Genomic DNA, 228721 nt, shown 5'->3' on the forward strand with positions numbered 1-228721 from the left:
TTTCTTCTGTTCTTGCGTTTCCGACTCTATCAGACTCTTTCGTGTCCGATTTCCTCGGTGCCTTTCCGGTTCCCGGTCCGGCCTTTCGGCCTTCCCGTTTCCCTTTCCGGCGGTTCCGACTCTATCAGATCCTTTCGGGCCTGATTCCCAGTCAGCGGGAGTTGCCTTCGCGGCTGTTGGGCCGTTCCGACGAGTGAGACTTTAGCGGAATCCTGGCTCCCGACCTAATCGGGGGCGTCCTTTCGAACGCCGATTCCTCATTTCGCAAATACGCATGAAAACGGAACGAAGGCGGGCCCCACGAGGGAACACGACGTCGATCGTTTGAATGGTTGTTGCGGAATGGCTGTCCGGGGACCGACCGGGTGGTGCTTGGTCGACGCTCACGTCGGACAACTCGGAGAACACTACGTTCCGCCTCGGGGAGTGTCAACTCCCACCCACGAGGGCCTCGACAGGGCTACCCTGGGAGACGTGACTACACGTGCGTACGCCCAGCTGTGGTGGGCCGCCTGACGGCGGCCGTACTTACGCATGTACCCAACGGCCGCCGCCTCGGCGGCCGTTCTTGTTTCTCCCCCTGGAGGACCTGGAGCCCGGCCGCCGGGACGGCGGTCCTGACCAGGAGGCGGAGAGATGACGAGGATCTTCAGCGGGATCAAGCCGACGGGGCACCTGACCCTGGGGAACTACCTGGGAGCCGTCCGGCGGTGGGCCGAGGTCGACCAGCACCGGGCCGACTCGCTCTTCAGCATCGTCGACCTGCATGCCCTCACCGTGGACCACGATCCCGGGCGGGTGCGTCGGCTCAGTAGGCAGGCGGCGACGCTGCTGCTCGCCTCGGGGATCGATCCCGAGCAGGCCACCGTCTTCGTCCAGAGTCATGTGGACGAGCACGCCAGGCTCTCGTATCTGCTGGAGTGCGTCGCGACCGACGGCGAGATGCGGCGGATGATCCAGTACAAGGAGAAGTCCGTGCTGGAGCGGTCGCGGGGCGGGAGCGTGCGGCTGTCGTTGCTCACCTATCCCGTGCTGATGGCGGCGGACATCCTGGCGTACGGGGCCGACGAGGTGCCGGTCGGGGAGGACCAGACCCAGCACGTCGAGCTGACGCGGGATCTGGCCGAGCGGTTCAACCAGCGGTACGGACAGACGTTCGTGGTGCCGCGGGCCACGCCGCCGAAGGTGGCCGCGCGGGTCATGGATCTGCAGGACCCGACGTCGAAGATGGGCAAGTCCCACGATTCCGGGGCCGGGATCGTCTATCTGCTGGACGAGCCGGACGTGGTGCGCAAGAAGATCCTGCGGGCCGTCACGGACAGCGGCAGCGAGGTCGCGTACGACCGGGAGGCGCAACCCGGGGTCTCGAATCTGCTGGAGATCCTTGCGGCTTGCCAAGGTGGGAACCCCGAGGCGCTGAGCGGTGTATATGAGTCGTACGGCGCACTGAAGAAGGACACCGCCGAGGCCGTGGTGGAGCTCCTCAGGCCCGTGCAGGAGCGGCACAAGGAGCTGGTGGCTGATCCCTCTTATGTGGAGGAGGTGTTGCGGCGGGGAGCCGAGCGGGCCAGAGGGATGGCGAAGCCGACGGTGGACGGCGCCTATCGGGCGATCGGGCTGCTGCCGCCGGTGAGCGAGGCCCCGTAGGTAGACAGGTAGGTAGGTAGTCAGGGGGTGGGGGCGTGAGCTGGTGGTGAGGGCGGGGCCTTCGGTGGGCCCCGCCTGTGCCGGGGGCTTCGGTGGGCGTCAGCTGTTGTTGCCGGAGGCCAGTTCGCGGCTGCGGTCGCGGGCTGCTTCCAGGGCGGCGATGAGGGCCGCGCGCACGCCGTGGTTCTCCAGCTCACGGATCGCGTTGATCGTCGTGCCCGCGGGGGACGTGACGTTCTCGCGGAGCTTCACCGGGTGCTCGCCGCTGTCGCGGAGCATGACGGAGGCGCCGATCGCCGCCTGGACGATCAGGTCGTGGGCCTTGTCGCGGGGCAGGCCGAGCAGGATGCCCGCGTCGGTCATGGCCTCGACCAGGAAGTAGAAGTACGCGGGGCCCGAGCCGGACAGGGCCGTGCAGGCGTCCTGCTGTGTCTCGGGGACGCGGAGGGTCTTGCCGACAGCGCCGAAGATGTCCTCCGCGTGGGACAGCGCGGCGGCGGAGGCATGGCTGCCGGCCGAGATGACGGACATGCCCTCGTCCACGAGGACGGGTGTGTTCGGCATGACGCGGACAACCGGGGTGTTCTCGGCCAGGCGCTCTTCGATGAAGGAGGTGGTGATGCCCGCGGCGGCGCTGATGACCAGGCGGTCGGGGGTGACGTGCGGGGCGAGTTCGTCGAGCAGCTTGGTCATGTCCTGCGGCTTGCAGGCGAGGATCAGGGTGTCGGCCTGCTTGGCGGCGTCGGCGTTGCTGACGGGGGTGACGCCGTAGCGGGTGCGGAGTTCGTCGGCGCGTTCCTGGCGGCGGGTGGTGACCAGGAGGTCGGCGGGTGCCCAGCCGCCGCGGATCATGCCGCTGAGCAGGGCTTCACCGATCTTTCCGGTGCCGAGGACTGCGACTTTCTGGCTCGTCTTGCTGCTCATGCGCGGGGCCTCCGGGGTTGCGTCGTTCGGGGGCCATCCTCGCACTGGGGGATCGGGGGCAGCGGGGCTGTCCGGTGGGCGGACCTCCGCTCACGGGGTGGGGCGGGCGCTCATGCGGTGCGGCGTCGCAGGGTGGCCGCGCCCAGGCAGAGGACCAGCAGGGCACAGGCCGCGACGATGACGGCGTCGCGTACGAAGTCGCCGGTGACGTCGGGGTGGTGGAGGACTTCGTTCATGCCGTCGACGGCGTACGACATGGGGAGGGCGTTGGAGATCCATTCCAGGACGGGCTGCATGGCGGCCCGCGGTGCGAACAGGCCGCAGAGCAGGAGCTGGGGGAAGATCACCGCCGGCATGAACTGGACGGCCTGGAACTCGGAGGCGGCGAAGGCCGAGACGAAGAGGCCGAGTGCGGTGCCGAGCAGGGCGTCGAGCAGGGCGACCAGGAGGAGCAGCCAGGCGGATCCCGTGACGTCCAGGCCGAGGGCCCACAGGGCGAGGCCGGTGGCGAGGGCGGACTGGACGACGGCGAGGGTGCCGAAGGCGAGGGCGTAGCCGGCGATGAGGTCGCCCTTGGCGAGGGGCATGGCGAGGAGGCGTTCGAGGGTGCCGGAGGTGCGTTCGCGGAGGGTGGCGATCGAGGTCACCAGGAACATCGTGATGAGGGGGAAGATCCCGAGGAGGGAGGCGCCGATGGAGTCGAAGGTCTGCGGGCTGCCGTCGAACACGTAGCGCAGGAGGAGCAGCATCACGCAGGGCACGAAGACCATCAGCGCGATGGACCGCGGGTCGTGCCGGAGCTGCCGCAGCACTCGGGCGGCGGTGGCAAAGGTGCGGTAGGCGTTCATCGGGGGCTCCGGTTCAGCTTGGGCTCGTTGTCGTGGAGGGCCTGTTTGTCGGGGGCTCTTGGTCGGTGGGAGGTGGCCCGGCATCGAGGGGGGCGTCTTCACCGGGAGCTCCGGCTCGGTGGGGCCGAGGCGCCCGGCCGGACCCCCGCTGTCGCGAGCTCCCTCTCTGTCGGCGGCTCGTCTTGTCAGGGGCTCGTCGTCATCGGGGGCTCGTCGTCACCGGGGGCCCCTGGTCCGTGGTGCCCGGTGGCTGTGCTGCCGGGGTCGCCGCGTCCACCAGGTGCAGGAACGCCTCCTCGACCGTCGGTGTGTGCGTGCGGGTGCGGAGGGATTCCGGGGTGTCGTCCGCCAGGAGTTCGCCCTCTCGCATCAGGAGGAGGCGGTGGCAGCGTTCCGCTTCGTCCATGACGTGGGAGGAGACGAGGATCGTGGCGCCGCGGTCCGTGGCGATGGTGTGGAAGAGGTTCCACAGGTCGCGGCGGAGTACGGGGTCGAGGCCGACCGTCGGCTCGTCGAGGACGAGGAGTTCGGGGGTGCCCAGGAGTGCGACCCCGAGGGAGACGCGGCTGCGCTGGCCGCCGGAGAGGTTGCCCGCCAGGGCGTCGGCGTGCGAGGTGAGGGCGACGTCGTCGAGGACGCGGGTGACGTCGGCGCGGCGGCGTTCGGCGGCGGGGCCGCGGCCCGGGTCGAGGACGGCCGCGAAGTAGTCGAGGTTCTGGCGGACCGTCAGGTCGTCGTAGACGGACGGGTCCTGGGTGACGTATCCGATGCGGGAGCGCAGGGCGGGGGCACCCGCGGGGTGGTCGAGGACCCGCAGGGTTCCCGTGACCTTGGCCTGGGTGCCGACGATCGAGCGCATGAGCGTGGACTTGCCGCAGCCGGAGGGGCCGAGGAGGCCGGTGATCTGCCCGCGGGGGACGGTGAAGTCGAGGCCTCGCAGGACGGTGCGGGGGCCTCGGACGACGGTCAGGCGCTCGGCCAGGACGGCCGGGCTTCGAGCCGGGTTCCCGGTCGGGCTTTGAACCGGGTTTCCAGCCGGGCTTCGATTATTCATCATGTGATGAATAATCCTCCTGGGGGCAGGACCCGTCAAGGCACCGCGCGCCCACCGAGCGGGCACCGAGCGGGCACCGCGCGTTCAGGGGGCGCGGGAGTGGAGCGGGCCGCGGGGCGCGACCCCGCGCTTCCGGTGCGGGAGTGACGGGGCTCTCGGCCCGCTGTGCGATCAACTCCCTTACGCGACAATGGGTTTCAGTGCCGGGCCCTCCCCCGCCCCGACACTCTTCGACACTCCTCCCCCACGCATCTCCCGATCGCCCGTGCTCACGTACGCGTTCACCACTGGAGGTGCCCCTTGCCGATCCGCCCTGTCCGCACCGCACGCGCCCGCACCGCTCGCGCCGATCTCGTCGCCTCTCTCGTCGTCTTCCTCGTCGCCCTCCCCCTCTGCCTCGGCGTCGCCGTGGCGTCCGGCGTGCCCGCCGAGCTCGGGCTCGTGACCGGCATCGTCGGCGGGCTCGTCGTCGGGCTGCTGCCCGGCAGCAGCCTGCAGGTCAGCGGGCCCGCCGCCGGTCTGACGGTCCTCGTGTACGAGGCGGTGCGGGCGTACGGGCTCGCCGCGCTCGGCGTCCTCGTGCTCGCCGCCGGGCTGCTGCAGATCGGGATGGGGGTGCTGCGGCTCGGGCGCTGGTTCCGCGCCGTCTCCGTCGCCGTGGTGCAGGGCATGCTCGCCGGCATCGGGCTCGTGCTGATCGCCGGGCAGCTGTACGCGATGGGTGATGTCGCCGCTCCGGCCGGCGCGGGCGGGAAGATCGCCGGATTCCCGGGTCTCGCCGGAGCCGCCGAGCCCGCCGCGTTCGCCGTCGGTGCAGGAACGATCCTGGTGCTCGTCCTGTGGCCGCGCTGGCGGGCGGCCGCGCGGATCCTGCCCGCGCCCCTGGTCGCGGTCGCGCTGGCCGCGGCGGTCACGGCGCTGCTGCGCCTGCCCGTGCGCAGGATCGAGGTGCACGGGCTGCTGGACGCCGTGCGGCCGCCGGGCGCGGGCGGGTTCGGGCGCCTCACGGAAGTGGCCGTGCTCGGGACCGTGCTCGCGTTCGCCCTGATCGCGTCCGCCGAGTCGCTGTTCAGTGCCGCGGCGGTGGACCGGCTGCACCAGGGGCCGCGTACGGACTACGACAAGGAGCTGATCGCGCAGGGCGCGGGGAACGTCGTCTGCGGAGCCCTCGGCGCGCTGCCGATGACCGCCGTGATCGTGCGCAGCGCGGCGAACGTACGGGCCGGGGCGCGGACCAAGGCCTCGCGGGTCCTGCACGGCGTGTGGCTGCTGCTGTTCGCGGCCGCGCTGCCCGCCGCGCTCGCGCTGATCCCGGTGGCGGCGCTGGCCGGGCTGCTCGTGCACGCGGGGTGCAAGCTCATTCCCGTACGCGAGATGGTGCCGTTGTGGCGTGAGCATCGCGGGGAGGCCGTGGTGCTCGGGGTGACCGCCGTGGCGATCGTGGTGACCAACCTCTTCGAGGGGGTCCTGATCGGCCTCGCGCTCGCCGTCGGCAAGACCGCGTGGGACATCAGCCACGTCCACGTGGAGACCGAGGACCGGGGCGCGGCGGGCCTGGTCGTCCGCGTGGTCGGCAACGCCACGTTCCTGCGCCTTCCCAAGCTGCTCGACGCCCTGGAGGCGCTGCCGGCCGACCGGCAGGCGCGACTCGACCTCGCGGGGCTGCGGCACGTCGACCACGCGTGCGCGGCGGCGCTCGAGGGGTGGGCGCAGCGGCGGGGGCCGCGGCCTGCGGACGGGGTTCAGGCGGGGCGGGTCGCGACCAGCAGGTCCACGACGTAGCTCTCCTCGACCACCGCGTCCGGGAAGACCTTGAGCAGCTCCGCGCGCTCCTCGGCGAGGAAGACCGCCGTGCGCTCCTCGCCGAGGACGAGGAACGCCGAGTGCGTGCCGAGGTTGGCGAGGTGGGTGTCCAGCGGGACGCTGCGGCTCCAGCGGAGGCGGTCGCGGCGGAAGTCGAGGGCGGTCGTCACCTTGCCGGCGCGGTCGGCGGTGTGGCGGGCGTCGTCGTCCATGCCGAGGAAGCGGGCGACGCGCTCGGTCTGGGCGTCGAACCACGGCGTCTCGTTGTCCGGGATGTTCCACCACACGGCGAGGGCGCCGCCGGGGCGCAGCACGCGCAGGACTTCGGGCGCCGCGCGCTCCTGGTCGGTCCAGTGCCAGGCCTGTGCGTACGTGATGAAGTCGGCCGACGCGTCGGCGAGCGGCAGCGCGTTGCCGTCGCCGCGTACGACGGGGATGTGCGGCAGCGTGCGGCGGAACTGTTCCGCCATGCCGTCGCCCGGCTCGACGGCGAGGACGTCCGCGCCCCGGTCGGACAGCAGGGCGGTGGCGATGCCGGTGCCCGCGCCCACGTCCACCACGCGCGCGCCGGCGAGGGGGTGGCCCGCGAGGCGCTCGACGGCGTCGAAGAGGGCGGGCGGGTAGGAGGGGCGGTACGCCGCGTACTTGGCGGCGGCGGAGTTGAAGGAGTGGGCGCGGGACGGGGCATGCGTCATGGGGTCATCGTGGCCCCGGGGCGCCGGTCCGGGAAAGCCCGTGTCAGCGCTTGCGCTTCTTCCTGGACGGGTTGCCCGTGCGGCGTGCCGTGCGCTTCGCGTACTGCTCGCGCGCCGTCTCGTACTCCTTGCGGTGCAGTGCCTCGCCCGGGGCCTCCGTCAGGGAGCGGAAGAAGTAGGCGAGGAGGCTGCCGATGAAGCCGATCGTCATCAGGCCGCGCATCGAGGCCTGCGACGCCGGGTCGTGGCGGCGGGTGAACCCCTCCCAGGTGCGGCGGAAGGCGAGGGCGCTGCAGATCGCGAACATCACGACGACCAGGAGGTTCACGAACGTGCCGACGTCCGCGATGGTCAGGCCCTCGTAGGCGAAGCGGAGCACGAAGCAGCCCGCGGCCGCCGCGAGCAGCGAGCCCGCGGCGACTCCGGCGCGGCGCGCGCCGTACCCGCCGTCGTGGGCGACCCAGGTCGTCCCGAAGAAGCGGATGGGCTCGGGCTGCGGGCCGGGGGCGGTGCCGGTGGGGCCGGTGGGGCCGGTGGGGCCGGTGGGGCCGGTGGGGCCGGTGGTGGCTTCGGTTTCTGCGGTGCCTTCGGTGCCCGTGGGGCCTGGGGTGCCGGATTCTTCGCTCACCGTTTGATTATCGCCTGCCGGGGCGGACGGACCGCCGTCCCCGGGGGCCGGGGCACGCCCTATTCGTCCCCCGCCTTGCCAGGCCGCACCGCCCGGCCGCTAGTTTGGCCGTGTAAGGCGTCGCCGGGAACTGATGCGCAACCGGAGAACACGGGGGAGGTTGGTGCGGGTGTCGCTCCGCGGAGGAGACCCGGAGGAGATCGGCGGCTATCCGCTGGAGGCACGCCTCGGTTCGGGCGGCATGGGCACGGTCTTCCTCGCGCGGACGGCGTCGGGGCGCCCCGTCGCGATCAAGCTGATCCACCAGCAGTTCGCGGACGACGAGGAGTTCCGGATCCGCTTCCGGCAGGAGGTGGCCGCGGCCCGGCGGGTCAGCGGTGCCTTCACCGCGGCCGTGATCGACGCCGACCCGGAGGCCGAGCACCCCTGGATGGCCACGGCGTTCATCGAGGGCCACACGCTGGCGCAGCGCATCGCCAAGCAGGGACCGATCGGCGGCGCGGAGCTGCGCACGCTGGCCATCGGGCTGACCGAGGCGCTGCGGGACATCCACCGCGCGGGCGTCGTACACCGGGACCTCAAGCCGTCGAACGTGGTCCTCTCCCCCGAGGGCCCGCGGGTCATCGACTTCGGCATCTCGCGCGCCGCCGACCAGCAGACGCTGACGATGACGGGGCGGGTGATCGGCACGCCGCCGTTCATGTCGCCGGAGCAGCTGCAGACGCCGCGCGGGGTCGGGCCGCGCTCCGACGTCTTCTCGCTGGCCACCCTGCTCGTGTACGCGGCGACGGGGCAGGGCCCCTTCGACGCGGACAGCCCGTACATGACGGCGTATCAAGTGGTGCACGAGGCACCGTCGTTGGGCGCGGTTCCGGACGCCCTGCGCCGGGTGGTCGAGCCGTGCCTCTCGAAGGACCCCGAGGACAGGCCCACGGCGGACGAGCTCCTCGTACGGCTGCGGGACCTGCCGTCCGACCTGGGCGGCGCGAGCCCGGCCGCGCCGGCGCGCAGCACGCGCGAGACGGACACGCAGCACCATCTGTCGACGGACGACACCCCGGCACCGAATTCACCGGACGCACCACACACACCGAACGCGTCACACGCACCGAACACATCACACGCACCGAACGCCACCCCCGCACCGGCGCCCTCGCTCGCCAAGAGCGACGACACCGGCACCTTCATGAGCCGTCATCTGCGCCGCCGTCGGCGTCCGGTGCTCGCGGCCGTGGCCGCCGTGGTCGCCATCGCGGGCGGAGTCGCGCTGATGAACTCCGGCTCGTCCGGCGGTTCGGGCGGCACGGACGACAACGGCGGCAACGTCGCGGCGACCGGCGCACCACTGCCCCACGGATTCGAGCCGTGGAAGAAGTCGGTGCTCGGCGGCCGCGAGGACATCCCGGACGAACTGCGCTGTCTGTCCCGCGGCGACGCGCTCTACTGCGGGGGCGGCGGGGTCGTCGCGGCCAGGCTGCGCGCTGTCGACGGCTCCCGCGTCTGGACCGAGAAGAGCCCCGGCGTCCCGGTCCAGGGCATGCACCTGGTGGGCGCGACCGACGACACGGTGCTCGGCTACCGCTTCGCGGCCGAGGACGCGCCGGGCGACCCGGCCACCGAGGTGGTCGCGATCGACGCGGACAAGGGCAGGGAGCTGTGGGCGGTGCCGTCCGGCGCCCAGTCGACGGCCGTCACCGGGCAGACGCAGGACGCCGTCGTCGTCGACTCCACCGTCGTGACGGTCGACGCGTCGACCACCCGCTTCGAGGGACGCCGGGCGCACAGCGGCAAGGTGCTCTGGCGACAGCCGTTCCCCGCGGGCACGCAGTGCTCCCCGGTCCCCTCGGGCACCCTGCTGTACGCGATGTGCGCGCCGAACGCCGAGGTGTCGGCGAGCGCGGTGCGCCACCCCACCCTGCACGTCGTCGACCTCGCCTCCGGGACGCTCGGCAAGGCCATCGCCCTCAAGGGCCCCGCCCAGCCGGTCGGCGCCGCCGACGGCAGCCTCGTACTCCTGCACCGGAACGAGCAGAGCCTCGCGACCGTCGGCTACGACGGCGTGATGCGGGTGGACCGTGACACGCACGAGGTCACGTACTCCCGGCTGCCGAAGACGTACGCGGGGACGCCGGGGATGGCGGACGGAACCGTCTTCGTGAGCGGGCAGACCGGGCTCGTCACGGCCCTCGACCCGGCGACGGGGCGGAAGAAGTGGTCCCGGCAGACGGGCGTGGAGGGCGCCTCCGGGCCGGTGGCCGGGGACGGCGACGGCGACAGCGACGGCGCCCTGTACTTCAGCTCGGCCAGCGGACGCGTCGTCGCGCTCTCCTCGCGCGGGGGCAAACCGCTGTGGACGACGAACCCGCGGGCCGACGGCCTCGCGGGCGAGGTGAACGCCAGCGCCCGGGTGACCGTCATGGGGCGCATGGTGGTCGTGACGGCCGCGGAGAACACCGTGTTCGCCTTCGACTCGACGAAGCCGCCGAAGTCCGGCTGACGGAGTCGAGCCGGGCCTCGGCGGCCCGAGGTGCCGTCAGCAGCGCGGCGCCACGTACCCGTCGCTGCCCGTGCGGACGTACGTGTCCGAGACGTACCGGCCGCTGCCGATGCGGTCCCACAGCTTCGACGTGCCCGTCGGGCCCGTGACCGTCTCGCCCGGCTTCTGGCAGGCGATGGTGACGCGGGCGCCCGCACGCAGGCGGCCGACCTTGGCGTACGAGGTGCCGGGGCCGGAGCGGACGTTGACGTCCGCGACGATCGCGTACGTCCTTGCGGCCATGGCCTCGACGGCCTCAGGCGCCCCTGCCGTGTCCTCGGGAACTATGACGTTCTCGCTCACCGTGCTCTCCCCCCGTAACGGGCGACGCGGGCCGCCCTCGGCATGTTCCTCACACCAAGGACGCACCCGCGCCGCACAAAGGTTCCCGTGAACCTTCCGGGGTCAGCCCGGCTTCGACGTTCAGCCCAGCTTCGACACGTCCCGGACCGCGCCCTTGTCGGCGCTCGTCGCCATCGCGGCGTACGCGCGCAGGGCGGCGGAGACCTTCCGCTCGCGCGCCTTGGGGGCGTACACACCACCGAGGGCCTCGCGGCGGGCGGTCAGCTCCTCGTCGGACACGAGGAGTTCGATGGAGCGGTTCGGGATGTCGATGCGGATCCGGTCGCCGTCCTCGACCAGCGCGATCGTGCCGCCGGAAGCCGCCTCGGGCGAGGCGTGGCCGATCGACAGACCCGACGTACCGCCGGAGAAGCGGCCGTCGGTGACCAGGGCGCAGACCTTGCCGAGGCCGCGGCCCTTGAGGAAGGAGGTCGGGTAGAGCATCTCCTGCATGCCCGGGCCGCCCTTGGGGCCTTCGTAGCGGATGACGACCACGTCGCCTTCCTTCACGACCTTGTTGAGGATCTTCTCGACGGCCTCTTCCTGCGAGTCGCAGACGACCGCGGGACCCTCGAAGGTCCAGATCGACTCGTCGACGCCCGCGGTCTTCACGACGCAGCCGTCCACCGCGATGTTGCCCTTGAGGACGCCGAGGCCGCCGTCCTTGGAGTAGGCGTGGGCGACGTCGCGGATGCAGCCGTTCGCGGCGTCCGTGTCCAGGGTGTCCCAGCGCTCGGACTGCGAGAAGGCCTCGGCGGAGCGCTTGCAGCCGGGCGCCGCGTGCCACAGCTCCAGGGCCTCGGCGGACGCGGAGCCGGAGCGGATGTCCCAGGTGTCCAGCCACTCCTTGATGGAGGGCGAGTGGACGGTGTGCACGTCCTCGTTGAGCAGACCGCCGCGGTACAGCTCGCCGAGGAGCGCGGGGATGCCGCCCGCGCGGTGCACGTCCTCCATGTAGTACGTCGTGGTGGGCGCGGCGTTCGGGGCGACCTTGGCCAGGCACGGGACGCGGCGCGAGACGGCGTCGATGTCGGTCAGGTCGTACCCGACCTCGGCCTCGCGGGCCGCGGCGAGCAGGTGCAGGATCGTGTTCGTCGAGCCGCCCATGGCGATGTCGAGCGCCATCGCGTTCTCGAACGCGGCGTGCGTGGCGATGCTGCGCGGCAGGACCGAGGCGTCGTCGCCGTCGTAGTACCGCCTGGTGATGTCGACGACCGTCTGCCCCGCCCGCTCGTACAGCTCCTTGCGGGCGGTGTGCGTGGCGAGCACCGAGCCGTTGCCCGGCAGGGAGAGGCCGATGGCCTCGGTCAGGCAGTTCATCGAGTTGGCGGTGAACATGCCGGAACAGGAGCCGCAGGTCGGGCAGGCGTTCTCCTCGATGCGGAGGATGTCCTCGTCCGAGATGTTCTCGTTCACGGCGTCGCTGATCGCGTTGACCAGGTCGAGCTTGCGGACCGTGCCGTCGACGAGCGTGGCCTTGCCGGCCTCCATCGGGCCGCCGGAGACGAAGACCGTGGGGATGTTGAGGCGCAGGGCCGCCATCAGCATGCCGGGGGTGATCTTGTCGCAGTTGGAGATGCAGATCAGGGCGTCGGCGCAGTGGGCCTCGACCATGTACTCGACCGAGTCGGCGATGAGGTCGCGCGAGGGCAGGGAGTACAGCATGCCGCCGTGGCCCATCGCGATGCCGTCGTCCACGGCGATCGTGTTGAACTCGCGCGGGATGCCGCCGGCCTCGCTGATCGCCTCGGAGACGATGCGGCCGACGGGGGCGAGGTGGGTGTGGCCCGGCACGAACTCCGTGAAGGAGTTGGCCACCGCGATGATCGGCTTCCGCCCGATGTCGGCCCCGGGTACACCGGAGGCGCGCATAAGGGCGCGGGCGCCCGCCATGTTGCGGCCGTGGGTGACTGTGCGGGACCTGAGCTCGGGCATCGTCGCTCGCTCCTTCAGAGAGTTGAGACTGCTGCCTGGCTGGACTGAGGGACCGCTCGATGAAGCCCAGGGCATGAAGGCGGTCACACATACGACTCACCGAAGACGGCGCCGAGCCCAAGTACTCGCCGAGCGTGCGGAGGTTGATCCCCTCGGCTCCGTCCAGGGCGAACAGCACACGCAGCTGTGACGACGACACGGGTGCCGTCGGCGCGATGTCCCTGCCCCTCCCCCAGAGCACTTCGAGCAGTTCGATGACTTCCCGGGCAGCATGCGCGGCCGCATCCTGGTCGCCCCCGCCGGAAGTTTCGGAATCCATGCCCTCAACTGTGACACTTCGCAATGGCCCTGTCAGTCGCTGAGGCATGGCAGGCCGACGACTCCTTCTCGCACTCTCATCCCGATCAGAACCCACACGCTCATCCGAACCCACACGCTCATCCCGATCCGAACAGGAACAGGTGGTACCGGACAGTTGGACAGATTCACGGCTGTGGAGCGCGCCGTTCGCCACGCCGCGCCGCACGCTCTCCTCGAAGCGGTTCAGGACGCACTCGCCGTCCACTACACGGCCCGCTCCGTCGACCTGCTCATGGCCGACTACGCGACGACCATACTCCAACCGGTCGACGCGCTTCCGCACACCGCGCACCCCGTGCCGGTCCACACCAGCGCTCCGGGACGCGCCTTCGCGCGCCAGGAACCGCACGTCGAGACCGACGGCCACGAGGGGGTCAGCACCGTCCATCTCCCGGTCAGCGTGCGCGGCGACCGCATCGGCATCCTGACCGTGCGCCTCCCCTCCCCCGCCTGCGACGCCGCCACCGTGCGCGAACTGACCGACGTGGCGGAGGTGCTCGGCCGCGAGATCGTCGTGGCCGAGCGCGACACCGACCTCTACCTCCAGGCCCGGCGGGCCGACCGGCTCACCCTCGCCGCCGAGATGCAGTGGCAGCTGTTGCCCGGACGCTCCTGCTCCCGCCCGGAGTACGACATCGGGGCGCAGCTGGAGCCCGCCTACGCCATCTACGGCGACAACTTCGACTGGTCGGCCTCCGCCGACCATCTGACCCTCACCGTCACCAACGGCATGGGAGAGGGCATCGAGGCCGCCCTGCTCACCAATCTCGCCGTCAACGCCCTGCGCAACGCGCGCCGCGCCGGACTGTCGCTCGTCGATCAGGCGTGCCTCGCCGACCAGGCCGTCTACGGCCACCACCAGGGCGAGGTCCATCTCTCCACGCTGCTCCTGCGCTTCGAACTCGCCACGGGGGACGCGGAGGTCATCGACGCGGGCTCACCGAAGATGTGGCGCCTTCGCGACGGCAGGGCCGAGCCCGTCGAGCTGGACGCGCAGCTTCCGCTCGGCATGTCGGAGGACACGCCCTACACCGCGGAGCACTTCCACGTCCGGCCCGGGGACCGGCTCCTGTTCGTCAGCGACGGCGTCTACGACGTGGCGTCCCCCACGGGCGAGCGCTACAGCGAGCGCGCGCTCACGCGGGCGATGGCCGGCACCCGGCTGCTGCCGCCCTCGCAGGTGCCGCGCGCGGTGCTGCAGGAACTGTCCGGGTACCGCGGCCCGATCGACGCGGACGACGACGCCATGATCGTGTGTCTCGACTGGCGGGGGCGCCCCTGAGGGCTGCCATGCCCGCGGGTCAGCCCGCGGGGGTGAGCATGCCCGCGCGCAGACGCTTGAGCGTGCGGGCCAGCAGCCGCGAGACGTGCATCTGCGAGACGCCCAGGCGCTCGCCGATCTGCGCCTGCGTCAGCTCGTCGACGAAACGGAGGTGGAGTATCTGCCGGTCGCGCTCGCCGAGTTCGGCGAGCAGCGGCGCCAGGGCGTGGAAGTCCTCCACGAGTTCCAGGGCGGGGTCCTCCTCGCCGATGAACTCCGCGAGGGCCGCCTCCCCCTCCTCGGGGTCGCCGTGGACGGGGGCGTCCAGGGAGGTGGAGCTGTAGCCGTTGGCGGCGACCTGGGCCTCGACGACCTCTTCCTCGGTCAGGTTCATCAGGGCGGCCAGCTCCGCGACCCGCGGGGCACGGCCGAGCCTGGTGGCGAGCTCCTCCTTGGCCTTGGCCAGCTCCACCCTGGCCTCCTGGAGGCGCCGCGGCACGTGGACGGCCCAGGAGGTGTCGCGGAAGAAGCGCTTGATCTCCCCGACGATGTAGGGCACCGCGAACGTGGCGAACTGGGTGTCCCTGGACAGTTCGAAACGGTCGATGGCCTTGATCAGACCGATCATGCCGACCTGGACGATGTCCTCCATCTCGTCGGCGCGGTGCCGGAAGCGCCCGGCCGCGTAGCGGACCAGGGACATGTTCATCTCGATCAGGGTGTTGCGCGCGAGCTGGTGCTCGGCCGTGCCTTCTTCCAGGGCGGCGAGCCGACTGAAGAACAGCTTCGACATGTCCCTCGCGTCCTGCGGTGCCATGGCCTGTGGGGCGGTGATCTCCGGAAGCTGCTCGGTCCCGGTCCTGACCTGTGTTCCCGTCGCCATCGTCACGTCGCCCTCCATCGTCGGCCGGCTCTGCATGTCCTCTTGTCCTCGTAACGCCGGTGAACCACGCGTACCCCGTGGTGATCACTTCATGTCGCCCGATCCCAGGGGGCATTGAACCCGCCAATTCGGGGCAAGAGATCCACTCGTACGGCCAACACCTGATAAGGCCACCGCGATGAAGGAGGAGGCTGATGCGGACGCAGCACATACCGCTGGAGACCTCACCGCTGGAGACGGCCACCTTCGCCAAGAGGCCCGAATCCGTCACCGACGCACGGGATCTCACCCGTGAATTCGTCGCCGGACTCACCCCGGCCGTCGGCGCCCAGGCCGCCGCGACCATCGAACTCGTCGTCTCCGAGCTCATCACCAACGTCGTGCGGCACGCGCGCGGAGCCCTGTGCTCCCTGCACCTGCAGGCGCAGCACGACGCCATCACGATCTCCGTCTCGGACGCGGATCCACGACCACCGCGGGAGCGCGCTCCCGACCTGGAGGGCGGCACGGGCGGGTTCGGCTGGCCCATGGTCCAGCAGCTGGCCAGGGCCGTGAGCGTCACGCGGTACGCGACCAGCAAGACCATCCGGGCCGAGCTGGCGAGGTAGCCCCGCCGCCGGGCCGCACCGGCCCGGCGCCTGTACGGACGCCACGGGTTCACGGTGGGGTCCGAGACCGGGTGGGGTCCGAGACCGGTGGAGCCCGAGACCGGTGGAGCCCGAGAACCGGTCACCGTCTTCATGGTGCGGGCGCCGGTACCCGCCTGACCTGCGGCCGTTTCCGGCCGCCGGGTAGCCTCCCGATCATGTTCATTCTCGAATTGACCTACACCGCGCCGGTCTCCGCCGTCGACGAGCACCTCGAAGCCCATGTCGCCTGGCTCGACGAGCAGTACGGGGCCGGGGTCTTCATCGCGTCCGGACGCAAGAACCCGCGCGACGGCGGCGTGATCATCGCCGTCGCGGACGACCGCGCCCGGATCGAGGAGATCACCGCGGCGGACCCGTTCACGATCGCCGGGGTGTGCGCGTACCGCATCACCGAGTTCTACGCGACGAAGACGGCCCCGGAGCTCGCCCCGTACCGCGAGCAGCTGCCCGCCTGAGGACAGCCGCTCCGCCGCCCGCGGACGCTATCCGCGCTCCAGGCGGGCGATCCGCCCCTTCTCCCCGGAGGCCCAGCAGCTCCGGTCGGCGGCGCAGTCCACGGTGTCGTACGAGCCCGTGTCGACCGTGCGCCAGGTCCGCCCGCCGTCCCGCGTGAGGTCCGTGCCCGTCGGGCCGACCGCGAGCGCCGTGGTGCGGCTGTACGGGAACCAGGCCACGCCCGACCGGTAGGCGGGCGGCGGCCGGCCCGCCGGGTCCCAGGTGCGGCCGCCGTCACGGGTGACCGCCCCGGCCTTCGGCGACGCCTGGCCCGCGCGGTAGTCGCCGCCGACCGCGATGCCGTGCGTACGGTCGCGGAAGGCGAGCCCGAAGACGCCGCGGGCAGGGTCGCCCGCGGGGATCGGCGCGTCGGTGGCCGTCCAGGTCAGGCCCCGGTCCGCGGAGTGCAGGACACGCGCGCGTGCCGCCCCGCCGGTGGCCAGCCACACGTCGCGCGGCCCCGAGCTCACCAGGCACTGGCCGCTCGCCGCGAAGGCGGACTCGCCCTCCTGCGCGGCGGGCATGCCGGCGTTCGGCAGGACCTTCCAGGAGCGGCCGCCGTCGGCGGTGGACAGGATGCGGTACCTGCCGTCGACCGGGTCGCTCATCGCCAGGCCGTGGCGCCGGTCGAAGAAGGTCATGCAGTCGTAGAACGCCTTGGCGTCGGTGTTGCGGAAGGACTCCGTCCAGGTGGCGCCGCCGTCCTCGGTGCGCAGCACCCGCGAGGCCTCGCCGTCGCCGATGGCGAGCACCACCGCGCGGCGGCCGTCGAAGGCCTCCACGTCCCGGAGTTCGAGATCGGACGCGCCCGGCGGGGAGACATCGCGCCAGGTCTTGCCGCCGTCGGAGGTACGCAGCACGGTTCCGCCGGAACCGGCCGCCCAGGCCGTGCGGTGGCTCACCGCGGCGAGTCCCCGGAAGCGGGCCTCCGTGCCCGTGTCCTTGAGCTGCCAGCGCGGACCCCCGTCCGGGGTGCCTCCCGACCCGTCCGCCAGAGCGGTTCCCTGCGCCGCGAGAACGGTCCCGGCGAGCGCCGCCCCGCACAGTCCGGCCAGTACCGTGCGCCTCATCGACTTCGACTTCCCCATGCCCCTCATGGCGGGCGAAGCTAGCCGACCCGCCGGGCCTCGTCCAGATGGCCAGAAGGCGTCCCCCCTGAGGCAGGCCCCGGGAACCGCGGGGGCCTCCACGGTGTCGCGGTGACAGAGGTCACTCGGTCTCACCCGCTCTCCGTGTGCACGGATCTCGTCATTCCGTCGTCTAGTCAGGTGCCGACCCCAGTCGTCCAGCAGTCAGTGAGGGAGCAGGCGTTGTCCACCGTCATCGAGCAAGCCGTAGAGGCCCGCCTCGTCGCCGCCGCGCCGCGGATGCCGACCATTCCCGCGACGCTCCACTACGACCGGCGGGATCCCTTCGCCGTCCGCATGAGCTTCCCCGCGCCCGCGACCCTGGAGGGCATCGAGGTGTACTGGACCTTCGCCCGCGAGCTGCTCACGCACGGCGTCGAGCGCGCGGTGGGCGACGGCGACGTACGCGTGCGGCCGTACGGTTTCGACCGCACCGTCCTGGAGTTCCACGCGCCCGAGGGGACCGCGATCGTCCACATCCGGACCGGGGACCTGCGCCGCTTCCTGCACCGCACGACGACGCTGGTGCCGGTCGGCCAGGAGTACCGCCACGTCGACCTGGACGAGGACCTGGCCGAGCTGATGCGGGACGCGTGCTGAGACTCCGGGACTCCTGCTGAGACGGCGGGACACCAGACGGCTGGACACTGCTGAGACAGGGCTCCTCCCTCGCCCTGCCGCGCGCCTGTCCCCCGCTGCCCCGCCCTGCCCCGCCTTCGCCCCGCCCCCTTGCCTCCTCGCCCCGCCCGCCCTGTCAGCCCCCTCCGCTGCCGGACCGCGCCATCTCCGCCGACGCGACCGCCGAGGCCAGTGCCTTGCGGAGGTTGCGCATCAGCGCCCGCAGCTCCGGCGAGGCACCCGCGCCGCGGTCGGTCAGCTCGGCGAGCCGGTCCTTGTACTGCCTGCGGTCCTTGCCGGTGACGACGGGGCTCAGCTTGCCGGTGGCCGCACACACGACGAGCGCCGCGTCACGCTCGTCGACCTCCTCGACCGGCTGCGGGCCGCGCAGCACGGCGAGCGCCTCCGCGTGCAGCGCCTCGGCGTACCCCGTGCGCTCCAGTTCCCAGCTGCGGTGGGGAAAGAGCCCCAGGACCCGCCTGCGCTCCTCCCGGAGATAGCCGTGGGCGGCCAGCTGGTCCCGCACCGCTTTCAGGGTGGAGCCCGAGCGGTGGGTCATCCAGCCGTACCACTTGCGCGGCCGTGACTGCTCGATGAGTTCGACGAGGGCGTCGAGCGCCGTGTCCCCGGTGCGCGCGCCGACGACCGGGGTGACGATCCCGTCCGACTCGACGAGCAGACCGCGCTGGGCGAGTTCGGCGAGGGCACCGGCCCGGACCGCGAGATGCAGGTCGGGACCGCCGGTGAACCTGCCCTTGTCCGGGTGCCATGCCAGGAGAAAGAGCTTCGCGGGCAGGGACAGTGTTCCGAAGTGCACGGCGCCTCCTCTTCCGGGCCTGTGCTGCCGGGGTCGTTCGATAAAACGTTGACACACGCCGGGGACCTTCCTACGGTGTACAACGGTTCTGTTGCCGTCGATAGGAGAAGGACGTTGCTCGTCTGAGGTCATGAGACACCGCGTCACGCAGCCTTCGCTGCCGTGTACGTCGCGTGTGACCTCGGCACATGAGCCGTCCCGTCCCCCGGCACAGGCCTTTTCCCTTTTCTGGGCCTCACCCCCGCCGCGGTGTCTCGAACGCGTTGCCCCCGACCACGCTTCACACCACGCAACCGCGAGGCCTGTATGTCTACTTTCCCCACCTCCATCACCTGTACGTCGCTCTCCTTCGCCTGGGCCGACGGCACCGACGTCCTCGACGGTCTGCAGATGGCCTTCGGACCCGGCAAGACCGGGCTCATCGGCGTCAACGGCTCGGGGAAGTCAACCCTGTTGAAGCTGATCGCCGGTGAACTCACGCCGGCCGAAGGCACCGTCAAGGTCACCGGCGAGGTCGGCTACCTGCCGCAGAACGTCACCCTCGACACCGGTCTGCGCGTCGACGACGTCCTCGGGATCGCCGCCACGCGCGCCGCCCTGCACGCCATCGAGGCGGGCGACGCGCGCGAGGAGCACTTCACCGCGGTCGGCGACGACTGGGACGTCGAGGAGCGGGCGCGCGCCACCCTCGACCAGCTCGGGCTCGGCCACATCGGCCTCGACCGCACCACGGGCGAGGTGTCGGGCGGCGAGTCGGTGCTGCTGCGCCTGGCCGCGCTGCTCCTTCGCCGTCCCGACGTCCTGCTGCTCGACGAGCCGACCAACAACCTCGACCTGTACGCCCGCCGGCGCCTGTACGAGGCCGTCGAGGCGTGGTCCGGGGTCCTGGTCGTGGTCAGCCACGACCGTGAACTCCTGGACCTGGTCGACCAGATCGCCGAGCTGCGCGAGGGTGAGGTCCGCTGGTACGGCGGCAACTTCAGCGCGTACGAGGAGATCCTCGCCACCGAGCAGGAGGCGGCGGAGCGCATGGTGCGCGTCGCCGAGTCCGACCTGCGCAAGCAGAAGCGCGACCTGGCCGACGCCCAGGTCAAGTTGGCCCGTCGCAAGCGCTACGGCCAGAAGATCCAGGACAGCGGAAGTCTGCCGAAGATCCTCGCGGGCGCGCGCAAGCGGGCCGCGCAGGAGTCGGCGGGCAAGCACCGCATCATGCACCAGGAGAAGCTGGCCGAGGCCAAGGAGCGCCTGGACGACGCCGTGGAGGCGGTCAGGGACGACGACGAGATCCGCGTCGACCTGCCGCACACCCTGGTGCACCCCGGGCGCACGGTGCTCACCCTCAGCGGCCTCGAACTGTGCTACGGGGCCCGGGTGAAGGGCGAGTTCGAGTTGCGCGGCCCCGAGCGGATCGCGCTGATCGGGCGCAACGGCGCGGGCAAGACCACGCTCTTGCGCACCGTCGCCGGCGAGCTGGAACCGGTCGCGGGCGAGGCACGGACGCACGTCCCGACGCGCTTCCTGCCGCAGCGGCTCGACGTGCTCGACGACGAGCTGACCGTCGCCGAGAACGTGGCGGCCTACGCTCCCGAGGCCACCAGGAACCGGATCAGGGCACGCCTGGCCCGCTTCCTGTTCAAGGGGGCCAGGGCCGACCAGAAGGCCGGGACCCTGTCGGGCGGCGAGCGGTTCCGCGCGGCGCTCGCGGCGCTGCTCCTCGCGGAGCCGGCGCCGCAGCTGCTCATGCTGGACGAGCCGACCAACAACCTCGACATGGCGAGCGTGAAGCAGCTCTCGACGGCCCTGGAGTCGTACGAGGGGGCGCTGATCGTGGCCAGTCACGACCTGCCGTTCCTGGAGTCCATCGGCATCACGCGATGGCTGCTCCTGGACGGGGAGATGCAGGAGATCACCCAGGAAAAGAAGACAGAGGCTGTCGGGTATTCCCACTAGCTTCGCGTGTATGCACCACGACACGCACGCCTTCATCACCATCGCCGGAGCCCGCGAGAACAACCTCAAGGAAGTGGACCTGCGCATCCCGAAGGGCCGTCTCACGGTCTTCACCGGGGTGTCCGGGTCCGGCAAGTCGTCGGTCGTCTTCGACACGATCGCGGTCGAGTCGCAGCGCCAGCTGAACGAGACGTTCACGTGGTTCGTCCGCAACCGGCTGCCGAAGTACGAGCGGCCGCACGCGGACGCCATCGAGGACCTCGCCCCCGCGATCGTCGTCGACCAGAAGCCGATCGGCGGCCACTCCCGCTCCACCGTGGGCACGATGACGGACATCTACTCCGTGATCAGGGTGCTGTTCTCGCGGCACGGGACGCCGAGCGCGGGCCCGGCGACGGCGTACTCGTTCAACGACCCGTCGGGCATGTGCCCCGAGTGCGACGGCCTCGGGCGCACCGTGCGGCCCGACTACGACCGCATCATCGACCCCGCCAAGTCCCTGGCGGACGGCGCGATCCTCTTTCCGCCGTTCGCCGTGGGGACCTGGCAGGGCCAGACGTACACCAACACCACCGACCTGGACACGCACAAGCCGGTGGGTGAATTCACGGCCGCCGAGCGGGAGTTCCTGCTGCGCGGCGGCCGTGACAGCAAGAAGGTCAACGTCGACAACACCGGCGGCGTCCGGGACATCGACTACGAAGGCCTCGCCGACCGCTTCGAGCGGCTCTACCTCAACCGCGACCTGTCGGCGCTCTCCCAGAAGACCCGCGACCTGGTGCAGGGCTTCCTGGACGAGGGCTCCTGCCCGTCCTGTCACGGGGCCCGACTCAACCCGGCGGCGCTCGCCACCCGCATCAACGGCCTGGGCATCGCCGACTGCACCCGGATGGAAGTCACCGACCTCATCAGGGAGTTGGAACGCGTCGACGGCGCGGTGGCGGGTCCCATCGCGCGCGCCGCCGTGACGGCCCTGGAGCGGATCGAGGCGATCGGCCTCGGCTATCTGAGCCTGGACCGCGAGACGTCCACGCTCTCCGGCGGCGAGGGGCAGCGCCTGAAGATGGTGCGCCACCTCGGCTCCAGCCTCACCGGCATGACGTACATCTTCGACGAGCCGAGCGTCGGACTGCACCCGCGCGACGTGGGCCGCCTGAACGATCTCCTCCTGCGGCTGCGCGACAAGGGCAACACCGTTCTGGTCGTCGAGCACGACCCGGACGTGATCGCGGTCGCCGACCACGTCGTCGACATGGGCCCCGCGGCCGGCACGGACGGCGGCCTGGTCGTCTTCGAGGGCACGCCGCAGGAGCTGCGGCGTGCGGACACCCTCACCGGCCGCCATCTGCGCCGCGCCACGGGCATCAAGGAGCACCCGCGCGAGCCGGTCGGCGGGCGCTGGGTCAAGGGCGCCGATCTGCACAACCTCAAGAACGTGAGCGTACGGGTGCCGACCGGGGTGCTCACCGCGGTCACGGGTGTCGCGGGCTCCGGCAAGAGCACGCTGGTGTCGAAGGCGTTCACCGAGGCGCACCCGGACGCCGTGGTCGTCGACCAGTCGTCCATCGGCATCTCGGGCCGCTCCACCCCGGCGACGTACCTCGGGATCATGGACACGGTGCGCAAGCTGTTCGCGCGGGAGACGGGCGCGAAGGCAAGTCTGTTCAGCTTCAACTCGCACGGCGCGTGCGAGAGTTGCCAGGGCCGTGGGATCATCTACAGCGACCTCGCGTTCATGGACCCGGTGACCACGACGTGCGAGGCGTGCGAGGGGCGCCGCTTCAAGGAGGAGGTGCTGCGGCTCACGGTCGACGGCAACTCCGTGGTGGACGTACTGGAGATGACGGCCGATCAGGCCCTGGAGTTCTTCGGGCGATTCGACGACACCTCCATCCGGCGCCGGCTGCAGGCGCTGCGGGACGTGGGGCTGACCTACCTCACGCTCGGGCAGCCGCTCAGCACCCTCTCCGGAGGCGAGCGCCAACGCATCAAACTGGCCACGCAGTTGCACCGCACCGGCACGACGTACGTCCTGGACGAGCCGACCACCGGACTGCACATGGCGGACGTCGACGGGCTGCTCGCGATGCTCGACCGGCTCGTCGACGCGGGGAACACGGTGCTCGTCGTCGAGCACAACCTCGACGTCGTCAAGCACGCGGACTGGGTGATCGACCTCGGCCCCGACGGCGGCAAGCACGGCGGGCGGATCGTGTTCGAGGGGACGCCCGCGCAACTCGTCGAGGCGCAGGGGTCGTTCACGGCGGAGCATCTGCGAGGCGCTCTGGGCGGGGAGCGGTCGCGGGCCGCATGATGTGCGGCACGCCCCGCCCGGCTCGGGCGGCGGCGCCCCGCCCGCGTGAGGAGAGCCGACCGTGCCCAGCAAGAAGGCCCTGATCCGCCGCCCGAGCCCGCGTGTCGCCGAGGGCCTGGTCACCCACCTGGAACGCACACCGGTCGACGTGGGACTGGCGGTGCGGCAGTGGGAGACGTACGTCGGGGTGCTCGGCGCGCACGGCTGGGAGACCTTCGAGGTGGCGCCCGCGGACGACTGCCCGGACTCGGTGTTCGTGGAGGACGCGGTGGTCGTCTTCCGCAACGTCGCGCTGATCGCCCGGCCGGGCGCGGCGTCCCGGCGGGGCGAGACGCCCGGCGTCGAGGAGGCCGTCGTCCACCTCGGCTGCTCGGTCAACCGGGTGCGCGAACCCGGCACGCTCGACGGGGGCGACGTGCTCAAGGTCGGCGACACGATCTACGTGGGACGCGGCGGCAGGACCAACGCCGAGGGAGTGCGGCAGCTGCGGGCCGCCTTCGAGCCCCTGGGGGCGCGGGTCGTCACCGTACCCATGGCCAAGGTCCTGCATCTGAAGTCCGCGGTGACGGCGCTGCCCGACGGCACGGTCATCGGGTACGAGCCGCTGGTCGACAGCCCTTCGCTCTTCCCCCGCTTCCTCCCCGTACCCGAGGAGGCCGGTGCGCACGTGGTGCTGCTCGGCGGCGCGAAGCTGCTGATCGCCGCGAGCGCGCCGAAGAGCGCGGAGCTCTTCGGCGATCTCGGATTCGAACCGGTTCCGGTGGACATCGGCGAGTTCGAGAAGCTCGAAGGGTGTGTGACGTGCCTCTCAGTCCGACTCCGGGGACTGTACGCCTGACCAGCGACGAGGCCTTGGCCGCCCGGGAAAGGGGTACCCCCCGGATTTCCGGCCTCTTTACGGAGGGCTTAACCTACGGCAACGTAACCTACGACACCGTAGGTAGGTGGTGCACCGCTCGCACCGCCGGTACGCACCTCTGTTGCCCTCTGCCCCGTCCCCCTCTGGAGCCCTCGTGACGATCACCTCTCCCCACCTCGGCAGCACGGACAGCTGGACCGACGCCCGGCTGCTCTACGCGCTGGAGGAAGTGGTCGAGCGTGAGCTGAACCGCCACCTCAAGGTCGCCAAGGACTGGATGCCGCACGAGTACGTGCCGTTCTCCGACGCCCGCAACTTCCCCGGCCAGTTCGAGGACGGCGAGGCCTGGGAGAAGGGCCAGTCGCCGGTCACCGACATCGGGCGCATCGCCCTGGTCGTCAACCTCCTGACCGAGGACAACCTCCCGAGCTACCACCACGAGATCGCCAGCCTCTTCGGCCGCGACGGCGCCTGGGGCACCTGGGTGCACCGCTGGACGGCGGAGGAGGGGCGGCACGGCATCGTGATGCGCGACTACCTCCTCGCCTCGCGGGCCGTCGACCCGGACGAGCTGGAGCGGTTCCGGATGGCGCACATGAGCGAGGGCTTCGAGTCGGACAACCGCCACTCGATGCTGCACTCGGTCGCGTACGTCGCCTTCCAGGAGCTCGCGACCCGCATCTCGCACCGCAACACCGGCCATCAGTCGGGCGACCCGGTCTGCGACCGCATGCTGGCGCGCATCGCGACCGACGAGAACCTCCACATGGTCTTCTACCGCAACCTCCTCAAGGCCGCCTTCGAGCTCGCCCCCGACCTGACGATGCAGTCCGTGCGGGACGTGGTCGTCAACTTCCGCATGCCGGGGCACGGCATGCCGGGCTTCGAGCGGGCCGCCGCGCAGATGGCCATCGGCGAGGTCTACAACCTGCGGATCCACCACGACGACGTGCTGCAGCCCGTGCTGCGCTTCCTGAAGGTCATGGAGATCGACGGGCTCGGCCCCGAGGGTCAGAAGGCCCAGGAGGAGCTCGGCTTCTTCATGGGCGGGCTCGACTCGGAGGCGTCGAAGTTCGACGAGAGGCTGGCGGCGCGCAAGGCCCGGATGGCGGCGCGGCGCGGCTGATCCGCGCCGCTCCCGACGGAGCCGTTTGCCCAAGGGTGCGGCGGGCGCCGCCCGCGATGTGGCCCCTGGATCGTGGCCAGGGTCGCATGCCTGTGTCGCATCGGTTTTCCCGGGCGGCACCCCCCGCCTCAGTGGCCTCAGTGGCCTCAGTGAGTGAAGACGGTGCTGGCCAGGGCCACGTGGACGGCGGTGCCGCCGAGGATGCTCAACAGCGCGTTGCGGCGCCAGAGATGGAGGCCGACGGTGACGGCGAGGGCCGTCACCGGGGCCAGGGCGGACGCCCCCGCGAAGGGGAGGTCGCGCAGGCAGTAGATGACGAGGATCACCATGACCCCGGCGGGCATGCGGGCGGCGAGGTACTGGACGGTGCCGCTCTCGCGCAGCGGGGCGAGGGCGGCGAAGGGCAGGGCGCGCAGGGCCCAGGTGACGGCGGCGGTGACGAGGACCGCGGCTATGGCGTATCCCGCGTCATGCATGGCTCGGCGTCCTCCGGGTGGCCAGGTGGCGGGCCAGGAGCCCGAGGGTGAACAGGGCGAAGGCGGCCAGGAGCAGCTCGCCGGGAAAGACCAGCCGGGCGAACAGGGCGCTGAGCAGGGCGAGTACGGGTGTGGGCAGATCACCGCGCAGGTCCCGCACGGCGTCGACGGCGAGCACCGTGAACAGGGCGGTCAGCGCGAAGTCCAGGCCCGTGACGCTCTCCGGGATGAGCGAGCCGAGCAGCGCACCCGCGATCGAGCCGACCACCCAGTAGAGATGCAGGAGGAGCTGCAGTCCGAGGATGCGCCGCCCCGGCCAGGAGCGGGCCTGCTCCCCCGAGGTCAGGGCGAACGCCTCGTCGCTGAGCGCGAAGGTGCCGTACGCCTTGCCGACCCGCCCTTCGACGCGGTGCAGCGGATAGGACAGCGCGTAGAACACATGCCGGACGTTCACCATGAAGGCGGTCGCGGCGATCGAGGCCAGCGGGGCGACTGCGGCGACCATGCCGATCAGCAGGAATTCGAACGAGCCCGCATAGACGAGCGCGGCGGACAAACCGGCCCACCACCAGTCGAGCCCGGACTGGGTGACCAGGGCCCCGAAGGCGAGACCGAGCGGCAGGAACGCGAGCCCCACGGAGGCGGTGTCGCCGAGCGCGGTCCGCACTCCTGACAGGGAACGTGCAGGTGGGACGGGGGTGGACACAGGGGGATCGCCGACAACGGGTGGTGCTGTACGCATGCCGACATTTTATGAAGATCCACGCCTAATTTGATTGCCGATAGTGGCTCTATGATGACCCGGTGAGCAATGAAATCCGCCTTGATGCCCTGGACCACGAAATTTTGTTTCACCTGCGCCAGGACGGCCGTCTCACCAACGTCGAGCTGGCCAAACGCGTCGGCCTGACCGCGCCTCCCTGCCTGCGCCGGGTCAAACGCCTGGAAGAGGCGGGCGTCATCGCCGGCTACCACGCCGTCATCGACACCGCCGCGCTCGGGCGCGGTCTCGAAGTCCTCATCGACGTCGAGGTCAGCGCCAACGACCGCGACACGTACCTCGAGTTCGAGGAGGTCGTGGCCTCCTACGAGGAAGTCATAGAGGTACGGCGCATGTTCGGCCGCCCCGACTACTTCATCCGCGTCGCGGTCGCCGACCACGCCGCCTACGAGGCCTTTCTCACCGGCAAGCTCACCGGCCTCCCCTGTGTCCTGCGCGTCGACTCGCACCTGACGATGAAGACGGTCAAGCCGGGACCCTGACCGAGACACCCGATTTACGAACGCCTCGCGCGGTGCAACGGTGGGCAGCGGGGGTGGAACCCATGGTGCAGACCCATGAGTGGATGTTCTACGAGGTCATGTGGCGCGGCTGGGCCGGGCGGGCACAGGTGCCCTATCCCGTGCCCTGGTGGGCGCAGCAGGCCTTCCGGCGCTGGAGCGACGACTTCGACTCCGGGACGTACGAATCGAAGGAGGCCGCCCTGGCCTCCAACGCCCTGTACCGCTACTGGCACATGGTGGGCGTGAAGGACCACCGCCAGGAGTCCCTGATCGGCCAGGCCGGCGAGATCGAGCCGGTCTACGACAAGTACTGCCTGTCGTTCTTCCTCTACGACCCGGCGACGGGCGCGCTCCACCTGCCGCAGCTCACCGACGGCGGCGCGGTCGGACAGCGCATGGAGGCCCCGCACCTGCCGGTGGTCCTCACCGACTTCCGCGCGCCGGACGGCGTCGAGTTCGTGCAGCGCACCTTCGCCACGGCGATCGGCGCGCGGCAGCGGGACCTGGTGGTGACCCGGGTGACGGTGGGCACCACGACCGGGCGGCCGCGCGAGGGCTGGCTGTGCGCGGCGGTGATGCCGGCGGGGCCGAGCGGCTTCCAGCGGCACGACCGCAACGGCCGGCAGATCACCGACCGGAGGCTGACGTTCCTGCGGCATCTGCCGGAGGAGAACCGGGTGGAGACGAACAGCGGCTGGGGCCCGGTGTTCGACGCCGAGACCCCGCCCGAGCACTACGGCGTGTACGGCAACCCCGACTTCAGCCACGACCCGAACACCTACCTGACGCACAGCCCGTTCCACGACCTGGCCGTGGGCGGCAAGCTGAACGGCGCGCGCCAGGCGCAGGACCAGGTGGCGGGGTTGTGCAGCGCGGTGTTCGCATGGCCCTTCACGGTCGTCGACGACGACGTGTTCGAGGTGGACGTGCGGCTGCCCGTCGATCTGTACAGCGGGGCCGCCGACCTGACCGAGATCAGGGCGACCCCGGTGGGCGAACTGGAGGACGCCAACCGGCGGTTCTGGACGGCCAAGCTGGTCGACCAGGGCCTGCAGCCGGAACTTCCGCGTCCCGTCGCGCACTTGACGGACCTGTTCCGCGAGTCCCGCTCGCAGCTGCTCATCCTCTCCGACCACGGCGAGATCCATCCGGGCCCGACGGTGTACGACTCGTTCTGGATCCGCGACTCCTCGGTGGAGGCCACGGCCTGCTCGCTGGTGGGCGACCAGGCGCTCGCCGAGCACCAGTTGGGCACGCACTACCCGCTGAAGTTCAACCGCGGCACCGGCCGGATCGGGCCGTGCGCCGAGTACGGCTTCTACGGCGGCCCGCACGAGCGGGACGACCGGGAGTGGGACAGCAACGGCCAGGCGCTGTGGGCGATCGGCCGCTTCGACCGCACGAAGGGGCGCTCCGCCGCGTTCGGCGCGAAGCTCTACACCCCGTACGTGATCGACGGCGCCCGGTGGCTGCGCGACAACCGCGACCAGTACGGCCTGCTGCACAGCGGCTGGAGCGCCGAGCACCTGGGCGAGCGCGACAAGCCGCACTACTGGGACGACCTGTGGGCGCTCGCCGGTCTGTACGAGGCGGCGCGGCTCGCGGAGCGCATCGGCTCGCCGGACGTGCCCGAACTGTGGGCCGCCTTCGACGACGTGAAGCGCGCCACTGGGGCCTCGATCCGCTGGGTCCTGGAGGAGCAGCGCGGGCGCGGCGCCTGGGAGACGTACATCCCGACCGGGCCCGCCGACGTCGGGCGGCTCGACTCGACGATGATCGGCGCGGCGGCGTTCTTCCATCCGCTGCGGCTGCACATGGGCAGCAAACTGGGCACGGACATCGACCGGGCGGCGCGCTTCACGCTGGACACCATGTACGCCCACTTCGTGTCCGGCGGCTACCGGCACAAGGCCGCCTGGAACGCCTACGGCCCTTATCTGACCACGCAGTTGGCGCACGCGTATCTGCTCGCGGGCGATCCGGTGCGGATGGACGCGCTCCTCGGCTGGATCGTCGGGGCGTCCTTCCCGCGGACGCAGGAGCGGGCGGTGGCGCTCGGCGCGTGGAACGAGCAGCACGCCTTCAGCATCGCGTCGGACTTCCGCGAAGTGCCGTCCCGCCACTGGTACATGGGCGACATCCCGCACGGCTGGGCGGCCGCCGAGTATCTGCTCCTGCTCCGCGACATCCTGCTCTTCGAGGCGGACGAGGACCGTGACCCGCATGTCTACATCGCGCCGGGCGTGCGTCCGCACTGGGTGCCGGACGGGGACACGGTGGCCGTGGAGTCCGCGCCGACGCTGTTCGGTGCCCCCTTCGGCTACCGGCTCACCCATGACGCGGGCGACCGGACCGTGACGGTGGAGGTCACCGAGGCCCCGGAGCGGGTGCGGTACGTCTACCCCTGCCGGTTCGGGCAGGTGCGGTCCGTGTCGGCGGACGGGCGCGAGCTGCCGGTCTCCGGCGACGACGTCCATGTCCCCGCGGGGACGCGGCAGTTCACGGTGACGTACGCCTGAGGGGGTCGAGCGGGCCTGAGGAAGTCCGCCGCGGTTCCCCGCGCCCCTCTTCGGGGCGCGGGGAACCGCGCGCTCAGGCGCGCGGTTCGCGTCTGAGGGCGTACCGCTCCTTCTCGGAGAGGCCGCCCCAGACGCCGAACCGCTCGTCGTTGGCGAGTGCGTACTCCAGGCAGGCCGGGCGCATCTCACACATCTGACAGATGCTCTTCGCCTCGCGCACCGAACTCCCCGGCTCGGGGAAGAAGAAATCAGCTCCGGTCTGGGCGCACAGGGCCTGCTCCTGCCAGGCGAGTTCGGGCTCGGCTGTCATCTCGATCTGCATGCCGCCGATGCTGCACCACCGCGCGAAACAAGCGATCAACGAACGATCAACAACCGCCCGGCCGGTGTTTCGCGACCGGTCCGCCCGCGGCGAGGCCCCGCTGAGACTGCCCCTCGGGCAACACGCCCAAACACCGGCCTGGCACAAACCGTCCGGCCCCCTACGCCAGACCGGGCAACCAACCGTCCGACCACCAGCCACCGTCCGTCGTCCGACCACCGGCTGTCCGGCTTCCGGCTGGCCCGGCGTCCGACTGGCCCGGCGATCTGGCATCCGGCTGGTCCGGCCGTCCGGCTGGTCCGGCGGTCCGGCATCCGGCTGATCCGGCTGGCCCGGCCGTCCGGCATCCAGCTGGTCCGGCCGTCCGGCTGGCCCGGCGGTCCGGCATCCAGCTGGTCCGGCATCCGGCGGTCCGGCTGGCCCGGCCGTCCGGCTGGCCCGGCCGTCCGGCTGGCCCAGCCGTCCGGCATCCAGCTGGACCGGCATCCGGCGGTCCGGTCCATCGGCGGTCCGACATCCGGCTGGTCCGGGCGTTCCGGCACCCGGCACGCAGCCTACGCCTCCATCGGCTCGCCGGGAGGCGACGGCTGGAGTACCGCGAAGCGCGCGCCCGACGGGTCCGCGAGCTTGGCGAAGCGGCCCACGCCCGCCATCGAGATGGGCTCCATCCGCACCGTGCCTCCGCCGCGGCGCGCCTTGGCCACCGCCTCGTCGCAGTCCTCTACCTGGAAGTACGGGAGCCAGTACGCCCCCGCGCCCGCCTCCGAGGGGTCGCCGGCCAGCGGCACGACGCCGCCGAACATGTCGTCCTCGGTGCCGTCCGCCGGATGCACCATGGTGTAGCTGCCGCCGGGGAAGGCGGTCTCCGAGGTGCCCCAGCCGAACACGGAGCCGTAGAACGCGAGGGCCTGCTGGACGTCCGGGGTGTAGAGCTCGGTCCAGACCAGCGAGCCCGGTTCGTTCACCACATCAAGGCCCTTGAGCCGGCCCTGCTGCCAGACGGAGAACGGGATCCCGGCGGAGTCGGTGAGGCCCGCCATGCGGCCGAGGTCCTGGATGTCCACCGCCTCGAACAGGGTGCCGCCGCCGGCCTGCTCGGCCGCCTTCACCGTGGCGTCGACGTCCGGGGTGCGGAAGTAGACCGTCCAGCTCGGCGGGGCGTCCTCCGCGGGGACGGCCATCGCGCCCGCCGTGGTCCTGCCGCCGAGCTGATACTGGCTGTAGCCGCCGAACTCCTCGCCACCCTGCTGGAGCTCCCAGCCGAACAGCTCTTGGTAGAAGCCGCGGACGTCTCCGAGGTCGGGGGCGCACATGTCCACCCAGACCGGAGCGCCCGTGGCAAAACGGGTATTGAGCATGATCGACTCCTTTGTCGCATCTCTCTTCCGTCCTCACGAGTCTGGCACCCGCCACTGACAATCCGCCCGCCGCGGCGGGAAACCCTCCTCCCACGCCGCCATTTCATGAACGGACAACATTTCTGAGAGCGCTCTCAGCCATAAGTCTTGACGCCACATTCGCCCGCCGCGACAGTGGTGCACCACCCCCCACCTCCCCCCACACCCCACCGTGCAGGAGACCTTCCGTGATATCGCGACGAACGTTCCTGACCACCGCGGCCGGCGCCGCGGGCGCCCTCACCCATCCCGTCTGGGGGAGCGCTCTCAGCCCCCGTGCCCGGGCGGGCGGCAGGGCCGCGCCCGCCACCTGCGAGCTGGCCCTCGCGAACAAGTCGCTCCCCGGCCAGGTGCGCGCCTACGTCACCGGGCACGAGCAGGGCACCGACCGCTGGGTGCTGCTCAAGCCCGACGGCGGCGTCTACCGACCCGAGTCGCCCTCGGCGCCGCAGACCCCGCTGCCCGTCGACTGCGCCATCCCGCTCGGCGCGGCGGGATCCGCCCCCAAGGTGCTGACCCTGCCCCAGATGTACGGCGCCCGCGTCTACTTCGTGCGCGACGACAAACTCGACTTCTTCCTCAACCCCGGCCCTTCCCTGGTCGAGCCCGCCTTCGCGACCCGCGAGGACCCCAACTACGGCCGCACCTGGTCGTTCTGCGAGTTCACCTTCAACCCGCAGCAGCTCTACGCCAACATCAGCTACGTCGACCTCGTCACCGCCCTGCCCATCGGCCTGACCCTGGAGGGCGACGCCACGCACACCGTCGCCCCGCTGCCCGAGGGCGCCGTCGACAAGATCGCCTCGGACCTCGCCGCGCAGGCGGCCGAGGACGGGCAGCCGTGGGACGACCTGGTCATCCGGGGCGACGGCGGCGTCCTGCGGGTCATCTCGCCGCAGAACCTCATGGCGCCGTACTTCGACAGGCCCGACCAGATGCCGTTCCGCGACGTGTGGAACGGCTACATCGACCAGGTGTGGGACAAGTACCGCTCGACGGACCTCAGGATCGATCTCCAGGGCGGCCGCGGCGTGTTCACCGGGCGTGTGAGCGGCGACGTCCTCACGTTCAACGGCGGCCACTCCTTCGCCAAGCCCACCTCGAAGGACATCTTCACCTGCAACCACGGGCCCTTCGCCAACAACCCGAACGACCCGGACGACAAGAAGGGCCTCCTCGCCAGGCTCGCCGCCGGCTTCAACCGCAGCATCATGCTCACCCACCCCGAGCAGCCGAACGGCGCGACCTCGGCCGACTACTACCGGGACGCGGTGACCAACCACTGGTCACGCGTGGTGCACGCCAACTCCCCGATCGGGTACGCGTTTCCGTACGACGACGTGCGCCCCGACGGACAGCCGGACGTGTCGGGAGCCGCGCACGACGGGAATCCGCGGCGGTTCACGGTGAGCGTGGGTTCCTGACCGCCTCACCGCCTGACCGCCTCACCGCCTCCGCGGCCGAAGCCGTGCCCCGGCCGCGGAGGCGTGCCCCGGCCACGAAGCCGGGGCACGGCCGGACCAGACCCGTTATGCCGACGCCCTGCGCACCAGGGCCGTCGGCAGGACCACCTGCGCGGGACCGGCCCCGGCGCCCTCCTCGCCTCTGCCGCGCAGGATCATGTGGGCCATCAACCGGCCCATCTCCTCGATGTCCTGACGGACCGTCGTCAACGGCGGCTCGGTCCCCTCCGCCACCGGCAGCATGTCGTCGAAGCCGACCACCGCCACGTCGTCCGGCACCCTCCTGCCCCGCTCGCGCAGCACGCGGAGCGCACCGGACGCGGACAGGTCGTTGGCGGCGAAGACGGCGTCCAACTCCGGTACGCGGTCCAGGAGTTCCCGCATCGCACGCTCGCCGCCCGCCGGGGTGAAGTCGCCCTCGGCGACCAGCCGCGGATCCACGTCGCCCAGCACGTCACGGAAGCCGTCGAGCCGGTCCACCGCGGACGTCTGGTCGAGGGGGCCCGTGATGTGCGCGACGCGCTCGCGGCCGAGGCCGACCAGATGGCGTACCGCCTCGCGGGCCCCGCCGCGGTTGTCGCAGTCGACGTACGGCGCGCCCGGGCCGGACTCCTCCTCCGGCCAGCCCGGGCGCCCGCCGAACACGGTGGGCACCCCGGCGCGCCGGATGATGCCGGGCAGCGGGTCGTCGAGGTGCAGCGAGAAGACGAGCGCGCCGTCGACGTGACCGCCCGCGAGATAGCGGCCGACCCGCTCGTGGTCGTCCCGCCCCTCGGTGAGCAGCAGTACGAGCTGCACGTCCTGCGCGGTCAACTCCTTGCTGATGCCCCGCAGTTGCAGCGCGAAGAACGGGTCGGCGAAGACCCTCGTCTCCGGTTCCGCGATCACCACGGCGACCGCGTCGTGGCGCCGGGTCACCAGGCTGCGCGCGGCGCGGTTGGGGACGTAGCCGAGTTCGTCGACCGCGTGTCTCACCTTCTCCGCGAGCGCCTCCCGCACGCCGGGGTCGCCGTTGACGACGCGGGAGACGGTGGCCCTGGAGACCCCGGCACGTGCGGCCACGGCCTCCAGGGTGGGACGCGGTTCCTCGGTCACCTTCGCTCACTCCTCCCTGACGGTGTCTGGAGGCATCCTTCCGTACCGGCCGCGCCGGGGGTCCGGCGAGGGCGTTTCCGCCCTGCGCATACGCTGCCCGTCATGTTCAGGAGGCGCAGAGAGCGCAAGCGGGCCGAACTGCACGAGCGGCTGGCCGCGGCGCTGCGGGACCCGGACGTGGCGGTCCGCGCCGAGACGGCGACCACGGCCGCGGAGTCGGCCCGGTTGGAGTGGGCGCTGCGCGAGCTGGCGCGGGCCGTGGCGCGCGAGCCCTGGACGGACGCCTTCGACGAGACCGTGGTGGACGGGTTCGCGGTGGCCCTGCGCCGCGAACCGGGGATCCGCTCGCGCGCCGAAGGGCTCGTCGCCGGGCACCTCGGCGACCCCGAAGGCTTCCTGCGGGCCTGGACCGCCTTCGTGGCGGAGCTCGGCGGGCCCCCGGCCCTCGAGGACATCGGCGAGGACCTCCGCGACGACATGCGGGAGCGCCTGACGTATCTGCGCGACAAGGGCTGGACCGCCGAGGGCATCGCCGGACTCGGGCGGCCGGGCGACTTCGCGCGCGACCTGGCGTTCGACCTCGCGGTGATGCTGGCGTCACTCGTCGTGCGCCGGAACGAACCGCTGCCCGCGGACGAGGCCGAGCGGGTGCGCTCCGGGATGCGCACCGCCCTCACCGAGGTGCTGCCCCTGCCTCCGCGGGGCAGGGAGCGCACCGACGCCCTGGCCGACCTCACCGAGGCGCCCGAGGAGGAGTCCTGGACGGAGCGCGCCCGCGTCGGCGTGATGGTCGACGAGGCGCTGGCGCTGTGCGCCGACGAGGACCCCGGCCGGGTCGTGCTGGGCGCCCAGACGCTCTCCCACCTGCTGCTGTTCAACGGCGTGTTCAGGTACGGCCGCGTCCGGGAGACCTTGGACCGCCTGGTCGCGGACGGCCCGGACGCGCTCGTCCTGAGCGAGGTGATCCGCTGCCACGACTGGCTCCACCTCCAGCACCCTCTGGACGAACCGCCGTACCAGCTCCTCCTCGACGGACTGCGCCACCCGGACGCCCTGGTGCGCAAGGCCGCCGCCGAGGCCCTCTATCCGATGGCCGAGGGGTCCCCGGCGGAGCGAGCGGCCGTGGACGGTCTCGTCGAGCTGCTGGAGCACGATGCCGACCGCCTGGTCCGCGTGAGCGCCGCCGGGTCGCTGGCCGAACTCGACTGCGGCGACGCGCGCAACGCCCGCGCCGCCGCCGACGCCCTGAAGCGCGGCGCCGACTCACCGGTCCCCGAAGTGCGCGCGTTCGTCTTCAGCGACGCGCTCGGGCGCGGCGAGGCCGTCCCGTACGACCGGCTCCTCCAGGAGTTCCGATCCCCGGACGTGCACTGGGACTTCGTGTCGGGTCTCGTCGAGACGGCGGCGGACCTGGACTCCCGGATCCCCGACGACGTGCGCGCGAGCCTCGTCCGAGACCTGGAGCAGCTGGAGGCGTCCGACTGGGTCGACCGCTGTGAGGTCTCGGAGGACGACGGCCTCGGCCCGGAGGGTCGCGCCAGGGCCCTCGCCGCACTCCTGGAGAGGCTGCGCGCCGGAGGCTAGTGGTGGTCGTGCCCGGACGTCTGCGACTTCTCCCCCGACTTCCGCGCGCCCTTCGCGGCCCCCGCGTGGTGCGGCTCGTAGTCCGGGATCGTCCCGTCCGGCTTCCTGACCAGGAAGAGTCCCGCCATTCCCATGTCCGAGTGGCTCTGGACATGGCAGTGGTACATCCAGGCGCCCGCGCCCACGCCCTCGCCCGCGACGACCTGGAAGCCGAAGGAGTCTCCCGGGCCCGTGATCTTGTCGTCGAGGATCTGGCTCGGGTCGTCGGGGCCCGTCAGCATGCCCGTGCGGTTGTCCGCCCAGCGGTGACCGTGCACATGGAACGTGTGGTAATACTCGCCGTGCGTGATCGACACGAACTCGACCCGATCGCCCACAGTGGCCTCGAAGGTGGGGCTGTCGTGACCCGCCTTGTTGTTGATCGTCATGTCGTTGAAGACGACGGTGAAGGTCTTGTCCGGCAGCAGGTCGCCCTTGCGCCGCACGATCAGCGCGCCGTAGAGGCCCTTGCGTACGCCGCCGGTGCCGTGGTCCGTGCCGACCACGTGGTCGTGGTAGTGCCAGTAGCCCGCGGTGCCGGGCCGCCACGTGCCGTCCTTGCGGCGCCCCGGGGCGTGCGTACGCCAGGTGTAGGTGCGCTTGCCGCCCGGCTCGACGTGGCTCCTCGTGTGCCGGGTGCCGTCGCTGGAGATCTCGTAGTCCATGCCGTGGACGTGCAGGCTGGCGTCCACGTCCATCGTGTTCTCGAACTCGATGTGCAGGGTGTCGCCCTCGTTCAACTCGATGAGCGGGCCCGGTATGGAGGCCTTGCCCTTCTCCAGGCCGTAGCCCATCTGCCCGTCCGGGAGCTTCTCCGCGTACATCTTGATGCGCTTGACCTCGCCGCCCGCGGGGGCCGTCTTCGGCGGCGCCTCGGCCGTGCGCGCGTCGGGCGCGTTCGCGAGCGACAACGATGTCACCCCGGCTGCCGCCGCCGCGCCGCCCGCGAGCATCCTCCGGTTGAAGCTCCGCCTGTCCATGCCGGAACCGTCCGGGCCGGAACCGTCCGGGCTGAAACCGTCCAGGCCGGAACCGTCCGTACCGGCCCTGTCCATGCCGCGTCCAACCATGCCGAACTCCCCACTGCGGTACGGAGACTGACGGGGCGCGAGAGGCCCCGGGGACGGCCACACGGTATCGACGGGATCTTCGTTTATCCACACGCAGGACAAAGTTCGCGCTATCGCGGTGATACCTATTGGCGAGTTGCGGAAAGAGGTCTAGCTTCGTCGGCGCTGTTGCTGTGACCGACGAGGGGTGGGTGTACTCATGCGGCTCACACCGCATCAAGAACCCTTGGGCGTACGAGGGTTGAGCAGAGCACGACGCAGACCGGACCGCTCGCGCAGGGCCTGGGCGGCCGCCCTGCTGTCCGGCGCCCTGGTCACCGGCGCACTGTCGGCCCAGGCCGCCTCGGCGCGGCCCTACCCGGAACCGCCGTTGACAACGATGTCCCTGCCGTCGCCACCCGGCGGCGCGAACGTGAAGGTGCTCGTCTTCCACGGCTCGGCGGCGGACGGCGACGAGTCCCCCGTCGTCAACGCGGCCATCGAGGCGATCGAGAAGATCGGCCGGTCGGGCCCGGCCGCCCAGCGGTTCAGGATCGAGGCGACCGACGACCCGGCCGTCTTCACGGACGAGGCCGAGCTCGGCACGTTCAATGCCGTGACCTTCGTGACCGGCGGCGGCGACGTCCTCGACGCCGAGCAGGAGGCGGGCCTGGAGGCCTACATGGAGGCCGGCGGCGGCTTCCTCGGCATCCACGACGCGGCCCGCGCGGAACCGTACTCGAACTGGTTCACCGGGCTGATCGGCGCCCGGCCCGCGGATTCCGGCCCGGCGAACGTCCAGCGGGCCACCGTGGAGGTCGGCGACCGCGAGAACCCGGCGACCAAGGACCTGCCCCTCCAGTGGAAGCGCCCCGACCGGTGGCTGAACTGGACGAAGAACCCCTCCGGTGAAGTGCATACGGTCGCCCGTGTACGGGAGACGACATACCAGCCGGGCGACAGCAAGAACGGCTGGGACCACCCGGTTTCGTGGTGCCGCGACTACGACGGCGGACGCTCCTTCTACACCGGCATGGGCGGCACGGCGGCGTCGTACGACGAAGCGGACTTCCGCGCCCATCTGCGCGGCGCCCTGCTGTGGACCAGCCGCATCGCGCGCGCCGACTGCAAGGCGACGATCGACGCCAACTACAAGGCGGAGCGCCTCACCCAGCCCAACAAGCCGGGCCAGAACGACCAGATCGGCGAGCCGCACGGCCTGGTCACCGCGCCCGACGGGCGGGTCCTCTACATCGGCCGCGGCGGCGCCGACTCCTCCCAGCCGGTGGTCACCGACTGGAACAACCCGGACATCGGCAAGGGCAGGGGCGAGATCCACGTCTACGACCCCAGGACCAAGAAGGTGACGCTCGCGGGCACCCTGTCGGTCTTCGGCAACAAGGGCGGCGGCGATGAACTGATCAAGGTGGAGGAGGGCCTGCTCGGCATCGAGCTCGACCCGGAGTTCACGCGGAACGGCTGGGTGTACCTGCACTACACGCCGCACGCGAAGATCAACCGCGAGACGCACATGGCCGAGCGGTACGTCTCCCGCTTCACCCTCGACCAGGCCACCGGCAAGCTGGACATGGCCAGCGAGAAGGTGCTGCTCAAGTGGCCGGTGCAGATCCACAGTTGCTGCCACGCGGGCGGCGGGATGGCCTGGGACTCCAAGGACAACCTCTACATAGCGACCGGCGACAACAACTCCTCGGGCTTCACGGACGGTTACTCCGGCAACAACCCGCAGCCCGACTTCAAGGGCGTCTCCTTCGCGGATGCCCGCCGCACCGCGGGCAACACCAACAACCTCAACGGCAAGATCCTGCGCATCCACCCGGAGCCGGACGGGACGTACACGCTCCCCGAAGGAAACCTCTTCACCGGCAAGGAGCAGGACGAGGGCGGCGGCAAGACGCGCGGCGAGATCTATGTGATGGGCGTCAGGAACCCCGCCCGCATCTCCGTCGACAAGAAGACCGACACGCTGTACGCCGGGTGGGTCGGCCCCGACGCACCCGCGCCGTCGACGACGTGGGGCCCCGCGAAGTACGACACGTTCGCCGCGATCACCCACGCCTCCAACCGCGGCTGGCCGTACTGCATGGGCAACAACCAGCCCTACCGCGACCGCAATCTGCCGGATCCGACGAAGCCGCTGGGCTGGTACGACTGCAAGAACCTCAAGAACGAGTCGCCCAACAACGACGGCCTGGTGAACATCCCGCCGGCCGAACCGAACACCATCTGGTACTCGCCGCAGGGCGGCGGCGTCGACTACCCCAGGGACGCGAACGGCGTGCCGAGCTACAGGACGGAGGAGCAGAAGCTACTCCTGCCGTGGCTCAAGGGCGGCGGCCAGGCCACGATGAACGGCCCCGTCTACCGCTACGACGCGGCGAACGCGAGCGCCGACAAGTGGCCCTCCTACTGGGACGGCAAGTGGTTCGTCGGCGACTTCTACGACGGCGACCAGCCGCGGCACGCGGTGCTCACCGACCCGAAGACGGTGGGCAGCGGCGGGCTCCCGGTGCACGCCGAATCCCTGAAGAAGATCATTCCGATCGGCAACGACGGCATCAAGAACCTCATGGACTGGAAGTTCGCGCCGGACGGCTCGCTCTACGTCCTCGACTACGGCAGGGGCTTCTTCACCTCGGACGCCAAGTCGGCGCTGTGGCGCGTGACGTACAAGGGCGGCGCGCCGACCCCGGCTGCCGACGACCTGGCGAGGAAGGCGGGATGATGCGGGCGTCCTGGAATGCGATCGGCGGTACATCGCGTACGACGTACCGAACATCGCGTACTGCATCCGGAAGACGAAGACTGTATACAGCGCTGCTCGCCGCGCTCCTGATGGTGCTCGGCCTGACCTCCACCACCGCGACCGCGCGCCCCGACAACACCGGGCTCGCCGCGGCGCAGACACTGACCTGGACCGCCGACAACGACATCACCAAGTACAAGTCGGCGCCCACCACGGCAGTGGCGGGACAGACGACGATCGTCTTCGAGAACAGCGAGGCGACCGGCAACACGACCGGCATGCCGCACACGCTGACGTTCGACGTCTCCGACCCGGAGTACAACAACGACGTGCCGCTGAACATCCTGGCCAACCCCAACGACGAGCAGGGCGGCAAGCACACCGCCGAGGTCACGCTCACCCCGGGCCGCTACCGCTACCACTGCACCATCCCGGGCCACGGGGCGATGCAGGGCATCCTCGTCGTCACCGAGGGCGGCGGCGAGGACACCACGCCTCCGGAGGCCTCGGCCAAGGTCGAGGGGGCGACCAACGCCGACGGCGCTTACGTCGGTTCGGCCTCCGTGGCGGTGACCGCGACGGACGAGGGTTCGGGCGTCGACAAGGTCGAGTACGCGGTCGGGGCGGACGGCGCGTGGCAGCCGTACACCGCGCCCGTGGTCGTCGACCAGGTCGGCACGCACAAGATCCGCTACCGGGCCACCGACAAGGCGGGCAACGTCTCGGCGGAGAAGGCCGTCGACTTCACGGTCGTCGCGCCGCCGACGGACGACAGGACGCCTCCGGAGACGTCGGCCACGGTGACCGGCGAGAAGAACGACCAGGGGCAGTACGTCGCGATGGCCACGGTCACCGTCACCGCGTCCGACACCGGCTCCGGTGTCAACAAGATCGAGTACGCGATCGGGGACGGCGCCTGGACCACGTACTCCGCGCCCGTGATGGTCCACGAGGCGGGCACCCACAAGGTCCGCTACCGCGCCACCGACAAGGCGGGCAACCAAGCCGCGGAGAAGGCCGAGGAGTTCACGGTCGTCGCGCCGCCGGTCGAGGACAGGACGCCTCCGGAGACGTCGGCGAAGGTGACGGGCGACAAGGACTCGGACGGCGCCTACCTCGGCAGGGCGAAGGTGACGGTCACCGCGACCGACGCCGGCTCGGGCGTCGCCGAGGTCGAGTACTCCCTGGACGGCGGCCCCTACCTCGCCTACGAGGCACCGGTCGTCGTGGACCGCGCGGGACGCCACTCCGTGGCCTACCGGGCGAGCGACAAGGCGGGCAACACGGCGGAGGCGAAGAGCGTGTCGTTCACCGTCTCCGAGGGCGGCGGGGTGCCCGCCCCCCACTGCCCCGAGTTCGACGAGCGGTCGACGGTGATCGTGGGCACGGTCGACACGGGCATCCCGAACCGCGTCACGAACAACCGCTGCCGCATCAACGAACTGATCGAGGACGAGAAGGAGTGGACCTCGCACGCGCTCTTCCTGAAGCACGTCAAGGGCGTGACGGACAAGCTCCTGAGGGCGGGTGAGGTCGACCGGCGCGAGTACGACAAGATCAACCGCGCGGCCGGGCAGTCCGGCATCGGCAAGCCCGGCCAGACCGAGGGCTACCGCAAGCTCTTCGACGGCACCAAGGAGAGCTTCGAGAGGTGGGAGCAGGTGGGCGGCGGCGAGTTCGGTCTCAACACCGACGGCACCCTCACCAGTTCCACCACGGTCCAGGGCATGGGGATGCTGTGGTTCCCGCAGCGCAAGTACGGCGACTTCTCGCTGAAGCTCCAGTGGCGGGACGACGCACCGGGCAACGGCAACGCCAACTCCGGTGTCTTCGTGCGCTTCCCGCAGGTCCACGACCACCCGGAGGAGCCGCGCCCGGAGTGGGTCGCCATCAAGTACGGGCACGAGGTGCAGGTGCTCGACCGTCCCGACGGCGACATGTACAAGACGGGGTCGGTCTACGGCTTCGACCGGGTGGGCCTCGCGGGCGCCGGCGTCACCCCGAAGGGCACCTGGAACGACTACGAGATCCGCGTGGTCGACCAGCACTACTCGGTCTACCGCAACGGCGTCCTGATCAACGAGTTCGACAACGTCGGCGGCCAGGAGTTCGTGCCGCCGCGCGGCGACGACCCGGGCACGGACGGGCGCCGGTACGCGTCCGGCTACCTCGGGCTCCAGGTCCACGGCGTGACGGACGTGGTGTCCTACCGGGACATCAGGATCAAGGAGTTGTAACACCAGGCGCGGCGCCACCGCGCTCGGTGCCCTCGCCCCCTCGGGGCGGGGGCACCGTTCTACTCCTCGTGTTTCGCCCGGCTCGGCTGCACCCGCTTGGGCTCTCCCGGCATCTTCGGGTACTCCGGCGGGTAGGGCAGGTCGCCGAGTCCGCGGTCCCGCTCGTCGCGGTCGGCCAGTTCGAGGAGGGCGTCGAGCGTATGGGCCCGGTCGTCCATGCCCGCGTGGACGTCACCGAGGCGCGCGAAGCGGTCCGGCATCGTGGCGATGTCGAAGTCCTCGGGCACGGCGTCGTCGACCTCGTCCCAGCGCAGCGGCGCCGAGACCGGTGCGTGGGGGCGGGCCCGTACCGAGTAGGCGGAGGCGATCGTGCGGTCGCGGGCCGTCTGGTTGTAGTCCACGAAGATCCGTGACCCGCGCTCCTCCTTCCACCAGGCCGTCGTCACGGCGTCCGGCATCCGCTGCTCCAGCTCGCGCCCGCAGGCGATGGCGGCCCTGCGGACCTCGGTGAAGGTCCAGCGCGGCGCGATCGGCACGAAGACGTGCAGGCCACGGCCCCCGGAGGTCTTGGGCCAGCCCTCCAGGCCGCCGAACTCCGCGAGGACCGCGCGCAGTTCGTGGGCTGCGCGCACCGCGTCGGCGTAGTCCGTGCCGGGCTGCGGGTCGAGGTCGACGCGGAGTTCGTCGGGGTGGTCGGTGTCGTCGCGGCGCACGGGCCAGGGGTGGAAGGTGAGGGTGCCGTACTGGGCGGCCCAGATGACGGCGGCCACCTCGGTGGGGCAGATCTCGTCGGCGGTGCGGCCGCTGGGGAAGGCGATGGTGCCCGTGGGGATCCAGTCGGGCAGGTTCTTCGGGGCGCGCTTCTGGTAGAAGGACTCGCCGCTCACACCCTCCGGGTAGCGCTCCAGGGTGGTGGGACGGTTCCTGAGCGCGCGCAGGATGCCGGGGCCGACGGCGACGAAGTACTGGGCGAGGTCCAGCTTGGTGAACCCCCGCTCGGGGAAGACCACCCGGTCGGGGCTGGACAGGCGCACCGTCCGCTCCCCCGTGTCGATCTCCACGGCCGTGCTTCTGCCCTTCGCTGCACCCATGCGAGCCACGCTAAACGCGCCGGACATACACCGCACACCGGGCGGTACATCGCAAAGCACCGCAGAATCGAGGCATGGATCTGCCGGTGATGCCTCCCGTGAAGCCCATGCTCGCCAAGCCCGTGGCGAAGATCCCGCCGGGCATGCAGTACGAGGCCAAGTGGGACGGCTTCCGCGCGATCGTCTTCCGCGACGGGGACGAGACCGAGATCGGCAGCCGCACCGGAAAGCCGCTGACCCGCTACTTCCCCGAGCTGGTGACGGCCCTGCGCGAGCGCCTGCCGGCACGCTGCGTGATGGACGGCGAGATCGTCATCGCCGGGGACGGGCGCCTCGACTTCGACGCGCTCACGGAACGTATCCATCCGGCGGCCTCGCGCGTCGCGCTGCTCGCCGAGCGCACCCCTGCCTCGTTCGTGGCGTTCGACCTCCTCGCCCTCGGCGACGAGGCGCTGCTCGACGTGCGGATGGCCGACCGGCGCGCCCTCCTGGTGAAGGCCCTGTCCGGCGTCACGGCCCCCGTCCACGTGGCCCCCGCGACCACGGACCCCGACGTGGCGCGGGAGTGGTTCGAGCAGTTCGAGGGCGCGGGTCTGGACGGCGTCATCGCCAAGCCTCTGGACCTGCGCTACCGCCAGAACGAACGCCTCATGTTCAAGATCAAGCACGAGCGCACGGCGGACTGCGTGGTCGCGGGCTACCGCTTCCACAAGAGCGGGCCCGTCGTGGGCTCGCTCCTTCTCGGCCTCTACGACGACGAGGGCGCCCTGCAGCACGTGGGGGTCGCCGCGGCCTTCCCCATGAAGCGCCGCGCCGAGCTCGTCGACGAGCTGGAGCCGCTGCGGATGGAGTCCGCCGACGGGCACCCGTGGGCGGCCTGGACGGACGAGGCCGCGCACGACAGCGCCCGCATGCCCGGCGCCCCGAGCCGCTGGTCGGGCAAGAAGGACCTCTCCTGGGTGCCGCTGCGCCCGGAGCGGGTCTGCGAGGTGGCGTACGACCACATGGAGGGCGGACGCCGCTTCCGCCACACGACTCGCTTTCGCACCTGGCGCCCCGACCGCACCCCGGAGAGCTGCACCTACGCCCAGCTGGAAGAGCCGGTGAGCTACTCCCTGGCGGACGTCCTGGGCCCGCCCGCCTGACCGTCGCCCCCCCCCACCGGCCAGGGCAGTCGCACACGCGACAACAGCCACCCCCGGGCGCTGCAATCACGCCAATGTTCGACTCGGCTCCCGGGCACCTTCCGCCCCAGTGATCGCGACCGTATGCTCCTGCGCCTGACACGTCAGTTACCGACGGTAAGGGGGACGGGGCATGGGGCACAGTCGTGCCGAGGGAAGCACGCGGCGGGGGTTCGTCGCGGGGGCCGCGGCGATCGGCGGTACGGCCGCGCTCGGCGTGGGCGCGGGGGCGCTGCCCGCGGCGGCGGCAACGCCGGACGCGCCACGGGCGAAGCAGACCGTGGCCGTGCTCGGCGGCGGCGTCGCAGGACTCACGGCCGCCCACGAGCTGGCCGAGCGCGGCTTCGCCGTCACGGTCTACGAACGCAGGGAGCTCGGCGGCAAGGCCCGCAGCATGGACGTGCCGAACAGCGCGAAGGGCAACCGCAAGCCGCTGCCCGGCGAGCACGGCTTCCGCTTCATCCCGGGGATCTACCACAACCTCCCGGACACGATGCGCCGCATCCCCTTCGCCGGAAACGCGAACGGCGTGTGGGACAACCTCGTCGCGCCCCACGAGATGTCGTTCGCGCGCACCGGCCGCGAGGACATCCGCATGCCGATCCCCTGGCCGGGCAGCGAGCCGGAGAAGCTCACCCTCGACGACGTCCGGCGGGCCCTGACCGCGCTGCTCGACACCGCGTTCAACCTGCCCGCCCACGAGGTCGCGTACTTCGTGAACCGCGCCCTGGTCTTCCTGACCAGCTGCGACGAACGCCGTGACGACGACTGGGAGTCGACGCCCTGGTGGGAGTTCGTGCGTGCCGAGCAGATGTCCAAGGACTACCAGCGCATCCTCGCGATCGGCGTCACCCGCAACATCGTGGCGACGAAGGCCGAGGAGGCGAGCACCCGCACCGTCGGCACGCTCGGCGAGGCCTTCGTCTTCAACGCGCTCGGCCAGGGCGCCGACGGCCCGCCGGACCGGATCCTGAACGCGCCGACGAACGAGGCGTGGATCGACCCGTGGGTGACCCATCTGAAGTCGCTCGGCGTGGAGTTCAAGGTCGGCTGGACCGTGCGCGAGCTGGCGTTCGGCGGCGGCCGCATCACCAAGACCGTGGTCGAGGAACCGAACGGCGCGCGGCGCGACATCACCGCCGACCACTACGTCCAGGCAATGCCGGTGGAACACGCGCGCCGGACGTGGAGCGCCGAACTCAAGGCGGCTGACCCGCAGTTGGCGCGCTGCGACAAGCTGGAGACGGACTGGATGACAGGCATCCAGTTCTATCTGACCGAGCGCCCCGCCACCGTGAAGGGGCACTTCAACCTCATCGACTCGCCCTGGTCGCTGACCGGCATCGCCCAGGCGGCCCACTGGCCCGAGCGGAACTTCCCCGCCGACTACGGCGACGGCGTGGCCGTCGACTGCCTGTCCGTGGACATCTCCGAATGGGACAAGCCGGGGATCCTGTACGGCAAGACGGCCAAGCAGTGCACCCGCGACGAGGTCGCCAAGGAGGTATGGGCGCAGCTCAAGGCCGCGCTGAACGACACCGGCAAGACGGTCCTCAGCGACAGCAAGCTGCACTCGTGGTTCCTCGACCCGGGCGTCGACGGCCTCGGCACGCCGAACCCCACCAACCAGGACGAGCTCCTCATCCACCCCGTGGGCACCCTGCACAACCGCCCGTCGGCCGCCACGAAGATCCCGAACCTGTTCTTGTCGGGTGACTATGTCGCCGTGGACATCGACCTGGCGACGATGGAGGGCGCCAACGCCTCGGCGCGCCAGGCGGTCAACGCCCTGCTCGAACGGGTGGGTTCGGACCAGAAGCCGTGCACGGTGACCCCGCTGCACCGGGTCCCCGCGATCGAGCTCCTCAAGCGGCACGACCGCACCCGCTACCGGCTCGGCCTGCCCAACGCCCTCGATCTGGGCTGAGGGTCGGGGCCTGAGGGCTGGGAGAGGGTGCGTGCGGGGTAGGACTTCCCCATGAGACGGCTTTCCGCGGGACGGCGGACACGCGCGCGCGTACGGACCGGGGCGGCGGTGGCGATCGCTCTCGCCGCCCTGGCGTCCGGCTGCACGATCGACCCCGACGGGACGGACGGCAAGCATCCGCCGGGGTCGGGCGGCGGCACCGTCCTCGCCGTGAAGATCGACAACGTACGCCCGGCGCGTCCGCACACCGGCCTGGACGCCGCGGACCTCGTGTACGTCGAGCAGGTGGAGACGGGGCTGAGCCGGCTGATGGCGGTGTACGCGTCCCGCCTGCCGGCCGCCGTCGGCCCCGTACGCAGCGCGCGGGAGACGGATCTCGAACTGCTGCGGCAGTTCGACCGGCCCGTACTCGCCTTCTCCGGAGCGCAGTCCAAGCTGCTTCCGCTGATCGACGACGCTCCCGTGCGGGCCGTGCCGCCGGGCAGGGCGCCCGGCACGGCGTACTACCGGGGCGGCGGAAAGGCCGCGCCGCACAACCTCTTCCTGCGCCCGGACGCCTTGAAGGTCTCCCCGCGCGCGGGTGGCCTCGAAAGGGCGGGGATCCGGTTCGGGCCGAAGCCCGCGGGCGGTACGCCCGAGACCCGGCGGACCGTGCGCTTCCCCGCGGCCCGTTTCACCTTCGACTGGGTGGAGTACGAGGGCCGTTGGCGCATCGCCATGGACGGCGAGCGGGCACGCACGTCGGGCGGCAAGGAGCTGAGCGCGTCCACCGTCGTCGTGCAGTACGTGAAGGTGCGGCCCTCCCGCTTCCACGACCGCTCGGGCAACGTGTCGCCGTTCACCGAGACGGTGGGCGAGGGCAGGGCGCGCGTCCTGCGCGAGGGGCGGGCCTACGACGCGCGCTGGAAGCGTCCCACGGCCGAGGACGGCACGGAGTTCACGACCGCCGACGGCAAGCCCCTGCCGTTCGCGAAGGGGCAGGTGTGGGTGGTGTACGCGAAGGCGTGAGCGCGATCGGGCCCGGTGCCGTCAGGCCCTGGGTGCCGCGAGCGGCTCCTCGGGGTTGCGCAGCCCCTCGGCGGCGTCCGCCACGCGCTGGAGCAGATCGAAGAAGACGGCCTGCTCGTCACCGGAGAGCGGGGCGAGGAAGACCTGGTTCATCCGGGCCGTCCGCACCGTCAGCTTGCGGTGGGTGCGCCTGCCCTCGTGGGTGAGGCGCAGCTGATACCGGCGCCCGTCCTGCGGGTCGCGCACCTTGTCGAGCAGTTCGCGGCGGAGCAGCCGGCTGATGACCTCGGCGATGGTGGACCGGTCGAGCCCCACCCGCTCGCCCACCGTGCGCTGGTCGAGGCCGGGCTCGGCGACGAGGGCGTTGAGGACCGCGAACTGCGGCGAGGTGATCTCCTCGGACACCATCGTGTTCCACAGGAGGTAGTGCGCCTGCTGGAGTCGCCGGGCCAGGTGCCCGGGGTGGGTGGCAAGGTCCACCGCGGCCATGGGGTCCTCCGCTTCGTCGCCATCTTTCGTCGGTGCACTGAACAATACCTGGCGGCGTCGCCCCATACTTCCCGCTCTTGTCACGCGGTTCGGCTGCTCCTATCCTCGCCGAAATAGTCAGTGCCCTGAGCAATTGGGCAGAAGGAGAGACGAGGGAGAGGGGACCGCGCGCATGGACAAGGTGGTGGCCACGGCCGCCGACGCGGTGGCCGACGTCCGGGACGGGGCGTCGCTCGCCGTCGGCGGCTTCGGCCTGAGCGGCGTGCCGAACGAGCTGATACGGGCGCTGTACGAGTCCGGGGTCTCGGGCCTGCGGGTGGTGTCCAACAACTGCGGGGCGCTGGACTCGGGCCTCGCGGTGCTCCTCGCGGCGGGCCGCATCACCCGCGTGACCGGCTCCTACATCGGCGCCAACAAGGAGTTCGCGCGGCAGTACCTGGGCGGCGAGCTGGAGGTCGAGATGATCCCGCAGGGCACGCTCGCCGAGCGGCTGCGCGCGGGCGGCGCGGGCATCCCCGCGTTCTACACCCCGGCCGGCGTGGGCACCCAGGTCGCCGACGGCGGGCTGCCGTGGCGGTACGACGGACAGGGCGGGGTCGCGCTCGCCTCGCCGCCCAAGGAGGTGCGGGAGTTCGACGGCACGGCCTACGTCCTGGAGCGCGGGATCCGCACGGATGTCGCGCTGGTGCGGGCGGCCAAGGGCGACCGGCACGGGAACCTCGTGTTCAGCAGGTCGTCGCGGAACTTCAACCCCCTTGCCGCGATGGCCGGTCGCGTCACCGTCGCCGAGGTGGAGGAGCTGGTGGAGCCGGGCGCCATCGACCCCGACGAGGTGCATCTGCCGGGGATCTTCGTCCAGCGCGTACTCGCCCTCACGCCGGAGCAGGCGGCGGACAAGCGGATCGAACGGCGCACGCTTTCCGATTCCCCCGCACGGCCGTCCGGCCCTGCGGCACGACCGTCCGGCCCTTCGGCACGAGGGGCGGTGAACGGCTGATGGCCTGGTCCCGCGAGGAGATGGCCGCCCGCGCCGCACGCGAGCTTCAGGACGGCCAGTACGTGAATCTGGGCATCGGACTGCCCACGCTGATCCCCAACCACCTTCCGCCGGACGTCGAGGTGGTCCTGGAGTCCGAGAACGGCGTCCTCGGAGTGGGCCCCTACCCCACCGAGGCCGAGGTCGACCCGGATCTGATCAACGCGGGCAAGGAGACCGTGACCGTCCTGCCCGGCGCCTCCTTCTTCGACTCGGCGCTCTCCTTCGGGATGATCCGCGGCGGCCACATCGACGTCGCCGTACTGGGTGCCATGCAGGTCTCCGCGCGCGGGGACCTCGCCAACTGGGCGGTCCCCGGCAAGATGATCACCGGGATCGGCGGGGCGATGGACCTCGTGCACGGCGCCCGCACCGTCATCGCCGTCATGACCCACACCGCCAAGGACGGCTCGCCGAAGATCCTTCAGGAGTGCGCGCTGCCGCTGACGGGACGGGCCTGCGTCAACCGGATCATCACCGACCTCGGCGTCCTCGACGTGACCGGACAGGGACTGGAGCTGGCCGAGCTCGCGCCCTCCGTGACGGTCGAGGAGATCGCCTCGAAGACCGCCGCCGAGATCCACGTCCTCCGCTGACCCGCCCCGTCACGCCCCCGCTTGCCCCGCCCCCTGCCACGAACGCCGTCACACCACCACGGAGACGCACCGGATGACCACCACCGCACCTCTGCCCGACGGGCTGAGCCAGGACGCGATCGACGCCGAGGTCGCCGCCGCGCAGGCCGCGTCGACCGCCGAGCACCACCCGCCGCGCGACTACCCGCCCTACCGCAGCAGCCACTTCCGCCACCCCGAGCAGCCGCTGATCCCGCTGCGCGACCCCGAGGCGGTGGAGCTGAGCGGCCCCGCGTTCGGCGTCACCGACGTCACCGCCCTCGACCGCGACCTGACGCGGCAGCACGCGGGCGAGCCGCTCGGCGAGCGGATCACCGTCAGCGGGCGGGTCCTGGACCGTCAGGGGCGGCCCGTGCGCGGCCAGTTGGTGGAGCTGTGGCAGGCCAACGCCTCCGGCAGGTACGCACACCAGCTGGACCGGCACCCCGCGCCCCTGGACCCCAACTTCACCGGGTTCGGCCGCTGTCTGACCGACGACGACGGCACGTACTCCTTCACGACGATCAAGCCCGGCGCCTATCCGTGGCGCAACCACGTCAACGCCTGGCGCCCGGCACACCTCCACTTCTCCCTCTTCGGCACGGCGTTCGCCCAGCGCCTGGTCACGCAGATGTACTTCCCCGGGGACCCGCTCTTCCCGTACGACCCGGTGCTGCGCTCGGTGACCGACGAGGCCGCGCGCCAACGCCTCGTGTGCGCCTACGACCACTCCCTGTCCGTGCCCGAGTGGTCGCTCGGCCACCGCTGGGACATCGTCCTCGACGGCCCGTCCGCGACCCTCTTCGAGGAAGGCGAGCACCACTGATGGCCACGTACCCGCCCACGCCCTCCCAGACCGTCGGGCCCTTCTACGGCTACGCGCTGCCCTTCCCGCGCGGCGGCGACGTGGCGCCCTGCGGGCACCCGGACACGATCACGCTGCACGGGTACGTGTACGACGGTGCGGGCCGGCCCGCCCCCGACGCCCTGATAGAGACCTGGCAGCCCGCCCCCGACGGCTCGCGCGCGGGCGCGCCCGGGTCGCTGCGGCGCGACCCCGTCACGGGACAGGTGGTGGGACGCGACGGCGTCGCGTTCACCGGGTTCGGCCGGGTGCCGACCGACGCGGACGGCCACTGGGCGGTGCGGACGCTGCCGCCCGGCGGTGTCTCGTACATCTCGCTCGCCGTCTTCGCGCGCGGGCTGCTGCACCACCTGTACACGCGCGCGTACCTGGTGGACGAACCCGGCGACACGCTGCTCGCCGCCCTGGACCCGGAGCGGCGCGGCACGCTCATCGCGCGGGGCGAGTCACCTCGTACGTACCGCTTCGACATCCGTCTCCAGGGGGCGGGCGAGACCGTGTTCCTGGACTTCGCCCGCTGCGCGGACTCCGCGCCGGAGCCCTCGTGAGCGGCCTGTTCTCGCCCGGCTCGGCCGGCTCCCCCGCCGAGGAGGCGACCGGTGACCGCGCCTTCCTCCAGGCCCTGTTGGACGCGGAGGCAGCGCTGTGCCGTGCGCAGGCGGGGGTGGGCATGGTCCCGCGGGAGGCGGCCGCGGTGATCGCCGAGGCGGCCGCCGACGCGAGCCGCTTCGACGTGCGCGACCTCGCGCTCCGCGCGCGGGAGGGCGGAAACCCGGTGATCCCGCTGGTGGCGGAATTGACGGCGGCGGTGCCCGCCGACGCCGCGCCGTACGTCCACCGGGGCGCGACGAGCCAGGACGTCCTGGACACGGCCCTGATGCTGCTCGCCGCGCGCACGCTGGACCTGGTCCTCGCCGATCTGGCGCGCACGGAGCGGGCGTTGGCGCGGCTCGCCCGCGCGCACCGGGACACGGTGATGCCGGGCCGTACGCTCACCCAGCACGCGGTGCCGACGACGTTCGGCCTGAAGGCGGCGGGCTGGCGGTCGCTGGTCCTCGACGCTCGGGACCGGGTCACGGCGGTACAGGAGAGCCTGCCGGTGCAACTGGGCGGCGCCGCGGGCACCTTGGCGGCCTTCCACGCGTACGGGGGCGCGCGCGGCGCCGTGGAGGAGGTCCGGTCCGCCTTCGCCCGTGAACTCTCGCTGGGCGTGCCGGTGCTGCCCTGGCACACGCTGCGCACGCCGATGGCCGATCTCGCCGCCGCGCTCGCCTTCACCGCGGGCGCCCTCGGCAAGGCCGCGGCCGACGTGCTCACGCTCTCGCGCACCGAGATCGCCGAGCTCTCCGAAGGCACGGGTGGCGGCTCGTCCGCGATGCCGCACAAGGCGAACCCCGTCCACGCCACGCTCGTCGCCGCCGCCGCGCGCCGGGCGCCCGCCCTCGCCGCCGTCCTGTACGGCTCGCTGGCCGCCGAGGACGAGCGGCCCGCGGGCGCCTGGCACGCCGAGTGGGAGCCGCTGCGCGACCTGCTGCGGCTGGCCGGCGGCGCGGCCCGTGACGCGGCGGAGCTCGCCGAGGGACTGCGCGTCCACCCCGGGGCGATGCGTGAACACCTGTACCTCACCGGCGGGTTGATCGTCTCGGAGCGCCTCGCCGCCGAGCTCGCGCCGCTCGTCGGGCGGGCCCGCGCCAAGGAACTCGTGACCGACGCGGCACGGCGCGCCCGCGCCGAAGGGCACTCGCTCGCGGACGTCCTCGCGGGCGAACCCGCCCTGAAGGGCGTCGACCTGGCCGAGCTCACCGACCCCACCCGCTACACCGGCTCCGCCGGTACCCTCACCGACCGCGCCCTGGAGCGACGTTGACCATCGAACCGAGCGGCGGACTGCCGCACCACACCGTCGAGGGGGCACCCAGCGCTCCCCCGCTCCTCCTCGGCCCCTCCCTGGGCACCTCCACGGCCCTGTGGGACGCCGTCGCGCCCGAACTCTCCACCACCCACCGGACCGTGCGCTGGGACCTGCCGGGACACGGCGGCTCCCCCACCGGGCTCATCGGGCCCGGCGCGACGGTCGCCGACCTCGCCGCTCTCGTCCTCGCGCTCGCCGACACCCTGGACATCGACCGCTTCGCGTACGCGGGGGTCTCGATCGGCGGCGCCGTCGGACTGCATCTCGCGGCCCACCACCCCGCGCGCGTGAGGAGCCTGGCTGTGATCTGTTCCTCGGCGCACTTCGGCGGCGTGGAACCGTGGCGGGAACGGGCCGCGCTGGTGCGCCGCGAAGGCCTGGCCGGGCTCGCGGAATCGGCGCCGCGGCGCTGGTTCACGCCCGGGTTCACGGTGCCGACCCTGGTCGCGGACCACCGGGCCGCCGATCCTGACGCGTACGCCGCGTGCTGCGACGCGCTGGCTTCGTACGACATGCGGGAGGCCCTGTCGGCCATCTCCGCGCCCACGCTGGTCGTCGCGGGGCGTGAGGACCCGGCGACACCGCCCGCCCACGCCCGGGAGATCGCCGACGCGGTGCCGGGCGCCGCTCTCGTGGAGCTCGCGGGTGCCTCGCACCTGGCGCCCGCGGAGCGCCCCGACGCCGTGACGGCCGCGCTGCGCGCCCACTTCACCGCGGTGCCGGGCGGCGGCGTCGCCGAGCGGCGCGCGGTGCTCGGCGACGCGCACGTGGACCGGGCACAGGCGGACACCACGGCCCTCACGGCGCGCTTCCAGGACTTCATCTCCCGCTACGCCTGGGGCGAGATCTGGACCGACCCCACGCTGGCGCGCCGCGAGCGCAGCATGATCACCCTGACCGCGCTGGTCGCCCACGGCCATCTCGACGAACTGGCCCTGCACGTCCGCGCGGCGCGCGGGAACGGCCTCACCCCCGAGGAGATCGGCGCGGTCCTTCTGCAGACGGCGGTCTACTGCGGGGTGCCCGCGGCCAACGCGGCGTTCGGGGTGGCGCGGCGGGTGCTGGCGGAGGAGGGGGCGGGGAACGCCTGAGCGCTCCGCTCGAAGCGCTGGGTCTGCCGTCGGTGGCCTGCCGCACCGTCGTGGCCGGTCGCGCACTTCCCCGCAACCCCTCAGGGCGCTGCCGAACCGCAGCGGTCCTCGCCCGCCCGGCTCAGAGCCCGGCGCGCCACGAAGAGGGAGCGCAGGTGGGCCAGGCCGCGCTCGGCCAGGGGCCGCAGGGCCGGGGCGGCGCCGCGGGCGTCGGCGCGCAGCTTGTCCGTGGCGTCGGGGCCGAGCGCCTCGGTGGCCTCGGTGACGAAGGACGGCTCGGCGAGCCAGGCGTCCAGGAGACCGGGCGTGACCTCCAGGTGGAACTGGAGCCCCCAGGCCACGGGTCCCGCCCGGAAGGCCTGGCACTCGGTGGTGCCGGTGCGGGCCAGGACGCGGGTGCCGGAGTCGGGCACGATGCGGTCGCCGTGCCAGTGGAGCACGGCGGGGGCGTCGGCCAGCGGGCCCACGACCGGGTCGGCACGGTCCACGTCGCTCAGCGGGGCCCAGCCGATCTCGCCGTCGCGGCCGAGCTCGGCGCCCGTGCGGACGGCCAGGCCCTGGGCGCGGGCGAGCAGTTGGGCTCCCAGGCACACGCCCAGCGTCGGGACCTCGGCCCGCAGCGCGTCAGCCAGGAGGTCCCGCTCCAGCTTCAGCGCGGGGTGCCCCGCCAGGTCGTCGGCGTTCATGGGACCGCCCATCACGACGAGCCCCGCGAGCTCGGACACCGGCGGCAGATCGTCGGCCGAGGCGTCGGAGGAGCCCGGGGCGCCGAGCAGGTTCCGGACGTCGACGTCGAGGCCGCTGCCGTCCAACGCGTCCAGGATGAGGCCGGGCTTCTCGACCTCGACGTGCTGGAGGATCAGGACGGTGCGCGGGGGCATGGGATGGGCTCCTAGGGGGTGCCGGGCAGGGGGAATCAGCCTAACGCGGCAGGTCAGGGCGGGGAGCCGGAGCATCGGAGCCTCCGTCGGCGAGGCCGGCGCGCGTGCGGAGGCAGTCGGTGCGGCGGGGTGCGCCGAATCGGCCGGTCTGCCGGGAGAGGTGTTCGGCACGGGCCCGCGCCGCGACCCGAGCCCGCGACGGGCCGGCCACGCGCGCGTGAGCGGCCCCGGCGCGGGGCCCCTGCGAAGGCCGCCACGCGCACGCGTGCGTCATGCGTGGGTACGGGCCCGGGTGCGGGACGCACTCGCCGGTGCCGAGGCGGCCACGCGCACGCGTGCCTACGCGGCTCAGCGCGCCCCGTACACCGGCTGCGGCACCTCCGCGGCGGCCAGCAGTTTCAGTGCCGTCTCGCCCGCTTCCGCCGGGGCCCGGCGCGCGCCCTTGTCCTCGGTCGGGCCCGGGCGCCAGCCCTCCATGACGGTGATGCGGCCCCCCTCGGCCTCGAAGACGCGGCCGGTGACGCCGGCGGAGGCCGTGGAACCGAGCCAGACGACGAGCGGTGACACGTTCTCCGGGGCCATCGCGTCGAAGCCGCCGTCCTCGGGGGCGGCCATGGTCTCGGCGAAGGTCCGCTCGGTCATGCGGGTGCGGGCGGCGGGTGCGATGGCGTTCACCCGGACTCCGTAGGAGGCCAGTTCGGCGGAGGCGACCATGGTGAGGCCCAGGATCCCGGCCTTGGCCGCGCTGTAGTTGCCCTGCCCGACGCTGCCCGACAGCCCCGCGCCCGAGCTGGTGTTGACCACGCACGCCTGTGGCGCGCGGCCGGCCTTCGCCTCGGCCCGCCAGTACGCGCCCGCGTGCTTCAGCGGGAGGAAGTGCCCCTTGAGGTGGACCCGCATCACGGCGTCCCAGTCGTCCTCGTCGAGGTTGACCAGCATCCGGTCGCGCAGGAACCCCGCGTTGTTGACGAGGGTGTCGAGGCGGCCGTACGTGTCGAGGGCGGCGGCCACCAGAGAGGCCGCGCCCTCGGACGTCGCGATGTCACCGCCGTGCGCCACGGCGTCGCCGCCCGCCGCGCGGATCTCCGCCACGACGTCGTGCGCGGGCCCGCCGGACTCCCCCGACCCGTCGGGGCCGACACCGAGGTCGTTGACGACGACCTTGGCGCCTTCGGCGGCGTACGCGCGCGCGTGCGCACGGCCGAGGCCACGGCCCGCGCCCGTGACGATCACGACACGGCCCGCGCAGATTCCGGACGTGGCGGCTGACGTGGCGGCTGAAGTCATGCGGCAACTCCCTTGGCGAGGTTCAGTGGTTGACGGACGCGGCATCCAGGAACGCGGGGCGCTCGCCGCCGCCGTGCAGCTGGAGAGCGGCCCCGCTGATGTACCGGGCGCGGTCGGACGCGAGGAAGACGCAGGCGTCACCGACGTCGGACGGGTCGGCGAGGCGGCCGAGCGGGACGGTGCGGGCGACCTGTGCGACGCCCTCCTCGTCGCCGTAGTGGAGGTGGGCGCTCTCGGTGCGGGCGAGGCCGAGGACGACCGTGTTGACGCGCACGGCGGGAGCCCATTCGACGGCCATGGTGCGGGCGAGGTTCTCCAGGCCGGCCTTCGCGGCGCCGTAGGCCCCGCTGCCCGGCGAGGGCCTGGTGCCGCTGACACTGCCGATCATCGTGATGCTGCCGCCCGCCTCCTGACGGCGCATCACCTCGTACGCGCCGAGCGAGGCGTACAGCGGGGCGAGCAGGTTCAGTTCGACGATCTTCGCCTGGCGGGCCGGGGCGGAGTCCGCGAGCAGGCCGAACGGCGTGCCGCCCGCGTTGTTCACGAGGGCGTCCACCGTGCCGTGGTCCGCGGCCACGTGGCGGAAGAACTCCTGGGCCGCCTCCGCGTCGCGCAGGTCGAGCGGGCGGAACTCGGCGGTGGCGCCCGCCGCTTCGACCGGTTTCCCGGGCGGCCTGCGGGCGCAGACCACGACGGACGCCCCGGCGGCGAGGAAGCTGCGGGCGATTCCGGCGCCGACGCCGCGGGTGCCGCCGGTGACGACGACCACCTGTCGCGTGTCAGTCATCGCTGCTACCTTTCCAACTAACAAATGTTTGGTTGAACGTGTGATTGAAAGGTAGCGGATCCTCTGATGCCTGTCTCCACCTCCGTCCCGGACAAGGGCGTGGCCGTCGTCACCGTCGACCACCCACCTGTCAACGCCCTTCCCGTACAGGGGTGGTACGACCTGGCGGACGCCGTGCGCACCGCCGGGCGCGACCCCGAGACGCGCTGCGTCGTCCTGGCCGCCGAGGGGCGGGGGTTCAACGCGGGCGTGGACATCAAGGAGATGCAGCGCGACAGCGGGCACACCGCCCTGATCGGCGCCAACCACGGCTGCGCCGCCGCGTTCTCCGCGGTGTACGAGTGCGAGGTCCCGGTCGTCGCCGCCGTGCACGGCTTCTGCCTGGGCGGCGGGATAGGCCTCGCGGGGAACGCGGACGCGATCGTGGCGAGCGAGGACGCCACGTTCGGCCTGCCCGAGCTGGACCGGGGCGCGCTCGGCGCCGCCACACATCTGGCCCGCCTCGTCCCCCAGCACCTGATGCGCACCCTGTACTACACCTCGCGGACGGCGACGGCCGCCGAGCTGCATGCGCACGGCTCCGTGTGGCGGGTCGTCCCGCGCGCGGAACTGCGCGATGCGGCCCTGGAGTTGGCGCGCGAGATCGCCCGCAAGGACGGCACGCTGCTGCGCCTCGCGAAGTCCGCGATCAACGGCATCGACCCGGTCGACGTGCGCCGCAGCTACCGCTTCGAGCAGGGCTTCACCTTCGAGGCGAACCTCAGCGGCCTGGCCGACCGCATCCGCGGGGACTTCGGAACGCAAGGGGAGGGCAGGTCATGACCGGCACACCTGAGGATCCGACCGACAGGAGCGGAACAGTAGGCGGGAGCGGGACAGTCGGCAGGACCGGCAAGAGGATGACGCCCGACGAGATCGTGGGACGCCTGGAGAGCGGGATGACGCTCGGCATCGGCGGCTGGGGCTCGCGCCGCAAGCCGATGGCCCTGGTGCGCGCCCTGCTGCGATCCGACGTCACGGACCTGACCGTCGTCTCGTACGGCGGCCCGGACATCGGCCTGCTCGCCGCCGCGGGCCGGATCCGCAAGCTCATCACGGCCTTCACGACCCTCGACTCGATCCCCCTGGAGCCGAACTTCCGGGCGGCACGCGAGCGTGGCGCCCTCGAACTCGTCGAGCTGGACGAGGCGATGTTCATGCAGGGCCTCACCGCGGGCGCCCAGCGGCTGCCGTTCCTGCCGATCCGCGCGGGGCTCGGCTCCGACGTCCTGCGGGTCAACCCCCGGCTGCGAACGGTCACTTCGCCGTACGAGGACGGGGAGGAGCTCGTGGCCGTGCCCGCCCTGCGGATGGACGCCGCCCTGGTCCACATGAACCGCGCCGACCGCTTCGGCAACGGCCAGTACCTGGGCCCCGACCCCTACTTCGACGACCTGTTCTGCGAGGCCGCCGACACCGCGTACGTCTCCTGCGAGCGCGTCGTGGAGCCCGCCGAGCTCACCGAGCACGCGGCGCCGCAGACCATGCTGATCTCCCGGCACTCCGTGACGGGCGTGGCCGAGACGCCCAAGGGCGCGCACTTCACGTCCTGCGCGCCCGACTACGGCCGCGACGAGCCCTTCCAGAAGGCCTACGTCACCGCGGCGGCGGACCCGGATGCCTGGGAGGCCTTCCGCGCACGCTTCCTCGCCGGCACGGAGCGGGACTATCAACTGGCCGTCCAGACCTGGCACAAGGAGCAGCGATGACGCCGACCACCGAGCGGACCGTCACCCGCGCCGAGTACTGCGTCATCGCCTGCGCCGAGGCCTGGCGGGACAACGGCGAGATACTGGCCTCCCCCATGGGGACCGTTCCGTCGATCGCGGCGCGGCTCGCGAAACTGACCTTCTCCCCCGACCTGTTGCTCACCGACGGCGAGGCCCTGCTCATCGGCGACGTCCCGGCCGTCGGGTCCGCGTCCGCGGTGACGGAGGGCTGGCTGCCGTACCGCAGGCATCTGACGATGGTGATGGGCGGCAGGCGGCACGTGATGATGGGCGCCAGCCAGATCGACCGGTTCGGCAACCAGAACATCTCGTGCATCGGCGACTGGGCCCGCCCCAAGAGGCAGCTCCTCGGAGTGCGCGGCGCCCCGGTCAACACGCTCAACAACCCCGTGAGTTACTGGATCCCCCGGCATTCGACGCGGGTCTTCGTGGAGAAGGTCGACATGATCAGCGGCGTCGGGTACGACAGCGCGGCCGCCGCGGGGCCCTCGGCGACCCGCTTCCACGACCTGCGCCGTGTCGTCTCCGACCTCGCCGTCCTCGACTTCGCGACGCCCGACCACGCGATGCGCCTGGTCTCCCTGCACCCCGGCGTCACGCTCGACCAGGTGCGCGAAGCCACCGGGTTCGCGCTGTCCGTGCCGGACGACGTCCCGTACACCCGCGAGCCGACCGACGAGGAACTGCGGCTGATACGGGACGTGGTGGACCCCCGGGGGCTGCGGGAGCGCGAGGTCCGCTCATGACGCGGGAGCCACCGGAGGCGATGGTCCCGCGGTCCGGGGTGCCCGCCATGGCGACTGCGCTGACCGAGCTGGTCGGCGTCCGGCACCCGATCGTGCAGACCGGCATGGGCTGGGTGGCGGGGCCGCGCCTCGTCTCCGCGACCGCCGAGGCCGGGGCGCTCGGCATTCTGGCCTCCGCGACCATGACGGTCGAGCAGCTGCGCTCGGCCGTGCGCGAGGTCAAGTCCCGTACGGACGCGCCCTTCGGGGTCAATCTGCGGGCCGACGCCACCGACGCGCGCGACCGCGTCCGGATCATCGTCGACGAGGGGGTGCGGGTCGCGTCCTTCGCGCTCGCGCCGTCCAAGGAGCTGATCGCCGAGCTCAAGGACGCGGGCGTGGTGGTCATCCCGTCGATCGGCGCGCGCCGGCACGCCGAGAAGGTCGCCGCGTGGGGGGCGGACGCGGTGGTCGTGCAGGGCGGCGAGGGCGGCGGCCACACCGGCGAGGTCGCCACGACCGTCCTGCTCCCCCAGGTCGTCGACGCCGTGGACATCCCGGTGATCGCCGCCGGCGGTTTCCACGACGGCCGCGGCCTGGTCGCCGCGCTCGCCTTCGGCGCCGCGGGCGTGGCCATGGGCACCCGTTTCCTGCTCACCTCGGACTCGACGGTGCCGGACGCGGTCAAGGCCCGCTATCTGGCCGCCACCGTCAAGGACGTCACGGTCACCACACGCGTGGACGGGCTGCCCCACCGGATGCTGCGCACGGACCTGGTGGCGTCCCTGGAGACGTCGGGCCGCATCGCCTCCCTGGCGCGGGCGGTGCGGCACGCGGCGGCGTTCCGGAGGATGTCCGGCATGGGCTGGGGCCAGATGGCACGCGACGGACTCGCGATGAAGCACGGCAAGGACCTCACCTGGAGCCAGGTCCTGCTCGCCGCGAACACGCCGATGATGCTCAAGTCGGCGATGGTGGACGGGCGTCCGGACGTGGGGGTGATGGCATCGGGACAGGTCGCGGGTCTGATCGAGGACCTGCCGTCGTGCGCGGAGCTGGTGGAACGGATCATGGTGGAGGCGGCCGAGATCACGGGACGGCTGGGGGCGGCCGTGCCCGCCGGGCAGGGCTGACCACGGCTGCCGAGCGCCGAGGCCACCGGGCGCTCGGCGCTTGAGAGTGTCCGGTCCCGATATCCGGCGTACGGGGCCGGAGTTCGGGGCGGAGCTCTGTGCCGTACGGCACCGGACTCCGGCGGCCGGGCCGCGCCAGGCGGTGGCCGTCGGGCGTGACTGACGAACGCCGGGCTCGCCGGAGGCCACGGGGGCTGAGCTCCGAACCCCGGAGCTCAGCGCTGCGGACCAGGCACAAGCGCCACACCCCGCCCCAACTCGCAAGGTCCACAACCAAGGCCGGGGCCCGCTCAGCGCCTGACCAGGGCCAAGTGGTCCAGGGCCTGGTCGACCAAGCCGTCCGCGCCGCAGGCTCGTGCCAGGGCCAGGCCCCGCTCCAGTTCGGGTACGGAGTCCGCCGCGATGCCGTACTCGACGCGGGCGACGGCGTGTTCGTACGCGCAGGGCGAGGCCTCCAGGTACGTGGCGGCGCGGCGGTACAGCTCGACCGAGCGCTGCCCGGTCTCCAGGGCCGCCGCGCACCGCAGGGCCTCGCCGATCGCTGTGTCCGTGCCGAACCGCTCGGCCTGCATCCGGGCGTCCGAGACGAGGTGCGCCGCCCGCTTGGGGTCCTCGTGGACCAGGGCACGGGCGAGGTCGTACGCCCACGGCGCGAGGACGGTGTTGTACTGGCCGCGCGCGGTCAACGCCTTTGCGGTGGCCTCCAGTTCGTTGAGTCCCTCCTCCGTGCGTCCGAGGGCGAGCAGGAGTCGGCCGCGGACGGACGGCGCGTCGGGCACGTAGATCGTGGAGGTGGAGGGCGGCGCGAAGCCGTACTGGTCGGCGACGGCGCCCGCCTCGTCGACGTGGCCGCGCGCCAGGAGCGTGTCGATGAGCATGCTGGCCGCCTCCCAGTGCATGGGCAGGCCCTGGCCGACGCGGTCGGCCAGGCGCAGGCTCTCGCGCAGGGATCGCTCGGCGTCGATGAGGCGTCCACGCCTGCGGTACACATAGCCGAGGAAGGCGTGCGAGAGCGAGAGGTGCCCGCCGCTCCACCCCGCGGTCTCGTAGGCACGGACGGCCTCGGTGAACAGGCTCTCCGCGCGGTCGAGCCGGTCCGAGAAGGCGTACGACCCGCCGAGCATCAGGCGGAGTCGAAGCTCCACTCCGTGTCGGTCCAGCCGAGCCCGGGCGCGAGGCGGCCGTTGACGAGCGCGCGGTCGCAGAGCTCGACGACCAGTTCCGCGCTCTCGCCGCGGGTCATGGCGTCGAAGGCGCGCAGGATCAGCAGGGCCCGCTCGGAGTTGTTCCGGCCGGAGAGCGGTCCCGCGAGCGTGGCGAGCCGCCGCGACCTTCCCGGCGAGTCCTCCTCGCCCGCGTGGATGCCCTCCCACATGAAGTGCACGGCCTGCAGACGCAACCGCGCGGGACCTTCTTCGAGCCGACCGGCCTCCTCCGCGATGGCCCGCAGGCCTTCCTCCAGCTGGTCGTTGTGGACGAGGGCCTGCGAGAGGCGGCAGACGGCGTCGACGCGCAGTTCCTTGTCGAGGCCGCGCATGGAGAGTGCGTCGCGCAGGTGCCCGATGGTGGTGACGGGTGAGGTGAGCAGGGTGGCGCAGCCCAGTTCGTAGAGCACGCGCGCGTGGATGTCGGGCAGGGGCGGCTCGCGCAGGGCCCGTTCCAGACAGCGGCGGGAGGCGTCGGGCGCCCCGACCGCGAGATGTTCGGCGGCGGCCTGGCGCAGCTGCTCGACGAGCTCGGGGTCGTCGTCCGGGTGGACTTCCAGGAGGTGCCGGGAGGCGGCCGCGGCGCCGCGCCCGGATTCGGTGACGACGGAGGCGGCCTGGCCGTGCATCGCGGTGCGGGTGGCGGCGGGGATGGAGTGGTAGACCGTGGTGGCGATCAGGGGGTGGACGAACTCCAGGCCCTCGTCGCCGTCGGCCAGGATGCGCGCGGCGCAGAGCCGCTCCGCGCACCGCTCGGCGTTGTCGTGGGACATGCCGGCGAGCTTGGCGGCCAGGTCGAGGTCGATGGCGCTGCCGAGGATGGCGGCGGCCCAGGCGAAGCGGGTGGCGTCGGTGCCGAGCCCTTCGAGGCGGGCGACCAGACCGCGGCCGCGTGCCGTGCGGTTGAGGGCGCGCAGCTCGTCGGCGGAGCTCTCCACCGGTTCGAGCTCGCTGTCCTGCACCTTGGCGAGGAGTTCGACGGACTCGTACGGATTGCCGCCGGTGACCGCCCACACCTCGCGGCAGAACGGGGCGTCGGCGTGCTCCCCGAGCGTGGCCCGGGTCAGCCCGGCCGCGGCGTCGGGGGTGAGGGCGCGCAGCGTGCTGAACGAGCGGGCCGTGGCGGCGACCGACGCGAGGTGGCGCGCGCTCTCCCCGCTCGCCTCACCGGGCCGGTGGGCGACCACGACGAGCACGGGAAGTTCGTCCAGGCGCTGGGCGAACGCGGCCAGCCAGTGCAGGGTTTCCTGGTCGGCCCAGTGCGCGTCGTCGATGACCAGGACGAGCGGCCAGTTCAGACGCGCGAGACGGGAGACGGCCTCGACGAGACCGTCGCACACGCCCTGCGGGTCGGCCTGGCGCCCGCCGGGCTCGGCTATGCCGAGGGCGGGGCCCGCGATGTCGTACCAGTCGCCGAGGTACTCGCGGGCCTCTTCGGGGGTCAGCTGGACGAGTGCGGGTTGCAGCAACTGGCGTACGACGTTGAAGGGGACGGAGGTGACCGTCTCTCCGCCGCGCGCGGTCCAGACCGTGGCACGGCCCTCCGCGATGCGGCGCACCTCGGCGAGGAGCGCCGTCTTGCCGATGCCGGCCTCGCCGCTGAAGGCGAGCAGGCCGCCCGCGGTCGTCGAGTCCGCGCAGAGCTCCTCGACGGCCCGGGCCGCCGCGGCGAGTTCGACGTCGCGCTCCCACAGCGGGGCCCAGGCGGCCCCTCCGGGCCGTCCCTGCGTCATCGCGCTACCTCCCGGGGTCGCTCAATCGACGTACAGAAGTCGAGACTAGCCGGGTCGGGGCCACCTTGGAGACCGGTCCGGGCAGGTACTCCCGCAAGGGGTGAGGAAGAGTCCATTTCGAGGACGCACGGCACCTTCTTGCGGGACCGTCCCCGCGCGCGACCGCTCGTGCCGTCAGAGGCGTTCGATGATCGTCACGTTCGCCTGGCCGCCGCCCTCGCACATCGTCTGGAGTCCGAACCGGCCTTCGGTGCGCTCCAGTTCGTGCAGGAGCGTCGTCATCAGCTTGGTGCCGGTCGCGCCCAGGGGGTGGCCGAGCGCGATGGCGCCGCCGTTGACGTTGACCTTGTCCGGGTCGGCGCCGGTCTCCTTGAGCCAGGCGAGGACCACGGGCGCGAACGCCTCGTTGATCTCGACGAGGTCGATGTCGTCGAGGGTCATGCCGGTCTTCTTGAGGGCGTACGCCGTGGCGGGAATCGGCGCGGAGAGCATCCGGATGGGGTCCTCGGCGCGCACGGAGAGGTGGTGGACGCGGGCGCGGGGCGTCAATCCGTGCTCCCGCACGGCGCGTTCGCTCGCGATCAGCATCGCCGCCGCGCCGTCGGAGACCTGCGAGGAGCAGGCGGCGGTGATCGTGCCGCCGTCGAGGACGGGCTTGAGGCCTGCCATCTTCTCCTGTGTCGTGTCCCGGCGCGGGCCCTCGTCCTGGGTGACGTCTCCATAGGTGACGATCTCGCGGTCGAAGCGGCCTTCGTCGATGGCGCGGACGGCCCGCCGGTGGGAGCGGAGCGCGAACTCCTCCATGTCACGGCGGGATATGCCCCACTTCTCGGCGATCAACTGGGCGCCGTGGAACTGGTTGACGGGCCGGTCGCCGTAGCGTGCGCGCCAGCCTTCGCTGCCCGCGTAGGGGCCTTCGGTGAGGCCGAGGGGTTCGGCGGCCTGCCGGGACGCGAAGGCGATGGGGATCATCGACATGTTCTGTGTGCCGCCCGCGACGACGAGGTCCTGGGTGCCGGACAGGACGCCCTGCGCCGCGAAGTGCACGGCCTGCTGGGACGATCCGCACTGCCGGTCGACCGTCACACCGGGCACTTCTTCGGGGAGCCCGGCCGCCAGCCAGCAGGTGCGGGCGATGTCCCCGGCCTGCGGGCCGATGGTGTCGAGGCAGCCGAAGACGACGTCCTCGACGGCTGCGGGGTCGACGCCGGTGCGCTCGACGAGCGCCTTGAGGACATGGGCTCCCAGGTCGGCGGGGTGGACCTGGGAGAGCCCTCCCTTGCGCCTGCCGACGGGGGTGCGGACCGCTTCGACGATGTAGGCCTCGGCCATGGCTGTGTACTCCTCGGTCTCCTCGGTCGTGCGGCGCCGCGCTGCTACGGGCCGCTCACGTGCGTACGGAGATGCCGTCCAGGACCATCGACAGGTACTGGCGGGCGATCTCCTCGGGGCTGTGGCCTCCGCCGGGGCGGTACCAGGACGCGGCGACCCAGACGGTGTCGCGCACGAAGCGGTAGGCGAGCCGGATGTCCAGGTCGTCGCGGAAGACGCCTTCCGCGACGCCCCGTTCCAGCGTGGTGAGCCAGGCCTTCTCGAAGCGCTGCTGCGAGTCGGACAGGTACTGGAAGCGCTGCTGCGCGACCAGGTGCTTGGCCTCCTTCTGGTAGATCGCGACGGCGGCGCGGTGCCGGTCGATCTCCCGGAAGGACTCGGTGACGAGGGCCTCGAGTGTGGCGCGGGGGTCGAGCTGGGCCCGGAGCACGGAGTCGTACCCGTCCCAGAGCTCGGTGAGGAAGGTGCGGAGGATCTCTTCGAGCATCGACTCCTTGGAGTCGAAGTGGTAGTACAGGCTGCCGGCGAGCATGCCCGCGGCGTCGGCGATCTTGCGGACCGTGGTGGCGTTGTACCCCTGCTCGGCGAAGACGTCGGCGGCGATGCCGAGCAGCTCGCGCCGGCGCTCGGGCGAGGGGCTCACCGGGGGCTTCTTCCTGGCGGTGGGCTGACCACTGGTGCTCTGTTTCGGTTTCGACACACGGCCATTCTCCGCCCCGACGCTTCGCTGGATTCACCGTGGGAAGCTGCGGGTCGTTCGTGGCTGATCGCGCAGTTCCCCGCGCCCCTTACGGGGCGCTCCTCCTAGGCTCGCTGACTGCTGACCGAGACCGTCTCCCCCGTCATGTACGAGGAGTAGCCGCTGGCCAGGAAGACGATGACGTTGGCTATCTCCCACGGCTCGGCATGCCGCCCGAACGCCTCGCGCGCGGTGAGCTCCTCGAGGAGTTCGGGCGAGGTGACCTTCGCGAGGTGGGGGTGCAGGGCGAGGCTGGGCGAGACCGCGTTGACCCGGATGCCGTGGGGGGCCGCCTCGATCGCGGCGCAGCGGGTGAGGGCCATGACGCCGGCCTTCGCCGCGGCGTAGTGCGCCTGGCCCGCCTGGGCGCGCCAGCCGAGCACCGAGGCGTTGTTCACGATCACGCCGCCGCGGTCGGCGGCTCGCAGGCGGCGCAGGGCCGCACGGGTGGAGCGGAATGTGCCGTTCAGTGTGACGTCGATGACCTTGTCCCACTGCTCGTCGGTCATCTCGGCGAGCTCCGCGGTGCCGCCGAGGCCGGCGTTGTTCACGACGACGTCGAGGAAGCCGTGGCGGTGCTCCGCCAGGTCGAAGAGCGCCTGCACCTGCGCCTCGTCGGTGACGTCGCACGGGATGCCGTCGACGCGGTCGGCACCGAACTCCTCGGCGAGCGCGGCCACGGACTCCTTGGTGCGGCGCGGATGGGCGTCGCCGATGACGACGCGTGCGCCCTCCTCCAGGAAGCGGCGTGCGGTGGCGCCGCCGATGCCCGCTCCGGCGGCCGCCGTGATCACGGCAGTGCGCCCCGCGAGCAGGTCGTGCCCTTGCACATAAGCGGGTGCGTCCATGCGCGGTCCCCCCGGCTCTCGATCGGTTCCGGTTTCCAGCCCTCGACTCGTCGGCTCCCCTCAGGGTAATCTACCAAACACTTGTTAGGGAAGGCGCGTCAAGGACCGGACCGGGAACGAGAGTTGAACCGAGAAGTGGAGAGGTGAGCCGCCGATGGACCTCGACTTCACCGCCGACGAGGAGGAGTTCAGGCTGCGGGCACGCGCATGGCTCGCCGCGCACGTGCCGGCCGCGCCGCTGCCCTCGCTGGAGACCGAGGAGGGCTTCGCGGCCCACCGGGAGTGGGAGCGCGAACTCGCCGCCGACCGCTGGTCGGTGGTGTCCTGGCCCGAGGAGTACGGCGGGCGGGGCGTGGACATCGTCAAGTGGCTCCTCTTCGAGGAGGAGTACTACGCGGCGGGCGCGCCGGGCCGCGTCTCGCAGAACGGCATCAACCTGCTCGCGCCGACCCTCTTCGACCACGGCACCGAGGAGCAGCGCGCCCGGGTGCTGCCCTCCATGGCGACCGGCGAGGTGGTCTGGGCACAGGCCTGGTCGGAGCCGGAGTCGGGCTCGGACCTGGCGTCCCTGCGCTCCACCGCCCGCCGCACGGACGGCGGTTGGCTGCTCAGCGGGCAGAAGACCTGGTCGTCGCGGGCCGCGTTCGCCGACCGCGCGTTCGGCCTGTTCCGGAGCGAGCCGTACGAGACCCACAAGGACAAGCCGCACCGGGGCCTGACGTATCTGATGTTCCCCCTCGACGCGGACGGGGTGACGGTCCGTCCCGTCGGGCGCCTGGACGGCAAGCCCGCCTTCGCCGAACTCTTCCTGGACGACGTCTTCGTGCCCGACGAGGACGTGATCGGCGAACCGGGCCGTGGATGGCGGATCGCCATGTCCACCACGGGCAACGAACGCGGTCTGACCCTGCGCTCCCCCGGCCGTTTCCTCGCCGCTGCGGACCGTCTGGCCCGGCAGTGGCGGGACGGCGCGGACCCCGCCGACTCGGCGCTGCGCGACCGGGTCGCCGACGCCGTCATCGGGGCGCGCGCTTATGAGCTGTTCACCTGGGCGAACGCCGCACGCTTCGCGGCCGGCGAGAGCATCGGCGCCGAGTCCAGCCTCAACAAGGTGTTCTGGTCGGAGTACGACATCGCGCTCCACGAGACGGCGCTGGATCTGCTGGGCGCGGAGGGCGAGTTGACCGACCTCGCCGCGGCGGGCGGCGCCGAGCTGACCGAAGGCCACGGCCGGACCGAAAGTCACGGCCGGACCGAAGGTCACGACTGGGCCGAAGGCCACGGCCGGACCGAAGGTCACGACTGGGCCGAAGGCCACGGCCGGACCGAAGGTCACGACTGGGCCGAAGGGTACGTCTTCTCGCTCGCCGGGCCCATCTACGCGGGCACCAACGAGATCCAGCGCGACATCATCGCCGAGCGACTGCTCGGACTGCCGAAGGGACGCCGCTGATGAGGTTCCTCCTCGACGACGAGCAGCGCGAGTTCACCCGCTCGCTGGACGCGATGCTCACGGCGGCCGACACGGTGGCGGCCACGCGCGCGTGGGGCGCGGGCGACCGGGCGCCGGGCCGCGCGGTGTGGGCACGGCTCGCGGACGCGGGGGTCTTCGCGCTGCCGGTGCCCCAGGAGTACGAGGGGGTGGGGCCGCTCCCCGTCGAAACGGCCGTCGCGTTCGTGGAGTTGGGGCGGCACGCCGTGCCGGGCCCGGTGGTCGAGACGGTGGCGGCCGCCGCGCTCCTGACGCGCCTCGCCGAGCGGGGCGAGGGAGAGGGAGAGGGAGAGGGCGAGCCCGCGAAGCGGTTCCTGCCCGCGCTGGCCTCGGGCGCGGCGAGCGCGACGCTGACGCTGCCCGCGTCGCTGCCCGGCGCGGGCCCCTTCGCCCTGGACGCGGACACCGCGGACCTGGTCCTCACCGCGACCGACGGCGAACTGCGGCTGGCCCCCGGGCACGCGCGCGTGCGCCGGTCCCTGGATCCCGCCCGGCACCTCGCCGCGCCGCTGCCCGGCGGGGAGTTGCTCGCCTCGGGCCCCGCCGTGGCCGACGCGGCGCGGCACGCCGTCCGGTGGGCCGCGCTGGCCACGGCCGCGCAGGCGCTGGGCGTCGGGTTCGCGCTGCTCGACAGGACCGTGGCGTATGTGAGGCAGCGCACCCAGTTCGGGGTGCCGATCGGGTCGTTCCAGGCGGTCAAGCACCGCCTCGCGGACGCCCTGGTGCGCCTGGAGTTCGCCCGTCCGCTGGTGCTCGGCGCCGCGACGACCATGGCCCCGGGTGACATCGCGGCGGCCAAGGTGACGGCGTGCGAAGCCGCGTACGGGGCGGCCCGTGCCGCGCTCCAGCTGCACGGCGCGATCGGGTACACGGCGGAGTTCGACCTGTCCCTGTGGCTCACCAAGGCACGGGCGCTGCGCGGGTCCTGGGGGGATCCGGGGGTGTGGCGGAAGCAGGTCCTCGCCGCGCGGGAATGACCGGGCCACGACCGGGGAATCACGGGGGAACGCGCCGCGGCCCCGCTCACGCGCGGCTGCACCCCGTGCCTCATTCCGGGAAGACGCGTCGCCCGCCGCCCACGAGGTGCGATGATCAAGCGCATTGGTGAGCCGACCGAGAAGGAGGCCCCACGTGCGCGTGATCGGGCTCATGTCAGGGACCTCGTACGACGCGATCGACGCGGCAGCCGCCGACCTGATCCTCGACGGGGACCGGCTGACGCTCACCCCGCTCGGGCTGATCAGCCGTGGCTACGACGACGGGCTGCGCGCCGCCCTCGCCGCCGCGCTGCCGCCCGCGGGCACCACCCTCGCGGAGGTCTGCCGTCTGGACACCCGCATCGGGCGCGCCTTCGCCGCCGCCGCGGTCGAGGCGGACCGCGAGCTGTGCGACGGACAGGCCGAGTTGGTCGCCTCGCACGGCCAGACCGTCTACCACTGGGTGGAGGACGGTCAGGTGCACGGCACCCTGCAGATCGGCCAGCCCGCGTGGATCGCCGAGGCCACGGGCCTGCCGGTGGTCGCCGACTTCCGCCCCCGTGACATCGCGGCGGGCGGCCAGGGGGCGCCCCTGGTCAGCCTGGTGGACCGGATGTGGCTGCGCGGTCGGCCCGGCGCCCCCGCCGCGCTGAACCTCGGCGGCATCGCCAACATCACCGCCCCCGACGGCACCGCCTTCGACACGGGCCCCGCCAACGCCCTCGTCGACGCCGCGGTGAGCGAGGCGACGGACGGCCGCCTCGCCTACGACCTGGACGGCGAGCTGGCCGCGCGCGGCACGGTCCACGACGGGCTGCTCGACCGCCTGCTGGCCGAGCCCTACTACGGAGCCCCCGCGCCGAAGACGACGGGCAAGGAGCTCTTCCATCTGCCGTATCTGCGTACGGCGTTGCAGGGGTACGAGAAGCTGTCCACCGAGGACGTCGTCGCCACGCTCACCGCCCTCACCGCCCGCACGGTCGCCGACGCCGTCCGGTCGGTGAAGGCCTCCGAGGTCGTCGCCTCCGGCGGCGGGACGCGCAATCCGGCGCTGATGGCCGCGCTGCGGGCCGAGTTGGGCGGGATTCCGTTGCGCACCTCCGACGAACTGGGCCTGCCGTCCGCGGCCAAGGAGGCGTACGCCTTCGCGGTCCTCGGTTTCCTCACCCTGCACGGGCTGCCCGGGACCGTTCCGCAGAGCACGGGGGCGCGGCACGCGAGCGTGCTGGGTTCGATCACGCCCGGGCGGCGCGGAACGCCCTGGCCCGAGGTGGCGGCGGGGACACAGGGGCCGGTGCGTCTCGTGGTCAACGGCCATGGGCACGGCGGCCGGTAGAGGGGGCCGAATCTGCGGCCCCCTCTCATCCGGCTTTCACGCGGAGCTCATACTCTGGCGGCCATGACCCAGATGACTCCCCCAGGCTGGTACCCCGACCCCGGCCAGATCGCCGGCGGTCCTCCCACCGAGCGCTGGTGGGACGGGAACGCGTGGACGGATCAGGTGCGCGCCGCCCAGGGCACCGCGGCGTACCCGACCCAGCCGGCCTTTCCGGCCCACCCCGGACAGGCCCCCGCCCCTCGGCGCCGGCTGCGCGTCGCGATCGCCACGGGCGTGGTCCTCGTCGTCCTCGCGGGGATAGGCGGGGGCGTGTACGCCCTGACCGCCGACGACGGTGACGGCGGCGGGACCGCGGGTGATCAGCCGTCGACCGGCGCCCCGCGGAACCCCGGATCCCCCGAGCCCCGGACGCCGCAGCAGTCACCGGGCGCCCCCGGGGATCCCGAGGCCCCGGAGCAGGACCCGGGCTTCGCCACCGACACGGAGAGCGGCATCAAGATCCCCGTGCCGGACGGCTGGTCGGGCGGGACCACGGTGAAGGGCGCCGGGGTGCAGACGCCTCCGATCCCCTGCCCCGGCAACACCAACGAACAGTGCACCCGCGGCAGCGCGTACTCCATGACGGCCTACAGCCTCAAGCTCGACGCCAAGACGCCCGAGGCGGCCGCCAAGGAGGACATCAAGGACAACGCCGAGCAGGGGTACGGCGGCAAGACCTACGGAAAGATCACCTCGCACAAGGTGCTGGAGTCGAAGCCGATCACCGTGGCGGGCCAGAAGGGCTATCACGTCCGGTGGAAGGCGGTCACGCAGAAGAGCGACGACGGCTACGTCGAGTCCCTCGCCTTCCCGTCCCCCGCCGACAAGTCGAAGATCGTCATCGTCCGCATGGGCATCGACGACAACCCCAAGGCCCCGTCGCCGTCCGTCATGGACCAGATCGCCAAGGGGATCAAGGCCGGTCCGACCGGCGGTGGCGGCACCGGGCAGGACGTGTAGAGCGGTACGCGGAACGTACGAACGCACTGCGCGGAACGTACGGACACACGGGGCCGGGCGGGGTTCCTCGCCGCTCAGGAGGAACACCGCCCGGCCCGGGGGTGCGCGCCGCCCCCGTCCCCACGGTGCGGCGCGGGCAGGCCCGGGTCCCGTCATCCAACAGACCCGGGCCCACGATCAGGTGAGGCCGAGCGCGGGCAGCACGCAGGCCTCGACGAAGCGGGTCAGATACTCCTCGTCGGCGTAGGCACCCTCCAGGACCGGCCTGGCCCGCACCACGCCGAACAGCTGCACCGTGACGAACTCCACCGCCGGGTGCCCCTCGGCGATCTCGCCGCGCTCGACACCGCGCCGCATGATCGCGGCCATGGCCCGCAGCTCCGGCTCGACCAGCGTCTCGCGCAGCACCCGCTGCAGGTCCTCGTCCTGCAGGACCGCGTGGCTGAGCGCCTGGACCAGCATCGTGTCCCGCCCCGACTGCTCGCCCGCGGCCCGCGCCGCCTCGCGCAGGTCCCCGGCGAGGCTGCCGGTGTCGATGCCTTCGAAGCGCACGCAGCGGTTGGCGCGCAGCGCGGCGGCGACGAACTGGGGCTTGGTCTTCCACTGGCGGTAGAGCGTGGACTTGCTGCACCGGGTGCGGGCGGCCACGCCCTCCATCGTCAGGGCCTCGTAGCCGCACTCGCGGAGCTGGTCGAGGACGGCGTCGTAGAACTCCTGCTCACGCTCCGGCGTGATCTTCGAGCGGCTCGACGTCGACGTCATGGCTCTTCTCCTCGGTACGGCGGCCGATCGGGCTCTCTCGACCCCTAGCGATACGCCAGTGTACCGGTACGCCTGCGTATCGGTACACTGGCGTATCGATGAGTGGGGCGATCCCTCGCTCAGCACCGCACTACCCAGTCATCACGCAAAGGGGCCGGGGGATGGAATCCCGAACCGAGCCTGCCGAACGGGAGCCGGACATATCGGTCCGGGAGCCGGACGCCACCGCCGTCCGGAAGCCGGACACATCTGCTGCCCGACCGCCCCTCGTCCGCGAGCTCCTCCTCGTCGCAGGACTCTTCCTCGTCTACAAATTCGGCAGGCAACTGGCCAACGGCCACACCGGCGAGGCCTTCCACAACGCGCACCGCGTGTGGGACGCCGAGCGGGCGCTGCGCCTGCCCGGCGAGGGCGCCGTACAGAACGCCCTGCTCAGCAGCGATACGTTGATCCACGCCGCGAACACCTACTACGCGACCGTGCACTTCCCCGCGACGCTGCTGTTCCTGGTCTGGCTGTATCTGCGCCGCCCGCGGCACTACGTCTGGACCCGCCGGGTGCTCGCCGCGCTGACCGCGGCCGCGCTCGTGCTGCACCTCGGCTTCCCGCTCGCGCCGCCGCGGATGCTGGACGCCGCGCACCTCGTGGACACCGCGCAGGTGTACGGGCCTTCGGTGTACGCCTCCGAGCCCGCGACCGACACCATGGCCAACCAGTTCGCGGCCATGCCGTCCCTGCACTTCGGCTGGGCGCTGATGCTCGCCGTCGGGATGATCGTCGCCACCTCCTCGCGCTGGCGCTGGCTGTGGCTGCTGCACCCCCTGCTGACCCTGCTCGTGGTGGTGGGCACCGCCAACCACTACTGGCTCGACGCGATCGTGGCGACCGCGCTGCTCGGCATCGCGCTCGCGGTGATCCGGCTGCCGCGCCCCGGCGCCTCGCTGGTCGTGCGCCGCTCGGGGCCCGCGCGCGAGCCTGCCGCCTCGGAGCCTGCCGTCTCGGGGGCCGACCGGTGAGCGCCACCCTCCTCGCCGTCGCGCTCTCCCTCGTCTCCGCGGCCGCGTACGCCGCCGCGGCCGTCGCCCAGGAGCGGCTCGCCTCGCGCGTCACCGAGGGCGAGAGCGGGGTCCTGCGGATGCTCGGCAGCGGGGCGTGGTGGTCCTCGGTCGGGCTCAACGCGTCCGCGGCACTGCTGCACGTGGCGGCCCTGAAGTACGGGCCGCTCACGCTGGTCCAGCCGCTGGGGGCGCTCACCCTGGTCGCCGCCGTGCCGCTCGGCGCGCGCCTCGCGGGGCGCCGGGTCACGCGCCTGGAGTGGCGCGGCACCGGGCTCACGCTCATCGGCCTCGGCGCACTGCTCCTGACCGCCTCGGGCCCCGCGCCCGACGACACCCTGACCGTGCCGGAGGCGCTGGTCGTGGCCGCCGCGACCATGGCCGTCATCGGGCTGCTCTCGCGGCCCGGCACCCGCCCCGGGCTGCGCCACGCGACGGCGTCCGGCTTCGCCTCCGGGGTCGCCTCGGCGCTCACGCAGACCGTGACGGTCGCCGTGACGGACCGCTCGGGTCCGCTGCTCAGTCCGCAGGTGGTGGTCGTGGCGCTGCTCGTCGCGGCGTTCGCCGCCGGTGGCCTGCTGCTCTCGCAGACCGCCTACCGCGGCGGCCTCGGCGCGCCGCTCGCCGTGGTGACGCTCTCCAACCCCGTCGCGGCCTCGGTCATCGGCGTGACGCTGCTCGGCGAGCGCCTCCAGGGCGGCATCGTCGGCATCCTCCTCGCGGTGGCGGGCGCGATGGTGGCGGCGTACGGGGTGGTGGTCCTGACGCGGTCGCCACGTGACGTGGTGGTCGGTCCCGAGGTCGACCTGCTGCCCTCGATCCCCGGCCAGGGCCTGGCGCCCGAAGGGGCGCGGGGAACTGCGTCACCAGCCACATCAGGCCTGCGGCGCGCCTGAGACATCCAAACACAACGGCGCCGGTCGCCCCTACGGAGGGGACAACCGGCGCCGCTCACACACCAGACGTCACCCGAAGCCCCGCGCATCCTGCTTCAGCGCCGTGTCAACGGTCAGCGCCGTCGCCACGACCAGGCTGAGCAGCGGCTCGGGCAGCTGGTAGTGGATCTGCAGGACGTAGTTGTCCGCGGTGGTGAACATCGTCTTGGCGAGGCCCTCCCAGGTCTTCGTGATCCGGGCGACCTCGTTGTCCGCGTGGTCGACGATCGAGAAGTTCCAGGCGCGCCAGTTCTCCGCCTTGATCGCGCCGACCTGCTGGCCGTTCACCATCATCGCGAAGTTGATCTTGCCGATCATGTTCTGCTGGACGATCTCGCCGATCGGCTGGCCGTCCGCGCGCTCGACGATCACCCGCGACTTCATGAACTTGCGGGGGCGCGTCAGCATCAGCTGCGGCTGGCCGTACGCGTCGCGGATCTCCAGCTTGTGCGTCATGAACTGGTCGACGCTGGAGACGAAGCGGGCGACCTTCTTCAGCGTGCTCTGGCCGACCTGGACGACCGAGCCGAGCGTGTTGCCCGACTGGTCCATGACGCTGTACTCGTTCGTCAGCTCGATCAGCTTGGCCTTCTGGTTCACGACCAGGACCGGCTCCGTGAACAGCGAGCCCCCGCCCTGCGCGGCGGGCGCGACACCGGCCTGCTGCTGCACCTGGCGCTGCACCTTGGCCTGGTCGAACCCCGGCGCGGGCTGGGCCTGCGGCTGGCCGAACTGGCCCTGCGGCTGACCGAACTGGGCCTGCGCGGGCTGCGCCTGCGGGGCCTGCGCCTGCTGCGGGACCTGCTGGGCCTGGGCCTGGGCGGCCTGAGCGGCCTGGTCCTGCGGGGCCGGGTTGGTGTGGTCCGTCCACTGGGAGCCGTCCCACCAGCGGAGCAGCTGGGCTGCGCCGTGCGGGTCCGGGTACCAGCCTGCAGGAGTGTTCGAATGCGTTGTCACCCGGGTGACCCTACCCCCCGGGTCCGGGCCGCCCGCCAGTCCCTGACGGGGTTGTGATGTCCGACTCATCCGGCGGGTGCGTCGTGGCTGATCGCGCAGTTCCCCGCGCCCCTTGCGGGGCACACCCGGCTCCCTCAGAACGAGACCCGCACCTGCAAGGCCCCCTCTCCTTCCCGCAGCTCCACCGACCCGATCCTGCCCGCCGCCCGGACGTCGTCCCGCGCCGCCGCGAAGCGGTCGAGCACGGGACGGTCCGCCGTGACCGTCACCCTCGCCACCTCCGCCCGCATCGACACCTTCTCCTGCGACTTGGCCTTGCGGACCGCCGCGATGGCCTCCGACGCCGTGGCGAGGACCGCCGCGTCGCCCGCGTGCTCGCGCAGTTCGGCCGCGCTCGGCCAGGCCGCGCGGTGCACCGAGCCCTCGCGCCACCACGACCAGACCTCCTCCGTGACGAACGGCAGGACCGGCGCGAGGAGCCGCAGCAGCACGTCGAGCGCCGTGCGCAGCGCCGCCCGCGCCGAGCGGGTCGCCGCCGCGTCGCCGTGATCGCCGTACGCGCGGGCCTTGACCAGTTCGACGTAGTCGTCGCAGAAGCGCCAGAAGAGCTGTTCCGTGCGCTCCAGGGCGCGCGCGTAGTCGAAGGCCTCGAAGGCAGCGGTGGCCTCGTCGACCGTCGACGCGAGCGCGGCGAGCAGCGCCCGGTCCAGCGGCTCGGTGACGGCGGCGGGCCCGGAAGCGGCAGGCCCGGAAGCCGCGGGCCCGAAGGCATCGCCCGCGCCCACCTCCCCCAGGCTCAGCACGAACTTGCCGACGTTCAGCAGCTTCATGGCGAGGCGGCGGCCGATCTTCATCTGTCCGGTCTCGAACGCCGTGTCCGTGCCGGGGCGTCCGCTCGCCGCCCAGTAGCGGACCGCGTCCGAGCCGTGCTGGACGAGGAGGTGGCCGGGCGTGACGACGTTCCCCTTGGACTTCGCCATCTTCTTGCGGTCGGGGTCGAGGATCCAGCCCGAGATCGCCGCGTGCCGCCAGGGCAGTGCGCCGTGCCCGGTGTGGGCGCGCACGACCGTGGAGAACAGCCAGGTGCGGATGATCTCGTGGGACTGGGGGCGCAGGTCCATGGGGAAGACCCGCGCGAACAGGTCGGGGTCCGAGAGCCACTTCCCGGCGATCTGCGGCGTGAGCGAGGACGTCGCCCAGGTGTCCATGACGTCCGGGTCACCGATGAAGCCGTGTGGCTCGCCGCGCTGCGCCGCGTCGTAGCCGGGCGGGGTCTCCGCGCTCGGGTCGACGGGGAGCGCCGCGCGGTCGGGGGTGATCGGGTGGTCGTAGTCGGGCTGACCGGCGCCGTCCAGTGGGTACCAGACGGGGATCGGGACGCCGAAGAACCGCTGGCGGCTGATCAGCCAGTCGCCGTTGAGGCCGCCGACCCAGTTCTCGTAGCGGATCCGCATGTGCGGCGGATGCCACGCCAACTCTTCGCCCCGGGCGAGGAGTTGGTCGCGCAGGGCGGCGTCCCTGCCGCCGTTGCGGAGGTACCACTGGCGGGTGGTGACGATCTCCAGGGGCTTGTCGCCCTTCTCGAAGAACTTCACCGCGTGCGTGACGGCGCGCGGTTCGCCCCTGAGGTCGCCGCTCGCGCGCAGCATCTCGACGACGCGTTCCCGCGCGGTGTGCGCGGTGGCGCCCGCCAGTTCCGCGTACGCCGCGACGGCCTCCGGCGCCTCGACGCCGCTCGGCGGCTGCGCGAGGAAGCGGCCGTCCCAGCCGATCACCGGCCTTGTGGCGAGCCGCAGTTCGCGCCACCACGTCACGTCGGTGGTGTCGCCGAAGGTGCAGATCATCGCGATGCCCGTGCCCTTGTCGGGCGCGGCGAGGCGGTGGGCGACGACAGGGACCTCGACGTCGAAGAGCGGCGTGCGGACCGTCGTGCCGAACAGCTCCTGGTAGCGCTCGTCCTCCGGGTGGGCGACCAACGCGACGCAGGCGGGCAGGAGTTCGGGGCGGGTCGTCTCGATCAGGACGGTACGGTCGCCGGCTCCCCGGAAGGCGAGGCGGTGGTACGCGCCCTGACGCTCCCTGTCCTCCAGCTCGGCCTGGGCGACCGCCGTGCGGAACGTGACGTCCCACAGCGTGGGCGCCTCGGCGACGTACGCCTCGCCGCGCGCGAGGTTGTCCAGGAAGGCGAGCTGCGAGGTGGCGCGGGCGTCCGCGCCGATGGTCTGGTAGGTGCGCGACCAGTCGACGGAGAGGCCGAGCCCCCGCCACAGCTCCTCGAAGGCCTTCTCGTCCTCGACGGTCAGGCGCTCGCACAGCTCGATGAAGTTCCGCCGGGAGATGGGAAGTTGGCGCTTGCCCGGCTTCTCGGGCGGGGTGAAGCCGGGGTCGTACGGAAGGGCGGGGTCGCAGCGGACGCCGAAGTGGTTCTGGACGCGCCGCTCGGTCGGCAGGCCGTTGTCGTCCCACCCCATGGGGTAGAAGACTTCCTTGCCGCGCATGCGCTGGTAGCGGGCGATGGTGTCGGTGTGCGTGTACGAGAAGACGTGGCCGACGTGCAGCGAGCCGCTGACCGTGGGCGGCGGGGTGTCGATGGAGAAGACCTCGTCCCGCGGCCTGGTGCGGTCGAAGACGAATACGCCCGACTCGTCCCAGCGCCTCGACCATTTCGCTTCGAGCCCGTCGAGAACGGGCTTGTCGGGGGCCCCGGAAGGGGGCGGGGAGGTGTTCGTCATGCCTCCGGATGCTATCCGTGGCGGCGGGACGAGCACCTCCCCATTTCCGCTGGTGGAGCCGCGCGGCTCAGCGAGGGGCGACCGCGTGGCTCAGCGCGTGGCGATCGCCGGGTCGCTGACGCCCTTCTCGCCGGTCTCGACGTGGCCCGCGAGGCGCCGCAGGAAGCCCGCGTCGGCGTCGGACTTCACCGTCAGGTCGTACCAGCGCTTGGTCCCGCGCAGGTCGACGGTGTGCTCGACGGAGCCGCCCGCCTTGACCTTGAAGGTCTGCGCCGCGCCGCCGTAGGCGTTGGCGACCGTGAGGTTCACGTCTGCGCTGCCCGCGTTCTTCAGGGTCAGCTTGATGTTGCCGGTCGTCGCGTCGTGGCGGGCGACGACCTCGGGTCCCGCCTTCTTGCCGGGGCCCTTGAAGGTGCGCAGGAAGCCGTTCGGGCCGAACACCGACAGGTCGTAGACGTCCTTGGAGTACGCCGAGTTCCAGGTGTCGGCGACCGTCTTGCCGGCCTCGGTGGTGTACGTCCAGGGGCCGTCGGTGCGGTTGGCGGAGCGCACGTGGAAGCAGACGCCCGCCTTGTCGCCGCCGCTGAAGGTCAGCGTGAACTTCCCCGCGGCGGCGTCCGCGGCGCCGTCCACCAGCGGCGCGTACGGCAGCGCGCGGGTGGGCCGGGATCCCGCCTCCTGCTTGGGCAGCGCCGGGTTGGCGGGCGCCTTGGGCACGTAGTCGGGGTGGCGCTCGTGGTCCGGCGGCTCGTAGGCGGCCGTGTCGGGCAGCTCGGCGGGGTCGGTGTCCTTGCCGCCGAAGTCGAAGGCGGAGGTGAGGTCGCCGCAGATCGCGCGGCGCCACGGCGAGATGTTGGGCTCCTCGACGCCGAAGCGCTTCTCCATGAACCGGATGATCGACGTGTGGTCGAAGACCTCGGAGTTCACGTAGCCGCCGGTGCTCCACGGCGAGACCACGATCATCGGGACGCGCTGGCCGAGGCCGTAGTGCCCGGCCGCGTAACTCGCGTTGCCCGGGAAGTAGTCGAGGGTCGTGTCGACCGTGGACTTGCCCTGGTTCGCGTCCTTGGGGACGTACGGCGGGACGATGTGGTCGAAGTAGCCGTCGTTCTCGTCGTACGTGACGAACAGCGCCGTCCTGGCCCACACGTCGGGGTTGGCGGTGAGGGCGTCGAGGACCTGCGCGATGTACCAGGCGCCGTAGTTCACCGGCCAGTTGGGGTGCTCGGTGAAGGCTTCGGGGCAGGCGATGTAGGAGACCTGCGGAAGCCTGTCCGCCTTGACGTCGGCCTTGAGGATGTCGAAGTAGCCGTCGCCCGCCTTGGCGTTGGTGCCGGTGCGGGCCTTGTCGTAGAGCGGGTCGCCCGGCTTGGCGCCCCGGTACTTGTTGAAGTACAGCAGCGAGTTGTCGCCGTAGTTGCCGCGGTAGGCGTCGTCGATCCAGCCCCACTTGCCCGCGGCGTCCAGGCCGTCGCCGATGTCCTGGTACACCTTCCAGGAGACGCCCGCCTGCTCCAGGCGCTCGGCGTACGTCGTCCAGTCGTAGCCCAGCTCCTGGTTGCCGAGGACCGGGCCGCCGCCCTTGCCGTCGTTGCCGACGTGGCCCGTGAGCATGTAGTAGCGGTTGGGGTCGGTGGCCCCTATGAACGAGCAGTGGTAGTCGTCGCAGACCGTGAAGGCGTCGGCGAGGGCGTAGTGGAACGGGATGTCGTTCCGCTCCAGGTACGCCATCGTCCGCTCGGACTTCGCCGGGATCCACTGGTCGTACGCGCCGTTGTTGAACGCCTTGTGCCCGCCCGCCCAGTCGTGGTCCAGACCCGCGATGAACTGCATGCCGAGGTTCTCGGCGTCGGGGTGGAAGGGCAGGATCTCCTTGCCGCCGCCCTGCTGGTGCCAGACCGGCTTGCCGCTGGGCAGGTTCACCGGGCGCGGGTCGCCGAAGCCGCGTACGCCCTTCATCGTGCCGAAGTAGTGGTCGAACGACCGGTTCTCCTGCATCAGCACCACGACGTGCTCGACGTCCTTGATGGTGCCGGTGGCGCGCCTGGCGGGGAGCGACGCGGCGCGCGCGATGCTCTGGTTGAGCATGGCGAACGTCGCGGTGCCTCCGGCCAGCTGCATGAAGCGGCGCCGATTGAGTTCAGGCATGAGTATTCCGACCTCGTGTTTTGTGGGGGACGCGAGCGGGGTGAAGTGTGCCAAGGGGAGCAAGGGCTATGGAAGGGCCTGTGACGGGCGTGTGAAGAGAAGTCCAACCTCTGACGGGCAGGACACAAGTCCCGGACTTTTCGGGACCAAAGTCCCACATTTGACATAGGGGAATACGCGTGACTCACTTGGCCGTGCACCGTTCCGCGGTGCGTTCTTCTCCGTCCCGCGAGTGCAAGGAGGTGTTCGGGATGAGTCCCGAAGGAAGTCCTTGCGTCAGCGGTGACCTCTTCTGAGGCCGCGTTCCGCTTCTGAAGCCGCGTTCCGCCGCTTCTGAGGCCGCCTCGCGCCGCCGTTCCCCCTTCTCCGCCGCGCCGACGCCGCGGCGATGCCCCCGTCCCGCCCACGGCCGTGCGCCGTCGGCACAGCCGGGTTTCTTTCACACCACATTCACACCGTCACGTCCTCGTGCCCGGGCCTGCTTCGTCATGCCCGGGCACGGAGGGAGGTCTGCCATGAACAAGCTGATTCCCCAGGTGCGCCTGGCCCCGCCAGGCGCGAACCCCCGCCCCACGCCCCGCGCCCGCAAGGCCGCGGAGCTGGACGCCCGCACCCGTGAGGTCGGCGCCCGGCTCGCGAGGCTGAGCTCGCTGCCCGCCCGCGACGTGCTGCGCGAGGTCAACTCCGGCACGCGCGGCCTGCGTCAGGACCAGGTCCTGGAGCGCATCGAGCGGTTCGGCGAGAACACCGTCGCCCACGAGCGCGTCCCGCACTGGACCGCGCAGCTCGCCAAGTCCTTCCGGAACCCCTTCATCGGGGTGCTCGTCGTCCTGGCCGCCGTCATGTACTGGCAGGACCCCGCCGACCCCGGCGTCTACATCCTCACCTCGATGGTGCTGATCAGCGCGCTCCTGCGGTTCTGGCAGGAGTTCCGCTCCACCCGCTCCGCCGAGGCGCTCAAGGCCCTCGTCACCACCTCCTGCGCGGTCCAGCGGCGCTGGAGCGAGACCGCGGCCACCGAAGAGATACCGATGGAGCAGGTCGTCCCGGGCGACCTCGTCAAGCTCGCCGCCGGCGACATGGTCCCCGCGGACCTGCGGCTGCTGACCGCCAAGGACCTGATGGTCGGTCAGGCCGCGCTGTCCGGCGAGTCGCTGCCGGTCGCCAAGGCCGACACGCGCGCGCATGACCTCGGCCAGCAGGACACCGAGGACCCCGTCGAGGCCGACAACCTCTGCCTGATGGGTACGTCGGTGACCTCCGGCACCGCGACCGGTGTGGTCGTCGCGACGGGCTCCCGCACCTACTTCGGCTCGATGGCGAGCGCGCTGTCCGGCGACCGCCCGCAGACCGCCTTCGACCTCGGGGTGCGCCGGGTCAGCTTCCTGCTGATCCGCTTCATGCTGGTGATGGTCCCCGTCGTCTTCGCGATCAACGGCTTCACCAAGGGCGACTGGGACCAGGCGCTGCTGTTCTCCCTCTCCGTGGCGGTCGGGCTCACCCCCGAGATGCTGCCGATGGTGGTCTCGGCGAACCTGGCGCGCGGCGCCGTCGCGATGTCGAGGCACAAGGTCGTCGTCAAGCAGCTCAACGCGATCCAGAACCTCGGCGCGATGGACGTGCTGTGCACCGACAAGACGGGCACGCTCACCGAGGACCGCATCGTCCTCGACCGCTACCTCGACGCCCGGGGCGAGGAGGACCGCGAGGTCCTCGAATACGCCTACCTCAACGCGCACTTCCAGACGGGGCTGCGCAACCTCATGGACCAGGCGGTCATCGACCGCGTGGACGAGGCCGAGGAGGTTGTCGTCGACCACCTCTTCACGAAGGTCGACGAGATCCCCTTCGACTTCGCCCGCCGCAGGATGTCCGTGGTCCTGCGCCGCGACGAACTGACGGGACCCGCCGCCGAGCACACGCTCGTCACCAAGGGCGCGGTCGAGGAGGTGCTCGACCGGTGCGGCCACATGACGGACCGCGGCCAGCGCGTCGAGCTGACCGGCGAACTGCGCGCCCACGTCAGGCATCTGAGCGAGCGTCACAACCGGGAAGGGCTGCGGGTCCTCGCGGTCGCCACCCGCACCTTCCCCGTCGACCCCGACGCGGCGGAGCGCGAGACCTACTCCGTGGCGGACGAGACGGAGCTGACGCTCATCGGCTTCCTCGCCTTCCTCGACCCGCCGAAGCAGGACGCGGCGGACGCGCTGCGCGCGCTCGCCGAGAACGGCGTCGCGGTCAAGGTGGTCACCGGGGACAACGAACTGGTCGCGGCGCGCGTCTGCGCGGATGTCGGCCTGGACGCGAGCGAGCTGGTCACCGGCGCCACGGTCGACCTGGTCGACGATGCGGAACTGATCGAACTGGCCCGTACGACCACGGTGTTCGCGAAGGTCAACCCGGTCCAGAAGGCGCGGATCGTGCGCGCCCTGAAGGCCGACGGGCACACGGTCGGCTTCCTCGGCGACGGCATCAACGACGCGGCGGCGCTGCGCGAGGCCGACGTGGGCGTCTCCGTCGACACGGCCGTGGACATCGCGAAGGAGTCCGCGGACATCATCCTGCTGGAGAAGGACCTGACGGTCCTGGAGCAGGGCGTGCTGATGGGGCGTCAGACGTTCGGCAACACCATCAAGTACATCAAGATGACGGCGTCGTCGAACTTCGGCAACGTCTTCTCGGTCCTGGTGGCCTCGGCGTTCATCCCCTTCCAGCCGATGCTCGCCATCCACCTGCTCGTGCAGAACCTCTGCTACGACATCAGCCAGCTGGCGATCCCCTGGGACCGCATGGACAAGGAGTACCTGAGGAAGCCGCGGACCTGGGACGCGAAGGGCATCGGCCGGTTCATGATCCGGATCGGCCCGATCAGCTCGGTCTTCGACATCACGACGTTCCTGGTGATGTGGTACGTCTTCCAGGCCGACTCCCCCGAGCGGCAGACCCTGTTCCAGACGGGCTGGTTCGTGGAGGGGCTGCTCTCCCAGACCCTCATCGTGCACATGATCCGCACGCGCAAGATCCCGTTCGTCCAGTCCCGCGCGTCCCTGCCGGTCCTGGTGATGACGGGCGCGGTGATGGTGTTCGGCCTGTGGCTGCCGTTCTCGCCGCTGGCGTCGGCGCTCTCGATGGAGCCGCTGCCGATGAGCTACTTCCCGTGGCTGATCGGGACGCTGCTCGCGTACTGCGCGCTCACCCAGGTGGTGAAGGGCTGGTACGTCCGGCGCTACCACGGCTGGCTGTGACGGGCGCCTTGCCGGGTCGACCGTGACGGGCGCCTCGCCCGGACGGCCGTGACGGGCGTCTTGCAAAGGTAGGTGCCGTGGGCAACCATGCGCGTCATGACACTACGCGTCCACGGCACCTGCGCCCCCGGATTCGAGGGCGTGCGCGAGGAGTTCGAGCGGAACTTCACCGAGCGCGGCGACCTCGGGGCGGCCGTCGCCGTCACGCTCGGCGGCGAGCTCGTCGTCGACCTGTGGGGCGGTGACGCGGACCGGACGGGCACCCGCCCCTGGGAGCGTGACACCCTGGTGCACGTCTACTCCACGACCAAGGGGCTGACCGCGCTCTGCGCCCATCTCCTCGTCGACCGGGGCGAGTTGGACCTGGACGCGCCGGTCGCCCGGTACTGGCCGGAGTTCGCGCGGGCCGGCAAGGCCGACATCCCGGTGCGCTGGCTGCTCAGCCACCGCTCCGGCCTCATCGCGCCGAGCGAGCCCATGGAGACGGGCGCGGTGTGCGACTGGGAGAAGGTGACCGACGCCCTCGCCGCGACGCCGCCGTGGTGGAAGCCGGGCACCGCGCAGGGCTATCACGCGGTGACCTTCGGCTTCCTGGTCGGCGAACTGGTGCGGCGCGTCAGCGGTGTCTCGCTCGGCTCCTTCCTGCGCACGGAGGTGACGGGGCCGCTCGGCGCCGACGTCTTCGTGGGCACGCCCGCGAGCGAGCACGGGCGGTGCGCGGACATGGCGCCGCCCGTGCCCGCGACCGGCGGGACGTCGTCGTCACGTCGCGCGTTCGGCGAATCCCCCGAGCCACCGGTCGGCGGCGTCACCGAGCACCCGCTGGCGCCGGTCACGCTCGCCATGCGGTATCTGCCGCTCGGCGACGTCAACGGCGCGCCCTACCGCAGCGCGGAGATCCCGGCGACCAACGGCCACGCGACCGCGCGCGGACTGGCCGCCGTGTACGGGCAGTTGGCGTCCGGCGGGCTGCTGTCCGCCGACGCCCTGGAGCGCCTGCGCACGCTGCAGAGCGCGGCCGACGAACCGGATCTGGTCCTGCGGGCGGGCACCCCGCTCGCGGAGACCTGGTCGTGGGGCCTCGGCTACATGCTCAACCAGTTCGGACAGGCGGGCCCCAACCCCCGGGCGTTCGGACACGGCGGCCTCGGCGGCTCCTACGCCTTCGCCGACCCGGAGAACGGCATCGGATACGCGTACACCATGAACCGCATGGGCGCCGGGACCTCGGGCGAGGACCTGCGCAGCATCCATCTGGTCGGGGCGCTCTACAAAGGGCTGCGCGACCGGGGGTGAGCGCGCCAGGCCCGTCGACTTCCTGCGGGCGCAGCGCACGACCCTTGAGCTCATGTGCGCCGGTCCGGAAAGGGAGTCGGACCGGCGTGCCGTGGCGCCCTCCACGCTGTCGCCGCTCGGCCCGGTGCGGCACCTCGCCGACGTGGAGCGGCGCTGGTTCCGCCGCGGCCTCGCCGGACAGGACGCGCATCCGCCGTAGGGCACGCCCGAGGCCCCCGACCAGGACTTCGACGGCGCGGTGGGGCTGTGACGCGTGCGGCGGGAGGGCGGTACGCCGCCGCCGATCCGCGCGGGGCCGCCGCCGTGGAGGCGGCCCTGGCCCGCTTCGCGCAGGCCGGCCGGCTCGACGCCTCGCTCGCCGCTGCGCGGAGTTGTCCCGGGCGCAAGGCTTTCGACCCGTTCGACGTCCGTGGGTTGCGGGGCCGTGAACGGACCCTTGAGCGCGTTGCGGCCTCGTGAACGCCGCGCCGGGCCGGGAATAGCCGGGCGATCTTGCTCGTCGTCCTTGTACGGAAGCCGATCGATCCGAGCGAGGGAGCACCATGCCCAAGGCGTACGCATTCACCGAACACGGCGGCCCCGAGGTGGAGGCCTTCCTCGATCTCCCCGAACCGGAGCCGGGACCGGGGCAGCTGCTCGTCGCGGTCCGCGCGGCGGGCGTCAACCCCGTCGACTGGAAGCTGCGGGCCGGCAAGCGGCGCCCCGGCCAGGGACCGCTGGTCGGCCACGAGGTCCTCGGCAGCGAGGTCGCGGGCGTCGTGAAGGCGGTCGGCCCCGGCGTCGAGGGGTTCGCGGTCGGCGACCCCGTGTTCGGCAACCCGGTCACGGGCGGGTACGCGCAGTTCACGCTGGTCCCCGCCGCCATCGCCGCGCACAAGCCGGACGCGCTCTCCTTCACGGACGCGGCCGCGCTGCCGGTCGCGGCGGCGACCGCGTACGACGGGGTGCGCCAGCTGGACCTGCCCGCCGGGTCGACGCTCCTGATCACCGGGGCCGGTGGCGGTGTCGGGGTGGCCGCGACGCAGATCGCCGTGCACTTCGGGCTGCGCGTGGTGGGCACGGCGAGCGAGGGCAAGAAGGAGTTCGTCGAGTCGCTCGGCGCGATCCATGTGCCGCGCGGGCCCCGCCTCGCCGAGCGCATACGCGAGGCGGCGCCGGACCGGCGCGTCGACGCGGTCTTCGACCTGGTCGGCGGGGCGGACCTGGTCGAGGTCGCGGAGCTCCTGACCGACCGCAAGAAGCTGATCACGGCGGGCGCCAAGGAGACCGTGGGCGAACTGGGCGGTGCCCCGGTGGCCCGTGCCCGCACGGCCGCGGTCCTGGACGAGGTGGCGCTGCTCGCCGTGGCGGGCGTGCTGCGCCCGCACGTGACGGCGACGTACCCCCTGGACCGCGCGGACCAGGCGCTGCGCGCGGTGGAGGACGGCCACGCCCGCGGCAAGATCGTGATCGAGGTGGCCCCGTGAGCGAGGGCACGACCGCCGCGCCCCCGCCGACGAGGACGGCCCCTGACGAGCGGGCGAGGCCGCCGGCCGCCCTGCCCCCCGAATCCCCGGTCGGCTCCGCACGCGCGGCGCGCGGCGCGCATCCCCTCGACAACCCCGCCTACGCCGCTCTCACCGGCCCGCACGCGCGCTTCGCCGAGTGGCGGGGCCGCGTGGTGCGCTACCCGCTCGACGTCTCGCCGTGGCTCGCCCTGCCCGACGACGTCACGGACGCGGACTGGGCGGACCTGGCGGCGCTCGCCGGGCCCGGGCAGGAGGTGCCGCTGCCCGGCGTGACGCCGGATCCGCCCGCCGGCTGGGAGCTGACCTTCGAGATGCCCGGCGTGCAGCTCGTGGACGACGGGGTCGCGGCCAGGCCCGACGCCGAGGCCGTGCGGCTGGGGCCCGACGACGTGCCCGAGATGCTCGACCTGGTCGAGCGCACGCAGCCGGGGCCTTTCCTGCCGCGCACCGTCGAGCTCGGCACGTATCTGGGCATCCGCAGGGAGGGCGCCCTCGTGGCGATGGCCGGGGAGCGGCTGCGGCCGCCGGGCTTCACGGAGATCAGCGCGGTCTGCACCGACGCGGCGTACCGCGGCCACGGCCTCGCGACGCGGCTCGTCCTCGCGGTGGCGCACGGCGTCAGGGCCCGCGGCGAGGTGCCGTTCCTGCACACCTCCGCGCGGAACACCGACGCCATCCGCCTGTACGAGTCGCTGGGGTTCCGGCTGCGGCGCACCACCGAGTTCCGTGCCGCGCGGGTGCCGGGGCCGGGGGCGGCCGGGACGACGGGAGGGGTGGCCGCCGGGGAAAAATGACACGACGGTTCGACGGGGCCGTTGATACCTTCCGGATCATGAAGCCCGTCAGTGAGAACGAGATCCGCACGTCCTTTGTGAACTGTTCCAAGGGCGAGGCCCGCAGACTCACCCTCCCCGCGGGATTCGCCGACACCCCCTGGTCCGACCTTGACTTCCTCGGCTGGCGGGACCCGAAGGCGCCCGACCGCGGCTATGTGGTGACGTGGCGCGACGACGCGCCCATGGGCATCGCCCTGCGCGCCTCGACGGGGGCGCGCAAGAGCCTGCTGAAGTCCAGCATCTGCTCGGTCTGCGTCACGCCGCAGTCCGGCTCCGGCATCACGCTGCTCGTGGCGCCGAAGGCGGGGGCGGCGGGGCGTCAGGGCAACTCGGTCGGTCTGTACATCTGCGCGGACCTCGCCTGTTCCCTCTACGTACGCGGGAAGAAGACGACGGCACTCGCGCGTCGCTTCGAGGAGAGCCTGACGCTGGAGGAGCAGAACGCCAGGACCGTGGAGAACTTGAACGGCTTCCTGGACCAGGTGCTCGCCGGCTGAGAGACCGGCCGGGGGCCGGCGCGGCGCGACCTCACACCGTACGGGGATCCACCAACTGCAGCGCCAGCGTGGCCGACGGCTCGGCGATGCCCGGACCGCCCGCCTCCGCCCAGCTGATGACCTCCTCCAGGGACGCGTCGTCCGTGACGAAGCCGACCCAGGAGGCGCGGCCGCCCCGTCTGCGGCCCTCGGGGGACGGCTGGACGACCACGATGTTCGCCTGGCCGCACGGCCCGAGGCAGTCGCTCGTGCGGACCGCGAAGCGCCCGCGGGAGGCCGCCGCCGCGGCGCGCATCCGCTCCAGCTGCCAGGCGTGGTCGACGCCGGGGTTCTTGCGGGCGTCGCCGCAGCAGCACCCCCGGCAGACGACGAGGGTGCAGGGGCGGCGGGCGGCTGCTCCGATGGAGACGACGGGGCTCATCCCATGATCATGTCAGGCCGGTCCCGCTACCCGCGGCCCAGGTAGGCGAGGCCGGGGTGTGCCTCGCGGTAACCGTCCACGAGGCGCCGGGCCACTGTCACGGAGTCGACCAGCGGGTGCAGCGCGAACGCCTTGACGGCGGTGGCGAGGGAACCGCTGTCCGCCGCGGCGAGCACCTCGCGCTCCACGGCCTTGACCGCGCACACAAGGCCGGTGGCGTGGCCGGGCAGCTGCGCCACCGCCATGGGGTGGGCCCCGTTGGCGTCGACGGAGCACGGCACCTCGATGACGGCGTCGGCGTCCAGGGCGGAAAGGGTCGTGCCGTTGCGGACGTTGAGGATGAGCGTCGCCCGCTCGTTCCGTGCGACGGCCCGCATCAGGGCGAGGGCGACCTGCTCGTACCCGCCGGACTCCAGGTCCTCCTCGGCCCGCTCCCCCACGCCCGCCGCTTCCCTGTTCTCGGCCATGTACGTCGCCTCGCGCTCGGCCCGGGTGGCGTCCCAGGTCTTGAGGGCGGGGGCGTCCGCGCGGCCCATCTCCGCGTAGAAGCGGGCCTGTTGGTCGCGGAGGAAGGCGCCGCGGGTCTGCTCGGCCTCCTGGTAGGCGCGCACCGCCTCGCGGTTGAAGTAGTAGTAATGCAGGTATTCGTTGGGGATCGCGCCGAGCGACCGGAGCCACTCCGTGCCGAAGAGCCTGCCCTCCTCGAAGGAGCCCAGGAGGGCGGGATCGGCGAGCAGCCGCGGCAGTTCGTCGCGGCCCGCGATGCGCAGGCCGCGCAGCCAGCCGAGGTGGTTGAGCCCGACGTAGTCGATGAACGCGTCGTCCGGGTTGCCGCCGAGCACCCGCGCGACCCTGCGGCCGAGGCCCACCGGCGAGTCGCAGATCCCGATGACGCGCTCGCCGAGGTGGCGGGCCATGGCTTCGGTGACCAGGCCCGCGGGGTTGGTGAAGTTGATGACCCAGGCGTCCGGGGCGAGTTGGGCGACGCGGCGCGCGATGTCCACGGCGACGGGCACCGTGCGCAGGCCGTACGCGATGCCGCCCGCGCCGACCGTCTCCTGCCCGAGGACGCCCTCCGCCAGGGCGACGCGCTCGTCGGCGGCGCGGCCCTCCAGGCCTCCGACGCGGATCGCCGAGAACACGAAGTCGGCGCCGCGCAGCGCCTCGTCGAGGTCGGTGGTGGCGGTGACGGCGGGCGCGTCGGGCACTCCGGCGGCCTGTTCGGCCAGGACGCGGGCGACCGCGCCGAGCCGTGCCGCGTCCAGGTCGTGCAGGACCACGTCCGTGACGCGGCCCTCCGCGTGGTCGCCGAGCAGCGCCCGGTACACGAGCGGGACGCGGAATCCACCGCCGCCGAGAATGACCAGCTTCACGCCTCAACCACCTTCTGTCGGAACACGTATCGGCTGCTCTCACGTTACGTACGATTGCGCCGCAGCGACCCGACCCCCCACGGAGGTACGCACCGCGATGACCCCGAAAAGATCACTGAAGGCATCGGCCGCCCTGCTCGGCGCCGTGGCTCTGGCGGTGACGACGGGCGGCACGGCGTCGGCCGCGCCGGCCTCGCCCGGCGGCTGGCAGGAGTCGGGCACCTCGCACGTCAACTCCCTCACGGGCAGCCAGGGTCTGGCCAGTCGCGCGGACGGCAGCCTCCTCTACCGGGGGATCGGGTCCATACCCCTCGATCTGCGTGTCAGGGGCTGGGGGCACATAGGCGACCCCGACATCGCGAACGGCCACACCTTCGACGCCTACCAGGGCGGCGACGGCGCCACGTCGAAGATGTTCGCGGTCACCACACCGGGCGGGCAGCGCTACCTCTACGAGCACCCGCTCGACGCGGGCGAGAAGCTCAACAACTCCTTCGCGGCCGTCTCGCCCGACGCGCGGTGGCTGGTCTCGGGCGAGTGGGGCGACCAGAACCGCCTCCAGGTCTTCCCGGCCCCGCTGCTCAACTCCTCGACCCCGCCCACCGGGGGCTCGCTCCCCCAGGCCGGGCAGATCTCGCTCGACAAGCCCGTACGGGACATCCAGGGCTGCGACTTCGTCTCGGACACACGCCTGGTGTGCGCGTCCGACGACGCGTCCGAGGAACTGTTCCCCGTGGACCGCCCGGTCCTCCAGGTCGACCTGGAACGCCCGCTGGACGGCGGGCCGGTGACCGGCCGCGTCTCCCCTCTCTTCGCCGCGCCGCAGCGCAGCGTCTGCTCGGGCACCTTCGAGACCGAGGGCGTCGACTACGACTCCGCGCGCCGCACCCTGCGCGTGGAGGTGGTGCCGCCCGCGCCGTGCCTGGTGACGACGGCCGTGTACGCGTACCAGCCGACGACGGGCTGACGCCGGGGCCGGTGTCCGGCTGACGGACGGTACGTGTGGGGCGCCGCCACGTGGGGGAAAGTCGTGATCATGACACAGCACGACCAGCAGGTGACCGACCCCGCACCCGCCCGCGAGCGGCGCCCGATACGGCAGTTGCTCGCCGCGTCGGTCGGCAACGCCGTGGAGTGGTACGACTGGTACGCGTACACCTTCCTCGCCACGTACATCGCCGCCCAGGTCTTCCCCAAGGGGTCGGGCAACTCCCTGGTGCCGCTGCTCTCCACGTTCGCCGTCTTCGCGGTGGGCTTCTTCATGCGGCCCGTCGGCGGACTGCTCATGGGCGCGGTCGCCGACCGGCGCGGGCGGCGGGCCGCGCTGACCGTGACGATCCTGCTGATGGGCGGCAGCAGCCTGCTGGTCGGCCTCACCCCGACGTACGCGTCCGTGGGCGTGCTCGCTCCGGTGGTGCTCGTCTGCGCCCGGCTGCTCCAAGGCCTGTCCGTGGGCGGGGAGTTCGCCGCGTCGACGACGTTCCTCGTGGAGTCGGCGGGCCCGGGACGACGCGGCCTCTTCTCCAGTTTCCAGTACGTCTCCACGAGCGCGGGCCAGCTCGCGGCGTCCGGCGTCGCGGCCCTGCTCGTCGCCACGCTCTCCGACGGGCAGATGGACGGCTGGGGCTGGCGGCTGCCGTTCCTGCTCGGCGCGCTGCTCAGCCTGGTGGGCTTCTGGATCAGGCAGGGCGCGTACGAGACGCACGACGCGCCCGCCGAACCCGCCCAGCGGCCGGGCCTGTTCGACGCACTGCGCCACCATCCGCGCCAGTCGCTGCTGATCTGCGGCATCACCGCGGGCGGCACCATCGCGTACTACACATGGACGTCCTACCTGCCGACGTACGCCGAGCTGAACACCGGCATCGGCAAGAGCGAGGCGCTGCTCGCGGGGACGATCTCACTCGCGTTCTTCGCGCTGTTGCAGCCCGTCGGCGGGCTGCTCTCGGACCGGTTCGGGCGCAGGCCGCTGCTGCTGTTCTTCGGCATCGGGTTCGCCGTCCTGAGCGTGCCGCTGCTCAAGTCCCTGACCGGTTCCTTCGGTTCGCTGCTGCTCGTGAGTTGCGCGGGCATGGTGCTGCTGACCGGCTTCACGTCGATCTCGGCGGCCGTGAACGCGGAGGTGTTCCCCGCGCGGGTGCGGGCCGCGGGGATCGGGTTCCCGTACTCGCTCACCGTCGCCCTGTTCGGCGGCACGGCCCCGTACATGGGCACCCTGTTCAAGGAGATCGGCTCCCCCGGGCTCTTCCCCGTGTACGTGGCCGTGCTGTGCGTCGCCTCGTCGGTGGTGTATCTGCGGCTCCCGGAGACCGCGCACAACGAGCTGGAGCGCTAGGGCCTCTGCCCGGAGGCAGTTCACGGAGTGCGCGGCGCCCCGAGGTCGGTGCGCTGCCGCGGCGCAGGCTCGGACTCGGGCCTCGGCCGGGACCCCGCCAGCCACAGGCCGGTGCACACCGCGGCGGCCAGGGTGACGGCTCCGGCCACGGTGAAGGCGCTGTCGAGTCCGGCCTCGAAGGAGGCGCCGCCGGACTGGCGGGCGCGGACCACGGCCCCGAGCACCGCCACACCGAGCACCGCGCCGATCTGCCGCGTGGTGCTGCTGATGCCCGAAGCGAGGCCGCCCTCGCGCGGGTCGACCGCCTGGATGGCGGCGCCGGTCAGCGGGGACATGGCCAGGGCGAAGCCGACGCCGACCGTGGCGAGCCGCCACCACACGTCGGCGTAACCGGTGTCGGCGTGCACCCTGCCCAGCGCGAGGAGACCGAGCCCGGCCAGCGCCAGACCGCCGGTGACGACGGACCGGTAGCCGTACGTGGCGGCGAGGCGGCCCGCGAAGGGGCTGACGACGACCATGGCGAGGGACATGGGCAGGGTCTGCAGTCCGGCCCGCAGGATCGAGCTGCCCTGGACGTACACGAAGAACTGCGAGAAGAAGAACGACGAGCCCATGAGCGCGAACCCCACCACGGTCATGGCGGAGTTGGAGACGGTGAACAGCCGGCGGCGGAACAGGCCCAGCGGGAGCATCGGTGCGGGGTGCCGCCGTTCGACGGCGACGAACGCGAAGAGGAGGACGGCCGCCGCGGCGAAGCCGCCGAGGATCACCGGTGAGGTCCAGCCTCGCGAGCCGCCCTCGATCAGGGCGTAGGCCAGGGTGCCGACCCCGAGGACGGACAGGATCGTGCCCGGGACGTCGAGGGCGCGGGCGTCCGGGTTGCGGGACTCCTTGAGGACGCGGCGGCCGGCCACCAGCAGGACCACGCCGATGGGCACGTTGACCAGGAAGATCGCGGGCCAGCCGAACGCCTGCGTCAGGACGCCTCCGGCGACGGGCCCCGCGGCCAGGCCGATGCCGCTGAGCCCTGCCCACAGCCCGATCGCCCTGACCCGTTCCCGCGGGGCGGGGTGCGCGGCCACCAGGAGCGCGAGCGAGGCGGGGCTCAGGGCCGCGGCCCCGACCCCCTGCAGCACCCGCCCGGCCACCAGCCAGCCGACCGAGGGGGCGACGCTGCACACCACGGACGCGACGGTGAACACCGCGACGCCGCTCAGGTACACGCGCTTGCGGCCGAAGCGGTCGGCGAAGACCCCGCCGGACAGCAGCAGCATGGCGACCAGCAGGACGTAGGCGTCGACGATCCACTGCAGGCCGGTCAGTCCCGCGTCCAGGCGGTGCTGCATGTCGGGCAGTGCCGCGCCGACGATCGTGTTGTCGAGCAGCACCATGAACTGCCCCAGGCAGGTCACCACGAGCATGACGTCCCCTCTCACTTAAAGCAGCCAGCGGCTGCGTTAGGCGAGACCGTAGAGCGGACGGGTGCACAAACGCAAGTCCGGGCTGCTTTAAGATGGGAGGCATGGACGAGCAACAGCGCACCCGGCGGCCCGGTGGACGCAGTGCCCGGGTCGGCGCGGCGGTGCATCAGGCCGTCACCGACCTGGTGGGCGAACGCGGGTACGGCGGATTCACCGTCAGCGAGGTCGCGGCCCGCGCGGGCGTCGCCGACACCACCGTCTACCGGCGCTGGGGCAGCCTCGAAGCGCTGCTCACCGACGTGACACTGACCCGGCTCAACGCGCGGTCACCGATGCCCGACACCGGGGACCTGGAAGGCGACCTGCGCACCTACGCGGCCGCCGTGGCCCGCGAGATCACCGGACCCGACGGCCTTGCCGTGCTCCGCCTGGCCGTCGCCCTGTCCGGCTCCGGACCCGAGGGCCTGCGCCTGCGGGACGGCTTCCTCGCCGAGCGCGCCCGGCAGATGGAGTCCATGCTCGACCGGGCGCGCGAGCGCGGGGAGCAGCCTCCCGACGCGCTGACCGTCGTCGACCACGTCATGGCCCCGATGTACATCCGCGTCCTGTTCGGCGCGGGCCCGCTCACCGCGGAGTACGTGGACGGCCTGGTCGACCGGCTGCTGCGCTGACCGCCGGGCCTGCCGGGGGGCGGCCGTTCCCTAGGCCTCCGGAGGGCGGCCGGTCTGCCGCTGCCAGTACTGGATGAGCTGGGAGGACTCCAGCGAGAACCGCGCACTGGTCGTGCCGTCGTCGCCGGGCACGGTCAGCCTCGCCTTGCGTCCGTCGCGCCGGACGACGATCACCGCGCGGCTGGCGCCGCGTCGCCCCACGGCTTCCCTCCGCTCGACGTGGATGTCCCCGACCTCGTCCCAGGACCAGGACTTCCGCAGGAACCCCAGGCGGCGGATGGTGATGCCGCGCGGGTCGGCATCGGTGAAGTCCCGGGCGAAGACGGCGTACGCGAGGATCAGGAGGACGGACAGGGAGCCGGTGGCGAGCGCGTGCGTGAGGCGCTTGCCCTCCACCGGCCCCGGGACCACGATCGACAGCCCCGAGAGCAGGGCGAAGAACGCGGCGCCCATGAGCATCGGCGTCCGCCGGTTCGACGGCATGGAGAAGTGCAGTGAGCCGTCCGGCCGCTCCACACGGTGCCCGGCGCCCCTGGCGCCGGACGTGGCCCGTGCGCGACCGCCTTCCTCGTTCATGGTGCGCATTCGACATCAGCCGTGCCGTGATGACATGTGGCCACATGCGCAAGGAAGTCCGGTCCGTCCTTTCCTGATCCCAGCAATCACCTCATCCGGGCAATCACCTCATCCCTGCGGTCACCTGATTCCGGCGGTCGAAGGGGCGGCTCTAGGAACGGCCGCCCTTCTTGGAGACGGTGCAGGTGGCCGTCGCCGTCTTCTTCGGGTCGCTCACCGAGCGCGCGGTGAGGGTGAAGTGGCCCCGCGGGTGGGCGTCCGGCTTCGCGGCGACGGCGAGGTCCACGTCGACCGTGGAGCCCGCCTTGGCGGTGGCCAGCCTGCTCGGCAGCCAGGCGGACCAGCCGCGCCCCGAGGCCTTGGCGGAGAGCCGGTAGACGTCGGAGTCGAGGTGGCGCGCGGCATCCTCCGGGTGCTCCCCCGGCGGATCGGCGAGCGCGCGGCCGGTGTTGGTCAGCGGGAAGGTGCAACTGGCGCGGCCCTTGGCCGGGTCGCCCGCCGCCTCGCCGCGGCGCAGCCCGGCCCCGCGGCGCTGCGGGCCCGCGCCGTCCAGGGACTTGACCGCGATGGTGTACGACAGCACGCCCGCGCGGGTGCGGTGGATGTCGGTGACGTAGAAGTGCAGGCGGTTGGCGCGGTCCACGTACTCGTAGGAGCTGCCGGAGTCCGCTCCCGCGTGGAAGAGGGCGTCGCTGAGCTGACGGTAGTCACCCATGGTGATCTTCTGCTCGGTGCCGTCGGGGCGCTTGAAGTCCACCATGTCGATGTCCTCGGGGTGGGCGTCGATCACCCAGGCGAACGGGGCGCGGTCCTCGTTCTTGGTCTTGGTGATGAGCACGCCGTTGTCCGGCGTGAAGGAGTCCATGCCCATGCGGTCCACGACCTCGACGGTGTAGTTCTGGTAGCCGCCGCCGTCGCACAGCGGGTCGGTGTTCCGGTCGCAGGTGGGCGAGAGGTCGCGGGACATGGCGATGTTGACGCCGGACAGGCCCTTCGCGCCGGGCGGCGCGGCGCGGGCGGTCACCTTCGCGACGGCCATGCCGGAGTCCGCCAGCGCGTCGCGGTCCAGGCGCAGCACGTTCTTCTCGTCGACGATGCCGAGCTTCAGCTTGTCGCGCAGGATGTGCTGCGAGCCCATCGAGCCGCCCTCGGTGGCCGGGATCTTCCAGCGGGTGTGCGGTCCGCCGGGGCCGTTGAACGAGCCGCGCGAGAGCATGCTCCAGATGCCGGTGTAGGCGCGGCTCAGGGGCTTGCCGTAGGGGTTGTTGTAGTTGTCGCCGATGCCCAGGATGTGGCTCAGCTCATGGGCGTACACCCCCATGCCCGAGCTCTCGGCCTGGGTGGAGGAGCCGGTGACGGCGTTGGGCCAGATGCGGGCCGCGGACTGCCAGGAGGTCCACGGGACGTAGCGGGTGGCGGCGGCGTTGCCGCCGGTGGGGATGGGGGCGGGCGGCCCCCACGCGGCCGGGACCTCGCGCTCGGAGCCGAACTTCATCTGGCCGAACTCCTGCCAGGTGGAGGACTCGTCCTGGCCCGCGGTGAGGTAGAAGACGAAGTCGTACTTGGCCGCCTCGGCCTCGCCGACCTGGTCGATCCAGGCCGCCCTGCCGTCGGTGCGGATGTTCTTGCCGCAGGTGGTGCCGGCCGGGCAGGCGCCGGGGTTCATCGTCGTCGGCTCGATGCCGTACTGGAAGGACTTGAACGGCATGCGGTACACGCCGAAGGCCTTCAGGTCGACGCCGACGCGGCCGCCGGAGTCCTCCATCCAGTACTCGTTGATGGTGTGGCCGCGGTTGAGCGCGCCCGGCTTGTTGAGAAAGTCCTCGTAGAACTGCGGCAGTTGGGCGCGCGGCACGTTGGAGGCGGTGGTCTGGGGGTTGCCGAAGACGGTCGAGCCGGGTGCCTGGCTGACCGTGAACTCCTCGTCGGGGTAGTCGAGCAGCACCAGCGCGCCCTTGAACGTCCGGTCGGTGGGCTCGACTTCGGGGTTCGCCCAGTCGGTGCCGGGCACGGAGCGGTACTCGCTCCAGGTCATGTCGTCGGGGTTGCGCCAGTTCTGCGGGTCGACGGGCCGGACCAGGGACAGCCGGGACCGATCGGCATCGGCTGCCCGACCGGTATCGTCGGGCGTCGCCCGGGCCGTGCCGACCGCGGCGGCCGCCAGAGCGGCGAGGACGGCGGCGACAACGGTGGTGCGACGGGCCGGGCCGCGGCGCCTGCGGGCGCGCGGGGGATGTCTGTGACGGAGGAACATGGCTCACCTCGTGCATCTTGCCGGGACAAAATGGACACGTGCATGACAAGCCGTTCACGTGGTGCCGGTGGCGCGTACGCCGCGACGCGGGCGACGCGGACACCGTGCTGCGAGTGGCGCGTACACCGTCCTGCGCACGGTGCGTGCTCCGCTGCCAAGGTAGGTCTCCGGAAGCGGTGATGCCAGAGCGCCTGCCGGTCACGGCGGGGTGCCAGTGTCCGCCGAGCGGACACCGGCACCCGGGCCGTCAACTCGCCTTCGGCACCTGGGCGATGGAGCGGCCCGCCCACTCGGGGGCGGGTTCCGTCAGGGCGACGAGGCGCTCGCGGATCGCGTCGGGGAAAGGCGCCGAGCGGCCCGCGTTCTGGTCCACGTGCACGGCGAGCAGCTCCGTCGTCGCCACCGGGGAGGCGGCCGCGGTATCGACGGCCTCCTCCCCCGCGTCCTCGACCACGTACATCTCGTGCGTGAAGCGCGCCTTCTTGGCGTCCGCGCCCAACAGGCGGGTGCGGACGGCGAGATGGGCGCCTTCCGGCACGTCGTTCAGATAGCGGACGTGTGCCTCGACCGTGTAGAGGGAGCAGCCGGTGGACTCGCGGTACCCCGCGTGCAGGCCGGTCTCGATCATCATGGCGTCGGTGGCGTAGCCGAAGACGAGGACGTAGAAGGCCTCGCTCATATGGCCGTTGTAGTCGATCCACTCGGGGCGGACCTGCTGCCGGAGCAGCGGCAGGGGCTTCGGAGGAAGGGGCGCGGTCACTTCCTGCCCCCGTTCAGCCGGCCGGTGGCGCGCAGGACGTCGATGACGCCCTGGTCGCGCTCGGCGACGAGGTCCGCGATGGTGCGGCCCGCCGCCTCCTCGTCGCACCCCGCGACCACGGCGTCGTACAGCTTCTTGTCGAGCTCGGGGGCTTCCAGGCGCGTCCACGGCGACTTCAGGGACGGGCCGAAGTGGTCGAGCATGTGCGCCATGCCGCCCTCGCCGCCCGCGAGCGCGAAGGTGAGCATGGGGCCCATGAACGCCCAGCGCAGGCCGGGGCCTTCGGTGATGGAGTCGTCGATCTCCTGGACGGTGGCCTCGCCGTTGGCGACCATGTGCAGGGCCTCGCGCCACAGGGCTTCCTGGAGGCGGTTGGCGATGAAGCCGGGCACCTCGCTCTTCATCGTGATCACGGACTTGCCCGCGACCTCGTAGAACCGGGACGCCCAGGCGACCGCGTCGGCGTCGCTGCGCTCGCCGCCGACCACCTCGACGAGCGGGATGAGGTACGGCGGGTTGAAGGGGTGTCCGACCACGAGACGTCCGGGGGTGGCCGCCTGCGTCTGCATGTCGGTCATCGGGTAGCCGGAGGTGGAGGAGGCGACGACGACCCCGGCGGGCGTGGCGGCGTCGATGTCGGCGAGGAGGCTCCGCTTGAGCTCCAGCTTCTCCGGCGCGCTCTCCTGCACGAACTGGGCGTCGGCGACGGCCTCTTGGAGCGTGGCGGCCACGGTGAGGCGGTCCTGCGAGGCGCCTTCGGCGAGGCCGAGCTGCGTGAGCGCGGGCCAGGCGGCCTCGACCAGGCGGCGCAGCCTGTGCTCCGCGTCGGGGGCGGGGTCCCAGGCGGTGACGTCGTAGCCGCGGGCCAGGAAGTGGGCGACCCAGCCGCCGCCGATGACTCCGGCGCCTATGCAGGCGACGCGACGGACTTCTTCGGGAGGGGTGGTGGTCATGGAGTGGGGGTTCCTCTCGTTGCTTCGCGGGGGGGGGGCGGACCGCCCCTTGAGGGGCGCGGGGAACTGCGCGACCAGCCAGGGACGGCCCGCGGAAGAGGCACTACGAACGCGGCCGCAGGCCAAGCTTCGCCCGCGCCTCGTCCGCCGTGGCGACCCGCGACCCGAGGTTCTCCGTGATCTGCACCGCACGCTCGACGAGCTGCGCGTTCGTGACCTTGTTGCCCTTGCCGAGGTAGAGGTTGTCCTCCAGGCCGACGCGGACCTGGCCGCCGAGCAGGATCGACTGGGCGACCCACGGCATCTGCATGCGGCCGAGCGCGAAGCTGGCCCACTGGGCGCCCTCGGGCAGCATGTTGACCATGGACTGCAGGACACCCGGGTCGGCGGGCGCGCCCCACGGGATGCCCATGCAGAGCTGGAAGACGGTCGGGTTGTCGAGCAGGCCCTCGGCGAGCAGCTGCTTGGCGAACCACAGCTGGCCGGTGTCGAAGATCTCCAGCTCCGGGCGGACGCCCAGCTCCTGGATGCGCTTGGCACCCTGGCGGAGCATGTCGGGCGTGGAGATGTAGAGGTTGTCTCCGAAGTTGAGGGAGCCGCAGTCCAGGGTGCAGATGTCGGGCAGCAGGTCCTCGACGTGCGGCAGGCGGTCCAGGCCGCCGACGAGGTCGGTGCCGGGCAGCTCGCCGAGGTCCTTCAGCGGCTGGACGGGGTCGATGACCAGGTCGCCGCCCATGCCGGCCGTGAGGTTGATGACGACGTCGGTGCCGGTCTCCTTGATGCGCTCGACGACCTCGCGGTACAGGCGCGGGTCGCGGGAGGGGTCGCCGGTCTCGGGGTCGCGGACGTGGATGTGCACGACGGCGGCGCCCGCGTCGGCGGCCTCCACCGCGGAGGTGGCTATCTGCTCGGGCGTCACGGGCACGTGTGGGCTCTTGCGCACGGTGTCGCCGGCGCCGGTCAGGGCGGCGGTGATGATGACGTTGTCGTTCACGGACGTCGGGGGCATACAGAACTCTCCCTCGGGGGTGGGGTGTTGCGTACAGGGAAGGGCCGTACGGTCCGTACGGGAAGTCAGCGCGCGGTCAGCGTGGCGTCGACGTACGCGATGAGGGCCTCGTGCATGTCGTCGGGGCTCGTGCCGGGTCCTTCGGGCGCCGAGGCCAGGACCTGGGTGGCGAGGCCGTCGATCAGCGCGGTCAGGCGCAGCGCGGCGGCGCCGGGGTCGGCGAGCCGGAAGACGCCCTCGGCGACGCCGCGGCGGATGACGTCGGCGACGGTGGTGCGCCACTGCCGGTAGTAGTCGGCGTGCAGGCGGCCCACGGCGGTGGAGCGCGCGGCCTCCGCCCACAGGTCGAGCCAGACGCTCCACTGCCAGCGCTGCTGCGGGGTGCGCGGGATCTGCAGCTCGATGAGCTGGCGCAGCTCGTCGGCGGTGTCGGCGGCGTCCGCGACGCGCGCGGCCCGGCGCGCGGTGTCCTCGTCCATGCACCAGCGCACGGCGGCTTCGAGGAGGTCGTCGCGGCCGGGGAAGTGGTAGTGGATGGCGGCGGTGCTGGTGTCGCAGGCCGCGGCGATGTCCTGGACGCGGACGGCGTGGAAGCCGCGCTCCGCGATGAGCCGGACGGTCTCGCGGACTATCTGCAGGGGGCGGCCGCCCTCGGGGGCCGCGACGCGCTCGCGCCGCGACGCGGGCTCCGGGGTGCGGGCGGCGCCGAGCAGCCAGCCCGCGTCGACCCCGCCCGTGTCCGCGATGCGGGCGAGCTCGGCGGCCGTGAAGCGCCGGGTGCCGCCCAGCGAGCGGGAGAGCTTGGAGGGGTCCATGACGATGCGGCGCGCGAACTCGCGCTGGGTCACACCTGCGTCGGCGATCACCTTGCGGACGCGGTCCGCCACCTCGGGGTCGTGCTGCATGGTGCGCCACCGTACCCATGCGTTGCGATGAACGCAACGTACGGGCCATGAAGGGGCAGGTAGATCAAGGCATTGAGATTCTGACTGATGTATCAGTCACTGCGGACCAACAACAGATCGGCGCTCTTCACGGGCCCGCGCCTCGCCGGCCCCCTGGAACTCGCCGAACGGCTCGACTCCGGGAACCGCAGAGCGACTTGAGGCACTCTTCTTCCCGTGTCGTACGCATCTTCGCTTCCCCCGCAGCGCCCGCCGTTCCCGACCGGCGGCCACATGGTCGTCTGTGGCGGCGACAACGCCCTCGCCCACCGGCTCGCCGCCGAGCTCAGCGGTCTCCACGGCGAGCAGGTGGTTCTCGTCGTCCCGCCGTCGGGACGCGGTGAGCGGAGCCGGCTGACCGGGCGGGCCATGACCACGGCGCTGCTCGGGCGGATCACCGCCGCGGTCTCACGCACCACCGGGAACGGGAACGGGAACGGAGACGGGGCCGGGGACGACGCAGGTGTTCCGCGCAGTCTCGAGGCCGCCGAGCTCACCGACGAGGTGCTGGCCGAGGCGGGCGTCCCGCAGGCCTCCGCGCTCGCGCTCGTCCATGACGACGACGAGACCAACATCCGCACCGCGCTGGCCGCCCGGCGGCTCAACCCCCGGCTGCGCCTGGTGATCCGGCTCTACAACCGCAAGCTGGGCCAGCACCTGGAGGAGCTGCTCGACCAGGCCGCGGCCGTGGCGGGCCTCGCCACCACCGACGCCGGAGTCACCGTCCTGTCCGACGCGGACACCGCGGCCCCTGCCCTCGCCGCCACCGCCGTCGCGGGGACCAGCAAGGTGGTGCACGCCGACGGGCTGCTGCTGCGCGCGGTGGAGCGTACGCCTCCGGCGCCGGGCCAGGTGGCGCCGCGCGGCCTCGCCACCCTGGCGCTGCTCTCGGCCACCGCCAACGACCCCGCGGGGGCAGAGGGACCGGAGGGTGCCGCCAGCGGCGCGGGACCGCAGCTGCTGCCGGACGACGCCGCCCTCGCCGCCGCTCCGGGGCGCGACGCGCTGGTCCTGGAGGCCGTCTCGTACGCGGGATCGACGCCGCCTCCCGGGTTCCTCGCGGGGCGCGGCGTGCCCCTGCGCCAGCTGTTCTCGCGGCGCCTTCGCTGGTCGGTTGCCGGGTTCGCGGCGGCCGTCGTCGGCATGGCCATCGCCTCGATCGTCACCACCGAGGACACCAGCCCGCTGCACGCCACGTATCTGACGCTCCTCGACCTGTTCTCCATCAACGACCCGGCGACCGAGGGCCCGATGAGCCGCCAGATCCTGCAGCTCCTCGCGGGGCTCGTCGGACTGCTGCTCCTGCCGATCCTCTTCGCCGCCGTCCTGGAGGCCCTCGGCACCTTCCGCACCGCGTCCTCGCTGCGCCGCCCGCCGCGCGGCCTCTCGGGCCACGTGGTCCTGCTCGGCCTCGGCAAGATCGGCACCAGGGTGCTGGCCCGGCTGCGCGAGCTGGACATCCCGGTGGTGTGTGTGGAGGCGGACCCCGAGGCACGCGGCATCTCGTTGGCGCGGCGGCTGCGCGTGCCCACCGTGATCGGCGACGTCACGGAGGAGGGCGTCCTGGAGGCGGCGAAGGTGCACCGCGCGCACGCCCTGCTCGCGGTGACGAGCGCGGACACCATCAACCTCGAAGCGGCCCTGTACGCGCGGTCGGTGAAGCCGGACCTGCGGGTGGCGCTGCGGCTGTACGACGACGAGTTCGCGACCGCCGTCTACCGCACCCTGCGCGCCGCGCACCCGGGCGCCCTCACCCGCAGCCGCAGCGTCTCCGCGCTGGCGGCGCCCGCGTTCGCCGGGGCGATGATGGGCCGGCAGATCCTTGGCGCGCTGCCCGTCGAGCGCTCGGTGCTGCTCTTCGCGGCGCTCGACGTCTCCCTCCAGCCGCAGCTGACCGGCCGCAGGATCGCCGAGGTGTTCCGGCCCGGCACGTGGCGCGTGGTCGCCTTGGAGCGCTCGGCGGGCCAGGAGTCGGGGCCGCCGTCGGGCTTGGAGTGGGAGCTCGACCCCGACTACGTCCTGCGCCCCGAGGACCGCGTCGTCCTCGCGGCCACCCGTCAGGGCCTGGCCGAACTCCTCGCCCGCAGACCGGTTCCCGCCCCGTCCTGACCCGGGCCGCGCGTCGCCCCGGCCCGCCTCAGTTCCGGTCCTGCGCCGGCAGGATCTGCCGCAGATGCGGGTCGGGGTGGAAGTCCCTGCGCCACTCGCGCGGATAGCCGACGGACGCCTCCACGTGCGGCACGCCGTCGTGCCAGGTGGTGCGCGGAATGTGCAGATGGCCGTAGACGACGGCGGCCGCGTCGTACTTCACGTGCCAGTCGGCGGTCAGCTCGGTGCCGCACCACAGGGCGAACTCGGGGTACCGAAGGACCCGGGTGGGTTCGCGCAGCAGCGGCCAGTGGTTGATCAGGACGGTCGGCATGCCCGCGGGACGCTCGGCGAGGCGCTCCTCGGTGAGCTTGACCCGCGCGCGGGACCAGTCGTCGCGGGTCGCGTACGGATCGGGGTGCAGGAAGTACTCGTCCGTGCAGACGACGCCCGCCTCGTGGGCCGCGGCAAGCGCCGTCTCCTTGGTGTGCGTGCCTTCGGGGCGGAAGGAGTAGTCGTAGAGCAGGAAGAGCGGGGCCACCACGGCGGGGCCGCCCGCGCCGCGCCAGACGGGGTAGGGGTCCTCCGGGGTGGAGACCCCCAACTGGCGGCAGAGCGCGACCAGATGCTGGTAGCGCTCCTCGCCGCGGAGCTGGACCGGGTCGTCCTTGGGCGTCCACAGTTCGTGGTTGCCCGGTGACCACACCACCTTGGCGAAGCGCCCGGCGAGGGTGCGCAGCGCCCACTCGATGTCGGCCATGCGCTCGGCGACGTCGCCGGCGACTATGAGCCAGTCGTCGTCGGTCTGTGGTCGGATGGACTCGACGTACGTCCTGTTCTCGGCGTACGCCACGTGCAGGTCGCTGATCGCCAACAGCTTCGGAGTCTTCTCGGATGCCATCACCGTGTGAGGCTAACCGAGTCGCGGCACGGCCGTCAGTGATGATCGTCGCCTCGCTGGATCGCGAGGTACTCCTCCGGTGTCGCCTTGGGCACCTGGGCGTGGGGCCCGTACATGGCGCGGGAGAGCCGGGAGCGCAGGCGTTCGGAGCGGGGCACCTTGCGGGCCACGCCGTTGGCGTCGACCACGGGTCCGATCTCGTAGGGCTGGGGCTGTTCGTGGGCGGTCAGGGTGTACAGCTCGGCCTGGGTCAGCGGTTCGTGGATCTCCACGTACTCGCCGTGCGGGAGGCGTTTGATGGTGCCGGTCTCGCGGCCGTGCAGCACCTTCTCGCGGTCCCTGCGCTGGAGCCCCATGCAGATCCGGTGCGTGACCAGATAGGCGAGGACGGGTACGACGAAGAAGCCGATGCGCACGAACCACGTGATGGCGTTGATGGAGAGGTGGAAGTGGGTGGCCCACAGGTCGTTGCCGCCGCCGATCATCAGCACCGCGAACAAGGAGAGCCAGGCGACGCCGAGCCCGGTGCGCACCGGGGCGTTGCGCGGCCGGTCGGCGATGTGGTGCTCCCTCTTGTCGCCCTTGACCCAGGCCTCGACGAACGGGTAGACGCCGATGGCGAGCAGGATGAGGGGGAAGAGCATGAAGGGGATGAACACACCCAGTTCGAGCGTGTGGCCCCAGGCGTTGATCTCCCAGCTGGGCATCACCCGGATCAGGCCCTCGGAGAAGCCGAGGTACCAGTCGGGTTGGGCGCCGGTGGAGACCAGGTCGGGCCGGTAGGGGCCGATCGCCCAGACCGGGTTGATCGACGCCACCGCGCCCATGATCGCCAGGGCGCCGAAGACGAGGAAGAAGAAGCCGCCGGCCTTGGCGATGTAGACGGGCAGGAACGGCGCCCCGACCACGTTCTTCTCGGTTCTGCCGGGACCGCCGAACTGCGTGTGCTTGTGGTAGAAGACCAGGATCAGATGGGCGACGACGAGCCCGAGCATGATCCCTGGCAGCAGCAGGACGTGGATCGGATAGAGCCGCGCGATGATGTCGTCGCCCGGGAACTCCCCGCCGAACAGGAAGAAGGAGATGTACGTCCCCACGACGGGGATGGAGAGGATGGCGCCCTGCGCGAAGCGGATGCCGGTGCCGGAGAGCATGTCGTCGGGCAGTGAGTAGCCGGTCAGTCCCGTGATGATGCCGAGGAACAACAGCGTCCAGCCGAACACCCAGTTGACCTCGCGCGGCTTGCGGAACGCGCCGGTGAAGAACACCCGCATCATGTGCACGAGCATCCCGGCGACGAAGACGAGCGCCGCCCAGTGGTGGATCTGCCGGATGAGCAGGCCACCGCGCACTTCCATGCTGATGTCCACCGTGGACTCGTACGCGCGGGAGACCAGGAGGCCCTTGAGCGGGACGTAGGGGCCGTCGTAGGTCACCTCGGCCATGCTCGGTTCGAAGAACAGGGTCAGATAGACACCGGTCAGGATCAGGATGAGGAAGCTGTAGAGGCAGATCTCGCCGAACATGAACGACCAGTGGTCGGGGAAGATCTTGCGCATCTGGGTCTTGGCCAGGGTGTGGATGCCGAGTCTGCCGTCCGCCCAGTCGGCGACCCGCTCCCCCTTTCCCGGCCGTGTGGGTCGCCCGCTCGTCCCGGTTCGCTCGATGCGTCCGCTCATGCGCGACTCCCTTTCAGGCGGCTATCCAGACTAGGTCGCCCTTATGACGGATCCAACGGCCCGGATGTGACAACCGGCGGCCCGGAGAGGCGAGTTCACGGCAGGAGGTAACGCTCGCACCTCTCGCCCCGCAGGTGTCCCTCCGGCAGGCGGCGGCCGTACGCGACGAGGAGGAGGTCCTGGGCGGCGCCGTGTACGGGGGTGCCGCCGCCGAAGGTCCAGTCGAGGTCGTCGGCGCGCAGTTCCACGCCGGTGAGGTCGGCCCCGAAGAAGCGGGCGCTCTTGGGGGTGACGTGGTCCAGGAGGATGCGGAGGCGATCGGGCGGGACCTCCCGGTCCAGGCCGAGGGCGACCGTGGCGTCGAGGCCGTGCACCACGTCGTGGCCGAGGGCCGAGGGGTAGCCGCCGACCGGGGGCGTCCAGGGGTGGTGGGCGTGGTCCCTGAGCAGCGCGGCCAGTTCGGCCGTGGTGAAGGCGGCGGCGTCCTTGCGGGCGCAGCGGTCGGTCATGCGGTGCAGGCTTCCGCGCGCCTTGACGAGTTCGGCGAGCGTCTTCGGCAGGGAGTGCCGGAAGCCGAGGGACATATGGGCCACGACCTCGCGTACGCGCCAGCCCGCGCAGAGCGAGGGCGCGTCCCACTGGTCGGCGCGCAGCCCGTCGAAGAGGTCGGCAAGGTCGCGGCGTTCGGCGGCGATCGCGGCCCTGATCTCGGTGTCGTCACGCGTGGTTCGGTTGCCCGTGGATCCGGTTCGGTTGCCCATGGATCCAGCGTGATCAAGCAACGGCCATAAGTCCAAGAGCGGTTGCTTCCCGCCACTAGCATCATCGGTTATGGAACTTCGGCAGCTGCAGTACTTCGTCGCCGTGGTCGAGGAGGCCAACTTCACCCGCGCCGCCGCCCGGCTGCATCTGGCGCAGCCCGGTGTGAGCGCGCAGATCCGGCAGCTGGAGCGGGAGTTGGGGCACCGGCTCCTGGACCGCTCGGGGCGGACGGTGACGCTCACCGAGGTGGGCGGCGCGGTCCTGCCCTACGCACGCGCCGCGCTCGCCGCCGCCGAGGGGGCGCGGCGGACGGCGGACGAGTTCACGGGGCTGCTGCGCGGGCAGGTCGCCCTCGGTCTCGTGTCGGGCGCCGCGGTCCACGAGTTCGACGTGGTGTCGGTGCTCGCCGACTTCCACGACGCGCATCCGCGGGTGGAGATCTCCGTGACCGAGGAGGCGTCCGACCGGATGCTCGCCGCGCTGCGCCGGGGTGAACTGGACATCGCACTGCTCGGCCTGGCCTCGGACCAGCCACCGGCGGACGTCTCGCTGGACCTCGTGGTCGACGAGCCGCTGGTCGCCGTCGTGGCCCCCGGCGACCGGCTCCTGGAACCCGAGGGCCGCACGAGCGTCCCGCTGGCCGAGCTCGCCGACCGGCCGCTGATCAGCCTGCCGCGCGGCACCGGGGTGCGCGCGGCCCTGGACCGGGCGTTCGCCGAAGCGGGCATCCGTCCGCGCATCGCCTTCGAGGCGGCCGCCCCCGCAGTCCTGACCCGGCTCGCCGTACGCGGCCTCGGCGTGGCCGTGCTGCCCGCGCCGAGCGAGGAGGCGCTCGCCGCGCTCGGCCTGCGGAAGCTGGCGCTCACCGATCCGTGCTCGCGCGGCAGGATCGCGCTGACCTGGCGCACGGACGGCCCCGCGAGCCCCGCGGCGCGTGCGCTGCTCGACAGGCTGCGGGCCTCGCTGAAGCCGGCGGCATCAACCGACCCTTCCTGAGGGCGCGTTGCTCCTCGGCGCCGGAGGCGCACCGTGCACCTCACACCCTCGGCTCCAACCGGTGCAGTCTGAGGGCGAGTTGTATCTCCAGGGTGCGGGACGGCGTGTTCCAGTCGTCGCCCAGCAGTCGCGCGACGCGCTCCAGACGTTGCACGACCGTGTTCACGTGGACGTGCAGCGCGGTCTTGGCCTTGGTCAGGCTGCGGTCCTTGCCGAAGTACGCCTCCAGGGTGCGCACCAGCTCCGTGCCGCGTTCGGCGTCGTAGTCGAGGAGGGGGCCCAGGGTGGCCCGTACATAGCCGCCCAGGTCGGCCTGTTCACCGATGAGCAGCCCCACGAAGCCGAGGTCGGCGAGGGCGGCGCCGTGCCCGGTGTGGCCGAGCGCCCGCAGCGCGGAGAGACAGCGCAGGGCCTCGCCGTGCGCTGCGGGCAGCCCCGCGGGTTCCCCCGCGGGGCCCGCGGCACCGACGGTGACCGGCGCGCCCACGGCCTGGCCCAGCTCGGCGGCGAGCGTGCGGGCGCCGGGGCCCGGCGCGTCGGTGGGCGTCACGATCACCACGTCGTCGTGCTGGAGCCCCGCGAGGCCGCTGCGCGCGCGGGCCGCGCGGTGCGCGGCGGTGAGCAGCCGCTGCCGGGGCACGCTCTCGCCGTGGGCGACGAACACCGTGTGCGGCCGGTCGAGCCGGACGCCCAGGCGCCGGGCGCGGCCCGCGAGGCCCGCGGGGTCGCCGGTGGTGGAGAGCAGGTCGCCCAGGAGTTCGCCGCGCACCCGGTCCTCGGTCTCTGCCACCGAGCGGCGCAGGAGCAGCAGCAGCGCGGTGACGACGCTCGCGCGCTCGAACAACCGCCGGTCGGCGTCGGCCAGTTCGGCGCGTCCGGTCAGGGCGATGCTGCCGAGGAGCTCGGGCCCGGCGAGGACCGCGCACACCCAGGTGCCGTCCTGCGGGACGGCGCGGCCACTGGCGCGCGAGGCGGCGACGGCCTGGGCGGGCGGGGGCAGCGGGTCGGACGCGGTGCGGGCCAGTTCGACGCCGTCCGCGTCGTGGATGAGGACGCCGCCGCCGAGGAGGGCGGCGATGCCGTCGGCGACGTCGTCCGCGCCGCCGCCGCGCAGCACGAGGTCGGTGAGCTGGTCGTGGGCCTGCTCGGCACGGCGCATGACCTGGCTGTGCGCGCGGATCGTCTCGGTGGCGGCGTTGAGGTCGACGAGCGCGGCCCTGGTCTCCTCCAACAGGCGCGCCCCGTCGATGGCGATGGCGGCGTGGTCGGCCAGCGAGGAGAGCAGCACGATCTCCTCCGTGGCGAACTCGCGGGCGGCGCGGTCGGCCGCGTACAGCACGCCGATGACGCGCGAGCCGAGCCGCAGCGGCACCCCGAGGATCGCCCGCAGCCCCTCCTGGAGGACGGCGCTGTCGATGGCGTCGGTGTGGTGGAAGCGGGGGTCCTGCTGGTAGTCGCCGGTGACGTAGGGGCGTGCGGTCTGGGCGACGAGGCCGCCGAGCCCCTCTCCCATGCCGAGCCGCAGCTGCTGGAAGGCGGCGGCCACGCTGCCGTCGGTCACGCGCATGTAGGTGTCGCCCGCCGTCTCGTCGTTGAGCGAGAGGTACGTGACGTCGGTGCCCAGGAGCAGCTTGGCGCGGCGCACGATGGCGCGCAGGACCGCGTCCGCGTCCCGCAGCGCCGCCAGGTCGCTCGCGGTGTCGAACAGGGCGGTGAGTTCGGCCTCGCGGCGGCGGTGCGCGCCCAGGGTGCGGTGGATGCGCAGCGCCACGTCGGTGGCCTCGTCGAGCGCCGCGAGGTCGGCGGCCGTGACACCGGCCTCGCGGGCGCGGGCGGCGGGCCGCGCGAACTCCTCGGCGGCCGCGCCCCGGTCGAGCAGGTCGAGCAGGCTGCGCAGACCGGCCTGGAGTTCGGCCCGGCCCGCGCCCTCGGTGGTGGGGAGCATGGAGCGATCGTCTCCCGGCGGGGTAGGTGCGGTCGATGGTCCGCCCCTGGTTCGGGGCGGACCGGTGGGGGCGACGGCCCGGCCCGGGTACGGGAGGGGGCCGGGGGGTGGTGGTCCGGAGAGGCTGCAGGGGAGACGGGGGCAGCGGACCCGAACCGCTGCAGGAGAGACAGGGCAGCGGACCGGAGAGGCGGCCGTGGCGTCGTCGCCCCGCGGACGACGGGGCGGTCTCGCCGCGGACGACGGACCCGTCCCACCGCAGGCGGCGGGACGGCCGCCCGGTGAGCCGCAGGCTCTGTCTCACCGTCAGCCGCCCAGCCGTACCTTCCCTGCGCGCTCGGCTGCCGGACGCGGGGCGGGTCCTCCGGCCTCGTCCGCGGACAGGTCGCGCCCCCTGGTCTCCCTGGCCAGGCGCACGGTCACGGCGGTGACGAGGGCGGCGAAGCACATGTACAGGGCGACCGGCAGCGCCGAGTCGAAGTCCTTGAGCAGCTCGACGGCGATGATCGGGGCCAGCGCGCCTCCGACGATGGAGGCGAGCTGGGAGCCCATCGAGGCGCCCGAGTAGCGGACCTTGGTGTCGAAGAGCTCGGAGATGAAGGCGGCCTGCGGCCCGTACATCGCGCCGTGGAAGAGCAGTCCGACGGTGACCGCGAGCGCGATGACGGGGAAGGAGCGCGAGTCGAGCATCGCGAAGAAGGCGAAGGCCCAGCCCGCCATCCCGAGCGCGCCGATCAGCGTGACCGGGCGGCGCCCTATGCGGTCGGAGAGGGCGCCCCACAGCGGGATGGTGACGAAGTGGAACGCGGAGCCGATGAGCACGGCGTTGAGCGCGTCGCTCTTGGGAAGCTCCAGGTGCACGGTGACGTAGACGAGGACGAAGGCGGTGAGGATGTAGTAGGAGATGTTCTCGCCGAAGCGGGTGCCGATCGCGGTGAGCACCTCGCGCCAGCTCCTGCGGAACACCTCGACCACCGGCGGCTGTTCGGCCACCCCCGCGGTGGCGTCCGCCTCCGCCTTCTTCTGTGCCGCCAGGAAGACCGGTGACTCGGTGACGGAGATCCGGATCCACAGGCCGATCATCACGAGGACCCCGGAGAGCAGGAAGGGGACGCGCCAGCCCCAGGCCTCGAAGGCCTCGTCGGACTGGACGGCGGCGAGCAGCGCGAGCACACCGGTGGCCAGGAGGTTTCCCCCGGGGGCGCCGGCCTGCGGCCAGGAGGCCCAGAAGCCGCGCCGCTCGTCCCCGCCGTGCTCGGACACGAGCAGCACGGCGCCGCCCCACTCGCCGCCGAGCGCGAAGCCCTGCACCAGGCGCAACACGGTGAGCAGGATCGGGGCGCCGACGCCGATGCTCGCGTGGGTGGGCAGGAGGCCCATCGCGAAGGTGGCGCCGCCCATCATCAACAGGCTGACGACGAGCAGCTTCTTGCGTCCCATCCGGTCGCCGTAGTGCCCGAAGACGACCCCGCCGAGGGGGCGGGCCGCGAACCCGACGGCGTAGGTGAGGAAGGAAAGGAGCGTGCCGACCAGGGGGTCGCTGGAGGGGAAGAAGAGGGTGTTGAAGACGAGCGCGGCGGCCGAGCCGTAGAGGAAGAAGTCGTACCACTCGATGGTGGTGCCGACGAGGCTCGCCGCCACGATGCGGCCGATTCCCGCGCGGGTCGGCGGAGCGGATCCTTGCGAGGCCATGTGCACCACTTCCAGATGTTCTGCGGGGACGCTTCCGTACCGGCACAAGGTAGGAAACCGCAGATCAGTGGCGTATATGGCGGAGCACCATGGTTCGCTGTCCGGCCCTGTGCGCCACCGACATGCCCGGGCCATCGGGCAGTTGTGACACCGCGTTATCACTTGATCCACATTCGCCTGGCATCTTCATGATCACGAGGGCCGCACGACCGGCGGCCCTGCCATGGAGGGGAAGGTGAGCACGTCACCCATGCGTACAACACCCAGGAGAACCGCGGGACTTCGCAGATCCGCCCTACCCGGCGCGGCACTGCTCGGCGTCGCGGCCCTGCTCGCCGCGGCGGCACCCGCCGCACAGGCCGCGGAACCCGCCGCCCATGCCGCCGACCCCGGTCCCGATCCCGCGCCGGAGCTGATACCCGGTCAGCGCACCGCGACACCCGCCCTGGTGAACGGCATCGAGGAGCCCGCGCAGGACTCGGGCAGCGCGGCGGAGGCCGCCAAGAAGCACCTCGAACAGAAGAAGAGCCGCTACCGCATATCCGACCCCCGGCGTGACCTGACCGCCGGGAAGACGGTGCACGGCAGGACCGGTGACGCGGTCCGGTTCCAGCAGAAGCACAGGGGCATTCCGGTGCTCGGCGGCCAGTACCTGGTGCGCCTGGCAAAGAAGAAGGGCGGCGACCGGGTCGTCACCGGCACCTCCGGAAAGTACTTCACCGGCCTGACGGTGGGCACCGAGGCGAAGGTGTCGCAGGACACGGCCGTCGAGCGGGCCACCGCGGCCGCCCTCACGGGGCTCTCCGAGGGCGGGGCCGGCAGCCTGACCAGGCTGAGCGGGCCGGATGCGCCGGGGCACGAGGGCGCCGCCAAGAAGCAGCGGGGGAAGGCCACTTCGCTCAAGGGGAAGTCCCACGGCCTCGTCGTCCTCCCCCAGGGCAAGGGCGTCCTGACGTACCACGTCACCGTCACCGGGCAGGACCCGTCGACCGGGGCGCCGGTCAAGCAGGAGATCTACGTCGACGCGGACGCCGGGTTCCCGGTGCTCAGCTACTCCGGCATCCAGGCCTTCGACGACGCCCCGTCCGGACACCCCGGTTCCCAGGGCTCGGGCGTGAAGCTGGACGGCGGCAAGGTCTCCCTCGACGTCACCGAGGACGCGAAGTCCGGGACGTACGGGCTGATCGACCAGCGCCGCCAGTGGGGCGGCAGCAAGAACCCCATCACCACGTACGACGCGCGCGACGTGGACGCGAACGACGCCTCGGGCACGTGGCCGAAGGGCCTCAAGGACGTCACCTCGCCGACGCCCGAGTTCGGCAAGGACGCCACCGAGTCGGGCGCGGTCGACGCGCACTGGGCCGCCGGTCAGGTCTACGACTACTACAAGTCCAAGCACGGCAGGGACAGCCTCGACGGCAAGGGCATGGCCATCAACTCCCTGGTGGGCGTGACGGATCAGGGCCTGCCCTTCGTCAACGCCTTCTGGGACGGCCAGAAGATGGTCTACGGAGGCGGCGACGAGGAGAACAAGGTCTTCTCCGCCGACCTGGACGTGGTCGGCCACGAGATGACACACGGCGTCGTCGAGCACACCGCGGGCCTCGTCTACACCGGCCAGTCCGGCGCCCTGAACGAGGCGGTCGCCGACTACTTCGGCAACGCCATCGACGTCACCGCCACCGGCAACGAGGACTCCCCCGAGGCCTCGCTGATCGGCGAGAACCTGTGCCGCACGCAGGGGCCGAAGGACTGCGCGATGCGCGACCTGAACGACGGCCGCACCACCGGCAAGGACTTCCTCGGCGTCACCTACGCAACCGACAGCGGGGGCGTGCACCTCAACTCCACCATCTTCTCGGGCGCGTTGTGGGACATCCGCGAGGACCTCGGCGGCGACCGCGCGGACCGGATCGTCTACAAGGCGCTCACCGAGTACCTCACCCCGCTCGACGGCTTCACCGAGGCGCGGAGCGCGGTGGTCGCCGCCGCCAAGGACCTCGGCACCAAGGGCAGGGACCTGCGCGCGGTCAACCGCGCCTTCGACGCGCACGGCATCGTCAAGGGCTGGGAGAAGGCCATCGGCGCCGACTCCGACAAGCTGCTGGGCGACCTGAACATCAAGCGGACCGGCGCGGGCGCGGGCGGCGGCTGGTGGGCCACCTCCAAGTCCGACGAGGAGGGCGGCGAGCCGTACTCGGTCCACGCGGGCCGCACGGACGGCAAGGGCACCCCGAAGCTCCTGAGCCCCAACGACGGGCGTTTCCACGTCTATCCGGACACCGACGGCAAGACGGTGGCCTGGGCGGCGTACGGCGCGGACAGCGTCGAGATCCTCTCCCGCCCGCTCAGGGGCGGCCCCGTCAAGAAGCTCTGGTCGGCGGGCACGACCGTCGGCAACGTCAGGGTCTCGGGGAACACCGTGGCCTGGCAGGAGTCCAGCCCTTTCGGGCAGCAGCGCGTCGCGTACATCAAGCCCGGTGAGCGCGAGCCGCACTTCGTGGACGGCGGCCGTTACGACGTACTCACCGCGCTGCCCACGCTCCAGGGCGACAAGCTCGGATACGCCAAGGCCTACACCGACAAGGACGGCATCGACCAGATCTCGACCGAGATCACGGACGTGCGTACGGGCAGGCAGACGCTGGTCCCGGCCAAGGAGAGCCGCCTCGGCATCTCCACGCCCACGATCAACGGCACGTACCTGTACTGGCTGGTCGACGACATCGCCGACGACAACCGGCAGGGCCTGCGCCGCGCGAAGCTGGACGGCACGGGGCTGACCGACGTCATTCCCGAGGACGGCAAGGACTCCTACTTCTGGGGTGTGGACGCCTCCGACACGGCGCTGACGCTGACCCGGTGGAAGCCCGAGCGCGGCTGGAGCAACAGCAACCTCACCAAGCTCGTGCAGACGGACCTGGACGGCAAGGGTCTGTCGCGGGTGTCCTGCAACCGCGGCGAGCAGAGCTACGCCGCGGCCGACACCGGCAGGCGCGTGGTATGGATCGACGGCACGACCGGCCACACCGACCTCGTCACCCGGGCCCGGCCGGCGGGCAACTGCACGTAGTACCGCCTGAAATTACCCACAGGTAGGGCGTGACTTCCCATGCCGACGGCAGTAGAACTCGTTTCCGTTCACTCAAACGTGAGGAAGATCACATGAGTGCATCCACCGTGCGTGACACCGGATCCGAGGGTGTGTCACGTCGAAGATTCATCGCTGGAACGAGTTCTCTTCTGGGGGGCGTGGCCCTGGCGGGCCACGCCCCCGCTGCCGCTGCCGCCGCCCCGGCCCGTGTCCCCGCCCTGGTGATCGGCACCGGGTACGGCGGCTCCGTCGCCGCGCTGCGGCTCGCAGAGGCGGGCGTCGACGTGCACATGGTCGAGATGGGCATGGCCTGGGACACCCCGGGCTCCGACGGCAAGATCTTCGCCAACACGACGAGCCCGGACGTCCGTTCCTACTGGTTGCGCACCAGGACCAAGCAGCCCATCAGCAACTTCCTCGGCTTCCCGCTCGACAAGGACGTCCCGCGGTACACCGGGATCCTCGACGCCGAGGAGTTCGGCGGCATCATCGTCTACCAGGGACGCGGCGTCGGCGGCGGTTCACTGGTCAACGGCGGCATGGCGGTCACGCCGAAGCGGGAGAACTTCGCCGCCGTACTGCCTTCCGTGGACGCGGCGCAGATGTACGGGACCTACTACCCGCGCGCCAACGCGGGCCTCGGCGTGAGCACCATCGACCCCGCCTGGTTCGAGACCGCCGAGTGCTACCAGTACGCCAGGGTCGGCCGCAAGCACGCGCAGCGCTCCGGCTTCGGGTTCGTCTTCGTGCCCGACGTGTACGACTGGGAGTACATGAAGCAGGAGGCGGCGGGCACCGTCCCCAAGTCGGCGCTCGCCGGAGAGATCCTCTACGGCAACAACCACGGCAAGAAGTCGCTCCAGCAGACCTACCTCGCGCGCGCCAGGGCCACCGGCCGTGTCACCATCTCCCCGCTGCACAAGGTCACTTCGGTCGCCCCCGCGTCAGGCGGCGGCTACCGCGTCACCATCGACCGGCTCGACACCGGCGGCGCCACCACCGCCACCGAGGAGGTCACCGCCGACAAGGTCTTCTTCGCCGCGGGCAGCGTCGGCACCAGCAAGCTCCTGGTCGAACTGAAGGCCACCGGCGCGCTGCCGGGGCTCAACGACGAGATCGGCAGGGGCTGGGGCGACAACGGCAACGTCATGTGCGGACGCGCCAACCACATGTGGGACGCGACCGGCAAGCTCCAGTCGTCCATCCCCACGGCGGGCATCGACAACTGGACCGCGGGCGGCGCCTTCGCCGAGGTCGCGCCGCTGCCCACCGGCATCGAGACGTACGCGTCGTTCTACCTGTCCATCACCAAGAACCCGAACCGCGCCCGGTTCACCTGGAACGCCACCGCCCGCCGGGCCGAGCTGAACTGGCAGACCGCCTGGAAGCAGCCCTCGATCGACGCCGCCAAGACGATCTTCGACAAGATCAACGCCAAGGAGGGGACGATCTACCGGACCGACCTCTTCGGCACGTACAAGATCTGGGGCGACCACCTCACGTACCACCCGCTCGGCGGCGCGGTGCTCGACAGGGCGACCGACAACTACGGCCGCCTGCACGGGCATCCGGGGCTCTACGTCATCGACGGCTCGCTCATCCCGGGAAACACCAGCGTCAACCCGTTCGTCACCATCACGGCGCTCGCCGAGCGGAACATCGAGAAGATCATCGCCACCGATCTGTGAGCCGACTACCCACGTGACGACGGGGGTTGAGACATCAGGACTTGGGCAGCACGCACACCGTGTCGAGGCCGAGCACGTGGTTGAGCCGGCCGAACGCGAGCCAGGACCCGATGCTCATGCTCAGCTCCACGATCTCGGCCTGGCCGTAGTGCGCGGTCATCCGCGCCCAGAACTCCTCGTCCAGGCCCAGGTGGTCCAGGGCGTACCGCTCGGCGTACTCCGCGGCCAGCCTCGTACGGTCGTCGAAGGCGTCGGTGGTGCGCCACTGGGTCACCGCGTCGGCGAACCCCTCCTCGACCTTGTGCCCGTCCCGCTCGGTGCGCCAGTCCAGGCAGAACGCACAGCCGTTGATCTGCGCCACGCGCAGCCGGGCCGCCTCGAACTCGCGCAGGCCGAGCGTCGTGTGGGCGTACACCGCGAGCGAGAAGTTCGACGCGGCCTGCCCGATCTCCGGGACCATGTCGCCCCACACATAGGGGATCGGGTCCTGGCCCTCGGGGATGTCGATGCGCAGCGCTGAGCCCATGGGTCACTTCCTTCCGAGTCGGCCCGCCGCCGGGCGCAGCGGGACGTCGAGCGCGTCGTACAGGCCGGGTTCGGCGTCCACGAGCCAGTCGACGGCGTTGACCAGACGGCCCACCGCGGTGGCGTTGCCGCCCGCGGAGCGGTTCTCGTCCTCGTCGGTGGCCTCGACCGTGACCACGATGCGCGGGCGGCCCTCGACGATCACGCGGTGGGCTCCGTCGCCGTCGCCCGGCGGGGTGGGCCAGTGGGGTGCGGCGGAGGGGTGGATGCGGGTGATGTGCTCGATGACGATGCGGGGTTCGCCGCCGACGACACCCTGCACCTCGAAGCGCACCGCGCCCTGGGTGCCCGCGGCGAACTCCCCCATCGTCCGCGTGCGCACCCCCGCGTCGAGGGCGTGCCGCTCCAACGTCTCGCGGATCTCGTCGAGTTCGACGCCGAGCGCCCGCGCCATCAGGCGGATCTGGCCGCCCCACACCAGCGTCGGGACCGAGGGCGCGAGCATCGGCGGCTCGTACTCCATCGGGTGCCCCATGCCGATCAGGTCGCGGACCGCGGCCTCCTGGTCGTACGTCGAGTAGTCGAAGATCTCCTGGCAGCGGATCGCGTCGACGGCGGAGCCGAGGCCGCTGATCAGCAGCGGCAGCACGTCGTTGCCCCAGCCTGGGTCGACGCCGGAGACGAACAGCGAGCCCCCGCCCTCCGCGACGGCCGCGAGCACCGGGTCCCTGAACTCCGGTGGCGCTCCCCGCCGGTCGTAGAGCGGGTACAGCGCGGGCGTGACGACGACCGCACCGGCCCGCACCGCCCTGACGACGTCGGCGAGCGCCTCGTCGGGGCGCAGGTCGCCGGAGGCCGCGTACACCACGGCGTGCGGCCGGGCGGCGAGGACCGCGTCGACGTCACCGGTCGCGGCGACCCCCAACCGGCGCTCGAGACCCGCGAGTTCACCTGCGTCACGGCCGATCTTGGCCTTGCTGTGCACGAGCACGGAAGCGAGCGAGAGCGCGGGATGGGCCTCGACGGCGCGGACGGCCGCACGGCCGACATTGCCGGTGCCCCAGACCACCGTGGGAATCATGCGCGGAGGGTAGCGAGGGGTGCCTTCGGTTGACAGAGGCACGACCCGAGAAGAAAAGAAACGTCTTCCTCCACGCCTCTCCGAAGTCGTGTACCGCCGGTACGCTGAACGCATGCTCCTGGGGCGTTCCGCGGAATGTGCTCGTCTTCTCGCCCTCATCGACAAGGCACGCGGGGGCGAGAGCGGCGCCCTGCTCATTCGCGGGGAAGCCGGGATCGGCAAGACAAGCCTGGTGAGTTACGTCGCCGAGCAGGCCGACGACCTGCTGCGGCTCGGCACGCGCGGCGTCGAGGTCGAGTCGGACCTGCCCTATGTGGGCCTCGCCGATCTGCTGCGGCCCGTGCTGCACTTCCTCGACCGCATCCCCGAGCGCCAAGCCGCCGCGCTCACCGGCGCGTTGGCCCTCGGACCGGCTGTGGCCCAGGACCGCTTCGCGGTGGCCGCGGGCACCCTCAGCCTGCTCGGCGCGCTCGCCGAGGAAGGCCCGGTCCTCGTCACCGTCGACGACGCGCAGTGGCTCGACCCGTACTCCCTGGACGCGCTCGCCTTCGCCACCCGCAGGCTGGGCCGCGAGGGCGTCGTCGTCCTGTTCACCACCCGCGACGAGCTGGAGGAGGCCGCCACCCGGCTCGCCGCCATCGACACGCTCACCCTCGTCGGCCTCGACACCGAGTCCGCGCAGCGCCTCATCGCCGAGGAGGGCACCGCCGAGCTCACCGACCAGGAGACCGCACGGCTGCTCACCGAGGCGCGCGGCAACCCCCTGGCCCTGATCGAACTGCCCGCGCTCCTCGCCGGCAGCGGCGCGGGCGACGAGACGGCCGACTCCGGGGCGCCCCTGCCCATCGGCGAGATGCTGGCCCACACCTTCGGCAGCGCGGTGGCCCGGCTGCCCCAGGAGGCACAGGACGCGATGCTGCTGCTCGCGGTCCTCGGCACGCGGCCGCTGGCAGGGACCGAGGCGGCGCTGCGGGCGCACGGGCTCAGCTACGAATCGCTGGAGGCCGCCGAGGCCGCCGGCCTGGTCGTCGAGGAGCAGGACGGGTACGCCTTCCGGCACCCGCTGGTCCGCTCGGCGGTCTACCACGGCGCCACGCCCGTGCGCAGGCGGCGGGCCCACCACGCCATCGCCCGCTCCCTGCAAGGAGCCACCGCCCCCGCCCTGGAGCAGTACGCCTGGCATCTGGCCGCCTCGGGCGCGGAGCCGGACGAGCACGTCGCCTCCCTTCTGGAGAACGCCGCCGCCGGGGCCCCCGAGACCCTCGCCTACCCCCTGGCCTCACGGCTGTACGAGCGGGCGGCGCGGTTCACGCCGGAGGGGCAGCGCAAGGCGGAGCGGCTGCTGTGCGCGGCCCGCGCCTCCCAGGCGGCGGGGTCCCTCAACGAGGCGGCGGCGATCCTGGACCGCGCGCTGGAACACGCCGAGCAGCTCGGCACCCAGCTCGACATCCGCCAGCTGCGCTGCTACATCGACGTGCAGCGCGGCCAGCCGATGCGCTCGCGCGAACTGCTCAAGTCCGCGGTCGACGAGGCGGAGAAGGTCGACCCGGCGCTCGCCGCGGTCATGCTGGGCGGCATCGCGCTCACCGAACTGGCGGTCGGCGACCTCACGGCGGCCCGCGGCAGCTCGGCCGCGGCGATGGAACTGGCCGACTCCGCGCACGAGACGCTCCTGCCCGTCCGTCTGCTGCGCACCCTGGTGCTGCTGCTCGGCGGGGACGCCGAGGCGGGCCGTGCCCTGCTGCGCGAACTGGCCGAGCCCCTCGCCTCGCCCGACCCGGCCTTCCCCTACCCGCTCTCCGGGGTGGGCGGCCTGTGCCACCTCGCGGCCGAGGAACTCGACGAGGCGCACAGCCTGTTGGACCGCGCCGCGTACACCGCGCGCAGCTCCAGCGCGGTGGGGCTGCTCTCGCATCTGCTGTGCACGCTGTCGGTCGTGGAGTTCTGGCGGGGCCGCTGGACGCCGTCGCTCGCCCACGCCGACGAGGCGGTGCGGCTCGCCGAGGCCACGGGACGGCTGATCGAGGTGCCGCGCGGGCTCGCGGCGCTGGCCAGGACCGAGGCCGCCCTCAACCGCGAGGACGACTGCCGGCGGCACGCGGCTCAGGCCATGGAGTGGGCGGCCTCCACCGAGCTGCCGATGGACGCGGCCCGGGCAGGCGGCGCGCTCGGCCTCCTGGAGCTGGGCCTCGGCCGCTTCGAGGAGGCGGTGCACCGCCTGGAGGAGGTGCGGTCCTTCTCCCAGCGGCACGGCAGGGGCGACGGCCTGTATCTGACGTGGGCCGCCGACCTCGCGGACGCGTACGTCCATCTGCACATGACCGCGGAGGCCCGCGAGGTCCTCGCCGTCCTGGAGTACGAAGGGGGCCGCGGCCACCGCCCCGTCACCGCGGGCGCGGCGGCGCGCTGCCGCGGGCTGCTCGAACCGGACGACGCCGAGGGGCACATGAGGCGCTCCCTCGCGCTCCTCTCCGAGCGTCCCGTGCCCTTCGAGCGGGCGCGCACCGAGTTCGCGTGGGGCGAGCAGCTGCGCAGGCAGGGCAGGCGCAGCGAGGCCCGGCGGCTCCTGGAACGGGCCCTCGCCACGTTCGAGCGGCTCGGCGCGTCCGGGTGGGCGGCGCGGGTGGCCGCCGAGCTGCACGCCGCGGGCGGCACCGAAGTGCGCCCGGAGCGGGCCCCGTTGGAGCGGCTGACCCCGCAGGAGCTGCAGGTCGCCCTGGTGGTCGGGCGGGGCCTGACCAACCACGAGGTGGCGGAGCGGCTCTTCCTCAGCGTCAAGACCGTGGAGTTCCATCTGAGCAACATCTACCGCAAGCTCGACGGGGTGCACCGCAGGGCGCAGCTGGTCCGGCTGCTCGCTCAGGCCTCGGAGGCGTCGCCTGTGTGACCCGGCCCACCGGCGGGACCTTCGCCGACTCCTGCGTCCACGCCACCGCGGGGGACGGCGGTCGCCGCGGTGGTCATGTCCGGTCCTCCGGGGACGGCACAGGCGCTTCCGGCGGATCGGGCACGTCGGCGAGCAGGCCCGCCGCGGCGAACGCGTCGGCCGCTCCCGGCAGTTCGAGGACTCCGGTGTCCCGGAACAGGCGGACGCTGTGGCGCGCGGTGGAGCGCAGCGCCGCCTTGCTCCGCGGGGTGTGGTAGCTGTCCGCGATGACCTCCCGCACGGCGTCGTGGTCGAGCCCCGCCACGGTCAGCGCGGCGCCCACGGGCCGCAGGTCGGGCGTGAGGCTGGTGACGATCAGCTCGGGCAGGCACCGCGCGGCACGCCGCTTGAGCGGTGTCGGCAGGTCGCTCCACAGCCGTTCGAAGAAGCGGGAGAAGTACACGTGGTGGTGCCCCTCGTCCCGGGCGTGGTCGCGGACGATCTCCCGGACCACGGGCAGCACCGCGCGGTCCTTGGGCACTTCGTTCAGGACCGATGTGACGAGCGTCTCGAAGACGACGACCTGGAGCAGCTGCGCCAACACCGGTTCCCCCGCGAGGAGTTCGGCGCCGATGCCGTCGAGCTGGGACAGGAACGGGTCGAAGGCGTAGGGCAGCGGCGGGATGCCGGTCGCCTCGGCGATCTGCTCGACGACCTCCAGGCTGAACAGGGCGTGGTAGCCCTCGTCGCAGTAGATGCGGTAGGCGTCCAGGCGCACCGCCGCGGGCAGGACGAGGCCGGTGCGGCCGTCCGCGATGCGCTCGGTGGCGCGGTTGACCACGCGTGTCTCGAAGTGCGCGGTGAACGTCAGGTAATGGAACAGGTGCCGGGCGAGGAGTTCGTGGCGCCGCCGGTCGGGCAGCGCGCGGACCAGCGGGTGGTCCCAGTACGGGACCAGGTGGTGCGGGAAGAACCGGGTGGCGGGGTCCAGGGGCCCGCGCACGGTCCGGTGCGGGCCGCTGCGCACCCCCGACCGCTCGTACCAGTCCGGTGTGGCGTTGTCCGTCATCTCTTCTCTGATCTCGCGGTCCGGGCCCCGAGGCCTCTCCGCCCCGGGACCCGGGGTTCGGTTCGGCCTCAGGGCCCGGGGTCGGTTCGGCCTCAGGGGTCGCGGTCGGGGTCGGGGTCGGGACAGTCTCAGGGCCCGGGGTCGAGACGGTCTCAAGGCCCCGGTTCGGAACGGCCTCAAGGCCCGGGGTCGAGACGGCCTCCAGGCCCCGGTTCGGGACGGCCTCAAGGCCCGGGGTCGGGTCGCTCCTGCTCGGCAGCGGAGTCGCCTGCGGGTTCGGTGACGGTCACGTCGCGACCCGCTCACCGAGCACCGACTCCAACGGCCTTTCGTCCAGGCGCGCTTCGGCCGCCGCCTCGCCCAGCCGGGCGGCGGCGCACACGGTGGGCGTGCCGGCCGCGCCGTCAACGGGGTTCATCGGTCCTCCTCGGCCGGTGTCTCGCGCCGGGGCAGGGCCACGCACTCGGGCGCGGACCCGAACCCCTGCTCGCGGCAGAAGCCACCGGAGTGGTTGCCCAGGCGCACGTCGAACCTGACGTCGGGGTGCGGCCGGCTGACCCGGCGCAGGAGTTCGCTGCCGATGCCGCGGCGCCGCCGGTCGGGGTGGACGACCAGGTCGGCGACGAGGGCGTTGAACGACAGGTCGGTCAACACCCTGATGAGGCCGACCAGTTGCCCCTCCACGCGGGCGGTCATGAGGTGCGGGGAGGTCTCCAGCATCCGGCGCATGCGCTCGGCGTCGCCGAGCGGCCCGTTCGGTACGGCGGCGCGGAAGAGCTCCGCCACCTCGGCGGCGTCGGGGAGTTCCTCGGCGTACGCGACGGACGAGGGCCGCGCGCACGAGGGCGTCGCCAGCGAGGGCGACGCGAGCGGAATCCGCTCCCCCGGCCCTTCCCCGGCGGCGACGAGACCGGCCTCGAGCCCGTCGAGGATGCGGTAGGTGTCGGCCTTGAGGGTGGCGGCGTCCTCGGCGGTGACGTACGCGATGCCGCCGATGCCCGGCTCGGCGGACGCGGCGTCGTAGCGGGGCATGACGGCCCCGTCGGGGATGGTGCCGCCCTCGACGACCTCCACGGTGGTGCCCGGCGACACCAGTGAACTCCAGTTGAACGTACGCCAGTTGAAGCGCGGCAGCGTCTGCCACGGAGTGCCGCGGGAGTCGGTGGCGATGAGCGTGAGCGACGCCGCGGCCCGGCCGTCCGCGGCCACCAGCATGCGCTCGGGGTACTTCTGGGGCTCGCCGAGCGCCTCGCGCGCCTGCAGGGTGATCAGATCGACGCCGAAGACCTCCGCCACCTCGCGGGTGACCATCGCGCCGCCGACCCGGGCGGCGGTCTCCAGGAGGGTGACGCGCTCGTCCGCCATCAGCATGAGTTCGGTGTGGGTGGCGCAGGTGTCCAGGCCGAGCGCGTCGACGGCGCGGCGCGCGTGTTCCTCGACGACGCGTTGCAGCCGTTCGGGCAGGACGCACGGCGCCTGGTTGCCCAGCTCGGTGAAGGGGGCGACGGTGGGCAGCCGGCCGGTGACGCAGACGGGGTGGTAGGCGCCGCCCGCGACCATGCCTTCGACGCTCACGCAGTCGCCGTAGCCGCGCGTCCCGTCGTCCTCGGTGCCGTACCAGGACGCGGTGGTGGAGGCGATGAGCTCCTCGGCGACGAACGAGGGCGCGCGTTCGCCCGGCGTGTAGTCGCCGAACCCGTCGCGGCACGCGGCCCGGTCTACCTCCAGGGACCGGTGCCAGACCGCGGCGATGTCGGTTTCCTCGTCGACGATGACGTGGCCGATCGAGTCCGCGCCGTCGGCGCGCTTGAGGAGGAAGGGCGCAGCGAGCCGGTCCTTGGCACGCTGCAGGTCACCCAGGCTGCCGACCTGGCGGAAGCGCGGCACGGGCACGCCCGCGCGCTGCCAGCGCAGCCGCATCAGCCACTTGTCGCGCGCCCGGACGGCGTTGACGCCGGGGCCCGGCAGGCCGAGGCGCAGACAGGCCTCGGCGACGGGCCGCACGGCGTACTCGGAGAACGTCAACAGGCCGTGGGCGCCGATCAGTTCGGCGTGTTCGGTGAGCGCCGCGACCGGGTCGGGGTCGTCGCCGCGGTCGATGACATCGACGCAGTGGCGGTCGAGCTGTCCGCGCGCGAAGGCGTCGACGGGCGCGAGGAGCACCGCGTGCACGGACGCGGTGGCGGCGAGCAGCGGCAGGGCGTAGTCCAGGGGCGGGCCGCTCCGGCCCGCGACGAACAGCAGTCGTTTCACAGTCTTCTCCGTGATGCCTTGTCCGTGATTCCGTCTCCGTGGTGCCGTCTCCGTGGCGCCTTCTCCGTGGTGCACGGGATGCGGGTCCGTGGAGACGCGGGCGGCGTCAGCGCTTCAGCGCGGTCCCCAGGCCCCGGTGGCGGGCGATCCTGAACACCCGGTGGGCCAGCGCGATGTCCTCGACGGCGAGGCCGAAGGGGTTGACGACGATCAGCTCGTCATCGGACTCGCGGCCGGGGCGCGCTCCCGTGAGCAGTTCACCGATCGTGGCGGCGTCCTCCTCGCGTACGCGTCCCTCGCGCAGGAGCCGGCCGAGCGGGCGGTGCGGGTCGTCGCGGATGAGGCCCCGGTCGTCGACGTACACCTTGTCGGCGCCGAGCAGGACTTCCTCGGTGAGGTCGTCGAGCGAGACGTTCACCGCGAGCGCGCCGGGGGCCAGCCAGGAGCGCTCGACGTAACCGCGCCGGGTGCCGGTGCAGGCGATCACCACGTCGGCGTCCCGCGCGGCGCTCCGCGCGTCGTCGGCCGCCGTGATCTTCACGCCGTACCCGGCGAGGGCCGCTCCGTTGTCCCGTTCGAACTCGGCGACGCGGCCCGGCACGGCGTCGTACACCGCGATCTGTTCCAGGCCCGGCATCCGGCGGGCGAGCATCAGGGCGTGCTCGCGGGCGATGACGCCCGCGCCGTAGAGCGCGGCGGTGCGGGTGCCGGGCCGCGCGAGGCGGCGGACGGCGAGCACGGAAACGGCGGCGGTGCGCAGGGCGCTGATGTACGCGCCCTCCATGACGCACAGCGGCCGCGCGGTCCTCGGGTCGAAGAGCACGGTCAGGCCGCTGGCGCGCGGCAGGCCGTGGTCGACGTTGCCCGGGTTGGCGTTGATGATCTTCGTCCCGGCGGCGGTGAGGCCGCCGTTCACAAGGCCGGGCATGGTGATGCTGCGGGCCTCGCCGCCGCCGGGCGGCTCCCAGCCGAGGCAGGCCCCGGGCGGCAGGACCGTCCTCCCCGCGGCGTGCGCGACGAGCGTCTCGTGCATGCAGGCCAGCGGGTCGATCTCGGCGCAGGCCTGGCGGACCTCCTCGCCGCAGAGATAGGTGAGCGTGTCGGGACGGCGCGTGATGGTGCCGTGAGCGGGCATGGTGATCTGGTCCCCCGTTGTGGTGCGCAATGCATGTCGTACGTGGTGGTCTGCTGTCAGGCGAGGAGCGCCGCGTCGACAGCGGGGCGCGCGGCCGCGGTCCCCATGAGCCTCTGGTCGTGCAGCCGGGCCGCGCTGTACACGGTGTCCTCGTGGCGGTCGGCGCCGTCCGCGCGGAGGCAGACGACGCGTCCGGTGTCCGGGTGTTCGGCGAGATGGCGGGCCGCCGCGGCGAGCACCGCTCCACCGGAGCCGCCGACGCCCACGCCGGTCGACGCGCGCAGCCCGCGGCAGGCCGCGACGGCTTCGGCGTCCGGGATGTGCCGCACCTCGTCGCAGTCGGCGGGGCGGGCGAACGCGGAGGGCCTGCCCGCGCCGATGCCGGTGAGCACGCGGCGCCCCGGCGTGCCGCCCGGCGCCTCGGAGCCGCGGACGTCCACCGCGACGACGCGGCACTCGGGGGCGGCCATGCGCGGGTACGGGGAGACGCCGGCCAGGGCGCCCCCGGTGGAGACGGCGACGAAGACGGCGTCGGGTCCGCCGCGCCCGTGGCGCAGGATCTCGGGCCCGGTCTGTTCCCGGTGGGCGACCAGGGCGTAGGCGGTCCGGTCCGTGACCGAACCGCCGCGGTTGAACTGCTCCGGCTTCAGGCCCGCTTCCCGCCACCGTCCGGCCACCCGCAGCCGCACAGAGAGCAGGGGGGTGCGCCCGAACCCGGAGACGTCGCGCACCCGAGCGGGGGTGCCTTCCCCGGGCACCCCCGTCCCCCACCCTCGCGACGGTCGCTCCCCCGGTCCCGGGCGGCCCGTCCGTGCGTACACCCCCGTAGTACGTCCGGTCACCGGCTTCCTTCTCCCCCGTATCGGTGTTTCCAGGTCCGCCGCGGCTCCGCGACCGTGGCTCCACCTTGGCCCCGTACGGGGGTGGGGGCGACCGTGAAAACCCTGGGGTCTGGCGGCGGGGGCCGGGGTGGGCGGCCGGGGCGGGCGGGCCGCACGGTGCGGGCGGGGCGAAGACGCACGCGCCGGGGCCCGGTGAGCCGGTGGTTCCGCTGTTCAACCACTGCGTACGGCGGCCGAACCCAGGGTTTTCCTCGGGCGGTTCGGGGTGGTCAGCTCGCTCCCCAGCCGCCGTCGAGAGACAGCGAGGCGCCGGTGAGATGTCCGGTGTGCGGTCCGCAGAGCCAGAGCGCGAGGGCGGCGACCTCGGCGGGTTCGATGAGCCTCTTGATGGCGGAGCGGTCGAGCAGGACGTCTGTGACGACGTCCTCGGGGGCGATGCCGTGCACGGCGGCCTGGTCGGCGATCTGGCCCTCGACCAACGGCGTACGCACATAGCCGGGGTTGACGCAGTTGCTGGTCACACCATGTGCGGCTCCTTCGAGTGCGGCGACCTTGCTGAGCCCTTCCAGGCCGTGCTTGGCGGCGACGTACGCCGATTTGTAGGGGCTGGCCCGCAGCCCGTGCACGCTGGAGATGTTCACCACGCGTCCCCAGCCGCGCCGGTACATGTGCGGCAGGGTGTTGCGCAGGAGCAGGAAGGGCGCGGTGACCATCAGGCGTTGGATCAGCTCGAAGCGGGCGGGCTCGAACTCCTCGATGGGGGCTACGTGTTGGGTGCCCGCGCTGTTCACCAGGATGTCGACGGCGGCGGGCAGAGCGGTGATCGCGTCGCCGTCGGTGAGGTCCACGGCGTGCGGCACGCCGCCGGTCGCGCCGGCCACGGCCTTCGCCGACTCCGCGTCGATGTCGACGACGTGGACGAGGGCTCCCGCGGCGGCGAACGCCTCGGCGCAGGCCCGCCCGATGCCGCTGCCGCCGCCGGTCACCAGGGCGGTGCGGCCGGTGAGGTCGTGTTCGCTCGTCATGCCAGGAACGCTAGGGATACGGGGCGCGCTCCTCCCATGGTCGCGGCCACCACAGTGCGCGGCGGCGGGGTGTGGGCGGGCGCCGTACCGGGGCGGGCCCCTCGGCTAGCCGCGGCGGCCGAGTTCCCTGGCCCGCGTGTGGGACCAGCCCGCGAGCAGCACGCCGACGGCGGTCAGGGCGGCGTACGCGACGATCAGCACCGCGAAGCCGCCGGGGAGCGGGCCGAGGAGGCCGGTGTGGTCGTGGTCGATCAGGAGCCGGACCGCGCCTTGCCCGAAGGTCACCATCAGTACGGCACCGAGGATCTGCAGGATGTCGTATTTCACGTTACGAACGTACCACCGGGGAAACACCAAGAAGCCTTTTACACCGGCCTGACCTCGCCTTTCGTCACACTTTTCACGTTCTACAATGGGAAATGTGCGTGACGAAAAGAGAGCGAAGGACGCGGCGGAGAACAGGGCGAAGGGGTGCCGGACGTGCGGCGCCGCCCTGCCCGCGGGGCGGCGCGGCCGGCCGGCCGTCTACTGCTCGCGGAGCTGCCAGGCGCGGGCCTACCGCCGGCGCAGGAACCCGCCCGTCCCCTCGCCCGCCGCGGCGCGGGCCGAGCCGACGGACACCGGGGCCCGCAGGCGCCGTCTGATCGCCGAGGCGGTCTGGCGCATCGCCGCCGAGCGGGGCCTGGAGGCGGCCAGCATGCGGGAGATCGCGGCCGAGGCCGGAGTCTCCCTGCGCGTCGTGCAGTACCACTTCGGCAGCAAGCACCAGCTGCTCGTCGCCGCCCTGCGGCTGCTCCACGAGGACAACGACCGCGGCGCGCGCTCCCGCATCCCCGCGGGCCTCACCGACCCCCGCGCCCTCCTGCGTGCCGTACTCGACGAGTTTCTCCCTCTTGACGGCCAACGGTCCGATGCGCTGCGGGTGTTCGCCGCGTACTACGCGCGCAGCCTCACCGACCCCGAGCTCGCGGCCGTCTTCCTCCACGACGAGCAGCCGCTGGAGCGGCTCGTCGCCGACCTCATCGCGGCGGGCGGGGCCGCGGCGGGCCTCGACCCACGGCACGAGGCCGATCTGCTGGTGTCCGGAGCCACCGGACTCGGCATGGACGTGGTGCACGGACGCCGTTCCCTGGCCGATGTCCGCGAGGCGCTCGACTACCACGTCGGACGGATCTTCGAACAGACCGGCGGCGCGGATTCCGCCATCAACTCCCGGGTTGTCTAGACCCGTTGACAGCCATTCGAGGGCTCCCTAATGTCCCAAGGACCGCCTCGAACAACGTCACCGCACATCGATCATGCGTGGGGGGTTCGTGAACAGCACATCCGGTTCCGGCGACATCAAAATGGCAGCCCCCCAGAATCGAGAAGGACTGCCCGACGTCAGTCTCGACCAGGCGCATTCGCCCCAGAAGGTCCTCGCCCACGGAGAATTGCTGCGGCGCTTCGTGGCGGACGAGGAGATCAAGCCGGTCCATATGCGGATCGGCATCATGGGCGCCTGCAACATGCGGTGCAATTTCTGCAACTTCCACTCACCGAACGAAGAGCAGTTCTACGACCTGTTTTCCTTCAAGGACTCCATCGCCACCGACAAGGCGGTCACGCTGCTGCGCGAGTTCGCCGCGAACGACGGGCGCGCCGTGACCTTCTGCGGCAGCGGCGAGTGCACCATCCACCCCGGGTACACGGAGATCTGCCGCGCCGGGCACGGAGCCGGGCTGCGCATCGGACTGATCACCAACGGCTCGCGCCTGGGCCGCCCCAAGGTCGCGGACTGCGTGGCCAAGACGCACACCTGGGTCCGCATCGGCCTCAACGCGGGCACGGAAGCGACGTTCGACGACATCACACGGGACCGCGAGCAGACGTTCTCGAAATTCATCGGATCGGTCGGCAGGCTCAGGGAGAGGGCCGTCGACCCCGACTTCCGCATCGGCTTCAACTACGTCATCACCCTGCAGAACTACCGGGAGATCATGGAGGCGGCCCGTATCGCCCGTGATTCCGGGGCGCATTACGTGCGCTTCGAGCCCGAGTTCTACAGCGCGCTCGGCCACGAGACCATCGAATCCGTGATGCCGGAGATCTCCGCGTCCCTCGTCGAGGCCGCCGCGCTCTCCACCGAGGCCTTCGAGGTGTCGGTGCCGAAACTGGACCGCGGCCCGATGGACCAGGTCGAGGACGTCGAGGGCGACTTCGAGCGCTGCCATTACAGCCGTTTCGTCACGGCGGTCGGCGCCGACGGAAATCTCTATCCGTGCCCTCAGGTGCATCTCAACAGCCGCTATCTGATCGGCAATGTCGTCGAGCAGGGATACGCCGAGGTCCTTGAGGGCGGCCCGCGCGCGGAGTGGGAGGCGTCCAACCCGCGCAGGACCGATCTGTGCAAGTCGTGCTTCTACCGCCCGCAGAACGAGCTCCTGGAACTCCTCAAACGCGGCCAGATCAAACTCGACGAGGCCCTGGACGCCTACGCCTTGGAAGTGCCGAGCACCCTGCACGGCGATTTCGTCTGAGGGCGCATGCAACTACGCCACCTCCGCGCGCTCCTGGCCGCCGAGCCCGCCCTGCGGCACACCAAGGGGGCCGCGGAGCACGCGGCCCACGCCCGTCACGTACGCGCCGTCGTCGAGCGGCTGGCGCGTGTCGAACGGGCCGCGCTCACCACCGTCGAGTCCACCGCTTCCGTACGCGACGGCCTGCACCGCGAACACCTGGTGCTCGCCTCTTCCGTACGCGGCTCCTTCCACGCCACCCTCCTCGCGCCGCCCGACGCCGCGCCGGGCCCCGCCGTGCTCGTCCTCGGCGGCAAGAACGCCCGCCTGGACCAGCTCACCGGCGACGTGCCGCCCGACCACCCCGACCGCAACGTCGCCGAGCACCTGGCACGGGCGGGTTTCGTCACCCTCTCCTTCGACCACGGCATCGGCGGCGGCATGGACGCCGGGCTCAGGGCGGGGCGGGACGAAGGGACGCTGCTGGCCCACGCGTTCGCGCTGACCGGCCGCTCCCTGCTCGGCGCCCTCACCGGCGACGCCCTCGGCGCGCTGGACGTCCTCGCCGCGCATCCGCTCGCCGACCCCGGCCGCGTCGGCCTGTTCGGCCACAGCCTGGGCGCGGCGGTCGCCCTGCACACCGCGCTGCTCACCGACCGCCGCTGCGTCCCGCTCTGCGCGGCGAGCCACCTCGGCAGCTACCGGGCCCTGTACGAACGGCTGTTGACCGGACACGAAGGCGCGGTGCTCCCCGGCATCCTGGAGTACGCCGACCTGCCCGACCTGTACGGCGCGCTCGCCCCCGCCCCGCTCCACCTCCAGTACGGCACCGCCGACTCCTACCTGGAACCGGCCGACGCGCGGGAGGCCGCCGGGACGGTCCGCGAGGCGTACGCGGCCGCCGACGCCGAGGCGGAGATCCACGAACTCCCCATGGGGCACGGCACCCACGTGGGCCACGCGGCGGACTTCCTCACCCGCGCGCTGGCCGCGCCCGACGCCACCGGCGCCCACGTGCCCGCCCAGCGCGTCCACTTCGAGGTGGCGCAGCGGCGCGCCGTCCTGGACCGGGTCGACGCGGCGCTCTCCTCCGGCATCCTCACGCAGGGCCCGCAGGTCGCCCGCTTCGAGGAGCTCGCCCGTCCCTGGACCGGCACACGGTCCGCGGCGGTCGCGTCGGGTTCGGCCGCGCTGGAGATCGCGCTGCGGATCATCGGCGTGGCGGGCCGCACGGTGCTCGTGCCGGTCAACACGTTCTTCGCGACGGCGGCGGCCGCGGTGCGCGCCGGGGCGGCCGTGCGCTTCGTCGACATCGAGCTCGACGGCCTCGGCATGGACCCGGACGCCCTGCGCGCCGCCCTCGACCGGCACCCCGACACGGCCGCCGTCCTGCCGGTGCACATCGGCGGCATCGTCTCCCCCGCGCTCGACGCGACGCTCGCGCTCTGCCGCGGGCGGGGCGTCCCCGTGGTGGAGGACGCCGCGCACGCCTTCGGCGCCACGCTCGACGGCCGGCCCGCCGGGAGCTTCGGGCGGTTCGGCGCGTTCTCCTTCTTCCCCACGAAGGTGGCGATCAGCGGCGAGGGCGGGCTGCTGTCCGCCGCGCTCGCGGGCGACCTGGAGCAGGTGCGGCGCTGGCGCGACCACGGCAAGAGCGCGCAGGGCTCCACGCTCCACGACCGCCCCGGCGGCAACTGGCGCCTGAGCGAACTGCACGCCGCCGTCGGCACGGTGGACCTGGAGCGCTTCGACCGCACCCTGGCGGTGCGCCGCGAACTCGCCGTGCGCTACGACGCGTTGCTCGCCGACGTGCCCGGGATCCGGCCGCACGCCGTGCCCGCCGCGGCCGGCAGCAACTACTACAAGTACCTCGCCTATCCGGACCCCGACGGCCCGCTGGACCGCGCGCTGCTCAAGAAGCGGCTGCGGGAGCGGCACGGCGTGGCGCTGGCCGGTGAGGTCTACGACCATCTGCTGTGCGACCACCCCCACTTCGCGCCGCAGCGCAGGCAGCACGCGCGGGACGGAGCGTTCGAGCGGGGCCGCTGGTTCGCCCGCCACCACGTGGCGCTGCCGCTGTACCCGTCCCTCACGGAGGCCGAGCAGATTCGGGTGGTCGCCGCGCTCCGCAGCGAGCTGTCGTGACGGCGGTGGTCTCCGCGTTCCGCCGGGGCGAGTGGCGGACGTCCCTGGACACCGTCGCGCTGCCGGGGCCGTCGGAGTCCGGGCACGGCCTCGCCCTGGTCCCGGAGATCGTCGCGCACGCCGACCGCCGGTGGTGGGACGACACCGGACGCCACTCCCCCTTCGTCGCCACGACCCTCGCTCCGGGCAGCCGCCGCGAACTCCTCCTGTTCGCCCTGGACTTGTTCGAGCACGGCACCGTGACCGTCGGCGGCCTGGGCCCACAGGGCGCGGGCGAATTTCACCTGGCGCTGTGGCAGATCGCCGGAGTGCCGCGCCCGCTGACCAAGCGCTGGACCGGGATGCTGCGCGAGGGCCTGTCCCGGCGCAAGGCCCCCCGCCCGGACGACGCGCTCGCCCTGGTGTCGCTGCCCGGCAACACCTTCACCTGCCTGGACTCCGTCCTCGACCAGGCGGAGCGCTCCGCGGGCGTCTGGGTGCGCCCCAGCCGCCGCGAACCGCTGTCCGCCGCGCGGCTCGTGGCCGCGATGCTCGCGGCGGGCTGGCCCCCCGACCGGATCGGCCTCTACCCCACCGAGCAGCGCACGCTGCACGGCCTGGTACGCCTGACCGACCGTCAGGTCGTGTACGGCGGCGCGGGACTCGCGGCGTCGGTGCTCGGCTCCGAGACCCTCACGCTGCACGGGCCGGGCCGGGGCTGCGCGCTCGTGCCCGCCGGGATGCCCGTCGAGGAGGCGGTGGACTGGCTCCTGCCGCTGATCGCCGCGGACTCCGGGCGGTTCTGCAGCAACGTACGCACGGTGGTGTGCGCGGACGCCCCAGGCGGTGCGCGTCAGGATCCCGAACCCCTGGCGACCGCGCTGGCCGCGGCGCTCGACACGCTGCACCCGCGGCCGGGATTCCACGAGGAGCTGGTGGCGTTCCGCGAGTTCGGCGCGGCCGACCTGATCCAGGGCGCCGTCCGCGACCGCCTCCGCCCCGGCGACCGCATCCTCACCCGCCGCCCCGCCGCCGTCCTCGGCGCCGAGAGCGGGGTCTACGCCAGGCCCCAACTCGCCCTTCTCGACGAACATTTCAGGGACGGCGCCGCCGCGACCCACCCCTTGGTCGGCCACGAGGTCCCCTTCCCCTTCGCCGCCGTCCTGAGCGCGTCCCCCGAGGCCGTGCGGGCCGTCACCGCCGCGTCCCTGTTCGTGCACCGCCCAGCGAAGTGAGGCCCCGCATGACCACCACCTTCGACACGCTCCCCGACACGCTGCGTGCCCGCGTCCCCGAGCTGGGCATCGACCTCGACACCTGGACCCGGCGCATGATGCGCTGGCACTTCGAGCCGGAGACCGGCAGCCCCTTCTGGGTCACGCGGCGCGAGAAGCTCGGCTTCGACCCGGTGAAGGACATCGGCGGCTACGCCGACCTGGCGCGCTTCGGCCTCTTCGACAAGGCCGAGCTGCGCGCCGCGAGCGCACGCGACCTGCGCCCGCGCGGCTACCGCGACCGGCCCTTCCGGGTCTTCGAGACCGGCGGCACGACCGGCGCGCCCTGCCGGATCGTCAACGTCACGCGCCTCGCGTACGACGTGGAGATCTACCGCACGGTCCTGGAGGCGCGCGGGGTGGCCGGCGGCGACGTGCTGGCGATGACGCCGAGCGGGCCGCACGCGTACGGGCACTTCGTGGAGGGCCTCGCCGACAGCTGGCACGGCGCCGTGCACGCCATCGACTTCGATCCGCGCTGGGTGAAGGCCGCGCTGCGGTCGGGCGGCGAGGCGGACGCCTACACCGCGCACCTCGTCGACCAGACCCTCGTCCTGCTGGCCGCCGAGCGCCCCTCGCTCCTGTTCACCACGCCGCGGCTGCTCCTGGAGCTCGCGATGCGGCTGCCGCGGCCCCTGCACACGTACGGCATCCGCGCGGTCTGCACGGGCGGCACCTCCTGCACCGCCGCCGAGGCGGAGTTCCTGCGCGAGGAGCACCTGCGGGGGGTGCAGTGGATCGACACGTACGGCAACACGCTGGTCGGTCACGCCCTGCAGGCCGACGCGTCGGCGGGCACGGTGGCGGGCGCGCCCGAGCTGCCCGGCGGCACCGGGCACTCCTACCATCTGCCCCCGCCCTTCGCGGTGTTGACGGTCGTCGACCCCGCGGACCCCTGGTGTGAGGTCGAGGTCGGGCAGCGGGGCCGCGTGCGCGCCACGACGCTCCTCGAAGACCTCTTCCTGCCGGGCCTCCTGGAGCGGGACAGCGCGATCAGGACGGGTCCGCACCCCTGGTTCCCCTGGGACGGGGTGGCGGCGGTGCGGCCCTTCCATGACGGCGCGGACGCGCAGGAGGCGGTGGAAGGCGTCTACTGACCCGAGGATCGAGGGACACGCATCGTGAACCTGTCGTCGAACGGCCTGCCCGTACCCTTCACGCCGGAGCTCTTCGGTCCGCTCCGCTCCAGCGCGGACCTCCTTGAGCCGAGGGATCCGCCGGCGCTGCGGGAGCGGCTGCACGCCGACGGCTATCTGTATCTGCCGGGGCTGCTGGAGCGCGCGGAGGTGCTGCGGCTGCGCGGCTCGTACTTCTCGCTGTTCCCGCCGGGGCTGCTCGCGCCGGGCAGCGGGCCCGAGGACGGTGTGTTCTCCGGGCGAGTGCCTGCGGGCGTTCCGGAGTACGGGGTGGCGGGGCATCCGGCGTACGCCTTCGTGCGCTCGGCGCCCTTCGACCACTTCGTGAGCAACCCCGCCCTGTCCGAGCTCGCCTCCCAACTCCTGGACGCCAAGGCCGAGATGCTGCCGCGCCGCATCCTGCGCCACTTCCACCGGGGCACGCGGCGCGCCTCCCGCGCCCATGTCGACCTCGACTACATGGACGAGGGTTCGCCGCGCGTGGTCACCCTGTGGATCCCGGTCGGGGACTGCCCGCCGCGGACCGGCGCGCTGGTGTACCTGGAGGGCTCCCACCGGCTGCCCGCCGAGGCGTACGCCCCGCTGCGCGACGTCACCGACCGGCCGGGCGAGCGCCGCCAGATCTGCCACGACCTGGAGCTGACCGCGCGGACGCTCGGGCGCCGCTGGCTGTACGCGGACTTCGCGGCGGGCGACGTGATGGTGCATCTGCCGCGCGTCATCCACGCGTCCCTGAACACGACGACGGATGCGATGCGGCTGTCCGTCGACACCCGTTTCGTCCGCGCCGGCGACACCCCGGACCCGCGGTGGCTGCGGCCTTGGGCGGCGGACGACGGGGCGTGAACTCCTCGTGCCACAGGGCGTGTTCAGCCCCAGGGGCGGACCGGGAGGCCGCCCGCCGCGGCCGACCGGTCCGCCGCGACGATCACGTCGTCCACCAGGCGGGCCTCGGCCGCAGGGCACACCGGCGGCGTGCCGGTCGTGACGGCCCTCGTGAAGTCGGCGAGCAGGGGCAGGTGCGGGTTGGGGTCCGGGGGGAGGTGGAGCGGTGCCGCCGTCCCTTCGGCGAGGCGGCCCGAGTCGAGCGGGTCGAGGGTCACCGCGCGGCCGTCGGCGGTGAGTTCGATGCGGTCGACCGGGGGGCCGTCCGCCCACTCCATGAGGCAGTGGGCCCGCGTCCCGGACCGCCAGCGCAGGGCGAGTTCGGCCCGCCGCTCGGCGCCTTCGGGGAAGCGGCGGTCGAGCCGCGCCGTGATCTCGTACGGCTGCCCGAAGAGATGGAGCAGCAGGTCGATCCGGTGGCTTCCGGCGTCCGCGAGGACCCCGCCGCCCGACACGGCGGGGTCGGTGCGCCAGCGCATCGGATCGTCGGGGCCGGGGTCGAAGGGGCAGCGGAACCGCACCTCCACCCGCGCGGGCTTCCACGCGCCGAGCTCCGCGCGCAGCCGTCGCACGGCGGGCGCGAGCCTGCGGTAGTAGGCGACGCCGGCGCACCGCCCCGCCGCGTCGAGCGTGCCGCCGCCCGCGGCGAGGCCTCCGGCGAGCGGCTTCTCGATCAGGACGGGCAGCCCGGCGTCCACCACGGCCCGGGCGAGCGGCACATGGTGGACGACGGGTGTGGCGACGTACACCGCGTCGACGTCGCGGAGCAGGACGTCAGGGGCGGCGCCCGACCTGGCGATGCCGTGCTCCTCGGCGGTGCGGGCGGCGCGGCGCGGGTCGCGGCCCCACAGCGCCGCAGGTTCCTCGCCGAGCGCGCGCAGGGCGGGCAGCACGCGGCGCGTCACGATGTCGCCGTATCCGGCGATGCCCCACCTCATGCGACGGCCTCCTGCCGCCTCAGGGGACGATCGCCACCTTCAGCGTCTCGCGCGGCGGGCCGTCGTAGGGGGCGTGTTCGGCGTCGGGGTAGAGGGAGCGGCTCGCGGAGAGCTGCTCCATGGCCTTGGGGAGTTCGTCGAGAGGATAGGTGTGCGTGTGGAGGTCGGGCAGGCGCAGGGCGTCGGTGCGGCGGTGGGCGAGCCGTTCGGCCACCGCGAGCGCCTCCACGCGGGCTGTGTCCACGGGTTCGGCGGAGCTGTGCACCCGCAGGCCCTTGCGCTCCCAGGTGACGAGGTCGACGGTGACGTGGGTGTCGACGTGGTGCGTGCCGAGGAGGACGACGAGGCCGTTCTGCCGTACGAGACCGACGCAGGCGCCCAGGGTCGTGGGCGTGCCGACGGCGTCGACGGCGACGTCGAAGTCCGCGCCGACGGCGGCCAGTTGCTTGCGGCTGCCGTCCACGCGGCGCACGGCGTCGGCGCCCGCGGCGGTCGACCGCTCCAGGCGCCAGTCGTCGAGGTCGACGGCGACGACCTCGGCGGCGCCGCGGGCCACCGCGACCCGCAGCGCCATCTGCCCGACGGGCCCCTGCCCGACGATCGCGACACGGTCGCCGAGCCGGATGCCGCGCGTGGCGTGCACGGCCAGCGGCAGGAGCTGCAGGATCGCGCCCTGCTCGAAGGGCACCTCGTCGGGCAGCGCGCCCACGGATATCTCACGGGCCAGGGCGAATTCGGCGTACCCGGTGGTGAGCGGGGTGCGCACGAAGACGCGCTGTCCCGGCACCACCCGGCGCACGCCCGCGCCGGTCGCCTCGACGACCCCGGCGATCTCGTGGCCGAAACAGCCCTGCGCGCAGTGCTCGCGCAGCCCGTGGTAGTGGAAGTAGGCGAGGTCGCTGCGATTGCAGACGGTGCAGGCCCGCACGCGGACGAGGACCTCCCGCGGCCCGGGTTCCGGCACCGCGACGTCGGTGACCAGCCTGATGTCGCGCCTGCCGACGAGCTCGTACCTGCGCATGACCCTCTCCCCTCAGCGGATGCGACCTGCGGAAGTTCCAAGGATTCCCCAACTCGCGCCCCATGATGTTGGATTCGCCCGTCTCGACCGGTTCCGACTCCTTGACAGCCCCGACGGGGCCGAGCCAATATCCACTATCCGAATTGGCCTGGACCAATCAGCAGGCGCCCCGTCGGACACGTCGCGCACCACGCACACCGGACACCACGCGCCACGCACCCGCACCAGCCACGTACCCGCAACTTCGGAGGTCGCGCCATGGCACCGAGCAGTGACCCGACCCTGGAGCGCCTCGCCAACTCCGTGCTGCAACCAGGCTTCGAGGGCACCACGGCCCCCGACTGGCTGCGCCGCAGGATCGCCGAGGGCCTGGGCTCCGTCGTGCTGTTCTCGCGGAACATCCGCACGCCCGAGCAGGTGGCGCGGCTCACCGCGTCGCTGCGGGCGGAGAACCCCGACCTGATCGTCGCCATCGACGAGGAGGCGGGCGACGTGACGCGCCTGGAGGCCTGGACCGGCTCGTCGCGGCCCGGCAACCTCGCGCTCGGCGCGGTCGACGACATCGACCTGACCGAGCGCGTGGCGCACGACATCGGCCGCGATCTGCACGCCGCGGGCGTCTCACTGAACTTCGCGCCCAGCGCCGACGTGAACTCCAATCCGCTCAACCCGGTGATCGGCGTACGCTCCTTCGGCTCCCGCACCGACCTCGTCTCGCGGCACACCGCCGCGTGGATCCGCGGTCTGCAGCAGGCCGGTGTGGCCGCCTGCGCCAAGCACTTCCCCGGCCACGGCGACACGATCGTCGACTCGCACCACGGTCTGCCCCAGGTGCAGGGCTCCGCCGAAGAGATCGCGCTCACCGCGCTGCCGCCGTTCATCGCGGCGATGGAGGCCGGCGTGCGCGCGGTGATGACCGCACATCTGCTCGCCCCCGCCTACGACCCCGACCTGCCCGCGACCCTCAGCCACCGCATCCTGGTGGAACTGCTCCGCGGCGAGCTGCACTTCGACGGGCTGCTCGTCACGGACGGCATCGAGATGGGCGCGGTCACCGACCGCTACGGCATCGACGGCGCCACGGTCAAGGCGGTGGCGGGCGGCGTGGACGCGGTGTGCGTGGGCGGCGAGAGCGCCGACGAGGCCACCTTCGACCTGCTCTCCACGGCCCTGGTCAAGGCCGTGCTGGACGGCACGCTCCCCGAGGAGCGGCTCGCCGAAGCCGGCCTGCGCGTACGGGAGTTCGCGGCCTGGTCCGGCGAGCGCTCCCGCGCGGTGGGCCGCGCGGCGGAGCCCTCCGACATCGGCCTGGTCGCGGCACGCCGCGCGGTGCGGGTGCGTCACCGCTCGGGCTCGGTGGACGCCGCGCTCCCCCTCGCCGGCGCCGCGCACGTGGTGGAGCTGTCCCCCACGATGAACCTCGCCGTGGACGGCCGCACCCCCTGGGGCGTCGCGGAACCGCTGCGGGACCTGCGCCCCGGCACCACGTCCGTGCGCCTGACGGAGCCCGAACTCGCCCACGGCGCGGACCTCCTGGACCACGAGGTCCTGACCCCGGCGGCGGGCCGGCCCCTGGTGGTCGTGGTCCGCGACGCGGCCCGCCACCGCTGGATGACGGACACACTGACCCGCCTGCTGCGCAGCCGCCCGGACGCCCTGGTCGTCGAGATGGGCGTCCCCGCGGGCGACGCCCTCGGCGCCACCCACCTGATCACCCACGGCGCGACCCGTGTCTCGGGCATCGCGGCGGCGGAACTTCTGGCGGGCGCGGCGGGCTGATTGCGTCGCGGCGGGCGCGGCGGGCTGATTGCGTCGCGGCGGGCGCGGGCGGTCAGTCCGCGGGCAGCAGCTCCCTCAGCATCTCCTCGTACTCGTCCGCCGTGGGCGGCTCCTCGGCCAGCAGGCCCTGCAGGAGCAGGCCGTCGTAGGCGTGCGTGAAGAGCTTCACGCGTACCGGGTCGTCGGTGAAGTGCCGCGCGAAGGCCGCGAGGGCCCCCTTCCAGCGCCGTGTCGCCGTGCGCTGCTCCGGGCGGCGCACGGCGAGCAAGCACATCTCGAACTCGGCGAGGAGATGGCCGGGGGCGGCGAGCAGGTTCGCCATCAGCAGGGCAAGCGCCCTGATCCGGTCGGCGTTCCCCAGTTCGTCCGGCGACGCCTCGACCAAGTGCTCGATGCGCGCCGAGTCCTCCTCCATGCAGCTGGTCAGCGCCGCGGTCAGCAGGTCGCCGATGCTGTCGAAGTAGTACGTCGTGGCGGTGGTGGGCAGCCCCGCCTCCTTGGCGACGCTGCGGTGCGTGACGCCCGACGCCCCCTCGCGCGCGATCACGCGCACGGTGGCCTCGATCAGTGCGCGGCGACGGAGTTCGCCCTTGGCGCGGCGCCCGTCGGTGATCGGCGCGGTGTCCGACATGGTCCGTGTGACTCCCCTGGCCGGTGCGTTCTTCCTCGCCGACGGTACCCCGGCGGATCCACGTGATAGAAAGTGGAACGTACGTCCCACTTGTTTTCCGTGCGGCGCGCCGGGCCCCCGCATGCCCGCGCGCCCGGAGAACCGACCCCGGAGACAGGTCACGCCATGCCGAATCCGTACCGCGAGATCTTCGCCGCCCCGGGCGCGAAGGCCTTCAGCTCCGCCGGCCTCCTCGCCCGGCTCCCCCTGCCGCTCACCCACATGGGCATCCTCACGATGCTCTCCGAGACCACCGGCGAGTACGCCCTCTCCGGCCTGGTCGCGGGCACCTTCACCTTCTCCATGGCGCTGCTCGGACCGCAGGTCTCGCGCGCCGTCGACCGGCACGGGCAGAGCAGGGTCCTGCCGATCGCCACGGGCATCAGCGTGCTCGCCCTGGCGGCCCTGCTGCTCTGCGCCACCACCGACGCCCCCACCTGGACGCTGTTCCTCTTCGCGCTGCTCTCCGGCCTGATGCCGAGCATGGGCGCGATGGTCAGGGCCCGCTGGACGGAGCTGTACCGCGGCACGCCCCGCCTCAACACCGCGTACTCGCTGGAGTCCGTGGTCGACGAGCTGACCTACGTCATCAGCCCGGCGCTCGCGGTCGTCCTGTCCACCGCGCTCTTCCCGCAGGCCGCGCCCCTGGCCGCGGGCATCCTGCTGGTCGTCGGCGTCGCGCTGTTCGTCCCGCAGAAGCGCACCGAGCCGCCGGTGCCGCCCCGCGCCGAGCACTCCGCCTCGGGTGACTCCTCGGTGATCTGGTCGCCGCCGGTGCTGCTGCTCGCGCTCACCCTGCTCTTCGGCGGCGCGATACCCGGCATGGTCGACACGATGGGCCTGGCCTTCGCCGAACGGCAGGGCGACAAGGCCCTGTCCGGCATCGTCTTCGCGGCGTACGCGGTCGGCTCCGGCGCCGCCGGGCTGCTCTTCGGCGCCCGCGGCCCGGACGTCCCGCTGCCCCGCCTGCTCCTGATCGGCGTCACGGGCACCGCACTGACCACGCTGCCCTTCCTCTGGGTGGACTCGATCGCCGCCATGGCGGCCGTGGTGTTCGCCGCCGGTGTCTTCTTCGCGCCCACCATGGTGGTGATCATGGGGATCGTGGAGCGCACGACACCCGAGCACCGGCTCACCGAGGCCATGACGTGGATGATCGCGGGCCTGCAGAGCGGCGTCGCGATCGGCGCGGCCGTCACGGGCGTCGTCCACGACAACCGGGGCTCCACGGCGGGCTTCTCGGTCGGCATCGCCGCCGGGGCGGCAGCGCTGCTGCTCGCGCTGTGCGGCCTGCCGATGCTGCGCGGCCGCCTGCGGGACGCCTCCGGGGCCCCCGCGTCCGCCGCGGGAGCCCCAGGGACCTCGGAGGCCGAGCTCACCCCTTCAGCGGGCCCTCACAGCTGAAGTCCGCCGTGCCCGCACGGCCGTTGGACCAGATGTCCACCTTCCCGAACGAGCAGTTCATGTCGGTCAGGTTGTTGTCGCCGGCCGCTGCCCGGTCCAGGACGAAGTAGTCCACGGTCTCGGACATGTCCTTGAAGACGGCGTCGGGATTGCCGGACGCGCCGAGGTTCGCGGTGATCCTGCTCTTACAGGTGAACCGCGGACGCTCCGGCGCCCCGTTCGACGCACACACGGGCGTGATGCCCGTCGTCGCCGTGAAGGAGGCGCGCACCTGGTCGGCCGAGGTGTCGCGCAGCTCACCGACCGGCACGTACGTCGTGTCGGGCACGAAGAGGTCGTCGACCCGCGCGATCTGCTCGTCGAGGAAGGCGTCGTACGCGCTCTGCAGACCGCCGTCCCTGCCGAGCCTGCCCCGCCAGGCGTCGAAGCCCGCCGGGTCGTCCGCCCGCAGATACCCGTACATCTCCTTGATCAGCGCGGGGCGTTCGGTCCACAGGAACTCGAAGAACGTGCCCGCGTAGTTGTAGAAGCGGAAGCCGTCGCCGTCGTACGTGGCGTGCAGGATCCGGTCCACGCTCATCCGGGGGCCGCCGTTCGCCGTGTCGGCGATGATGCCCTTGACCAGCGACTTGCGGACCTTGATGCCGTCGTCGCGAGTGGCGCCGTCGAAGAACTCGGCGGTGCCCTCGTCCATCGCGGTGGTCCGGTCGCCCTGGTACCACGCCCCCTCGCCGAAGAAGCCGGGCACCGCCCAGCGGCCGTTGAGGTAGTGCGTGTACTCGTGACGGAAGAGTTCCTCCAGCGTCAGCGAGGAGTCCTGCGGGACGCGCCGCTGGTAGGTGTAGAAGGTCGCGCCGCGCTCGATGTAGATGCCGCCGTTGTTCGTGTCCATCCCGGTGAGCAGCGGATGGTAGTTCTCGTACTCGGCGCGCGAGGCGTAAAGGACCGTCGTCAGCGTGGTGTTGGGGTCGCCCGCGAGCGGCTCCTCGGTGCCGACGACCCGGTGGAACTGCGCCTTGACCTGCTTGCTCGCGTAGTAGAGCTGGTCGACGGTGCCCCGGTCGAGCGCCGTGCGGACCTTCATGCCGCCCTTGTCGTAGGTGTACGTGTGCGGGAAGAGCCGGCGCTCGATGTCCGCCCTGCAGACCTGGTACGGCGCACAGGCGTCGAACTCGTTCAGCCAGGTGGCGACCTTCGCCCAAGGGGCGCTGCCCTCGCCGAAGTTGCGGGCCGTGACGTCCACGAGGGTACCGAGGCCGGAGACGATCTCGGCGGTGAGCCCGTCGATCTGGCCGAACCTGCCGTACTCCAGGAGCGCGTCGCGCACGACCCAGGCGTTGCCGGTGCCCTTGAGGTGGGTGTGCCCGCCGAAGGCCTTGAAGGCCGCGCGGTAGGAGGCGTCGCCCTTGACCGCCGCGTGGAAGGCGGTGTCCCTGTTGCCGGGGTAGACGCCGAGGTAGCTCACGGAGAGCGCGGCGAGCGCGGAGCCCGCCCAGGCCGTGTCCTTGGCCGTGTCGGGGTGGGCGGCGTCCATGGTCGCCAGAACCCGCTTGATCAGCGGGAGTTGGTGCTGACGCAGGCCCGGCGCACTCGCCGCGTACAGCGCCTCGCGCAGCGAATCGGCGTTGGTCCGGGTGACGTCGAAGGTGCGGGGCGCCGAGCCGAAGGCGGCGACGGCGCGGCGCATCGCGTCCACGGTCGGGCCGTCGGTGACGTCGATCTCGTCGTGCGAGAAGTCCTGGTACGCGACGGCGTGGAGATAGGTGAGCATCTCCAGGAGGTTGCTGCCGTTCTTTCCGTCGTGGGCGGCGGCGAGCCGGGCGACGCGTCCGGAGACCGCCTGGACGTGGGCGTCCGACATGACCGGCGCGAGGCGCGCGTCCCAGGTCCAGATGAGCGTGCGCAGACAGCCGTCGGCGGTGACGGCCGGGTCGGCGAGGAAGTCGGTGAACCGCTCGGGCGTCAGACCGGTGACGCCGTCGAGGGTGCAGGGCGCGGCTTCGGGCGCGGCCTTCGCCCGGGCGGCCTTCGGCTTCGGCGTGCGGGCGCCCGGGGTGCCGCCGCCCGAAAGGCCGCCGGGCGCGGGGATCTTGAGGGTGTTCGGCTTGGGGGCCTTCGCCTTGCGTTCGACGACGTCCAGGGGGTTCGGCCCGGCGGGCGCGGAGGTCGTGGAGGTCCCGGAGGTCGCGGCCGTACGGGACGTGTCCGCCGCGGGCTCGGCCGCCTGCGAGTACGGGGCGGCCGTCACGCAGAGGGCCGCCGCTATCGCGCCGACGAGCACGGATCTGCGCAGCGTTCTTCGACTGGCTCTTCGGCTGGTTCTTCGACGTGGTCGGGTCACCGATGGCTCCTGGGTGGCGGGGTGGAAGGCGCCGCGGCGGTCAACCGCGGCGCGCTCGGCGGTAGTTGAAGACTCACCGCTGAGTTATGTGATGCGTAACGTAGTAATGTGAAATTGCACTGACAACCCCTGAGGGCCCGGCAACCTCGACGGGATCCGGACCCCCTGGTTCAGCGTCCTGCTTCAGCGGCGCGGCGCCGCGTCCGCCCCTGGCCGCGGGGCACCGTCCGCTCCCGGCTCGCGCAGGGTGCGCAGCAGGAGCCAGCCGAGGGCGGGCAGCGCGATCAGCGGCATCAGGGCCGTCCGCAGGGAGGCGGCGTCGGCGACGGCTCCGATCAGCGGGCTCATCAGGCCGCCGACGCTCACGGTGAGCCCCAGGGTGACGCCGCTCGCGGTGCCCATGCGCCGGGGCAAGTAGTCCTGGCCGAGGGTGATGTGGAGGGAGAACGGCACATACAGGCCGGCCGAGGCGAGCGCGACGAACACGAAGAGCGGCGGGCCGGGGACGAGGACGACGCCCGCCACCGCGAGGACCGTCAGGGCGTACGACCACCGCACGACCGGGAGGCGGCCGTGACGCGCGGCGAGCTTCCCGCCGGCCACCGTGCCGACGGCGCCGCCGAGGTAGAGCACGAACAGCGCGACGGTGCCGGAGACTTCACCCCCGTCGGTGCGCTCCCGCACGTACAGGGCGATGAACGTGCCCAGTCCGGTGAAGACGATCGAGCGGCAGATGATGGCGCCGGTCAGCCTGGCGAAGGACGGCCAGTCGTCCTCGGCGTCGGCCGGGGTCCGCGCCGCGCCCTTGTCGGACGCGGCCTCGGCGGCCCGTACGCCGCGCAGCGCGGCCACGCACAGCGCCGCCCCCGCGAGGGCGGGGACGACGAGGAGCGGCGACGCGCGCAGTCCCCCGGCGGCGACGACCGCGGAGACCATCAGGGGCGCGGCGGCGAAGCCGAGGTTGCCGCCGAGCGAGAACCAGCTCATGGCGGTGTGACTGCCCCGGCTCGCCTGCCGGGCCACGCGCGCGGCCTCCGGATGGTAGGCGGCGACGCCGATGCCGGACACGGCGACGACCAGCAGGGTCAGGACGTAGTTCCCGCTGACCCCGGCGAGGGCGACGCCGGCGCCGCCCACCAGCGTGCTCACCGGAAGCAGCCACGGCAGGGACCACTTGTCGGTGAGCGCGCCGAACAGCGGCTGCACCACCGAGGAGAGCAGGGACGCGGCAAGGACGACGCCCGACGCGGCGGCATAGGTATAGGCACGCTCGGACACGAAGTACGGGACGAGGGCGGCGACGGCGCCCTGATAGACGTCGACACAGGCGTGACCGAGGGAGAGGAGGGGGATGGGGCCGGTGCGGGGCGACTTGGACTGGGCCCGAGCCTGGCTCTGAGCCTGGGCCGGGGTCCGAGCCTGGGTCTGGGTCTGGGTCTGGGCCGAACCCCGCTGTTGGGCCGAACTCCCCTGCGTACGTGAGGTCTGATTCGCTGACACCGCCTCATCGTCGCCACGCGCCGCCCTGGCGCGCTTCCGATAAAGTGCCAACCCGTGCCGAAGATCCGCCACACCCCCGAAGCGCCCACCGCCGTCCGTGAACTGGCCCCGGGCGAGCTCATCGACGCGCACCGCCACGACGACCACCAGATCATCTACGCGGGCTCGGGCGTCGTGGCCGTCACCACCGACGCCGGCACGTGGTTCGCGCCGGGGACCCGGGCCATCTGGGTGCCCGCCGGATGCGTCCACGCGCACCGCGCCCACGGCCACCTCGCCCTGCATCTGCTCGGCCTGCCCGCGCGCACGAACCCGCTGGACCTCGACGCCCCGACCGTCCTCGCCGTGAGCCCGCTGCTGCGCGAACTGATCCTCGCCTGCACCCGGGGCCCGCATGACGACACCCCCGAGCGCCGCCGCCTGCGCGCCGTGCTCCTGGACCAGCTCCGCGCCTCGCCCCAGCAGCCCGTCCAACTGCCCGCGCCCTCGGACCCCCGCCTCGCGGCCGTCTGCGACCTGCTGCACCGCGACCCGGCCGACCCGCGCGGCCTCGCCGAACTCGCCGCCACGGCGGGCGCGGGCGAGCGCACCCTCAGCCGGCTCTTCCGCCGCGACCTCGGCATGACCTTTCCGCAGTGGCGCACCCAGCTGCGGCTGTACCACGCCCTGCGCATGCTGGCCGACGGCACACCGGTCACCTCGGTCGCGCACCGCTGCGGCTGGTCGTCGACCAGCGCCTTCATCGATGTGTTCCGCCGGGCCTACGGCTATACGCCCGGCACCCACAACCGGCGCGACTGAACCCCCAACTGGCCACGTCACCTTGTACTTTGGTGATCAGTTCGGGCGCGGGGACCACCGGAGGGATCACCATGGGCCACCTGAAGCAGAAGAACCTCATCACCACCCGGGAGCGGCTGCGCGACCAGGTCGGCCACGCCCTGCGCGCCGCCCTGATCTCCGGCGAACTGCGCCCCGGCGAGATCTACTCCGCGCCCGGCCTGGCGGAGGACTTCGGGATCTCGGCGACGCCGGTGCGCGAGGCGATGCTCGACCTGGCCCGCGAGGGTCTGGTCGAACCCGTACGCAACAAGGGATTTCGGGTCACGGAGGTCAACGAGCGCGACCTCGACCAGTACACCGAGATCCGCGCCCTGATCGAGGTCCCCATGATCGGCCGCATCACGCGCAGCGCCGCCCGTGCGGACCTGGAGGCGTTGCGCCCGGTCGCGCAGGAGATCGTCCGTGCCGCCCGTGACCACGACCTGATCGCCTACCTGGAGGCGGACCGGCGGTTCCACCTCTCCCTGCTCGCCCTCTCCGGCAACGACCGCCTGGTCGAGACGGTCGGCGACCTCCGCAAGCGCTCCCGCCTCTACGGCCTCACCGCCCTCGACGAGCGCGACCAGCTGACCCCGTCGGCCGAGGAGCACGTCGAACTCCTCGACCTGATGCTCGCGGGCGACGCGAAGGCCGCGGAGAAGTGCATGGCACGGCACCTGGGCCACGTCCGCTCACTGTGGGCCGAGGACGAGGCGTCGAACGCGCGGTGACGCGCCAACACCGGGTCCCACAAGGCGACATGAGGGTCTGTCAGGCCCACGAAAATGCTTCCGCCGCCAGTTGTGACAACGCAACTCCCTTGTTTTACTGAGCGGGCCGACAGATACCCCCATGGAGTACTGAGTACCGAGTACCGAGTCAGCCCAGGGAGAAGCATGGACATGAACGCCGTCACGGATCCGCGGAGCTTCATCGAGGACCTGCACAACAGGTACCACCAGGATGTCGTCCACGGCGACGAGGATCCCGCCACGGTCATCGACCGCTACTACTCACCGGACATCGAGCTCGTGAGCGACGGCATCAGCATGGGACGCGAGCGCCTCATCAAGCACGTCAAGCCCGTACGCAAGAGCGTCGTGGGCGGGCACTACGAAGCGCTGGAGGCGATACGGGACGGCAACCGGATCGCCGCCCGCCTCATCATCCACGGCGAGATGAAGACGGGGACGACCAAGCAGATCGAGGTCATCGAGTTCTGCGAGATGACCGACGACGGCAGGTTCGCCAGCGTCACCTCCCTCACCCGCTCCCTCGGCGACTGACCCCGGGCGTCAGGCGCGGCCGGCCATCTCGTACCCGATGTCGTCGAGGGCCTGATCGACCGCGCTCTCCTCGAGCTCACGCTCGGAGCTGACGACCACGCGACCGCCCTGGACGTCGACGTCCACGTCGCGCACGCCGTCGAGACCGGTGAGCGCCTCGGTCACGGAGGCAGCGCAGTGCCCGCACACCATGCCTTCGACCAGATACGTCACGGTGACACCCCCTGCCGCGGAGGCGCCGCCACCGGGGGGAGTTCCAGAGGGATCCATGAGCCACTCCTGTCGTCGTCGACACCGCGGTTCATCACGCCGCCCGCGAGGATGGACGGGGGCGCATACCTGGGGAGGGTATCCCACAGGCATGAACGAAAGGAACGGCGTCGGCCACACCACGGCAACACCGCGGCCGCACAACGCGAAGTGCCGGCCGGGATCTCTCCCGACCGGCACCAGTCGTCCTGCTCTGTGTCCGAGGGGGGACTTGAACCCCCACGCCCGATAAAGGGCACTAGCACCTCAAGCTAGCGCGTCTGCCATTCCGCCACCCGGACTAGGTGTCTGCCGCTTCGCGGGGTGTTCCCCGCGGCGACATGGACAACAATACCAAGGTTTCGGAGTGCCTTTCACCTGCGTATCCGCCCGTCGGCCGTGGGATGCCGGGTGACCTGGACCACCCGGCCTACAGTCTCACCATGAGTGACGGGTTGTTTACGGAGATGGCCGGAGCGCTCGGCGACGTGAAGGTGCGCCGACCCCGGATGCTGTCTCCCCTGCGGGAGCATCTGCGGGACACCATGTGGTTCGCGCCGACGGCCGGGCTCGTCGGGATCATGCTCCTGTGGTGGGTCGCGGCGGAGCTGGACGCGGAGATCGTCTCGGCGCTGCGGGACAGCGGCGACCACGACACGATCAAGGACCTCATGGGGGTCGCCGACGACGCCAAGGCGGTGATCAGCACCATCGGCAGCGCCATGATGACCTTCATCGGTGTCGTCTTCAGCATCTCGCTGGTGGCCGTGCAGATGGCCAGCGGGCAGTTCAGCCCGCGGGTGGTGCGGCTGTACGTACGGTCCCGCATCACCAAGATCACGCTCACCGTCTTCATGACGACGTTCCTCTTCTCGCTCCTGACGCTGACGTCGTTCGACAGCGAGCGGGATCCGGCACTGCTGACGAGCGTCCCGCTGATCGAGTCGGTGCTCGCGCTGCTGATGGTGCTGCTGAGCCTGTTGCTGTTCGTGGCGTACGTGAACGGGACGGTCCGGATGATGCGGATCGGCTTCGTCATCGACCGGATCGCCCGGGAGTCGTTCCGGGTCGCCGTGAAGCAGCCCACGGAGCTGCCCGTGGACACGGAGCAGCTCGGACCCGAGACCGCCCGGATCACCCATCACGGCAGGGCGGGCGTCCTGCGGGACGTGAACATCGCGCGCGCCGTGCGGGCGGCCCGTCGCCAGGGGGCCGTACTGCGGCTGATCCCGCGGATCGGCGACTTCGTGGTGCCGGGAACGCCCGTCTTCACTGTGCACGGCGGGGCGGCGCCGTCGCGGCGCGCCCTGCGCTACACCGTGTCGGTGGGGGTGGAGCGGACCTTCCACCAGGATCTCGGGTTCGGCCTGCGCCAGCTGTCCGACATCGCGCTGCGCGCCCTGTCCCCCGCGGTGAACGATCCGACCACCGCCGTGCAGTCCCTGGACCGCATCGTGCAGTTCCTCGCGTCGATCGCCCCGTACCCGCTGGGGGCGCTCGGTCACCGTGATCGGCGCGGGGCGCTGCGGCTCGTGCAGTCGGTGCCGGACTGGACGGCGCTGGTGGATCTCGGGTTCGCCGAGATCCGGGGGTGCGCGGTCGGCAGCCCCCAGGTGACCCGGCGCATGCTGGCCGGGCTCGACGACCTGCTGCTGCTCGCCCCCGAGGAGCGCCGCGAGCCGCTCCTGCGGCACCGGGAGCTCCTCGCGCAGGCCGTGGAGCGCTCGGTGCCCGAGGCAGCGGACCGCTCGTTCGCCCTGCGGCCGGACCGGCAGGGCATCGGGTGACTCGGCGGGCGCGCCGGGCACCGGCCGGGGCATGGCCCGCCCCGACCGGTGCCCGCGCGTGCGTCACGCCACGAGGTGGCGGCTCGGGAAGTTCCCCGGTGGCCGCTCCCCCGCCGCGCCCCGGGTGACGGCGCGCACGAGCAGCTCGCCGCCGACGAACGCCCCGCGCCAGGACGCGCCGAAGCCGCCGAAGAGCTCCTCGCGGTCACCGCGCGAACGCGGTGTCCCACGGCCCACCTTGAAGGCGCGGATCTGCGGCGCGAGGCGTTCGTACGTCGCCGGGTCGTCGGTGGAGAGCGTGGCGACGAGCGCGCCGTTCGACGCGTTCATGGCGGCGAGCAGCTCCGCCTCCGTGTCGACCAGGACGATCGTGTCGACCGGGCCGAACGGCTCCGCGTGGTGCAGCGGTGAGGACGGCGGCGGGTTGAGGAGGGTGACGGGCTGGAGGTACGCGCTCGTGTCCTGGCCCGGCAGGAAACGGTCCGCCTCCCGCGCGCCGCGGTGGAGCGGCACGGCACCCCGGTCGACGGCCTCGGAGACCTGGTCGGCGAGCTCCTTGGCCTTGGCCGCGTTGATGAGGGGCCCGAAGTCGAGCGCGGGGAACGGGTCCTCGGGGTGGGCGACCGCGAGCGGATGCCCGACGCGTACGGTGCGGACCGCCGGGAGGTACGCGGCGAGGAACTCGTCGAAGAGGGCGCGCTGGACGACGAAGCGGGGGTACGCGGTGCAGCGCTGCTTGCCGTAGTCGAAGAGCCCCGGAACGAGCGCGGCGAACGCGTCCCAGTCGGTGTGGTTCCAGATACCCCAGGTGTTCAGTCCTTCCTGTTCGAGGATGTGCCGCTTGCCGAGGTCGGCGACGGCCGTGGCGACCGCCGCGCCCGTGTCGCGGCCGCCGACGAAGGAGACGCAGCCGATCTCGGGCGCGCGCACGAGCGCTTCGGACAGCTCGCCGCCGCTGCCGCTGACGAGGGTGAAGGGAAGCCCTTCGCGGGCGGCGAGGGCGCAGGCCAGGGTGAGGCAGGCGACGCCGCCGTCGGTCGGGGTCTTGGCGACGACCGCGTTCCCTGCCAATGCCTGTACCAGCATGGTGTGAACGAGCACGCTCATCGGATAGTTCCAGCTCGCGATGTTGGACACGGGACCGTCCAGCGGGGCCCTGCCCTCGACCATGGGTTCGATGCCGTCGACGTACCAGCGCACGCCGTCGACGGCCCGGCCGACGTCGGCCTGGGCGAGACGCCAGGGCTTGCCGATCTCCCAGACGAGGAGCAGCGCGAGCAACTCCCTGTGCCGGGCGAGGGAGTCGAGGGTGGCCGCGACGCGGGCGCGCCGCTCCGGCAGGGCGGTGTGCCGCCAGGCGCGGTGCTGGTCGAGCGCGGCGCGCACGGCCTGCCGTGCGGTGGCGGCGTCGAGGCGGGGCGGTCCCGCGATGGGGGTGCCGTCGACGGGGCTGGTGGCGGGCAGGGCGTGGCCGTCGGCCTGCCAGGTGCCGTGCCACAGGTTCAGGACGCGGTCGTCGCGGAAGGCCTCGGGCGCGGCGGCGAGGCAGCGTTGCCAGGCGTCGGCCCAGGCGGTGCCGGCCTTGAGGACGCGGGCGTCCGGGGCGGTGTTTCGGGGTGTCATCTGGTTGTCTCCGCTCGCGGTGGGCGGTCGGGGCGGGAGCAGGGGTCGTTTCCTCCGGAGCTCGGGGTCACTTCCCCTGGAGATCAGGGGTTGTTTCGCCGGACGGTCAGGGGTTGCTCACTTCGCCAGGAGGTCGAGCACGAGCCGCGCCGTCTCGGTGGGCGTCCTTCCCACGCGTACGCCGACGGCTTCCAGCGCGGCCCTCTTCGCCTGCGCGGTGCCCGACGAACCGGAGACGATCGCGCCCGCGTGGCCCATCGTCTTGCCCTCGGGGGCGGTGAACCCGGCGATGTAGGCCACGACGGGCTTGCTGACGGCCCTCTCGATGTACGCGGCCGCCCGTTCCTCCGCGTCGCCGCCGATCTCCCCGATGAGGACGACGAGTTCGGTGTCGGGGTCGTCCTCGAAGGCGGCGAGGCAGTCGATGTGCGTCGTGCCGACGACGGGGTCGCCCCCGATGCCCACGCATGTGGAGAAGCCGATGTCGCGCAGCTCGTACATGAGTTGGTAGGTGAGCGTGCCGGACTTCGAGACCAGGCCGATGCGTCCGGGCTTGGTGATGTCGGCGGGGATGATGCCCGCGTTGGACTGCCCGGGGGTCGTCAGGCCCGGGCAGTTGGGGCCGATGACACGGGTGCCGCGCTCTCTCGCGTACGAGAGGAACGCGACGGAGTCGTGGACGGGGACGCCCTCGGTGATGACGACGGCGAGTCCGATTCCGGCGTCGGCCGCCTCGGTCACGGCTGCCTTGGTGAAGGCGGGCGGCACGAAGACGACCGTGACGTCGGCGTCGGTGGCGTCCATGCCGTCGCGGACCGTGCCGAAGACGGGGACGGCTCGGTCGTCGAAGTCGACGGTGCGGCCGGCCTTGCGGGGGTTGACGCCGCCGACGACGTTCGTGCCCGCGGCGAGCATGCGTCGCGTGTGCCGCGTGCCGACCGCGCCCGTCATGCCCTGGACGAGGACCTTGCTCCCCTTGGTGAGGTGGATCGCCATGTCCCGGCTCCTTAGGGTGCGTCGGTCGCGTGGGCGGGGCGGGGTGTGTGGGGCGCATGAGGTGCGGGGTGGGCGCCGGCGAGTTCGGCGGCGCGGCGTGCGGCGCCGTCCATGGTCGTGGCCTGCTGGATCAGCGGGTGGGCGCGGCCGTCGAGGACGGCGCGGCCTCGGGCGGCGCTGTTCCCGTCGAGGCGGACCACCAGGGGTTTGGCCAACTGGACGGTCTCCAGAGCCCGGACGATGCCGTCGGCGACCGCGTCGCAGGCGGTGATGCCGCCGAAGACGTTCACGAGGACGGACCTGACGGAGGGGTCGGAGAGGACGACAGAGAGGCCGTCCGCCATGACCTCGGCGGAAGCGCCGCCTCCGATGTCGAGGAAGTTGGCGGGACGGGCGCCGCAGCCCGCGACGACGTCGAGCGTCGACATGACGAGTCCGGCGCCGTTGCCGATGACGCCGACCTCTCCGTCCAGCTTCACGTAGTGGAGGCCCTTGGCCGCGGCCACCGCCTCCAGGTCGTCGTCGTGGGTCTCGTGTTCGGCTCCCCAACGCTGCTGGCGGAAGCGGGCGTTGTCGTCGAGGGTGATCTTGCCGTCCAGGGCGAGGATCTCCCCCTGGGTGGTGCGGACGAGTGGATTGACCTCCACCAGGAGGGCGTCCTCACGGATCAGAACGCGCCAGAGTCGGACCAAGGTGTCGACCGTGTCGGCGGGGAGGCCCGCGGCGGCCGCGATGTCGGCGGCCTTCGCCCGCGTCACTCCTTCCTTCGGGTCGATCGCGAGACGGGCCACCGCCCCGGGGCGCCTCGCCGCGACCTCCTCGATCTCCGTGCCGCCCTCGGCCGAGGCGATCGCGAGGAAGCGACCCTCGGCGCGGTCCAGCACATAGGAGACGTAGAACTCGGCCTCTATGTCGACGGGTTGGGCGACCATGACCGTGCGCACGGTGTGGCCCTTGATGTCCATGCCGAGGATCTGCCGTGCCGTGATGTGTGCCGCCGCGGGATCCTCGGCCATCTTCACGCCGCCCGCCTTGCCGCGTCCCCCGGTCTTGACCTGGGCCTTGACGACGACGCGGCCGCCCAGGCGCTCGGCGGCCGCGCGTGCTTCCTCCGCCGTGTCGGCGACCTCGGCGCGCGGCACCAAGATGCCGTTTTCTTCGAAGAGTTGCCGTGCCTGGTGCTCGAAAAGGTCCATTCCGGCTCCTGACCGAAAGTGCCGCACGCCCCCTGGACACCACCCACCGGATGCGGGATAACAAGCTTCATACAGTATTCGTCGACTGTATGCAATCCACTGCGAGGGCGCCCCCGAGAGCGTGCGAGCGCACTCCAACTTCCCTACGAAGGGACAGGACTTCGCCATGCCCGACGACAACAGCCAGCAGCACATCTCCGGTGGACACCTGGTCGCCAAGGCGCTCAAGGCGGAAGGCGTGGAGGTCATCTACACCCTCTGCGGCGGCCACATCATCGACATCTATGACGGCTGCGTCGACGAGGGCATCGATGTCGTCGACGTACGCCACGAACAGGTCGCCGCCCACGCCGCCGACGGCTACGCCCGCATCACGGGCAAGCCCGGCTGTGCCGTGGTGACGGCGGGCCCCGGCACGACGGACGCCGTCACCGGGGTCGCCAACGCCTTTCGCGCGGAGTCCCCCATGCTGCTGATCGGCGGCCAAGGCGCCCACACCCAGCACAAGATGGGGTCGCTCCAGGACCTGCCGCACGTCGACATGATGACGCCCGTCACCAAGTTCGCCGCGACCGTGCCGGACACGGCCCGCGCGGCCGACATGGTGTCGATGGCGTTCCGCGAGTGCTACCACGGCGCCCCGGGCCCCTCCTTCCTGGAGATACCCCGTGACGTGCTGGACGCCAGGGTGCCGGCCGACAAGGCCCGCGTCCCCGAGGCCGGGCGCTACCGCGCGTCGACCCGCTCGGCCGGCGACCCCGAGGCCGTCGAGAGGCTCGCCGACCTCCTCGTGCACGCCGAGAAGCCCGCCATCCTGCTCGGCGGCCAGGTGTGGACGACCCGTGGCACCGAGTCCGCCGTCGAACTCGTCCGCACCCTCGACGTGCCCGCCTACATGAACGGCGCGGGGCGCGGCACCCTGCCGCCCGGAGACCCGCACCACTTCCAGCTCTCGCGGCGCTACGCCTTCTCCAACGCCGACCTCATCGTCATCGTGGGCACGCCCTTCGACTTCCGCATGGGCTACGGCAAGCGGCTCTCGCCGGACGCCACCGTCGTCCAGATCGACCTCGACTACCGCACCGTCGGCAAGAACAGGGACATCGACCTCGGCATCGTCGGCGACGCCGGGCTGATCCTGAGGTCGGTCACCGAGGCCGCATCGGGGCGCGTCAACGGAGGCGCGTCCAAGCGCAAGGAGTGGCTCGACGAACTGCGCGCCGCCGAGCAGACGGCCGTCGAGAAGCGCCTGCCGAGCCTCAGGTCCGACGCCTCGCCCATCCATCCGTACCGTCTGGTGAGCGAGATCAACGACTTCCTCACAGAAGACTCGATCTACATCGGCGACGGCGGCGACATCGTCACCTTCTCCGGGCAGGTCGTCCAGCCCAAGTCGCCCGGCCACTGGTTGGATCCCGGCCCCCTCGGCACGCTCGGCGTCGGCATCCCCTTCGTGCTCGCCGCCAAACAGGCCCGCCCCGACAAGGAAGTGGTGGCCCTCTTCGGAGACGGCGCCTTCAGCCTCACCGGCTGGGACTTCGAGACCCTGGTGCGCTACGACCTGCCCTTCGTCGGGATCGTCGGCAACAACTCCTCGATGAACCAGATCCGTTACGGCCAGAAGGCCAAGTACGGGCAGGAGCGCGAGCGGGTCGGCAACACCCTCGGCGACGTCCATTACGACAAGTTCGCGCAGATGCTCGGCGGTCACGGCGAGGAGGTCCGCGACCCCGCCGACATCGGCCCCGCGCTGCGCCGCGCCCGCGAGTCCGGCAAGCCCTCCCTGATCAACGTATGGGTCGATCCGGACGCGTACGCCCCCGGAACCATGAACCAGACCATGTACAAGTGAGGAGCCCTGACAGCCATGACCAAGGCTCTTGAAGGCATTCGTGTCCTCGACATGACGCACGTCCAGTCCGGCCCCTCGGCCACCCAGCTGCTCGCCTGGCTCGGCGCCGACGTGGTGAAGCTGGAGGCACCCACCGGAGACATCACGCGCAAGCAGCTGCGCGACCTCCCCGACGTCGACTCGCTGTACTTCACGATGCTCAACTGCAACAAGCGGAGCATCACCCTCAACACCAAGACCGAACGCGGCAAGGAGCTCCTGACCGAGCTGATCCGGCGCTCGGACGTGATGGTGGAGAACTTCGGTCCTGGCGCCGTGGACCGCATGGGCTTCACCTGGGACCGCATCCAGGAGATCAACCCGCGCATCGTCTACGCCTCGATCAAGGGCTTCGGAGAGGGCCCGTACACCAACTTCAAGGCCTACGAAGTGGTCGCCCAGGCCATGGGCGGTTCCATGTCGACGACCGGCTTCGAGGACGGCCCCCCGCTCGCCACCGGCGCCCAGATCGGTGACTCCGGAACGGGCATCCACGCCGTCGCGGGCATTCTCGCCGCCCTCTTCCAGAGGGAGAACACCGGTCGCGGGCAGCGCGTGAACGTGGCGATGCAGCACGCCGTACTGAACCTGTGCCGGGTCAAGCTGCGCGACCAGCAGCGCCTGGCGCACGGCCCGCTCGCGGAGTACCCCAACGAGGACTTCGGGGACGAGGTACCGCGCTCGGGCAACGCGTCGGGCGGCGGGCAGCCCGGGTGGGCCGTCAAGTGCGCGCCGGGCGGGCCCAACGACTACGTGTACGTCATCGTGCAGCCCGTGGGCTGGCAGCCGCTCACCGAACTCATCGGGCGACCGGAGCTGGCCGACGATCCCGACTGGGCCACTCCGGAGGCACGGCTGCCCAAGCTCGGCAAGATGTTCCAGCTGATCGAGGAGTGGTCCTCCACGCTGCCCAAGTGGGACGTCCTGGAGCGGCTCAACGCCCACAACATCCCCTGCGGTCCGATCCTCTCCACCAGGGAGATCATCGAGGACGCCTCCCTGGTCGCCAACGAGATGGTCGTCGAGGTCACCCACCCCGAGCGCGGTTCGTTCACCACCGTCGGCTCCCCGCTGAAGCTCTCCGACTCCCCCGTGGACGTGGTCAGTTCACCGCTGCTCGGCGAGCACAACGAAGAGGTGTTCATCGGCGAGCTCGGCCTCGGCGACGAGGAACTGCGCCTGCTCAAGTCGGACGGAGTGATCTGAGTGATGGCCGATGACCGCCTGCTGAGGGTGCGCGCCCTCCTCGACTCGGTGCGCGCCGAGGGGCGCACGTCGCTGACCGCGCCCGAGGGAAAGGTGATCGCGGACGCCTACGGAATCGCCGTGCCCGGCGAGGAGCTCGCGACCGACGTCGACGAGGCCGTGGCGCACGCCGCGCGCTTCGACGGACCCGTGGTCATGAAGATCGTCTCCCCGGACATCCTGCACAAGACCGACGCGGGGGGCGTGGTGGTGGGCGTGACGGGCTCCGCCGACGTGCGCGCGGCCTTCCATCGGATCGTCGAGAACGCCCGCGCGTACGCCCCCGAGGCCCGTATCGACGGCGTGCAGGTGCAGGAGCTGCTGCCGGGCGGGCCCGCGGCCCAGGAGGTCATCGTGGGGGCGGTGACCGATCCGACGTTCGGGAAGGTCGTCGCCTTCGGACTCGGCGGTGTCCTGGTGGAGGTCCTCAAGGACGTCACGTTCCGCCTGGCACCCGTCGACTCCGACGAGGCCGCCTCCATGCTGGACTCCATCAGGGCGGCGGAGGTGCTGCGCGGAGTGCGCGGCGCGGAGCCGGTGGACCGGTCGGCGGTCGCCGAGCAGATCCGCCGCGTCTCCCAACTGGTCACCGACTTCCCCGAGATCGCGGAGGTGGATCTCAACCCGGTGATCGCCACCCCTCAGGGAGCGGTCGCGGCGGACATCCGGATCATCCTCTCCGAAGAGGCCCCCAAGGCACGGCGCAGCTACACGCGCGCGCAGATGCTCGCTTCGATGCGCCGGCTGATGCGGCCCCGCTCCGTCGCCGTCATCGGCGCCTCCAACGAGCCGGGCAAGATCGGCAACTCGGTGATGCGCAACCTCATCGACGGCGGCTTCTCCGGAGAGATCCATCCGGTGAACCCCAAGGCCGATGACATCGTGGGCCGCAAGGCGTACAAGAGTGTCACGGACGTTCCCGGTGAGGTGGATGTGGCGGTCTTCGCGATCCCCGCCGCGTTCGTGGCGTCGGCCCTGGAGGAGGTGGGGCGCAAGGGCATCCCCAATGCCGTCCTGATCCCCTCCGGGTTCGCCGAGACAGGCGAACACGCCCTCCAGGAAGAGGTCGTGGCGATCGGCGAGCGCTACGGGGTGCGTCTTCTCGGGCCCAACATCTACGGCTACTACTCGACGTGGCAGGACCTGTGCGCCACGTTCTGCACCCCGTACGACGTGAAGGGCGGGGTCGCCCTGACGAGTCAGTCGGGCGGCATCGGCATGGCGATCCTCGGCTTCGCACGCACCACGAAGACGGGTGTCTCGGCGATCGTCGGGCTCGGCAACAAGGCGGACCTCGACGAGGACGACCTGCTGACGTGGTTCGGCGAGGACCCCCACACCCAGTGCATCGCCATGCACTTGGAGGACCTCAAGGACGGCCGCGCGTTCGTCGAGGCCGCGCGGGCGACGGTCCCCAGGAAACCGGTCGTGGTCCTGAAGGCGGGACGCACGGCGGCGGGCGCGAAGGCCGCGGGATCACACACGGGCGCGCTGGCGGGCGACGACGCCGTGTACGACGACATCCTGAAGCAGGCGGGCGTCATCCGGGCCCCCGGTCTGAACGACATGCTCGAGTACGCGCGCGCGTTGCCGGTCCTGCCCACCCCCAAGGGCGACGACATCGTCATCATCACGGGGGCGGGCGGCTCGGGCGTGCTGCTCTCCGACGCCGTGACCGACAACGGCCTGCGGCTGATGGACATCCCCGAGGACCTGGACGCGGCCTTCAAGGCGTTCATCCCGCCCTTCGGGGCCGCGGGCAACCCCGTCGACATCACGGGCGGCGAGCCGCCCTCCACGTACGAGGCGACGATCAGGCTCGGCCTGGAGGACCCCCGCGTCCACGCGCTCGTCCTCGGCTACTGGCACACCATCGTCACCCCGCCCATGGTCTTCGCCGAACTCACGGCCCGCGTCGTCGCGGAGTTCCGCGAGCGCGGCATCGAGAAGCCCGTGGTGGCCTCCCTCGCGGGCGACGTCGAGGTGGAGGAGGCCTGCCAGTACCTCTTCGAGCGGGGCGTCGTGGCGTACCCCTACACGACCGAGAAGCCGGTCGCCGCACTCGGGGCCAAGTACCGCTGGGCGCGTGCGGCCGGACAGTTGGGGGGCGGTCGATGAGGTGACCGGTGCGGTCCTGCCGGCGGTGCGCGCCGGCCGGACCCGGGACCCGTGCGCACACGAAAGGGACAGGACAGGGGGCGCTGGCCGGGATCTTTCCGACGCAAGGGGTGCTGAGCGACATGACGACCACCGACATACCCACAGCCGTCCCGTACCGGGAGGTGAGGGACGCCAACGGCCGGACGTACCGGGTCGGCGAGACCGACATCGACATCATGGGCCGCAAACGCAAGTGGATGGTCATCCTGCCGTGGGTGGGCATGATGGGCATCAGCTCGGCCGAGTACGCGTTCGCCTCCGCCGAGGACACGCTGCACACCGCGCACCACTGGAGCAGCCTGCACATCTTCTGGATGCTCGGTGTCTGGGTGTTCTTCCAGGCCGCGGTGGCCTTTCCCGCGGGCAAACTCCGCGAGAGCGGAAAACTGCCCGCCCGCTGGGCGATGATGCTCGGTGCGCTCGGCACCTTCTTGGGCTATCTGTCACTGGCTTTCGCGCCGCACGTGATCGTCGCGTACATCGGTTTCGGCATGTTCAGCGGCATGGGCGCCGGAATGGTCTACGCGACCTGCGTCAACATGGTCGGCAAGTGGTATCCGGAGCGGAAGGGCGGAAAGACCGGATTCGTCAACGGCGGATTCGCCTATGGCTCGGTTCCTTTCGTGTTCCTCTTCACCGGCTACATGGACCTCACGAATTTCCGGTGGGTCCTGGTCTCCGTCGGTGTCCTGCTCGCGGTGGTGGTCGCCGCGGCGGGCCATTTCTTCCAGGACCCGCCGAAGAACTGGTGGCCCGCCGACGTCGACCCGCTGCGCCCGCCGGACGACCCACGGGCCCGTCGCGCACTGCGGATGAACCCGCCCGCCGTACGGCAGTACACCCCGAAGGAGGCCTGGCAGACCGGCCGCGTCGCGCTCATGTGGTTCTGCCTGCTGTGCACGTCGGGCGTGAACATCTTCGGCATCGCATTCCAGGTGGACATCGGCGAGGAGGCCGGATTCGCCGGCGGAATCGTCGCCACGGCCATGTCGCTCAAAGCCATCGTGAACGGCACGGGCCGCGGCGTCATCGGCTGGCTCTCGGACCGCTACGGACGGAAGCGCTGCCTGATCTTCGTCTGCGTCGTCCTCGGCCTCGCGCAGTACGGAATTCTCTGGTCCGCGAACATCAAGAGCCTTCCGCTCTTCCTGATCTTCTCCAGCGTCTCCGGGTTCGGTGGCGGTGCCATCTTCCCGATGTTCGCGGCCATGACGGCGGACTACTTCGGCGAGAACAACAACGCCTCCAACTACGGCCTGGTCTACAGCTCCAAGCTGGTCTCCGGGCTCCTCGGCTCCGGCATGGGCGCCGTGGTGGTGAGCCACTGGGGCCACACCGGGGCCTTCACCCTGGCCGGCTCGATCTCCCTGTTCGCAGGGTTCGTCGCACTCTTCCTGTCGCAACCCGGCAGGCCGAAATCCAAGGACATCAGCCCCAACCCGCAACCCCTCGGTGAGGAGATGGCTTGACATGACGGCGGAGCCCATCGCCGGACAGCACGCGCCGGTCGACCCCGACACGACGTACAGAGAAGTCGTGGACGCGCGCGGCCGCGTCTACCGCATCGGCGAGAGCGACCGGGAGATCCTCGGCCGACCACGCTGGACGATGGTGGCGCTGCCCTGGGCGGCCATGCTCGCCATCAGCGTCTTCGAGTACGCCTACGGAGCGGCCGAGGACACCCTGTCCGCCGCCCACCACTGGACGTCGTCGAACACATTCTGGGTGCTCAGCGTCTGGATCTTCTTCCAGGCCGCCGTCTCCTTCCCCGCGGGCAAGCTGCGCGAGAAGGGCATCCTGAGCAGCAGGGCGGCGATGCTGACCGGTTCGGTCCTGTCCCTGCTCGGCTTCGTCAGCCTCAGCCACGCGTCGAGCGTGGCGATGGCCATGGCCGGCTTCGGCCTCCTCGGGGGCGTCGGCTCCGGGCTGATCTACTCGACCTGCGTCAACATGGTCGGCAAGTGGTATCCGGAACGGCGCGGCGGCAAGACGGGTTTCGTCAACGGCGCCTTCGCCTACGGAGCGGTGCCGTTCATCTTCCTGTTCTCGTACGGCTTCGACACGTCCAACTACCGGACCGTGCTGGACCTCGTCGGTTTCTACGTGCTCGCGGTGACCCTGGTGGCGGGCCTGTACTTCAAGGATCCGCCGAAGAACTGGTGGCCGGCCGACGTGGATCCGCTGCGGCTCGACGGTGACACCCGCACGGCGACGGCCCTGGCCAAGAACCCGCCCGCGGCACGGCAGTTCACCCCTGGGGAGGCCCTGCGCACCGGGGTGATCCCGTTGATGTGGGTGTGCATGCTCTGCTGCGCGGGCGTGTCGATCTTCGGGATCTCCTTCCAGGTGCCGTTCGCGAAGGAGATGGGCTTCGGTCCACTCATCGCGGCGTCGTCGATGGGCGTGATGTCGGTGATCAACGGCACGGGGCGCGGCGTGGTGGGCTGGCTCTCCGACCGGCTCGGCAGGCGGCACACCCTGACGTACGTGTGTCTGGTGCTCGCGGTGGGGCAGTTCGGAGTGCTGTGGGCGGGCGAGATCGGCCATCAGCCGCTCTTCCTCGTCTTCGCGTTCCTGTCCGGCTTCGCGGGCGGCGCGTTCTACCCCCTGTTTGCCGCGCTGGTGCCCGACTACTTCGGAGAGAACAACAACGCCTCCAACTACGGCATGGTCTACAGCGCCAAGCTGGTCTCCGGGCTGTTCGGCGGCGGCCTGGGCGCGATGGTCGTGAACTCCTGGGGCTACGTCGGCGCCTACACGACCGCCGGGGTGGTGTCGTTGCTCGCCGCGGGCCTCTCCTTGCTGCTGCGCCAGCCGACAGCGCCACGCGCGCGTGACGCTCTCGTCTGACCTCGGCGCCTGCGCTCGCCGACGGGGCCCTTCCGCCGCCGGGCGGGAGGGCCCCATCGGTGTCCTCGCGCGGTCAGTCGCCGCAGCGGCCGCCGCGCAGCGAGTGCAGGTGCTCGCTGGACTTGCGGGCGAAGGCGTAGGACTCGACGGGGTTGTCGTGCTCGGTCTGCCAGTGGTGGTAGCGCCGCCCCTGGTGGGTGCGGGCGGTCACCTTCGACAGGAACCTCTTGTAATCGATGTCGCCGTCCCCGACGTCCGTCATGCGGTAGCCGTCGCGCGTCGTCTCGTCGCGGACGCCGTCCTTGACGTGGAACAGCGGGTAACGGTGGGGCCGCTTGAGTACGTAGTCGAGCGGATCGAAGGGGGCGGGCCTGCCGTCGGGCCGCTTGCCGAAGCGGAACTGGGCGCAGTAGGCCCAGTAGATGTCCATCTCCAGGTACACGAAGTCGGGGTCGGTCTCGGCGAGCAGCACATCGTAGAGGCGGACGTTCGGCTTGTCGGTGGCGAAGGAGAACTCCTCGGCGTGGTTGTGCTGGTAGAACTTCATGCCGCGTTGGCGGGCTGCCTCGCCATAGGTGTTGAAGTCCTCCGCCGCGCGCTTCCACGCGTCGACGGTCGTGCCGTAGCGGAAGGGCCCTGACGCGGTGCCGATGTGCTTGAGGCCGAGGGCCTCGGCGTCGTCGAGGACCTTGGTGAGGTTCTGCGCGAACGTGTACGCGCCCGGGTTGTTGTCGTCGTAGTAGCCGACGTGGGAGCCGATGGGGTGGAGTCCGTGGTCGCGGGCGAGCGCCTTGAGCTGGGCGAGGGTGATGGCGCCCGCCGAGCCCTGGGTGTATCCGGCGAACTCGATCTCGTCGTATCCGTACTTCTCCAACTCGGCGAAGACAGGGGCGAATCCGACGGTGGAGACCTTGTCGCGGAGGCTGTAGAGCTGGATGCCGAGCCGGCCGGGCGGCAGGACGGGGCGGCCGTGGCCCTTGCCCGCGGCCGCGGCGGAGGCAGCGGCCCGGGTGGAGGCGGTGGCCGGGGTGGCCGCGCCGATGAGCGCCGCGGCGGCGGCACCGGCGGCCACGCCGAGCGCGCCGCGTCTGCTGAGTCTGTGGGCGAGTTCGGGGTCGGCGGAGGCGGGCTTGGGGCTCATGCGGTCTCCCGGGGTCACATCAGGGATGGGTTCGAATACGGGATCAGGGATCACTCGGGGTCGGGCCCTGATGGCAGGGCCCGCGTCATCTGGTTCAGTGGAGATCACGCGGGATTTCAGACCGGATTCGGGTCAGACCGGATTCAGACCAGTCCCGCGAGGTGGAGCAGGAGCGATTTCACTTCGGTGGCCGCGACACGGCCGCTGACGGCGCGGGGGGTGGAGCACAGGATGAGCGGACCTTCGTTCTCGCTCGCGGGAAGGCGGCCATGGCTGCCGCGAATAGGTGACGGGTCCAGCGGAACGACCGCCATGCGGTAGCGCATGCCGAGCTTCTTGCGGGCCAGCGCGCCCGCGGCCTTGACGCGGACGTAGGGGTCCTGCGGGTCCATGAAGAGCTCGACGGGGTCGTAGCCGGGTTTGCGGTGGATCTCGACGAGCTGCGCGAAGTCGGGCGCGCGGTCGTCGTCGAGCCAGTAGTAGTACGTGAACCAGGCGTCCGGCTCCGCGACGGCGACGAGTTCACCGGAGCGCGGGTGGTCCAGGTGGTGGGCCTTCTTGCCCTCGTCGTCGAGGAGTTGCTCGACGCCGGGCAGATCGCTCAGGGCGGCGCGGGTGGCGTCCAGGTCTTCGGGGCGGCGGACGTAGACGTGGGCGATCTGGTGGTCGGCGACGGCGAAGGCGCGGGAGGCCATCGGGTCGAGGTACTCCATGCCGTCCTGGGTGTGCACCTCCAGCAGGCCCGCGCGGCGCAGGGCGCGGTTGATGTCGACGGGCCGGTTCGCGCGGGTGATGCCGTACTCGGAGAGGGCGACGACGGTTCGGCCTTCCGCTTTGGCGTCGTCGAGGAGGGGCGCGACGGTCGCGTCGAGGTCGGCGGCCGCCTGAAAGGAGCGCGGGTCGTCGGGGCCGAAGCGCTGCAGGTCGTAGTCGAGGTGGGGGAGGTAGCACAGGGCCAGGTCGGGGCGGCGGGTGTCGATGATGTGGCGGGTCGCGTCCACGATCCAGCGGCTGGAGACGATGTCGGCGCCGGGCCCCCAGAAGTGGAAGAGGGGGAACGTGCCCAGTTTGTCGGTGAGTTCGTCGTGCAGCGAAGGGGGGCGGGTGTAGCAGTCGGGTTCTTTGCGGCCGTCGGCGTAGTAGACGGGGCGCGGGGTGACGGTGATGTCGGTGTCGGCGCCCATGGCGTACCACCAGCAGATGTTGGCGACGGTGTAGCCGGGGTGCGCGCGGCGTGCGGCGTCCCACAGCTTGTCGCCGGCGACGAGACCGTTGTGCTGACGCCACAGGAGTACGTCGCCGAGTTCGCGGAAGTACCAGCCGTTGCCGACGATGCCGTGCTCGGCGGGTGTCGTGCCGGTGAGGAACGTGGACTGGGCGGCGCAGGTGACGGCGGGCAGGACGGTCCCGAGCGGGGCGCGGGAGCCGGACTGGCCGAGGGCTTTGAGGTGCGGCATGTGATCGAGGAGGCGCGGGGTGAGGCCGACGACGTCCAGGACGAGGAGAGGGGTGGGACCGCCACCGGTCGGGGTCATGGGAGCTCCTTCAGACCGAGGTCCGTCAACAGGTCGCGGGCGAGGGCGAGTTCCGCGGCGATGCCCTCGGCGAGCTGGGGGCGACCGCGCGGGCGCAGCTCGGGCGGCAGGGCCTGCCAGGTGTAGGTCTCGACCTCGAGATGACGGGTGAGGGGGACGGGAGCGCCGACGAGGCGGGCCAGGGCGTCCTGGAGCACGGGGAGCGTGGAGGTGAGCGGCGCGGCGGGGGCCGCGTGCAGGGGGACGTGGAAGTGGGCGCGCCAGGGGGCCGTGTCGGGCAGGGCGTGGGCGGTGAGGGCCTCGCCGAGGTCGTCGGTGCCGCGCAGTCCGGCGGCGGTCAGGGTGCGGGTCTGGTGGAGGAAGCGGGGCTCGTCGAAGGCGGCGAGGGCCTCGCGGACCTCGGGGAGGCGGGGGTGTTCGGCGTGCAGGGCGGCGGAGAGCTGCGACTTGACGACAGGGATGCCCGCGGCGGCGAGGGCGTCGAGGGCGGTCTTCGGATCTTCGAAGGAGGTGGCGAGGTGACAGGTGTCGACGCAGACACCGACGCGGTCGTGACCGACCGCGGTGAGCGGACCGATCGCGTCGGCGGTCGTCTCTACGGTGCAGCCCGGTTCCGGTTCGAGGCCGATACGGATCGAGCGGCCGGTCAGTTCGGCGAGGGCGTCGAGGCGCCCGGCAAGCGCGGTCAGGGCCGTGCGGGAGGTCTCGGCGCGGGCGGCGTCGAAGGGGGTGCGCCAGGCGAGCGGAAGGGTGGAGATGGTGCCTTCGGTGACGTCGTCCGGGAGCAGGGCGGCGAGCAGCCTGGCCAGGTCGGTGGTGTGGGTGAGCCGCTCCGGATCCGTCCAGTCCGGCTTGTACACGCGGTACTTGACCTGTTCGGCGCCGAAGCCCTCATAAGGGAAGCCGTTGAGGGTGACGACCTCCAGGCCCCGCCGGTCGAGTTCGGTGCGCAGGCCGCGCAGCGCGGCGGGGTCGGTGACCAGGGCCTGGGCGGCGCCCCTGGCGAGCCACAGGCCGATGCCGAGGCGGTCGCGGCCGAGCCGTCTGCGCACGGGCTCGCAGTGCTCGCGGAGTTGGGCGAGGACACCGTCGAGGGTCTCGGCCGGGTGGACGTTCGTGCAGTACGCGAGGTGGACGGTGGAGCCGTCGGGGTGCCGGAAGCGCATGGTTCACGCACCGCCGCGCAGGATGGAGTTGCCCTCGTGGCTGGCTCCCGGCTCCTGGACGTCGAGGGCGAGGCGGCCGCTGAGCGAGTAGAAGGCGACGGGGTTGCGCCACAGCACCAGGTCGACGTCGTCCTCGCCGAACCCGTCGGCCAGCATCGCGTCGGCCACCTTGCGGGTCTTGAGAGGGTCGCTCTTTCCCCAGTCGGCGGCCGAGTTGACCAGGACCTTCTCGGGGCCGACGTCCCGCAGGATCGCGATCATCCGCTCCTCGTCCATCTTGGTGTCGGGATAGACGGAGAAGCCGAGCCAACAGCCGCTGTCCTTGGCCTCCTTGACGGTGGTCTCGTTGAGGTGGTCGATCAGGACGCGGTCCAGGGGCAGCGCGGACTCGCGCACGACGTCGATCGTGCGGCGCAGCCCGGCGAGCTTGTCGCGGTGGGGGGTGTGCACCAGAGCGGGCAGTTCGTGGTCGGCGGCCAGCTGCAGCTGGGTGGCGAGCGCGGCGTCCTCGGCCGGTGTCATGGAGTCGTAGCCGATCTCGCCGACGGCGACGACGTTGTCCTTGACGAGATAGCGGGGGAGTTCGTCGAGGACGGGGGTGCAGCGGGGGTCGTTCGCCTCCTTGGGGTTGAGGGCGATCGTGCAGTGGTGGGCGATGCCGTACTGGGCGGCGCGGAAGGGTTCCCAGCCGAGGAGGGAGTCAAAGTAGTCGTAGAACGAGGCCGGCGAGGTGCGGGGCTGGCCGAGCCAGAAGGCGGGCTCCACGACCGCGCGGACCCCCGCCGCATACATCGCCCGGTAGTCGTCGGTGGTGCGGGAGGTCATGTGGATGTGGGGATCGAAGATACGCATCAGGACTCCTGCTTCTCGCCGGTGGAAGGTGCCGCGGGGCCGGAGGCGGGCCCGGGGGCGGTCAGGGCCAGGGCGCGGTGCAGGTCGCCGGGGACGGTGCGGCCCGCCGCGGAGCGTTCGCTCGCGTAGTCGCCAAGCATGCGGGCGAGTTCGGCGTCGCCGCGGGCCCGCCTCGCCAGGTCGGCGACGGCGTCCACGGGGACGCCGGTGAACAGGCACTTGAGGACGGCGTGCCGCCAGTCGTGCGGGGCGAGGTGCGCGGCGGCGTACGGGCCGACGGCCGCTGCGACGAGCCGGGTGTCGTTGGTGCGCAGGGCGTCCTCGACCAGGGGCAGGGCTTCGGGCCCCGGCACCAGGTGGGGCAGGGCGTGCAGGACGGCCCGGCGCTCGGCGGCGGTGCCCTGGGCGTAGACACGGGCCAGGGTGTCCGGGGTGGCGTGCGCGGCGTGCAGGAGCAGGACGCGGGCGGGGTCGGCGTACTCGGGGCCGCAGCGGCGTCCGGCCTCGGCGAACCTCACCTCCCAGGTGGGGACCGGGCCCCGGCCCTCGGGCTCCGGCCGGCCGCCGTGGGCCGCGGCCTCGGCGGTGGCCTGGTCGAGCCAGGCCCGCGCGGCGCCGCCGAGCTCCGCTGCGAGGTGGGTGCGGAGGGCGGCGATTCCGGGGGTGTCGGTCACGGGGTTCCTCCTTCGGCGAGGGCGGCTTGCGGGGCCGCGGTGGTGTGCGGCGTCGCGGAGGCCTGCGGCTTCGCGGTGGCTCGCGGGGCCGCGACGGCTTCGGCTGCCTCAGCCGTTTCGGCAACCTCAGCCGCTTGGGCACCGGCAGCACCGGCGGCATCGGCGGCGCTGTGCAGGAAGTCGATGGAGTGTGCGGCGAGTTGGGGGCCCGCGTGGGAGTGGCGGGGCAGTTCGACGACGGTCAGCCCTTGGTAGCCGGTGGCGGCGAGGGCTTCGAGTACGGGTGGGAAGTCGATCTCCCCGTCCCCGAACGGCAGGTGTTCATGGACGCCGCGGCGCATGTCCTCGATCTGGACGTGCCTGAGCCAGGGCGCGGCGGCGCGTACGCAGTCGGTGGGAGGGAGCGGTTCGAGGCACTGGCAGTGACCGATGTCGAGGGTGAGGCCGAGGAGCCCGGGGTCGGGGTCGCCGAGGACCTCACGGAGGCGGTGGAAGTCGGCGAGGGAGGAGAGCAGATGGTCGGGTTCGGGTTCGACGGCGAGCGGTACCCCGGCGCCGGAAGCGGCGTCGAGGACGGGGCCGAGCGCGTCGGCCAGGCGCCGCCAGGCGATGTCGTCCGGGGTGTCCGGCGGGGTGATGCCGCTGAAGCAGTGCACGGCGTGGGCGCCCAGGTCGGTGGCGACCTGGACGGCGCGGATCAGCAGACGGACACGGTCGGCCCGCCGGGCCGGGTCGGGATCGAGGAGGGAGGGGCCGTGCTTGCGGCGCGGGTCGAGCACATAGCGGGCGCCCGTTTCGACGGTGGCGGTCAGGCCCAGGTCGGCGAGTCTGCGCGCCACGTGGCGGGTGCGGGCGGCGAGGTCGTGGGCGAGGGGGTCGAGGTGCATGTGGTCGAGGGTCAGGCCGACGCCCGCATAGCCGAGGTCGGCGAGGAGGCCGAGGGCGTCGTCGAGGCGGAGGTCGGTGAGGCCGTTGGTGCCGTACCCGAAGCGGAGTCCGCCGTGCGGGGGGCGGTGGGCCCGGGGCGCTGTGCGGCTCATGTGACGCTCACCTTCCGTGCGAACTTCCGGGCAGCGGGTGCGAGGGCGGCCGTCAGCAGGGCGGTGCCCACCGCGCCGGCGCGGGCGGCGAGCGCGGCCTGCAGCGGGATCATGGCGCGGATGCCGCCGCCGACGGCGCGTTGCATGAGGGGGGGTGAGGGGTTCAGGGCGGCGTGGAAGAGGGGCTTGGCCGCGGTGCCGACGTAGGCGAGGGCGAGCGCGCCGCGGAGGGCCTGTCGGCCGGAGGCCTGGTTCGATCCGGCGTCGGAGGCCCTCCCCAAACCCCGCCTCCCGCCCACCACTTGACCCAGCACGGTCGTCGCCGCCAGCGCGGTCAGCGGGGTGGTGGAGGAGCCGCCCTGGGCCTCGTGACGGGAGACGGCGGTGACGGCGAGGGTGTGGGCGGCGAGGATCCCGGCGGAGGGGGCGGCAGCCTTGGCGCTCGGGCGGTGGGGCGGGCGGTGGCTCGGACCACGGGTCGGGCGGTGGCCAGGGCGGTGACTCGGGCCATCGTTCGGGGCACGGTTCAGGCCTCGGCTCCGACCGCCACCACCGCTGCCACCGCCACGGTCGACGCCGCCGGTCCGACCACCCGCGCCACGGTTCACGCCGCCGCTCCGACCACCGCCCCGCCCCACCGTGGCGGTCGCGCCCAGGAGCAGGTCGAGGCCGCGGGCCGCGGCCATGGCTGCCGGTCCTGCCGGAGTGTGCTTCACGCCGAGGTCGTAGGCCCACACCGTCCCGGCGAGGGCACCCGCCACCGCGAGGGAGGAGCGGCCCGCGGCGGAGGCCAGGGTCAGGCCCGCGGCCGTGAGGGCGGCGGCTGCGGCGAGGGCCGCGGGTGGGGTGATGCGGCCGGAGGGCAGGGGCCGCTCGGGGCGCTCGACGGCGTCCTCGGCACGGTCCGCCCAGTCGTTGAGAGCCATGCCGGCCTCGTACAGGCAGAGGGAGGATCCGATGGCAAGGAAGGTGCGGTGGTTGGGGCGCAGTCCGGTCGCCGCCGCCCCGGTGAGCGCGTCGCCCGGGACGGTGAACAGGGCGGGGACCCGCAGCAGTTCGGCCCAGTCGCGCGCGACGCTCATATGCCCTCCCCTGCCGGGACCGGGCCCAAGTCCGAGAACACACCCGAACCCACATCCGTATCCGCATCCACACGCACATCCGCACCCGCACCCGCACCCGCACCCGCACCCAGGCTCCCCCCTGAGCCCCCCAACACCCCTGCGAACCCCACCAGTTCCGCGAACTGCTCCCCCAGCGCGGACGGCGCGTCCCCCACCGGGTCCTTGAAGTAGAAGGCGAGGGCGGGCAGCGGGCCGGTGAGGCCTCGGGTGTGGGCGCGGGAGGTGAGGCGGGCGAGGTCCAGGATCAAGGGGGCCGCGAGGGCCGAGTCGCAGCCCTGCCAGGTGGTCTGCAGGACCATCCGCGTGCCGAGGAAACCGTCGAAGGCGATGTGGTCCCAGGCCGTCTTCCAGTCGCCGAGGGACGGCACGTCGTCGATGTGGACCTCGCCCTCGGGGGCGGAGCCCAGCGTGTCGGCGAGGACGCGTTCCTTGCCGGCGTTCTTCGCGGCGGCCGCGGCCGGGTCGGCGAGGGCCGCTCCGTCGCCGCCGCCCAGGAGGTTCGTGCCCGACCAGGACCGCACGGCGAGCGCCCGCTGCGCGAACATCGGGCCGAGCACCGAGCGGAGCAGCGTCTGGCCGGTCTTGCCGTCACGGCCCGCGGAGGGCAGGCCGCAGGAGAGGGCGGCGTCGGCGAGGCGGGGGTGGTGCAGGCCCGCGGAGGGGGTGAAGTTCACGTACGGGCAGCCGGCCCGCAGCGCGGCGGCCGCGTAGAGCGAGCTGGCGGGCAGCCGCGGGTCGCCGTTTGCGGGCAGGGGCTCCGTCGAGGCGACGTTCACGACCACCGCGTGGGCGAGGCCCCGGCGGCGTACGAAGTCGCGCAGGTCGGCGGTGAAGGCGTCGATCAGTTCCTCGTCGCTGCGGGAGTCGCCCGGCAGCGGTCCGCCCGGGCGGATCTCCGCGTCCGCCGCGGCGAGTTCGGCGCCCACCGCCGAGGGCAGGCCGTGCGGCAGGACGCCGCCGGAGGCGAGTTCCTCGGCCCGTTTGGGCAGGGGGCAGTTGACGGTGTCGTGGCCACCGAAGACGAGCGACGACAACGTCGGCAGCCCGCTGCCCGTGAAGGGAGGTGTCTCGGTCACCATGCCGGTGGGCGGCCGCAGTCCCGCCGCGACCGCCGCGCACCCGGCGACGGCCGTGGTCGCGACCGAACCGCGCGCCCCGATCAGCCAGACCCCGACGAGTGGCGTCCCGGCGGAAGGGGCGGAAGGGGCGGAAGTAGGGGACGAAGTAGCGAGCGCGGATGTGGACACGGCTGCCTCCTGCCTTGGCTCTTGGACACACGTGCGGGTGAACGACACGGACGCACACCCACCCGAGCCGCGCAGGTGCACGACGATCCGTGCAGGCGCACGGCGATCCGTGCAGATGCACGACGGTCCGTGCAGGTGCACGGCGATCCGTGCTGGTGCACGCGGACGCACGCCCGCGCGAGACCCGGAGGCCGCACGCGGATGTGCGAACGCGCCGATGGTGAAAGACGGCGGGCGGAGGTCCGGCGTCCTCCGCCCGCCGCCGTCTAGCGCCCCGCGCCCGAGCCGGACGACGCGGCTGGACCGGAGGGGTGTGCGGGCGGTGCGGGCAGGTCCTTCAACCGGATGTTCCGGAAGGAGACCTCATCGGCGTCGCCGTGGTTCTGGATGCCGATGTGCCCTTGACGCAGGCTCCGCGCCGGATCGGAGTTGGTGAAGTCGTTGATCTTCACGCCGTTGAGATACACGCGAAGGCGTTCGCCCTCGACGCGGATCTCGTAGGTGTTCCACTCCCCGGGCGGGTTCAGCGCCTTGTCGCGCTTCTTCAGGTCGGCGGACTTGAAGCCGTAGACGGAGCCGGTGGTCTTCGCGGGGACGTCCGTGGCGTCGATCTGGATCTCGTAGCCGTTGTTCACGGCCGACCAGGGGTCGTCGGAGGCCGGGAAGCCCACGAAGATCCCGGAGTTGTCGTCGCCCCGCATCCGCCAGTCGAGCTTGAGCGAGTACGAGCCGAGCTCGCGCCGTTCGTACCAGAGCATGCCCATGCCGCCGGTGGTCGTCAGCGTGCCGTCGTCCTCCTTCAGCGCGAAGGAGCCGGGGCCCGCCTGCTTCCAGCCCTCCAGCGAGGCCGCCGTTCCGTCGAAGAGCGGTGTGTGGCCCTTCTCCGGGCGGCAGTCCGCCTGGGCCGCGCCGACGGCCCAGCGGATCCCGCCCGACAGGTGCTGCCGGAAGGCGGGTTCGGCGTACGACTCCTTGGTGTGGCCGCCGCCGGTGTAGAAGGCGCGCCCGCCCTGGTAGTCGCTCTGGCACCAGGCGATGGGGTGGTCCCCCGCCATCGTGCCGCCCGTGTACGAGGACTCGTCGAGGGAGGCCAGGACGCGGGCCCGGTCGCGCGGGTTGGAGCGGTAGTTGTACCACTCGTCGGTGCGGCCCCACGTCCCCGCGCCCAGGTGGGCGGTGGCCGGGTGGGCGTGGTCCTCGACCTGGACCTTCGCGGGCTGGATCGCGGGGTGGGACTGGAAGTAGGCGCCCGCGAGCCCGCCGTAGAAGGGCCAGTCGTACTCGGTGTCGGCGGCGGCGTGCACCCCGACGTAGGCGCCGCCGCCCTTGACGTACGTCTCGAACGCCGTCTGCTGCGCGGCGTTCAGCACGTCTCCGGTGGTCGAGAGCCAGACCACGGCGTCGTACCGCGCGAGGTTGGCGTCGGTGAAGGCGCCCGCGTCCTCCGTGGCGTCGACGGCGAAGCCGCCCTCGGCGCCCAGCTCCTTGACGGCCGCGATGCCGGCGGGAATCGAGTCGTGCCGGAACCCGGCGGTCTTGGAGAAGACCAGCACCTTCTCCCCGGCCTTCTCCCCCGCCTTCTGCCCCGGCGCCGTCTCCCCCGCCGTCTTCGGCGGCTCGGGCTTCGACGCCGCGGGCCCGGAAACACAGCCGATGAGCAGGGCGGCCGCGGCCGTCGCGGTGGCCAGCCGTGCGGATGCGCGCATGTGCCGACCCCTCTCAGCTCGTCGTGAAGGTGAAGTCGTCCACGTCATAGAGCGCTCCCGTGCCGGAGCCCTTGAAGACGAAGTACAGCGTCGTCGTCTTCGCCGGCGGCTTGGAGATGGCGGTGCTGACGTCCGTGTACGTCTCCCACCCGCCGGTCGGCGCGACCTTCGCGGTGCCGAGCAGCCTGCCGCCGACCGATCCGCTGCGCACCTCAAGGGTGCCGCCGGACCCGCCGGACGCGACCCGCGCCGTCAGCTTGGTCGCGTTGCGGAGGATGTACGGCTTGAAGGAGATCCAGTCGCCGTTGTGGATGTCGCCGACCGTCTTGCCGCCGTGCGCCGGGGTGTGGTTGACCACGGAGACGCCCTTGGAGTCGCCGTAGTGCTCGCCCTGGCGGTGCTTGGGCTGGACGACGTTCTGGTCGTGGGTGGTCAGCGCGGGCTGGCCGTTCGCGCCCTTGTCGGTGTACTCGGCGTCGAAGACCCCGAAGATGTTGGCGTTCGGGTCGTGCTCGCCGTCCGCCGACGTCTGGATGGTGCCCTCGCAGCCGTTGGCCGAGGTGACCGGGTGGCCGTGGCTGTCGTGGCCGAGGATGTGGGTGACCTTGACCTTGGCGCAGTCGATCGCGCCGTCCTCCGGGTCGGTGACCTTCACCTTGAAGGGCACCTTGTCGCCGAAGGTGAACAGCTGCCCGTCGCCGGGGAGTTCCAGGGTCACCTTGGGCGCGGTGTTGCCGACGGTGATGTGCGCGCTGGCCGAACCGGTGCGCCCGGTGGAGTCCTTGACGGTCACGGTCGCGGTGTGGACGCCGTTCTTCTGGTACGTGTACGTGGGGTTCTGCCGGGTCGACGTGCCGCCGTCCCCGAAGTCCCACGCGTAGGTCAGGGTCCCGCCGTCCGCGTCGGTGGCCTTCGCCGTGAACGTGGTCCGCAGCGGCGCCTGGCCGCTGGTCCTGGAGGCGGTGGCCTCGACGACCGGCGAGTGGCCGGTGGTGGCGTTCTCGATGCGGTAGAGGCCGGAGTTCTCGTCGCCGCCGAACCAGGCGGTGCCGTAGTCGAGGACGTAGAGGGCACCGTCGGGGCCGAACTCCATGTCCATGACCTGCGTACCGGTCCACGGGAACGGGTTGATCTTCGAGACGGTGCCGTCGGCGCCCTGCTCGATGCGCTTGATCCAGCGGCGGCCGAACTCACCGGCGAAGAAGTCGCCGTCGTAGGCCTCGGGGAACTTCACCGGGGAGGTGTTCGCCGCGTCGTAGCGGTAGACGGGTCCCGCCATCGGGGACTCGGATCCGGTGCCGAACTCGGGGACGGAGCCGCCGTCGTAGGGGATCCAGGCCTCCTCGGCGGGCGGCAGGTCGGTCAGGCCGGTGTTGTGCGGGGAGTCGTTCTTGAGCGCCTTGCAGTCGAAGGCCGCGCCGGAGGTGCCGGTGGCGAAGTCGTAGTCGACGTAGGGCTCGTTCTTGCCGGTGCAGAACGGCCAGCCGTAGTTGCCGGGCTTGGTCACGCGGGCGAACTCGACCTGGCCCGCCGGTCCGCGCTTGGGGTCGGCGGCACCGGCGTCCGGGCCGTAGTCACCGACGTACACCGTGCCGGTCGGCTTGTCGACGCTCATCCGGAAGGGGTTGCGGAAGCCCATCGCGTAGATCTCGGGGCGGGTCTTCTCGGTGCCCTTGGCGAAGAGGTTGCCGTCGGGGACCGTGTACGTCCCGTCGTCGGCGACCTTGATGCGCAGGATCTTGCCGCGCAGGTCGTTGGTGTTGCCGGCGCCGCGGCGCGCGTCGTAGGCGGGGTTGCGGTTCGCACGCTCGTCGATGGGCGTGAAGCCGTCGGAGGCGAAGGGGTTGGAGTCGTCGCCCGTCGAGAGGTAGAGGTTGCCGTCCTTGTCGAAGTCGATGTCACCACCGACGTGGCAGCAGATGCCGCGGCTCGCGGGGACGTCGAGGACCTTCTTCTCGCTCGCGGCGTCCAGGGTGCCGTCGGCCTTCAGGACGAAGCGGGAGAGGCGGTTGACGCCGTCGAACTTCTTGAAGTCCTCCGCGGTGCCCTCGTTCGGGGCGTCTCCGGCGGGGGTGTCGAGCGGCGGCGCGTAGTAGAGGAAGATCGCGCGGTTCTCGCTGAACTTCGGGTCGACGGCGACGCCTTGGAGTCCCTCTTCGTCGTGTGTGTAGACGGGTATCTTGCCCGCGATCCTCGTGTTGCCCGCGGAGTCCGTCAGGCGCAGCGTGCCGTCGCGCGAGGTGTGCAGGACCGAGCGGTCGGGGAGCACGGAGAGCGTCATCGGCTCGCCCGTCTCGGGCTCGCCCTTGGCGAGGGTGACCTGCTGGAAGTCCTCGGCGGCGGGGGCGGCCGCCGAGGGCGGGTCCGCGGGGACGGCGCCGGCCTGCGGCAGGGCGAGGGTCAGCGACGCACCGGTCAGGAGCGTGCCGGTGAGCAGGGCGAGCGATCTGCGGAGTCTTTGGCGTTTCCAGTGCACGGGGTTCCTCCGGGAGGGGGACGGTCGTACGCGGGTGTGTGCGCCGTGCGCCGGGGTGCGCCGTCACCCCGGACGTTTCATGTCCTGTACACATCAGGGACGGTAGCGAGCTTTGTACGTGGCCGAAAGCCCTTGTGCGGTACCAGAGTTCTGCTTCTTCCTCGGACAGGACAAAGCCGTGGCGGGGCGGGAGGTCACTCCGAGCCGAACGCCGCGTCGAACGACGCGCTCGGCGGCTCGAAGTCGTACGCCTTCAGGCGGGCCAGCGCCTCCGGCGCGCCCTGGAGGCGATCCATGCCCGCGTCCTCCCACTCCACCGAGATCGGACCTTCGTACGCGATGGAGCGCAGCATGCGGAAGACGTCCTCCCAGGGGACGTCCCCGTGGCCCGCCGAGACGAAGTCCCAGCCACGGCGCGGGTCGCCCCACGGCAGGTGCGATCCGAGGCGGCCGTTGCGGCCGTCCAGGCGGCGCCGGGCCTCCTTGCAGTCCACGTGGTAGATGCGGTCGCGGAAGTCGTGGAGGAAGCCGACCGGGTCGAGGTCCTGCCACACGAAGTGCGAGGGGTCGAAGTTCAGACCGAAGGCCGCGCGGCGGTCGACTGCCTCCAGGGCCTTGTGCGTCGTCCAGTAGTCGTACGCGATCTCGGACGGATGCACCTCGTGGGCGAACCGCACGCCTTCGGCGTCGAAGACGTCCAGGATCGGGTTCCAGCGCTCGGCGAAGTCCTCGTACCCCCGCTCGATCATCGCGTCGGGAACCGGCGGGAACATCGCGACCAGATGCCAGATCGAGGAGCCGGTGAAGCCGACGACGGTCTCGACGCCGAAGGCGGCGGCGGCACGTGCCGTGTCCGCCATCTCCGCGGCGGCCCGCTGCCGCACGCCCTCCCCCTCGCCGTCGCCCCAGATGCGGGACGGCAGGATCGCCCGGTGCCGCTCGTCGATGATCGCGTCGCAGACGGCCTGGCCCACCAGGTGGTTGGAGATCGCCCAGCACGTGAGCCCGTACTTGTCGAGCAGGGCGTGCCTGCCGTCCAGATAGGCGGGGTCGGCGAGGGCCTTGTCGACCTCGAAGTGGTCGCCCCAGCAGGCGAGTTCGAGACCGTCGTAGCCGAAGTCGCGGGCGAGCCTGCAGACCTCTTCGAGCGGCAGATCGGCCCACTGGCCGGTGAAGAGCGTGAACCTACGGGGCATGACGGGGCCTCCTCAGGCGGTTCTCAGGCGGTTCTCAGGCGGTTCTCGGGCAGCTCTCGGGCGGTCCTCAGGCGGGAATCGTCGTGTACACGGAGTTCTTCGTCGCGCTCTCCTCCGCCGCCGCGAGCACCCGCTGCACGGACAGGCCGTCGGTGAAGGAGGGTTCGGGCCGCGTCCCGGTGGCGATGGCGTGCAGCAGGTCGCGGGCCTGGTGCACGAAGGTGTGCTCGTAGCCGAGGCCGTGGCCCGGCGGCCACCAGGCGTCCAGGTACGGGTGGTCGGGCTCGGTCACCAGGATCCGGCGGAAGCCCGACGAGGCAGCCGGTTCGGTGTGGTCGTGGAAGGAGAGCTCGTTCAGCCGCTCCAGATCGAACGCCAACGAACCGTCGGAGCCGTTGAGTTCGACCCGCAGCGCGTTCTTGCGCCCGGCGGCGAACCGCGTCGCCTCGAAGGAGGCGAGGGCGCCGGACGGGAAGCGGGCGGTGAAGACGGCCGCGTCGTCCACCGTGACCGCGCCGCGCAGGGTGCCGCCCGCCGCGGTGAGCCCGCCGGAAGCGCCTGCCGCCTCGTCGACGAGCGGCCGCTCCCGCACGAAGGTCTCGACGAGCGCGGACACCCCCGCCACCGGCTCCCCCACCAGGTACTGCGCGAGGTCCACGATGTGCGCGCCCAGGTCGCCCAGGGCGCCGGAGCCCGCGCGGTCCTTGCGCAGCCGCCAGGTGAGCGGGAACTCCGGGTCCACCAGCCAGTCCTGAAGGTATGTCAGGCGTACGTGACGCAGCGTTCCGATACGGCCCTCGGCCACCATCCGCCGGGCGAGCGCGAGGGCCGGCACCCGGCGGTAGTTGAAGCCGACCATGGCCATCTGCCCGCGCGCATGGGCGCGTTCGGCGGCCTCGGCCATCGCCTCGGCCTCCTCGACGGTGTTGGCGAGGGGCTTCTCGCACAGCACGTGCTTGCCCGCCTCCAGGGCGGCGACGGCGATCTCCGCATGGCTGTCGCCCGGCGTGCAGATGTCGACGAGGTCGACGTCGTCCCTGGCGATCAGGGCCCGCCAGTCGGTCTCGGCCGCGGCCCAGCCGAGCCGGTCGGCGGCGGCGCGCACGGCGGCGCCGTCGCGACCGCAGACGGCCGAGAGCACGGGCCGCAGCGGCAGGTCGAAGACGCGCCCCACGGTGCGCCAGCCCTGGGAGTGGGCGGCGCCCATGAAGGCGTAGCCGATCATGCCCACCCCCAACGGCCGCTTCCCCGCCTCGGGTTCCGTCTCACGCATGCGGTACTCCTCCTCGTCGACGCTCGGTGGGGGGTGCTGAGCACCCCTCTGGATGTGCCGCGATGTGCCCTCGACCGTCTGCGGCGCCGTCGTGGCTGGTCGCGCAGTTCCCCGCGCCCCTGCGGGGCACCACCGCATCGCAGTGGGCTTCCCCGGCCCCGCTTGACGCGCGCATCACTTGAAGCCGGTGGACATGTACTGCTCGACGTTGTCCTTGTCGACGACGGCCGAGTAGCAGGTCACGAAGGACGGGATCTCGAACTCCGCCATGCCGCTGACGCCCTTGCCCTGGCCGAGGGCGCGCGCCAGGTCGATCGCGGACGCAGCCATGGTGGGCGGGTAGAGGACGGTGGCCTTCAGGACGCCGTCGTCGGCGTCGATGGCCTGGAAGGCGGAGAGCGCGCCCGCGCCGCCGACCATCAGGAAGTCGTCGCGTCCCGCCTGCTTGATGGCGCGCAGGGCGCCCACGCCCTGGTCGTCGTCGTGGTTCCACAGGGCGTCGAAGTTCTTCTGGGCCTGCAGGAGCTGGGACATCTTCGACTGGCCCGACTCGACGGTGAACTCGGCGGCCTGGCGTGCGACCTTCTTGATGTTCGGGTAGTTCTTGAGGGCGTCGTCGAAGCCTTTCGTGCGCTGCTTGGTGAGTTCGAGGTTGTCGAGCCCGGCCAGCTCCACGACGCGGGCGTTCTTCTTGTCCTTGAGCTTCTCGCCGATGTAGTGGCCCGCGCTCAGGCCCATGCCGTAGTTGTCGCCGCCGATCCAGCAGCGGTAGGCCTGCGGCGAGGCGAAGACGCGGTCGAGGTTGACGACGGGGATGCCCGCCCTCATGGCCTTCAGGCCGACCTGGGTGAGCGCCTTGCCGTCGGCCGGCAGGATCACCAGGACGTCGACCTTCTTGTTGATCAGCGTCTCGACCTGGCCGATCTGCGCCGCGGTGTCGTTGGAGCCCTCGGTGGACTCCAGCGTGACGTCCTCGTACTTCTCGGCCCGCTTCTTGGCGTTGTCGTTGATGGCGTTGAGCCAGCCGTGGTCGGCCTGCGGTCCCGCGAAGCCGATGGTGACCTCCTTGCCCGGCTTGTCGTCGGCGACCTGCCGTTCGTCGTCGTCCGATCCCTCGTCCTTGGGGTCGTTGCTCGTGCAGCCCGCGAGCAGCGCTGCGGACGACAGGGCGGCGGCTCCGAAGAGGAGCCCTCTGCGGCTCGTGTTGGTTGGCATGGTGAACCCCTCGACTCAGGTGGTGTGGGCCGTACGTCGTTGGACGAGCACCGCGGCGACGATGATCGCGCCCTTGGCGATCTGCTGGGTCGCGGTCTCCAGGTTGTTGAGCGCGAAGATGTTCTGGATCGTGGTGAAGATCAGCACGCCGAGCACGGAACCGGTGATGGTCCCGCGGCCGCCGCTGAGCAGGGTGCCGCCGATGATCGCCGCGGCGATGGCGTCGAGTTCGTAGAGATTGCCGTTGGTGTTCTGTCCCGAGCCGGACAGGACGATCAGCAGGAAGGCCGCGATGCCGCAGCACAGCCCGGAGAGCAGATAGAGGTAGAGGCGCTGCCTTCGTACGTCGATGCCGGCGAGGCGCGCCGCCTCCGCGTTGCCGCCGACCGCGACGGAGCGCCGTCCGAAGGTGGTGCGGTTCAGGAGCAGCCAGCCGACGACGGTGACGGCGGCGAAGACCAGGGCGAGCGGCGGGATGCCGAGAATGTACGAGTCGCGGTAGCCGAGGTCCAACACCCCTTCCACGGTGACCATCTGGGTCTTGCCGTCGGTGATCTGCAGCGCGAGTCCGCGGCCCGAGGCGAGCATGGCGAGGGTGGCGATGAACGGCACGATCCCGCCGTACGCGATGAGCAGGCCGTTCACCAGGCCGCACCCCATGCCGACGACCACGGCCGTGAAGAGGATGCCCGCGAAGCCGTACTCCTGGGTGGCGACGGTCGTCGCCCACACCGAGGCGAGCGCGACGATCGCGCCGACGGAAAGGTCGATGCCGCCGGAGATGATCACGAACGTCATGCCGACGGTGACGACGCCGATGACGGAGGCCTGGGTGAGGATCAGCTGGAGGTTGTCGGTGTCGAGGAACGACTCGGGCTGGGTGATGCCGCCGATCAGGATCAGTACGGCGAGCACGCCGACCAGGGAGAGCGTGCGCACGTCGGCGCGGGCCACCGCGGTGCGCCACGGCCCTTTGCCGTCGGCGGGGCTGCTCTTGCGGGTGGCGGCCTCGGCCGCCGGTGCCGGCTGGGTCATGCCGCCGGGCTCCCTTCGATGACGAGGTCGAGTACGCGGTGTTCGTCGAGGTCACGGGCGGGTGCGGCGTGGACGACGCGGCCCTCGCGGAGGACGAGGACGCGATCGGCGAGGCCGAGCACCTCGGGCACCTCGCTGGAGACGAGGAGCACGGCGAGGCCGTCGTCGGCGAGGCGGCGGATCACCGCGTACAGCTCGGCGCGGGCACCGACGTCGACGCCGCGGGTGGGTTCGTCGAGCAGCAGGACGCGGCAGCCGCGCAGCAGCCAGCGGGCCAGGACGGCCTTCTGCTGGTTGCCGCCGGAGAGGGTGCGCACGGGCGTGGACGGTTCGTCGGGGCGCAGCGACAGCTCGCGGGTCGCGGTGCGGGCGGCCTCGCGTTCGGCGCCCCGGTCGAGCCAACCGCCGCGCGCGAAGCGGGACATGGAGGAGACCGACACATTGCGGGTGACGGACTCCAGCATCAGGAGGGCCTGCGCCTTGCGCTCCTCGGGGGCGAGGCCGAGCCCCGCGCGGACGGCGGCGCGGACGCTGCCGGGCTTCAACTCACGTCCGTTCACGCTCACCTGACCGCTGGTCGGCCTGCGCGCCCCGTAGATCGTCTCCAGGATCTCGGAGCGTCCCGAGCCGACGAGTCCGGCGAGGCCGACGATCTCGCCGGGGCGCAGGTCGAGGTCGAGGGGTTCGAACTCGCCGCGGCGGGACAGGCCGCGCACGGTCAACACCGGGGGCACGTCGTCCTGTCGGGTGTGCCATGCCGGCCGGTCCGGGAAGACGTACTCGACGTTGCGGCCCGTCATCAGCGCCACGACGTCCTTGGTCGGCGTGGTCTTCGCGGGGAGTCCGCCCGCCACGGCGCGGCCGTCCTTCAGCACGGTGACGCGGTCGCCGATGCGGCGGATCTCCTCCAGCCGGTGCGAGATGTAGACGACGGCGACGCCGTCCGCCGTGAGGTCGGCGACGATGCGGAAGAGGTTGTCGACCTCGTCGGGGTCGAGGGCCGCGGACGGCTCGTCCATGACGATGAGCCGCACCTCGTGGGAGAGGGCGCGGGCCATCGAGACGATCTGCTGCTGGGCAGCGGAGAGGTCGCCGACGAGCCGCCCCGGGTCGATCTCGCCGTGCCCGAGTCGCTTGAGCAGGGCGGCGGTCGCGTCGCGCGCCGTTCGTCCGCGCACCACGAATCCGGCGGCGGTCGGCTCGTGCCCCAGGTGGACGTTCTCGGCGACGGACAAGCCCTCCACCAGGTCGAGTTCCTGGTAGATGGTGGCGATGCCGAGCCGCATGGCCGCGATGGGCGAGCGGAGCGTGGTGCGTTCGCCGCGCCAGGCGATGTCGCCGCCGTCGGGCTGGTGCACGCCCGCGAGGACCTTGATGAGGGTGGACTTCCCGGCGCCGTTCTGGCCGAGGAGGCAGTGCACTTCCCCGGCCTGCACCTGGAGGTCGACGCCGTCGAGGGCACGGACGCCGGGGAACGACTTGGTGATGCCGGACATGGTGAGCAGCGGTGGTTCTGGTGCCATGACGGTTCCCCTCGGCGGCGGCCGCAGCAGGGCAGGACGGATTCAGGGCAAGGCTGATTCAGGGCAAGGCCGGCTCAGGGAAGGCCGGCTCAGGGAAAGTCCGGTTCAGGTCAGGGCTGATTCAGGTCAGGGCGGAGCAGTGCGCTGTGCGGAGTGGTGTTCGCCCGACGGTGGTGCGCGGGCGAGAGCGTTACGCGGGCGAGAACAGGTGGTCGCTGATGAGCCGGGCGCCGCCGATGACTCCGGCGGCGGGGCCGAGCTCACCCAGGACGATCGGGAGGTTGCCGGTCGCCAGGGGCAGCGACTGGCGGTAGACCTGGGTGCGGATCGCGGCGAGCAGCGTGTGGCCGAGGCCGGTCACACCGCCGCCGATCACCACGAGGCCGGGGTTGAAGAAGCTGACGAGCCCCGCGATGACCTGGCCGGTGCGGTTGCCGCCGTCGCGGATGAGGTCGAGCGCGGTGGCGTCGCCCGCGGCAGCGGCCGCCGCGACGTCGACGGCGCTGAGCCGCCCCGCCTCGTCGAGCCGTCCCGCGAGCTCCGGCGAACGCCCCTCCCTGGCCGCCTCCTCGGCGTCGCGGGCGAGCGCCGCGCCACTGAAGTAGGCCTCCAGGCAGCCCCTGTTGCCGCAGGCGCAGGGGCGTCCGTCCGGTTCGGACTGGATGTGGCCGATGTCGCCCGCGCTGCCCGTCGTCCCGCGGTGGACCTCGCCGCCGACGACGATGCCGCAGCCGATGCCCGTGCCGATCTTGACGCAGAGGAAGTCGCCCACGGAGCGTGCGACGCCCGCGTGCTGCTCCCCCATCGCCATGAGGTTCACGTCGTTGTCGACCATGACGGGGCAGCCGAGGTCCTGGCTGAGGGCCTCCCTGACGGGGAAGCCGTCCCACCCGGGCATGATCGGCGGCGCGACCGGCACGCCCTCGGGGAAGCGGACCGGACCCGGGACGCCGATCCCGGCGCCGTCGAACCCTTCCGCGAGCCCGGACGCCCTCAACTTGGCGGCCATGGCGAGGACTTGCTCGAAGACCGCGACCGGGCCCTCGCGCACGTCCATGGGCTGGTTGATGTGGCCGAGCACCTCCAGCTCGGCGTTGGTGACCGCGACGTCGACCGAGGTCGCGCCGATGTCCACGCCGAGGAAGCGGAGGGCGGGGGCCAGGCGGATGTTGTGGGAGCGGCGGCCGCCGCGCGAGGCGGCGAGCCCGTCGGCGACCACGAGTCCGGTCTCCAGGAGCCGGTCGACCTCCACGGCCAGCTTGGACCGCGAGAGGTCGACCTGGTCGCCCAGCTGGGCGCGGGAGTTGGGGCCCCCGTCGCGCAACAGCCGCAGCAGCCGCGCCTGGTGCGCGTTGGCGGGTCGAGCCGTCATACGTCTCACGCGCCCCTCCCCGCCTCATCGGGCTTCCCGCGCCGTTGCCCTCGGGCTCCAACAGCCGTGCCTTCGGGCTTCCTTCACGCTTTCGAGGGGAACGTAGCAGTGCCTGCCGGGGGTGGGAAGAAGTTGCGCGCGAATTACCCATGACTTTCTCCAGTCACAGGACAAAGGGTGGGTGCCGGGCCCCCGGCGGGCGCTCCGGCCGCCGTACCGCTACGCCTTGGGCTCCCGGAGCATGCACCACGTACGCGGGCCGTTGTCGGGCAGGCGGACGTCCGCCGTGACGGCGAAGCCGAGCCGTTCGTAGAACGCCACGTTGCGCTCGGTCGAGGTCTCGAGGAAGCACGGGTGCCCGGCGCGGTCGGCGGCATCGAGGCCCGGTCGGATCACCGACTTGCCGAGCCCCTGACCCTGCGCGTCGGGGTGGACGCCCACCGTGGCGAGGAACCACACGGGGCGCCGCGGCCGGTACGGCGCCAGCGTCCGGTCGGCCGAAGCGAACCAGGCCGCGCGGTCGCCCGCGAGCTCGTCGACGAGCGGGCCGATGGCGGCGAAGCCGGGGCCGGGGTCGCGCTCCGGCGTGGTCCAGACGGCGACGGCACGCCCGGCGCCCGCGACCCAGACCCGTCCGTACACCATGCCGATGCGGGTCAGGAAGAGCTCCTGGAAGCGGCGGACCCGCTCCTCGTGCCCTTCGGCGGCGACGACGTGGCGGGTGAAGGCGTAGTCCGCGAAGGCCTGGGCGAGGGTGTCCACGGCCAGCGGTACGTCTTCCTTGATCAACGGGCGTATGCGGTGGTGCGTGGCCATGTCTGCTCTCCCGGTCGTTCGGCGGCGCGCTCCCGCCCCTGCGGTCCTACCTCCGGGGTAATCGACACGTCGGGACCCGTGGCGCGACGGTGGTGTTCCCCGGCACCCTCGACGGAAGGTCACCCCATGTCGGACACCCTGCCTCAGGACGAGCGGCATGCCCAACCGCTCACCATGGTCCCCTTCGCCGCGCACCTCGGCGTCTCCTTCGCCGAAGCCGGCCCCGAGCGGGTCGAAGGCACGCTGGAGTGGTCGCGCGAGCTGTGCACGGCGGGCGGCGTGCTGCACGGCGGGGCGCTGATGTCGCTCGCCGACACGGTGGGGGCGGTGTGCGCGTTCCTCAACCTGCCACCTGGCGCGGGCACGTCGACGGTGGAGTCCAAGACGAACTTCTTCCGGGCCGTGCGCTCCGGCACGGTCCGTGCCGTGGCCCGGCCGCTGCACGTCGGGCGGTCCTTCGTCGTCGTACAGACCGATGTGTACGACGACGGGGGACGGCCCGCGGGTCAGACGACGCAGACGCAGGCGGTGCTTGCGGGCGCGGGCACCTGACCTGAGGCGGCCTTCCCGCCGGCCGGGTTCCTGCCCTGCGGCGGACTTCCCGCCGGCCGAGGTCCTGACCGGCGGTGGGGCGCTCAGTCCCGCTCGCGCTCGTGGTACGTCTTGCGGGTGTGCTCGGTGTGGGCCCGCATGATCTCCGTGGCCCGCCGCTCGTCGCGCTCCGCGATGGCCGCGATCAGTTCGCGGTGCTCCAGCCAGGACTGCCTGCCCCGCTGCCGGGCGACCGGGGTGTAGTACCAGCGGACCCTGCGGTCCACCTGCCCGGCGAGCTCGGCGAGGACCACGTTGCCCGCGAGCTCCATCACCTTGGCGTGGAAGGCGGCGTTGAGGGCGACCACCCGCTCCACGTCGCCGTCCGCCACGGCCTGTTCGCCCTGGGCGCAGAGCTCGTCCAGGGCCGTGATGCCCGCCGTGCCGGTGTTCGCCGCGGCGAGCCGCGCCGCCTCGGCCTCCAACAGCGTGCGCACGGTGAGGAGTTGGTCGGCCTCCTCCTCGGTCGGCTCGTGCACGAACGCGCCCTGGGCGGGCCGCAGGTCGACCCAGCCCTCCGTGTTCAGCCGCTGCAGCGCCTCGCGCACCGGCTGCCGCGACACCCCGAGGTGCCCGGCGAGTTCGCTCTCGACGAGGTGCTGTCCCGGCTGCAGCGAGCGGGTCGTGATGAGTTCGAGCAGCGCCTCGTAGACCCGCTCCCTGAGCGGCCCGGGGCGTTCGAGCCGGGGCACCGCCCCCTGCGGAAGTCCTGTGGACAACATCGCGGTCCCCTCCTCGACGATTGCCTTTTGTCTACAGTCTACGAGCTACAAGGGCCAGCACCAGGGGGAGTTGAGCCGGTCACACCGGACGGGCAGGCCGGATCAGGGGCAGCGCACGACCTGTCCCGCGTACGACAGGTTCCCGCCGAAGCCGAACAGCAGCACCGGGTCCCCGGAGCGGATCTCCCCGCGCTCCACCAGCTTGGACAGCGCCATCGGGACGCTCGCCGCCGAGGTGTTCCCGGAGTCGACGACGTCGCGCGCGACGACGGCGTTCACGGCGCCGATGCGCTCGGCGAGCGGCTCGATGATCCGGAGGTTGGCCTGGTGCAGGACGACCCCCGCGAGGTCGGCCGGGGCCAGCCCGGCGCGCTCGCAGGCCTGGCGCGCGAGCGGCGGCAGCTGGGTCGTCGCCCAGCGGTAGACGCTCTGCCCCTCCTGGGCGAAGCGCGGCGGCGTGCCCTCGATACGGACGGCGTTGCCCATCTCGGGCACCGAGCCCCACAGCACGGGGCCGATGCCGGGCTCCTCGCCGGGCCCGCAGGCCTGGACGACGGCGGCGCCCGCCCCGTCACCGGTCAGGACGCAGGTGGTGCGGTCCGTCCAGTCGGTGACCTCGGACATCTTGTCCGCGCCGATGACCAGGGCGCGGGTCGCCGCCCCCGCCCGCACGGTGTGGTCGGCGGTGGCGAGGGCGTGCGTGAAGCCCGCGCACACGACGTTGACGTCCATGGCGGACGGCGAGGGGATGCCGAGGCGCGCGGCGACCCGGGCGGCCGTGTTCGGCGAGCGGTCGATGGCCGTGGAGGTGGCGACCAGGACCAGGTCGATCGCGTCCGGGGCCAGGCCCGCGGCGGCGAGCGCCTTGCCGCCCGCGTGCGCGGCCAGCTCGTCGACCGGTTCCCCGGGGCCCGCGATGTGCCGTGTGCGGATGCCCACCCGGGACCGGATCCACTCGTCGCTGGTGTCGACCATGCCCGCGAGCTCCTCGTTGGTGAGGACCCTGGCGGGCTGGTAGTGGCCGACGGCGGCGATGCGCGAGCCGTGCATGGACGGGTCCCCCTTGTTGCCGGAAGTGCGGGACCGTCCAGTCTGGTCAGCGACTCACGAGTAACGGTGCACGTAAAGCGACAGGAAAGGCGCGCCGGGTTTGGATGCTTCTCATGAGGCCGTCACCCTCTGAAGAGCTGTGTGACCTTCTGTACGAGTTCGTAGAGGCCGTAACCGAGCGGAAGACCCACCCAGAGCCACGCGAACACGATCAGGGCGCGACGGTCGCGTGGTGGCGAGCCCTCACGTGGTGGCGTGGTCACCGGCGGCCTCCTTCGGGGCGGGGACGTGGTGGCGCGGATGGACGGGGCGGACGAGCTCGTTGGCGACCAGGCCCACGACCAGGAGACCGATCATGATCGCGAAGGAGAGGCCGTAGAGCCCCGAGCCGTGCCGGCCCGCCTCCTCCTGGTGGTCGGCGACCCTGTTCACGATCAGCGGCCCGAGGACTCCGGCCGTCGACCATGCGGTGAGCAGCCTGCCGTGGATGGCCCCGACCTGGTACGTGCCGAAGAGGTCCTTGAGATATGCGGGGACCGTCGCGAAGCCGCCTCCGTAGAACGACAGGATCACCAGCGCGCAGCAGATGAACAGCGGCTTGGAGGTGTCCCCGAAGCGGGCGATCAGGAAGTACATGAGCGCGCCCGCGCCGAGGTAGACGCGGTAGACGTTCTTGCGGCCGATCAGGTCCGATGCCGAGGACCAGCCGATGCGCCCCGCCATGTTGGCGGCCGACAGGAGCGCGACGAAGCCCGCCGCCGCGGAGACCGACACGGGCGTCCCGCTGTCCGCGAAGAAGTCCGTGATCATCGGGGCGGCCTTCTCCAGGATGCCGATGCCCGCGGTCACGTTCATGCACAGGACGACCCACAGGCACCAGAACTGCGGGGTGCGGACGGCCGACCGCGCGGAGACCTGGGGACCGTCGAGCGCGCCGGGACCGCCGGGCCCGCGCGCCCCCTCCGTACGCGGCACCCGCACCAGGAGCACGCCGAGCGACATGAAGACGGCGTACGTGAGGCCGTGCACCAGGAACGCGAGCGCGATGCCGTCCGAGTCCGTGCCGAAGGAGTCCAGCATCTGCGCGCTCCAGGGCGAGGCGATGAGCGCGCCGCCGCCGAAGCCCATGATCGCGATGCCGGTGGCCATGCCGGGACGGTCGGGGAACCACTTGATGAGCGTGGAGACGGGCGAGATGTAGCCGATGCCGAGGCCGATCCCGCCGACGAAGCCGTAGCCGAACACGATGAGCCAGTACTGGCGGGTCGCGGCGCCGAGCGCGGCCAGCAGGAAGCCCGAGGAGAAGCAGACCAGGGCGACGGACATCGCCCAGCGCGGGCCGTTGCGCTCGACGAGGGTGCCGCCGAAGGCCGCGGACAGACCGAGCATGACGATGCCCAGCTGGAAGGGGAGCGCGCTCTGTGTGCCGCTGAGGTGCAGCGCGGATTCGAGGGGCGGTTTGAAGACGCTCCAGGCGTAGGCCTGGCCGATGGACAGATGCACCGAGAGGGCGGCGGGCGGCACGAGCCAGCGGCTCCACCCGGGTGGTGCGACGAGGGGCCTCATGATCCCGAACGGTAGGAAGCGGGCGGGGGTGTTGGGAAGGGGGCGCACGTACGGGATTCAACGACGTGCGCGAACCCTTGCCGCCCCAACTTCCATACTGTAGACAATATTCCGTTGACGTCTTCTGTCGTCAGTCTCCTGTCGTCAGTCTTCTGTTTTCTCCATACGCTCGTTCGTCAACTCCCCTTCTCCATACGTTCCTCGGATCCCTCGACCGAATGGAGCGCCCCACCGTGAAAGTCGCAGTCCTCGGCGCCGGTGCGATCGGCGCCTACGTCGGAGCCGCGCTGCACCGCGCAGGCGCCGACGTCCATCTCGTCGCCCGTGGACCGCATCTGACGGCCATGAGGCAGCACGGCGTACGCGTGCTGAGCCCGCGCGGCGACTTCACCGCACGGGCCCGCGCCACCGACGACCCGGCCGAGATCGGCCCGGTCGACTTCGTCTTCCTGGGCCTGAAGGCCAACGCGTACGCGGCCTGCGGGCCGCTGATCGAGCCGCTCCTGCACGAGGCGACCGCGGTGGTCGCCGCACAGAACGGCATCCCCTGGTGGTACTTCCACCGGCACGGCGGCCCGCACGACGGCCACCGCGTCGAGAGCGTCGACCCGGGCGGCGCGGTCAGCGCGGTGCTCGCGCCCGAACGGGCCGTGGGCTGCGTCGTCTACGCCGCCACAGAGCTCGAAGGCCCCGGCGTCGTACGCCACTTGGAGGGCACCCGCTTCTCCATCGGCGAGCCCGACCGGTCACGCTCGAAGCGGTGCGCCGCGTTCAGCGAGGCCATGGTGGCGGGCGGTCTGAAGTGCCCGGTCGAGACGGAGCTGCGCGGCGACATCTGGATCAAGCTGCTCGGCAACATCTCCTTCAACCCGATCAGCGCCCTCGCCCGCGCCACGATGCGCGAGATGTGCCGCCACGGCGGCACCCGCCGCGTCATCGAGATCATGATGAACGAGACGCTCGCGGTGGCCGCGGCCCTCGGCTGCGAGCCGGACATCTCCGTGGAGCGCCGCCTCGCGGGCGCCGAACGCGTCGGCGACCACCGCACCTCCACCCTCCAGGACCTGGAGCGCGGCAAGCCCCTGGAACTGGACGTGCTGCTCGCGGCCGTCGTCGAACTCGCCGACATCACCGGGGTTCCGGTGCCGACGCTGCGCACCGTCCACGCCATCTCGGACCTGCTCGCCCTGAGGACCGCCGCATGACGACACGCGACCGCACCCCCAAGACGTACACCCGGCTCACCCACCCCCTGGTCCGCGACTCCCGCGCCGAGCCCTTCCGCAGGGCGACCTGGGAGGAGGCGCTGGCCCGCGCGGCGGCGGGCTTCCGGGCCGCGCGCGGCGCCTTCGGGATGTTCTCCTGCGCCCGCGCGACCAACGAGATGAACTACGTGGCACAGAAGTTCGCCCGCGTGGTGATGGGCACCAACAACGTCGACTCCTGCAACCGCACCTGCCACGCGCCGAGCGTCGCGGGACTCTCCGCGGCCTTCGGCTCGGGCGGCGGCACCTCCTCGTACGAGGAGGTCGAGCACACGGACGTCATCGTGATGTGGGGCTCCAACGCCCGCTTCGCGCACCCGATCTTCTTCCAGCACGTCCTGAGGGGCATCAGGAACGGCGCGCGGATGTACGCCGTCGACCCGCGCCGCACCAGGACCGCCGAGTGGGCGGAGAGCTGGCTCGGCCCGAACGTCGGCACGGACATCCCGCTGGCGCACGCGATCGGCCGCGAGATCATCCACGCGGGCCTGGCCAACCGCGCGTTCATCGAGCGCGCGACGACGGGACACGAGGAGTACGCGGCCCTCGTCGAGCCCTGGACGCTGTCGCTCGCCGAGCAGGTGACGGGCGTACCGGCCGCCGCCATAAGGGAGTTGGCGCATGACTACGCGCGCGCGGAGCGGGCGCAGCTGTGCTGGACGCTCGGCATCACCGAGCACCACAACGGCACGGACAACGTCCGCGCGCTGATCAACCTGTCGCTCCTGACGGGCCATGTGGGGCGGTTCGGCTCGGGGTTGCAGCCCTTGCGCGGCCAGAACAACGTGCAGGGAGGCGGCGACATGGGCGCCATCCCCAACCGCCTTCCCGGGTTCCAGGACATCCTCGACCCCGACACGCGCCGGAAGTTCGAGTCGGCCTGGGACACGGTCATCCAGCCGCGCTACGGCCTCAACCTGACCGAGATGTTCGAGGCGATGGAGGAGGGCGGCCTGAAGGCCGTCTACTGCATCGGCGAGAACCCCGCGCAGTCGGAGGCGGACAGCGGACAGGCGATGCGGCGCCTCGGCGCGCTGGACTTCCTGGTGGTGCAGGACATCTTCCTCACCAGGACAGCCGAGCTGGCGGACGTGGTGCTGCCCGCGACCGCCGCGTGGGCCGAGACCGACGGCACCACGACCAACAGCGAGCGGCGCGTGCAGCGGGTGCGCAAGGCGGTGCGGCCGCCCGGTGAGGCGCGCGAGGACATCGACATCCTCTGCGAGCTCGCCGGGCTGCTCGGCCACGACTGGAAGTACGCGGACGCGCGGGCGGTCTGGGACGAGTTGCGGTCCGTGTCGCCCGACCACTATGGCATGACGTACGACCGCCTGGAGTCCCTGCAGGGCATCCAGTGGCCGTGTCCGGACGAGGAGCGGCTCGAACCGACGTATCTGCACGGCAGGTTGTGGGACCCGGACCCGGCGCGGCGCGGCCGCCTCGCCCCCTTCGGGCTCGTCGAGCACGATCCGCCGGTCGACCTGACCGACGAGGCCTACCCGATCCGGCTGACGACGGGGCGGCGCCTCGACTCGTACAACACCGGCGTGCAGAGCGGGAGTTTCGCCTCCCCGCTGCGGCGCGGCGAGTACGTCGAGCTGTGCCCGGAGGACGCCGAGCGGTACGGGGTCGTGGCGGGCGAGCGGGTCCGGGTCTCCTCGCGGCGGGGCGCGGTGGTGGCGCCGGTGTGGGTGGACCCGGGGCTGCGGCCGGGGCTTGCCTTCATGACCATGCACTTTCCCGACGAGGTCGACACCAACCAGCTGACGATCGAGGCGAACTGCCCGATCTCGGGGACGGCGGAGTTCAAGGCATCGGCGATACGGATCGACAAGCTGACGGCGGCTGTGAGGTTGTGAGGTGACGTCAAGTGGATCTGCGCTTCGGTGACAGCGAACCGACGGACGAGGAGCGGGCGGCCGTCGACGCGCTGCTCGGACCTCCCGGGTCCGCGTGGGAGGGGGCCGACGACCGCAGCGACGCGGACCTGCGGTGGGCGCGGGGCGGGCGGGCGGCGCGGGAGCGGCGGGATCTGCTGCTGCCGGGGCTGCACGCGCTCAACGACCGCGTGGGGTGGGTGAGCGAGGGGGGCCTGGACTACCTCTGCCGTCGTCTTACGGTGCCGCCGGCGGAGGGGTACGGGGTGGCGACGTTCTACTCCATGTTTTCGGTGCGGCCGCGGGCGCGGACGGTGGTGCGGGTGTGTACGGACGTGGCCTGCGGGGGCGCTGCGCTGGCCGAGCGGTTGGGTGCCGTGCCGGGGGCGACGGTCGAGCGAAGCCCTTGCCTCGGGCTCTGCGAGCGGGCTCCGGCGGCGTTGGTGGTGCGGGCGGGCACGCTTCTTTCCCCGACCCCGCCCCTTCCCGAGACCAAGGGGCGCCACCCCCTGGACCCCCGAAATCGCCCTTCGGGCTCGTCCTCAATCGCCGGACGGGCTGAATGTTCAGCCCCTCCGGCGATTGAGGAGCGGGGTCTGGGGCGGAGCCCCGGTTCGGGAAGGGGCGGGGTCGGGGAAGAAACCCACGCCACCGCGACCATCGCCCCGGCCGCACCCGATACCCTCGCCCGAGCCGCCGCCGACCCCGACTCCGCCCCCGCCGAACCCCCCGCCTCCCACGCCGTCCCCCAAGCCGGTCAGGACGGCCTGATCCTGCTCAAGAGGATCGGCGCCGTGGACCCCTCCAGCCTGGACGACTACCGCGCCCACGGCGGCTACACCGCCCTGCGCCGCGCCTTCGCCATCGGCCCAGCCGAGGTCATCCGCGAAGTCACCGACTCCGGACTCGTCGGGCGAGGCGGCGCCGCCTTCCCCACGGGACGCAAGTGGCAGGCCACCGCCGCCCGGCCCGACCACCCGCACTACCTCGTCTGCAACGCCGACGAATCCGAGCCCGGCACCTTCAAGGACCGTGTGCTCATGGAGGGCGACCCGTACGCGCTGATCGAGGCGATGACCGTCGCCGGGTACGCGACCGGCGCCCACCACGGCCACCTCTACCTCCGCGGCGAGTACCCCCGCGCCCTGCGCAGGCTGGAGCACGCCATCGCACAGGCCCGCGCCCGCGGCCTCCTCGGCGACGACGTCCTCGGCCAGGGCTACGCCTTCGACATCGAGATCCGCCGCGGCGCGGGCGCCTACATCTGCGGCGAGGAGACCGCCCTGTTCAACTCCATCGAGGGGTACAGAGGCGAGCCGCGCTCCAAGCCGCCCTTCCCTGTCGAGAAGGGCCTGTTCGGCAGGCCCACCGTCGAGAACAACGTCGAGACCCTCGTCAACGTCCTGCCGATCCTGACCATGGGTGCGCAGGCGTACGCCGCCATCGGCACCGCGAAGTCCACCGGCCCCAAGCTCTTCTGCGTGTCCGGCAGCGTGGCCAGGCCGGGCCTCTACGAGCTGCCCTTCGGCGCCACCCTCGGCGAACTCCTCGACCTCGCGGGAGGACCCGACAACCTCCGCGCGATCCTGCTCGGCGGAGCCGCGGGCGGCTTCGTGCGCCCCGACGAACGGAACATCCCCCTCACCTTCGAGGGGACCCGGGCGGCGGGGACGACCCTCGGCTCCGGCGTCGTCCTCGCCCTGGACGACAGCGTGCCGCTCCCGCGGATCCTGCTGCGCATCGCGGAGTTCTTCCGCGACGAGTCGTGCGGCCAGTGCGTGCCCTGCCGGGTCGGCACCGTCCGCCAGGAGGAGGCCCTGCACCGCCTCCTGGAGCGGACGGGGGCGGACGCCGCCGACGACATCGCGCTCCTGCGGGACGTCGGGCGCGCCCTGCGGGACGCCTCGATCTGCGGCCTCGGGCAGACCGCGTGGAACGCCGTGGAATCCGCCATCGACCGCTTGGGGGCGTACGCATGACCGCGCACAACGACAGGGAGGCGACCGACGCATGACCGCGACACCGCTCCAACCGCCGCGCCGCCTCGTCGAGTTCACCCTCGACGGCCAGGAGGCACGGGTCCCCGAGGGGTCGACCCTCCTCGACGCCTGCCGCGCCGCGGGCACGGACGTGCCGACCCTCTGCGCGGGCGACACCCTCGCCCCCAAGAACGCCTGCCGCCTGTGCGTCGTGGAGGTGGAGGGCGCTCGCACCCTCGCCCCCGCCTGCTCCCGCAGGGCCGAGCCCGGCATGCGTGTCCGCACGGACACCGAGCGCACCCGCCACAGCCGCAGGCTCGTCCTCGAACTCCTCGCCTCCTCCGTCGACTTGTCGACGACACCGAAGGTCGCCGCCTGGCTCGAGGAGTACGAGGCGAAGCCCGACCGCTTCGGCCCGGACGCGGCCCGCCTGGACGAGGAGCCGAAGGTCGACAACGACCTCTACGTCCGCGACTACGACAAGTGCGTCCTCTGCTACAAGTGCGTCGACGCCTGCGGCGAGCAGTGGCAGAACACCTTCGCGATCTCGGTGGCCGGGCGCGGCTTCGACGCCCGCATCGCCGTCGAGCACGACGCGCCGCTGACCGACTCGGCGTGCGTGTACTGCGGCAACTGCATCGAGGTCTGCCCGACGGGGGCGCTGAGCTTCAAGTCGGAGTTCGACATGCGCGCGGCCGGTACCTGGGACGAGTCCGCACAGACGGAGACGACGACCGTGTGCGCGTACTGCGGAGTCGGCTGCAACCTGACGCTGCACGTGCAGGACAATGACATCGTCAAGGTCACCTCGCCGCACGACAACCCTGTGACCCACGGCAACCTCTGCATCAAGGGCCGCTTCGGCTACCAGCACGTACAGAACCGGGACTGATCAAGACATGGGACGAGTCACGGAGCGACGCAAGGTGATCCGGATCCGGGACGGGCACGTCTCGGAGCGTCCTGACACCCTGGTCGCCGAGGAACCCCTGGAGATACGGCTGAACGGCAAGCCGCTCGCCATCACCATGCGCACCCCGGGCGACGACTTCGCGCTCGCGGCCGGGTTCCTGGTGAGCGAGGGCGTCCTCGGCGGCGCGCAGGACCTCCAGAACATCGTGTACTGCGCGGGGGCCACCGAGGACGGCTCGAACACGTACAACGTGGTCGACGTGCGGACCGCGCCCGGCGTCGTCCTGCCCGACATCACCCTCGAACGCAACGTGTACACCACGTCCTCGTGCGGCCTCTGCGGCAAGGCGAGCCTGGACGCCGTCCGCACCACGGCCCGCTTCCCGATCGCCGACGCTCCCCCGGTCCGGCTCGACGTCGACCTGCTCGCGAGCCTGCCCGACCGGCTGCGCGCGTCCCAGCGCGTCTTCGACAGGACCGGGGGCCTGCACGCGGCCGCGCTCTTCTCCGAGGAGGGCGAGCTGCTCGACACGAGGGAGGACGTGGGGCGGCACAACGCCGTGGACAAGCTGGTCGGCCGCGCCCTGCAGAACGGCGGGCTCCCGCTGTCCCGCGCGGTCCTGCTCGTCTCGGGCCGCGCCTCCTTCGAGCTGGCCCAGAAGGCGGTGATGGCGGGCATCCCGGTGCTCGCCGCGGTCTCCGCGCCGTCCTCGCTCGCCGTCGACCTGGCCGCGGAGACCGGCCTGACGCTGGTCGGCTTCCTGCGCGGCTCCTCCATGAACGTGTACGCGGGCGAGCACCGCGTCGCCCTGCGGGCCGCGGCCTCCCAGGACTGACCCGGGGCCACCCGCCGCACGGCGGCGGCGCCCCGGCCGGCGGGGAGCGCCCCCTGCGCCGGCCGGGCCCCCTGCCTCAGCTTTCCGGCGCCCGCACCCCGGAGATCCTGCCCAGCATCTCCAGGAACCGCTCCCGCTCCGCGGCCGAAAGGGGCGCGAGGAGTTCGGCGTTGGCGCGGTCGGCCGCCTCCGCACAGCGGGCGACCAGGCGCTTCCCCTTGTCCGTGATCGTGATCGCGTTCTTGCGCCGGTCCTTGGGGTCGGGCGTGCGCTCGACGAGCCCGTCGGCCTGCAGGTCGTTCAGGACGCCGACCATGTCCTTCGGGTCGAGCGAGACGCTGCGGCCGAGCTCCGCCTGGGCCACGGGGCCGAGATCCGCGGCGGCGGACAGCACCACGTGGTGCCACATCCTCAGGCCCTCCCCGGCCAGCGCTTCGGCGACCAGGCCACGGCCTCTGGCGGCCGCGCGGCCGAGCAGCCAGCTGGGCAGGGTGCGGATGGTACTGGGGGCGGACGGTGTCGTGGGCATGGGGGAAGCCTAGCGAAGAATCATTGGACTTCCCAACGGTATCTGCTCTACCGTGAGGTCATCGTTGGACCTCCCAACGATTCCTGGCCATGGAGGTGGTGCGGATGCGTCGCGTCCGGTACGAACACAGCGGCGGCCCCGAAGTGCTGTTCCTGGAAGAGGCCCCCGTCCCCGAACCCGGCCCCGGCGAACTCCTCGTACGCGTCGAGGCGATCGGCGTGACCCTGCCCGTCGTCCGCAAGGTCCGCGAGGCCCGCGATCCGATCGCGCTCGGCGGGGAGATCGCCGGTGCGGTGGTCGCGCTCGGCGACGGCGTCACCGGGTACGCGCCGGGCGACCGCGTCACGGGACTCGTCTTCGGGCACGGTTACGCCGAACACGCCCTGCTGCAGACCGCGATGGCCTCCCCCGTCCCCGCGGGCGCGAGCGCCGTCGACGCGGTCGCCCTGGTCCGCTCCGGCCTCGTCGCGTACGGCGCGCTCGAAGCGGCCCGCCCCGCGCCCGGCGAGTCCGCGCTCGTCACGGCGGCCGCGAGCGGGGTCGGCCATCTCGCCGTGCAACTGGCAAGGGCGAAGGGCGCGTCGCGGGTCGTCGGCGCCGTGTCCGACCCCGGCAAGGCGGACTTCGTGCGCGGGCTCGGCGCCGACGAGGTCGTCACGTACGACCGCGAGGAGTGGGGCGAGCCCGTCGACTACGCCCTGGACGCGGTCGGCAGCGACCTCCTCGCGCCCGCCGTCAAGTCCCTGGCCCCGCACGGCAGGCTGGTGGCCTTCAGCTCGGGCGGCGGCACGGTCGCGGCGTACGACCTGCTCGTCGGCGCCAAGTCCGTCATCGGCTTCCAGATGGCGCTGATCGCGCGGGGACGGCCGGATCTGTACGAGCGGTGGCGCGGGGAGCTGTGGCGGCTGTTCGCCGCGGGCGAGCTGCGGCCCGCCGTGCACGCGGAGTTCGCGCTGGAGGACGCGGCGAAGGCCCATGAGGCGATCGAGACGCGGAGCAACAGGGGCAAGGTCGTCCTGATCCCCTGACGCACGCTTCTTGTGGGGTGCCGAGGCCTCCAAGTAGCGTCTGTGGCGCGCACGTCGGACGTGGGATGTCAGGATGTCCGCTCATCCTCGGTCCGGCGCCGCCGTCATGAGTCGCCGTCGCCAGGAAAGGCGGGCCGCACCATGCCATCGAGTCTCCGTGTACGCCTCAGATCGCTCCGCGCCGCCGCCGCTGCCGTGACCGCGGTGACCGCCGCCGCCCTGCTGCCCGCGCCCTTCGCGCGGGCCGAACAGGACGTGCGGACACCGCAGTTCGAGCAGCAGGTCCTGTTCAAGGCCTCCCAGGACCCGGGGTACGCCTGCTTCCGCATCCCGGCCGTCGTGCGGACCACGAAGGGCACGCTGCTGGCCTTCGCCGAGGGGCGGGTCGACGACTGCAGCGACGCGGGCGACATAGACCTGGTGCTCAAGCGCTCGCACGACGGCGGCCGCACCTGGGGCCCGCTCCAGGTGATCAACGAGGGCGCTGGCGACACGCACGGCAACCCCGCGCCGGTCGTGGACCGCGAGAGCGGCCGCATCCTGCTCGCGGAGACCTACAACACCGGCCGCACGGACGGCAGGAACTGCGACGTGCCGTGCGACCGCACGCCCCACCTCCAGTACAGCGACGACGACGGCCGCAGCTGGTCCGCGCCGCGCGACCTGAGCGAGGAGATCCTGCCGAAGGACTGGAACTCCTGGTACGCGACCGGGCCCGTGCACGGCATCCAGCTGACCCGCGGCCGGCACGCGGGACGGCTCGCCTTCGCCGTCAACGCCGAGACGTGGAACGGCAGTCGGGTCACCGCCAACCACGCCGCGCTGATCGTCAGCGACGACGGCGGCGACCACTGGAGGATCGGCGCGACGGACTCGTACCCGATCGCCGACGACGGCACGTTCCGCCAGAAGCCGTCCGAGATGACGATCACGGAGCGGCCCGACGGAGCGGTCCACGTCAGCGGCCGCGAGCAGGACGGCACCGACCTCGGCCACCGCACGCACGCGATCAGCCGTGACGGCGGCGACTCCTTCGCCGCGCCCTTCCGCGCCGTCCCCGACCTCTACACGCCCCAAGTGCAGGGTTCCACGCTCCAGTTCGGCAAGCGGATGCTGCTCGCCTGCCCCGGCGACCCCGACCGCCGCCGCACCATGCAGATCCGCTCCTCCTACGACGGCGGCCGCACCTGGGACAGCGTCGACCGGGGCACCACCGTGACCGCGGACTGGTCCGGCTACTCCGACATGGTGCGGGCCGACCGCTCGCACGTGGGCCTGATGTACGAGGGCGGCGCGGTCGACGCGCGCGACGAGATCCGCTTCGCACGCTTCACCGAGGACTGGCTGGCGCCGCGCCGCGGTCCGGACCCGACGACCCGCGACCACGCGCCGGGCGCCCGGGCCGCCGCGGTGCTCGGCGGGGCCCGGGAGACCGAGGGGCGCTTCGACGGCGCGCTCGCCTTCGACGGCGCCGACGACGCCGTACGCCTGCCCTTCCGCACCCGACTGCCCCTCGGTACGCGGGACTTCACGGCCTCGCTGTGGTTCCGCTACTCCGCGACGACCGGCGAGCAGCCCCTGCTGTGGATGGGCGGCATCGGCACCAACCAGCCGCAGGTGTGGCTGCGCGGCGAGCCCGCGAGCAACCGCGTCACCGGCCTGATCACCACGCGGGACGGCGCGGCGCCCCCGAGGTCCGCCTCCGTGCGCACCACGAGCGCGTACAACGACGGGCAGTGGCACCACATCGCACTGCGCCGCGGCGCCGGGCAGCTGACGCTCTTCCTCGACGGCACACCGATCACCACCGCCGACGTGCCGGGCTCGGTCAGCCGCAACTCGCCCTTCGGTGTGCACGTGGGTCAACGGCTCGACAGCCGCGCCCACTTCACCGGAGCCATCGATGAAGTACGGGTGTACGACCGGGCGTTGAGCGACACCGAAATGAGCTCTCTGCGCACCAGCGATGCCCCTGTGACACGGGACACCGTCGTCCGACTCCCCATGGACCGCGTGCGCGGCAGCAACTAACGTCCCGGGCGTGCCCGTCCGAGAACGCCCCGCAGCACGGCCGCGCAGGCTCTGGCTCGTCCTGCTGCTCGCCCTGGCCTGCGCGGCCGTGCTGCTCATCGCCCTCCCGGAAGAGGACCGGGAGGGCGATGCGGCATGCCGGCCCCGCACCGTGGCGTCCTGGCGGGCGGACGAGAAGGTCACCGGGGAGTTCGCGCGCTACGGCGACGACATGACCCGCACCGACGACTGGACCGGCGGGGACGGCACCCACTCGGTGCGGCTCCCCGACGGGCGCGTCCTGTGGCTGTTCTCCGACACCTTCCTCGGCCAGGTCCACGCACCCCCGAACCCGGCGGGCCAGCCGCACACCTGGCGCGACACGAACACGCCCATGGTGCGCAACTCGGCCGTGGTGATGTCCCGTTCGGGCACCCTGCAGCGCACGCTCGCCGCGCCGCTCTTCCCCGACCCCGCGCCCCAGCAGTGGCGCTGGCCGGTGGCGGCGCGCGTGGAACCCCGCTCCCCCGGCGCGGACGAGCAGGTCGTGCGCGTCCTGCTGTGGACCCGCATGGCGAGCCAGGGCCCCTGGATCTACGGCGTGCCGATCGCCACGGAGGTCGCCACGCTCTCGCTGCCCGACCTGCGCGTCGAGAACATCGTCAAGGTCTCCGACCAGCAGTCGGTGGGCGACCCGGAGAAGCGGGTCCTGTACGGCACGACGACGGTCGACGACGACGGCTGGACGTACGTCTTCGGCGGCACGGACGCCCAGGCGACCTCGCGCCCGACCTCGCACGCCCACGTCGCGCGCGTCCCGCACGGCAGGCTCGCCGAGGCCTCGGCGTGGGAGTACTGGGACGGCGAGGAGTGGGGGCCGGGCAGGGCCTCACGGTCCGTTCTCGGGGACGGCAGGCGCAAGGGGGTGGGCAGCGCGTTCACCGTGGTGCGGGACGAGGGGACGTACGTCCTGTTCACCATGGCCGCGGGCGCCGAGGGCCTGACGACCGTCACGTCGTACTGGTCCTGCTCCCCCACCGGGCCGTGGCACGGCCCCTCCAAGGGCTTCGAGGCGCCCCTGCCGAAGGACGGCGCGGCGCGCCAGGACACCGCCGCCTACAACCCGCAGGTCCACGCGGCGCTCGGCGGCGACGGCCGTGTCGTCCTCAGCTACGACGTGAACTGGCTGGACGCCACGCCCGCCAACGCCCAGGCCAACATCAGCCGGAACGTGTCGCTGTACCGGCCGCGGTTCGTGTCGCTGCGGCTCGCGGCGGCTCGCTGACGAACTCCTCCGGGTCCCGCGAACGGCGCTTGGCGATGACCGCGCAGACCATCAGCTGCATCTGGTGGAAGAGCATCAGCGGCAGGACGGCCAGCGAGGCCTGCGCCCCGAACAGGACGCTCGCCATGGGCAGGCCCGCGGCCAGGGACTTCTTCGACCCGGCGAACTGGATCGCGACGCGGTCGGCGCGGCCGAAGCCGAGCTTCTTCGCGCCGTACCAGGTCAGGGCCAGCATGGCGGCGAGCAGCACCGCCTCGACGCCGAGCAGCGCGAGCAGCCGCAGCGGGTGCACCTGGTGCCAGATGCCCTGCACCATGCCTTCGCTGAACGCGGTGTACACGACGAGCAGGATCGACCCGCGGTCGACGTACCCGAGGACCTTCTTGTGCCGGGCGATGAAGCCGCCCACCCACCGGCGCAGCAGCTGCCCGGCGACGAACGGCACGAGCAGCTGCAGCACGATCTTGAGGAGGGAGTCCGCCGAGAAGCCGCCGCCGCTGTTGCCGAGCAGCGCCGCCGCGAGGAGCGGGGTGAGCACGATGCCGGCGAGCGAGGAGAAGGAGCCCGCGCAGATCGCCGCGGGGACGTTGCCGCGGGCCATCGACGTGAAGGCGATGGACGACTGGATCGTCGAGGGCACCAGCGTGAGGAAGAGGAAGCCGCTGTACAGGGCGGGCGTCAGGACGTACGGAACGAGGCCCTTCGCGGCGAGCCCGAGCAGCGGGAAGACGACGAACGTACAGGCGAGGACCGTGACGTGGAGCCGCCAGTGCTTGAGCCCGTCGAGCGCCTCGCGGGTGGACAGACGCGCTCCGTAGAGGAAGAAGAGCAGCGAGACGGCCGCGGTGGAGGCGCCCGACGCGACATCGGCGGCGGTGCCGCGGGCGGGCAGGAGTGCCGCGATTCCCACGGTCGCGAGCAACGCCACGATGTACGGGTCGACCGGCATCCAGGACGGCCACTTCAGGCGTTTCACGGTGCTCCATGCTCTCGGTGCGGGGTCGTGCCCTCGCCATGATCCTCCTGTTCCGGGCGATCGGGAATCCCGTACACCGCTCTGACTGTCATCACGGTTCGCGATGAGCGGGTCTACGCTTGCCTCCGTGTACGACCCTTCGCAGCTCCGCACCTTCCTCGCGGTCGCCCAGACGCTGAGCTTCACGCGGGCCGCCCGCCGCCTGGCCCTGCGCCAGTCGACCGTCAGCCAGCACGTGCGCCGCCTGGAGGACGCCGTCGGGCGGCAGCTGTTCACGCGCGACACCCACAGCGTGGAGCTGACCGAGGACGGCGAGGCCATGCTCGGCTTCGCCCGCCGGATCCTCGCGGAGCACGAGCAGGCGGCGGCGTTCTTCACCGGACGGCGGCTGGGCGGGCGGCTGCGGTTCGGGGCCTCGGAGGACTTCGTCCTGACGCGCCTCACGGACATCCTGGAGTCCTTCCGGCACGACCACCCGGACGTCGACCTGGAGCTGACCGTCGAGCTGTCCGGCACGCTGCACAAGCAGCTGGACGCGGGCAGGCTCGACCTGGTGCTCGCCAAGCGGCGCCCTGAGGATCCGCGCGGCGAGCTGGTCCGGCAGGACGACCTGGTCTGGATCGGCGCCGAACGGCTCCGCCTCGATCCCGAACGCCCGGTGCCGCTGATCGTCTATCCGCCGCCGGGCATCACCCGCGCCCTCGCCTTCGAGGCGCTGGAGCGGCGCGGCCGCGCCTGGCGCGTGGCCTGCACGAGCGGCAGCCTCAACGGCCTGGTGGCGGCGGCCCGCGCGGGCCTCGGCGTGATGGCGCACTCCCGCGGCCTCATCCCGCCGGGCCTGGTCCGCGTCCCCGACCGGGCGGGCCTGCCGGAGCTCGGCTCGGTCGACTTCGTGCTCCTGCACGGCGAGCGGCGCGCCTCGGCGCAGGAGGCGGCGGACGCCCTGGCGGCGGCGATCCTCGCGAGCGGGGACCCGCTGCGGCGGGGCAGGCGCTGACCTTCCGGGGCGGCGGCCGTGACGGCTAGCGCAGCGGCTGCGGATAGGTGAGTTGCTTGAAACGCCGCAGATAGGGCGCGGACTCCACATGCCGTACGCCGTCGAGCGACCCCAGTGCGCCGCTCAGGTAGGCATAGAGCTCGCCCGTGTCCCGGGTCACGACGCTCGCCATCAGGTTCGCGGGGCCCGTGATCGCGGAGACGTGGGCGATCTCGGGGTGCCCGGCCATCGCCCTGCCGACCGCGTCGAGCGCCGCGGGGTCGACGGTGACCCAGAGCATCGCGGCGGTGGAGAAGCCGAAGCGCGCGGTGTCGTACTCGGTGTCGATGTAGAGCGCGCCGGAGTCGAGCAGCGCCGTGAGCCTGCGCTTGACGGAGGACTCGGAGCGGCCGGTGAGCCGCTGGAGTTCGGGGTAGGTGACGCGGCCGTCGCTCTTGAGCGCGGCGATCAGGGGGTCGTCCTCGGGGGTGGTGCGGGCCGGTCCGGGGGCGGCTCGCGGCGGGGCGGGGCGCAGGGCGGCGACCTGCTCGTCGGTGAGCGGGCGCTGCTTGCCGATCCAGCCGGTGCGGCCGCCGTAGAAGCGGTGCAGGAGCTGGTGCGCGGTGATCTCGATGATCTGCCGGGTGCGCAGGAGCTTGCCGAAGAGCAGGTCGTCGTAGTCCCCGGGGTTGCGGGGCAGCGACATGCAGACCACTTCCGTGCCCGCCGACGTGAGGTGCACCCAGGCCGTGTCGGGGCGGCGGGCCAGGGCCGCCGCGATGGCCTCGGCGCCGTCGGGCGCGCAGCGCAGGCGCAGCATCCACTGGTCGCGGCCGAGCCGTTCGGGGTCGCGGACGCCCACGACGCGCAGTCCGGCCCCGGCGCACATGCGGCGGTAGCGGCGGGCGACGGTCTGGTCGGAGACGCCGAGGACGTCCGCGATCCGGCTGAAGGGCGCCCTGCCGTCGACCTCCAGGGCGTGCAGGAGCTTGTGGTCGAGCTCGTCGAAGACTTCGGATTCCCTCACCGGGCCACCCCTCGATGTCGGATTACGGCGCCGCGGACTCCCTCGGCACCGGGATCGTCCGTCAGCACCTCATCGTACGAGGGCAGCGTACGCTTCCGCTCCAAGATTCGGACAGGGTGTCCGGATGCCGGGACGGGCATCTCGGTCGACGAACAGGCCGCCGAACGGGCCGACGAACGGTCCGCCGGACGGGCTTCCGGGGACTGCGAACAGGCTTCCGGAGACGGCGAACAGGCTCCCCGGTTACGTCCCCGGGCTCACGCCCCCGGCACCCTCACGCCCCGGTCAGATGCCCCTGTACCACCGGAGCCACCCGCGCCACGATCTGCTCCACGTCCGCCGAAGCCAGCGGCTCGACCTTGATCACGTACCGGAGCATGGCGATCCCCACCAACTGCGCGGCCGCGAGCTCGGCCCGCAGCTCCGCGTCCGGCAGGTCGAGGCGGCGCGCGATGCGGCCCAGGAGCTGGGCGGCGACGAGGCGGCGGAAGACCGACGCGGCCGTTTCGTTGTTCATCGCCGAGCGCGCGATGGCCAGCAGCGGGGCGCGCGTCGCGGGGTTCTCCCAGATGCCGAAAACGAACCGGGTCAGCCGCTCGCCGACCCCGTCGAGCGGCCCTTCCTCGACCGCCGCGGGCGCCTGCAGCGCGGGCGCGAAGGCGACCGTGACGGCCGCCTCGAAGACCTGCTCCTTGGTGCCGAAGTAATGGTGCACGAGCGCCGGGTCCACGCCTGCCGCCTTGGCGATGCCGCGCACGGAGGTCTTCTCGTATCCCCGTTCGGAGAACTCGTCGCGGGCCGCCTGCAGGATTTGGTCGCGCGTCGCGGGTCCGGTCTCCGACTGCGTACGGGACGGGCGTCCCCGGCGGCGCGGGGCGGTGGCTCCCGACGGCGGGCCCGCGGTCATGAGCGCGCTGCCCTGTTCATGAGCGGGGCCCTGTTCACGAGCGGGGCACCCGCACGGCCGACGCCAGGTGCAGCCGCGTGAAGGCGAGCGCCTCCGCGAGGTCGGCCTCGCGTTCGGCGCTGGACATCGCGCGCCGCGTGTTGACCTCGATGACGACGTGCCCGTCGAAGCCGGTGGTCGCCAGGCGCTCCAGGAGCTCGGCGCACGGCTGCGTGCCGCGGCCGGGCACCAGGTGCTCGTCCTTGGCCGAGCCCTTGCCGTCGGCGAGGTGGACGTGGCCGAGGCGGTCGCCCATGCGGTCGATCATCTCCATCGCGTCCGTGCGGGCGGTCGCGGTGTGCGAGAGGTCGACGGTGAAGTGGCGGTAATCGTCCTTGGTGACGTCCCAGTCGGGTGCGTACGCGAGCATCTCGCGGTCGCGGTAGCGCCAGGGGTACATGTTCTCGACGGCGAACCGCACGTCCGTCTCGTCGGCCATCCGCCAGATTCCGTCGACGAAGTCGCGCGCGTACTGCCGCTGCCAGCGGAAGGGCGGGTGCACGACGACGGTCGACGCGTCCAGCTTCTCGGCGGCGGCCTTTGCGCGCTGCAGCTTGACCCAGGGGTCCGTGGACCAGACGCGCTGCGTGATGAGCAGGCAGGGCGCGTGCACGGCGAGGATCGGGATCTGGTGGTAGTCGCTCAGCCTGCGCAGGGCCTCGATGTCCTGGCTGACCGGGTCGGTCCAGACCATGACCTCGACGCCGTCGTAGCCGAGGCGCGCGGCGATCTCGAAGGCCGTCGCCGTCGACTCCGGATAGACGGAGGCCGTCGACAGGGCGACCTTCGCATCCGGGACGCGCACCACTGGTTCTGCCACGAAGGACAGCGTACGGGCCCCGTCCGGGCGCCGGGCAGGTGGCCTCATGACGGCCTGCCCAGGAGCGCCACGGCCGCCCCGCCCGGCCCGCTCAGGGGCTTCACGACGCCGGCAGGTGGTCGAGCCTGCGCAGGATCACGCCCTCCCGCAGCGCCCACGGACAGATCTCCAGCGTCTCGACCCCGAAGAGGTCCATCGCGCCCTCCGCGACGAGCGCCCCCGCGAGCAGCTGCGCGGCCCGCCCCTCGGAGACGCCGGGCAGCTCCGAGCGCTCCTGCGAGGTCATCGCGGCGAGCTGCGGCACCCAGTCCTCCAGGGACTTCCGCTTGAGTTCGCGTTGTACGTAGAGCCCCTCGGCCGAGCGGGCCGCTCCGGCCAGGCGGGCGAGCTGCTTGAACGTCTTCGACGTGGCCACGACGTGGTCGGGGGCGCCGAAGCGGGCGAACTCCCCGACGGTACGGGCGATCTGGGCGCGCACGTGCCGCCGCAGGGCCTTCACGTCCGAGGGGTCGGGCGGGTCGGCGGGCAGCCAGCCCGCGGTCAGGCGCCCGGCGCCGAGCGGCAGGCTGACCGCGGCGTCCGGCTCCTCGTCGATGCCGTACGCGATCTCCAGCGAGCCGCCGCCGATGTCGAGGACGAGCAGCTTGCCCGCGGACCAGCCGAACCAGCGCCGGACGGCGAGGAAGGTCAGCCTGGCCTCCTCCTCGCCGGAGAGGACCTGCAGGTCGACGCCGGTCTCGTCCTTGACCCGGGCGAGCACCGCGTCGGCGTTGCTCGCCTCGCGGACCGCCGAGGTGGCGAACGGCAGCACTTCCTCGACGCCCTTGTCCTCGGCGGCCTGCATGGCCTCGCGCACGATCGACACCAGGCGGTCGACGCCCTCGGGGCCGATCGCCCCTGCGGGGTCGAGGAGTTGGGCCAGGCGCAGGTCGGCCTTGTGCGAGTGGGCGGGCAGCGGGCGCGCGCCGGGGTGGGCGTCGACCACGAGCAGATGCACCGTGTTCGACCCCACGTCGAGGACACCGAGTCTCATATAAGGAACGCTACGCCGCGTGGGGAGATCGTCTGGCCTCGGGCGGTCCACCGCACGCATACCCTGGAGACGTGCCAAAGACGAAAAAGGCGAAGACCGACAAAACGAAGTCGGGGAAGTCGTCGACGAAGCCGCCCAAGTCGCAGAAGCCGAAGAAGCAGGGGAAGCCGGGGAAGTCCGGGAAGCCGGTGTCGGACGAGAAGGGCCTGGACTTCGCCCGTGCCTGGGTGGAGTTCCCTGATCCCGCGGACGACGAGCAGGTCTTCCGCTGCGATCTGACATGGCTGACCTCTCGCTGGAACTGCATCTTCGGAAGCGGCTGCCAGGGCATCCAGGCGGGCCGCGCCGACGACGGCTGCTGCACTCTTGGTGCCCATTTCTCGGACGAGGACGACGAGAAGCGGGTCGCCGGATACGTGGAGCGGCTCACGCCCGACATCTGGCAGCACCACGACATCGGCAGGGAGACGGGGTGGATCGCCACGGACGAGGACGGCGACCGCCAGACCCGTCCGTACAACGGCTCGTGCATCTTCCAGAACCGCCCCGGTTTCGCGGGCGGCGCCGGCTGCTCGCTGCACATCCTGGCGCTCAAGGAGGGCCGCGAGCCGCTGGAGACGAAGCCCGACGTGTGCTGGCAGCTGCCGGTGCGGCGGACGTACGAGTGGATCGACCGCCCCGACGACACCCGCATCCTGCAGGTGTCCATCGGTGAGTACGACCGGCGCGGCTGGGGCCCCGGCGGCCACGATCTGCACTGGTGGTGCACGTCGGCGACGTCGGCGCACGGTGCGGGGGATCCCGTGTACGTCTCCTACCGCCCCGAGCTGATCGAGCTGATGGGCAAGGACGGCTACGACCGCCTGGTGGAGCTGTGCGAGGAGCGCCTGGCTTCCCAACTGCCCTTGCTGGCACCGCATCCGGCGGATCCTGCCCCGTAAGGGGCGCGGGGGACTGCGCGACCAGCCACATCGAACCCGCAGACGAAGAACCGGCTGTCGGAGCAGTCAACTCGGGCTCGGTCCGCCGCTGCCCTCACTCGGCGGCGGCGTCGAGTCCGAAGGCCCCGGGTCCGAGGGCGTAGGCGTCGGATCCGGCGGCGTCGGTGTGGGGTCGGGGTCCGAGGGCCCCGGGTCCGACGGCCCCGGATCGGTCGGCTTCGGGTCGGGACCGGGGCCGGGGTCGGACGGCCCGGGATCCGTGGGCCTCGGCGTCGGCCGGGGCCCGGGCGGGCGCCCGTCCCCATGGCCGTCGATCGAGATGACCGCGCCGGACGGCGCGACCGAGACCCGTGCGCGCCAGTGGCCCCACGGCTCGCGGTCGTGGTCGACGTACACCTGGAGGGTGACGGACTCCCCCGGCGCGAGCGTCCCCGACGAGCGGCTCAGGTAGAGCCAGGACGCGCTCTCGCTCACCGACCAGTGCACCGGTGAACCGCCGGACGCCGTCAGCGTGATGAGGGTCGTGTCACCGCTGGGCTGGGCGTCGACGGTGAGGCGGCCGGGGCCCGTGGACGAGCGGGACGGGGGGCCGCCGCCGCTGATGACCTCCACGGAGACGTCGGGAGAGCGGCTGCCCGCTGTGAAGCGGGGCTCGGGTCCCGTGCGGGCGTTGCCCGCGTTCTCGTAGCTGTCCCTGGCGCGGTCGCTGCCGAGGCCGTCGGGGCCCTCTCCCTCGCTCGCGGTGACCGAACTCCCGTCGTGGCCCTCGCCGGTGAGCGGGCCTCGGTACGCGGCCCACAGGGCGAGCACCGGGGCGGCCACGACGGTGGCGACGACGGTCGTCGTGACGGCACGCGCGCGCAGGCGCTCGCGTCGGGCGGCGTGGTCCTTGGGGTCCATCGGGAAACCGCGCCGGTCGTAGCGGGGATTGCCGCCCCGCGCGCGGGGGACGTGCGCCATCGCCACGTGGATCGCGGCGCGCGGGGCCTCCACCACGGGGAGGGCGGCCGGGCTCACGGCCGTGCCGGGCCAGGCGCTCGCTCCGGCGCGCTCGGCGGTGCGGCGGCAGCGCGGGCAGTCGTCGACGTGCCGGACCAGTTCGCGGCGCAGGGCCGTGCCGAGCAGGAGTTGGTTGTCGCCGGTGAGGCGGGCGACGACGGGGCAGGTGCCGGTCTCCACCACGGCGAGCGCGGCGCGGGTGCGCTCCACCTCGCAGGCGGCGGACGCGAGCAGGCCGCGGGCCTTGGCGAGGTCCATGCCGAGGACGGCGGCGACCTCGGCGGGGGCGAGCTGGTGGCGCACGGCCAGTTCGAGCGCCTCGCGCTGCTCGGGGGTCGTCCCCGCAGCCTCGGGCCAGGCCAGCTGGGCGAGTTCGCGGCGGCGCCGCCGCTCGGTCTCCTCCGAAGGGGCCGCGGATTCGGGGCCTTTGGAAGCGCGGGGACCTTTGGGGGCGCGGGCTTCGGCTTTCGCGCCGTGCGAGGGGGCGTGCGCGTGCGCGCCCTGGCGGTTGCGCTTGGCCTCGGCGAGACGGCGCAGACAGACCCAGCGGGCGAGGGCGTAGAGCCAGGCCCTGAGGTCGGCCTCGGCCTCGGGGCCGCGCGAACCGCGCCGCTCGGCGAGGTGGAGCACGTCTCCCAGGGCCGCGGTCGCCGCGTCGTGATCGCAGAGGACGGACAGGCAGTACGTGAACAGGCCGTCCAGACACGGTTCGTAGCGCGCGGGCGGCGTCGTCCGGGGCGCCGGGCGGGGCACCACGCGCTTGCGCGCGTCACGGTGCGCCCGGTGCGCGCCGGTTGTGTTCGTGGAGGTTTCCGGCCTGCTGCTCATCACCCGTGCGAAGGTAGGCGGATGATGCAGGCCCCTTCCTCCGTCTTGCGCACATTTAATCCTTACGGGTGAACAGATCCCTCAAAAGGGGACAGGAACCCTCCATTCCGTGGCCTTGGCTCCTACGCGCGGCGAACAGAAGGAAGCCGCCGGAGGCGGGCCGGACCGCGGCGGACCGCGTTGTCAGTGGGCTCGGCTACGGTTTCGACCATGGCTGCCCGTACGAAATCCGCCAAGGACAGGCCGTCCTACCGCTGCACCGAGTGCGGCTGGCAGACGGCCAAGTGGCTCGGCCGCTGCCCCGAGTGCCAGGCCTGGGGCACGGTCGAGGAGTACGGCGCGCCCGCCGTCCGCACCACCGCCCCCGGCCGCGTCACCTCCTCCGCCGTCCCGATCGGGCAGGTCGACGGCCGCCAGGCCACGGCGCGCTCCACCGGCGTGCCCGAGCTGGACCGCGTGCTCGGCGGCGGCCTGGTCCCCGGCGCCGTGGTGCTGCTCGCGGGCGAGCCCGGCGTCGGCAAGTCCACGCTGCTCCTGGACGTCGCGGCGAAGGCGGCGAGCGACGAGCACCGCACGCTCTATGTGACCGGCGAGGAGTCGGCGAGCCAGGTCCGCCTGCGCGCCGACCGCATCGGTGCCATCGACGACCACCTGTTCCTCGCCGCCGAGACCGATCTGGCCGCCGTCCTCGGCCACTTGGACGCGGTCAAGCCCTCGCTCCTGATCCTCGACTCGGTGCAGACGGTGGCCTCCCCGGAGATCGACGGGGCGCCGGGCGGCATGGCGCAGGTCCGCGAGGTCGCCGGAGCCCTGATCCGCGCCTCCAAGGAGCGCGGCATGTCCACGCTCCTGGTCGGCCACGTCACCAAGGACGGCGCCATCGCGGGCCCCCGCCTCCTGGAGCATCTCGTCGACGTGGTCCTCCAGTTCGAGGGCGACCGCCACGCGCGCCTGCGCCTCGTCCGAGGCGTCAAGAACCGGTACGGCACGACGGACGAGGTCGGCTGCTTCGAGCTGCACGACGAGGGCATCACCGGCCTCGCCGACCCCAGCGGCCTCTTCCTCACCCGCCGCGCGGAGCCCGTCCCCGGCACCTGCCTGACCGTCACCCTGGAGGGCCGCCGCCCTCTGGTCGCCGAAGTCCAGGCGCTCACCGTCGACTCGCAGATCCCGAGCCCCCGGCGCACCACCTCCGGTCTGGAGACCTCCCGCGTCTCGATGATGCTGGCCGTCCTGGAGCAGCGCGGCCGGATCACCGCCCTCGGCAAGCGGGACATCTACAGCGCGACGGTCGGCGGCGTGAAGCTCTCCGAGCCCGCGGCCGACCTGGCCGTCGCCCTCGCGCTGGCGAGCGCCGCGAGCGACACCCCGCTCCCCAAGAATCTCGTCGCGATAGGGGAAGTGGGCCTGGCGGGCGAGGTCAGACGGGTCACCGGCGTCCAGCGCAGGCTCGCGGAGGCGCACCGCCTGGGCTTCACCCACGCCCTCGTACCGGCCGATCCGGGCAAGATCCCCGCCGGTATGAAGGTCATCGAAGTCGCCGACATGGGGGACGCCCTGCGTGTCCTTCCGAGGTCCCGTCGCCGAGAGGCCCCACGGGAGGAGGAAGAGCGCCGGTAGACTTTGCCCTGGTCTCGCCCATCCGTACGAAGCAGGGCGTGCGCTCCGTACGGAGCGAGCGTGCGGCAGAGGCCCGGACAACCTGCGACCGAGGGAGTGCAGTGGCAGCCAACGACCGGGCAGCGTTTCCCGGCAAGCCCGGTTCGAGCTCCGGTGCCGATGGGCTGATGCGCGCCTCCCTGAGCGCCGTCGCGCCCGGCACGGCACTCCGCGACGGCCTGGAGCGCATCCTCCGGGGCAACACCGGCGGACTGATCGTCCTCGGCTTCGACAAGACCGTCGAGTCGATGTGCACGGGCGGCTTCAACCTGGACGTGGAGTTCACGGCGACGCGCCTGCGCGAGCTGTGCAAGCTCGACGGCGGCATCGTCCTCGACAAGGACATCACCAAGATCCTGCGCGCCGGCGTGCAGCTGGTGCCGGACCCGACGATCCCCACGGAGGAGACGGGCACCCGCCACCGCACGGCGGACCGGGTGAGCAAGCAGGTCGGCTTCCCCGTCGTCTCCGTCTCCCAGTCCATGCGCCTGATCGCGCTGTACGTGGACGGCCAGCGCCGCGTCCTGGAGGACTCGGCAGCGATCCTCTCCCGCGCCAACCAGGCCCTCGCGACCCTGGAGCGGTACAAGCTCCGTCTCGACGAGGTCGCGGGCACGCTCTCCGCCCTGGAGATCGAGGACTTGGTGACGGTCCGGGACGTCACGGCGGTCGCGCAGCGCCTGGAGATGGTGCGCCGCATCGCCACCGAGATCGCCGAGTACGTGGTGGAGCTCGGCACGGACGGCCGCCTCCTCGCCCTCCAGCTGGACGAGTTGATCGCGGGCGTCGAGCCCGAGCGCGAACTGGTCGTCAGGGACTACGTCCCCGAGCCCACCGCCAAGCGCTCCCGCACGGTCGACGAGGCGCTGCAGGAGCTGGACGCCCTCACCCACGCGGAGCTCCTCGAACTCCCCATCGTGGCCCGCGCCTTGGGCTACACCGGCTCTCCGGAGGCCCTGGACTCCGCGGTGTCCCCGCGGGGCTTCCGCCTCCTGGCCAAGGTCCCGCGCCTCCCCGGAGCGATCATCGACCGCCTGGTCGAGCACTTCGGGGGCCTGCAGAAGCTGCTCGCCGCCAGCGTGGACGACCTCCAGACGGTGGACGGAGTGGGCGAGGCCCGGGCGCGCAGCGTCCGCGAGGGCCTGTCCCGTCTCGCCGAGTCGTCAATCCTGGAGCCGTACGTCTGACGCTCCGCCGAGGCGGGTTCTTCGGCTGCGGGTGCTTTGTGGCTGGTCGCGCAGTTCCCCGCGCCCCTTACCGGGGCGCGGCCTTGCCCTCAGTCCTTCTCAAGCACGAACGAAGCGCGGGCCGTCCCCAGGCCGGGAGCCTTCGCCTCGACCAAGTACGTGCCCGGGGCCGCCGATCCCGCCGAAGGCGTCGCGCACTGCGGGGCGCTCGCCCGGCGGTCCCACTGCACCGCGTGCGTGACGCGGCCCTCCGCCGGCACCCGCAGCAGCAGGCTCCCGCTTCCTGACGGGCAGTCGGCCGAGGACCAGAACTCCTCGTCCCCCTCGGCCTGAGTGATCGTCACCACCGTGCCCTTGCCGCCGAGATCGATCTTGCAGGCCTTGCCGCCGCTGTTCTCGGCGATCAGCTCGAACTTCGGCTTCTCGTCGATCCCGTACTCGTTCTCGACGCTGCGCACCTTCAACTTCACGTCGCCGCTGGTGCAGTTGGGCAGCTTCGTGCCGGCCGGCAGCCGGTCGCCCGAGCCGCCGCCGCCCTTGGCGCCGTCGTCGGATCCGCCGCCGGACCCCGCCGAGCCGCCGGAACCGGAACCGGAGTCCGAGCCCGATCCCCCGGAACCGCCCGAGCCGGAACCGGAACCGGAGTCGGAGCCCTCGCTCGACTCGTCCCGGCCGCCCGGGTGTTCACTGATCGCGGGCCCGGATCCGGAGGGTCCCGGAGTGATGGACGTGGCGGGGCCGTTGCCGCCGGGGCCGTCGGCGCCGTTCTTCTCGCCTCCGCCACCGGAGGTGACGACCCAGACGACGAGCAGCACCAGCAGTCCGAGCACGGACAGCAGAACGGCCCTCCGACGCCAGTAGATGGTGGAGGGAAGCGGCCCGACCGGATTGCGCAGAGATCCCACGCCCAAACCTTACGAGAGATCCGCTGCTTCTCCTGCCCCACCCGCCGCCTTGGGCGACAAAGTTTGCGGATCATCATCCCGCAGACGCCCGCCGCCCCCTGTCCATCGACAGGGGCGTGACGGGTCGATCGCCAGATGTGACGATTCGGCCGCACTCCGTACCGTCCGTAATCATGGACACCATGACCGACGATCTCTACCGCGACATCACCGGCTTCGCCCACGACACGCCATCGTGGTTCCAGCACCTCGCGGAGGTGTGGACGGAACTCGGGCTGCTGCTCTTCGGCGTGCTCTTCATCGTCGCCTGGTGGCGGGCCAGGAGCGGGGAACCGCGTTCCCTGGCGATCGCGGTCCTCGCTCCGCTGGCCACCGCGGTGGCTTATGTGTGCAGCGAGTTGTTCAAGTCCGTGATCGAGGAGGAGCGGCCCTGCCGGGCGGTGTCCGGCGCGCTCACCCCGCTCGTCGAGTGCCCGCCGCACGGCGACTGGTCCTTCCCGAGCAACCACTCGACGATCGCGGGCGCCGCGGCCATCGGTCTCGCGCTGGCCTGGCCGCGGATCGCCGCCCTCACGGTGCCGATGGCCGTGCTCATGGCCTTCTCGCGGGTCTTCGTCGGTGTGCACTACCCGCACGACGTGGCGGTGGGTCTCGTCTTCGGCGCGGTCGCCGCGTTCGTCGTCGTCCGGGTCTCCACGCGTCCGGTGGCGCGGATCGGGCAGGCGATGCGCGGGTCGAACACGGGGATCGTGCGGTGGTTCGCGGGACCGGGCCCCGCCCAGGCCCCCGTCACGCTTCCGGCACAGGCCCCGCTGCAGAACCAGCCGCGGTATCCGGGGCGGAACCAGCCGCAGTACCCGGGCCGGCACCAGGCCCAGTACCCGGAACAGCACCAGGCCCAGCACCCCGAGCAGCATCAGGGCCAGCAGCCTCAAGGGCAGCCGCAGGCTCCGTACGACCCGGCCGCCTACGACCAGCCGACGATGACGTTCCGCCGCCACGACTCGCAGCAGCACTGAGCCGAGCGGCTCGCATCCGGGCCACGGGGCTCGTTCCGACGGCGTCTACGCCTCCGGGACGAGCCCCGCCTCGTACGCGACGATCGCCGCCTGGACGCGGTTCCTGACCGCGAGCCGGTCGAGGACCGCGCTCACGTACGCCTTGACCGTGCCCTCCACGAGATGCAGCCGGGCCGCGATCTCCGGGTTGGACAGGCCCGCGCCGACCAGGCCGAGCACCTCGCGCTCGCGCGGCGTGAGGACCTCGACGCGGGCGCGCGCGGTGGCGGCGCGGCCGAGGTGCCGGGCGCCGAAGCCGTCGATGACGTGCCGGGCGACCTTGGGCGAGAGGAACGCGGCGCCGTCCGCCACCGCCCTTACACCCGCGATGAGTTCGTGCGGATCACCGGACTTCAGCAGGAAGCCGGTGGCTCCGCCGCCGAGCGCGCGGGCGACGTACTCGTCCTCGGAGAACGTCGTCAGCATCGCGACCGCGGCGCCTGGCACCGTACGGACGATTTCCTCGCCCGCGGCGAGCCCGTCCAGGCGCGGCATGCGGATGTCGAGCAGCGCCACGTCCGGGCGGTGGGCCCGGGCGAGGTCCACGGCCTCGCGTCCGTCGGCGGCCTCCGCGACGACCTCGATGTCCCGGCCCGCGCCGAGGATGGCCCGCACGCCGGCGCGGATCATGGCCTCGTCGTCGGCCAGCAGGACCCGGATGGCGCGCCGCGCCCCGCCGTTCCACGTCTCGTCCACCGTGCTCATTTCCTCTCCCGGTCCTCGGCCTTGTCGTCGGTCTCGCCCGCCGTCGGGATGACGGCCTTGTCCACGAGCCGGTCCTTCATGGCGCCGCCCGTGCCGAAGCAGACCCTGAAGTGCGCGACGGCGGTGAAGAGTTCATCGCTCGCGCGGTAGTACGCGCAGTCCGCGTCCGCGGGCGGCGGGGTCGGCGCGCGCTCCAGCGGCGGGTCGGCGACGGTCCGCTCCGGCAGCACGCGCCCGGCCTCGGCGCGCGGCTCGCCGACGCGCAGGCGCGCGTAGTCGGCGGGGTCGAGGACGGAGTGCGTGCGCGAGTACGCGTACCAGGCGAAGGTCCCGCCGACGAGCAGTACGCCCGTGGCGACGGCGGCGCCGAAGGCCAGGGCGGTGCGGCGTCGTGCGTACGCGATGCCGGAGCCGGGGTGCGGCGGCGCGGGCGCGGCCGCCCGGTCCGGAAGGCGCGCGGTGACCCGGAAGCCGTGGCCGTGGGGGCCCGCGTCCAGAGTGCCGCCGAGATCCGTGACGCGGGTGCGCAGGCCGCGCAGTCCCGAGCCGCCGCCGGACGCGGGCGGGGCGCCCCGGCCCGAACCGTCCGCGCGGGGGCGGCCGTTGGTGACGGTGACCGTCGTCGTGGCGCCGTCGCGGGCCACCGTGACGGCGACGTGGGCGCCCGGCGCGTGCTTGGCGGCGTTGGTCAGCGCTTCTTGGACGACGCGGTGGACGGTGCGGCCGGTCAACCCGCCGCCCGCCGGGTCACCCGGCGCTTCCGGAGTACCGCTTGCCCCGCTTGCCTCCTCCTCGTCGTCGGCGTACGTGATGTCGAGACCCGACTCCGCGGCGCGCGCGACGAGGGCCGCGACGCTCTCGCCTGCCGGGGCGAGCGGGGCCTGTTCGTCGCCCTCGTCGCGGAGCAGACCGATGATCGCGTGCAGCCGGTCGGTGGCCTGCGAGGCGGCGGCGCGGAGGTCGGCGGCCGCCTCGCGGTGCGGTTCCGGCAGGTCGGGGGCGACCTGCAGGGCGCCCGCGCGCACGGCGATCAGGCTCAGCTCGTGGCCCAGGGAGTCGTGCATGTCCTGGGCGATGCGGGCCCGTTCGCGCAGCCGGGCGCGGTCGGCGACGATGCGCTGCTCGCGCTCCAGCTGGTCGGCCCTGGCCCAGCCCGCGGCGGCCAGCTCGCGGCCCTGGCGCCAGTAGCGGCCCGCGAGCCACGGGAAGACCGCGCCGAAGACGAGCGTCCCCATGAGGACGAGCCACTCGACGACCGGGTCGACGTCCCGCACGGCGATCTTGACGGTGCCGGCGAGGGCGATGCCCCCGAAGGCGATCAGGGCGGGCCGTGCGCGGAACGCCCGGCGGCCGAGGAGCAGCGCGAGGACGGCGAAGGCGGGGCCGTACGAGAGGGTGAAGAGGGAGGAGGCGGTGGCGAGGCCGAGGGCGGCGGCGAGGAGGAACGCGAGAAGGGGACGGGACCGCCGGACGGCGACCGCGACGGCGAGGACCGCCAGGGCGACGGCCTGTCGCGCCGCGGAGCTGGGCTCGTTCAGACCCATCCGGTCCACCGTCAGGACGGGCACCGCGAGCGCCCCCCACAGCAGCAGGTCCCCCGTACGTCTTTCCACGCCCCCGACGCTACGTGCCGACGCCCTTCACCACCCCTGCCGATCGTCAGGTCCCTGGGCCGCGACCCGGGAAACCGTCGAGGCGAGCCGCGCGGTTGGCCCGTGGCCCGCCGCCCCCGTGGCAGGATCGGATGTGCCATGACTGCGCCCACGAAGCCCATGCCGAACAGCCCCGCCCAGGGGGAAGCCCCCGAGCCCGCCGGGGAGGAGCTGCACACCCCCGTCATCGCGTGGTTCGACGCGCACGCCCGTGATCTGCCGTGGCGTCATGAGGACGCCGGGCCGTGGGGCGTGATGGTCAGCGAGTTCATGCTCCAGCAGACGCCGGTCAGCCGCGTCCTGCCCGTGTACGAGCAGTGGCTCGCCCGCTGGCCCCGCCCCGCCGACCTCGCCAAGGAGGCGCCGGGCGAGGCCGTCCGCGCCTGGGGGCGGCTCGGCTATCCGCGCCGCGCCCTGCGGCTGCACGGCGCGGCCGTCGCCATAACGGAGCGGCACGGCGGCGACGTGCCCACCCAGCACGCGCAGCTGCTCGCGCTGCCCGGCATCGGGGAGTACACAGCGGCCGCGGTGGCCTCCTTCGCGTACGGCCAGCGGCACGCCGTGCTCGACACGAACGTACGCCGGGTCTTCGCGCGGGCCGTGGCCGGCGTGCAGTACCCGCCGAACGCGACGACGGCCGCCGAGCGCAAGCTCGCCCGCGCCCTGCTGCCCGAGGACGAGCGCACCGCGTCCCGCTGGGCCGCCGCCTCCATGGAGCTGGGCGCCCTGGTCTGCACCGCCAAGAACGAGAACTGCGCGAAGTGCCCGATCGCCGCGCAGTGCGCCTGGCGCGCGGCGGGCAAGCCCGCGCACGAGGGCCCGGCCCGCCGCGGCCAGACGTACGCGGGGACGGACCGCCAGGTGCGGGGCAAGCTGCTCGCGGTGCTCCGCGAGGCCGTGGCGCCGGTGCCGCAGGCCGCGCTCGACCGGGTGTGGGACGAGCCGGTGCAGCGGGCCCGCGCGCTGGACGGCCTCGTCGCGGACGGTCTCGTCGAGCCGCTTGCGGACGGTTTCTACCGGTTGCCCCTGACCTGACCGGCGACGACGCCTGTCAGGACCGTCAGCCGCCTTCGACCTGACGGCAGGGGCGCCAGGGGCCCTGGTAAACGCAGGTATTTACGCGAGACCTACTTCTGTTACACAACCGACGTACAGCCGTGCGCCCGCCGCTGGCTCCTCCGCACAACCTCGTGACAACGCCTCCGTAGCTTCTTACCTGTACCGCACAGGCAGGGAACGGCGGTCGCTAATGGGGACGGAACGGAGGCGGTTTGGTATGGCGCACGGCGAGGTGCTCGAGTTCGAAGAGTACGTCCGCACTCGGCAGGATGCCCTGCTGCGCAGTGCCCGGCGCCTGGTCCCGGACCCCGTGGACGCACAGGACCTGCTGCAGACCGCGCTCGTACGGACGTACGGCCGCTGGGACGGCATAGCCGACAAGCGGCTCGCGGACGCGTACCTGCGCCGCGTCATGATCAACACGCGTACGGAGTGGTGGCGGGCCCGCAAGCTCGAAGAGGTGCCCACCGAGCAGCTGCCCGACGCGAGCGTGGAAGACTCCACCGAGCAGCACGCGGACCGCGCGCTGCTGATGGACGTCATGAAGGTGCTTGCACCCAAGCAGCGCAGCGTCGTCGTGCTGCGACACTGGGAGCAGATGTCCACAGAGGAGACGGCCGCCGCCCTCGGTATGTCGGCCGGAACGGTCAAGAGCACGCTGCACCGGGCACTGGCCCGGCTCCGTCAGGAGCTGGAGAGCCGGGACCGCGAAGAGCTGGTCGCAAGCGCGCTCGAACGTGAGGAGCGGGAGAGTTGCGCGGCCTAGGCCCCCGGGTCAGAAAAAGCGTCAAGGCGGTGAGCGCGGCGGTGGCCGCGGTCGCCGCCCTCGGCCTTTTGCTCTCCGCCTGCTCGACGGGCGGTTCCGGCGCGCGCGACGAGGGCCCGGCCCGCAGCGAGCCCGTGGTGTCCGCGTCGCCGTCGACGTCGCCTTCGGCCCCGCTGCCGACGAAGAAGATCGACGCGGTGCGGCTCGTCAAGAACGACCCGAAGGTCAGCCCGGACATCAAGCGGGACCTGAAGCCGTGCACCGGGAACTCCTACCCGGTCGACGTGACGTACGGGAACCTCACCGGCGGCCAGGCCGCCGACGTCGTGGTGAACGTCCAGACCTGCGCCGACGCCGTGGGCATCGGCAGCTACGTGTATCGCGCCGAGGGCGATAAGTACGAGAATGTCTTCAGTGCCGAGGAGCCCGCTTCCGTCTACGCGGAGATCGACCGGGGCGACCTGGTCGTGACGAAGCAGATGTACGAGAAGGGCGACTCGGTGGCCTACCCCTCAGGCGAGGAAGTGATCACGTACCACTGGTCGGCCAACCGCTTCACCGAGACGCAGCGCACCCGCAGCGACTTCAGCAACTCGGTGGGCGGAGAGCCGACCGCGCCGTCGGCGGACTGACGGCCCCGCAGCACACGACGCAGACGCACGCACCGAGAAGGACTGAGAGCACCCGATGGCAGAGCAGACCCACGTCCTGTTCGTCGAGGACGACGACGTCATCCGCGAGGCCACCCAGCTCGCCCTTGAACGCGACGGCTTCGCGGTGACCGCCATGCCCGACGGCCTCGCGGGCCTTGAGGCGTTCCGCACGAACCAGCCGGACATCGCGCTGCTCGACGTGATGGTGCCCGGCATGGACGGTGTCTCGCTGTGCCGCCGCATCCGCGAGGAATCCACGGTTCCGGTGATCATGCTGTCGGCGCGCGCCGACTCCATCGACGTCGTGCTCGGTCTGGAGGCCGGCGCCGACGACTACGTGACCAAGCCGTTCGACGGCGCCGTCCTGGTCGCCCGCATCCGCGCGGTCCTGCGCCGCTTCGGGCACGCGGGCGGGCACGGCTCGGCGGCCTCCGGCGCGGAGGAGAGCTCCGCGGCGGACGGCGGCGTGCTGAACTTCGGCGACCTGGAGATCGACACGGTCGGCATGGAGGTGCGCAGGGACGGCGCCCCGGTGGCGCTGACGCCCACCGAGATGCGCCTGCTCCTGGAGTTCTCGTCCGCGCCCGGCACGGTCCTCTCCCGCGACAAGCTCCTGGAGCGCGTGTGGGACTACGGCTGGGGCGGTGACACCCGCGTCGTCGACGTCCACGTGCAGCGGCTGCGTACCAAGGTGGGCCAGGACCGCATCGAGACGGTCCGCGGCTTCGGCTACAAGCTCAAGGCGTGACGGGACACACGTGAGGAACGACGGGCCGCGGCTGCGGCGATCCAGGGGAAGCGGATGCGGGGGACGGCTCATATGAACGGGGGGCACAGTGCGGTCGAGCGCGTCCGCACCCTGTTCCGGTCCGGCCTGCGCACCGGGATCCGCTGGAAGATCGCCGCGGCCATCGCACTGGTCGGCGCGCTGGTCGCGGTGGCCCTGAGCCTGGTCGTGCACAACGCCGCGCGGGTCTCGATGCTCGACAACGCGCGCGACGTGCAGGACGAGCGCATCCAGTTCGCCCTGCGGCTCTACTCCTCCGCCTCCCAGCGGCAGACCCTGCAGTTCGGCACGAAGGTCGACGACCCGGAGCTGCCCGAGGAGCTGCGGCAGAAAGTCCTCAAGGGCCGCCGCGCCACCTTCGTCCAGGAGAAGCCCGACGGGGTACCGGACATCTGGGCGGCCGTGCCGCTCGCCGACGGACACGTCCTGTCGCTGCACTCCCGCTTCACCGACCGCAGCGCCACCGTCATGAAGGACCTCGACCAGGCCCTGGTCATCGGCTCGATCGCGGTCGTCTTCGGCGGCTGCGCGCTGGGCGTGCTGATCGGCGGGCAGCTGTCGCGGCGCCTGCGCAAGGCTGCGACGGCGGCGAGCGAGGTCGCCCAGGGCCAGACGGACGTGAGCGTCCGCGAAGCGATCGGCGGTGTCGTCAAGGACGAGACCGACGACGTGGCGAGCGCCGTGGACGCCATGGCCGACACCCTCAAGCAGCGCCTGGAGGCCGAGCGCCGGGTGACCGCCGACATCGCGCACGAGCTGCGGACGCCGGTGACCGGGCTGCTCACGGCGGCCGAGCTGCTGCCGCCGGGGCGCCCGAGCGAGCTGGTCAAGGACCGCGCGCAGGCGATGCGCACGCTCGTCGAGGACGTGCTCGAAGTGGCGCGCCTGGACTCGGCGGCCGAGCGGGCCGAGCTGCAGGACATCACGCTCGGCGAGTTCGTGAGCCGGCGCATGGCCGCCCTGACCACGGACGTGACGGTGACGGTGGTGCACGAGTCGGAGGTCACCACCGACCCGCGCCGCCTGGAGCGCATCCTCGGCAATCTCGTCGCCAACGCCACCAAGCACGGCAAGCCGCCCATCGAGGTCAGCGTCGAGGGCCGGGTGGTCCGGGTGCGCGACCACGGGCCCGGCTTCCCCGAGGCGCTCCTGGAAGAGGGGCCGAGCCGCTTCCGCACCGGCAGCACCGACCGGGCCGGGCACGGCCACGGCCTCGGTCTGACGATCGCCGCGGGCCAGGCGCGGGTGCTCGGGGCACGGCTCACCTTCCGCAACGTACGCCCGGCGGGGGCGGCGCCCGACGAGCCGGCCGAGGGCGCGGTCGCCGTGCTGTGGCTGCCGGAGCACGCGCCGACGAACACCGGGAGCTATCCGGTGCTGCAGCTGCCGGACAACTTCTGAGGGTGGCGGGCGCGCGGACGACCGCGAGGGCGGCCGGGCCTCAGCAGGCCCAGTCCTTGTCCAGGTCGAGGCCCGACTCGCGGCGCTGCGTGAACGAGAACCAGTTGCCCGAGTCGTCGCGGAACAGCGCCTCGGTGCCGTAGGGCCGCTCCTGCGGCTCCTGGAGGAACTCGACGCCGCGTGCCTTCAGCTTCTCGTAGTCCCCGTGGATGTCGTCGGTGACCAGGACGCCCGCGCCGAGGATGCCCTTGGCGACCAGCTTCCTCATGGCCTCGGCCGACTCGGGGTCCATGGCGGACGAGCCCGGCACCATCAGGGTGAGCTCGACGTCGGGCTGGTCCTTGGCGCCGACCGTGAGCCAGCGCATGCCGCCGTCGCCCATCGTCATGTCGGTGCGGACCTCCAGGCCCAGCTTCTCCGTGTAGAACTCCTTGGCCCGGTCCTGGTCCAGGACCCAGACGGTGGAGATGGCGAGTCCCTTGATCATGTCGTGCTCCAAGTGCGGCGTGGGGAGGGGTGGGGGGGGGCTGCCTGCGGTGGTGTTCCGCCCTGCCAGGCCACCGTAGGCAGGGCCGTCCTCATCCCGCTTCTTCAGAATTGCGGGCCTCGTCCGGGGCCCCGCGCGCGGGGAAGCCGCCGGCCCACAACATCGCGTAGCACCCGGGGATGAGGGCGGCGCCGCGGCCCACGTGCCGGGTGCGGTAATCGCTGGGGGTCAGGCCCGTCCGGCGCTTGAACGTGGACGAGAAGGTGCCGACGCTGCTGAAGCCCACGAGCATGCAGATCTCCGTGACCGACAGGTCGGCCGAGCGCAGCATGTCCTCGGCCCGCTCGATGCGACGGCGCGACAGATACTGCCCCGGCGTCTCCCCGTACACCTCCTTGAAGGCGCGCAGGAAGTGATAGCGGGAGTACCCCGCATGGGTCGCCACGGCGTCCAGGTCGAGGTGCGGGTCGGCCCAGTCGCGGTCCATGGCGTCCTTGGCGCGGCGCAGCTGCCGCAGTCTCTCCACCTCTCCGATGCTGGCACGCGGCACTGACAACGGCCCCCGGTGCGCGGGGCACCGGGGGCCGTGGGTCGTGCGGGGCGACAGGCGGTTACTCGGCGGCCACCGGGCTCTTGTCCGCGGGACCCGAGCCGCGCAGCGGGGTCTCCTTCACGAAGAAGGAGGCGAGCAGCGCCGCGACGCCGATGACGGCACCGAGCAGGAAGGCCGAGTGCGTGCCGGAGGACACCGCGTGCTGGTAGGCGTCGCGGACGGCGTCCGGCAGCTTCGCGAGGCTCGCCGCGTCCAGCTGCGCCGACTTCTCGGTGACCTTGTCGCCCAGGGCCCCCGCGCGCTCGGCCATCACGTCCTGGACGCGGTGGTTGAAGAGCGCGCCCATGATCGCGACGCCGAACGAGGAGCCGAGCGTACGGAAGAGCGTGGCTGAGGACGAGGCGACGCCCATGTCCTTCATCTCGACGCTGTTCTGCGCGACGAGCATGGTGACCTGCATCAGGAAGCCCATGCCCGCGCCGAGCACGGCCATGTAGAGGCCCGAGACGAAGCGCGTGGTGCCGGTGTCCATGGTCGACAGGAGCAGGAAGCCGGCGACCATCAGGACGGTGCCGACGATCGGGAAGATCTTGTACTTGCCGGTGCTCGTGGTGATCCGGCCCGCGACCATCGAGACGGCCATCATCGAGAGCAGCATCGGCAGGAGCAGCAGACCGGAGTTGGTCGCCGAGGCGCCCTGCACCGACTGCTGGTAGAGCGGCAGGAAGAGCATCGCGCCGAACATCACGAAGCCGGTGATGAAGCCGATGACGGCCATCAGCGAGAAGTTGAGGCTGCGGAAGATGTGCAGCGGCATGATCGGCTCGGCGGCCTTCTTCTGTACGAGGACGAAGCCGATGAGCGCGACGACGCCGATCGCGACGAGCTCCATGATCACGGCCGAGCCCCAGGCGTACTCCGTGCCGCCCCAGGTGGTGACGAGCACGAGCGCGCTGATGCCCGCGGTGAGCAGGGCCGCGCCGAGGTAGTCGATGCGCCCCTGCGCCTTCTTCTTGGGCAGGTGCAGGACGGCGGTCACCATGGCGAGGGCGACGACGCCGAGCGGCAGGTTGATGTAGAAGGCCCAGCGCCAGCCGAGGTGGTCGGTGATGGTGCCGCCGACCAGCGGGCCGCCGATCATGGCGACCGCCATGACGCCGGTCATCATGCCCATGTACTTGCCGCGGTCACGCGGCGGCACCAGGTCGCCGATGATCGCCATGACGCCGACCATCAGACCGCCCGCGCCGAGCCCCTGGATCGCGCGGAAGCCGATGAGCTGCGCCATGTCCTGCGCCATGCCGCTCAGCACGGAGCCGGCCAGGAAGATCACGATGGAGGCGAGGAAGGCGCCCTTGCGCCCGTACATGTCGCCGAGCTTGCCCCAGATGGGGGTGGAGGCCGCGGTCGCCAGGGTGTACGAGGTGACGACCCAGGACAGGTGCTCCATGCCGCCGAGGTCGCCGACGATCGTCGGCATCGCGGGGCTCACGATCATGTTGTCGAGCATCGCGAGCAGCATCGCGATCATCAGCGCCATCAGCACGACGCGGACGCTGCGCGGCTGCGGCCCGGCCTTCGCGGGCCCGGCCTGCGCCCCGGCGCCGCTTCCCGACCCGGCCCCCACCGGATCCTGCGCCGTCTGCGGCCCGGCTTTCACCATGGACCTTTCGGACATGTTCCCCACTCCCCGCACTTCCGTGACCCGCCGAGCGCCCTTACTTGCCGCCCGGCTAGTTGACTACACTGGGGGAAGGTAGACCCCTAACTAGCCGGGCGTCAAGTAAGTTAAGCGGAGCCGAGGAGCACCCGATGGGCACGGGAACGAGCACGGGCAAGCAGCAGCGCCGCGGGAACACCCGCCAGCGCATCCAGGACGTCGCCCTCGAACTCTTCGCCGAGCAGGGGTACGAGAAGACGTCGCTGCGCGAGATCTCCGAGCGCCTGGAGGTCACGAAGGCGGCGCTTTACTACCACTTCAAGACCAAGGAGGACATCCTCGTCAGCCTCTTCGAGAACCTGACGGCCCCCATCGACGAGCTCATCGCCTGGGCCAAGGAACAGCCGCGCTCCCTGGAGACCAAGCAGGAGGTGCTGCGCCGCTACAACGTGATCTTCACCGAGGCCACGCCGCTCTTCCGCTTCATGCACGAGAACCAGGCCACCATCCGCGACCTGAGCATCGGCGAGTCATTCAAGCAACGCGTGATCGGCATGGTCAACGTGCTGCGCGACCCGGATTCTCCGCTCACCGCCCAGGTGCGCTGCTTCAGCGCGCTGACCACGATTCACGGCGGAGCAATCGCCCTGCGGGACGCCGAAGGCGACCTCGAAGAGAAGCAGGAAGCCACTCTCGAGGTCGCCATGGAGCTGGTGACCCGGGCCCACGAGGAGTCCTGAGAACCCCTCGGGCGACCCGACGGCACAGAGGTCAGACGCGCACGCCCTCCGAGCGGAGGAAGGCGACCGGGTCGACGGCCGAGCCGTAGTTCGGGGTCGTGCGGATCTCGAAGTGCAGGTGCGGGCCGCTGGAGTTGCCGGTGTTGCCCGAGAGGGCGACGCGCTGGCCCGTGGTGACGTTCTGGCCCACCCGGACGTCGACCTGGGAGAGGTGCGCGTACTGCGAGAACGTGCCGTCGGAGTGCTTGATCACCACGGCGTTGCCGTACGCGGGGCCGTCACCGGCGCCGTTGGGGCCGGCCTTGACGACGGTGCCGGAGTGCACGGCCTCGACCTGGGTACCGATCGGCACGGCGAAGTCCTGGCCGGAGTGCTTGTGGGACCACATGCTGCCGCCGAGGCCGAAGCTCGCGGAGAGCGTGTAGTTGTTGACCGGGTCGACCCAGGACGCGGCCTTCGCGGCGGCGGCACGCCGGGCGTCGGCGGCCTTCTTCGCCTCGGCCTGCTTCGCCTTCTCGGCGGCCTTCGCCTGGGCGGCGACCTGCTCCTGGACGGAGTTCACGGCGGCGACACCGGGCAGCGCGGCGCTCTTGGCGTCGTCCGCAGCGACCGAGACCCCGGCCCCGAGAACCGCCGACGCTCCGATGCCGGCGGCGACGACGGCCGTCCGGGCGCGGAACGTCGACGGGCGGGGATGGTGGGACTTGGTGCGCTTCGACATGGGGGCTGTCCTCCGGGGTGAGACGACTGCTGCGAGACGGCTGCCGCGACGGTGCCGCGCCGACTTGAGGGGGCATGAAGGGACCCGGCTGGCTCACGTGAGGTCACGCGGTCGCCGGGTCGGCCATCCCTTGGTAACCCCCACCGCGGCCCGCGCCCAAAACGCCCGTCTACTACCCGAAGCCGTAACCGCGGACCGTGATTTCGCCGCCTTGACACCATCAAATCCGGACAATTACCCCTCGGCCCGGTAACGGAATTTCTCCCGCCGCGGAGGTTTGGCCCCACGTCGGGCGCCCCTTCGACGCCCCGCCCGGCCCGGCCGCCGCGCCTCGCCGCCGGACGCGACCAAGGTCCCGGAGGTTGCGGGCCGAAGGTCCCGTGTATCGATCTTGCGGCTTCCACTATTCCGCCTAGTACCGGACAAAACGCCTGTGCGTCATGTCACCGGCCCCCAAGATCCACCCCATTCCGAATGTGACCCCCGCTACGCTCACGCCCATGGATCCCGCGGTCATAGGCACCCGCCTGGCATCGAGCGCCGTAGCCCCCCTGATCAAGAAGCTGTTCGTGCGGGAGGGCCCGGGCGCGGGGCTCGTGGAGAAGCCCGTGCGGCTGGCTTCGCTGGTGTCGTTCAGGGGGGAGAAGCGGAGCCTGACCGAGAAGGACGTGCGGCGGCTCGCACGGCGGCTGGTGGAGGCCTCGCTGGACTCGCCCGGGGAGCCTCCCTTCCCCGCCGACGAGAGCCAGGCGGTCACGGACGCCCTGGCCCGCGTACTCCTCGCGCTCGGCGAGCTCGACATGGACGACGTCCAGGCGGTCCGCCTCGGGCACCAGAGGCTGGCCCGCGAGCTCCTCCACCGGGCGCGGCCGCAGGGGCGTACCGCCGCGTCCGCGCTCTCCACGGACGCCGCCCTCTATCTCGACTCCGTCACCGCGTGGGCGTGCCTGCACATCCTGCAGTTCTTCACGCAGCGCTCCACGTTCGTGGCGGCGACACTGGTCGCGCAGAGCCGCGGGCAGGACGAGCTCATCGCGAAGGTCGACGCGCTGATCGCCCGGCACCCGGTCGCCGGCGCCGAGGACCTCGCCTTCGAGCGGCACTACCTCGCGTACGCGGCGAGGAAGCACGGCAAGCTGACGATCTTCGGCATCGATCTGGCCAGCTCGCCGGGCAAGTGGCCGCTCGACGCCGCGTACATGTCGCTGGAGGCGTCGGTCCCCGAGCGGGTGGCGACGATCCGCACCCCGGACGGCACCGAGGAGGTGGAGCTGGTCGGGCACGCTCCCCCGCTCCGCGCCGACCAGGCCCTCGCCACCCACGACCGGGTCCTGCTCCGCGGCGAGGCGGGCTCCGGCAAGACGACGCTCGTGCAGTGGCTCGCGGTGAGCGCGGCCCGCCGGGACCCGGCCGACGACGGGCGCATGGCGTACCTGCGCGACCGCGTGCCCTACGTGCTGCCCCTGCGCACCCTCACCCGCCACGGCGAGCGGCTGCCCGCGCCCGCGGACTTCCTGGCCGCCGTCGGCTCCCCGCTCGCCGGCACCCAGCCCGCGGGATGGGAGTCGCGCGTCCTCGCGGCGGGCCGCGGGCTCCTCCTGATCGACGGCATCGACGAGATCCCGGACGCCGAACGCGCCCGCACGCGCGCGTGGCTCACCGACCTCATCGACGCCTTCCCCGGAAACCGCTGGCTGGTGACCTCGCGCCCCTCGGCCGTGCGCGAGGACTGGCTTGCCGAGGAGGGCTTCACCGAGCTCACGCTCTCCGCGATGACGAAGGCGGAGGTGACGGCGTTCATCGAGCGGTGGCACACCGCGGCGGCCACGGGCTCCCCCGAGGAGGACACGGAGCTCCTCGCGTACGAGAGTCAGCTCCTGGAGGCGGTACGGTCCAAGCCCGACCTGGGCCGGCTCGCCACCAACCCCCTGATGTGCGGCCTGATCTGCGCCCTGCACAGGGACCGGCGCGGCTTCCTGCCGCTGGGCCGCAAGGACCTCTACACGGCGGCGCTCTCCATGCTCCTGCTCCGCAGGGACCGCGAGCGCCACATGGCCCTGCCGGAGCTGCGCGAGGAGCCCCAGCTGCAGCTGCTGCAGCGGCTCGCCTACTGGCTGATCCGCAACGGCCGTACGGAGATGGACCGTTCACGCGCCGAGTCGATCATCGCGGACGTGCTGCCCGCCGTGCCGGAGCTGGCCGCGCTCGGCGACGCCCGCGCGGTGTACACGCACTTCCTGCACCGCAGCGGCCTGCTGCGCGAACCCGGCCCGGACACCGTCGAGTTCGTCCACCGCACCTTCCAGGACTTCCTGGGCGCGCGGGCCGCGGTCGACGAGGGCGACTTCGGGGTGCTCGCCCGGCATGCGGCGGACGACCAGTGGCAGGACGTCATCCGCATGGCGGTCGCGCAGGCCAGACCGCGTGAACGGGCGGAGATCCTGGAGGAGTTGCTCGACCGCGGGGACCAGCACCCGGCGGGCAGGGACCGCAACCGGATCCACCTCCTCGCGGCGGCCTGCCTCGAACACGCGGCGGAGCTGGCGCCCGCGGTGCGGGAAGAGGTACAGCGGCGCACGGCTTCGCTGATCCCGCCGCGGAGCGCGGAGGAGGCGCGGGAGCTCGCGCGGGTCGGGACCATGGTGCTCGATCTGCTGCCGGGGCCCGAGGGGCTGGACGACGAGGACGCGCGGCATGTGGCGACCGCGGCGACGCATGTCCTGTCGGACGCCGCGATCCCCTTCCTCGCGCGGTTCGCGCGGCACCCCGGCATCGGGGCGCGCGGCCAGCTCATGTGGGCCTGGAGCCGCTACGAGTGCCGGTCCTACGCCGAGCAGGTCGTCGCCCAACTCGACGACGGGACGACGCACTTCATTCTCCGCAACGACGAGCAGGTGGCGGCGGTCGAGGAGCTGGGCCTGCGACCGAAGCACCTGGACATCCGCGAGGACGTCTCCCCCGAGGCCGCCTCGCGTCTGATCGCGGCCTGCGCGCCCACCTTCCTGATGCTGGAGATGAGTCCGGCACGCCTCACCGCACAGGCGCTCGCCGCGTTGCGCGGACTGACGACGCTGCGCCTCTTCGGCATCGACGAACCCTGGGACCTCTCCCTGATCCCGCCAGAAGCGCCGCTGCAGGCCCTGGGCCTGTTCGAATCCCTCGACCAGCTGGCCGACTTCTCGCACATCACCACCTGGCCGGGGCTGGAATGGGTCGCTCTTGGCACCTCCGACCACCTGAACGGCGCCACGCAGTGGGAAACCCTTGCCCGGCTCCCCGGCCTCCACACGCTGACCGTGTCGTCGGCCAGCCTCGCCTGCGCCCCTGAGGGACTGACCCTGCCCCGCGTCAAACAGCTGCAACTGGCGCCGCTGCCGGGCTCGGCATACAACACCGCCCGCATCCCGAGCCTCCTGCCGGGACTCATGACCTTCGTCGTGCAGCTACCCATCGGCCGGACGACGCTCGACGCAGCCCCGCTGGCGGCCCTCCCTTCCCTCACCCGCCTGCGCGTCCCTCCTGCCCCCATCACCTCCGGCCTGGACGCGCTGCCCGCCCACATCGAAGTGGACACCTTTGGTACGGCAGCCAACTCGCCGCACACTCGGCTCAGTTGACCTACCCTCGACACATGGTCGACCCCGGAACCCTAGGAGTGCGCATAGCGTCCAGCGTGGTGACGCCTCTCGTGAAGAAGCTCTTCGTGAAGGACCAACCGGGCGCCGCCCTGGTGACCGAGCCGGTGCGGATCTCCGCACTCGTGTCGTTCGGGCGGGAGAAGCGGAACGTCACGCCGAAGGACGTCGAGAAGATCGCGGACGAGCTGGTGCGGCGTGCGCTGAGGGCCGCAGGGCCCGGCGAGCGCCCCGTGGAGGCCGGGGAGGCCGTCGCCGTGCGCAACGCCCTCGCGCACTCCCTGGCCGCCCTCGGCACCCTCACCATCGAGGACTACGAAGCCGTGGCCCTCGGCCCGGAGGAGTTCGCCCGCGAACTCCGCGCCAACACCGTCGCGAGCATCGCCTCCTTCGCCCTCAGCCGCGACGCCGAGCTGTTCTACGAACGGCTGCTGCACACGGCGTCCCTGCACATCCTGAACTTCTTCACGCAGCGCTCCACCTACGTCGCCCGCCTGCAGACCACCCAGAGCCAGCAGCTCGCGCGGCTCGTCCAGGCCATCGACGTACTCGTCGAACGCCTGCCGTCGCAGTCGGGCGAGGACGCCGCCTTCGAGGGCCGGTACGCCGCGCACATCGCCCAGCGGCACGGCGCGCTGACCATCTACGGCCTGGACACCGGCACCGGCGAATGGCCGCTGGACACCGCCTACTTGAGCCTGGAGGCGACCCGCGAGCGCGGCGCCCCGCGCGGCACGGCCCCCGCCCCCGGCGACAACCACTCCGGCACCCACATCCCCGCCGAACGCGTCCTCGCCCAGCACGACCAGGTGCTGCTGCGCGGCGTCGCCGGATCCGGCAAGACCACCCTCGTCCAGTGGCTGGCCGTGACGACGGTGGACCGGACCTACGAGCACGGCCTCACGCACCTCATCGGACGCGTCCCCTTCGTGCTCCCGATGCGGCGGATCGCCCGCCCGGGGGCCGAACTCCCGGTGCCCGGCGACTTCCTGAAGGCCGTCGGCTGCCCGGTCGGCGGCGAACAGCCGCGCGGCTGGGTGGAGCGCGTACTGCGAGCCCGGCGGGGCGTCCTGCTCGTCGACGGGATAGACGAAATAGCCGCCGACCGGCGCGAGTCCGCGCGGCGCTGGCTGCGCGAGCTGACCCGGACCTTCCCCGGCAACCTGTGGCTCGTGACCTCGCGCCCGTCCGCCATCCCGGAGAAGTGGCTGGACACGGCCGGGTTCAGCGAGCTCACGCTGTCGCAGATGTCCCGTGACGGCGTGGCCACGTTCGTCCGCCGCTGGCACCGCGCCGCGGGCGCCGACGAGGCCACGGGCGCGGCACTCCTGCAGGCCGTGCGCGGCACCACGGAGCTGAACCGCCTCGCCACCAACCCGCTGATGTGCGGCATGCTCTGCGCCCTGCACCGCGACCGCAGGGGCTTCCTGCCGCAGGACAGGAAGTCGCTGTACGAGGCGGCCCTGACGATGCTTCTGGAACGGCGGGACAGGGAACGGGAGTTACCGCCCGACGGCGTGCGCATCCCGTACGCGATCCAGGTGCAGCTCCTGCAGAAACTCGCCTGGTGGCTGATCCGCAACAGCCGCCTGGAGATGGACCGTTCGGACGCGCTGCACATCATCGGGCAGGCCGTCCCCTCGGTGAACCTCACCGCGAGCGCCGAGGAGGTCTACACCTCGCTGATGCTGCGCTCGGGCCTGCTGCGCGAACCGGCCGACGGCCGCGTCGACTTCCTGCACCGCACCTTCCAGGACTACCTGGGCTCGCGCCTCGCCGTGCAGGAGCTCGACTTCGACCTGCTGCTGAACAACGCCGACAAGGACCAGTGGGACGACGTCATCCTGCTCGCCATCGCCCACGCGCGGCCCAAGGAGGCCGAGCAGATGCTGCGCCGCCTCGTCGGCCAGGGCACCTCGCGCAGCAAGCTCCTCGCGGCCGCCGGGCTGCCGTTCGCCGCCGAGGTGGACCCCGCGGTGCGCGTCCTGGTCCAGGAGGGGGTGAGCTCGCTGATACCGCCCGACTCGCTCCCCGAGGCCAGCGAACTCGCGCGCGCGGGCGGCGATCTGGTGCTCTCGCTGCTGCCGGGCCCCAAGGGCCTCGACGACCAGATGGCGGACCGCGTGGCCTGGACCGCCGCCCAGGTCGGCTCGGAGGCCGCGCTGCACTTCCTGACCCGCTTCCGCAAGCACACCAGCTCCGTGGTCCAGGCGACCCTGACCGAGGCCTGGCAGCACTTCGAGCGCGATCCGTACGCCCGCGACATCCTCGCCCACCTGCCGCGCCAGCACACCGTCGACGTGCGCGGCACGGAGGACCTCCAGTCGCTGCGCGCCATCGGCGGCTGGGAGGACATCCGGATCCAGGGCGCCTACCGCGTCGAGGACCTCACGGAGTTCATCGTGCGCGAGCGGCTCGTCCACCTGTGGCTGGAGGCGCCCCACCCCGTCGAGGGCCTGGCCTGGCTCTCCGCCTTCCCGCACCTCAAGAGCATCTTCGTGCCGACGGAGGTGCCGCCCGCCGTGGCCGGCCAGGTACCGGAGTGGATCACGCTCATCACCCAGCGCGCCCGGCGGGGCTGATCGAGGCACGCAAAAAAAGGGGCTGCCCCGGAACCGTACGAAACGGTCCGGGGCAGCCCCTTCAGGCGTTCAGCTCGCGAGGAGCGTCACGCGTCCTTGCTCAGGTTCGGGCCACCGCCGGCGGCCGACTCGATCGGCGGCACGTCCGGAAGCGCCGCCTTCTCCTCGCCGCGGAAGGTGAACGTGGCGTTGTCGCCCTCGCCCTCCGTGTCGACGACCACGATGTGGCCGGGGCGCAGCTCGCCGAAGAGGATCTTCTCGGAGAGGGTGTCCTCGACCTCGCGCTGGATCGTGCGCCGCAGCGGACGCGCGCCCAGCACCGGGTCGTAGCCCTTCTTCGCGAGCAGCTCCTTCGAGGACTGGGAGAGCTCGATGCCCATGTCCCGGTCCTTCAGGCGCTCGTCCACCTTGGAGATCATCAGGTCGACGATCTGGAGGATGTCGTCCTGGCTGAGCTGCGGGAAGACGACGACGTCGTCGACGCGGTTCAGGAACTCCGGGCGGAAGTGCTGCTTCAGCTCGTCGCTGACCTTGTTCTTCATCCGCTCGTAGTTGGACTTCGTGTCGCCCTGGGCCGCGAAGCCCAGGTTGAAGCCCTTCGAGATGTCACGGGTTCCAAGGTTGGTCGTCATGATGATGACCGTGTTCTTGAAGTCCACGACGCGGCCCTGGGAGTCGGTCAGGCGACCGTCCTCCAGGATCTGCAGGAGCGAGTTGAAGATGTCCGGGTGGGCCTTCTCGACCTCGTCGAAGAGGACGACGGAGAACGGCTTGCGGCGGACCTTCTCGGTCAGCTGGCCGCCCTCTTCGTAACCCACGTATCCGGGCGGGGAGCCGAAGAGACGCGAGACCGTGTGCTTCTCGCTGAACTCCGACATGTCGAGGGAGATCAGCGCGTCCTCGTCGCCGAAGAGGAATTCGGCGAGCGCCTTGGACAGCTCGGTCTTACCGACACCGGACGGACCGGCGAAGATGAACGAGCCGCCGGGACGCTTCGGGTCCTTCAGACCCGCACGCGTACGCCGGATCGCCTTCGAGAGCGCCTTGACGGCGTCCTTCTGGCCGATGACGCGCTTGTGGAGCTCGTCCTCCATGCGCAGCAGGCGGCTCGACTCCTCCTCGGTCAGCTTGAAGACCGGGATGCCGGTCGCCGTGGCCAGGACCTCGGCGATCAGCTCGCCGTCGACCTCGGCGACGACGTCCATGTCGCCGGCCTTCCACTCCTTCTCCCGCTTGGCCTTCGCGGCGAGCAGCTGCTTCTCCTTGTCGCGGAGAGAGGCCGCCTTCTCGAAGTCCTGGGAGTCGATGGCCGACTCCTTGTCGCGGCGGACGCCCGCGATCTTCTCGTCGAACTCGCGGAGGTCCGGCGGCGCGGTCATCCGGCGGATACGCATCCGGGAACCGGCCTCGTCGATCAGGTCGATCGCCTTGTCCGGCAGGAAGCGGTCCGAGATGTACCGGTCGGCCAGGGTCGCGGCCTGGACGAGGGCCTCGTCGGTGATGGACACACGGTGGTGCGCCTCGTACCGGTCGCGGAGGCCCTTGAGGATCTCGATGGTGTGCGGCAGCGACGGCTCCGCGACCTGGATGGGCTGGAAGCGGCGCTCCAGCGCGGCGTCCTTCTCCAGGTGCTTGCGGTACTCGTCGAGCGTGGTCGCACCGATGGTCTGCAGCTCACCGCGGGCCAGCATCGGCTTGAGGATGCTGGCGGCGTCGATCGCGCCCTCGGCGGCACCCGCACCCACCAGGGTGTGGAGCTCGTCGATGAACAGGATGATGTCGCCGCGGGTGCGGATCTCCTTGAGGACCTTCTTCAGGCGCTCCTCGAAGTCACCGCGGTAGCGCGAGCCGGCCACCAGGGCACCGAGGTCGAGGGTGTAGAGGTGCTTGTCCTTGAGGGTCTCGGGCACCTCGCCCTTGACGATGGCCTGGGCGAGTCCCTCGACGACGGCGGTCTTGCCGACGCCGGGCTCACCGATGAGGACCGGGTTGTTCTTCGTACGGCGGGACAGCACCTGCATGACCCGCTCGATCTCCTTCTCGCGCCCGATGACCGGGTCGAGCTTGGACTCACGAGCGGCCTGGGTGAGGTTCCGGCCGAACTGGTCGAGCACCAGGGACGTGGAGGGCGTGCCCTCGGCAGGACCGCCGGCGGTGGCGGTCTCCTTGCCCTGGTAACCGGAGAGCAGCTGGATGACCTGCTGCCGCACCCGGTTGAGATCGGCGCCCAGCTTGACCAGGACCTGGGCGGCGACGCCCTCGCCCTCGCGGATCAGGCCGAGCAGGATGTGCTCCGTGCCGATGTAGTTGTGGCCCAGCTGAAGGGCCTCGCGGAGCGACAGCTCCAGGACCTTCTTGGCACGGGGGGTGAAGGGGATGTGGCCGGACGGGGCCTGCTGCCCCTGCCCGATGATCTCCTCCACCTGCTGGCGGACCGCCTCGAGCGAAATCCCGAGGCTCTCCAGGGCCTTAGCGGCGACACCCTCGCCCTCATGGATCAAGCCCAGGAGGATGTGCTCGGTGCCGATGTAGTTGTGGTTGAGCATCCGGGCTTCTTCCTGAGCCAGGACGACAACCCGCCGCGCGCGGTCGGTGAACCTCTCGAACATCGTTAATCGCTCCTCAGAGCGGTCAGGCAGTAAGGGGTCGGTCCCCTCCCTGTCCTTCCGCAGCTTAGTCCCGCAAGCGGGGACCGCTCATTCCAACTGCCGACACCCGGCCCCCTTCCCAGGGGAAGTCCTGACCTCGAACGCCGACAACTGCTCCAACCCGATGGTGCGAGACGATGTTCCCGCAGGCCAGGCAGTTACCCCCACCATCACTACGCCGATGGCGAACGTGAGACGCCAAAGCCCGCGTGTCGCCCCTCCCCACTAGGGATGTCTTACCCGTAAGGACTGACACTCCATGCGGCGCGCCCCGGTTCCCTCCGCTACGGGCGAACACTCTTGCGCCGCCGAACACGCCCGTACGCCCCCTTTCCGGACACCGTACGCGGTCGGATCGCGACCCTGCGTAACCCCGGCGCCCTTCCGGCTGTTGCTCGGACATGGCCCCCACGGTTCCTCATCCCCGGACACCGGTCGAGCAGAGCGACCCGGTGCGTCAGTGGTACGAGAACGAACTCGGCTGGGCGACCGCGCCCGAGCCCGGTCCGGTGCGCCTGGTGACGGGGCTGCGCTTCGACGTCCTCGAACTGCCCGCGGAGGCGGGGTTCGCGGCGCTGCGCCATCTCGGGCCGAAGGCTCCGGTGGCACTGCGCGGGGAAACGATGCGGCTCCTGGTGACCGCGGGAAGCGCGGACGAGCTGCCGGGGCTGCTCGACTGGCTGGAGTGGGGGGACATCCCCCTCG

The 228721-nt window shown here is 72.1% G+C and carries 187 protein-coding genes, 1 tRNA gene and 2 pseudogenes (1 of these 190 cut by a window edge); 91 read left to right on the top strand and 99 right to left on the bottom strand.

Translation table 11 applies throughout. The features are described 5' to 3' along the window. Nucleotides 1-197 (top strand): hypothetical protein (locus ACZ4D5_RS08015; protein WP_467771514.1); only part of this gene is annotated, 197 nt, incomplete at its 5' end. Nucleotides 198-636: 439 nt separating this feature from the next. After that, nucleotides 637-1647 carry a tryptophan--tRNA ligase gene (trpS, locus tag ACZ4D5_RS08020; protein WP_467771515.1) on the top strand — a complete coding sequence of 337 codons (1011 nt, stop codon included), beginning with the start codon at nt 637-639 and terminating at the stop codon, nt 1645-1647. A 99-nt stretch (nt 1648-1746) separates the two neighbouring features. On the opposite strand, the gene proC is transcribed toward trpS, so the two are convergent. From proC to ACZ4D5_RS08035, 3 genes are all read right to left on the bottom strand, one after another. Next, the gene (proC, locus tag ACZ4D5_RS08025; RefSeq protein ID WP_362330377.1) at nt 1747-2571 is read right to left on the bottom strand and encodes a pyrroline-5-carboxylate reductase; all 825 of its coding nucleotides are present in this window, start codon (nt 2569-2571) and stop codon (nt 1747-1749) included. A gap of 110 nt (nt 2572-2681) precedes the next feature. Then, nucleotides 2682-3419: an ABC transporter permease gene (locus ACZ4D5_RS08030; protein WP_467771516.1), complete on the bottom strand. Its 738-nt coding sequence runs from the start codon at nt 3417-3419 to the stop codon at nt 2682-2684. Nucleotides 3420-3618: 199 nt separating this feature from the next. Then, nucleotides 3619-4473: an ABC transporter ATP-binding protein gene (locus ACZ4D5_RS08035; RefSeq protein WP_467772240.1), complete on the bottom strand. Its 855-nt coding sequence runs from the start codon at nt 4471-4473 to the stop codon at nt 3619-3621. Nucleotides 4474-4779: 306 nt separating this feature from the next. Here ACZ4D5_RS08035 and ACZ4D5_RS08040 point away from each other — a divergent pair, with 306 nt between their 5' ends. After that, nucleotides 4780-6255, top strand: a complete 1476-nt coding sequence (locus ACZ4D5_RS08040; protein ID WP_467772241.1) for a SulP family inorganic anion transporter — start codon at nt 4780-4782, stop codon at nt 6253-6255. On the opposite strand, the gene ACZ4D5_RS08045 is transcribed toward ACZ4D5_RS08040, so the two are convergent. Both ACZ4D5_RS08045 and ACZ4D5_RS08050 read right to left on the bottom strand, forming a co-directional pair. Further along, nucleotides 6216-6971 (bottom strand): class I SAM-dependent methyltransferase, encoded by a 756-nt coding sequence (locus tag ACZ4D5_RS08045; RefSeq protein ID WP_467771517.1) that lies wholly within the window; start codon nt 6969-6971, stop codon nt 6216-6218. The two genes, ACZ4D5_RS08040 and ACZ4D5_RS08045, sit on opposite strands and share 40 nt — an antisense overlap. A 43-nt stretch (nt 6972-7014) precedes the next feature. Continuing rightward, nucleotides 7015-7599 carry an EamA/RhaT family transporter gene (locus tag ACZ4D5_RS08050; RefSeq protein ID WP_467771518.1) on the bottom strand — a complete coding sequence of 195 codons (585 nt, stop codon included), beginning with the start codon at nt 7597-7599 and terminating at the stop codon, nt 7015-7017. 169 nt (nt 7600-7768) lie between these two features. On the opposite strand from ACZ4D5_RS08050, the gene ACZ4D5_RS08055 reads away from it, so the two are divergent. Beyond that, nucleotides 7769-10096: a protein kinase domain-containing protein gene (locus ACZ4D5_RS08055; protein WP_467771519.1), complete on the top strand. Its 2328-nt coding sequence runs from the start codon at nt 7769-7771 to the stop codon at nt 10094-10096. 36 nt (nt 10097-10132) lie between these two features. Here ACZ4D5_RS08055 and ACZ4D5_RS08060 read toward each other — a convergent pair whose 3' ends face one another. The 3 genes and pseudogenes from ACZ4D5_RS08060 to ACZ4D5_RS08070 form a co-directional block, all read right to left on the bottom strand. After that, a complete protein-coding gene (locus ACZ4D5_RS08060) occupies nt 10133-10378 on the bottom strand; it encodes an SH3 domain-containing protein (RefSeq protein WP_467772242.1) in 246 nt (81 codons plus the stop codon). Between the two features lie 180 nt (nt 10379-10558). Next, complete coding sequence (gene ilvD / locus ACZ4D5_RS08065; RefSeq protein ID WP_467771520.1) at nt 10559-12412, bottom strand: dihydroxy-acid dehydratase; 1854 nt, start codon at nt 12410-12412, stop codon at nt 10559-10561. A gap of 43 nt (nt 12413-12455) precedes the next feature. Further along, nucleotides 12456-12731, bottom strand: a pseudogene (locus ACZ4D5_RS08070) (MarR family winged helix-turn-helix transcriptional regulator); the annotation flags it as partial. A gap of 156 nt (nt 12732-12887) precedes the next feature. Here ACZ4D5_RS08070 and ACZ4D5_RS08075 point away from each other — a divergent pair. Beyond that, nucleotides 12888-14054, top strand: a complete 1167-nt coding sequence (locus ACZ4D5_RS08075; RefSeq protein ID WP_467771521.1) for a PP2C family protein-serine/threonine phosphatase — start codon at nt 12888-12890, stop codon at nt 14052-14054. A gap of 19 nt (nt 14055-14073) precedes the next feature. Here ACZ4D5_RS08075 and ACZ4D5_RS08080 read toward each other — a convergent pair whose 3' ends face one another. Next, the gene (locus ACZ4D5_RS08080) at nt 14074-14934 is read right to left on the bottom strand and encodes an RNA polymerase sigma factor SigF (RefSeq protein ID WP_467772243.1); all 861 of its coding nucleotides are present in this window, start codon (nt 14932-14934) and stop codon (nt 14074-14076) included. A gap of 176 nt (nt 14935-15110) precedes the next feature. Here ACZ4D5_RS08080 and ACZ4D5_RS08085 point away from each other — a divergent pair, with 176 nt between their 5' ends. Both ACZ4D5_RS08085 and ACZ4D5_RS08090 read left to right on the top strand, forming a co-directional pair. Beyond that, a complete protein-coding gene (locus ACZ4D5_RS08085) occupies nt 15111-15524 on the top strand; it encodes an ATP-binding protein (protein ID WP_467771522.1) in 414 nt (137 codons plus the stop codon). Between the two features lie 197 nt (nt 15525-15721). Beyond that, the gene (locus ACZ4D5_RS08090; protein ID WP_467771523.1) at nt 15722-16021 is read left to right on the top strand and encodes a YciI family protein; all 300 of its coding nucleotides are present in this window, start codon (nt 15722-15724) and stop codon (nt 16019-16021) included. Nucleotides 16022-16048: 27 nt separating this feature from the next. On the opposite strand, the gene ACZ4D5_RS08095 is transcribed toward ACZ4D5_RS08090, so the two are convergent. Next, on the bottom strand, nt 16049-17131 hold the full coding sequence (locus ACZ4D5_RS08095) for a WD40/YVTN/BNR-like repeat-containing protein (RefSeq protein ID WP_467771524.1): 1083 nt from the start codon (nt 17129-17131) through the stop codon (nt 16049-16051). 240 nt (nt 17132-17371) lie between these two features. Here ACZ4D5_RS08095 and ssgD point away from each other — a divergent pair, with 240 nt between their 5' ends. Beyond that, nucleotides 17372-17788 (top strand): spore wall synthesis regulator SsgD, encoded by a 417-nt coding sequence (ssgD, locus tag ACZ4D5_RS08100; protein ID WP_467771525.1) that lies wholly within the window; start codon nt 17372-17374, stop codon nt 17786-17788. A gap of 154 nt (nt 17789-17942) precedes the next feature. Here the strand turns inward: ssgD and ACZ4D5_RS08105 are convergent, their stop codons facing one another. Then, the gene (locus ACZ4D5_RS08105; protein ID WP_467771526.1) at nt 17943-18623 is read right to left on the bottom strand and encodes a GOLPH3/VPS74 family protein; all 681 of its coding nucleotides are present in this window, start codon (nt 18621-18623) and stop codon (nt 17943-17945) included. 306 nt (nt 18624-18929) lie between these two features. On the opposite strand from ACZ4D5_RS08105, the gene ACZ4D5_RS08110 reads away from it, so the two are divergent. The 4 genes from ACZ4D5_RS08110 to ACZ4D5_RS08125 all read left to right on the top strand — a co-directional run bounded on the left by ACZ4D5_RS08110 (nt 18930) and on the right by ACZ4D5_RS08125 (nt 24872). Beyond that, entirely contained in the window at nt 18930-20573 is a 1644-nt protein-coding gene (locus tag ACZ4D5_RS08110; protein WP_467771527.1) for an ABC-F family ATP-binding cassette domain-containing protein, read from the top strand. Between the two features lie 10 nt (nt 20574-20583). Then, nucleotides 20584-22887: an ATP-binding cassette domain-containing protein gene (locus tag ACZ4D5_RS08115; protein WP_467771528.1), complete on the top strand. Its 2304-nt coding sequence runs from the start codon at nt 20584-20586 to the stop codon at nt 22885-22887. A gap of 61 nt (nt 22888-22948) precedes the next feature. Continuing rightward, nucleotides 22949-23725, top strand: coding sequence for a dimethylargininase (ddaH, locus tag ACZ4D5_RS08120; RefSeq protein ID WP_467771529.1), 777 nt, complete (start codon nt 22949-22951; stop codon nt 23723-23725). A gap of 175 nt (nt 23726-23900) precedes the next feature. Beyond that, nucleotides 23901-24872: an acyl-ACP desaturase gene (locus ACZ4D5_RS08125; protein ID WP_467771530.1), complete on the top strand. Its 972-nt coding sequence runs from the start codon at nt 23901-23903 to the stop codon at nt 24870-24872. 146 nt (nt 24873-25018) lie between these two features. On the opposite strand, the gene ACZ4D5_RS08130 is transcribed toward ACZ4D5_RS08125, so the two are convergent. Together ACZ4D5_RS08130 and ACZ4D5_RS08135 are read right to left on the bottom strand one after the other, a co-directional pair. Next, complete coding sequence (locus ACZ4D5_RS08130; RefSeq protein WP_467771531.1) at nt 25019-25348, bottom strand: branched-chain amino acid transporter permease; 330 nt, start codon at nt 25346-25348, stop codon at nt 25019-25021. Then, on the bottom strand, nt 25341-25985 hold the full coding sequence (locus ACZ4D5_RS08135) for an AzlC family ABC transporter permease (RefSeq protein WP_467772244.1): 645 nt from the start codon (nt 25983-25985) through the stop codon (nt 25341-25343). The genes ACZ4D5_RS08130 and ACZ4D5_RS08135 overlap by 8 nt, the downstream gene beginning before the upstream one ends. Nucleotides 25986-26152: 167 nt before the next feature. Here ACZ4D5_RS08135 and ACZ4D5_RS08140 point away from each other — a divergent pair, with 167 nt between their 5' ends. Further along, nucleotides 26153-26611: an Lrp/AsnC family transcriptional regulator gene (locus ACZ4D5_RS08140; protein WP_398299328.1), complete on the top strand. Its 459-nt coding sequence runs from the start codon at nt 26153-26155 to the stop codon at nt 26609-26611. A gap of 62 nt (nt 26612-26673) precedes the next feature. Further along, nucleotides 26674-29151: a hypothetical protein gene (locus ACZ4D5_RS08145; protein WP_467771532.1), complete on the top strand. Its 2478-nt coding sequence runs from the start codon at nt 26674-26676 to the stop codon at nt 29149-29151. Nucleotides 29152-29224: 73 nt separating this feature from the next. On the opposite strand, the gene ACZ4D5_RS08150 is transcribed toward ACZ4D5_RS08145, so the two are convergent. Together ACZ4D5_RS08150 and ACZ4D5_RS08155 are read right to left on the bottom strand one after the other, a co-directional pair. Then, nucleotides 29225-29473 (bottom strand): WhiB family transcriptional regulator, encoded by a 249-nt coding sequence (locus ACZ4D5_RS08150; RefSeq protein ID WP_362326353.1) that lies wholly within the window; start codon nt 29471-29473, stop codon nt 29225-29227. A gap of 554 nt (nt 29474-30027) precedes the next feature. Continuing rightward, complete coding sequence (locus ACZ4D5_RS08155; RefSeq protein ID WP_467771533.1) at nt 30028-30831, bottom strand: VOC family protein; 804 nt, start codon at nt 30829-30831, stop codon at nt 30028-30030. Nucleotides 30832-31058: 227 nt separating this feature from the next. Between ACZ4D5_RS08155 and ACZ4D5_RS08160 the strand changes: the two genes are divergently transcribed. Beyond that, a complete protein-coding gene (locus ACZ4D5_RS08160) occupies nt 31059-32294 on the top strand; it encodes a glycoside hydrolase family 64 protein (protein ID WP_467771534.1) in 1236 nt (411 codons plus the stop codon). 105 nt (nt 32295-32399) lie between these two features. On the opposite strand, the gene ACZ4D5_RS08165 is transcribed toward ACZ4D5_RS08160, so the two are convergent. Further along, nucleotides 32400-33428 carry a LacI family DNA-binding transcriptional regulator gene (locus ACZ4D5_RS08165; RefSeq protein ID WP_467771535.1) on the bottom strand — a complete coding sequence of 343 codons (1029 nt, stop codon included), beginning with the start codon at nt 33426-33428 and terminating at the stop codon, nt 32400-32402. Between the two features lie 102 nt (nt 33429-33530). On the opposite strand from ACZ4D5_RS08165, the gene ACZ4D5_RS08170 reads away from it, so the two are divergent. Beyond that, nucleotides 33531-35012: a HEAT repeat domain-containing protein gene (locus tag ACZ4D5_RS08170; RefSeq protein ID WP_467771536.1), complete on the top strand. Its 1482-nt coding sequence runs from the start codon at nt 33531-33533 to the stop codon at nt 35010-35012. On the opposite strand, the gene ACZ4D5_RS08175 is transcribed toward ACZ4D5_RS08170, so the two are convergent. Further along, nucleotides 35009-36031, bottom strand: coding sequence for a multicopper oxidase domain-containing protein (locus ACZ4D5_RS08175; RefSeq protein ID WP_467772245.1), 1023 nt, complete (start codon nt 36029-36031; stop codon nt 35009-35011). The two genes, ACZ4D5_RS08170 and ACZ4D5_RS08175, sit on opposite strands and share 4 nt — an antisense overlap. A gap of 289 nt (nt 36032-36320) precedes the next feature. Between ACZ4D5_RS08175 and ACZ4D5_RS08180 the strand changes: the two genes are divergently transcribed. Together ACZ4D5_RS08180 and ACZ4D5_RS08185 are read left to right on the top strand one after the other, a co-directional pair. Then, complete coding sequence (locus ACZ4D5_RS08180; protein WP_467771537.1) at nt 36321-38846, top strand: ThuA domain-containing protein; 2526 nt, start codon at nt 36321-36323, stop codon at nt 38844-38846. 110 nt (nt 38847-38956) lie between these two features. Further along, nucleotides 38957-41104: an OmpL47-type beta-barrel domain-containing protein gene (locus ACZ4D5_RS08185; RefSeq protein ID WP_467771538.1), complete on the top strand. Its 2148-nt coding sequence runs from the start codon at nt 38957-38959 to the stop codon at nt 41102-41104. A gap of 59 nt (nt 41105-41163) precedes the next feature. Here the strand turns inward: ACZ4D5_RS08185 and ligD are convergent, their stop codons facing one another. Beyond that, nucleotides 41164-42195: a non-homologous end-joining DNA ligase gene (ligD, locus tag ACZ4D5_RS08190; protein WP_467771539.1), complete on the bottom strand. Its 1032-nt coding sequence runs from the start codon at nt 42193-42195 to the stop codon at nt 41164-41166. A gap of 74 nt (nt 42196-42269) precedes the next feature. On the opposite strand from ligD, the gene ACZ4D5_RS08195 reads away from it, so the two are divergent. From ACZ4D5_RS08195 to ACZ4D5_RS08205, 3 genes are all read left to right on the top strand, one after another. Then, nucleotides 42270-43340 carry an ATP-dependent DNA ligase gene (locus tag ACZ4D5_RS08195; RefSeq protein ID WP_467771540.1) on the top strand — a complete coding sequence of 357 codons (1071 nt, stop codon included), beginning with the start codon at nt 42270-42272 and terminating at the stop codon, nt 43338-43340. A 172-nt stretch (nt 43341-43512) separates the two neighbouring features. Then, nucleotides 43513-45306: a hydroxysqualene dehydroxylase gene (locus tag ACZ4D5_RS08200; protein ID WP_467771541.1), complete on the top strand. Its 1794-nt coding sequence runs from the start codon at nt 43513-43515 to the stop codon at nt 45304-45306. A gap of 51 nt (nt 45307-45357) precedes the next feature. Then, nucleotides 45358-46314 (top strand): DUF3048 domain-containing protein, encoded by a 957-nt coding sequence (locus tag ACZ4D5_RS08205; RefSeq protein WP_467771542.1) that lies wholly within the window; start codon nt 45358-45360, stop codon nt 46312-46314. Between the two features lie 21 nt (nt 46315-46335). Here ACZ4D5_RS08205 and ACZ4D5_RS08210 read toward each other — a convergent pair whose 3' ends face one another. After that, a complete protein-coding gene (locus ACZ4D5_RS08210; protein ID WP_467771543.1) occupies nt 46336-46803 on the bottom strand; it encodes a MarR family winged helix-turn-helix transcriptional regulator in 468 nt (155 codons plus the stop codon). A 172-nt stretch (nt 46804-46975) separates the two neighbouring features. On the opposite strand from ACZ4D5_RS08210, the gene ACZ4D5_RS08215 reads away from it, so the two are divergent. The 6 genes from ACZ4D5_RS08215 to pcaDC all read left to right on the top strand — a co-directional run bounded on the left by ACZ4D5_RS08215 (nt 46976) and on the right by pcaDC (nt 52321). Continuing rightward, nucleotides 46976-47800, top strand: a complete 825-nt coding sequence (locus ACZ4D5_RS08215; RefSeq protein WP_467771544.1) for a CoA transferase subunit A — start codon at nt 46976-46978, stop codon at nt 47798-47800. Beyond that, nucleotides 47800-48435, top strand: a complete 636-nt coding sequence (locus tag ACZ4D5_RS08220) for a CoA transferase subunit B (RefSeq protein ID WP_467771545.1) — start codon at nt 47800-47802, stop codon at nt 48433-48435. Before ACZ4D5_RS08215 ends, ACZ4D5_RS08220 begins: the two co-directional genes overlap by 1 nt. Before the next feature lie 73 nt (nt 48436-48508). After that, on the top strand, nt 48509-49279 hold the full coding sequence (gene pcaH / locus ACZ4D5_RS08225; RefSeq protein ID WP_467771546.1) for a protocatechuate 3,4-dioxygenase subunit beta: 771 nt from the start codon (nt 48509-48511) through the stop codon (nt 49277-49279). Next, nucleotides 49279-49866, top strand: a complete 588-nt coding sequence (gene pcaG / locus ACZ4D5_RS08230) for a protocatechuate 3,4-dioxygenase subunit alpha (protein ID WP_467771547.1) — start codon at nt 49279-49281, stop codon at nt 49864-49866. The genes pcaH and pcaG overlap by 1 nt, the downstream gene beginning before the upstream one ends. After that, complete coding sequence (pcaB, locus tag ACZ4D5_RS08235; protein ID WP_467771548.1) at nt 49863-51185, top strand: 3-carboxy-cis,cis-muconate cycloisomerase; 1323 nt, start codon at nt 49863-49865, stop codon at nt 51183-51185. The genes pcaG and pcaB overlap by 4 nt, the downstream gene beginning before the upstream one ends. After that, entirely contained in the window at nt 51182-52321 is a 1140-nt protein-coding gene (pcaDC, locus tag ACZ4D5_RS08240; RefSeq protein ID WP_467771549.1) for a bifunctional 3-oxoadipate enol-lactonase/4-carboxymuconolactone decarboxylase PcaDC, read from the top strand. The genes pcaB and pcaDC overlap by 4 nt, the downstream gene beginning before the upstream one ends. Nucleotides 52322-52401: 80 nt before the next feature. Here the strand turns inward: pcaDC and ACZ4D5_RS08245 are convergent, their stop codons facing one another. The 3 genes from ACZ4D5_RS08245 to ACZ4D5_RS08255 all read right to left on the bottom strand — a co-directional run bounded on the left by ACZ4D5_RS08245 (nt 52402) and on the right by ACZ4D5_RS08255 (nt 55276). After that, complete coding sequence (locus tag ACZ4D5_RS08245) at nt 52402-53202, bottom strand: type 1 glutamine amidotransferase (protein ID WP_467771550.1); 801 nt, start codon at nt 53200-53202, stop codon at nt 52402-52404. Nucleotides 53203-53550: 348 nt separating this feature from the next. After that, nucleotides 53551-54489 carry an SDR family oxidoreductase gene (locus tag ACZ4D5_RS08250; RefSeq protein ID WP_467771551.1) on the bottom strand — a complete coding sequence of 313 codons (939 nt, stop codon included), beginning with the start codon at nt 54487-54489 and terminating at the stop codon, nt 53551-53553. Between the two features lie 22 nt (nt 54490-54511). Then, on the bottom strand, nt 54512-55276 hold the full coding sequence (locus ACZ4D5_RS08255) for an SDR family oxidoreductase (RefSeq protein ID WP_467771552.1): 765 nt from the start codon (nt 55274-55276) through the stop codon (nt 54512-54514). A 66-nt stretch (nt 55277-55342) separates the two neighbouring features. Here ACZ4D5_RS08255 and ACZ4D5_RS08260 point away from each other — a divergent pair, with 66 nt between their 5' ends. From ACZ4D5_RS08260 to ACZ4D5_RS08275, 4 genes are all read left to right on the top strand, one after another. Continuing rightward, on the top strand, nt 55343-56098 hold the full coding sequence (locus ACZ4D5_RS08260; protein ID WP_467771553.1) for an enoyl-CoA hydratase family protein: 756 nt from the start codon (nt 55343-55345) through the stop codon (nt 56096-56098). A gap of 77 nt (nt 56099-56175) precedes the next feature. After that, nucleotides 56176-57024, top strand: a complete 849-nt coding sequence (locus ACZ4D5_RS08265) for a CoA transferase subunit A (RefSeq protein ID WP_467772246.1) — start codon at nt 56176-56178, stop codon at nt 57022-57024. After that, on the top strand, nt 57021-57791 hold the full coding sequence (locus tag ACZ4D5_RS08270) for a CoA-transferase subunit beta (protein ID WP_467771554.1): 771 nt from the start codon (nt 57021-57023) through the stop codon (nt 57789-57791). The genes ACZ4D5_RS08265 and ACZ4D5_RS08270 overlap by 4 nt, the downstream gene beginning before the upstream one ends. Nucleotides 57792-57838: 47 nt before the next feature. After that, on the top strand, nt 57839-58903 hold the full coding sequence (locus tag ACZ4D5_RS08275; protein ID WP_467771555.1) for an NAD(P)H-dependent flavin oxidoreductase: 1065 nt from the start codon (nt 57839-57841) through the stop codon (nt 58901-58903). 290 nt (nt 58904-59193) lie between these two features. Here ACZ4D5_RS08275 and ACZ4D5_RS08280 read toward each other — a convergent pair. The 4 genes and pseudogenes from ACZ4D5_RS08280 to ACZ4D5_RS08295 all read right to left on the bottom strand — a co-directional run bounded on the left by ACZ4D5_RS08280 (nt 59194) and on the right by ACZ4D5_RS08295 (nt 64760). Beyond that, a pseudogene (locus ACZ4D5_RS08280) lies at nt 59194-61841 on the bottom strand (ATP-binding protein). Between the two features lie 174 nt (nt 61842-62015). Next, nucleotides 62016-63173, bottom strand: coding sequence for an acetyl-CoA C-acetyltransferase (locus ACZ4D5_RS08285; protein ID WP_467771556.1), 1158 nt, complete (start codon nt 63171-63173; stop codon nt 62016-62018). A gap of 55 nt (nt 63174-63228) precedes the next feature. Continuing rightward, a complete protein-coding gene (locus tag ACZ4D5_RS08290; protein WP_467771557.1) occupies nt 63229-63873 on the bottom strand; it encodes a TetR/AcrR family transcriptional regulator in 645 nt (214 codons plus the stop codon). A gap of 104 nt (nt 63874-63977) precedes the next feature. Then, nucleotides 63978-64760: an SDR family oxidoreductase gene (locus tag ACZ4D5_RS08295; RefSeq protein ID WP_467771558.1), complete on the bottom strand. Its 783-nt coding sequence runs from the start codon at nt 64758-64760 to the stop codon at nt 63978-63980. A gap of 154 nt (nt 64761-64914) precedes the next feature. On the opposite strand from ACZ4D5_RS08295, the gene ACZ4D5_RS08300 reads away from it, so the two are divergent. The 4 genes from ACZ4D5_RS08300 (at nt 64915) to ACZ4D5_RS08315 (ending at nt 69567) form a co-directional block, all read left to right on the top strand. Then, complete coding sequence (locus ACZ4D5_RS08300; RefSeq protein ID WP_467771559.1) at nt 64915-66213, top strand: acyl-CoA dehydrogenase family protein; 1299 nt, start codon at nt 64915-64917, stop codon at nt 66211-66213. Further along, nucleotides 66213-67229 (top strand): acyl-CoA dehydrogenase family protein, encoded by a 1017-nt coding sequence (locus tag ACZ4D5_RS08305; protein WP_467771560.1) that lies wholly within the window; start codon nt 66213-66215, stop codon nt 67227-67229. Before ACZ4D5_RS08300 ends, ACZ4D5_RS08305 begins: the two co-directional genes overlap by 1 nt. A 154-nt stretch (nt 67230-67383) precedes the next feature. Then, the gene (locus ACZ4D5_RS08310; RefSeq protein ID WP_467771561.1) at nt 67384-68565 is read left to right on the top strand and encodes an anhydro-N-acetylmuramic acid kinase; all 1182 of its coding nucleotides are present in this window, start codon (nt 67384-67386) and stop codon (nt 68563-68565) included. Nucleotides 68566-68628: 63 nt separating this feature from the next. Then, nucleotides 68629-69567 carry a DUF2510 domain-containing protein gene (locus tag ACZ4D5_RS08315; RefSeq protein ID WP_467771562.1) on the top strand — a complete coding sequence of 313 codons (939 nt, stop codon included), beginning with the start codon at nt 68629-68631 and terminating at the stop codon, nt 69565-69567. 177 nt (nt 69568-69744) lie between these two features. Here the strand turns inward: ACZ4D5_RS08315 and ACZ4D5_RS08320 are convergent, their stop codons facing one another. After that, nucleotides 69745-70329: a TetR/AcrR family transcriptional regulator gene (locus ACZ4D5_RS08320; RefSeq protein ID WP_467771563.1), complete on the bottom strand. Its 585-nt coding sequence runs from the start codon at nt 70327-70329 to the stop codon at nt 69745-69747. Between the two features lie 161 nt (nt 70330-70490). On the opposite strand from ACZ4D5_RS08320, the gene ACZ4D5_RS08325 reads away from it, so the two are divergent. Together ACZ4D5_RS08325 and ACZ4D5_RS08330 are read left to right on the top strand one after the other, a co-directional pair. Next, a complete protein-coding gene (locus tag ACZ4D5_RS08325; protein ID WP_467771564.1) occupies nt 70491-71345 on the top strand; it encodes a phosphatase PAP2 family protein in 855 nt (284 codons plus the stop codon). Continuing rightward, nucleotides 71342-72280, top strand: a complete 939-nt coding sequence (locus ACZ4D5_RS08330) for a DMT family transporter (RefSeq protein WP_467771565.1) — start codon at nt 71342-71344, stop codon at nt 72278-72280. The genes ACZ4D5_RS08325 and ACZ4D5_RS08330 overlap by 4 nt, the downstream gene beginning before the upstream one ends. 69 nt (nt 72281-72349) lie before the next feature. Here the strand turns inward: ACZ4D5_RS08330 and ACZ4D5_RS08335 are convergent, their stop codons facing one another. From ACZ4D5_RS08335 to ACZ4D5_RS08345, 3 genes are all read right to left on the bottom strand, one after another. After that, nucleotides 72350-73276 (bottom strand): LURP-one-related family protein, encoded by a 927-nt coding sequence (locus ACZ4D5_RS08335; RefSeq protein ID WP_467771566.1) that lies wholly within the window; start codon nt 73274-73276, stop codon nt 72350-72352. Nucleotides 73277-73410: 134 nt separating this feature from the next. Then, a complete protein-coding gene (gene valS, locus ACZ4D5_RS08340; protein ID WP_467771567.1) occupies nt 73411-76008 on the bottom strand; it encodes a valine--tRNA ligase in 2598 nt (865 codons plus the stop codon). A gap of 90 nt (nt 76009-76098) precedes the next feature. After that, nucleotides 76099-78156, bottom strand: coding sequence for a phosphocholine-specific phospholipase C (locus tag ACZ4D5_RS08345; protein ID WP_467771568.1), 2058 nt, complete (start codon nt 78154-78156; stop codon nt 76099-76101). Between the two features lie 515 nt (nt 78157-78671). On the opposite strand from ACZ4D5_RS08345, the gene mgtA reads away from it, so the two are divergent. The 6 genes from mgtA to ACZ4D5_RS08375 all read left to right on the top strand — a co-directional run bounded on the left by mgtA (nt 78672) and on the right by ACZ4D5_RS08375 (nt 85538). Further along, entirely contained in the window at nt 78672-81401 is a 2730-nt protein-coding gene (gene mgtA, locus ACZ4D5_RS08350) for a magnesium-translocating P-type ATPase (protein ID WP_467771569.1), read from the top strand. A 96-nt stretch (nt 81402-81497) separates the two neighbouring features. Next, complete coding sequence (locus tag ACZ4D5_RS08355) at nt 81498-82697, top strand: serine hydrolase domain-containing protein (RefSeq protein ID WP_467771570.1); 1200 nt, start codon at nt 81498-81500, stop codon at nt 82695-82697. A gap of 22 nt (nt 82698-82719) precedes the next feature. Beyond that, on the top strand, nt 82720-82896 hold the full coding sequence (locus ACZ4D5_RS08360) for a mycothiol transferase (protein WP_467772247.1): 177 nt from the start codon (nt 82720-82722) through the stop codon (nt 82894-82896). 343 nt (nt 82897-83239) lie between these two features. After that, nucleotides 83240-84163, top strand: coding sequence for a quinone oxidoreductase family protein (locus tag ACZ4D5_RS08365; RefSeq protein ID WP_467771571.1), 924 nt, complete (start codon nt 83240-83242; stop codon nt 84161-84163). Between the two features lie 71 nt (nt 84164-84234). Then, nucleotides 84235-84999, top strand: a complete 765-nt coding sequence (locus tag ACZ4D5_RS08370) for a GNAT family N-acetyltransferase (protein WP_467772248.1) — start codon at nt 84235-84237, stop codon at nt 84997-84999. A 38-nt stretch (nt 85000-85037) separates the two neighbouring features. After that, complete coding sequence (locus tag ACZ4D5_RS08375; protein WP_467771572.1) at nt 85038-85538, top strand: FBP domain-containing protein; 501 nt, start codon at nt 85038-85040, stop codon at nt 85536-85538. Between the two features lie 31 nt (nt 85539-85569). Here ACZ4D5_RS08375 and ACZ4D5_RS08380 read toward each other — a convergent pair whose 3' ends face one another. Together ACZ4D5_RS08380 and ACZ4D5_RS08385 are read right to left on the bottom strand one after the other, a co-directional pair. Further along, nucleotides 85570-85959, bottom strand: coding sequence for a (2Fe-2S) ferredoxin domain-containing protein (locus ACZ4D5_RS08380; RefSeq protein WP_467771573.1), 390 nt, complete (start codon nt 85957-85959; stop codon nt 85570-85572). Nucleotides 85960-85985: 26 nt separating this feature from the next. Further along, complete coding sequence (locus ACZ4D5_RS08385) at nt 85986-87332, bottom strand: 6-phospho-beta-glucosidase (protein ID WP_467771574.1); 1347 nt, start codon at nt 87330-87332, stop codon at nt 85986-85988. Between the two features lie 97 nt (nt 87333-87429). Here ACZ4D5_RS08385 and ACZ4D5_RS08390 point away from each other — a divergent pair, with 97 nt between their 5' ends. Together ACZ4D5_RS08390 and ACZ4D5_RS08395 are read left to right on the top strand one after the other, a co-directional pair. Then, nucleotides 87430-88299, top strand: coding sequence for a hypothetical protein (locus ACZ4D5_RS08390; RefSeq protein ID WP_467771575.1), 870 nt, complete (start codon nt 87430-87432; stop codon nt 88297-88299). A 69-nt stretch (nt 88300-88368) separates the two neighbouring features. Then, complete coding sequence (locus ACZ4D5_RS08395; protein ID WP_467771576.1) at nt 88369-89667, top strand: MFS transporter; 1299 nt, start codon at nt 88369-88371, stop codon at nt 89665-89667. A gap of 20 nt (nt 89668-89687) precedes the next feature. Here ACZ4D5_RS08395 and ACZ4D5_RS08400 read toward each other — a convergent pair whose 3' ends face one another. After that, complete coding sequence (locus tag ACZ4D5_RS08400; protein WP_467771577.1) at nt 89688-91088, bottom strand: MFS transporter; 1401 nt, start codon at nt 91086-91088, stop codon at nt 89688-89690. A gap of 101 nt (nt 91089-91189) precedes the next feature. On the opposite strand from ACZ4D5_RS08400, the gene ACZ4D5_RS08405 reads away from it, so the two are divergent. Further along, complete coding sequence (locus ACZ4D5_RS08405) at nt 91190-91759, top strand: TetR/AcrR family transcriptional regulator (protein ID WP_467771578.1); 570 nt, start codon at nt 91190-91192, stop codon at nt 91757-91759. Between the two features lie 30 nt (nt 91760-91789). Here ACZ4D5_RS08405 and ACZ4D5_RS08410 read toward each other — a convergent pair whose 3' ends face one another. The 6 genes from ACZ4D5_RS08410 to ACZ4D5_RS08435 form a co-directional block, all read right to left on the bottom strand. Continuing rightward, complete coding sequence (locus tag ACZ4D5_RS08410) at nt 91790-92335, bottom strand: hypothetical protein (protein WP_467771579.1); 546 nt, start codon at nt 92333-92335, stop codon at nt 91790-91792. A gap of 151 nt (nt 92336-92486) precedes the next feature. Continuing rightward, nucleotides 92487-94589: a M6 family metalloprotease domain-containing protein gene (locus ACZ4D5_RS08415; protein WP_467771580.1), complete on the bottom strand. Its 2103-nt coding sequence runs from the start codon at nt 94587-94589 to the stop codon at nt 92487-92489. A gap of 247 nt (nt 94590-94836) precedes the next feature. Further along, nucleotides 94837-95349: a thioesterase family protein gene (locus ACZ4D5_RS08420; RefSeq protein ID WP_467771581.1), complete on the bottom strand. Its 513-nt coding sequence runs from the start codon at nt 95347-95349 to the stop codon at nt 94837-94839. Further along, on the bottom strand, nt 95346-96302 hold the full coding sequence (locus ACZ4D5_RS08425; protein WP_467771582.1) for a 3-hydroxyacyl-CoA dehydrogenase NAD-binding domain-containing protein: 957 nt from the start codon (nt 96300-96302) through the stop codon (nt 95346-95348). Before ACZ4D5_RS08425 ends, ACZ4D5_RS08420 begins: the two co-directional genes overlap by 4 nt. Before the next feature lie 103 nt (nt 96303-96405). Further along, nucleotides 96406-97311: a beta-keto acid cleavage family enzyme gene (locus ACZ4D5_RS08430; protein WP_467771583.1), complete on the bottom strand. Its 906-nt coding sequence runs from the start codon at nt 97309-97311 to the stop codon at nt 96406-96408. 65 nt (nt 97312-97376) lie between these two features. Next, nucleotides 97377-98216: a TetR/AcrR family transcriptional regulator gene (locus ACZ4D5_RS08435; RefSeq protein ID WP_467771584.1), complete on the bottom strand. Its 840-nt coding sequence runs from the start codon at nt 98214-98216 to the stop codon at nt 97377-97379. 273 nt (nt 98217-98489) lie between these two features. Here ACZ4D5_RS08435 and ACZ4D5_RS08440 point away from each other — a divergent pair, with 273 nt between their 5' ends. Beyond that, nucleotides 98490-100364 (top strand): potassium channel family protein, encoded by a 1875-nt coding sequence (locus ACZ4D5_RS08440; RefSeq protein WP_467772249.1) that lies wholly within the window; start codon nt 98490-98492, stop codon nt 100362-100364. Between the two features lie 28 nt (nt 100365-100392). On the opposite strand, the gene ACZ4D5_RS08445 is transcribed toward ACZ4D5_RS08440, so the two are convergent. The 3 genes from ACZ4D5_RS08445 to ACZ4D5_RS08455 all read right to left on the bottom strand — a co-directional run bounded on the left by ACZ4D5_RS08445 (nt 100393) and on the right by ACZ4D5_RS08455 (nt 103684). Continuing rightward, the gene (locus ACZ4D5_RS08445) at nt 100393-101244 is read right to left on the bottom strand and encodes a metallophosphoesterase family protein (RefSeq protein ID WP_467771585.1); all 852 of its coding nucleotides are present in this window, start codon (nt 101242-101244) and stop codon (nt 100393-100395) included. A gap of 35 nt (nt 101245-101279) precedes the next feature. Continuing rightward, entirely contained in the window at nt 101280-102923 is a 1644-nt protein-coding gene (gene qcrB / locus ACZ4D5_RS08450; protein WP_467771586.1) for a cytochrome bc1 complex cytochrome b subunit, read from the bottom strand. A gap of 95 nt (nt 102924-103018) precedes the next feature. Beyond that, entirely contained in the window at nt 103019-103684 is a 666-nt protein-coding gene (locus ACZ4D5_RS08455; RefSeq protein WP_467771587.1) for a maleylpyruvate isomerase family mycothiol-dependent enzyme, read from the bottom strand. Between the two features lie 70 nt (nt 103685-103754). On the opposite strand from ACZ4D5_RS08455, the gene ACZ4D5_RS08460 reads away from it, so the two are divergent. Next, the gene (locus ACZ4D5_RS08460; protein WP_467771588.1) at nt 103755-104681 is read left to right on the top strand and encodes a LysR family transcriptional regulator; all 927 of its coding nucleotides are present in this window, start codon (nt 103755-103757) and stop codon (nt 104679-104681) included. A gap of 40 nt (nt 104682-104721) precedes the next feature. Here the strand turns inward: ACZ4D5_RS08460 and ACZ4D5_RS08465 are convergent, their stop codons facing one another. Beyond that, a complete protein-coding gene (locus ACZ4D5_RS08465) occupies nt 104722-106626 on the bottom strand; it encodes a helix-turn-helix domain-containing protein (protein ID WP_467771589.1) in 1905 nt (634 codons plus the stop codon). Nucleotides 106627-106932: 306 nt separating this feature from the next. Next, complete coding sequence (locus ACZ4D5_RS08470; RefSeq protein ID WP_467771590.1) at nt 106933-108318, bottom strand: MFS transporter; 1386 nt, start codon at nt 108316-108318, stop codon at nt 106933-106935. Between the two features lie 250 nt (nt 108319-108568). On the opposite strand from ACZ4D5_RS08470, the gene ACZ4D5_RS08475 reads away from it, so the two are divergent. Further along, nucleotides 108569-111391, top strand: coding sequence for a M4 family metallopeptidase (locus ACZ4D5_RS08475; RefSeq protein ID WP_467771591.1), 2823 nt, complete (start codon nt 108569-108571; stop codon nt 111389-111391). Between the two features lie 92 nt (nt 111392-111483). After that, complete coding sequence (locus ACZ4D5_RS08480; RefSeq protein ID WP_467771592.1) at nt 111484-113100, top strand: GMC oxidoreductase; 1617 nt, start codon at nt 111484-111486, stop codon at nt 113098-113100. 34 nt (nt 113101-113134) lie between these two features. Here the strand turns inward: ACZ4D5_RS08480 and ACZ4D5_RS08485 are convergent, their stop codons facing one another. Beyond that, nucleotides 113135-113626 carry a carboxymuconolactone decarboxylase family protein gene (locus ACZ4D5_RS08485; protein ID WP_467771593.1) on the bottom strand — a complete coding sequence of 164 codons (492 nt, stop codon included), beginning with the start codon at nt 113624-113626 and terminating at the stop codon, nt 113135-113137. Nucleotides 113627-113629: 3 nt separating this feature from the next. Then, the gene (locus ACZ4D5_RS08490) at nt 113630-114706 is read right to left on the bottom strand and encodes an NAD(P)H-dependent amine dehydrogenase family protein (protein ID WP_467771594.1); all 1077 of its coding nucleotides are present in this window, start codon (nt 114704-114706) and stop codon (nt 113630-113632) included. Nucleotides 114707-114818: 112 nt separating this feature from the next. Between ACZ4D5_RS08490 and ACZ4D5_RS08495 the strand changes: the two genes are divergently transcribed. Next, the gene (locus ACZ4D5_RS08495; RefSeq protein ID WP_467771595.1) at nt 114819-117593 is read left to right on the top strand and encodes a helix-turn-helix transcriptional regulator; all 2775 of its coding nucleotides are present in this window, start codon (nt 114819-114821) and stop codon (nt 117591-117593) included. A gap of 73 nt (nt 117594-117666) precedes the next feature. Here ACZ4D5_RS08495 and ACZ4D5_RS08500 read toward each other — a convergent pair whose 3' ends face one another. From ACZ4D5_RS08500 to ACZ4D5_RS08530, 7 genes are all read right to left on the bottom strand, one after another. Further along, entirely contained in the window at nt 117667-118641 is a 975-nt protein-coding gene (locus ACZ4D5_RS08500; RefSeq protein ID WP_467771596.1) for a diiron oxygenase, read from the bottom strand. A gap of 286 nt (nt 118642-118927) precedes the next feature. Next, entirely contained in the window at nt 118928-119059 is a 132-nt protein-coding gene (locus ACZ4D5_RS08505) for a hypothetical protein (protein ID WP_467771597.1), read from the bottom strand. Then, a complete protein-coding gene (locus ACZ4D5_RS08510; protein ID WP_467771598.1) occupies nt 119056-120894 on the bottom strand; it encodes a GNAT family N-acetyltransferase in 1839 nt (612 codons plus the stop codon). The genes ACZ4D5_RS08505 and ACZ4D5_RS08510 overlap by 4 nt, the downstream gene beginning before the upstream one ends. A gap of 106 nt (nt 120895-121000) precedes the next feature. Beyond that, nucleotides 121001-122029, bottom strand: a complete 1029-nt coding sequence (locus ACZ4D5_RS08515; RefSeq protein ID WP_467771599.1) for an ornithine cyclodeaminase family protein — start codon at nt 122027-122029, stop codon at nt 121001-121003. 56 nt (nt 122030-122085) lie between these two features. Beyond that, the gene (locus ACZ4D5_RS08520) at nt 122086-122787 is read right to left on the bottom strand and encodes a pyridoxal-phosphate dependent enzyme (protein WP_467771600.1); all 702 of its coding nucleotides are present in this window, start codon (nt 122785-122787) and stop codon (nt 122086-122088) included. Nucleotides 122788-123140: 353 nt separating this feature from the next. Beyond that, on the bottom strand, nt 123141-123896 hold the full coding sequence (locus ACZ4D5_RS08525) for a 3-hydroxybutyrate dehydrogenase (protein ID WP_467771601.1): 756 nt from the start codon (nt 123894-123896) through the stop codon (nt 123141-123143). A gap of 105 nt (nt 123897-124001) precedes the next feature. After that, nucleotides 124002-124223, bottom strand: coding sequence for a hypothetical protein (locus ACZ4D5_RS08530; RefSeq protein ID WP_467771602.1), 222 nt, complete (start codon nt 124221-124223; stop codon nt 124002-124004). A 94-nt stretch (nt 124224-124317) separates the two neighbouring features. Here ACZ4D5_RS08530 and ACZ4D5_RS08535 point away from each other — a divergent pair, with 94 nt between their 5' ends. The 6 genes from ACZ4D5_RS08535 to ACZ4D5_RS08560 all read left to right on the top strand — a co-directional run bounded on the left by ACZ4D5_RS08535 (nt 124318) and on the right by ACZ4D5_RS08560 (nt 131774). Further along, nucleotides 124318-125121 (top strand): TetR/AcrR family transcriptional regulator, encoded by an 804-nt coding sequence (locus tag ACZ4D5_RS08535; protein ID WP_467771603.1) that lies wholly within the window; start codon nt 124318-124320, stop codon nt 125119-125121. Nucleotides 125122-125209: 88 nt separating this feature from the next. Next, the gene (locus ACZ4D5_RS08540) at nt 125210-126415 is read left to right on the top strand and encodes a radical SAM protein (RefSeq protein ID WP_467771604.1); all 1206 of its coding nucleotides are present in this window, start codon (nt 125210-125212) and stop codon (nt 126413-126415) included. A 6-nt stretch (nt 126416-126421) separates the two neighbouring features. After that, nucleotides 126422-128539 (top strand): DegT/DnrJ/EryC1/StrS family aminotransferase, encoded by a 2118-nt coding sequence (locus ACZ4D5_RS08545; RefSeq protein WP_467771605.1) that lies wholly within the window; start codon nt 126422-126424, stop codon nt 128537-128539. After that, entirely contained in the window at nt 128536-129753 is a 1218-nt protein-coding gene (locus tag ACZ4D5_RS08550) for a hypothetical protein (RefSeq protein ID WP_467771606.1), read from the top strand. The genes ACZ4D5_RS08545 and ACZ4D5_RS08550 overlap by 4 nt, the downstream gene beginning before the upstream one ends. A gap of 8 nt (nt 129754-129761) precedes the next feature. Beyond that, nucleotides 129762-130889 (top strand): phenylacetate--CoA ligase family protein, encoded by a 1128-nt coding sequence (locus ACZ4D5_RS08555; RefSeq protein WP_467771607.1) that lies wholly within the window; start codon nt 129762-129764, stop codon nt 130887-130889. Nucleotides 130890-130913: 24 nt separating this feature from the next. Continuing rightward, entirely contained in the window at nt 130914-131774 is an 861-nt protein-coding gene (locus tag ACZ4D5_RS08560; protein WP_467771608.1) for a phytanoyl-CoA dioxygenase family protein, read from the top strand. Nucleotides 131775-131797: 23 nt separating this feature from the next. Here the strand turns inward: ACZ4D5_RS08560 and ACZ4D5_RS08565 are convergent, their stop codons facing one another. Beyond that, nucleotides 131798-132751, bottom strand: coding sequence for a Gfo/Idh/MocA family protein (locus ACZ4D5_RS08565; protein WP_467771609.1), 954 nt, complete (start codon nt 132749-132751; stop codon nt 131798-131800). Between the two features lie 19 nt (nt 132752-132770). Further along, nucleotides 132771-133772: a zinc-dependent alcohol dehydrogenase gene (locus ACZ4D5_RS08570; RefSeq protein WP_467771610.1), complete on the bottom strand. Its 1002-nt coding sequence runs from the start codon at nt 133770-133772 to the stop codon at nt 132771-132773. Between the two features lie 258 nt (nt 133773-134030). On the opposite strand from ACZ4D5_RS08570, the gene ACZ4D5_RS08575 reads away from it, so the two are divergent. Beyond that, a complete protein-coding gene (locus tag ACZ4D5_RS08575; RefSeq protein ID WP_467771611.1) occupies nt 134031-135551 on the top strand; it encodes a glycoside hydrolase family 3 protein in 1521 nt (506 codons plus the stop codon). A gap of 52 nt (nt 135552-135603) precedes the next feature. On the opposite strand, the gene ACZ4D5_RS08580 is transcribed toward ACZ4D5_RS08575, so the two are convergent. Continuing rightward, entirely contained in the window at nt 135604-136182 is a 579-nt protein-coding gene (locus tag ACZ4D5_RS08580; RefSeq protein WP_467771612.1) for a TetR/AcrR family transcriptional regulator, read from the bottom strand. Nucleotides 136183-136347: 165 nt separating this feature from the next. Between ACZ4D5_RS08580 and ACZ4D5_RS08585 the strand changes: the two genes are divergently transcribed. Next, nucleotides 136348-137625 (top strand): MFS transporter, encoded by a 1278-nt coding sequence (locus ACZ4D5_RS08585; RefSeq protein WP_467771613.1) that lies wholly within the window; start codon nt 136348-136350, stop codon nt 137623-137625. Here the strand turns inward: ACZ4D5_RS08585 and ACZ4D5_RS08590 are convergent. Further along, complete coding sequence (locus ACZ4D5_RS08590; RefSeq protein WP_467771614.1) at nt 137597-139966, bottom strand: collagenase; 2370 nt, start codon at nt 139964-139966, stop codon at nt 137597-137599. The genes ACZ4D5_RS08585 and ACZ4D5_RS08590 overlap by 29 nt on opposite strands. A gap of 183 nt (nt 139967-140149) precedes the next feature. Further along, a complete protein-coding gene (locus ACZ4D5_RS08595; protein ID WP_467772250.1) occupies nt 140150-141319 on the bottom strand; it encodes an MFS transporter in 1170 nt (389 codons plus the stop codon). A 201-nt stretch (nt 141320-141520) separates the two neighbouring features. Here ACZ4D5_RS08595 and ACZ4D5_RS08600 point away from each other — a divergent pair, with 201 nt between their 5' ends. From ACZ4D5_RS08600 to ACZ4D5_RS08610, 3 genes are all read left to right on the top strand, one after another. Then, nucleotides 141521-142267 carry a helix-turn-helix transcriptional regulator gene (locus ACZ4D5_RS08600; protein WP_467771615.1) on the top strand — a complete coding sequence of 249 codons (747 nt, stop codon included), beginning with the start codon at nt 141521-141523 and terminating at the stop codon, nt 142265-142267. Nucleotides 142268-142338: 71 nt separating this feature from the next. Continuing rightward, nucleotides 142339-143019 carry a GntR family transcriptional regulator gene (locus ACZ4D5_RS08605; protein WP_467771616.1) on the top strand — a complete coding sequence of 227 codons (681 nt, stop codon included), beginning with the start codon at nt 142339-142341 and terminating at the stop codon, nt 143017-143019. 171 nt (nt 143020-143190) lie between these two features. After that, a complete protein-coding gene (locus ACZ4D5_RS08610; protein ID WP_467771617.1) occupies nt 143191-143574 on the top strand; it encodes a nuclear transport factor 2 family protein in 384 nt (127 codons plus the stop codon). Between the two features lie 9 nt (nt 143575-143583). On the opposite strand, the gene ACZ4D5_RS08615 is transcribed toward ACZ4D5_RS08610, so the two are convergent. Together ACZ4D5_RS08615 and ACZ4D5_RS08620 are read right to left on the bottom strand one after the other, a co-directional pair. After that, the gene (locus ACZ4D5_RS08615; RefSeq protein WP_467771618.1) at nt 143584-143844 is read right to left on the bottom strand and encodes a heavy-metal-associated domain-containing protein; all 261 of its coding nucleotides are present in this window, start codon (nt 143842-143844) and stop codon (nt 143584-143586) included. A gap of 196 nt (nt 143845-144040) precedes the next feature. Further along, nucleotides 144041-144125: transfer RNA gene (locus tag ACZ4D5_RS08620), tRNA-Leu, on the bottom strand. 141 nt (nt 144126-144266) lie between these two features. On the opposite strand from ACZ4D5_RS08620, the gene ACZ4D5_RS08625 reads away from it, so the two are divergent. Continuing rightward, nucleotides 144267-145610 carry a DUF2254 domain-containing protein gene (locus ACZ4D5_RS08625; RefSeq protein WP_467771619.1) on the top strand — a complete coding sequence of 448 codons (1344 nt, stop codon included), beginning with the start codon at nt 144267-144269 and terminating at the stop codon, nt 145608-145610. A 63-nt stretch (nt 145611-145673) separates the two neighbouring features. On the opposite strand, the gene ACZ4D5_RS08630 is transcribed toward ACZ4D5_RS08625, so the two are convergent. The 3 genes from ACZ4D5_RS08630 to sucC all read right to left on the bottom strand — a co-directional run bounded on the left by ACZ4D5_RS08630 (nt 145674) and on the right by sucC (nt 149425). Beyond that, on the bottom strand, nt 145674-147233 hold the full coding sequence (locus ACZ4D5_RS08630) for an aldehyde dehydrogenase family protein (RefSeq protein WP_467771620.1): 1560 nt from the start codon (nt 147231-147233) through the stop codon (nt 145674-145676). A 117-nt stretch (nt 147234-147350) separates the two neighbouring features. Further along, nucleotides 147351-148229, bottom strand: a complete 879-nt coding sequence (gene sucD / locus ACZ4D5_RS08635; RefSeq protein WP_467771621.1) for a succinate--CoA ligase subunit alpha — start codon at nt 148227-148229, stop codon at nt 147351-147353. An 11-nt stretch (nt 148230-148240) separates the two neighbouring features. Continuing rightward, nucleotides 148241-149425 carry an ADP-forming succinate--CoA ligase subunit beta gene (sucC, locus tag ACZ4D5_RS08640; RefSeq protein WP_467771622.1) on the bottom strand — a complete coding sequence of 395 codons (1185 nt, stop codon included), beginning with the start codon at nt 149423-149425 and terminating at the stop codon, nt 148241-148243. Between the two features lie 166 nt (nt 149426-149591). Between sucC and ACZ4D5_RS08645 the strand changes: the two genes are divergently transcribed. The 5 genes from ACZ4D5_RS08645 to ACZ4D5_RS08665 all read left to right on the top strand — a co-directional run bounded on the left by ACZ4D5_RS08645 (nt 149592) and on the right by ACZ4D5_RS08665 (nt 157571). After that, entirely contained in the window at nt 149592-151277 is a 1686-nt protein-coding gene (locus ACZ4D5_RS08645; RefSeq protein WP_467771623.1) for a thiamine pyrophosphate-binding protein, read from the top strand. Nucleotides 151278-151292: 15 nt separating this feature from the next. After that, nucleotides 151293-152522, top strand: coding sequence for a formyl-CoA transferase (frc, locus tag ACZ4D5_RS08650; protein ID WP_467771624.1), 1230 nt, complete (start codon nt 151293-151295; stop codon nt 152520-152522). 3 nt (nt 152523-152525) lie between these two features. Beyond that, a complete protein-coding gene (locus ACZ4D5_RS08655) occupies nt 152526-154679 on the top strand; it encodes an acetate--CoA ligase family protein (RefSeq protein ID WP_467771625.1) in 2154 nt (717 codons plus the stop codon). Between the two features lie 122 nt (nt 154680-154801). Then, nucleotides 154802-156190 carry an OFA family MFS transporter gene (locus tag ACZ4D5_RS08660; RefSeq protein WP_467771626.1) on the top strand — a complete coding sequence of 463 codons (1389 nt, stop codon included), beginning with the start codon at nt 154802-154804 and terminating at the stop codon, nt 156188-156190. 1 nt (nt 156191) lies between these two features. Next, entirely contained in the window at nt 156192-157571 is a 1380-nt protein-coding gene (locus ACZ4D5_RS08665) for an OFA family MFS transporter (RefSeq protein ID WP_467771627.1), read from the top strand. Nucleotides 157572-157644: 73 nt separating this feature from the next. Here ACZ4D5_RS08665 and ACZ4D5_RS08670 read toward each other — a convergent pair whose 3' ends face one another. From ACZ4D5_RS08670 to ACZ4D5_RS08750, 17 genes are all read right to left on the bottom strand, one after another. Next, complete coding sequence (locus tag ACZ4D5_RS08670; protein WP_467771628.1) at nt 157645-158712, bottom strand: sugar phosphate isomerase/epimerase family protein; 1068 nt, start codon at nt 158710-158712, stop codon at nt 157645-157647. Between the two features lie 143 nt (nt 158713-158855). Then, nucleotides 158856-160247 (bottom strand): nucleotide pyrophosphatase/phosphodiesterase family protein, encoded by a 1392-nt coding sequence (locus ACZ4D5_RS08675; protein ID WP_467771629.1) that lies wholly within the window; start codon nt 160245-160247, stop codon nt 158856-158858. Then, nucleotides 160244-161413 (bottom strand): metabolite traffic protein EboE, encoded by a 1170-nt coding sequence (gene eboE, locus ACZ4D5_RS08680; protein WP_467771630.1) that lies wholly within the window; start codon nt 161411-161413, stop codon nt 160244-160246. Before eboE ends, ACZ4D5_RS08675 begins: the two co-directional genes overlap by 4 nt. Before the next feature lie 3 nt (nt 161414-161416). Further along, nucleotides 161417-162265, bottom strand: coding sequence for a TatD family hydrolase (locus ACZ4D5_RS08685; protein WP_467771631.1), 849 nt, complete (start codon nt 162263-162265; stop codon nt 161417-161419). Further along, nucleotides 162265-162939 (bottom strand): EboA domain-containing protein, encoded by a 675-nt coding sequence (locus ACZ4D5_RS08690; RefSeq protein ID WP_467771632.1) that lies wholly within the window; start codon nt 162937-162939, stop codon nt 162265-162267. Before ACZ4D5_RS08690 ends, ACZ4D5_RS08685 begins: the two co-directional genes overlap by 1 nt. After that, on the bottom strand, nt 162936-163979 hold the full coding sequence (locus ACZ4D5_RS08695) for a sugar phosphate isomerase/epimerase family protein (RefSeq protein WP_467771633.1): 1044 nt from the start codon (nt 163977-163979) through the stop codon (nt 162936-162938). Before ACZ4D5_RS08695 ends, ACZ4D5_RS08690 begins: the two co-directional genes overlap by 4 nt. Next, nucleotides 163976-165061 (bottom strand): SCO3242 family prenyltransferase, encoded by a 1086-nt coding sequence (locus tag ACZ4D5_RS08700; protein WP_467771634.1) that lies wholly within the window; start codon nt 165059-165061, stop codon nt 163976-163978. Before ACZ4D5_RS08700 ends, ACZ4D5_RS08695 begins: the two co-directional genes overlap by 4 nt. Further along, on the bottom strand, nt 165058-166350 hold the full coding sequence (locus tag ACZ4D5_RS08705) for an inositol-3-phosphate synthase (protein ID WP_467771635.1): 1293 nt from the start codon (nt 166348-166350) through the stop codon (nt 165058-165060). The genes ACZ4D5_RS08700 and ACZ4D5_RS08705 overlap by 4 nt, the downstream gene beginning before the upstream one ends. Before the next feature lie 266 nt (nt 166351-166616). Further along, nucleotides 166617-168056, bottom strand: coding sequence for a ThuA domain-containing protein (locus ACZ4D5_RS08710; RefSeq protein WP_467771636.1), 1440 nt, complete (start codon nt 168054-168056; stop codon nt 166617-166619). Nucleotides 168057-168069: 13 nt separating this feature from the next. Then, complete coding sequence (locus tag ACZ4D5_RS08715; RefSeq protein ID WP_467771637.1) at nt 168070-170532, bottom strand: PQQ-dependent sugar dehydrogenase; 2463 nt, start codon at nt 170530-170532, stop codon at nt 168070-168072. 194 nt (nt 170533-170726) lie between these two features. Beyond that, nucleotides 170727-171728, bottom strand: a complete 1002-nt coding sequence (locus ACZ4D5_RS08720; RefSeq protein WP_467771638.1) for a sugar phosphate isomerase/epimerase family protein — start codon at nt 171726-171728, stop codon at nt 170727-170729. A gap of 67 nt (nt 171729-171795) precedes the next feature. After that, a complete protein-coding gene (locus tag ACZ4D5_RS08725; RefSeq protein WP_467771639.1) occupies nt 171796-173001 on the bottom strand; it encodes a Gfo/Idh/MocA family protein in 1206 nt (401 codons plus the stop codon). A 174-nt stretch (nt 173002-173175) separates the two neighbouring features. After that, nucleotides 173176-174216: a substrate-binding domain-containing protein gene (locus ACZ4D5_RS08730; protein ID WP_467771640.1), complete on the bottom strand. Its 1041-nt coding sequence runs from the start codon at nt 174214-174216 to the stop codon at nt 173176-173178. A gap of 15 nt (nt 174217-174231) precedes the next feature. Further along, entirely contained in the window at nt 174232-175251 is a 1020-nt protein-coding gene (locus ACZ4D5_RS08735) for an ABC transporter permease (protein ID WP_467771641.1), read from the bottom strand. After that, nucleotides 175248-176774, bottom strand: coding sequence for a sugar ABC transporter ATP-binding protein (locus ACZ4D5_RS08740; RefSeq protein ID WP_467771642.1), 1527 nt, complete (start codon nt 176772-176774; stop codon nt 175248-175250). The genes ACZ4D5_RS08735 and ACZ4D5_RS08740 overlap by 4 nt, the downstream gene beginning before the upstream one ends. 190 nt (nt 176775-176964) lie before the next feature. Next, nucleotides 176965-178146, bottom strand: coding sequence for an ROK family transcriptional regulator (locus ACZ4D5_RS08745; RefSeq protein WP_467771643.1), 1182 nt, complete (start codon nt 178144-178146; stop codon nt 176965-176967). A gap of 219 nt (nt 178147-178365) precedes the next feature. Beyond that, the gene (locus tag ACZ4D5_RS08750; RefSeq protein WP_467771644.1) at nt 178366-178962 is read right to left on the bottom strand and encodes a GNAT family N-acetyltransferase; all 597 of its coding nucleotides are present in this window, start codon (nt 178960-178962) and stop codon (nt 178366-178368) included. A gap of 126 nt (nt 178963-179088) precedes the next feature. Here ACZ4D5_RS08750 and ACZ4D5_RS08755 point away from each other — a divergent pair, with 126 nt between their 5' ends. Further along, nucleotides 179089-179514, top strand: a complete 426-nt coding sequence (locus ACZ4D5_RS08755) for a PaaI family thioesterase (protein ID WP_467771645.1) — start codon at nt 179089-179091, stop codon at nt 179512-179514. Nucleotides 179515-179597: 83 nt separating this feature from the next. Here ACZ4D5_RS08755 and ACZ4D5_RS08760 read toward each other — a convergent pair whose 3' ends face one another. From ACZ4D5_RS08760 to ACZ4D5_RS08775, 4 genes are all read right to left on the bottom strand, one after another. Then, a complete protein-coding gene (locus ACZ4D5_RS08760) occupies nt 179598-180275 on the bottom strand; it encodes a GntR family transcriptional regulator (protein ID WP_467771646.1) in 678 nt (225 codons plus the stop codon). A gap of 102 nt (nt 180276-180377) precedes the next feature. Beyond that, the gene (locus ACZ4D5_RS08765; RefSeq protein ID WP_467771647.1) at nt 180378-181325 is read right to left on the bottom strand and encodes a beta-ketoacyl-ACP synthase III; all 948 of its coding nucleotides are present in this window, start codon (nt 181323-181325) and stop codon (nt 180378-180380) included. A gap of 122 nt (nt 181326-181447) precedes the next feature. Continuing rightward, a complete protein-coding gene (locus ACZ4D5_RS08770) occupies nt 181448-181588 on the bottom strand; it encodes an MFS transporter small subunit (RefSeq protein WP_467771648.1) in 141 nt (46 codons plus the stop codon). Then, nucleotides 181569-182891, bottom strand: a complete 1323-nt coding sequence (locus tag ACZ4D5_RS08775; protein ID WP_467771649.1) for an OFA family MFS transporter — start codon at nt 182889-182891, stop codon at nt 181569-181571. Before ACZ4D5_RS08775 ends, ACZ4D5_RS08770 begins: the two co-directional genes overlap by 20 nt. A 233-nt stretch (nt 182892-183124) precedes the next feature. On the opposite strand from ACZ4D5_RS08775, the gene ACZ4D5_RS08780 reads away from it, so the two are divergent. The 5 genes from ACZ4D5_RS08780 to fdhD are packed head-to-tail and all read left to right on the top strand — an operon-like array spanning nt 183125 to nt 189760. Further along, nucleotides 183125-184096, top strand: coding sequence for a 2-dehydropantoate 2-reductase (locus tag ACZ4D5_RS08780; RefSeq protein WP_467771650.1), 972 nt, complete (start codon nt 183125-183127; stop codon nt 184094-184096). Further along, nucleotides 184093-186015, top strand: a complete 1923-nt coding sequence (locus ACZ4D5_RS08785; RefSeq protein WP_467771651.1) for a molybdopterin oxidoreductase family protein — start codon at nt 184093-184095, stop codon at nt 186013-186015. The genes ACZ4D5_RS08780 and ACZ4D5_RS08785 overlap by 4 nt, the downstream gene beginning before the upstream one ends. Before the next feature lie 11 nt (nt 186016-186026). After that, a complete protein-coding gene (locus ACZ4D5_RS08790; protein ID WP_467771652.1) occupies nt 186027-188012 on the top strand; it encodes an NADH-ubiquinone oxidoreductase-F iron-sulfur binding region domain-containing protein in 1986 nt (661 codons plus the stop codon). 31 nt (nt 188013-188043) lie between these two features. Beyond that, entirely contained in the window at nt 188044-188904 is an 861-nt protein-coding gene (locus ACZ4D5_RS08795) for a 2Fe-2S iron-sulfur cluster-binding protein (protein WP_467771653.1), read from the top strand. Nucleotides 188905-188911: 7 nt separating this feature from the next. Continuing rightward, nucleotides 188912-189760, top strand: coding sequence for a formate dehydrogenase accessory sulfurtransferase FdhD (fdhD, locus tag ACZ4D5_RS08800; RefSeq protein WP_467771654.1), 849 nt, complete (start codon nt 188912-188914; stop codon nt 189758-189760). A gap of 76 nt (nt 189761-189836) precedes the next feature. On the opposite strand, the gene ACZ4D5_RS08805 is transcribed toward fdhD, so the two are convergent. Next, nucleotides 189837-190289 (bottom strand): MarR family winged helix-turn-helix transcriptional regulator, encoded by a 453-nt coding sequence (locus tag ACZ4D5_RS08805; RefSeq protein WP_467771655.1) that lies wholly within the window; start codon nt 190287-190289, stop codon nt 189837-189839. A gap of 104 nt (nt 190290-190393) precedes the next feature. On the opposite strand from ACZ4D5_RS08805, the gene ACZ4D5_RS08810 reads away from it, so the two are divergent. From ACZ4D5_RS08810 to ACZ4D5_RS08820, 3 genes are all read left to right on the top strand, one after another. After that, nucleotides 190394-191317 (top strand): quinone oxidoreductase family protein, encoded by a 924-nt coding sequence (locus tag ACZ4D5_RS08810; protein ID WP_467771656.1) that lies wholly within the window; start codon nt 190394-190396, stop codon nt 191315-191317. Nucleotides 191318-191458: 141 nt separating this feature from the next. Beyond that, nucleotides 191459-193348: an exo-alpha-sialidase gene (locus ACZ4D5_RS08815; RefSeq protein WP_467771657.1), complete on the top strand. Its 1890-nt coding sequence runs from the start codon at nt 191459-191461 to the stop codon at nt 193346-193348. 10 nt (nt 193349-193358) lie between these two features. After that, nucleotides 193359-194612 carry a hypothetical protein gene (locus ACZ4D5_RS08820; protein ID WP_467771658.1) on the top strand — a complete coding sequence of 418 codons (1254 nt, stop codon included), beginning with the start codon at nt 193359-193361 and terminating at the stop codon, nt 194610-194612. On the opposite strand, the gene ACZ4D5_RS08825 is transcribed toward ACZ4D5_RS08820, so the two are convergent. Then, nucleotides 194548-195561, bottom strand: a complete 1014-nt coding sequence (locus ACZ4D5_RS08825) for a bile acid:sodium symporter family protein (protein ID WP_467772251.1) — start codon at nt 195559-195561, stop codon at nt 194548-194550. The two genes, ACZ4D5_RS08820 and ACZ4D5_RS08825, sit on opposite strands and share 65 nt — an antisense overlap. A gap of 154 nt (nt 195562-195715) precedes the next feature. Between ACZ4D5_RS08825 and ACZ4D5_RS08830 the strand changes: the two genes are divergently transcribed. Next, nucleotides 195716-196585 (top strand): LysR substrate-binding domain-containing protein, encoded by an 870-nt coding sequence (locus tag ACZ4D5_RS08830; protein WP_467771659.1) that lies wholly within the window; start codon nt 195716-195718, stop codon nt 196583-196585. A 25-nt stretch (nt 196586-196610) separates the two neighbouring features. Here the strand turns inward: ACZ4D5_RS08830 and ACZ4D5_RS08835 are convergent, their stop codons facing one another. The 4 genes from ACZ4D5_RS08835 to ACZ4D5_RS08850 all read right to left on the bottom strand — a co-directional run bounded on the left by ACZ4D5_RS08835 (nt 196611) and on the right by ACZ4D5_RS08850 (nt 200390). Then, nucleotides 196611-197591: an Lrp/AsnC family transcriptional regulator gene (locus ACZ4D5_RS08835; protein ID WP_467771660.1), complete on the bottom strand. Its 981-nt coding sequence runs from the start codon at nt 197589-197591 to the stop codon at nt 196611-196613. Nucleotides 197592-197865: 274 nt separating this feature from the next. Continuing rightward, nucleotides 197866-198498, bottom strand: coding sequence for a TetR/AcrR family transcriptional regulator (locus ACZ4D5_RS08840; RefSeq protein ID WP_467771661.1), 633 nt, complete (start codon nt 198496-198498; stop codon nt 197866-197868). Between the two features lie 34 nt (nt 198499-198532). Next, entirely contained in the window at nt 198533-199357 is an 825-nt protein-coding gene (locus ACZ4D5_RS08845; protein ID WP_467771662.1) for a sugar phosphate isomerase/epimerase family protein, read from the bottom strand. A 100-nt stretch (nt 199358-199457) separates the two neighbouring features. Next, the gene (locus tag ACZ4D5_RS08850; RefSeq protein WP_467771663.1) at nt 199458-200390 is read right to left on the bottom strand and encodes a Ppx/GppA family phosphatase; all 933 of its coding nucleotides are present in this window, start codon (nt 200388-200390) and stop codon (nt 199458-199460) included. A 71-nt stretch (nt 200391-200461) separates the two neighbouring features. Between ACZ4D5_RS08850 and ACZ4D5_RS08855 the strand changes: the two genes are divergently transcribed. Next, complete coding sequence (locus tag ACZ4D5_RS08855; protein WP_467771664.1) at nt 200462-201331, top strand: DUF3109 family protein; 870 nt, start codon at nt 200462-200464, stop codon at nt 201329-201331. Nucleotides 201332-201397: 66 nt separating this feature from the next. Here the strand turns inward: ACZ4D5_RS08855 and ACZ4D5_RS08860 are convergent, their stop codons facing one another. Then, nucleotides 201398-203158 carry a BACON domain-containing protein gene (locus tag ACZ4D5_RS08860; protein ID WP_467771665.1) on the bottom strand — a complete coding sequence of 587 codons (1761 nt, stop codon included), beginning with the start codon at nt 203156-203158 and terminating at the stop codon, nt 201398-201400. A gap of 210 nt (nt 203159-203368) precedes the next feature. Here ACZ4D5_RS08860 and radA point away from each other — a divergent pair, with 210 nt between their 5' ends. After that, nucleotides 203369-204778, top strand: coding sequence for a DNA repair protein RadA (gene radA, locus ACZ4D5_RS08865; protein ID WP_467771666.1), 1410 nt, complete (start codon nt 203369-203371; stop codon nt 204776-204778). A gap of 101 nt (nt 204779-204879) precedes the next feature. Continuing rightward, a complete protein-coding gene (disA, locus tag ACZ4D5_RS08870) occupies nt 204880-206004 on the top strand; it encodes a DNA integrity scanning diadenylate cyclase DisA (protein WP_467771667.1) in 1125 nt (374 codons plus the stop codon). A gap of 89 nt (nt 206005-206093) precedes the next feature. On the opposite strand, the gene ACZ4D5_RS08875 is transcribed toward disA, so the two are convergent. Continuing rightward, nucleotides 206094-206909: a hypothetical protein gene (locus ACZ4D5_RS08875; protein ID WP_467771668.1), complete on the bottom strand. Its 816-nt coding sequence runs from the start codon at nt 206907-206909 to the stop codon at nt 206094-206096. A 173-nt stretch (nt 206910-207082) separates the two neighbouring features. Between ACZ4D5_RS08875 and ACZ4D5_RS08880 the strand changes: the two genes are divergently transcribed. Continuing rightward, entirely contained in the window at nt 207083-207928 is an 846-nt protein-coding gene (locus ACZ4D5_RS08880) for a phosphatase PAP2 family protein (protein ID WP_467771669.1), read from the top strand. A 45-nt stretch (nt 207929-207973) separates the two neighbouring features. Here the strand turns inward: ACZ4D5_RS08880 and ACZ4D5_RS08885 are convergent, their stop codons facing one another. Next, nucleotides 207974-208672: a response regulator transcription factor gene (locus tag ACZ4D5_RS08885; RefSeq protein ID WP_467771670.1), complete on the bottom strand. Its 699-nt coding sequence runs from the start codon at nt 208670-208672 to the stop codon at nt 207974-207976. Further along, nucleotides 208669-210285, bottom strand: coding sequence for a sensor histidine kinase (locus ACZ4D5_RS08890; protein ID WP_467771671.1), 1617 nt, complete (start codon nt 210283-210285; stop codon nt 208669-208671). Before ACZ4D5_RS08890 ends, ACZ4D5_RS08885 begins: the two co-directional genes overlap by 4 nt. Before the next feature lie 138 nt (nt 210286-210423). On the opposite strand from ACZ4D5_RS08890, the gene ACZ4D5_RS08895 reads away from it, so the two are divergent. The 5 genes from ACZ4D5_RS08895 (at nt 210424) to cseC (ending at nt 214990) form a co-directional block, all read left to right on the top strand. Further along, nucleotides 210424-211359 carry an HhH-GPD family protein gene (locus tag ACZ4D5_RS08895; RefSeq protein WP_467771672.1) on the top strand — a complete coding sequence of 312 codons (936 nt, stop codon included), beginning with the start codon at nt 210424-210426 and terminating at the stop codon, nt 211357-211359. 241 nt (nt 211360-211600) lie between these two features. Next, entirely contained in the window at nt 211601-212149 is a 549-nt protein-coding gene (locus tag ACZ4D5_RS08900) for a SigE family RNA polymerase sigma factor (protein ID WP_467771673.1), read from the top strand. 29 nt (nt 212150-212178) lie between these two features. Continuing rightward, the gene (locus ACZ4D5_RS08905) at nt 212179-212781 is read left to right on the top strand and encodes a hypothetical protein (protein ID WP_467771674.1); all 603 of its coding nucleotides are present in this window, start codon (nt 212179-212181) and stop codon (nt 212779-212781) included. Between the two features lie 55 nt (nt 212782-212836). After that, nucleotides 212837-213550, top strand: coding sequence for a two-component system response regulator CseB (gene cseB, locus ACZ4D5_RS08910; RefSeq protein ID WP_467771675.1), 714 nt, complete (start codon nt 212837-212839; stop codon nt 213548-213550). 72 nt (nt 213551-213622) lie between these two features. Beyond that, nucleotides 213623-214990 carry a two-component system sensor histidine kinase CseC gene (gene cseC / locus ACZ4D5_RS08915; RefSeq protein ID WP_467771676.1) on the top strand — a complete coding sequence of 456 codons (1368 nt, stop codon included), beginning with the start codon at nt 213623-213625 and terminating at the stop codon, nt 214988-214990. A gap of 40 nt (nt 214991-215030) precedes the next feature. Here cseC and ACZ4D5_RS08920 read toward each other — a convergent pair whose 3' ends face one another. From ACZ4D5_RS08920 to ACZ4D5_RS08930, 3 genes are all read right to left on the bottom strand, one after another. Further along, nucleotides 215031-215477 (bottom strand): VOC family protein, encoded by a 447-nt coding sequence (locus ACZ4D5_RS08920; protein WP_467771677.1) that lies wholly within the window; start codon nt 215475-215477, stop codon nt 215031-215033. Nucleotides 215478-215568: 91 nt separating this feature from the next. Then, complete coding sequence (locus tag ACZ4D5_RS08925; protein ID WP_467772252.1) at nt 215569-215994, bottom strand: helix-turn-helix transcriptional regulator; 426 nt, start codon at nt 215992-215994, stop codon at nt 215569-215571. Between the two features lie 94 nt (nt 215995-216088). Beyond that, complete coding sequence (locus tag ACZ4D5_RS08930; RefSeq protein ID WP_467771678.1) at nt 216089-217708, bottom strand: MDR family MFS transporter; 1620 nt, start codon at nt 217706-217708, stop codon at nt 216089-216091. A gap of 134 nt (nt 217709-217842) precedes the next feature. Between ACZ4D5_RS08930 and ACZ4D5_RS08935 the strand changes: the two genes are divergently transcribed. Beyond that, on the top strand, nt 217843-218430 hold the full coding sequence (locus ACZ4D5_RS08935; RefSeq protein WP_467771679.1) for a TetR/AcrR family transcriptional regulator: 588 nt from the start codon (nt 217843-217845) through the stop codon (nt 218428-218430). 31 nt (nt 218431-218461) lie between these two features. Here the strand turns inward: ACZ4D5_RS08935 and ACZ4D5_RS08940 are convergent, their stop codons facing one another. Then, complete coding sequence (locus ACZ4D5_RS08940) at nt 218462-219151, bottom strand: M23 family metallopeptidase (protein ID WP_467771680.1); 690 nt, start codon at nt 219149-219151, stop codon at nt 218462-218464. A gap of 500 nt (nt 219152-219651) precedes the next feature. Between ACZ4D5_RS08940 and ACZ4D5_RS08945 the strand changes: the two genes are divergently transcribed. Next, entirely contained in the window at nt 219652-222768 is a 3117-nt protein-coding gene (locus tag ACZ4D5_RS08945; protein ID WP_467771681.1) for an NACHT domain-containing protein, read from the top strand. A 14-nt stretch (nt 222769-222782) separates the two neighbouring features. Next, nucleotides 222783-225368, top strand: a complete 2586-nt coding sequence (locus tag ACZ4D5_RS08950; protein ID WP_467771682.1) for an NACHT domain-containing protein — start codon at nt 222783-222785, stop codon at nt 225366-225368. 86 nt (nt 225369-225454) lie between these two features. On the opposite strand, the gene ACZ4D5_RS08955 is transcribed toward ACZ4D5_RS08950, so the two are convergent. Beyond that, a complete protein-coding gene (locus ACZ4D5_RS08955; RefSeq protein WP_467771683.1) occupies nt 225455-227977 on the bottom strand; it encodes an ATP-dependent Clp protease ATP-binding subunit in 2523 nt (840 codons plus the stop codon). A 440-nt stretch (nt 227978-228417) separates the two neighbouring features. Between ACZ4D5_RS08955 and ACZ4D5_RS08960 the strand changes: the two genes are divergently transcribed. Further along, nucleotides 228418-228721, top strand: partial view of an SCO3374 family protein gene (locus ACZ4D5_RS08960; protein ID WP_467771684.1) — the 5' portion only. 287 nt of this gene lie beyond the right edge of the window; the window shows 304 of its 591 coding nt (coding positions 1-304); it begins with the start codon at nt 228418-228420; its stop codon lies off the right edge, out of view.

The sequence above is a fragment of the Streptomyces sp. NPDC025651 genome, from assembly GCF_055558735.1.

Excerpts from the sequence above, each read along its gene's own strand:
- ACZ4D5_RS08115 (WP_467771528.1), top strand. The coding sequence starts at position 20,584 with ATGCACCACGACACGCACGCCTTCATCACCATCGCCGGAGCCCGCGAG.
- fdhD (WP_467771654.1), top strand. The coding sequence starts at position 188,912 with ATGGGACGAGTCACGGAGCGACGCAAGGTGATCCGGATCCGGGACGGG.
- ACZ4D5_RS08745 (WP_467771643.1), bottom strand. The coding sequence starts at position 178,146 with ATGACGGCTCGACCCGCCAACGCGCACCAGGCGCGGCTGCTGCGGCTG.
- ACZ4D5_RS08255 (WP_467771552.1), bottom strand. The coding sequence starts at position 55,276 with ATGACTGACACGCGACAGGTGGTCGTCGTCACCGGCGGCACCCGCGGC.
- ACZ4D5_RS08655 (WP_467771625.1), top strand. The coding sequence starts at position 152,526 with ATGGCCGATGACCGCCTGCTGAGGGTGCGCGCCCTCCTCGACTCGGTG.
- ACZ4D5_RS08755 (WP_467771645.1), top strand. The coding sequence starts at position 179,089 with ATGTCGGACACCCTGCCTCAGGACGAGCGGCATGCCCAACCGCTCACC.
- ACZ4D5_RS08725 (WP_467771639.1), bottom strand. The coding sequence starts at position 173,001 with ATGCGTGAGACGGAACCCGAGGCGGGGAAGCGGCCGTTGGGGGTGGGC.
- trpS (WP_467771515.1), top strand. The coding sequence starts at position 637 with ATGACGAGGATCTTCAGCGGGATCAAGCCGACGGGGCACCTGACCCTG.
- ACZ4D5_RS08495 (WP_467771595.1), top strand. The coding sequence starts at position 114,819 with ATGCTCCTGGGGCGTTCCGCGGAATGTGCTCGTCTTCTCGCCCTCATC.
- ACZ4D5_RS08110 (WP_467771527.1), top strand. The coding sequence starts at position 18,930 with ATGTCTACTTTCCCCACCTCCATCACCTGTACGTCGCTCTCCTTCGCC.
- ACZ4D5_RS08515 (WP_467771599.1), bottom strand. The coding sequence starts at position 122,029 with ATGCCCGCTCACGGCACCATCACGCGCCGTCCCGACACGCTCACCTAT.
- ACZ4D5_RS08285 (WP_467771556.1), bottom strand. The coding sequence starts at position 63,173 with ATGGCCGAGGCCTACATCGTCGAAGCGGTCCGCACCCCCGTCGGCAGG.
- proC (WP_362330377.1), bottom strand. The coding sequence starts at position 2,571 with ATGAGCAGCAAGACGAGCCAGAAAGTCGCAGTCCTCGGCACCGGAAAG.
- radA (WP_467771666.1), top strand. The coding sequence starts at position 203,369 with ATGGCTGCCCGTACGAAATCCGCCAAGGACAGGCCGTCCTACCGCTGC.
- ACZ4D5_RS08720 (WP_467771638.1), bottom strand. The coding sequence starts at position 171,728 with ATGCCCCGTAGGTTCACGCTCTTCACCGGCCAGTGGGCCGATCTGCCG.
- ACZ4D5_RS08775 (WP_467771649.1), bottom strand. The coding sequence starts at position 182,891 with ATGAGGCCCCTCGTCGCACCACCCGGGTGGAGCCGCTGGCTCGTGCCG.
- ACZ4D5_RS08410 (WP_467771579.1), bottom strand. The coding sequence starts at position 92,335 with ATGAACGAGGAAGGCGGTCGCGCACGGGCCACGTCCGGCGCCAGGGGC.
- ACZ4D5_RS08460 (WP_467771588.1), top strand. The coding sequence starts at position 103,755 with ATGGAACTTCGGCAGCTGCAGTACTTCGTCGCCGTGGTCGAGGAGGCC.
- ACZ4D5_RS08610 (WP_467771617.1), top strand. The coding sequence starts at position 143,191 with ATGAACGCCGTCACGGATCCGCGGAGCTTCATCGAGGACCTGCACAAC.
- ACZ4D5_RS08320 (WP_467771563.1), bottom strand. The coding sequence starts at position 70,329 with ATGACGTCGACGTCGAGCCGCTCGAAGATCACGCCGGAGCGTGAGCAG.
- ACZ4D5_RS08645 (WP_467771623.1), top strand. The coding sequence starts at position 149,592 with ATGCCCGACGACAACAGCCAGCAGCACATCTCCGGTGGACACCTGGTC.
- qcrB (WP_467771586.1), bottom strand. The coding sequence starts at position 102,923 with ATGAGCGGACGCATCGAGCGAACCGGGACGAGCGGGCGACCCACACGG.
- ACZ4D5_RS08710 (WP_467771636.1), bottom strand. The coding sequence starts at position 168,056 with ATGCGCGCATCCGCACGGCTGGCCACCGCGACGGCCGCGGCCGCCCTG.
- ACZ4D5_RS08375 (WP_467771572.1), top strand. The coding sequence starts at position 85,038 with ATGAAGCCCGTCAGTGAGAACGAGATCCGCACGTCCTTTGTGAACTGT.
- ACZ4D5_RS08505 (WP_467771597.1), bottom strand. The coding sequence starts at position 119,059 with ATGAACCCCGTTGACGGCGCGGCCGGCACGCCCACCGTGTGCGCCGCC.
- ACZ4D5_RS08365 (WP_467771571.1), top strand. The coding sequence starts at position 83,240 with ATGCCCAAGGCGTACGCATTCACCGAACACGGCGGCCCCGAGGTGGAG.
- ACZ4D5_RS08575 (WP_467771611.1), top strand. The coding sequence starts at position 134,031 with ATGGCACCGAGCAGTGACCCGACCCTGGAGCGCCTCGCCAACTCCGTG.
- ACZ4D5_RS08630 (WP_467771620.1), bottom strand. The coding sequence starts at position 147,233 with ATGACACCCCGAAACACCGCCCCGGACGCCCGCGTCCTCAAGGCCGGC.
- ACZ4D5_RS08400 (WP_467771577.1), bottom strand. The coding sequence starts at position 91,088 with ATGCTCGTGGTGACCTGCCTGGGGCAGTTCATGGTGCTGCTCGACAAC.
- ACZ4D5_RS08305 (WP_467771560.1), top strand. The coding sequence starts at position 66,213 with ATGAGGTTCCTCCTCGACGACGAGCAGCGCGAGTTCACCCGCTCGCTG.
- ACZ4D5_RS08580 (WP_467771612.1), bottom strand. The coding sequence starts at position 136,182 with ATGTCGGACACCGCGCCGATCACCGACGGGCGCCGCGCCAAGGGCGAA.
- ACZ4D5_RS08260 (WP_467771553.1), top strand. The coding sequence starts at position 55,343 with ATGCCTGTCTCCACCTCCGTCCCGGACAAGGGCGTGGCCGTCGTCACC.
- cseB (WP_467771675.1), top strand. The coding sequence starts at position 212,837 with ATGGCAGAGCAGACCCACGTCCTGTTCGTCGAGGACGACGACGTCATC.
- ACZ4D5_RS08920 (WP_467771677.1), bottom strand. The coding sequence starts at position 215,477 with ATGATCAAGGGACTCGCCATCTCCACCGTCTGGGTCCTGGACCAGGAC.
- ACZ4D5_RS08180 (WP_467771537.1), top strand. The coding sequence starts at position 36,321 with ATGCGGCTCACACCGCATCAAGAACCCTTGGGCGTACGAGGGTTGAGC.
- ACZ4D5_RS08825 (WP_467772251.1), bottom strand. The coding sequence starts at position 195,561 with ATGCCGGTCGACCCGTACATCGTGGCGTTGCTCGCGACCGTGGGAATC.
- ACZ4D5_RS08150 (WP_362326353.1), bottom strand. The coding sequence starts at position 29,473 with ATGCAGATCGAGATGACAGCCGAGCCCGAACTCGCCTGGCAGGAGCAG.
- ACZ4D5_RS08485 (WP_467771593.1), bottom strand. The coding sequence starts at position 113,626 with ATGGGCTCAGCGCTGCGCATCGACATCCCCGAGGGCCAGGACCCGATC.
- ACZ4D5_RS08465 (WP_467771589.1), bottom strand. The coding sequence starts at position 106,626 with ATGCTCCCCACCACCGAGGGCGCGGGCCGGGCCGAACTCCAGGCCGGT.
- ACZ4D5_RS08545 (WP_467771605.1), top strand. The coding sequence starts at position 126,422 with ATGCAACTACGCCACCTCCGCGCGCTCCTGGCCGCCGAGCCCGCCCTG.
- ACZ4D5_RS08685 (WP_467771631.1), bottom strand. The coding sequence starts at position 162,265 with ATGCGTATCTTCGATCCCCACATCCACATGACCTCCCGCACCACCGAC.
- ACZ4D5_RS08615 (WP_467771618.1), bottom strand. The coding sequence starts at position 143,844 with ATGGATCCCTCTGGAACTCCCCCCGGTGGCGGCGCCTCCGCGGCAGGG.
- ACZ4D5_RS08955 (WP_467771683.1), bottom strand. The coding sequence starts at position 227,977 with ATGTTCGAGAGGTTCACCGACCGCGCGCGGCGGGTTGTCGTCCTGGCT.
- ACZ4D5_RS08760 (WP_467771646.1), bottom strand. The coding sequence starts at position 180,275 with ATGTTGTCCACAGGACTTCCGCAGGGGGCGGTGCCCCGGCTCGAACGC.
- ACZ4D5_RS08735 (WP_467771641.1), bottom strand. The coding sequence starts at position 175,251 with ATGACCCAGCCGGCACCGGCGGCCGAGGCCGCCACCCGCAAGAGCAGC.
- ACZ4D5_RS08900 (WP_467771673.1), top strand. The coding sequence starts at position 211,601 with ATGGCGCACGGCGAGGTGCTCGAGTTCGAAGAGTACGTCCGCACTCGG.
- frc (WP_467771624.1), top strand. The coding sequence starts at position 151,293 with ATGACCAAGGCTCTTGAAGGCATTCGTGTCCTCGACATGACGCACGTC.
- ilvD (WP_467771520.1), bottom strand. The coding sequence starts at position 12,412 with ATGCCCGAGCTCAGGTCCCGCACAGTCACCCACGGCCGCAACATGGCG.
- ACZ4D5_RS08880 (WP_467771669.1), top strand. The coding sequence starts at position 207,083 with ATGGACACCATGACCGACGATCTCTACCGCGACATCACCGGCTTCGCC.
- ACZ4D5_RS08275 (WP_467771555.1), top strand. The coding sequence starts at position 57,839 with ATGGCGACTGCGCTGACCGAGCTGGTCGGCGTCCGGCACCCGATCGTG.
- ACZ4D5_RS08295 (WP_467771558.1), bottom strand. The coding sequence starts at position 64,760 with ATGGACGCACCCGCTTATGTGCAAGGGCACGACCTGCTCGCGGGGCGC.
- ACZ4D5_RS08810 (WP_467771656.1), top strand. The coding sequence starts at position 190,394 with ATGCGTCGCGTCCGGTACGAACACAGCGGCGGCCCCGAAGTGCTGTTC.
- ACZ4D5_RS08170 (WP_467771536.1), top strand. The coding sequence starts at position 33,531 with ATGTTCAGGAGGCGCAGAGAGCGCAAGCGGGCCGAACTGCACGAGCGG.
- ACZ4D5_RS08210 (WP_467771543.1), bottom strand. The coding sequence starts at position 46,803 with ATGGCCGCGGTGGACCTTGCCACCCACCCCGGGCACCTGGCCCGGCGA.
- ACZ4D5_RS08220 (WP_467771545.1), top strand. The coding sequence starts at position 47,800 with ATGGCCTGGTCCCGCGAGGAGATGGCCGCCCGCGCCGCACGCGAGCTT.
- sucD (WP_467771621.1), bottom strand. The coding sequence starts at position 148,229 with ATGGCGATCCACCTCACCAAGGGGAGCAAGGTCCTCGTCCAGGGCATG.
- ACZ4D5_RS08675 (WP_467771629.1), bottom strand. The coding sequence starts at position 160,247 with ATGACCCCGACCGGTGGCGGTCCCACCCCTCTCCTCGTCCTGGACGTC.
- ACZ4D5_RS08145 (WP_467771532.1), top strand. The coding sequence starts at position 26,674 with ATGGTGCAGACCCATGAGTGGATGTTCTACGAGGTCATGTGGCGCGGC.
- ACZ4D5_RS08175 (WP_467772245.1), bottom strand. The coding sequence starts at position 36,031 with ATGGACAGGCGGAGCTTCAACCGGAGGATGCTCGCGGGCGGCGCGGCG.
- ACZ4D5_RS08355 (WP_467771570.1), top strand. The coding sequence starts at position 81,498 with ATGACACTACGCGTCCACGGCACCTGCGCCCCCGGATTCGAGGGCGTG.
- ACZ4D5_RS08815 (WP_467771657.1), top strand. The coding sequence starts at position 191,459 with ATGCCATCGAGTCTCCGTGTACGCCTCAGATCGCTCCGCGCCGCCGCC.
- ACZ4D5_RS08440 (WP_467772249.1), top strand. The coding sequence starts at position 98,490 with ATGGTCGTCTGTGGCGGCGACAACGCCCTCGCCCACCGGCTCGCCGCC.
- ACZ4D5_RS08700 (WP_467771634.1), bottom strand. The coding sequence starts at position 165,061 with ATGAGCGTCGCGCGCGACTGGGCCGAACTGCTGCGGGTCCCCGCCCTG.
- ACZ4D5_RS08155 (WP_467771533.1), bottom strand. The coding sequence starts at position 30,831 with ATGCTCAATACCCGTTTTGCCACGGGCGCTCCGGTCTGGGTGGACATG.
- ligD (WP_467771539.1), bottom strand. The coding sequence starts at position 42,195 with ATGGGTGCAGCGAAGGGCAGAAGCACGGCCGTGGAGATCGACACGGGG.
- ACZ4D5_RS08205 (WP_467771542.1), top strand. The coding sequence starts at position 45,358 with ATGAGACGGCTTTCCGCGGGACGGCGGACACGCGCGCGCGTACGGACC.
- ACZ4D5_RS08130 (WP_467771531.1), bottom strand. The coding sequence starts at position 25,348 with ATGCATGACGCGGGATACGCCATAGCCGCGGTCCTCGTCACCGCCGCC.
- ACZ4D5_RS08525 (WP_467771601.1), bottom strand. The coding sequence starts at position 123,896 with ATGACGAGCGAACACGACCTCACCGGCCGCACCGCCCTGGTGACCGGC.
- ACZ4D5_RS08695 (WP_467771633.1), bottom strand. The coding sequence starts at position 163,979 with ATGAGCCGCACAGCGCCCCGGGCCCACCGCCCCCCGCACGGCGGACTC.
- ACZ4D5_RS08445 (WP_467771585.1), bottom strand. The coding sequence starts at position 101,244 with ATGGCATCCGAGAAGACTCCGAAGCTGTTGGCGATCAGCGACCTGCAC.
- ACZ4D5_RS08490 (WP_467771594.1), bottom strand. The coding sequence starts at position 114,706 with ATGATTCCCACGGTGGTCTGGGGCACCGGCAATGTCGGCCGTGCGGCC.
- ACZ4D5_RS08030 (WP_467771516.1), bottom strand. The coding sequence starts at position 3,419 with ATGAACGCCTACCGCACCTTTGCCACCGCCGCCCGAGTGCTGCGGCAG.
- ACZ4D5_RS08095 (WP_467771524.1), bottom strand. The coding sequence starts at position 17,131 with ATGAGGCGCACGGTACTGGCCGGACTGTGCGGGGCGGCGCTCGCCGGG.
- eboE (WP_467771630.1), bottom strand. The coding sequence starts at position 161,413 with ATGCGCTTCCGGCACCCCGACGGCTCCACCGTCCACCTCGCGTACTGC.
- ACZ4D5_RS08200 (WP_467771541.1), top strand. The coding sequence starts at position 43,513 with ATGGGGCACAGTCGTGCCGAGGGAAGCACGCGGCGGGGGTTCGTCGCG.
- ACZ4D5_RS08605 (WP_467771616.1), top strand. The coding sequence starts at position 142,339 with ATGGGCCACCTGAAGCAGAAGAACCTCATCACCACCCGGGAGCGGCTG.
- ACZ4D5_RS08805 (WP_467771655.1), bottom strand. The coding sequence starts at position 190,289 with ATGCCCACGACACCGTCCGCCCCCAGTACCATCCGCACCCTGCCCAGC.
- ACZ4D5_RS08750 (WP_467771644.1), bottom strand. The coding sequence starts at position 178,962 with ATGGCCACGCACCACCGCATACGCCCGTTGATCAAGGAAGACGTACCG.
- ACZ4D5_RS08395 (WP_467771576.1), top strand. The coding sequence starts at position 88,369 with ATGACACAGCACGACCAGCAGGTGACCGACCCCGCACCCGCCCGCGAG.
- ACZ4D5_RS08250 (WP_467771551.1), bottom strand. The coding sequence starts at position 54,489 with ATGACTTCAGCCGCCACGTCAGCCGCCACGTCCGGAATCTGCGCGGGC.
- ACZ4D5_RS08185 (WP_467771538.1), top strand. The coding sequence starts at position 38,957 with ATGGTGCTCGGCCTGACCTCCACCACCGCGACCGCGCGCCCCGACAAC.
- ACZ4D5_RS08045 (WP_467771517.1), bottom strand. The coding sequence starts at position 6,971 with ATGACGCATGCCCCGTCCCGCGCCCACTCCTTCAACTCCGCCGCCGCC.
- sucC (WP_467771622.1), bottom strand. The coding sequence starts at position 149,425 with ATGGACCTTTTCGAGCACCAGGCACGGCAACTCTTCGAAGAAAACGGC.
- ACZ4D5_RS08425 (WP_467771582.1), bottom strand. The coding sequence starts at position 96,302 with ATGACCACCACCCCTCCCGAAGAAGTCCGTCGCGTCGCCTGCATAGGC.
- ACZ4D5_RS08430 (WP_467771583.1), bottom strand. The coding sequence starts at position 97,311 with ATGCCCCCGACGTCCGTGAACGACAACGTCATCATCACCGCCGCCCTG.
- ACZ4D5_RS08730 (WP_467771640.1), bottom strand. The coding sequence starts at position 174,216 with ATGCCAACCAACACGAGCCGCAGAGGGCTCCTCTTCGGAGCCGCCGCC.
- ACZ4D5_RS08895 (WP_467771672.1), top strand. The coding sequence starts at position 210,424 with ATGACTGCGCCCACGAAGCCCATGCCGAACAGCCCCGCCCAGGGGGAA.
- ACZ4D5_RS08665 (WP_467771627.1), top strand. The coding sequence starts at position 156,192 with ATGACGGCGGAGCCCATCGCCGGACAGCACGCGCCGGTCGACCCCGAC.
- ACZ4D5_RS08670 (WP_467771628.1), bottom strand. The coding sequence starts at position 158,712 with ATGAGCCCCAAGCCCGCCTCCGCCGACCCCGAACTCGCCCACAGACTC.
- ACZ4D5_RS08625 (WP_467771619.1), top strand. The coding sequence starts at position 144,267 with ATGAGTGACGGGTTGTTTACGGAGATGGCCGGAGCGCTCGGCGACGTG.
- ACZ4D5_RS08950 (WP_467771682.1), top strand. The coding sequence starts at position 222,783 with ATGGTCGACCCCGGAACCCTAGGAGTGCGCATAGCGTCCAGCGTGGTG.
- ACZ4D5_RS08885 (WP_467771670.1), bottom strand. The coding sequence starts at position 208,672 with ATGAGCACGGTGGACGAGACGTGGAACGGCGGGGCGCGGCGCGCCATC.
- ACZ4D5_RS08245 (WP_467771550.1), bottom strand. The coding sequence starts at position 53,202 with ATGCCCCCGCGCACCGTCCTGATCCTCCAGCACGTCGAGGTCGAGAAG.
- ACZ4D5_RS08475 (WP_467771591.1), top strand. The coding sequence starts at position 108,569 with ATGCGTACAACACCCAGGAGAACCGCGGGACTTCGCAGATCCGCCCTA.
- ACZ4D5_RS08300 (WP_467771559.1), top strand. The coding sequence starts at position 64,915 with ATGGACCTCGACTTCACCGCCGACGAGGAGGAGTTCAGGCTGCGGGCA.
- ACZ4D5_RS08860 (WP_467771665.1), bottom strand. The coding sequence starts at position 203,158 with ATGAGCAGCAGGCCGGAAACCTCCACGAACACAACCGGCGCGCACCGG.
- ACZ4D5_RS08265 (WP_467772246.1), top strand. The coding sequence starts at position 56,176 with ATGACGCCCGACGAGATCGTGGGACGCCTGGAGAGCGGGATGACGCTC.
- ACZ4D5_RS08315 (WP_467771562.1), top strand. The coding sequence starts at position 68,629 with ATGACCCAGATGACTCCCCCAGGCTGGTACCCCGACCCCGGCCAGATC.
- ACZ4D5_RS08380 (WP_467771573.1), bottom strand. The coding sequence starts at position 85,959 with ATGAGCCCCGTCGTCTCCATCGGAGCAGCCGCCCGCCGCCCCTGCACC.
- ACZ4D5_RS08080 (WP_467772243.1), bottom strand. The coding sequence starts at position 14,934 with ATGGAGGGCGACGTGACGATGGCGACGGGAACACAGGTCAGGACCGGG.
- cseC (WP_467771676.1), top strand. The coding sequence starts at position 213,623 with ATGAACGGGGGGCACAGTGCGGTCGAGCGCGTCCGCACCCTGTTCCGG.
- ACZ4D5_RS08740 (WP_467771642.1), bottom strand. The coding sequence starts at position 176,774 with ATGGCACCAGAACCACCGCTGCTCACCATGTCCGGCATCACCAAGTCG.
- valS (WP_467771567.1), bottom strand. The coding sequence starts at position 76,008 with ATGACGAACACCTCCCCGCCCCCTTCCGGGGCCCCCGACAAGCCCGTT.
- ACZ4D5_RS08480 (WP_467771592.1), top strand. The coding sequence starts at position 111,484 with ATGAGTGCATCCACCGTGCGTGACACCGGATCCGAGGGTGTGTCACGT.
- ACZ4D5_RS08765 (WP_467771647.1), bottom strand. The coding sequence starts at position 181,325 with ATGCACGGCTCGCGCATCGCCGCCGTCGGCCACTACCAGCCCGCCAGG.
- ACZ4D5_RS08390 (WP_467771575.1), top strand. The coding sequence starts at position 87,430 with ATGACCCCGAAAAGATCACTGAAGGCATCGGCCGCCCTGCTCGGCGCC.
- pcaH (WP_467771546.1), top strand. The coding sequence starts at position 48,509 with ATGACCACCACCGCACCTCTGCCCGACGGGCTGAGCCAGGACGCGATC.
- ACZ4D5_RS08935 (WP_467771679.1), top strand. The coding sequence starts at position 217,843 with ATGGGCACGGGAACGAGCACGGGCAAGCAGCAGCGCCGCGGGAACACC.
- ACZ4D5_RS08085 (WP_467771522.1), top strand. The coding sequence starts at position 15,111 with ATGCGGACGCAGCACATACCGCTGGAGACCTCACCGCTGGAGACGGCC.
- ACZ4D5_RS08570 (WP_467771610.1), bottom strand. The coding sequence starts at position 133,772 with ATGCGCAGGTACGAGCTCGTCGGCAGGCGCGACATCAGGCTGGTCACC.
- ACZ4D5_RS08660 (WP_467771626.1), top strand. The coding sequence starts at position 154,802 with ATGACGACCACCGACATACCCACAGCCGTCCCGTACCGGGAGGTGAGG.
- ACZ4D5_RS08555 (WP_467771607.1), top strand. The coding sequence starts at position 129,762 with ATGACCACCACCTTCGACACGCTCCCCGACACGCTGCGTGCCCGCGTC.
- mgtA (WP_467771569.1), top strand. The coding sequence starts at position 78,672 with ATGAACAAGCTGATTCCCCAGGTGCGCCTGGCCCCGCCAGGCGCGAAC.
- ACZ4D5_RS08470 (WP_467771590.1), bottom strand. The coding sequence starts at position 108,318 with ATGGCCTCGCAAGGATCCGCTCCGCCGACCCGCGCGGGAATCGGCCGC.
- ACZ4D5_RS08585 (WP_467771613.1), top strand. The coding sequence starts at position 136,348 with ATGCCGAATCCGTACCGCGAGATCTTCGCCGCCCCGGGCGCGAAGGCC.
- ACZ4D5_RS08270 (WP_467771554.1), top strand. The coding sequence starts at position 57,021 with ATGACGCCGACCACCGAGCGGACCGTCACCCGCGCCGAGTACTGCGTC.
- ACZ4D5_RS08930 (WP_467771678.1), bottom strand. The coding sequence starts at position 217,708 with ATGTCCGAAAGGTCCATGGTGAAAGCCGGGCCGCAGACGGCGCAGGAT.
- ACZ4D5_RS08565 (WP_467771609.1), bottom strand. The coding sequence starts at position 132,751 with ATGAGGTGGGGCATCGCCGGATACGGCGACATCGTGACGCGCCGCGTG.
- ACZ4D5_RS08435 (WP_467771584.1), bottom strand. The coding sequence starts at position 98,216 with ATGCAGCACGACCCCGAGGTGGCGGACCGCGTCCGCAAGGTGATCGCC.
- ACZ4D5_RS08455 (WP_467771587.1), bottom strand. The coding sequence starts at position 103,684 with ATGGGCAACCGAACCGGATCCACGGGCAACCGAACCACGCGTGACGAC.
- ACZ4D5_RS08795 (WP_467771653.1), top strand. The coding sequence starts at position 188,044 with ATGACCGCGACACCGCTCCAACCGCCGCGCCGCCTCGTCGAGTTCACC.
- pcaG (WP_467771547.1), top strand. The coding sequence starts at position 49,279 with ATGGCCACGTACCCGCCCACGCCCTCCCAGACCGTCGGGCCCTTCTAC.
- ACZ4D5_RS08840 (WP_467771661.1), bottom strand. The coding sequence starts at position 198,498 with ATGACCGCGGGCCCGCCGTCGGGAGCCACCGCCCCGCGCCGCCGGGGA.
- ACZ4D5_RS08345 (WP_467771568.1), bottom strand. The coding sequence starts at position 78,156 with ATGCCTGAACTCAATCGGCGCCGCTTCATGCAGCTGGCCGGAGGCACC.
- ACZ4D5_RS08060 (WP_467772242.1), bottom strand. The coding sequence starts at position 10,378 with ATGGCCGCAAGGACGTACGCGATCGTCGCGGACGTCAACGTCCGCTCC.
- ACZ4D5_RS08850 (WP_467771663.1), bottom strand. The coding sequence starts at position 200,390 with ATGAGACTCGGTGTCCTCGACGTGGGGTCGAACACGGTGCATCTGCTC.
- ACZ4D5_RS08415 (WP_467771580.1), bottom strand. The coding sequence starts at position 94,589 with ATGTTCCTCCGTCACAGACATCCCCCGCGCGCCCGCAGGCGCCGCGGC.
- ACZ4D5_RS08405 (WP_467771578.1), top strand. The coding sequence starts at position 91,190 with ATGGACGAGCAACAGCGCACCCGGCGGCCCGGTGGACGCAGTGCCCGG.
- ACZ4D5_RS08940 (WP_467771680.1), bottom strand. The coding sequence starts at position 219,151 with ATGTCGAAGCGCACCAAGTCCCACCATCCCCGCCCGTCGACGTTCCGC.
- ACZ4D5_RS08785 (WP_467771651.1), top strand. The coding sequence starts at position 184,093 with ATGACGACACGCGACCGCACCCCCAAGACGTACACCCGGCTCACCCAC.
- ACZ4D5_RS08035 (WP_467772240.1), bottom strand. The coding sequence starts at position 4,473 with ATGAATAATCGAAGCCCGGCTGGAAACCCGGTTCAAAGCCCGACCGGG.
- ACZ4D5_RS08195 (WP_467771540.1), top strand. The coding sequence starts at position 42,270 with ATGGATCTGCCGGTGATGCCTCCCGTGAAGCCCATGCTCGCCAAGCCC.
- ACZ4D5_RS08090 (WP_467771523.1), top strand. The coding sequence starts at position 15,722 with ATGTTCATTCTCGAATTGACCTACACCGCGCCGGTCTCCGCCGTCGAC.
- ACZ4D5_RS08325 (WP_467771564.1), top strand. The coding sequence starts at position 70,491 with ATGGAATCCCGAACCGAGCCTGCCGAACGGGAGCCGGACATATCGGTC.
- ACZ4D5_RS08215 (WP_467771544.1), top strand. The coding sequence starts at position 46,976 with ATGGACAAGGTGGTGGCCACGGCCGCCGACGCGGTGGCCGACGTCCGG.
- ACZ4D5_RS08945 (WP_467771681.1), top strand. The coding sequence starts at position 219,652 with ATGGATCCCGCGGTCATAGGCACCCGCCTGGCATCGAGCGCCGTAGCC.
- ACZ4D5_RS08500 (WP_467771596.1), bottom strand. The coding sequence starts at position 118,641 with ATGACGGACAACGCCACACCGGACTGGTACGAGCGGTCGGGGGTGCGC.